Here is a 229503-nt window from a genome sequence, read left to right as displayed (position 1 = left end):
AAATTAGCCAATTCCCTACCATATGTAGGGGATTGCATGTCGTTTTCGGCAGCCTCAGACTACGCGCTTTTCATATTTCGGCAGCAACGCGGCACTCGCCGCGTTTGCGCCGGCATCGACCTGTCTTTCACTGTTGATGACGGCGCAGCGTCGATGCATATACTGAAACGCGCACATGACATCCAACGCAATTCACCTTCAAGAAACCGATCCCCGCAGCGCCAGGACCAACCCCTTCATCGTGAGCGCTTTCGCTCTGGCCGCAGCCTGTGTACTACTGGCTGCCGTCGTGGCTTCTGCCAGTGCGGCCTACCGCCGGCTGGCCGGCAAAGACAGTTTGTCGGAACCGGTCCTGCTTTCCGAGCAGTCGAAATATCAGGTATTCAGCGGTGAATATAATGACCACGAAATTCCGTGGATCTTTGACGGCGAGCAGCGAAAGTACGGCGAAATACTGGCGCTCTGGCCCGCAGATATGAAGGCGAACCGGGCCGCCTGCCGGTCCGAGTGGGCTGGTCAAAGCGGCTATCCCGCTCTCTGCGGAGACTTGATGGATCAGCAGATTCTGGCGGTACAACTCGACGACATTCAACCGCCGCTGGTCGTGTATGTGCCCGTCAGCCGCATTGCCGCCGCTGAAATCGGCGAAAAAGTCATGATCAGGATGGGCCGCATCGGTGGCGATGGCCGAGTCCACACGCTGCCCGCATTCGCCGGGTATCAGTATCGTCATGACCTGGGGCTGAACCGCCGCCTGCAGCCACACGGGCGGGAGTTATTCGAAATGGATTGATCGCAGATGAGTGATCAGCCGTGACTCGTGTCATTGCGGGTTATCGCGGCGCTGCTGCGGCGAGTCCGTTCCAGCCAACTGATCGCTCTCTCCCGGTTGTACTGCATCGGCAAGATGCCGGTTTTGCATTCGATTCCAATTGCCGGGAAAAGCGTTTTCATTTTGCGGGAAAGCCGTTGCAGCTGTTTTCCTCTGCGCGGGTTGCGCTTCCGTCCGTATTGTCTTGTATCCCGGCTCTATGCGCGCTATAGGACGGCAGCGCGTCAACTCGGTGGTGCGTTTCGCCACGCATCCTTTTACTTCTCGCCTGTGCGGCCATACGTCATGCGACAACAGGCGCATGGCACTGCTCTTGCTCATCATCAATTAAGACAAATCCCGCATCGATTCGGGCTCTTTGTTGGCAACACGATTGGAGCAACAAGATGTTCAGGAAGCTAATGGCAGTGGGGATCGCCGCACTGGCCGTCATCACCGGCCCGGCGAAGCGCTCGACGCACTGGCGCTGAATTATCTGGTGGTATCCGTGCAAGCGCCGCCCGGTCCGATCCCGGCGAATTGCGCGCTGGCGCGAAATATTGAGCGAACAAGGTTTTTATGTGTGAGGTAATGCGATGAATACGTTAATGATGGGGGGCTTGCTTGCCCTGTTCGCCGTACTGGCGTTGACTGGGGTTTTCTTCTTCGTGGTGACCAGGGGGACGCTGGTCGTGCGTGGGCTGTCGCCGCGCTGGCAAAACGCCACGTCGCACGTCTATCCGGTCTATTCGAACATGCGCCTGATCCGGGCCGTCGATTTTCAGCCGATCATCTCGGCCATCCTGCTGTTCCAGTACCGCCGGCTCGTGTCGAAGATCGTCGCCGAAATCAGGCAGATGGATTTGAGAAACAAGAAGCTGCTGATCACGTCCTGCGCATTCGGCAACGTGATGCCGCGCGTGGTGAAAGCCGCGCTGCAGGCCGGCGCCGAGCGCGTCGTCATTGCCGACATCATTCCCAATGAGCTGGACCACGCAAAGAGCAAGCTCGCCGAGTATTCGGAAAAGCTGGAGTTCGTCGAAGAAAACGCCACCTGCATGCAACAGGGCGACGGGGCCGTCGCCGCCAACGTCATCTTCTTCCTGCTGCACGAGCTGCCGCATCATCTGAAGGGGCAGGCCCTGAACGAGGCAGGACGCATGCTGGCGCCCGGCGGCAAGCTCTTTCTGGCGGAATTCCACCGGCCGAGCGTGCGCGTGCTGCGCGCGCTGAGCTGGGCCTACTTCAAGGTGTTCGAGCCGCTGGGCCTGGCGCTGTGGGACACGCATGATCCGATCAGCCATCTGGAAGACACCGGCCGGTGGACCTGCGAACGGTCCACCTATTTCTTCGGTAACTTCCAAGTCATCACTGCGACCAAGCAGTAAGCATCATCAGGAGAACGCATCATGGATATTCTGCTACAAGTCGCCATCATTCTGGCCTGCCTGTTCTACGGGGCGCGCAAGGGCGGCGTCGCCCTTGGCCTGCTCGGCGGGATCGGCATCGTCATCATGACCTTTGTCTTCAAGCTCACTCCCGGCAAGCCGCCGGTGGACGTGATGCTCACCATTATCGCGGTGGTGGCGGCCTCCGCCACGCTGCAGGCATCGGGCGGGCTGGAAGTGCTGCTGCAGCTGGCGGAGAAGGTCTTGCGCCGCAACCCGAAATACATTTCGATCCTGGCGCCGTTCGTCACCTGCTTTCTGACCATCCTGTGCGGAACCGGGCACGTGGTGTACACGATGCTGCCGATTATTTACGACGTGGCGATCAAGAACAATATCCGGCCCGAGCGGCCGATGGCGGCATCGTCGATCGCCAGCCAGATGGGCATCATGGCCAGCCCGGTATCGGTCGCGGTGGTCTCGCTGGTCGCCTTCCTGGCCAAGGCTCCCGTGGCCGGGCACGCCATCGATTTCGTCATGCTGTTGTCGATCTCGATTCCGGCGACGCTGGCCGGCGTGCTGGCGATTGGCGTGTTCAGCTGGTTCCGCGGCAAGGACCTCGATGACGATGTCGAATTCCAGAAGCGCATCGCCGACCCGGAAACCCGCAAGTTCGTCTACGGCGACAGCGCTACGCTCTTGGGCAAGACGCTGGAGAAGGGCCAGTGGGTCGCGATGTGGATCTTCCTCGGTTCCATCGTGGTGGTCTCGATTCTGGGCGCCTTTCCATCGCTGCGGCCGCTGGTGGCCGGCAAACCGCTATCGATGGTGTTGACCATCCAGATGTTCATGCTGCTGGCCGGCGCGCTCATCATCCTGTGCACCAAGACGGACCCGATGTCGATCGGGAAGAACGAGGTGTTCCGCGCCGGGATGATTGCCGTGGTCGCGGTGTTCGGCATCGCATGGATGGCCGACACCGTGTTCGAGGGGCATCTGCCGCAGTTGAAGGCGACGCTCACCGAGCTGGTCAAGACCCAGCCCTGGACGTATGCGATTGCACTGCTGCTGGTATCGAAGCTGGTCAATTCGCAGGCTGCCGCCATCAGCGCGATGGTGCCGGTGGCGCTCGCCATCGGCGTGCCGCCCGGCTATGTAGTGGCGTTCATGGCCGCGGCCTACGGCTACTACATCCTGCCGACCTATCCGAGCGACCTGGCAGCGATCCAGTTCGACCGTTCCGGCACTACCCATATCGGCAAGTATGTGATCAATCACAGTTTCATCCTGCCGGGCCTGATCGGCGTTTCAACGTCATGCCTGTTCGGCTACCTGCTGGCGTCGGCGCGTTCGCTGCTGTGAAGTGAGAACGGGGGCACGCGCCGCACGGCGCCGCCTCCGACGATGCGACTGTGCCGCGCTTTGCGGCGCGTCGCTTTCTCCGATATCTCAGCAACCCGCCGCACGGCGTTCCCGAATTTCCTTCCTCTGAAGCTTGGTTACATTGCATTGCTTTTAACCAAGCTGCAAGATACGCGCTGCGATGTGTTGGCACTCGCATCACTTCCGTTTTTCCGAAACAATCATCCCGATTTGTTCCCTTAACCGGAACTCTCGTTGCGCGTAACATTGACGACGCTGTCGTTCAAATCCCTTTTTTATGGGGAAAGCAATTTCGTCGCCGGGTCTTTAAAAGGAAGTTGAGTGAATCCCAAGCATATCCGTCTCATCATTTCCGCTGTCGTTGCATTTGTCCTGTTTAGCGCGCTCAGCCAGCAGTTTCATTTTGGCGAGCAAGGCGCCGCCACGTCCGTCGCGTACTCCGACTTCCTGAGCCAGGTAAAGGCGAAGGCGATCAAAGAGGTCGTGATCGAAGGAACCAAGGTCTCGGCAGTGACGACCGAGGGCAAGAAGTTGACCACGAATACGACGCTGCTCGATCGCGGCCTCGTCAACGACCTGATCGAGAACAACATCAAGTTTGACGTCAAGAACCCGGAAGGCCCGTCCTTCCTGTCCCAGATCTTCCTGTCCTGGTTCCCGATGCTGCTCCTGATCGGCGTGTGGATCTGGTTCATGAAGCGCCAGCAGGGCGGCAAAGGCGGCATGTTCTCGTTCGGTAAATCGAAGGCGCGCCTGCAGGATGCAAACACGAATGTCACGACATTCGCGGATGTCGCGGGTTGCGAGGAGGCGCGCGAAGAGGTCGACGAGATCGTCGAATTCCTGCGCGAGCCGCGCAAGTTCCAGCAGCTCGGCGGGCATGTGCCGAAGGGCGTGCTGCTCGTCGGCCCCCCGGGAACCGGCAAGACGCTGCTTGCACGTGCGATGGCGGGCGAGGCGCGCGTGCCGTTCTTTACCATCTCCGGTTCCGACTTTGTCGAAATGTTCGTCGGTGTGGGCGCGTCGCGCGTGCGCGACCTGTTCGAAACCGCAAAGCAGCATGCGCCCTGCATTATCTTCATCGATGAAATCGACGCAGTGGGCCGCGCGCGCGGCACCGGCATGGGCGGGGGGAACGATGAGCGCGAACAGACCTTGAATCAGATGCTCGTCGAGATGGACGGCTTCGAGCCGAACTCCGGCATCATCGTCGTCGCCGCGACCAACCGCTCCGATGTGCTGGACAAGGCACTGCTGCGACCGGGCCGGTTCGACCGCCAGGTGATGGTCGGCTTGCCGGACATCCGCGGCCGCGAAAAAATCTTGCGCGTCCATATGCGCAAGGTGCCGCTCTCCTCCGATGTGCGGGCCGATGTCCTCGCGCGCGGCACGCCCGGCTTTTCCGGCGCCGAGCTGGCCAACCTCGTTAACGAAGCGGCCTTGTTCGCCGCGCGCCGCAACAAGAACATCCTGGACATGCAGGACTTCGAGGATGCGAAGGACAAGATCATCATGGGGCCGGAGCGCAAGTCGGCCGTCATGCGCGAGGAAGAGCGTCGCAACACCGCGTACCATGAATCCGGCCACGCCGTCGTGGCGAAGCTGTTGCCGAAGGCTGATCCCGTCCATAAGGTCACCATCATGCCTCGCGGGTATGCTCTTGGCCTGACCTGGCAATTGCCCGAACATGACCGCGTGAACATGTACAAGGACAAAATGCTCGAAGACATTGCGATCCTGTTCGGCGGACGTATCGCGGAAGAGTTGTTCATGCATCAGCAATCGACCGGCGCGTCGAACGATTTCGAGCGCGCGACCAAGCTGGCGCGGGCCATGGTGACGCGCTTCGGCATGTCCGAAACACTGGGCACGATGGTCTACACGGACGAGCAGGATGGCTTCGGCATGAATGCGCGTTCGGTATCCGAGGAGACGCAGCAGAAAGTGGACGATGAAATCCGGCGCATCCTCGACGGCCAGTACGCGCTGGCGCGCCAATTGATCGAGGCCAATCGGGACAAGGTCGATGTGATGGCCAAGGCGCTGCTGGAGTGGGAAACGCTGGATGCGGATCAGGTGAATGACATCATGGCCGGCAGCTTGCCGCGCGCGCCCAAGTACGCGACTGAAAGGCGGCGTACACCGGGCAGCGGCGCGGGGCCGGCCGTACCCGCGGTGGTGTAATTTCACGGGAACATCTGCTTGTCGGCTGCCGGCCTTGACAGCGGCAGCCAGGAGCGTAGTATAAGAATCACCTGTCGCGTTCATACGTGCCAATACATCCTTTGGACGATCTACGCGCATTGGTTGGAAACGAGTCTTGGCGAGAGCGATTGTCGCTTGCCGATGAACCCGAAGCCTTGCCGCTTCCGACCCCCTTGGACCCATGGTTCGGGGGTGCTGGCTACGTGCGACAGGTACAAATTCTGACGGCCCGCGTTCGCAAGAACGCGGGCCGTTTTATTTTTCAATGTCTTTAGATGTCGCGGCGGCGGCAAAAGATCAACATGGGCGCGCACGAAGACCAAGCGCAAGGCGCGAGGTGTTCCGGAACGTGCTTGATTGAATAGGACGGGGTTGATCTGATTTGATCAGGGGAAGGAGCCTGCCGGCGGCAGGTTGTGCGGGCGATGCTCGGGAACGTACACCGCCCGCTGCTGGAGCGGCGCGCGGGCGCCGCTCCAGCGGATGCGCTTATTTCTCGCGCACCAGCATCACGGACGTGGTGGCGATGCGCACCAGGTTTTCGGCGACGCTGCCTACCAACATGCGCTCGACGCCGCGGCGGCCGTGGGTGCCGACCACGATCAGGTCGGCTTGCCACTGGCTTGCCGCATCCGAGATCATTTCCGCGATGCGGCGCGGCGACGGCTCGATCAGCTGCTGTTCGGCCTGGCAGCCCGCCGCTGCCGCCCTGGCGGCCGCCTGCTGCAGCAGCGCGGTGGCGCGCTGGCGCATCTCGGCCTTGACCTGGTCGACGTCGATGTAGGAGCCGAGGCCCATGCCGTGCTGGATCAGCGGACCTTCGTCGACCGCGGTGGCGATGCACAGGACCGCGCCGAGCGCGCCGGCGATCCGGGCCGCTTCGTCGAGCGCCTTTTGCGACGTGGTGCTGTCGTCGATCGCGACAAAAATACGTTTGCTCATCATCTCTCCCGAAATTATTTGACCATGGCCGAGAACGGCCAGACGTAAGCCTGCATCGTCACGAACAGGCCGACCAGAGCGGCCAGCGCGATCGAGTGGAAGAACACGTAGCGCAGGATGTCGCCTTCATGGTTGAACCAGCGGGTGGCGGTGGAAGCCACCACGATCGACTGCGCGTCGATCATCTTGCCCATCACGCCGCCAGAGCTGTTGGCCGCGCCCATCAGGTTCGGCGACAGGCCGAGCTGCTCGGCTGCCACGCGCTGCATGCCGCCGAACAGCACGTTCGAGGCGGTGTCGGAGCCGGTCATGGCCACGCCGATCCAGCCCATCAGAGTGCCGAAGAACGGATAGAGCACGCCGGAATTGGCGAACGCCAGGCCGAGCGTGGTGTCGGTGCCGGAGTAGCGGGTGAGCGTGCCCAGCGCCAGCATCAGCACGATGGTGACCAGCGAATAGCGTACCAGCCAGAAGGTGCGGAAGAAGGTGCGCACGATCTCGGACACCTTGTACTTCATCGTCAGCGCGCCGACGATCGCGGCCAAAAGGATGCCGGTGCCGGTGGCGGACAGCAGGTTGAGCACGTACACCGCGCCTTCCGCGGTCGGCTTGGACACGACCGGCGGCATCTTCATGATCAGGTTGTTCAGGCCGTCGATGGTGAACTTGGGCGAGAACAAGCCGTTGAGGTAGTTCTTCACCGAAGGCAGGCCCCAGACGAACACGAACACGGTCAGGATCAGCCACGGGGTCCAGGCGCGCAGCAGTTCGGCGCGCGAGTACTTCTGCACCGGTTCGGCCGGCTTGGCGGCGCCGCCGTCCTCTTCATGGCCTTTCAGGTTGGGCGAAGTCCAGACCTTCTTCGGCTGCCACATGCGCAGGAACAGGATGAGCGAGACCATCGACACGATGGCGGCGATGATGTCGACCAGCTCCGGGCCGATGAAGTTCGACACCAGGTACTGCGGAATGGCGAACGATACGCCGGTGACCAGGATCGCCGGCCAGATTTCCATCATTGCCTTGCGGCCCGCGAAGGCCCAGATCAACCAGAACGGCACCATCAGCGAGAAGAACGGCAGCTGGCGGCCGATCATCGCGGTGACGTCCATCAGGTCGTAGCCGTGCACCTTGGCCAGCGTGATGACCGGCGTGCCGAGCGCGCCGAAGGCCACCGGCGCGGTGTTGGCGATCAGGCTAAGGCCGGACGCGGCCAGCGGCGAGAAGCCCAGGCCGATCAGGATGCCGGCGGTGACCGCCACCGGCGTGCCGAAGCCGGCCGCGCCTTCAAAGAACGCGCCGAAGCAAAAGGCGATCAGCAGCAGCTGCAGGCGGCGGTCGTCGGTGATGCCCGACAGCGACGCCTGCAGGACCTTGAAGCTGCCGTTCTGTTCCGACAGCTGCTGCAGGAAGATAATGTTGAGCACGATCCAGCCGATCGGCAACAAGCCCGTGAACCCGCCCAGCATCGCTGCTTTGCCGGCCATGCTGAACGGCATGCCGTACGCCAGGACTGCCACGGCCAATGCAGCCAACAGGCCCAGGCCGGCGGCGATATGCGCCTTGATGTGCAAGAACCCCAGTGCGACCAGCATGACCACTACTGGTATTGCCGCCAGCATGGTCGACATGACCATGTTCCCTAGCGGGTCGTAAACCTGTTGCCAAATCATAAGTGTCTCCTCGAAAAAATGGCTTTACGAAAATCTGTTGTTCTTTTGCGTTACCTCATCGGCGCTCGCGTTCGCGCATCAGGTCGGCCAGGCTGCGCGGCGCCGGCTTGAGCGGCGCGCGGTACTTGGTCCAACCCAGCTGCTGCGACGGTGTGAGCGCGCGCAGGCGGGTGGCGGCCCAGCGGAACAGGCGGTACACCGCCGGGCGCGCGAAGGCGCCGCTCCAGAAGCGCCAAACCAGCCGTTCTCCGCGGCTGAATTTCGCGCCCTGCCCGCGCAGCGGATGCTCGACTTGTTCTTCCGGGTTGCGGTTGGCTTCGGTGCGCAGGCGCACCAGCAGTTGCGGGATCGGGATGCGCACCGGGCAGACTTCGCCGCAGGCGCCGCACAGGGTGGACGCCGTGGTGAGGTCTGCAGTCGTTTCCAGCCCCAAGAGGTGCGGCGAGATGATCGCGCCGATCGGGCCGGGGTAGGTCGTGCCGTAGGCGTGGCCGCCGATGCGGCTGTAGACCGGGCAGTGGTTCATGCAGGCGCCGCAGCGGATGCATTGCAGCGTGGCGCGCAGCTGTTCGTCGGCGTAAGCCTGGGTGCGGCCGTTATCGAGCAGCACCAGGTGCACCTCGCGCGGCCCGTCCAGCTCTCCCGGGCGGCGCGGGCCGGAGATCAGGTTGAAGTAGGTCGTGATCGCCTGCCCCGTGGCCGAGCGCGTGAGCAGGTTGGACAGCGGCACGATGTGCTCGAGCTTGGCCACTACCTTTTCGAGGCCCATGATCGCGATATGCGTGTCGGGCACGGTGGTCGACAGGCGGCCGTTGCCTTCGTTTTCCACCAGCCACAGCGTGCCGGTATCGGCCGCCGCGAAATTGACGCCGGACAGGCCGATGTCGGCATCCACGAAGGCTTGGCGCAGCGCGCGCCGGCCGGTCTGGATCAGGGTGTCGACATCCTCGGTGTAGGGCGAGTCCGGGATGTTCTTTTCGAACAGTTCGCCGATCTCGCCGCGCGTCTTGTGAATGGCCGGCATCACGATGTGCGACGGCTTTTCGCCGGCCATCTGCACGATGTATTCGCCCATGTCCGATTCCAGGCAGGCGACGCCGCGCTCTTCGAGGTAATGGTTCAGCTCGATCTCTTCGCTGGCCATCGACTTGCCCTTGATGATGCGCTTGGCCTGGCGCGCCTGCGCGATGCGCAGGATGATCTCGTTGGCTTCCTGCGCGGTCGCCGCCCAGTGCACCTGCACGCCGGCCGCCTGCAGCTTGGCTTCGAGCTGCACCAGCAGGTCCGGCAGATTGGCCAGCGCGTGCTGGCGGATCGCTTCGCCGAGGTCGCGCAGTTGCTCCAGCTCGTCGCCGTCCGGGAACTGGGCGCTGCGCTTGGTTTGCAGGAAGTCCATCGCGCCGCGGAAGCTCTTGCGCAGCTTGGGGTCGTCCAGCGCGCTCTTGGCGCGCGCGCGGAAATCGGATGGGGGAACGAAATGCAGCGGTGTCGTGCTCATTGTCACTCCGTGACGTCGTCGGTGACGATGATGACCCACATGCGGCGCGGTCCGTGCGCGCCGTAGGCCAGCGTCTGCTGGATGTCGGAAGTCTTGGACGGGCCGGACACCAGCACCAGGTTGGTCGGCATGCCGTCGCGCCAGCGTTCGGCCTGCGCGGCGGCGTGCAGGTCGGCGTGCAGCGTGTTCGCATACACCAGCGCCACGTGCAGCGGCGGCACCAGCGACACCGTGCGCGGCGTGCCCGCGTCGGGCGCCAGTACCAGCGTGCCGGTGGCGGCGATGCCGGAACGCGCCACCGTGAAGCCGGCGTCGATGCTGTTGAACAGCTCGGACTTCCATGCTTCGAGCGGGTGGGCAAACGGCCAGGCCTGTATTTCCGGCGGCAGCGCCTGCGCCAAGGCCGCACCTTCCGCGCCGGCGGTATCGAGCAGCAGGCGGCGCACGCCGTGCGCACCGAGCTGCTGCGCCAGCAGCGCCGGCCACGCGGAGCGCGACGCCTGCCAGACCTCGGCGTGCGACGCCGTCATCGCCGCCTGCAGCGACTGCGCCAGTTCGGATGCGCTGCGCGCGGCGCGCCGTGCGTTGAAGTGGTCGTCGATGCGGCGGTCGAGCTCGCCGCAGCCGGCAGACGCCTTCGGCGCGGCGGCCCGCAGGCGGCCGAGCATGATGTCGCGTGCATTCATTATTTTTCTCCCGCGCCGCCGGTGCGCCGCAACAGGAAGCTGGCCAGATGCTCGACCGGCAGCGGCGCGCCCTGATGCTGCGCCGCGTGCCCGATGTTGAGCAGGCAGCCGCAGTCGGCGGAGACCAGGCGGTCGGCGCCGGTGGCGCAGGCGGAAGCGATCTTGTCCTTGACCATCGCGCCGGAGATGTCGGCATGCTTGAGCGCGAACGCGCCGCCGAAGCCGCAGCATTCGGACTCGCGCTCGTGCTCCAGGCGGGTCACGCCCGGCAGCGCGTCGACCAGTTCCACGCCATGCTGGCGCGTGCCCATTTCGCGGCGCGCCGAGCAGGAAGTGTGCAGCACCACGCTTTCCGGCGCCTGCTGGCCGGGGGATGTGTCTTGCAACTGCACCTTCATGACGCGCAGCAGGAATTCGCCGAGTTCGAAAATGCGTTCCGCCAGCGCGCGCGCCTTCGGTCCGGCCACCGGGTCGTCCTGGAACAGCGTCGGCCAGTGGTGCCGCATCATGCCGGCGCAGGAGCCGGACGGCACGATCACCGGCCACGGTTCGGAAAACAGGTCGAGCTGGGCGGCGGCGACGGCGCGTGCCTCGACCGGGTTGCCGCTGCTGTAGGCCGGCTGGCCGCAGCAGCTCTGGCCCTGCGGGAAATGAACGGTCAAGCCTTCGCGTTCCAGCAGGCGAACCGCATCCAGTCCTGCCTGCGGCATGAACAGGTCGATCACGCAGGTGCCGAACAGGTAAACCTGGCTCGGAGGAGCGGGATATTGCCTTTGCATGGAGCGTCTCCGTGTAGCATCCGGCGGAGGGCGCCGGATCAAGCGTGTTTTTGCGTTTTCTTATTCTTCGCCGCATAATCCGGGTATCTGCCCGGATACGCAAATTGGTTGGACCAGTTGGTGTTGTGCAGGAGGAACAATGAACGACAATCATCAACGCGGGCGTGTCGAAGGCGTCATGCGCCAGCTTGAAATGGCTTTACTGAATGGCACCTATCCAGCCAATACCCGGCTGCCTGCCGAGCGCGACCTGGCGCAGCGCTATGGCGTATCGCGCAACACCGTGCGCGAGGCGATCCAGCGGCTGGCCGCGCGCGGCCTTGTGCGCAGCCGCCCGGGGGCGGGCGTGTTCGTGTCGGACCAGTTGCGCACGGGCGTATCCTCGCCCTGGGGGCAGCTGGTCGCGAAGCATCCCGCGGTGCGCGAAGACATTCTCGAATTTCGCCGTGTGCTGGAAGGCGCCACTGCCTATTTTGCCGCGTTGCGTGGCAACGAAGCCGATATCGAGCGCATCCGCGCCCTGATGGCGCAGCTCGACCGCGCCCGCAAGGAAGACGACAAGGCTGGCGAATCGGAGACGGATGCCCAGCTGCACGACGCCATCGCACTGGCCTCGCACAACAGCATGTTCCTGCACCTGCACGGCAGCATCATGAGCATGTTGCGTGAACACATCACCCTGAACGTGGTCGGCTTGCGCGAGCTGGAAGAGGGCATGTCCGAACAGCTCCTGATGCAGCACCGCACCATCTGCGACGCCATCTGCGCACACCGCCCGGAAGAAGCGCGCACGGCCATGCAGGCGCATATCGATTACGTGCGTGCCAACCTCACCAACGAGGCTGCCTCCTGAACTGGTCCGACCGGCCGGCCTGAGATATGGAAAATCGGCGGTAAATCGGCCGCAAACGCAAAAGAAAAACCCCTGGACCGTGCAGGTCCAGGGGTTTTCGATGTCATATATTCAACATAGTGGCACGGGCCGCCGCCCGCGCCGTGCCGAACAGAGTCAGGCTTGCGCCTTGACCTTCAGGCGCCAGGCGTGCAGCAGCGGCTCGGTGTAGCCACTGGGCTGTTCCAGGCCCTTGAACACCAGGTCGCGCGCGGCGCGATAGGCGTACGAGGTCTCGTAGTTGCCGGCCATCGGCTGGTACAGCGGGTCGCCCGCGTTCTGCGCATCGACCACCTTGGCCATGCGCTGCAGCGTTTCTTCCACCTGTTCCTTGGTGACGACGCCGTGCAGCAGCCAGTTGGCGATGTGCTGGCTGGAGATGCGCAGCGTGGCGCGGTCTTCCATCAGGCCGACGTTGTGGATGTCGGGCACCTTGGAGCAGCCGACGCCCTGGTCGACCCAGCGCACTACGTAGCCGAGGATGCCTTGCGCGTTGTTGTCCAGTTCCTGCTGGATCTCGGCGGCGGACCACTTCGCTTCGGCGACCACCGGAATCTGCAGCAAATCGTTCAACAGGCGCTCGATCTCGGCCGGCGCGTCGATCTTTTCCAGCTCTTGCTGGATCGCGAACACGTCCACTTGATGATAGTGCAGTGCGTGCAGCGTGGCGGCCGTCGGCGACGGCACCCAGGCGGTGTTGGCGCCGGCCTTCGGATGGACGATCTTCTGCTCCATCATGGCGGCCATCAGGTCGGGCATGGCCCACATGCCCTTGCCGATCTGGGCGCGGCCGCGCAGGCCGGAGGACAGGCCGGTCAGCACGTTGCTGCGCTCGTAGGCGGTCAGCCACTTGCTGGTCTTCATGTCGCCCTTGCGCATCATCGCTCCGGCGTGCATCGCGGTGTGCATTTCATCGCCGGTGCGGTCCAGGAAGCCGGTGTTGATGAATGCCACGCGGGCGCCCGCTTCCTTGATGCAGGCCTTCAGGTTCACGCTGGTGCGACGTTCCTCGTCCATGATGCCGAGCTTGACGGTGTTGGCGGGCAGGCCGAGCAGCTGCTCGACGCGGCCGAACAGTTCGCCGGCAAACGCGACTTCCGCCGGACCGTGCATCTTCGGCTTGACGATGTACACCGAGCCGGTGCGCGAGTTGCCGATGGCTTGGCCGGGCTTGCGCTTCAAGTCATGCAGCGCGATGGTCACGGTGACGACGGCGTCCAGGATGCCTTCGGGGATTTCGCGGCCGCCGTCCAGCAGGATCGCCGGGTTGGTCATCAGGTGGCCGACGTTGCGCAGGAACAGGAGCGAGCGGCCGTGCATCGTGACCACGCCATCCTTGGCATCGGTCGCGCCGACACCTGCGGTGTACCGGCGGTCGGCGTTCAGGGTGCGGTCGAAGGTCTTGCCGCCCTTGGACACGCTTTCCACCAGCGTGCCTTGCAGGATGCCGAGCCAGTTGCCATAGGCTTGCACCTTGTCTTCGGCGTCGACCGCCGCGACCGAGTCTTCCAGGTCGAGAATGGTCGACAGCGCGGCTTCCACGATCACGTCGGAAACGCCGGCGGCGTCCTGGCCGCCGATCTTGGTGGCGCGGTTGATCTGGATGTCGATGTGCAGGCCGTTATTCTTCAGCAGGATTGCGGTCGGCGCATTGGCATCGCCCTGGTAGCCGACGAATTTCTTTTCGTCCGCCAGGCCCGTGACGCTGCCGTCCTTCAGGGCGACGGCCAGCTTGCCGCCTTCCACGCGGTAGCCGGTCGCATCGGCGTGCGAGCCCTTGGCCAGCGGCGCGCTCTGGTCGAGGAAGTTGCGGGCGAAGGCGATCACCTTGGCGCCGCGCACCGGGTTGTAGGCTTCGCCGTTGGCGCCGAGCTTGGTGGCGCCGTCGGTTTCCGGCAGTGCGTCGGTGCCGTACAGCGCGTCGTACAGCGAACCCCAGCGCGCATTGGCGGCATTCAGCGCATAGCGTGCGTTAAGGATTGGCACCACCAGCTGCGGGCCGGCTTGCAGCGCCAGTTCGGCGTCGACATTGGCGGTGGTCGCCTTGACCTCGCCCGGCGCCGGCAGCAGGTAGCCGATCGATTGCAAAAAGCCCTTGTAGGCGGCCATGTCGGCGATCGGGCCCGGATGGGCGCGGTGCCAGTTGTCCAGCTCGGTCTGCAGGCGGTCACGCTCGGCCAGAAGGGCGGCGTTTTTCGGCGCCAGGTCGTGGGCGATGGCGTCGAAGCCCTTCCAGAAGGCGGCGCTGTCGATGCCGGTGCCGGGCAGGACCTGGTCTTCGATGAAGCGGTACAGAACGGTGGCCACCTGGAGACGGTGGCAAGCGGTGCGTGCAGTCATGTGTGTCCTCGTATGTCGTTGCGATGATTGAAAATCAACTAAAAAAACGGAGCCTGCGTATCCCGTGCGGTGCGCCTCATGAGTGCTCGCGCTCGTGTTCGACGAAGGCCGGCAGATCGACGAGCGACCTGCCCTGCCCGTACGGCGTCACGCCGAGCTCCTCCATCGGGGCGGTGGCGCGATTGACCCAGAACGTCTTGTAGCCGAACCAGGTCGCTCCGCACACGTCCCAGCCATTGCTGGAAACGAAAAGGATGTTCTTCGCGCCGGTGCCCAGCATGTCGGTGCCGATCTGGTACGCCTCCGGTGCGGTCTTGTATTTCTGGACGCTGTCGACCGACAGCACGTGGGAAAACAGCGCCTGCATGCCGGCCGCCTTCACGACGGCTTCCAGCATCTGCGAATTGCCGTTCGACAGAACCGCAAGGCGCAAGCCTCGCTCGCGCAATTGCTCCAGCACGGCGATGCTTTCCGGAAAAGGCGGCAGCTTCGCATACTCCGACATGAGCGCCTGCTGCGCATCCAGCGTCAGGTCCAGCCCCAGCTTCTTGCAGCTGAACACCAGCGCATCCTGGGTCACTTCCCAGAACGGCTTGTAGGTCGAGCACAGGGTGCGCAGCTGCGTGTATTCGATTTGCTTGGCGCGCCACAGCGCCGCCAGCGCGTCGCCTTGACCGGGAAACAGCTTGTCCGCCAGCCTGCCGATCGAATACACGTCGAACAGGGTGCCGTAAGCGTCAAAGAGGATTGCCTGAATAGCCACGGATACAGTCGTACAGGATGAATGATTGGGAAAAAGTATATGCGTTCAAAAAGTCAATTGGCGAGCGGTTTTGTCACTTGATTTGTGCGTTTTTGTCACAAATGAGAGGGGTTGGTTATTTGATATGGTCAGCGCCTTGTCATGAAGAATGCTGGCAAGCAAGTACCGGCCTCGGGTATTCTTATTCTTGAGCAACATCAAGGAATCCGCATGTCCACGCCGCAAACCGCCAAAGAACGCCTGCTCGCCCAGGCCCGCCTCGATTACTGCCCCGAACTCGTGGCCATCGATACCGAGGCGATTGCGCGGCTGCCGGCGCGCGCCGACCGCTTCAGCCATCTGAGTGTCGGCTTGTTCGGCAAGCCCGCCGGCCAGACGCCGCAAGGCGCGGCGGCCTACAGCATCGCGTTGAACAGCGTGAACTTCATGTTCTGGACGCCGACCCCGGAAGGGATGGCGCGCTACCACTGGGGCAACGAGGGAGGCGCGCACGGCCTCAAAGCTGCCTTTGACCATCTCTGGGGCGACGAATTGACGCCGGTCTGGCTGCGCGAGCGTCTCGGCTCCGGCGCGGAGCAGGCGGTGATCGATGCCCTGGGCGACATTCCCATGCCGCGCCGGCGCGCGCAATTCCTGCGCGAAGTGCTGGCCGGCGACCAGCTGGAGCAGGCCGCCGCCGAACTGGTCGCCGCCGGCAACGCCGGCCGGCTTACCTCCGACGATGCCGAGCGGCTGGCCAAGCGCTTTCCGATGGCTTACGGCCAGGATCCCTACCTGATGCGCGCCCAGCTCGCGGTCATGTGGTATGCCGGCTACCTGATGGAGCAGGGCATCCAGGTCGACTGCGATGTCACGGTCGCGGCCAGCTACCAGATGCCGCGCGTGATGCGCTCCATCAAAGTGCTGCGCTTTGCGCCCGAGCTGGCCGCCCGGATCGACCGCCACGAATTCATCCTGCGCGACAGCAAGGAAGAACGCGCCATCCGCGCCGCCACCGTGCTGGGCACCCAGGCGATGGCGCAGCACCTGGGCGTGTCGGAACATGCAATGGTCAACACGCTGTGGCAGAACCGCCATGCATGCGGGGCGATTCCTTATCACCTGACGATTACTTCCGATTATTGAGCGTGTGGCGGCGGTGATACACCCGTTCCCAAAAGCAGGAATGAATTCGTTCTCGATATTTCCTGAAAATGAGAGTGCGTGTACTCTGTGGTAAATGATTTGGCCCCAAGGCGGCTCGGCGCGCCGATGACGCCGGTTGCTCCTAGGCATATCAATTGCTTGACATGCGTCAATTTGAACGAGTTCCTCCTTAGCTCTTGATGGCGAATAGCTGGCCTATCCGACGATATTTGCTTGCGCTGGTACTGGCCATTGCTGTTCCGATGGCGGTCCTGTGGGCGTATTCCCTGCAATCGAGCATCCGGCGCGGCGTCGACGGCGCTGGCGCGCTGACACTTTCGCTGGCCCAGATTGCCGCAGCGGACGCGCAACGGCTGGTGCGCGATTCCGGCTTTCTGCTGGCCGGGCTCGCGCAGCGTCCCAAGGTGCAGGCGCTTAATGCGGCCGATTGCGACGGCATCCTGCGCGATTTCAGGAACTTCCTTCCCCAGTTTGCCAACATCGCCATCGCCGACAAGGCCGGCCGGGTGGTGTGCTCGGCGCTGCCGCAGCGCGCCGGCCACGTCGCGTCCGTGGCCAACGCGGCATGGTTCCCGCAGGTCGCCCAAGCCAACCGCTATGTCGCCGGCCATCCGCATGTCGGCCCGATCAGCGGGAAGTGGGTGTCGGTGCTCGCCTATCCGATCAAGGACGGGCAAGGCCGGTTCATCGGCGCCATCGGCTTGCCCATCGACCTGGCCAACTACCGGCTGTTGCCGGGCAACGCGAAACTTCCGGCCGGGACGGTACTCAGCATTGTCGAGGCCAACGGCACCGTCGTTGCCAGTTCCGACACGTCGCAACAGTGGATCGGCCGCCCCTTTCCGGAACCGGAGATCGCGCGCCGCGCCAGCCTGGAAAAGCAGGGCCGGATCTGGCTGTCCGGGCGCGACGGCGCCAGGATCTACGGTTTTGCCCCGGTGGCGGGAACCGAGTGGTCGGTGATCAGCAGCGTGCCGTCCCCGGAGTTGCTCGACCAGATCCTGGCGCGCGCCGCCGGCGCCGGCGGCGCGCTGCTGCTGCTGGTCCTGCTGGCCGGCGGGCTGGCCTATATCCTCGGGCGCCGCATGGTCCTGCCGGTCATGCACATCGCCGGCGCGGCCAAGGCGGTGGCCGGCGGCGACTTGAGCTGCCGCGCGCCGGTCTCTGGCCCGCGCGAAATCGAAGACGTGGCGCGCCAGTTCAACGCGATGCTCGATGTGCGCCTGCGCACCGAGCAGAAGTACCGCGACCTGCTCGAAGCGGCGACCGACGCGATCGTGATCGTCGATGCAGGACGGCACATCGTGTTCGCCAATGCCCAGGCGGAACGGATGTTCGGCTTCAGCGGCGACGAGCTGATCGGCAATCCGGTTGAAATGCTCATGCCGCAGCGCTGTCGTGCCGAGCATGTCGAGCTGGGAGCGAGGTACATCGAACAGCTGCGCCCGATGCACAAGAGTACGGCGCGTTCCCTGATCGGCCAGCGCAAGAATGGCACGGAATTTCCGGTCGAAGTCAGCCTGACGCCGCTGGTAACCGATGAAGGGGTGATCGTTTCCAGCATCATCCGCGACGTGAGCGAGCGCAAGCATTACGAGGAGCACCTGGTTCGCCTGGCGCAATACGATGCCTTGACCGGGCTGCCCAATCGCCACCGCACCGACCTGCATCTTGCGCAGGCGATGGCGCGCGCCGACCGGGAGAACATGAAGGTCGCGCTCATTTTGCTGGATGTCGTGCGCTTCAAGGAAGTCAATGACACCTTCGGGCATCGCGCCGGCGACCGGATACTCAAGGCGGTCGGCGAGCGGCTGAGCGAGAGCCTGCCGGAAAGCTGTCTGCTGGCGCGCCCCGGCAGCGATGAATTCGCGGTCATGGAAATACTCGCCGACCGCGCGGCCATCCTCCGGCTCGCCAACGACATCCAGGATGCGTTTGCGCAGCCGCTGCAGGCGGAAGGTGAGGAGGTGTTCCTTTCGATATGCGCCGGCATCGCCGTGTACCCGGATGACGGCGCCGACAGCGAGACCTTGCTGAAAAACGCCGACGTCGCCATGCACCACGCGAAGCGGGATGGCCACAACTGCGCCTTCTATTCGCACGACATGGGCGCGCGCGCCGCCGAGCGGCTCAAGCTAGAGAACCGCCTGCGGCGCGCCCTGCCCAACGGCGAACTGCTGCTGCATTACCAGCCGCAGGTCGACGTGCACAGCGGACGCATACTCGGCGTGGAAGCGCTGGTGCGCTGGCATCCTCCCGGGGAGGGGCTGGTTCCGCCCGACCAGTTCATCCCGCTGGCGGAAGAAACAGGGCTGATCGACGCGATCGGCGAATGGATTCTGCGTACCGCGTGCATGCAAAACAAGGCATGGCAGGAGGCGGGGCTGCCCCCGCTGGTCATGGCGGTCAACATTTCGGCGCGCCAGTTCCGGCAAAAGAACCTGGCCCAGGTAGTGCGCGCCGCGCTCGACGACAGCGGGCTGGAACCGCGCTGGCTGGCGCTGGAAATCACCGAAAGCATGCTCATGACCCGCCCCGACGAAGCGGTCCAGACGTTGCACCAGATCGCCGGCATGGGGGTGGCCATCGCGCTGGACGACTTCGGCACCGGCTATTCGAGCCTGGCCTACCTGAAGCGTTTCCCGGTGCGCACCCTGAAAATCGACCGTTCCTTCGTGCGCGACATTCACACCGACCCGGACGACGCGGCCATCGTCACCGCGGTGATTTCCCTGGCCAAGAGCCTGGACCTGGAACTGGTTGCCGAGGGCGTGGAGCTGCCCCAGCAGCTGGACTTCCTGCGCTCGCTGAAATGCGATTCCTACCAGGGTTACTACTTCAGCAAGCCGGTGCCGCAGGAGCAATGTACATCCATCCTCTGGGCATCCCACGGCGAAGGCAAAGCCGGATGACGGTTGTGGCACGCTGCCCGCCGTTTCCTGTGCATCGCTGAAACATTGCTTAATGGAAGCTGTCTATCCGGACGTCAATATTTCGGAGTGACACAATGAGCAAGATTCGTGTGGGCGATACGGTCGCGTTCCGCCGCGACGTGGCCGGCCGGTGCGCCTCGGACGAAGTGGCGCAATATCGTGGCGTGGTGACCGGCATTGCCGGCGAGTGGCTGTTCATCGAGGAAGCCACCGGGAAAACGAAGGTGATGCCGATTGCGCAAATGACCCGGGTCGCCCCCAATGGCGCCCTCCTCGAACTGGTCTGACGCGGCGGTGCATAATCCCCACTTTCAGTCCATCCCGCCCGGAATGCCCATGTCCCATCGCCTCCCCGTCAAACTGTCCAAATCCTATCGCCTGCTGAACCACGGTCCGACCGTATTGGTCAGCAGCGCGCACGGCGGCGCCACGAATGTGATGGCGGCCGCCTGGTCGATGCCGCTCGACTTCTCGCCGCCGAAGGTGGCAGTCGTCATCGACCGCAGCACGCGCACGCGCGAACTGGTGGAGGCATCGGGGGAATTCGCCCTGAACATCCCGTCGCGCCAGATGGCGCAGGCGACGCTGGCGGTCGGCTCGGTGTCCGGGCGCGAGCATGACAAGTTCACGGAGTACCGGCTGGCGACATTCGCCGCCGAAACGATCGGGGCGCCCCTGCTCGACGGTTGCCTCGGCTGGCTGGAATGCCGCGTGATTGCGGAGCCGCACATCCAGCAGCGCTACGACCTGTTTCTCGGCGAAATCGTCGCCGCTTGGGCCGATCCGCGCGCCTTCCGCGATGGCCATTGGGTGTTCGAGGAAGGGACTCCGCGCAGCATCCATTACATCGCAGGCGGTAATTTTTTCGAGACCGGCCCCGCCTTCGAGGTCGACCGGTAAGGGCCTGGTTGACAACGTCGCAAGCGGGCCGCTTTCAAGCAGGCTCTAAGCGCGGCCCGCTACCGCAGGTAGTGCAGCGGAAAAGCCACCAGCGCCAGCAGCCCCAATGCGCCGAGCAGGCTCATGATCGACACGATGAGGCGCGCCATGCGATCGGCGCGCCGCTGCTGCTGCGTTGTGTGGTCTTTGTGCGGCTTGTCCATCTCATGCTCCCGCTAATCTGTCACGGCAACTGCGGGCGTCAGGAAAAGGCGTAGACATCCATCGCCAGCACGCCGTATTCATGACTCGAATGCAGCCTTTGTGCCTGCGCGTTTTCGCCGGCGGCGCCCAGGGCGACGAATAGCGGCAGCAGGTGCTCTTCGGTCGGATGGTTGCGCGCCGCGTGCGGCGCCTGCTTGCGGTAGTCCAGCAGCGCCTCGCGCCGGCCATCGCTCAGCGCGGCCAGCATCCAGTCGCCGAATTCACTGACCCAGGCCGGCACCGGCGCGTCGATGCCCTGGCCGCGGAATTCGTACAGGTTGTGCGTGAGCGAGCCGGAACCGATGACCAGCACGCCTTCCTCGCGCAGGCCCGCCAGCGCCCGCCCCAGCTTTTCATGCCCATCCGGGCCGACGCCGCGCACCACCGACACTTGCGCCACCGGGATGTCCGCTTCCGGATACATCAGGCGCAGCGGCACCCAGGCGCCGTGATCGAGGCCGCGCGTTTCGCTGCCGCCCACCGTCCAGCCGGCCTGCTTGAGCAGCTCGGCCGCGCGCGCTGCGACCTCCGGCGCGCCCGGCGCCGGGTACTGCAGCGCGTACAGCGCCGCCGGAAAACCGCCGAAGTCGTGGATGGTTTGCGGCTGCGCCGTCAGGCCGACGGCCGGGCCGCCCATCGTTTCCCAGTGCGCGGACGCGACCAGGATGGCGCGCGGGCGCGGCAGTTGCTTCCCGAGGTTTTGCAGGAAACGGCGCGCCGGACTGTCGTCGATGGCCAGCATCGGCGAGCCGTGCGAAAGGAACAGGGTCGGTAAGCGGGTCATCATCGGTACTCCTGATAAAGCTGTCATCAAGCCGGCCAGGCGGCAGGTGTTCTACGTTACACCTTTCCCGGCCGGCGCGGCGGAGGCGTTCTCAGCCGCCGATCCAGGCCGGCGCGATGCCGGTGCCCAGTCCCGCGCCGTAGCCGAGATAGATGTTGAGCCCGGCCAGCGGTTCGAGGTAACGCGCATTTTTCAGCGGGCCGGCGTCGACCGGCTTGAAGCCGATGCTCTCGGCCAGCGCCTTGACGGTCTGGCGCGCGCGTTCGCTGTCGCCGGCGACAAACACCGGCACCTGCGCGCCGCCGGCCAGCGTCGGGCCGTTGGCCAGCACTTGCGCGAACACGGTATTGAAGGCCTTGACCACCTCGGCGCCCGGCACGGCGCGCGCGATTTCCTCGGCGGCGGAGGTGGTGTGACCGATGGTCAAGCCCATGTAGTCGGCGGTGAGCGGGTTGGTGATATCCACCACCACCTTGCCGTCGAGGCTGCCCAGCGCGCGCAGCGCCGGCACGGCGTCCGCATAGGCCGTGGCGACGATCACTACGTCCGCGCCGCCTGCCGCCTGCGCGGCGGGAACGGCGGTCACGTTCGGATAAGCCGTGGCTAGTGCCTGCGCCTTGTCGTTGCTGCGTGCGGTGACGCGAATCCGGTGGCCGGCTTTCGCCAGTTGCTTGACCAGTCCCGAAGCCATGTTGCCTGCGCCAATGATGGTGATTTCCATGAGATGCCCCTTTCGTCCAAATGTTTGATCGGTGATGTGCTCTTGCGGCGGGCACGGTGTGTGCTGCCGTTGGAAACACTATATTTGTTTGCCTTTCATTGATAAATCCGGTTTGGATTGATAGATTGTTTCTTTTAAGTTGACGGTGGTGCGGTATGGATATCTTTGCGAGCATGAAAGTCTTTGTCGCGGTGATCGAGGCCGGCAGCTTCGCCGGCGCCGCCGACCGCCTCGGCATGTCCAAGGCGATGGCCTCGAAATACGTGAGCAGCCTGGAAGACCACCTCGGCACGCGATTGTTGAACCGCACCACGCGCCGCCTGAGCGTGACCGAATCGGGCTCGGCGTTCCACCAGCGCTGCGTGCAGATCCTGGCCGACGTGGCCGAAGCCGAGCAGGTGGCCGGGCACTTGTCGGCCGCGCCGCGCGGCACGCTGAAGATCACCATGCCGCTGGCCTTCGGCCAGCACCGGCTCGGCCCGCTGGTGGCGGATTACGTGCAGCGCTACCCGGAAGTGCGGCTCGACCTGTCGCTGAGCGACCGGCGCGTCGACCTGGTCGAGGAAGGCTTCGATCTGGCGGTGCGGATCGGTGCGCTGCCCGAATCGGGCCTGATCGCGCGCAAGCTGGGCGGCGACCGCGCCGTCGTCTGCGCCTCGCCCGCCTACCTGCAGCGCCACGGCACGCCGAAAACGCCGGATGAGCTGGCCGGCCATTCCTGCCTGGGCTACACCTACACCAACAGCGGCGACGAATGGCGCATGCACGACCCCGCCGGCGCGGAGCGCGCCGTGCCGATTGCCGGCGCGATCAAGGCGGACAACGGTGACATGCTGCGGCTGGCCGCCATCAGCGGCGCCGGCCTGATCTTCCAGCCGCTGTTCATCGTCGCCGACGACCTCGCGGCCGGGCGGCTGGTCCAGGTGCTGGCCGATTATCCGTCGGCGGAGCTGGGTATCTATGCGCTGTACCCCAGCCGTAAGCACTTGTCGGCCAAGGTGCGCACTTTCGTCGATTTCCTGGTGGAGCGGCTGCAGTAATTGCGTCGCGTGGCGCCCCCGCGCTGCTTTTTTTCAGCGTCCGGGAATGCGGCGGCCTCGCTGGCAGCGATGAAGAAAATTCAATTGTGCGGGTTGTGGCTCTCCACAATAATGGCCGAGGCTTTCACATTCCTTACCAACCTTGACCACCATGACCACGCCACACCAACGTCCTCATCCGATCCGGAAAATCCTCGTTGCCAACCGCTCCGAGATCGCCATCCGGGTCATGCGCGCTGCCGCCGAACTCGGCATCCGCACGGTCGCCGTCTACGCCGCCGAAGACCGCTTTGCGCTGCACCGCTTCAAGGCCGACGAGAGCTATCTCGTCGGCGAAGGCAAGAAGCCGATCGCGGCCTACCTCGACATCGACGACATCATCCGCATCGCAAAAGAAGCTGAAGTCGACGCGATTCACCCCGGCTACGGCTTCCTGTCGGAGAACCCGGATTTCGCCGAAGCCTGCGCCGCCAACGGCATCGTCTTCATCGGCCCCAAGCCGGAAGTCATGCGCACGCTCGGCAACAAGGTCGCCGCGCGCAATGCGGCGGTGTCGGCCGGCGTGCCGGTGATGCCGGCTACCAGCGCGCTGCCGCGCGATATCGAGCAAGCAAAGAAAATGGCCGCCGACATCGGCTATCCGCTGATGTTGAAGGCCAGCTGGGGCGGCGGCGGGCGCGGCATGCGCGTGATCGAATCGGAAGCCGATCTCCCTGGCCAGCTGGAAGTGGCGCGGCGCGAAGCGGCAGCCGCCTTCGGCAACGATGAGATGTATCTCGAAAAGCTGGTGCGCCGCGCGCGCCACGTCGAGGTGCAGCTGATGGGTGACAAGCACGGCAATCTGGTGCACCTGTTCGAGCGCGACTGCTCGGTGCAGCGGAGAAATCAGAAAGTGGTGGAACGCGCGCCGGCCCCCTATCTCGATGACGCCACCCGCGCCGAACTGTGCGACGCCGCACTGCGCCTGGGACGCGCGGTCAACTACACGCACGCCGGCACCGTCGAATTCCTGATGGATGCCGACACCAACAAGTTCTACTTCATCGAAGTCAATCCGCGCATCCAGGTCGAGCACACCGTGACCGAGCAAGTCACCGGCATCGATATCGTCAAGGCGCAGATCCGCGTGTCCGAGGGCGTCAAAATCGGTGAAACCGACGAGCACGGCGCGGGCATTCCGGCGCAGCATGCCATCCGCCTGAACGGCCATGCGCTGCAATGCCGCGTCACGACCGAAGACCCGGAAAACAATTTCACGCCAGACTACGGCCGCCTGGTCGCCTACCGCAGCGCGGCCGGTTTCGGCGTGCGCCTCGACGGCGGCACCGCCTACTCCGGCGCGGTGATCACGCCGTACTACGACTCGCTGCTGGTGAAGGTCACCGCCTGGGCGCCGACCTCGGACGAGGCGATCGCCCGCATGGACCGCGCCTTGCGCGAATTCCGCATCCGCGGCGTATCGACCAACCTGCCTTTCCTGGAAAACGTGATCAACCACCCGCTGTTCAAGTCGGGCGAATGCATCACGCGCTTCATCGATACCACGCCGGAGTTGTTCCAGTTCGCCAAACGGCGCGATCGCGCCACGCGCCTGCTGCGCTTCGTCGGTGACGTGGTCGTCAATGGCAACCCGGAAATGAAGGGGCGCAAGGCCATCGACGGCGTGCTGCCGGCACCGCTTTTGCCCGCCGTGCGCCGTTCCGCGCCTATCCTGCCCGGCACGCGCGACAAGCTGAAGGAGCTGGGGGCCGATAAGTTCTCGCAATGGATGAAGGAGCAGCCGCAGGTGCTGTTGACCGACACCACCATGCGCGACGCGCACCAGTCGCTGTTCGCCACCCGCATGCGCACCGCCGACATGCTGGCGATTGCGCCGTATTACGCGCGCATGCTGCCCAACCTGTTTTCGATGGAATGCTGGGGCGGCGCGACGTTCGACGTGGCAATGCGCTTTTTGAAGGAAGACCCGTGGGAGAGATTGGCGCAACTGCGCGAGCAGGTTCCCAACATCCTGTTCCAGATGCTCTTGCGCGCCTCCAACGCGGTCGGCTACACCAATTACGCCGACAACGTCGTGCAGCACTTCGTGCGGCAGGCGGCCGCCGGCGGCGTCGACCTGTTCCGCGTGTTCGATTCGCTCAACTGGGTGGACAACATGCGCGTGGCGATCGATGCGGTGCGCGAATCCGGCGCCTTGTGCGAGGGCGCGATATGCTACACGGGTGACCCGTTCGACGCGGCGCGCCCGAAGTACAGCCTGCAGTACTACGTCGACATGGCGAAACAACTGGAAAAGGCGGGCGTCAACATCCTCGGCATCAAGGACATGGCCGGCGTGGCGAAGCCGCATGCGGCGCGCGCGCTGATCAAGGCCTTGAAGGAAGAGGTCGGCCTACCGATCCACTTCCATACGCACGACACCAGCGGCATTTCGGCCGCCACCGTGCTGGCCGCGGTGGAAGCGGGCTGCGACGCGGTCGACGGCGCTATGGATGCGATGAGCGGGCTGACCTCGCAGCCGAACCTCGGCGCGATCGCGGCGGCGCTGGCCGGCACCGGGCGCGACCCGGGCATGGACCGGCCGGCGATGTTCGCGATCTCCCAGTACTGGGAAGGCGTGCGCCGCCAGTACGCGCCGTTCGAGGCGGACATGCGCTCCGGCACGTCGGATGTGTACCGCCACGAGATGCCCGGCGGGCAGTACACCAACCTGCGCGAGCAGGCGCGCGCGATGGGTATCGAACACCGCTGGAGCGAGGTGGCGCAGGCCTATGCCGATGTCAATCAACTGTTCGGCGACATCGTGAAAGTGACGCCGACCTCCAAGGTGGTGGGCGACATGGCCTTGTTCATGGTGGCCAACGACTTGACGCCCGCCGACGTGCAGAACCAGGACAAGGAAATCGCATTTCCCGAGTCGGTCATTTCGCTGTTCAAGGGCGAGCTCGGCTTCCCGCCGGACGGCTTCCCCAAGGCGCTGGAAAAGAAGGTGCTCAAGGGCGGCAAGCCGATGGCGGGACGCCCGGGCGCCAACCTGCCGGCGGTCGACCTGGCGCAGGCCAAGGCCGAGGCGGAAAAGGCGGTGGGACGGTCAATTTCCGAGCAGGAGCTGGCGTCGTACCTGATGTATCCGAAGGTGTTCCGCGACTACGCCGAGCATCGCCGTCAGTACGGCGACGTGAGCGTGCTGCCGAGCTCGGTGTTCTTCCACGGCTTGAAGGAAGGGCAGGAAATCTCGGTCGACATCGACCAGGGCAAGACGCTGGTGATCCGTCTGCAGGGCCGCACCGAGCTGGAGGAGGAAGGCCAGAGCAAGCTGTTCTTTGAGCTCAACGGCCAGGCGCGCATGGTGCGCATAGACCGCGCCGGCGCCGTCAAACAGGTCACGCATCCGCGCGCGCAGGACGGCAACGCCCATCACGTCGGCGCGCCGATGCCAGGCATGGTGGTGACAGTGGCCGTCAAGACCGGGCAGAAGGTGGCCAAGGGCGATCCGCTGGTGTCGATCGAGGCGATGAAGATGGAAACCATGATCCGTGCCGAACGGGATGCGGTGGTCAAGCACATCCATGTGCGGCCGGGCGCAGTGGTGGCGGCCAAGGACTTGCTGATCGAACTGGGGGAGTGAAGCGAAGCGCCGGCTCCCGCGTTGACGGGAGCCGGCGGGTATGGCGGAAATCAGAAAATGCGGTCCAGCGCGGCGGCCAGCGTGTCGACCGTGCGGTCGACATGGTGCAGCTTGTCGAGGCCGAACAGGCCGAGGCGGAAGGTCTTGAAGTCGTCGCCTTCGTCGCACTGCAGCGGCACGCCGGGCGCAATCTGCAAGCCGGCATCGGCGAACTTCTTACCGGAGCGTATGCCATCGTCGTCGCTGTAGCTGACTACCACGCCCGGCGCTTCAAAGCCCGGCGCGGCGACGCTCTTGAAGCCCTTGTTTGCCAGTAGCGCACGCACTTGGCGGCCCAGTTCCTGCTGTTCCGCGCGCACCTTGTCGAAGCCGTAGGCTTCGGTTTCCTTCATCACGTCGCGCAGGGATGTCAGCGCGTCTGTGGGCATGGTGGCATGGTAGGCGAAGCCGCCGTTCTCGTATGCTTCCATGATCTGCAGCCACTTGCGCAGGTCGCAGGCGAAGCTGGTGCTGGTGGTCGCATCGATCCGTTCGCGCGCTGTCGCGCCGAGCATCACCAGCGCGCAGCAGGGCGACGCGCTCCATCCCTTTTGCGGCGCGCTGATCAGCACGTCGACGCCGGTGGCCTGCATGTCGACCCAGATCGTGCCGGAGGCGATGCAGTCGAGCACGAACATGCCGCCGACCGCATGCACCGCATCCGCCACTGCGCGCAGGTACGCGTCGGGCAGCATCATGCCGGAAGCGGTTTCCACGTGTGGTGCAAACACCAGGTCTGGCTTGTGCTCGCGGATGGCCGCCACCACTTCCTCGATCGGCGCCGGCGCGAACGCCGCCTGGCGCCCGCCTTCGACCGGACGCGCCTTGAGCACGACCGTTTCGGAAGGAATGCCGCCCATGTCGAAGATCTGCGACCAGCGGAAAGAGAACCAGCCGTTGCGGATCACCAGGCATTTCTTTTTCGTTGCGAACTGGCGCGCGACGGCTTCCATGCCGAACGTGCCGCTGCCCGGCACGACTGCCACCGAGCGGGCGTTGTAGACCTTTTTCAGGATGGCGGAAATGTCGCGCATCGTTCCCTGGAAAAGCTGGGACATGTGGTTGACCGCGCGGTCGGTATACACCACCGAGTATTCGAGCAGTCCGTCGCGATCAACATTGGGGAGTAAACCTGGCACGCTTGTCTCCGGAAAAATAAATGAAGGAATGGGGCACTTGTTGTTATATAGATACTCGTCTTTGCTGCAGGACAGTGTATTTCCCGGTTACGCATTTGTCCACGCGGCACTTCACTTGCCACGCTGGATGGCAGGCAGTTCGAGCCGATAATCTTGGCCGCAGTGGCCGAATGCCGTCAAGCACGCGAAATTGATGCGGAACAATTTTTCGCGACTTCCCAAAGCTGGAGCATTCTTTGGGAAATGTTTATATACAGAAAAGCATGCCGGCTCGGCTGTGACGAAAGCCGGGCAAATGCCCGGCAAGAAAATGGCCGCCCGCAAATGCGGCCGGCAGTCATGTTGGGCGAGCGGCCGCTCGGCCGCCCGCTGGATGTTGCCTCTCCCGGCTTACTGCGATGTGCCGGATTTGCTTGGCTGCTGGCTCTTGTCGTAAGTGCTGTTGTCCATGCTGCCGCTGGATGAACCGCTCGTACCAGAGGAATCCGTCCCGGATGTCCCGGAGGTGGTGCTGCCCGTGCCGGTCGTGCTGGATGACGAGGAGCCGGAACTGCCCCGGTTACTGTAGTCCGGTGGCGGCGGCACGTTCAGGCTGGGACTGCTGGTGCTGGAGCTGGATGTGTCCGAGCTGCCCGAAGGAGCCGAGGTACCGCTTGTACCCGAAGTGCTGCTCGTTCCCGTGGTGGTGCTGTCTGGCGTGCTGCTCGAGCCCGAGGTTCCGCTGGAGCCGCCGCTCGTGCTGCCGGTGCCCGACGTGCTGCTGTCCGGCGTGGTGCCCGCGCTGCCGCTGCTGTCCGTGCCGGACGACCCCGACGATGAAGTGTCGTTCTTCGACGGTTTGACGGTCGTAGTCGTCGTGGTCACGGTTCCGGATGTCCCGGAGGAGCCGGACGAGGCATCCGTGCCCGACGACGGCGTCGCACTGCTTTTGGCCGCATCGTCCTTGGTCGTGGTCGTGGTGGTGGTCTGGCCGAACGATTGCGATGCGATTCCGATCAGCGAAAGAAAGATTGCTATAGGTAACTTCTTCATGCTCGCTCCTTCAGATGAAATAATGGACGCTTCAGAAACTGCAGAAGTAAGTTTTAGACCGGAATTTGTTAGCAGGTTCTCACTTTTTGATGACGGCGGCTGTCATGCTGCATATATGCAATGACGACGAGCACCCAGTCGCGATGGCGGAGCGGATGTCCGCGCCGTGGCTTTCAACGTTTTTCGGCAGTCAGCGGATAATCAGCCGACCAGTGCCTCGTGGAGCATGGCCTTGATTGCCAGCACACATTGCGCATCATCCAGGGTTTTGTCGCGCAGATGCGCCACCAGCGATGCGATCAGGGTTTCGGGCGACGCCGGGGGGCGGCTCTCATGGCTGCGGGCTGTGGCGGCGGGCATCAAGGTACAGGGAGAAATGGCAATTGGGGAGAGCATGAGATTTTGGAGCATGATCAAAGACAAGGCGTGGCATAGACGCCTGCTTTCGCTGAAAACGGAAGTGTTCACGTTTTCTGAAGTGCGTGGTGCAGCCTTCTCGGTATTCGTTGATACAAGTCAGGTTCTTGAAAATGGAGGGTCTCCAGGTGGTCGGTGTGGTCTGCCTGCGGCGCGCGAACCTCTTGCGCATGCGCACCGTCAAATGCAATCCGGTACGATTTGCCTATCCATGCAATACAGAACCATCGTCGGGGTGCAGCTTGCGCTCGCATCCTGTTTCATCGCGCACCGCCGGCCGGCGTCGTCGTGGCCGTACAAATGCAGAAAATGAAACGGAAAACCTTCGCCTGCCCTTATCAGCTGGAACTCGCGTTCTCGACTGCGGAAGAGGCTGTTCAATCGATCGATGCGGTAACGACGGAAATGCCCGCTGTGCCGACCGTCACGCCGGTGTATGTACCGGATGAACCCGCCGCCGAACTCGAGTCGTCAATCCGGGAGCCGCACCTGTGGTGCGAGGGCGGCTGGATTGCGCGCGTGGTCAAGAACGAGGATGGCGGCGGCTGGGCGGTGGCGATGATCAGGGATGGCGAGGCGGAACCCGTGTTTGTCGGTCCATGGACGGCGGGGCGCGACAAGACGGGGCCCCGGCCGCTGGACGCCACCGCATTTGCCGCCCTGGTCAAGAGTGCGTCCGAGGTGCGCAGGCGGCACGAGCAGCAGATGCACGCGATGCTGCACAGGCGCGTCATCGTGTCGGCAGGGGCGGCGACGGTGACGGTCACGCTCGATATCGTGCCCGAGGAGGATCACGCCTACGCGACGCTGGCCGCATACGACGAGGCTGGCACGCTGCTCGCGCAGGTGCGTGTGGCGCCGACCTTCAGGCTGAACAATGCCAGCGCCGAGGCATGGATAGCGGACGCATTCCGGCGCCCGCGATAGTCCCGCAGGCGTCAGTGCGCGCCGGCCTGTCCGCTCTTGAAGAAGCGGCGCTCGCGGCCGGAGCCGGAGTCGTTGATCTTGTGCGATGACACCAGGCCCGCAAGCGCGGGCGACACGCGCTGTTTCAGTTTTTGAATCTTGTCTTTCTGGTCCGGCGAAATGCCCAGTGTTTCGATGGCCGCGTTGGCGATATCGACGGCCGAGCGCGGCTGTTCGCTGACCAGGCTGAGCCAGAAATCGCCGCCGGTGAAGAGGCTGTCGTCCGAACGGCTCGTTCCGGTCGTGGAACGTGCCTTGCGGCTGCGCTTGGCTGCGGCCAGCGATGCGCCGTTGCCGTTGGTGCTTGCGGCGCGTATCCGGCGGCGCGTGCGCGCGCCATTCTTTTTCAGGCTGCCCGCGCCGGTCTGTGCGTTTGCCGTCCTGGTCGAGCTCGCGGTACCGGCTTCCACGCTGTCAAGTTGCTGTAGCGCGGTTTCCAGCGCTTCCACGCGCGTTGCGTAATAGGCGGCGCCTTGTTTGGCATGCGCGAGTTCCGCTTCAATGGCTTGTCTTGCGGACTTTAGATTGGAGGCCATGCAGATATCTCCTAGTGTCGAATTTATCCAAATTTGACAGTTGTTATAGTGAGAACGTTTCCAGAAACTTAACTCGCCATGGAATAAATTTTGTTGTGCCATCTCTAGCTCAAGCGCGTTTTCCGTCATTTTTATGAAGACGGTCAAATATCCGCAGGAAGAGGACGGGCTGCAAGAGATAGGGAATGGCGCGGAAGGGCTGCGCCGGAAAGCGGGCTGGGCGGCAACGCCCTGCACGGTATGTTCAGTGCGCCGTCAGCACCATCCAGGACACGCCGAAACGGTCTGCCACCATGCCGAAGCGCGACGCAAAGAAGGTCTTGGCCATCGGCATCTGCACCTGGCCACCGTCGGCCAGCGCGGCGAAGGCCTTGTCGGCGGCGCTGTCATCGGCTGCGGTCAGCGACAGCGCAAATCCCTGGAAGCTGGGCTGGCCCAGGCAATGGCCGTCCGATGCCATGAGCGTGGTTTCTCCGATGCGCAGGCTCGCATGCATCACCTTGTCCTCAAAGCCCGGCGGCATCGAGCCGGACTCGGGAGGCTGCGGACTATCCTTGAAGCGCATGAGCGACGTTACTTCGGCGCCGAGCGCATCGCGATAGAACGAGAGGGCCTCTTCGCAGCGGCCGTCAAAGAATAGATAGGGTTGCACTAGCATGTCGTTCCTTCTTGGTAGAGACCGCCGGCGCGGCGGGCGGCCGTCGCACCGATGAAATAGGCATTTCACGCTCCTGGCGCAAATGCGTTGTGAGCGGCATCAGGGAAGGTGTAGAAAACAGGCTGTTTCCGGTTGCATTGCAAGCTAGACATGCTGCGATTCGGATACCAGCGCCGCCAGCGTGCTCACTAGCGTGCCGGCATCGATCGGCTTGGCGATATGGGCATCCATGCCGGCCTGCCGCGCGCGCTCGCGTTCGGCCGCGTCGCTGGCGCTGCCCATCGCCACGACCGGCAGAGCCAGCTTCAATTCGTTGCGGATGAGGCGGGCCGTCTCGAAGCCGTTGACGGCCGGCGTGCGGATATCCATCAGTATCGCGTCGAAACGCGCGCCATCGTGGCGCAGCAGGGCCATCGCGGCGGCGCCGTCGGCGGCGGCTACCATCGCGGCGCCGGCGCGGCGTAGGATCTGGGCGACTACCTTTTGGCTGATTTCATTGTCTTCCACCAGCAGCACGCGCAAACCCGCCAGGCGCTCGGCCGGCGACGCGTCGGCGCAGGTTTTTTCCGCGATGCCGAAGACGGCGGTGAAGCGGAAGTCGCTGCCGCGGCCGGGCATGCTGGTGAATGTCACGGCGCCGCCCATCAGGCCGACCAGCCGGTTGCTGATGGTCAGGCCCAGGCCGGTGCCGCCGAAGCGCCGGCTGGTCGAATTGTCGGCCTGCGAAAACGCCTCGAACAATCGCTCGTGGTGTTCCGGCGCGATGCCGATGCCGGTGTCGCGCACCGAGAATTCCAGCGTCACCGCGGCGTCGGACGCGGCCAGCAGGCGCGCGCTCACGGTCACCTTGCCGTGCTCGGTGAACTTCACCGCGTTGCCGGCCAGGTTCAGCAACACCTGCTGCAGGCGCAGGGGATCGCCGAGGAGCGTGGCGGGCACCTCGGGAGCGATGTGGTAGGAGGTGGCGATGCCCTTGTCGCGCGCATTGGCCGACACGATGACGAAGGTGTTGCGCAGCACTTCCTCCAGCGCGAACGGCGTGCGCTCCAGCTCCAGCCGTCCGGCCTCGATCTTGGAAAAGTCGAGGATGTCGTTGAGGATGCCCAGGAGCGAGCGGGCCGATATCTTGATCTTGGCGACGTGGTCGCGCTCCTGCTCTCCCAGGGGCGTGTCTTCCAGCAGGCTCGACAACCCGAGGATGGCGTTCATCGGCGTGCGGATCTCGTGGCTCATGTTGGCCACGAATTCGCTCTTGGCGCGGCTGGCGGCCTCGGCGCGGTCGCGCGCCTGCGCCATTTCCTCGTTCATCTCCTGCAGGCGCAGCTCGGCCTGCTTGAGCTCGGTGACGTCCGCCGCAAGGGCGTAAAAGCCGCGCACCGCGCCGGTTTCATCGCTGTCGGGAATATAGGTGATCCAGGTGTGGCCGACCTCGCCCGAGGGCTTGATCTGGCTGCGGTAAAAGGACTGGCGCTCGCCGGCCAGCGCCCGGCGCGCATACGGCTCGCTGATGCGGTACACGCTTTCGCCCAGCACGTCCTCGAAGCGCATGCCCAGCATTTGCTGCGGCGCCCTGCCGAACCATTCGACGTAGGGCTGGTTGGCGAAACGGCAGCGCAAATCCTTGTCCCAGTAGGCGACCAGACCGGCGACGTTGTCGGCGATCGCCTTGATGAAGCGTTCGCTTTCGGCCAGGGCCGCCATCGCATCTTCCAGCGCTCCGGTGCGCTCGGCGACCTCGGCTTCCAGGTGCTCGCGGTGCTTTTCCAGCTCTTGCCGCGCCAGGTCGCGCTCGGTCGTGCGACGCGACAGCAGTTCGGAGGTGGTCGCGATGGCATTGGCCACTTCGGCCGCTTCCAGGATATCCACGCGCGGCGCGGGAACCGCTTCGCCTGCTCCCAGCGCCAGCGCCGGGCCGGTCAACGCCTGCACCGAACGCGCGATGCGTCCGCCGGTGATCCAAGCCAGCACCAGGCCGAGGAAGAACAGGCCGGACATGCCGAACGCAAGCAGGACCAGCGAGCCCTGCGTTGCCGCTTCCAGGCTGTGGCGCGGAATGCCGATGCCGACGCTCCAGCGCGTCGCGGGCGAGCGGCTGAAGGCCGACAGCACCGGCGTGCCATCCACGGTGGTGGTTTCCATCGAACCCTCGCCGATGGCCTGGATGCGCCGGATGTACTCGGCCGTTCCCTTTTGCCCGACGAGCTGGTCGGCGGCATGGGTGCGCGCCACGATGGTGCCGGTGGTGTCGAAGATCGCGGCGATCCAGTCCTGCGGCAAGCCCTGGCTGCGCAGGATCTCATTGAACTGCTGCGGCAGCACGCCGACGCTCAAGACATAGGTGACCTTGCCGCCGATGACGACCGGCACGTCGACGCTCACGACGGGACGGTGCATTACGGGGCCGACAAAGAGATTGGAAACGGCGGGCTTGCCTGTTTCCAGGACGCGGCGCACTTGATCGTCGTTGCCGTGGCGCGGCAGCGCGGCGCCATATTCATGCAACGTGTTGACGAGTTGCTGCCCGCGGGTGTCGCTCAGTACGATGTTGGTGCCCGGCGCCGTCGCGGCCAGCAGTTCGCGCGCCTGACGGTGGAATTCGGCGAGGTCGCCTCTGGCCAGGGCGCGCGAGGTCGACAGCGATTGCGCCACCGCTTGCGAACGCATCAGGTAGCTGTCGACGGTCTGCACCAGTGCGCGCGCCGTGAGGATGGTGTTCTTTTCCAGTTGCGCCCGGTTGTTGCGGTAGTCGTGGATGAAGAGCGCGGCCGCGCCGATGAGCCCCGGCAGCAGGCAGGCGAGGATCAGGCAGACCAGGAAGGTGCGCACCGACCACAGGGCGGAAGGCGCCGGCGCCTGGTCGGCGCGCATGTCGCGGATTGCGTCAAACTTGGAACCCATCCTGCCCTCGTCATGAAGTACTTTTTGGTAAACCGCCCATTCTCCCTCGACGCGCCGCGCCGGGAAAGCGGGGGACTCCCATGCGACGTGCGCCTTCGTGACGGAGCGACTGCTGTCCGGGCGGCGAACTGCCGCCGCTGGACCGGCCAGTCCGGAGGTTGCACCATTTTACGCGGCTGAATCGGGATTAGTTGATTCAAGTTAACTTTCTTTATGTAAACATCAACTTGTTGTAATCCGGTTGTAAGGCACCCTACTTAAGGTAGGGGTATTGCTAATTGGAAATATTTTTCCTCTTCCCGAGTACCGCAACACAGCCGGCCTGGCAGCGCATGCCAAGCCTATCCCTCATCCACAAGGAGACCCCCGATGTTTTCCAACATGACGTTTACGATCAGCAAAAAGTTGGGCGTGCTGGCCTTGACCGCCGCGTTGGGCATCGCTGCCCTGATCGCCTTCTTTGTCGTCACCGAGCGCGGGTTGGTGCTGGAGGAACGCAAGAGCAGCGTGCGGCAGGCAGTCGAGGCGGCCCACAATATTCTTGTGTACAACCATAATCTGGCGACGCAGGGCGTGATCAGCGAAGCGGATGCCAAGCGCAATGCGATCGAGGCGATCCGCGCCTTCCGTTATGGCGACGGCGAATACTTCTGGATCAATGACATGCAGCCGCGCATGGTCATGCATCCGATCAAGCCCGAACTGGAGGGCAAGGACCTTTCGCAGAACAAGGACCCGCAAGGCAAGCGGCTGTTCATGGAATTCGTTGCCACCGTCAAGGCGCACGATGCCGGCTTCGTGTTCTACCTGTGGCCGATGCCGGGCAGCGAGACCGATGTCGAGAAGGTGTCGTACGTTAAAGGCTTCGCCCCCTGGGGCTGGGTCGTGGGTTCCGGCGTCTATCTCGACAAGATCAATGCGATGGTGATGAAGCGTTCGTTCAACTTCCTGATCTTCGCGTTCGTTACGATGGGCGTGCTGCTCACCATCTGCCTGTTCGTCTCGCGCAGCATCACGCGCCCGATGAACCATGCGATCAAGGTCGCGCAGTCGGTGGCCGCCGGCGACCTGACCACCCGCATCGAGGTCAGGAACCGCAACGAGACCGGGCAGCTGATGCAGGCGCTGACGGACATGAATGCCAGCCTGGCGCGCACGGCCGAGCAGGTGCGATTGGGCGCGCATACGATTGCGGCCGCGTCCGGCCAAGTCGCAGCAGGCAACTCCGACCTGTCCGGCCGCACCGATATCCAGGCGCGTTCGCTGGCCGATACCGCATCGACCATGAAGCATCTGACCGACACCGTCGGCCGCAACGCCGAGAGCGCGCGCCAGGCCAACCGGCTGGCGGCATCGGCGTCGGAAGTGGCGACCAAGGGCGGCGACGTGGTGGCGCAGGTGATTCAGACCATGGGATCGATCAACGACTCGTCGAAAAAGATCGTCGACATCATCGGCGTCATCGACGGCATCGCGTTCCAGACCAATATCCTGGCGCTGAATGCGGCGGTCGAAGCCGCGCGCGCAGGCGAGCAGGGCAGGGGCTTTGCGGTCGTGGCGACCGAAGTGCGCAATCTGGCGCAGCGCAGCTCGGCGGCGGCCAAGGAAATCAAGGCGCTGATCGGCGACTCGGTGGAAAAGGTCGCCAGCGGCAGCCAGCTGGTCGATCAGGCCGGCGCGACGATGGACGACATTGTCGCCAGCATCAGGCGCGTGACCGACATCATGGAAGAGATCACCGCCGCCAGCCGCGAACAGAGCGAAGGCATTGACCAGGTCAACAGCGCGATCGCGCAGATGAACGAAGTCACGCAGCAGAACGCGCTGCTGGTGGAGCAGGCCGCGGCCGCCGCTGAAAGCATGCAGGACGAGGCGCACAGCCTGGCCGAAGTAATCAGCGTGTTCAAGTTCCGCGAGGGGACGCTGGATGCGGCGCAGGAGACGCCGCCCGTGCAGCCGCGCCGCATCGCCGCCGGCTGACACCCGCAATCAATACCATCAAGAAAGGATTTCTTGATCTGGTTGCTTGAATGCAAACAGCATTTCTCTAATATCCGGGTCTGCGCCTCATGTGCTGGCGGATTGGCCGCCGGCAGGCAAACGTTTCGCCTCAACAGGACAGCCCATGCTTTATCAGATTCACGAAAACAACCGGATGTGGATGGCGCCGCTGGCCGACGCCGCCCATATGTCGTATCTGATGCTGACCAACCCGGCATCGCCTTTTTCCTATGTGCCGTATGCGCAGCGCCTGGCGGCCGGTTTCGAGCTGCTGCATCGCATCGGCAAGGATTATGAAAAGCCGAAGTTCGAGATCACATCGACCATGGTGCCGGGCGAAGACGCGTCCATGACGGTGTCCATCGCCCGGGAGGCGGTGGTGGAAAAGCCGTTCTGCCACCTGCTTCATTTCAGGAAGCAGTGGCGCGCCGACGAAACGCTGGCGCAGCCCAAGGTGCTGCTGCTCGCGCCGCTGTCCGGCCATCATGCGACCCTGTTGCGCGACACCGTGATGACGCTCCTGCCCGAGCACGACGTGTACATCACCGACTGGATCGATGCCAAGCTGGTGCCGCTGTCGGCGGGCGAATTCCATCTGCACGATTACGTGTACTATCTGCAGGACTTCATCCGCTTCCTGGGGCCGGACGTGCACGTGATCGCCGTGTGCCAGCCGACCGTGCCGCTGCTGGCGGCGGTGTCGCTGATGGCTACCGCCAAGGAGCCGAAGCAGCCGCGCTCGATGACCATGATGGGCGGGCCGATCGATACCCGCAAGTCGCCCACGCTGGTTGACCGTCTGGCGACCGAACACGACCTCAAGTGGTTCGAGAACAACGTGATCCACACCGTGCCGGCCAATTATCCGGGGTACGGGCGACGCGTGTATCCCGGCTTCCTGCAGCACTTGAGCTTCGTCGCGATGAATCCGTCGCGCCATGTCAAGAGCTACCAGGAGTTCTACGAGCACCTGGCGAAAAACGGCACCGATCCCGTGGTCGAGCATCACCGTCGCTTCTATGACGAATACAACGCCGTGCTCGACATGCCGGCCGAGTTTTACCTCGAAACCGTGAGGATCGTGTTCCAGGAAGCGGGCCTGATGACCGGCACCTGGGAAGTGGAGGGCAAGCCGGTGCGCCCGCAGGACATCAAGAATGTCGCGCTGTTGACCATCGAAGGAGAGTGGGACGACATCACCGGGCGCGGCCAGACCAAGGCGGCGCATGAGCTGTGCAAGAGCATCCCGGCGTCGAAGAAGGAGCATTATGTCGCGCCCGAGGCCGGGCACTACGGCATCTTCTCCGGCCGGCGCTGGCACGAGCGCGTGTGCCCGAAGATTGCGCAGTTCATCCGGGCCCATGCCTGACGCGTTGCCGTCCCGAACGGCGCATGCCGCGTATCATCTTTCCTGCCATATAGCCTGACAACCCGACGCCGGCGCCGGCCGGCTCGGGAATTTTTATCCCGTTGGCCTGTCTATCCGATATTGAATTAATGACAATAACCTCGGTGCATGCCTGATCCGCACCGGTGCTTATTCGGAGGGAAGGCGTGGCCCGCTATGTCGTCGGTCTGGCGATCGTTATTGTTGCGGCGCACTGGCTGCCGGGCCGGGCGCAGAACGTCGCGACGCCGCAGCGGCCGCCGGACACGATCGAGGAACGTCTGCGCGCCTGCGTGTCCTGTCATGGCAAGCAAGGCGGGGGCACCGGCAACGTCTACTTCCCCCGGCTGGCCGGCAAACCGGCTGGCTATCTGTATCACCAGCTCGTCGCGTTTCGCGAAGGACGGCGCAAATATGCGCCGATGAATTTCCTGCTCGCCTATCTGCCGGACGATTACCTGAAAAAGATGGCGCAGTACTATGCCGACATCCAGGTGCCCTACGATAACCCCGCGCCATCCGTCGTGCCGGACCAGGCCTTGCAGCGCGGCAGGAGCATCGTGATGAATGGCGACCCCGCCCGCAAGGTTCCGGCCTGCGTCGCCTGCCATGGGCCGAACCTGAGCGGGCGCGAGCCCGGCATCCCCGGCCTGATCGGCCTGCGCTTCGACTACATCAGCGCCCAGCTCGGCGGCTGGCGTTACGGTACCCGCACCGCGCTCGAACCGGATTGCATGCAGCTGATCGCCGCGCGTCTGACCGAAGCCGAAGTGGCGGCCGTGGCCGGCTGGCTGTCTTCCATGCCGGTTCCCGCCGACACCCGGCCGCTGAAGGCATCGTCCGAACGCCTGCCGCTGGAATGCGGCAGCCAGCAGCGCTAGCAAGGAGAGCCCACGGTGCCCACGACAGCCCGGCGAAATCGTGCGATGGTGATGGCGGCCTGCCTGTTTGCGGTCGCCGCGTTCCCCTTCCTGGTCGCAGGCCAGCCCCAGCCGCGCACGCCGGCGTCTTCCGCCCAGATCGAGCGCGGGCGCTACCTGGCGCAGGCCGGCGACTGCATCGCCTGCCACACTGTCCCGGGCAAGCCGATCTTTTCCGGCAACCGCGCCCTGCCCACGCCGTTCGGCACGCTGTATGCGCCCAACATCACGCCGGACCCGAAAACCGGCATCGGCGCCTGGAGCGCGACCGAGTTCTACAACATGATGCATACCGGCCGCTCGCGCGACGGTTCGCTCCTTTATCCGGCCATGCCGTTCGCGTCGTACACCAAGGTCACGCGCGCCGACTCCGACGCCATCTTCGCCTACCTGAAATCGGTGCCGCCGGTGGCGCAGCCCAATCGCCCGCACGAACTGCGCTTCCCCTACAACAACCGCGCGCTTCTGATCGGCTGGCGCACCCTGTACTTCGAGGAAGGCGAATACCGGCCGGACAAGACCAAGTCGGCCGAGTGGAACCGCGGCGCCTACCTGGTGCAGGGCCTGGGCCACTGCGCGATGTGCCATACGCCGATCAACGCGCTGGGCGGCTCGTCCGAAGCCAAGGCGTTCCAGGGCGGGCTGATCCCGATGCAGCACTGGTACGCGCCGTCGCTCACCTCCAACCGCGAAGCCGGGCTGGGCGAATGGGAGATCCGGGACATCGTGGACCTGCTGCAGGCGGGCGTGTCGCGGCGCGGTGTGGTATTCGGACCGATGGCAGAGGTCACCTACAACAGCCTGCAATACCTGAACGACGAAGACGTGCGGGCGATGGCGGTCTACTTGAAGAGCCTGCCCGACAAGGAAACCTCGGTGCGCGAGCCCAACCAGCTGCCCAACACGCCGGAAGCGGTGCAGGTGTTTTCCGAAGGCCGGCGCGTGTACGAGGCGAAATGCGCGGTCTGCCACGCCAGCGACGGGCGCGGCATGCCGCCGCACTACCCGCCGCTGGCCAACAACCAGTCGATCGAAATGGAATCGGCGGTCAACCCGATCCGCATGGTGTTAAACGGCGGTTACCCGCCCGGCACCAGGAGAAATCCGATGCCGTACGGGATGCCGCCGTTTGCGCAGGAATTGTCCGATGTGGAAGTGGCGGCCGTGGTCACCTACATCCGCACCGCCTGGGGCAACCACGGCACGCCCGTCACCCCGCGCGAAGCCAATGCGCTGCGCGTGGTCACCATGGAGTAAACGACACCGATGTTCCATGAAACCCTCGATAACGGCGCCCAGGCGATCGAAGCCAACCAGCAGGCGGTCGACGACATCGTGCGGCAGGGGCCGCGCGGTGCGGTGGCCCTGGCCGGCGTGGCGGTGCTGATCGTGCTGGCGATCTGGTTCGCCTTTTACCTGTTCGTGTTCGTGCCTCGCAACTAGCCATGGCGACCGCTCCCGGAAATCACGACGATGTTGCGGCACGGGCCGAACTGCGCTGGGCCGTGTTCGTCATGCTGGTCATCGGCCTCTTGCTGGTCATGATCGCCTTCGCCAGCCTGCACTGGGTAATGATGCCGGCGCAACGCGTCGAAACCATCAATCCCTCCACCCTGCATCTCTCCGGCGAATTCGTCGAGGACAACCTCGGCTCGGCGGTCGAGGCAGACGGTTCGGTCACCGTGCGCCTGGTCGGGCAGCAGTACTCCTTCGTGCCGCAATGCATCGTCGTGCCGGACAACACGCCGGTGCGCTTTCGCGGCACCAGCGCCGACGTGATCCACGGCTTCATCATCGCCGGCACCAACGTCAACGTCATGCTCGAACCCGGCTATGTCTCGAACTTCCACACGCGCTTCAGCAAGCCCGGCATGCATGTGATGCCCTGCCACGAATTCTGCAGCGTCGGCCACGCCGGCATGTGGGCCAGGGTGAAGGTGATCGACCGCGACAGCTTCTTCAGGCAGGCGCAAACCGAGCGGAGGCAAAGCTGTGTTCAACACTAGAAAACTCGTGCTGGCGCACTTCTGGTTCGCGTTCGCCGCCTTCCTGCTGGCCCTGCTGCTGGGCGAATGGCAGATGTACGTGCGCAGCCCCCTGTTCCCCGGCCTGAGCAACCCCGAGCTGTATTACCGCTCCGTCACCGCGCACGGCTCGGCGATGGCCTACGTGTTCCCGACGCTGGTGGCGATGGGCTTCGGCTATGCCATCGTCGAGCTGTCCTTGAAGCGCCCGCTGGCCGGCCTCAAGTGGGCCTGGGCAGGCTATGCGCTGGTGGTGCTCGGCACGGTGGTGGCGATGGTGCCGGTGGCGCTCGGACTGGCGTCGGTCCTGTACACCTTCTATCCGCCCATGATCGGCAATGCCTTCTACTACATCGGCGTGGTGCTGGTGGTGGTCGGCTCCTGGATCTGGGTGGCGCTGATGTCGGTCAACCTGCACCAGTGGAAGCGGGACAATCCCGGCAAGCCGATCCCGCTGCCGATGTTCGCCAATGTCGCCGGCGCGTATCTCTGGGCCTGGACCTCGGTGGGCGCGGCGCTGGAAATCCTGTTCCAGATCCTGCCGGTCGCGCTCGGCTTCAAGTCCACCATCGACGCCGGGCTGGCGCGCGTGCTGTTCTCGTGGACGCTGCACGCGATCGTCTACTTCTGGCTGATCCCGTCCTATATCGCGTTCTACACGCTCATCCCGCGCGCCATCGGCGGACGGCTCTACAGCGACATGATGGGGCGCGTGTCCTTCGTGCTGTTCCTCGTGTTCTCGATGCCGATCGGTATCCACCACGTGTTCCAGGACCCGCAGGTGGGCGAGGGCTTCAAGTTCCTGCACGCGGTCTTCACCGGCATGGTGTCGGTGCCGACGCTCCTGACCGTCTTCACCATCACCGCCTCGGTCGAAATCGCCGGGCGGCTGCGCGGCGGGCGCGGCGCGTTCGGCTGGATCGCCGCGCTGCCCTGGAAAAATCCGATGATGCTGGCGGTCGCCTTCGCCTTCATCCTGCTCGGTTTCGGCGGCGCCGGCGGCATCATCAACATGAGCTACCGCCTCGACTTCACCGTCCACAACACGCAGTGGATCACCGGCCACTTCCACCTGATCTTCGGCGGCGCGATCGTCATCATGTACTTCGCCATCGCCTACGACCTGTGGCCGCACCTGACCGGCAAGGCGCTGGAGAGCCTGCGCCTGATGCGCGCGCAGCTGTGGCTGTGGTTCCTCGGCATGCTGATCGTTACCTTCCCCTGGCACTACGTCGGCATCCTCTCCATCCCGCGCCGCATGGCCTATTTCGACTACAGCGATCCGGCCATCGCGCCGCAGGCGCTGTCGGTCACCATCACCTTCTTCGGCGGCCTGCTGCTGGTAGCGTCGGCGCTGCTGTTCATCTTCATCCTGCTGCGCGGGCACCGCGCGCCTCGCGTGACACTTCCCGAATTCCGTTTCAGCGCGCCGGTGCACCAGCCGCACCGTGTGCCGGTGGCACTGAACAGCTTCGCACTCTGGCTGGCGCTGATGATCGCGCTCACGCTGGTGAACTACGGCTACCCCATCGCCAAGCTGGTGGCCACGCCCGAGACCTCCGTGCCCGCCGTACCCGTGGGGATCAAGAAATGAGCGGCAGCGAACAGCTTTTCTCCCTGAAGAACCCGTGGTTCGCCGGCTCGGTCGCTGCCGTGGCCGGCACCGCGCTGGTGGCCGCGCTGGTCGGCTTCGTCTGGATGCCTTATGCGCAGAACGACCGCAGCATCGGCGGCTTGTGGGACGCGATCTGCCGCGCCGCCGGCGCCCCCGGCCCCGCCGCCGCGCCGGCCGGCGCCGGCTCCGGCCGTGTGCAGTCGAGCGACGTGATCGTCGTGCCGCAGATGATTTCCGAGGACCGGATCTCGGTCGGGCGCGGCGCCACGCTGGCGCTGCGCTGCACGATGTGCCACGGCGCGCGCGGCATGAGCGGCGCGAACACGCCCAACCTGGCCGGCCAGGATGCGGAATCGGTCTACAAGCAGCTGCGCGACTTCCAGGCCGGGCACCGCGACAGCGAAATCATGGCGCCGCACGTGCGCAACCTGAGCGACCAGGACATGCGCGACCTGGCCGCCTATTACGGCGATCTGCCGCGCCTGAAGCCGCCGCCCACGCTGGTCGAGCAATTGAAGGCGCCCAGCATCGTGCAGATCGGCTCACCCATGCGCAACATCCCGCCCTGCGTCTCCTGCCACGGCGGCAGCGACCGCAAGACCGCCAGCCCCACGCTCGACGGCGAGCCGGCGCAATACCTGCGCGCGCAACTGAAGGCCTTTGCCGACGGCACCCGGCATAACGACATCCACGGCCAGATGCGCAACGTGGTGCGGCAGATGACGCCGGAAGAAATCGAGGCGGTGGTCGATTACTATTCGCGGCGTTAGCGCGGCCTCAGATCGAATCACATCCATCAATGGCCGGGCGCATGTAGCTTCGTTGTCGCAAGAGCTATTTTCTTCTACACTCGGTGCCGTGCAATCCGTCTGCATGGCTGTCCGCCTTTCACGAATTTTTATTTTTCTGTGTAATTCGGCGAGTTTGGAAAGACTCAAGGCATGGCGCAGGTTTGCACAGGAGCGGCTCCATGTTTATCAGACAGGTGTCCGTCTAAATAAACAGTTAGCCCGCAAAATCAAGCATGGCGCACGTTCGACCTGAAGTATACAAAGCCGTTCTGGAGAATGACATCAAGGATGTCGTCTTCCAGGATCCTCTCGGCGAGGAATCGAGGAAGGCGAAGAGAAACCTCGTCGCTTCGAGTTTTGGCGCTATCTTGATTGCGGCGCTCGATCTTCAGGTTAATGGATTCCTAGGCCTACAGACCGTCACCGGCTCCACGGTTGGAGCATCGGTCACGAAAGGACTTGCCTGCCTCCTAGTTCTGTACTTCTTGGCTGGATACCTCGTCGCGGCATACGTGGACTATTCCGCGTGGAAGTTCAAGCGAGAGCGTTACCTTGTGGCTCCATACCTCGAGTTGGTCCGGATGCTGGAGGCGCACTTCGCCGTCGTGGGTGAACAGATCGAGAACGCAACTCGGCGCCTCGAGAACCTTCCGTTCGGCGAACGAGAAATGCGTACCGAAATGGAAATCAGTCGCGCTATTTCCGACGCGCGAGGCCAACTGAAGGAGATCGCTAAGAATGGCGCTGAGCTGCATGGTGAGATACAACCACTCGTTCAGCATTGGTCAGACACCGTGGCAAAGACGCGCCGTCTTTCATGGCGATTCCGAGTACGCTTCGTTAGCCTATGGGGGCTTGAAATACTGCTGCCTATCGGTCTGGCCCTGTTTGCAGTTTGGAGGACACTTGAGGGTGTACCAGTGGTACTCACGCGTGTTGCGGGCTAACCGACGTTAAATGGAATTTGGAATGCTGAGATTAATCTGTCCTCTGTTGATATGTCTTTGGTCCGCCAACGTAATCGCGAGCGGCAAGAACTATATCGGCAACTTTTCCTGTGAAGAAGCGCCATTCGGGCTGCATTTGCCTGGTTCCTATTCAAGCCTCTTACGGATCGCTCCAGTAAAAAGCAATACCGTTATTGATACTGAAAATTGGGAAGGCTATACGACAAGTCGACGGGACATTACATTTGAGGGGCTTTCTCTCCGAGTGATCACTTTCTCTAATGACCTCGAACGTTACATGACTGCTTTGGCGACAGTTACCAAGAATGGACCGTGGAATGCGAACATTTTCAAGCTTGGACAGCCTTTACAAGAAGTTCAGCGAGCACTAGAGCGATACGACGCGGCGCTTAGTTCTGAGGATTCAATCGGGAACGAGGCCGGTGAGCTCAAGTTCATTTTTGGACCGGATGCAAAAGTAAAAAGTATGAATTATTCGTGCTATACAGGGTGAACATTTAACATGCAGATGAACGCATACCGCTGGCTTTCAAACACGTAATCATGTCAACTTAGCCTCTAATCCCCCCACACCAACCCTCTCCCGATGTATAGCTACATTCTTCTTCTACACGTGCTCGCCGCAACGGTATGGACTGGCGGCCACCTGGTACTTGCCCTGACGGTGCTGCCGCGCGCGCTCGCCGCGCGCGACCCCGCCATTCTCCTCGCGTTCGAGTCGGGGTATGAACGCATCGGCATGCCGGCGCTGCTGATCCAGGCGGCATCGGGGCTGTGGATGGCGCACGCCATGCTGCCGGATGTTTCGGCTTGGTTTTCCATGGCAGGGCCGCCGGCGATGCTTATCCTGTTCAAGCTGGCGTTGCTGACGGCGACCGTGCTCCTGGCAATCGACGCAAGATTGCGCATCATCCCCAGGCTCAGTGACAAGACGCTGCCCGTCATGGCGCGCAGGATCAGGGTCGTTACGGTGCTGTCGGTGCTGTTCGTCGTGGTCGGCGTGTCGTTCCGCGGCGGCCTGATTTAACTCCAGCTGACGTCTGCCGCGAACAGGTAGCCCGCGCCGTACACGGTGCGGATCAACTTCGGATTCTGCGGATCGGCTTCCAGCTTGCGGCGCAATCGCGAGATGCGCACGTCGATGCTGCGGTCGAACGGCGAGACGTCGCGCTCGCACAGCAGCTGCTCGCGGCTCAGGATGCGGTTCGGGTGCGCAATGAAGGTCTTGAGCAGCTGTGCTTCGGCCGTGCTCAGGCTCCATTCGCTGCCGTCCTGCGCGGCCAGCGTGTTGCTGCCGGTGTGAAAGGACCAGCCGGCGAACTGCGCCGTGCCCGGCACCTTGCGCTGCCCGGCAGGCGGCGAGGCGGTGCGGCGCAGGATGCTGCGCACGCGCGCGACCAGCTCGCGCGGGTCGAACGGCTTGGCGACGTAGTCGTCCGCGCCCAGCTCCAGCCCCATGATGCGGTCGCCCACGTAGCCGCGCCCGGTCAGGATCAGGATGCCGCAGTCGCAGCGCTCGCGCAGCTGCCGCACCACGTCCATGCCGTCCATGTCGGGCAGGCCCAGGTCGACGATGCACAGGTCCGGCGCCTGCCGGCCGATGCGGCGGAACAGGTCGGCGGCGGTGGGGCAGGCCACGATGCCGAAGCCGAAATCCTGCAGCGTGGCGCGGATCAGGCGCGCGACGTCCGCGTCGTCCTCGACGACGTAGACGATCTTTCCGTGGGTGTCGCGGGCGGGTGTTCCGTTCATCGTATTTCCGTATCCAGCGCCGCCTGCAGCATCGCCTTGGTGAAGGGTTTTTTCAGTACGTACAGCGCCGGCTCAGGGGCCGCACCGGTGTCGTCGGCGTAGCCGCTGATGAGCACGACGCGGATATGCGGGTAGCGCTCGCGCGTCAGGCGGCCGACTTCGCGCCCGTTCATGTCTCCCGGAATGACGATGTCGGAAACCAGGATGCCGATGTCGGGTACGCTGTGCAGCATCGATTGCGCCTCCTCGCTGTCCTGCGCCTCCAGCACCGGATAGCCGAGGTCGGTCAACTGGTTGCGCACCACGGCGCGCACGTCCGCGTCGTCTTCTACCAGCAGCACCAGCGGCCTGCGGTCGGCGGCGGGGATGGCAGCGCCGGTTCCCTGGTGCGGCGACGCGGCGGCGGCCTGGCAGCGCGGCAGCAGCAGGCGCACCGTAGTGCCGGCGCCGGGCTCGCTCTGGATGCGCGCGCTGCCGTGCGACTGCTTGGCGAAGCCGTACACCATCGACAGCCCCAGTCCGCTGCCGGAGCCGAAGCGCTTGGTGGTGAAGAACGGCTCGAAGGCGCGCGCGGCCGTGTGGGCGTCCATGCCGGCGCCGTTGTCGGACACGGAGAGCTGGACGTAGCTGCCGGGCGCGACGTCGCATTCGACCTGCATGTCGGCGTTCACCGCCAGCGGCGCGACCTCGATGTGCAGCTGTCCGCCGCGCGGCATCGCGTCGCGCGCGTTGAACGCGAGGTTGAGCAGCGCGTTCTCCAGCTGGTGCGCGTCGGTGCGCGCAAACAGCAGCGGCAGCGCGGCATGGGTGGAAATGCGGATGTTCTCCGGCAGCGAGCGCGTCAGCAGCGTCACCGTGTCGTCCACCAGCTCCACCACGTCGACCGGGCGCGGCTCCAGCGGCTGCTGGCGGGAAAACGTCAGCAGCCGGCGGATCAGCTCGGCGCCGCGGTGGGCCGCCTTGAGCGCGGGGTCGAGGAAGGCGGCCACCTCGTCCTGCGGGTGGCGCTCCTTGAGTGCGGCGAGGTTGCCGATCACGACCGTCAAAAGGTTGTTGAAATCGTGCGCCAGCCCGCCGGTCAGCTGCCCCACCGCCTCCATTTTCTGCGCCTGCACCAGCGCCGCCTGGGCGCGCTTGATTTCGGAGATGTTGACGGACAGGACGAAGCAGCCGAGCACTTCGCCGTTGCCGTCGAACTCGGGCACCAGCATGCTGCGCGCATGCACGCTGCGCCCCTCCCTGTTCTCCATCTCGTACTGGTAGGTGGCCTGCTGGCCGCCGATGGCTCGCTCGATGGAGGGCAGGATCTCGCGGTAGATGCGCTCGCCGATCACTTCCAGGATCGGATGGCCGACGATGTTGTCCTTGCTGCGCCCGAACCAGTCGGCGTATCCCTGGTTGGCGTAGCGGTAGATCTGGTGCCGGTCGAAGTAGCCGATCAGGGCCGGCACGCGGTCGGTGATCAGGCTGAGCCGCTCCTCGCTGCGCCGCAGCGCCGCCGTGGTCGCCTGCAGCTCGCGGGTGCGCTCCTGCACGCGCTGTTCGAGCTCGGCATTCTGCTCGCGCGCCAGTTGCTCGTAGCGCCGCTGCGCGGTGATGTCGGTATAGAGCGTGATGAAGCCGCGGTGTGGCAGCGGCTCGCCGCGCACCGCGATGATCTGCCCGCCCGGCCGCTCGCGCTCGGCGTAATGCGCGTTGAAAGCACTGGCGGCGGCGACGCGCTCGCCGACCTGCTGCTCGACGTCGCCGGGGCCGTACTCGCCGCGCCGGGCGTTGTAGCGGATGAAGGAGTCGAATGGCGCGCCCACATAGGCCAGCTCGTCCGGAAAATCGAGCAGACGCAGGAAGGCCCGGTTCCACGCGACCAGGCGCAGGTCGGCGTCGAACACGGTCAGCCCCTGGTCCAGCATGTCCAGCCCGGCGGCCAGCATTTCATGGCGATGCGGCTCGGGCGTGGGGAGGGATGGCGGGCCTGGCGGATGGGCTTGCATGGCGGGAGTCGGTTCGGATGTCCGCATTCTAGATCAGATTCAATGCTGGCAATTAATCCGGTGCAGTGCTGCAAACATTCGTTACATTTCGCGCATAGTCAGGAAAACTTCCTCTGAAATCGCTGGCTCGCGATCACATTTCGTCGCTGGGGTGAAGTGCCGTGCACCTTCATCGCGCTGCGCCAGCAGATGGACTCGGCTTTGGCGATCCGGCAAGCTCCAATCATCGTGCAGGGCCTGCGCTTCAAGAACCTTATCCTAAAGCAATTCTTGCAGAAATAGTTGCTTTAGGGGAATTGCTTCCTCTTATGATGGAACCGGTGCGATGCCCTTCCAGGGATAGCCCAGACGCGAACGCCGCCTGCGCGCAGCATCCTACGTCGCCTATGTATCCATCTAAACGACAAATCACTCTGGCCGACATCCCGCTCGGCGAGCCGCTTCCCTTCTCGATCTACGATGTCGAGGGGCGGGTGCTGCTGCGCAAGGGCGTGGTGGTGAGCATGATTGAACAGGTCGAGAGCCTCATCCTGCGCAAGGCCGTGATGGGCACCACCACGCCACCCGCAGCGCCATCGGCGGCACAGCGTGCCGGCGCGCCGATGCGTGCTGCGCCCGAGGCGTCTCCGGTGTATGAACAGGTCGGCAGCCTGATCCTGAACCTCAAGCACAGTTACGCCACCGCATTGAAGACGCCCGACCAGATCGACCTGCCGTCGCGCATCATGCAATTCGCCGCCAGGCTGCAGGCGCTGTGCACGACCGACACCGACAGCACGCTGGCGGCGCCGCACCTGGATTACGTCAATCCTTACCTGATCGTGCACCAGGTCATGGGCGCGGTGCTGACCGAGCTGATCGCGCGGCGCCAAGGCCTGGGCGAGGAGCAGCGCCTGATCTTCGTCTGCGCGGCGCTCACGCGCGGCATCGGGCTGGCCGCGGTGCAAGGCGAGATCGAACAGTGCGACGGCCCGCTGCCCGAAGCGCTGAAGAAGGCGGTGCACGCGCATCCGCTGCAAAGCGGCGCCATCCTGCGCCGCGCCGGCGTGACCGACGACTGCTGGCTTGACAGCGTCGAGCACTACCACGAGCGCCTGGACGGCAGCGGCTATCCGCAGCGCATTGCGGGCCAGAGCATCGGCCTGGGCGCGCGCATGCTGGCCATTGCCGACACCTACAGCGCGATGACCAAGCCGCGCCCCTACCGCGGCAAGGCGTGGGTGACGCAAACCGCGCTGCGCGACATCTATCTGCAAAAGGACGCCGGCCTCGATGGCGAACTGATCCAGAACATGATCAGGGAAATCGGCATTTTCCCGCCCGGCTCCATCGTCAGGCTGAAGAGCGGCGAACTGGCGGTCATCAAGCAGCGCACGCACAAGGCGGCCGATGCGGTGGCATACACGGTATACGATCAGCGCGGCATGCCGCTGCTCGAACCGATGCGGCGCGAAACGTCGAATCCAGCCTATGAAATCGTGGGCATGGTGCCATTCACCGATTGCCGCGCGGCGGCGGTCACGATCAAACGACTATGGCTGAAGTAGCTTTTATTTCCGGATCAACCATCGGCTGCATTCCATTGGCGCGAGGGGCGTTATGAAAAAGAATTTTCCCATTACCGGCCAGGAGAAGGACTTCCCGGACGGGCTGACCCTGGTGTCGCGCACCGACACCAAGGGCGTCATCACCTTCGCCAACGACGCGTTTGTCGAAGTCAGCGGATTCGCGCGCGAGGAACTGGTCGGCGCCAGCCACAATCTCGTGCGCCATCCGGACGTGCCGGCGGCGATCTTCGAAGACATGTGGGCTACGTTGAAAAAGGGCTTGCCGTGGCGCGGATTGGTGAAGAACCGCTGCAAGAACGGCGACCATTACTGGGTCGACGCGCAGGTGGTGCCGGTCCGCAAGAACGGCGCGACCATCGGCTACATGTCGGTACGCAGCAAACCGGCGCGCGAGGCGATTGCCAAGGCCGAGGCCGATTACCGGGAGGCGGAACGCAGCGGGCGCGTGCAGCGCCAGGACGGGCAGCGCGGCTGGAAGAAATGCCTGTCGGTGAAAAACGGCGTCACGCTCGGCATCGTGTTCGTCACCCTGATGATGATTGCCGGCGGCATTCTCGGCATCACCGGGCTGACCCTGTCGAGCAGCGCGATGCGCGGGCTGTATTACGAGCAGATGGCGCCGGTGCAGGCGATCGGCCGCATCAATTTCCTGATGGCCGACAATCGCGCGCGCATCGTGCTCGCGGTGCGCGAACAGAGCGCGGGACCGGATGCGGCGGCATCGCTGGCGAAGCACATGGCGCAGCTCACGCGCAACCGCCAGGAGATCGATGCGCTGTGGGCCGATTACGGCAAGCTGGCGCGCAGCGGCACCGAGCGCGAGCTCGCCGAGCGCTACTGGCAGGCGCGCACGCGCTATGTCGAAGCCGGGCTGCTGCCGGCGCAGCTTGCGCTGGAAAAGGGCGATGCGGCGCGCGCGCAGGCGCTGATGGTGGAGAGCGTCAACCCCTTGTACGATGAAGCCAACAGCCGCGCGGAGGCGCTGCTCGGCTTCCTGTCGAAGAAGGCGCAAGCCAATTTCGCGGCGGTGGCCGAGCGCAACGAAGCGATCTGCATCGTGGCCGTGATCGGTATTTCCGCCGGTTGCCTGATTCTGCTTTTGGCCGGCGTGTACTTCTTCCGTGCCACCGTGCTGCCGCTGCAGGCGGCGGTGGTTGCGCTGGAACGCATCGGCGAGGGCAACCTTTCCGGAGAAAGCGGCGTCGCCGGTTACGGCGAGCCGGGGCGGGTGATGGCCGGGGTGGCGATGATGCGATTGCACCTGAAGGTGATGATGAATGAAATCCGCCAGTCGTCCGGCTCGATCCGTGAACAATGCACGCGCCTGAATCAGACCATGATGAATCTGGCGCAGCACTCGGAGGAGCAGCACGACCGCGTGTATCACACGCTGGACAGCGCCAATGCCGCGAGCGAAGGATTGGCCGGGCTGGCGCAGGATGCGGAGCGCATGCTGTGTCTGACGGAAAGCGCACCGGGCGGGCAAGATCCGGCGCGGCAGGACGAGCAGTTGCCGCTGCTGGCGCGTGAACTGGTGGCCGCCGCGCGGCTGCAGGCGTTTGCGATGGACGAGACAGTCGAGCAGATGAATCAGGTGGCGTCGCTGATCGTCGAAAACCGCGGCGAAGTGCAGCGCGCATGGGCGGCTTCGGAGCGGCTGGAGCAGACCGCGGGCGAGCTCGATGGCTTGGTCAGGTATTTCGATTGATGCGCGAAAATTTTTAAAGACATCCATCGGGCGGAATGCGATGCCGCTTTGACATGCATCGACATTCCGCTGCGCCTGCGCCCGAGGATTCAGAACCGGTACTGCATGCTGGCCCAGGCAATCGGGACGTGATCCTGCGTGTCCGAGCGGGGCGCGCCGCCCCGGGTACGCCATGCCAGCGTCAGGGCGCCGCTCCACGGGCCGCGCGCATAGCGCAGGCCGGCGCCGCCGCCGGCGATGCTGCGGTGGTTGTCTCCCGCCGCCCATGCATCGTGGTTGATTTTCACCCGTCCCGCGTCATAAAAGAGGAAGGGCGTATACGGTCCCGATGCATAGCGCAGCTCGACCTGCGCCAGCCAGCCGTCGTCGCCGAATCCCTCGCCGCTCGGATAGGCACGCACGCCGTTGATGCCGCCCAGCCCGAACTTTTCCGACGAATCCAGGTTCTTGCCGGTCCATTGCGCCGATGCGCGGCCGTACAGGTCGACGTGCTCGGCCAGCGACTGGATGCGCGCCAGATCCAGGTTGAACTTGTTGAAGCTGCCGGAGGTGCGCGCAGTGCTCTGGTCGGTGCTGGCCAGCGTATCGTCCAGGTTCGCGCTGCCGCGGGTCCAGGACAGCGAGCCGTAGGTGATGCCGGCGCGGTACAGCTGGTCGCGCACGTCGAAGCTCAGCGCCACGGGAATGCCTGAGCTCGTTTTGCTGCTGCTGGTGCCGGCAGCGCCCTGCCGGTCCTTGAGTTGCTTGTGCTCGAAGCTGGCCGCCAGCACCAGGTTGCGCTGCTGCGAGCGGATGATCGGATAGGACAGCCCGATGCTGGTGACATCGGCGGTGCCGCTGGCGTCCAGGCTGCCGAAGTCGCCGGCCAGGCTGTAGAACGAATGCGTATAGGCGACGCGCCCGCGCAGCCCGGACGAGCCGAGCGGCAGGTGATACGCGAGCGAGCCGAACCACATGCGTTCGTCGGTATACAGCGACTGCAGCGCGATCTGGTCGCCCAGCATGAAGGGGCTGTCGGCGTTCGCGTTCAGGTGCACGCGGTTGCGCCCGGTGAAGCGGTTGCCGTGGTTGTCGAGGCCGACGTCGCCGCTGTAGCGGTGATCACGCTGCACCTCGACCAGCAGGTCGCCGCTGCCGACTTCCTGGCCGGGGCGCACCACCGGCACGGTGCGGATGCCCGGCTGGTCGTCGAGCAGGAGGGTGACGCGCTCCAGCGCGCGGGTCTCGATCACGTCGCCGGATCGCAGGTGCGACAGGAAGCGTTGCGCGCTGCCGGTGAAGGCCGGTTCGCCGTGCGCCACGATTTTTCCATAGTGCCCTTCGACGACCTGGATGCGCAGCTGCCCCTGCGACAGGTCCTGCGGCGGCAGGTAGGCGCGCGCAAACGGATAGCCGGCGGCCTGGTAGTGCGCGGTGATGCTGCGCGCCAGCGCATTCAGCCCGGCGAAGTCGTAGGACTTGCCGCTCACGTCGCCGAGCGCGGCCAGCAGCTCGTCCTGGGAAAAGATGGTGTTGCCGGAAATCGCGATGCCTTGCAGCGCTACCTGGGCGCCGCCCGGCGCCACCGGCGTGGAAGGCGTTTCGATCTTGAGCCCGGGCGACGGGCGCGGCAGGTTCAGCTGCGGCGGCGTGTTTTCCTGCAACACGCGGCCGGCGTCGGGCTGTTGTTGCGCGAGGGCTGGAAGCGCCGCCAGCACGAGCGCGGCCAGCGGGAGGTGGGCGGGTAAATGTTTCATGGATTGTTGATGATTGCCGTTTCTGCGTTATCGGTTGTCTTGCCCGCTTACTTGGAGTCGCTCGTGTTCGCCGCGGGCGCGCTCAAATCGCCCGGCATATGAATGCCGCCCGACACCACCATCACGTTCAGGAATTTCACGTCCCGCCCGGCGGATGTCGCCTGCGATGCCGTCTGCTTCTGGCGGCTGACCACGTTCGGCGTGGCGTCGCCGTCTGCCTGGGCGCTATCGGGCGCGGCGGCACTGGTCGCGCCGGCATTCTGCGACGCGGCCGGTGCCGCTGCCGTACTTGTGCCAGCGGGCGAGCCTGCCGGGCTGGCCGGAACGTCCGGCACCGCCACATAGGTCAGGCCGCCGACTGCGGGCGGCGTCAGGTTCGGCACGGTGGACGTGTACTGGGCCGGCGCTACGGCTGGCGCTGCGGCGGGCGTTACGCTCGGTGGCACAGTCGGTGGCACGGCCGGTGTTGCCGTGGGCGCGCCGGCGGAAATCGAGAGCGTGCCGTCGGCGAACGCGACTGCGTAATTGCTGTTACCAAGCGTGCCGCGATGGATGCCGTAGGTACCGGCGAGCTCGCCCGGATCGCGCGCGAGCTCGCCGGTGAGCGCGTCGGAGCCGATCAGATTGCCGCCGGTGACGTTCCAGGTGAATTGCGGATCGGCGCTGCCCGAGTTCTTGGTCTTGTTGTCCGCGGTGACGGAGATCGGGCGCGGCGTGATGGTCAGGCTGCCGCCGGTGGCGCTGATGGTGTAATTCGGATTGGACTGGGTGCTGATCGCATAGCTGCCCGCATTCTCGCCGCTTGCACGGGACAGCGTCAGGGCATCGCTGCCGACCAGATTGCCGCTGCTGATCGTGTAGGTGAGCGTCGGGTCGGCGCTGCCGTAGACCTTGGACTTGGCGTCGAAAACCACCGAGATCGGACGCGGGGTGATCGTCAGGTTGCCGTTGTTGAAGGTAATGGCGTAGTTGCTGTTGTTGGCGCTGGTGAGCGATCCCTGGGTAATGTCGTAGGTGCCCGCATTCTCGCCTGTCGCACGGGTCAGGCTGCCTGTCAAAGCCTCGGAATTGACCAGGCTGCCGCCTGTCACCGAGTAGCTGAGAGCGGGGTCGGCCTCGCCATAGATCTTGGACTTTCCGGTCGCGCTGACCGTGATCGAGCGCGGAGTAATGCCGGCAGCGACATCCTTGCTGCTTGCGTCGAGCACGTAATCGCTTGGCAGAGAACCGTGCGTACTGCTGGCAATGCTGTTGATGGTCAGGCCGGAAACAGTCACCTTGGTTGCAACGCCGGCATCCTTGCTGTCGTATGCGGCGTTAGCCGAGCCGAGCGCTGCACCGCTGTCGCCTGCAGCGTATCCGGAGATAGTCCAGCTCGGCGAGAAGCCGGACGGCGCGGCGGTGGTGCCGTCATATTCCTTGGACACGCTCGAGTTCGTCAGTGTCGCGGTAAGCGTTTTTGGTGTGATCGCGGCAGTATTGCTGCCGGTGGTGCGTTGCGTCAGCGTCGGCAACTGATAGTTGCTGGCGAGCCCGCCATTGGAGCCATCGTTCAGCGTGATGCCGTTGATGTACTGGGCGCTGGCGGCATGCGCGCTGTTGGCTGTCGCGCCGCTGTAGGCCAGGGTTTCGTTGTTTACCAGATTACCGATGGTCACTAAGCCGCTCAGATCATCCGTTCCGTCATAGGTCTTGGTCGCCGACAGCGTCACGGTGCGTGGCGTGATGCTGGCATTGGCGCTGGCGGAGGTCCCGGACAGGGAGTAATTGCCGGCATCCGCGCCGGACAGCGTAATCCCCGTGATGCTCACGTTATAGTTGCCCACGTTCTTGCTGCCGAACGTGCCGCTGCCACTCAGCGTGACGTTGTCGCCGCTGACCAGGCCGGTTGCCGTGACCGCTGCGGTGGTCGTGCCGTCATATACCTTGCCGGCGGCGATCGGCGTCAGTGCCTTGGGGGTGATCGTGTAGGTGCCGTTGTTGTAGTAGGCAACCGCGTAAGTCGTTCCGCCCGAAGAGAAATCTTTCAGATTGGAAGGATTGGCAATCAGATCGGAGTAGGTTGCCACGTTCTTACTGGCGGTACTAAAAGCCGGATATGGATTCAGGTCGGTCGGGGCAAATCCGGAGGGCCCGCCCAGGCTGGTGAGTGTCAGTCCGGTTGCGGCTGTGGTACCGTCATAGATCTTGCTGCCGTTGCCGGTCTGGATCACATAAATCGGCATGGTCGACAGGTCGACGGCCTGGTAGGCCGCATACAGGTAGCTGTTGTTCGATCCCGGCACGACCAGGTAGCCGCAATTCAGATAGCCGCTGCTGCAAGTGACTTGCGGCGTGCGGGTATAGCCTGATAGTTGCGGCACGCCGTTAATATAGACCAGCCAGCTGGCGACGGACGGACCTTGGAAGACGATGGTTGGCGAGTTGCCGGAAGCGCTGCCATAGTTGATCAAGCCGATCGCTCCCTGATCGCGCTGTTCCTGAAGCGTCGCTGTTTTAGTCGCCTGTCCAGGAGAGGAATTCACCGCATTCATCAGCATGTTGCCGCCGTTCGGAGCGCTGCCGATCGTAGTGACGGTTCCGGTTTTCGCCTCAAATCCGATGCCGAACGTATTGAGGCCGCCGGCGCTTTCTCCGGTAATGAACAGGTTGCCGGTGCCGGATTGGATGGTGGCGTTCGACAGGATATAGACGCCGCCGGTTGTTGCGGAATAACTGCCGCTGCTCGAACCGACCAGCGATTTGCCATTGATGGTGATGTTGCCGCCCTGGGACAATATGGACTTGCCTGCTTCAACCAGGATGGCGGCGCGGCTGGAATCCAGATTCATCGCATAGCCTATCCCGTTCGTGGTCGCGCCTTGGGCGCCGCCGATGAGGATGTTCCCGCCGTTCGACTTCAGGTTTGCATTGATGTCGACGCCACCCGTGGTTGCTCCCGATTTGTTGGCTGCGTTCAGAGTGATGTTGAGTTTGCCGACGGTCGAGGTGACGTCGCTGTTGACGATGATGTTGCGGTCCGCGCGCAGCGTCAGCGTCGCATCGCCGCCAGCACTCTTGGTGATGGCGCTGGCCACCGTGATATCGCCGTTGCCGGTGGAGGCGCTGCCGCCCAGGCTCGTGTCGCTGGTCTGCGTGGACACCGTCACGCTGGTGCCGTTGTTGAGCGTGTTGGCGATATTGCTCGCCGCCGTGGCGGTGATCGTGTAGTCGTACGGGTCGATCAGCCACTGGCCGCCGCTGCCGTTTTTCGCGCCGGCGTTGACCACCAGTCCCGGCGCGGTGTCGACCTGCGCCGCCGAGGTTTCGATGAATCCGCCGTTGCCGCCGCTGGGCGCGCTCGCATCCAGCGTGCCGCCTGCCTCCACGCGCCCGTTGTGCATGTCGCCGAGCAGCATGATCTTGCCCTGCTCGCCGGTCGCCAGCGTCTGCGCCTGGATCAGCCCGGTGTTGTTGATCACGGTGCTCACCAGGTCGCCGGCAGCCTGCGCGTTCAGCAGGACGGTGCCGCCGTCGGCGCGGATGGCGCCGCCGTTGGCGATCATCGCATCGAGCGCGGCCTTTTGCACCTGCAGCTTGACCGGGCCGCCAAAGTCGAGCATGACCTGGCTGCCGGCGCCCATCAAGACATTGCCGCTCGGCGCGTCGATGCTGCCGGCATTCGTGATCTTCGCCGCAATCAGCGCGACGCTGCCGCCCGGCGCAGCCTGGATGTTCCCTTGGTTGATGACGGCATTGCCGCTGCTGCCTTCGAATTGGTATTTGCCAGACAGAAAATCTTCCGTCTTCATGTTCAAGGTCGAGGCGACCAGTCCGCCGACATTGACTTGCGCGGTCGGTGAAAACAACACGCCGTTCGGGTTGATCAGGAAGACCTGGCCGTTGGCCTTCAGCGCGCCCTGGATCATCGACGCGTCCGCGCCCAGCACGCGGTTGAGCGCGACGGCACTGGCGGATGGCTGGACGAAGGTGACGCTGTTGCCCTGGCCGATGGAAAAGCCTTGCCAATCGATTGCCATCTTGCCGGTCGACTGGTTGATCGTCATGGCTGATCCAGTGGTGCTGATGTTGCCGCTGCCGGCCACCACGCTGCCGCCGGTGGGAAGAGCGCCGGCCGCCAGCGCCGACGTTCCAGCCAGCGACAATGAAACGGCCGCCAGTTGTCTGCGGCGCTGCATGCGGCTGCTCTTGATCTTGCCGCGTGCGGTGCCTAACTCGGAGGCAGCCTGCCATACGCCCTTGCTGGCATTCCATACCACGCGATAAATCCTGTTCATTTCTTTCTCCCCCGAGCTGCTTGCCGTAAAATTGATCCGGATCAAATGCTACATTTGGTTGCAAGCTTTGCTCTTTCCTTCAGGAATTAAATTTCTTCACTTCAAGTAAATGTCTCCAGCAAGCAACGTTGCTATACGGAAATTAGATTTGTCGGAATGAATTTCAAGCTCGCCCAGTAATGACGGGGCAATTTCGTTGTCGCGAAATTTCAAATTCGCACCGAAAATTTAATTGACTGTGATTAACTGTTACAAAATGCAACTTACAATGGTGGTCGTTGCCTAAGCGAATCACGTCGCCGTTTTTCAACGGCGAAAGCAATCACGCGTTTTCGAAAAGACTGCGCATATTGCTTATCAGCAATTCGTATTCACCCTTCGCCTCCGCAGGCTGGACAACATGACTCTTGATACGGCAAAGACAACAACCGACCTGAACCACGGTTTGCGTGAAGACCAGCTTCACCATGACCCCTTGCTGGATTGCCTTGTCGAGTTGGTACGCATCCACGGCCGGCCCGCAACCCATGCCGCGCTGGCGGCCGGTCTGCCGCTGGCGAAGGAAGGATTGACGCCGGCGCTGTTTGCACGCGCGGCGGCACGCGCCGGATTCTCGAGCAAGGTGGTGCGGCGCGCCCTGGAAAATATCGATGCCGCCTTGCTGCCGGTGATCTTGTTGCTCGAAGGAAATGAAGCTTGCGTATTGCTGGGCTGGGATGAAGCCACTGGCGACGCCCGCCTGCTGTTCCCGGAAACGGGGCAGGGGACGGTGAGCATGCCGCGCGCGGCGCTGGCGCAGCGTTATTCGGGTGTCGCGATTTTTTCGCGTCCGCATTTCCGCTTCGATCAGCGCACCCCGGCGCTGGTCAGCGCGCCCGGCCGCCACTGGTTCTGGGGCGCGATCCTTGAGCAGCGCACGATCTTCAAGGATGTGCTTGCCGCGGCGCTGTTGATCAACCTGTTCGGCCTGGCCATGCCCTTGTTCACGATGAACGTGTACGACCGGGTGGTGCCGAATTTCGCCGAAGCGACTCTGTGGGTGCTGGCCGCCAGCATGACGCTGGTGCTGGTGCTGGATTACGTGATCCGGCTCATGCGCGGCCATTTCGTCGATCTGGCCAGCGCGCGCGTCGATCTGAAACTGTCCTCCCTGATCATGGAGCGCGTGCTGGGCATGCAGATGTCGCAGCGCCCGGCGTCGGTGGGCGCGTTCGCCGCCAACCTGCGCTCGTTCGAGACGGTGCGCGACTTCATCGCGTCGGCCACGGTGACCACCCTGGTCGACCTGCCGTTCACCTTGCTGTTCCTGGCGGTGCTGGCGTGGATATCGTGGCCGCTCGTGTTCATCCCGCTGATCGGCATGATCGTGATCGTCGTCTACAGCTACATGGTGCAGCACAAGATGCGGGAGCTGGCGGAAACCACCTTCCGCGCCGCGGCCATGCGCAATGCGACGCTGGTCGAAAGCCTGACCGGCCTGGAGACCATCAAGGCGCACGGCGCGGAAAGCCAGATGCAGGCCAAGTGGGAAAAGGCGACCGCGTTCCTGGCGCGCGTGAGCGGCCAGCTGCGCTTGCTGTCGTCGTCCAGCATGTACGGCGTGGCGTCGCTGCAGCAGTTCGTCAACGTGGCCATCGTCGCCGCCGGCGTCTACCTGATCCACGAGCGCATGCTCTCGATGGGCGGCCTGATCGCGGCCACCACGCTGGCGTCGCGCGCGATGGCGCCGCTCGGCCAGGTGGTCGGGCTGCTGCTGCAGTTCCAGAACGCCAAGACCGCGCTTTCCGCGCTGGAAAAAGTGGTCGATACGCCCGGCGAGCGCGGCACCGAAGGCGCGTTCGTGCATCGCCCGGAAATCAAGGGCGAGATCGAATTCCGCGACGTGCATTTCAGCTATCCGGGCAGCCGCACCGAGGCGCTGCGCGGCATCAGTTTCCGCGTGCGGCCCGGAGAAAAGGTGCTGGTGCTGGGGCGCGTCGGCTCCGGCAAGTCGACGCTGCAAAAACTCATTCTCGGCCTGTTCGCCCCCACCAAGGGCGCGGTGCTGCTCGACGGTGTCGACCTGCGCCAGCTCGACCCGGCCGACATCCGCCGCAACCTCGGCTACGTGGAACAGGATTCGCTGCTGTTCTACGGCAGCCTACGTGAAAACATCACGATCCGTGCGCCGTACGTGGATGACGGCGCCATGATCGCCGCCGCCGAAATGGCCGGGTTGTCGGAGTTCGTCAACCGCCATCCGGAAGGCTACGACATGATCGTCGGCGAGCGCGGCGAGTCGCTCTCCGGCGGGCAGCGCCAGGGCATTGCGATTGCGCGCGCGGTGCTGCTCGATCCGCCGGTCATGCTGCTCGACGAACCGACCAGTTCCATGGACTTCTCCTCCGAAATCCAGATCAAGGAAAGCATCCGAACCTATGCGAAGCACAAAACGATGGTCATCGTCACGCACCGCTCCACGCTGATGGACCTGGCCGACCGCATCATCGTCATGGATGACGGCAGGATCGTGGCCGACGGCCCGCGCGACAAGGTCGTCGCCGCGCTGCAGACCGGCCAGATCGCGAGGGCCGCATGATGACCCGGTTCATCGCACTGGCGCGCCGCGCCCACCGCCTGCTCGAAGCGATTCGCCTCCGCCTGCAGCCCGCACATGAACACTGGCTTAGCCGCATGTGGAGCGAGCAGGCGCAGCACGAGGATGACCAGGATTTCGTGCGCGACGCCGACCGTTTCATGATCCAGCAGGAACCGCTGCGCGCACGCATCCTGATGCGTGCCTTGCTCGGCGTGGTCGTGCTGTTCGTGCTGTGGGCCGCCGTGGTCAGGATCGACGAAGTGACCAAGGGCGATGGCAAGGTCATCCCGTCGCGCCAGCTGCAGGTGCTGCAAAGCCTGGACGGCGGCATCGTGTCCAAGATCGCCGTGACCGAAGGGCAGCAGGTGGACGCCGGGCAGCTGCTGTTGCAGGTCGACTCGACCCGCTTCGAATCCTCGGTGCGCGAAAACCGCTCCCAGTACCTGTCGCTGGCGGCCAAGGCCGCACGCCTGCAAGCCATCGGCGAAGGCACGCCGTTTTCACTGGACCCGGAAGTGGAGAAGGAAGACCCGAAGACGGTGGCCGAGGAGCGCCAGCTGTACGAGACCGCCACCCACGAACTGAATGCCCAGGTCTCCATCGCGCAGCAGCAGATGGCGCAGCGCCAGCAGGAGCTGAGCGAGGCGCGCGCGCGCCAGGCGCAGGCGTCGCAGGCCTACGAGCTGGCCGCCAAGGAATACAGCGTCACCAAGCCGCTGCTCGCCTCCGGCGCGGTGTCCGAGGTTGACCTGCTGCGCCTGGAGCGCGATGTGGCGCGCTTCCGGGGCGAACGCGACGTGGCCGCGGCGCAGATTTCGCGCGCCCAGGCCGCGATCGCCGAGGCCACCCGCAAGATCCAGGAAGTCGAGCTGACGGTGCGTAACACCGCCCGCAAGGAGTATTCCGAGACCATGGCCAAGATGAACGCGCTGGCGCAGACCAGCACCGGCCTGAGCGACCGGGTCAAGCAGTCGGCGATCCGCTCGCCGGTCAAGGGCACGGTCAAGCGCCTGCTGGTCAACACCGTCGGCGGCGTGGTGCAGCCCGGGCGCGACATCGTCGAGATCGTCCCGAGCGAAGACCAGCTGGTGCTGGAGGCGCGCGTGCTGCCGAAGGATATCGCCTTCCTGCGGCCGGGGCAGAAGGCGACGGTGAAATTCACCGCCTATGACTTTTCGATCTATGGCGGCCTGGAAGCCAAGCTTGAGCACATCGGCGCGGACTCGGTGACCGACGAACGCGGCAACACGTTTTACACGGTGCGGGTGCGCACCGCGAAGTCGTATCTCGGCTCGCATCTGCCCATTATTCCGGGCATGGTGGCCGAAGTCGACATCATCACGGGTGAAAAGAGCATTCTGTCTTACCTGATGAAGCCGGTATTGCGGGCCAAGCAGGCGGCGCTGACCGAAAGGTAGTTTAAAAAGAATAACACCGGGTGCTTCGATGACATATCAACTGTTTGTCTCCGCCAGCGGAGACATGTTGCCGCGCTGGCGGGAAGCCTTTCCCGCGGCGCGCAGTGTCGCGCTGAATGCGCTGACCAAGCCGCTGCCGGCGCCGGCCATGGTTTGGTTGCGCCTGGACGCGAACAAGACGATGGCCGAGCAGGTCGCGTTGGTCCATGCGCGCATCGGACCGGCGCCGTTGATCGTGATGAGCGATATCCCGAACGATGACGAGGCGCTGGCAGCGTTTTCCGTGTCGGCGAAGGGATATTGCAATGCGCACGCCATTGCCGAGTTGCTGCAGCAGATCGAAGCGGTGGTGCGCAACGGCGGCCTCTGGATCGGCGAAGGCCTGATTCACCGCATGCTGGGCAGCCTGCACCGCATCCCCGCCGCCATCCCTTCGCGTTCCCCCAATTGGGAGGCGGCCTTGACCGACAGGGAACGCGAAGTCGCGCAGGCTATCTGTTCCGGCGCCAGCAACAAGGAAGTCGCGCGCCAATTGCAGATCACCGAACGCACGGTAAAGGCGCATGTCGGCTCCATCTTCGAGAAACTGAAGGTGCGCGACCGTCTGCAACTGGCCCTGCTGATCAAGGAACAGGTGAACGCGGAGCAGTAAAAAGGGAGCGGCCGGGGCTCCCGGTTGTACCAAGGTACAATTTTTGGCCGGAAAGATTTCCGATAGGCTAGTAAGGACAATCACTCCTACTCTTATCAGGAATCCATCATGGCCCAAGCAAACAACGTTGTCGGTCGCGTCATCGCCCTGCAGGGACAGGCTTTTGTCCGCACTCCGGATGGCCATCAGCGCCAGCTCCAGCTCAATGATGTAGTGCACGAAGGAGAGGTCATCGTGACCGCTCCCGGCGGCCAGGTGGAACTGAGCTTTGCCTCCGGGAAAACTTACCTGATTCATCAAAACGAAACGGCGATGCTGGATGCCGCCGTGTTCGCCGCCGATGCGCCAGCGCCGGCCGATGCGGCGCTGTTTTCCCAGAATGCCGAGATCAACAACGTCACCAAGGCGATTGCCGCCGGCAACAGCCTCGACGCCCTGCTGGATGAAACCGCGGCCGGTCTGACCGGTGGTGGCGGCGAAAACAGTTCGCACTCGTTCGTTAAACTGATGCGAGTGGCGGAAACCGTCGCGCCATTGAATATCCAGTTTGAAAGCACCGAGAGGGTGGTGACGGCGCCCCAGGCCAATGAAGAAATCCGTGTGCCGGCACCCGTGACGGCTCAGGCCACAGCGCCCGAGACGACGGTGACTCCCGTCGCCCCCACCATCACGCTTAATCCGATTACCGGCGATAACGTCCTGAACGCCAGCGAAATCAGCGGCACTGTCGCCGTCACTGGCAGCGTCGGCGGCGGCGCGCAAGCCGGCGACACGGTGGCGCTTACTGTCGGCGGCAAAACATACACAGGCCAGGTCCTTGCGGATCACAGCTACAGCATCGACGTTCCCGGCGCCGACATGAATGGCGCGACCAGCCTCACCGCAACCGTTACCTCCGGTAGCGGAAGCACGGCGACGAGCGCCAGCGCCAGCCTGGGCTACACGGTCGATACCGCCGCGGCGGCGTCGATCACCATCGACCCGGTCAGTGCCGACAACGTCGTCAATTCTGCCGAAGCGGCGAGTTCGGTCACCATCACCGGCACGGTCGGCGGCGATGCAAAAGCAGGCGATATCGTCACGCTGAGCGTCAACGGTCATAGCTATTCGGGCACTGTTCATGCGGACAATGCCTATGCGATCAATGTTTCCGGCGCTGACTTGGCTGCTGCAGGCAATGTGAGCGCGAGCGTGACTGCCACCGATGCGGCTGGCAACACGGCGACGGCGAGTGCGAGCCATGCCTACGGCGTCGACTTGGCCGCGGCGGCATCGATCGCGATCGATCCGATCACTGGCGACAACATCATCAATGCAGCGGAAAGGGGCGGCGATGTCATTACCGTGACGGGCGCGGTAGGCGGCGACGCGAAGGTGGACGACGTGGTGACGCTGACGGTGGGCGGCGGCACTTACACGGGTCACGTCGTCGACCTAGGCGACGGTAAGCTGAGCTTTAGCATCGATGTAGGCAGCGGCGACCTGGCCGAAAACAGCAGCATCAGCGCCAGCATCACGGCGAGCGATGCGGCGGGCAACACGGTGACGGCAAGCGTAGAGCTTCCCTATAACAACACGCCGGTCGCGACAACTGGCGCGGTGACGACCGAAGAGAACAGCGTTCTGAGCGGCCAGGTGCCGGCGGCAAGCGATGCTGACGGCGCGATAGCCGGCTACCAGCTGGTCGATAGCGTCGGCGCCGGCAACGGCAGCCTGACCTTCAATGCGGATGGCACTTACAGCTTCAATCCGGGCAGCGACTTCGATAACCTGGCTGCAGGGCAAAGCCGCGAGGTAAGCTTTACTTATGCGGCAACGGACGATAAGGGCGCTGTCAGCGAGCCGGCGATCGTGACGATCACCGTGACGGGCACGAACGACGTGCCTGTGGCCGTGGCCGCTGCTGCCACGACGGCAGAAAACAGCGTGCTGGAAGGCCATGTACCGGCGGCCAGCGACGTGGATGGCACGATCGCCAGCTACCAACTGGTGGATGGCGTCGGCGGCGGCAATGGCGCGCTCACGTTCAACCAGGACGGCACGTACACCTTCAACCCGGGCAGCGACTTCGACAGCCTGGCTGCAGGGCAAAGCCGCGAGGTAAGCTTTACTTATGCGGCAACGGACAATAACGGTGCGGCCAGCGCAGCCCAGACCGTGACGATCACGGTCACCGGCACCAATGACGCCCCGGTGGTGAGCGCTGTGGTGACGGGCAGCGCCGTCGAGGATGGCGCTGTGGCGACGGTTGACGCACTGGCCAACGCTTCGGACGTGGATGCGGGCGCGGCCCTGCAAGTGGTGAACGTGCCGACGGACTTGCCGGCGGGCGTGAGCTACGATGCGGCGAGCCACAGCTTCACGCTGGACCCGAGCAATGCGGCCTACCAGTCGCTGGCCCAGGGCGCGACGACCACCGTGACGGTGAGCTACGGCGTGTCGGACGGCACCGCCACCACGCCGGCTTCGGTCACCTTCACCATCACCGGCACCAATGATGCACCGGTTGCCGTGGCTGCTGTTGCCACGACCGCAGAGAACAGCGTGCTGGAAGGCAATGTACCGGCGGCCAGCGACGTGGATGGCACAGTCGCCAGCTACCAGCTGGTGGATGGCGTGGGCAGCGGCAACGGCGCGCTCACGTTCCACCAGGACGGCACGTACACCTTCAACCCGGGCAGCGACTTCGACAGCCTGGCTGCGGGTACGAGCCGCCAGGTGAGCTTCACCTACACGGCAACGGACAATAACGGTGCAGCCAGCGCAGCCCAGACCGTGACGATCACGGTCACCGGCACCAATGACGCACCGGTGGCCGTTGCCGCTGTTGCCACGACCGCAGAGAACAGCGTGCTGGAAGGCAATGTACCGGCGGCCAGCGACGTGGATGGCACAGTCGCCAGCTACCAGCTGGTGGATGGCGTGGGCAGCGGCAACGGCGCGCTCACGTTCCACCAGGACGGCACGTACACCTTCAACCCGGGCAGCGACTTCGACAGCCTGGCTGCGGGGCAAAGCCGCCAGGTGAGCTTCACCTACACGGCAACGGACAATAACGGCGCGGCCAGCGCAGCCCAGACCGTGACGATCACGGTCACCGGCACCAATGACGCCCCGGTGGTGAGCGATGCGGTGACGGGCAGCGCCGTCGAGGATGGCGCTGTGGCGACGGTTGACGCGCTGGCCAACGCTTCGGACGTGGATGCGGGCGCGGCCCTGCAAGTGGTGAACGTGCCGACGGACTTGCCGGCGGGCGTGAGCTACGATGCGGCGAGCCACAGCTTCACGCTGGACCCGAGCAATGCGGCCTACCAGTCGCTGGCCCAGGGCGCGACGACCACCGTGACGGTGAGCTACGGCGTGTCGGACGGCACCGCCACCACGCCGGCTTCGGTCACCTTCACCATCACCGGCACCAATGATGCACCGGTTGCCGTGGCTGCTGTTGCCACGACCGCAGAGAACAGCGTGCTGGAAGGCAATGTACCGGCGGCCAGCGACGTGGATGGCACAGTCGCCAGCTACCAGCTGGTGGATGGCGTGGGCAGCGGCAACGGCGCGCTCACGTTCCACCAGGACGGCACGTACACCTTCAACCCGGGCAGCGACTTCGACAGCCTGGCTGCGGGTACGAGCCGCCAGGTGAGCTTCACCTACACGGCAACGGACAATAACGGTGCAGCCAGCGCAGCCCAGACCGTGACGATCACGGTCACCGGCACCAATGACGCACCGGTGGCCGTTGCCGCTGTTGCCACGACCGCAGAGAACAGCGTGCTGGAAGGCAATGTACCGGCGGCCAGCGACGTGGATGGCACAGTCGCCAGCTACCAGCTGGTGGATGGCGTGGGCAGCGGCAACGGCGCGCTCACGTTCCACCAGGACGGCACGTACACCTTCAACCCGGGCAGCGACTTCGACAGCCTGGCTGCGGGGCAAAGCCGCCAGGTGAGCTTCACCTACACGGCAACGGACAATAACGGCGCGGCCAGCGCAGCCCAGACCGTGACGATCACGGTCACCGGCACCAATGACGCCCCGGTGGTGAGCGATGCGGTGACGGGCAGCGCCGTCGAGGATGGCGCTGTGGCGACGGTTGACGCGCTGGCCAACGCTTCGGACGTGGATGCGGGCGCGGCCCTGCAAGTGGTGAACGTGCCGACGGACTTGCCGGCGGGCGTGAGCTACGATGCGGCGAGCCACAGCTTCACGCTGGACCCGAGCAATGCGGCCTACCAGTCGCTGGCCCAGGGCGCGACGACCACCGTGACGGTGAGCTACGGCGTGTCGGACGGCACCGCCACCACGCCGGCTTCGGTCACCTTCACCATCACCGGCACCAATGATGCACCGGTTGCCGTGGCTGCTGTTGCCACGACCGCAGAGAACAGCGTGCTGGAAGGCAATGTACCGGCGGCCAGCGACGTGGATGGCACAGTCGCCAGCTACCAGCTGGTGGATGGCGTGGGCAGCGGCAACGGCGCGCTCACGTTCCACCAGGACGGCACGTACACCTTCAACCCGGGCAGCGACTTCGACAGCCTGGCTGCGGGGCAAAGCCGCCAGGTGAGCTTCACCTACACGGCAACGGACAATAACGGTGCAGCCAGCGCAGCCCAGACCGTCACGATCACGGTCACCGGCACCAATGACGCCCCGGTGGTGAGCGATGCGGTGACGGGCAGCGCCGTCGAGGATGGCGCTGTGGCGACGGTTGACGCGCTGGCCAACGCTTCGGACGTGGATGCGGGCGCGGCCCTGCAAGTGGTGAACGTGCCGACGGACTTGCCGGCGGGCGTGAGCTACGATGCGGCGAGCCACAGCTTCACGCTGGACCCGAGCAATGCGGCCTACCAGTCGCTGGCCCAGGGCGCGACGACCACCGTGACGGTGAGCTACGGCGTGTCGGACGGCACCGCCACCACGCCGGCTTCGGTCACCTTCACCATCACCGGCACCAATGATGCACCGGTTGCCGTGGCTGCTGTTGCCACGACCGCAGAGAACAGCGTGCTGGAAGGCAATGTACCGGCGGCCAGCGACGTGGATGGCACAGTTGCCAGCTACCAGCTGGTGGATGGCGTGGGCAGCGGCAACGGCGCGCTCACGTTCCACCAGGACGGCACGTACACCTTCAACCCGGGCAGCGACTTCGACAGCCTGGCTGCGGGGCAAAGCCGCCAGGTGAGCTTCACCTACACGGCAACGGACAATAACGGTGCAGCCAGCGCAGCCCAGACCGTCACGATCACGGTCACCGGCACCAATGACGCCCCGGTGGTGAGCGATGCGGTGACGGGCAGCGCCGTCGAGGATGGCGCTGTGGCGACGGTTGACGCGCTGGCCAACGCTTCGGACGTGGATGCGGGCGCGGCCCTGCAAGTGGTGAACGTGCCGACGGACTTGCCGGCGGGCGTGAGCTACGATGCGGCGAGCCACAGCTTCACGCTGGACCCGAGCAATGCGGCCTACCAGTCGCTGGCCCAGGGCGCGACGACCACCGTGACGGTGAGCTACGGCGTGTCGGACGGCACCGCCACCACGCCGGCTTCGGTCACCTTCACCATCACCGGCACCAATGATGCACCGGTTGCCGTGGCTGCTGTTGCCACGACCGCAGAGAACAGCGTGCTGGAAGGCAATGTACCGGCGGCCAGCGACGTGGATGGCACAATCGCCAGCTACCAGCTGGTGGATGGCGTGGGCAGCGGCAACGGCGCGCTCACGTTCCACCAGGACGGCACGTACACCTTCAACCCGGGCAGCGACTTCGACAGCCTGGCTGCGGGTACGAGCCGCCAGGTGAGCTTCACCTACACGGCAACGGACAATAACGGTGCAGCCAGCGCAGCCCAGACCGTCACGATCACGGTCACCGGCACCAATGATGCAGCGATGATCACACCGGCAGTGGTGAACCTGACGGAAACCAACGCGATTCTGACCACCGGCGGCAAACTGGGGATCAGCGACGTGGACAGCCCCGCCACGTTCGTGGCGCGGACCGGTGCGGCGGGCAGCAACGGCTACGGCCACTTCAACCTGGCAAGCGACGGCACCTGGACTTACGCGACCGACACGGCGCACAACGAGTTCGTCGCCGGCCAGACCTACACCGACAAGCTGACGGTGACCAGCGTGGATGGGACGACCAGCACCATCACGGTCAACATCCTGGGTACCAACGAAGGGCCTGTCGTTGGCTCGGGAACGGCTCTTCTTTCCGAGGAAGGGCTGGCACAAGGGAATGCCGATAACATCGGTAATCCGGACAATACCAATGCCACCGTCGCTACCGGCACGCTGGCTGTATCGGATAGCGATAGCGGCAGCCTGACGATCAGCTTGTCAGGTCCGACCGGGCTGACTTCACATGGTTCAGCAGTGACCTGGAGCGGAACCGGAAGCAGCAACGACCCACTGATCGGTACTGCGAATGGAAGCGAAATCATCCGGGCGAGCATTGATAATGCCGGCCATTATTCGGTCACCTTAGCCGGATCACTTGACCATCCTGTGAGCGACGCAAACGCGGCGACAGCCGAGGACACGCTGACATTCTCCCTCGGAGTGCGGGTTTCCGACGGCGTTGCGAGCGCAAACGGCGCGATCGTTGTTACGGTCGAGGACGATATGCCTGTCGCTAGCCCTACCGTTATCAGCAATACCGCTACCCAGGTAGACACTAACCTCCTGGTCGTCCTCGATGTTTCGGGATCGATGGACGATGGCAGCGGAATGACCGGTCTGACTCGACTCGAGGCGTCGGTTGCAGCAGTCAAGGAGCTGGTCGAACAGTATGACAGCCTGGGCGACGTTAAGATCAATCTCGTAACGTTCTCGTCAACGGCATCCATCCAAAATTACAACGGGTCCGGCGGTACTTGGCTCACGGCCAGCCAGGCCAAACTTTTCCTGGATACCTTATCGGCCGGTGGCTACACGAACTACGATGCGGCCTTGGCCGCGGTGCAAACCGCTTTTTCCAACGGAGGCAAGATCGCGGGTGGCCAGAACGTTCTGTACTTCCTTTCGGACGGCGACCCGACGACGGCAGGCGGGACCGCAAATTCCCTGGGTATCACGGGTTCCGAAATCACTGATTGGCAGAATTACCTCAGTGCGCACAATATCAATGCCTATGCGATCGGCTTGGGCTCAGGTGTGATTCAGAGTAATCTCAATCCGGTGGCTTACAACGGTGTCGACCACGTGGATCGGAATGGCATGGTGGTGTCCGACATGAGTCAATTGGGTTCCGCCTTGTCTTCGCTGGTGCAAAACGACTATAGCGGCAACCTGCTCACCGACGGTTCGTTGCTTGGAAGCTTCGGCGCTGACGGAGGACGTTTGAGCGTTATCAGTTACGGCAATAACGACTTCACTTTCGACGGCTCATCAGTCGCTCGCACTGGTAGCGGCACGACCTCCTTCAGCTTTGATTCGGCCACGCATCAATTGAACCTGACGACTGCAGGTGGAGCGCTGACCATCGATATGGATACGGGTAATTACACCTACCATAGCGGCACATCGGCATTCGTCGCCCAAGAAGTGATCGGATATACCCTGCGCGACATGGACGGCGATACCTCTTCGAGTACCGTCACCATGAATTTCAGCGAGCCGCATGTCGCTCCGATTGTCAGGGACGACAACGTGATCATGGCCAGCGGCAATGTATCGCAGAGCCAGGTGACGGTGAAAGACGCATGGCTGCTATGGAATGACAGTGATCAAAGCGGGAATTCGATCTCCATTACCAACACTGCCAACGCCGCTTCCCATAGCGGGGGGCAGGTTGTTGATAGTGTTTCTGGCAGCAATAATGGCACCGGCAGCTTCTCTTACACCGGCACTGCGGATGACGGCTTGTCGGATACCGGGAATGTGACGATCAGGACGACTAACAACAGCACGCTGAGTGGCGACGGCCTTGACAATATCATTATCGGCGACAGCTCGTCCGAGACCATTCGCGGATATGAAGGCAACGACGTATTGGTGGGTAACGGCGGCGCAGACAGTCTCGATGGCGGCGCGGGTAATGACTTGTTGATCGGCGGTGCTGGTAACGATACCCTGACCGGAGGGGCAGGTGCTGATACCTTCGCTTGGACATTGTCCGATCGCGGCACCGCCGGCAAGCCGGCAATCGACAAGATCACCGACTTCGGCACCGCTGCATACACGGCGGACGGCAGCGGCGATCGGCTCGACCTGCGCGACCTGCTGGTGAGCGAGAACCACACCACTGGCAGCGGCAACTTGGCCAACTACCTGCGCTTCGAGAAGTCGGGCAGCGATACCATCGTTCATGTCAGCAGCAATGGTGGTTTCAACAACGGCTACAGCGCAGGCGCGGAAGATCAGAAGATCGTGCTGAGCAACGTGGATCTGGCGGCGCTGTACAACACGACCTCGGACGGCGCGATCATCCAGCACCTGTTGCAGAACAATAAGCTGATCACCGACTGAACGGTGTCATGCGGCCGGCTGAGTTGAGCCGGCCGCATGACAGTCGACACATGCAGGACCGAAATGAAAGAGGGCTCCGTCAAGGAGCCCTCGGTTTTTGTGCCGCTGGTCGCGGACTATTACGCTTCGATCGCAGGCCCGGTGGCGCCGTCGAAGCCGAGCGCGCGCAGCGTCTCCAGCTCTGCCTTGCTGCCGACGCCTTCGGCGATGACCTGCAGCCCGATCGACTGCGCCATCGAGCGCACGCCCTTGAGGAACATCTGGTTGCCGGGGTGATGGTCGATGTCGCGCACGAAGCTCGCGTCGATCTTGAGATAATCGATCGCCAGGCCGTGGAAGCGGCCGATCTGGCTGAACTGGCGGCCGAAATGCTCGAGGCCGATCTTGCAGCCGCTGCCGCGCAGCGCGTCGCAGAAATCGCGGAAGGCGTCGAAATGGCTCAGTGCGCCGTTTTCCGGAATCTCCAGCCACAAATGCCTGCCCGCCTCGGGCGCGGCCTTGAGCAGCGCGAGCAGGCGCTGGCGGAATTCTGCGTGCTGGATCGAGCGGCCTGACAGATTGATCGCGACTCCCTGCAAGCCGGCGTCGCTGCGCAAGCTGTCCAAACCCATACTGACTGCGGCAAGATCGAGTTCCGCCGTCATATTCAGGCGTTCGGCCATCGGCAGGAACTGGCCTGCCGCCAGCCATTTGCCGTCGGCGTCGAATTTCAGGCGCAGCGGGCATTCCTTGTGCAGCAGACGGCCCGAGAAATCGACCACGGGAAAGGACACCAGCCGCGTCCAGCGCTGCTGCAGCGAGCGGCGCAGCATCTCCGCCCATTGCTGCGCGCTGTGCGCCGGTGGGTGCTTGCCCGCGCCGCCAGTGGCGCGCACGTTGCTGGTGCCTGCTGCTTCGGCGTCGGCTAGCGCGGCGTCGATGCGGGACAGGACGCCGGCCAGGTTCATCCCGAATGCGTAGTCGCCCAAGCCGATGCAAATCTTCGCGCCGCCTGCCGTGTAGGCGCCGGCTTCCGCCGCCAGCGCCTGGAGCAGTTCGTCGGCACCGGCCTGGCCCGGCTCCTCGCCGGGCAGCAGCAGTGCGAAATCGGCGCCGTTCAGGCGCCCGGCCAGCGCGTCCGGATTGCGCGCCGCGCGTGCGCCGACCAGCTTGGCCACGGCAGCCAGCAACTGGTCGGTGGCAGCCCGCCCCAGATCGCGGTTGATGTCGGCCAGCCCGGCGATGCGGATGAACAGCAGCGCGCCGGCCGGCGCGTCGTCGCTTTCCAGCAGCGACTTCAGGCGCGCCATGAAGTGCGCCCGGTTGGCCAGGCCGGTGAGCGCGTCATGGTTGGCTTCCTTGCGCACGCTTTCCAGGCGCGCGGTTTCTTCGGCAAACATCGATTTCAGGCGCGCCACCGCGAAATTCATCGCCGAGGACAGCTGCTTGAGTTCCGGTACGGACGGCTCGGGCGAGGTGATGAAGCGGCGCTCGGTGATGGCCTTGGCCTGCTCGATGACGGTGTTCAACGGGCGCTTCAGGCGGCGCAGGATCAGGGTGCCGAGATAGCCGCCGAGCAGGCCGGCGCAGGCCAGTGCGGCGATCATCTGCAGGGTCGACTTCCATAGCGCGTTGTAGGCGAAGCGGCTGTGGCTGACCAGCGTGACTCTGCCGACCTGCTTCCAGCCGTCGCTGATCTGCGCCTCGCCGGCCGGCGCCACGATCGGAAAGTATTGCACGAACCAGGCCGGCACCTCCGACTGTTCCTGCCTGGCTTCGCGCTCGGCCAGCGGCTTGCCGAACGGGTCGCGCACGCGGATCGATTCGTAGTGCCCGGAGTCGAACATGGCAGCCACCGCCAGGTCCACTTCAACCGGGTCGACGTTCGCGTGGCTGAGCGACAGCGCCAGCGCCGTGGCGTTGTCCTGATTTTTCTGGCGCAGCTGCTCCTGCAGGTAGGCGCGCGCGCTCAGTGTGGAAGCAAGCAGGCTGCCGATCAGCGCCAACAGGGTACTGAGGATCAAGGCAAGCCAGAGCTGGCGGTACATGGACATATGTATTCTTCCTACGGTGTGAAGACTGGTGCCATCAATCGAATCCCTCGTTATGCGCGCGCTGCAGCAAGTCCTGCCAGCGCGACAGGCGGCCCACGCCGCCCGGACCGGCCTCGGCATTGCCGGCCACGCCGGCGAAGATGCCCTGGCTGTTGAAGCTGAAGACCGGCTGCAGGTCGGTGCGGCGCGAGGCGGGGCGGATTTCGGTGACGAGGTTGTCCAGCACCAGCGGCTCGGCATCCGGCGACGCATAGAACGCCAGCACCATGTGCGCCTGCTGGATCGCGCTGGACGGGCCGCCGATGCGCGCCTTGACGTAGATGAGCCGCAGCTGCTCGACCGGCACGCCTAGCGCCAGCAGGGAAAAGTACTTGGCGATGGAAAAATCCTCGCAGTCGCCCGCGCCCTTGGACAAGGTTTCCATCGGCGTGGCCCAGTAGTCGCTTTGGCCCCAGATCTGCTGGTCGTCGCCGAACTGAATGCGGCGGTTGAAGAATTCGTTTACGCGGCGCAGCTTGTCGCCGACCGCCATCGCCTGGCCATCCCGGATCAACAACTGCCAGTCGCGAAACGGCTGCGGATTGTCGCCGCGGTATTTGGTATAGGTCGCCAGCAGGCGCCCGACGTCGATGGCGACCGCGCGCTCGGACGACAGCAGCAGGGTTCCGGCTGCCACGACAAGCATCAGGCAAAGCAGCCAGGTCGGCAGACGCAAACAGGTAGGCAAAGCGCGGAGCACGCAATAAGTTGTTGTGAGGCAATCATACCATCCGCTACCTGAACCTCCGAGCGCAAACACGGCCCCGCCTCTTGCTGTCCAGCCTAAATCGCAACAGCCGTCAAATCCTGCCCGAATCGCTTCCGCTTTCATCGAAGCGGCGATTTTTATTGCTTATAGGAAAAAATGATGGCTATTTACAACCACTTCGCGTTTTTTCCCGGAAATGTTTGATATATACCAATATAATTCATAAGTGAAAATATTGTAACTTTTTGTATTGGGGGATGTATGAACAAGAAATTGTTAGCCGGCGTTTTGCTTTTCCCGTTATGTGCTACGGCGCAGGTCTCCTCCTTCAAGGAAACAGCTCAGCGCACGCTACTCTCCAATCCCGAAGTGCAATCGCGCTACCACGCCTGGCAGGCCGCCAAGGAAGAGCGCACCGCGGCCTTCGGCGGCTACTTCCCGCGCGCGGACGTATCCGCCAGCGTCAGCCGCGAAAACCGCCACGATCCGCTGTCGCTGGCAACCTACAATCAGAACACCGCGACCCTCACGCTGACGCAGATGCTGTATGACGGCTTTGCCACGCGCAACGATGTGCAGCGCCTGGATCACGCGGCGCTGGTACGGTTCTACGAGCTGCGCGATACGTCCGAAAGCACCGCGCTGGAACTGGTGCGCGCCTATGACGATGTGCAGCGCTATCGCGAGCTGGTCGCCTTTGCCGAGGAAAACTATGTGCAGCACCGCGCCCTGTTCGAGCAGGTGCAGCGCAAGGCGCAGGCTGGCGTGGGACGTCGCGTCGACCTGGAAACCGCTTCCGGGCGCCTGGCGCTGGCGGAATCGAACCTGCTGACCGAAACGGCCAACCTGCACGACGTGACGGCGCGCTTTCAGCGCCTGACCGGCAGCTTGCCGGCCAAGGATCTCGGCGCGGTGCCGGCCATGACCGAGAGCATGCCGGCCGACGTCAACGGCGCGCTGACCGCCGCGATCAAGCGCAACCCGGCGCTGATGGCCGCGCTTGAAAACGTGCGCTCGACCGAGAGTGCCGCGCGCATCCGCAGCGCCAGCTATCAGCCGCGCATCGACTTCCAGGTGCGCAGCGCGTTCGGGCAGAACGTCAGTGGTTACCCCGGAAGCCAGTCGAACCACAGCGGCGGCCTAGTGCTGAACTGGAATTTGTTCAGCGGCGGCTCCGACCTCGCGCGCTCGCGCCAGCTTGCCCAGCAGATCAACGCCGCGCAGGACTTGCTCGACAAGTCCTGCCGCGACCTGCGCCAGACGCTCGCGGTGGCCTATAACGACATGCGCAAGCTGACCGAACAGATCGAGTACCTCGATCAGCATCAGCTGTCCACCGAAAAGTCGCGTGACGCCTACCGCAAGCAGTTCGACATCGGCCAGCGTACCCTGCTCGACCTGCTCGACACCGAAAACGAACTGTTCCAGGCGCGCCGTGCCTACACCAACGCCAGCCATGATCTGACCTCCGCACGCGCGCGGGTGGGGGCGGCCATGGGCGGGCTGATCGCTTCGCTTGGCTTGACCACGCAAGGCGCCGACGCGCTGCCGGAACTGGGCGGTGACAAGGATGCGCAGGAGGTGGCCAGCCGCTGCCAGGCGGAAGCGCCGGCAAGCTATGCGGTGGACAAGGCAGCGCTCAATGCAAGGGCGGATGAGCTGGCGAAGGAGTCGATGTCGTCCGTGCCGCCTGCGCAGCCCGCCGCGCCGGCCCCGGCACCCGGCACGAAACAGCCCGCCGCCCCGCAGAAGAAGCACTGACATCCCGGGCCGCGCCGGTCGGCATTCCGGTGCGGCCCAATGCGTTCCCATTGATTTGAAATATTCTCGTAGAGCAACATTGGTGGTAGAGTTGGCGGGAAATGCCAGCCGCCGTTTTGCCGGCCCGTGCATCGCAACAGCGCCAGACCGTCGACGGAGAAAAAATCGTGGCTGAACAGTTGAAGTTGGATGATCTTCAGAGCTACGGCGAACTGTTCGCTCCTGGCGGCCCGCCGCCGCTGCCGCGTGGCGAGCAGCGCCAGTCGGACCGCAAGCGGGTCGAGGTGGCGGGTGTGCTCACGATCGACGGCGTGCCGGTCGAGGTCAGCACAGTCGATATCTCGTCAGGCGGCATGTGTGTGCGTTCGGTCAGGCAGCTGGCGGTCGGCAAGGAGTGCCAGCTCGGCTTCGCGCTTGCCGCAACCGGCGGCGCGCGCGACCTTGCCGCGCGCGTGCAAGTCATCTACTGCTTCTACACTGTCGAGCAGGATTTCAAGGTTGGCCTGGAATTCCTCCATATCGACGCCGACGCGGCGCGCGACATCAGCCGGTTTGTCGGCGCCTGAACGCCGGCGCGCGCAGCGCGTTCAATGCGGGCGCGTCGCCGCGCTTGCGTAATACTTCTTCACATCCCGCACATAGCGCCTGGTTTCCCTGAAGGGCGGAACGCCCTTGTACTTGCGCACGGTGCCCGGTCCCGAGTTGTACGCGGCGAGCACCTTGTCGACAGTGTCGTGCAGGCTCATCAGGTACTTCAGGTAGGCTGCGCCGGCATTGATATTGGTTTGCGGGTCGTACAGCCGGCGGCTGTCGTGCACGCCGACGAAGCGGCCGGTCTCCGGCGTGATCTGCATCAGGCCGCGCGCGTGCCGCTTCGAGGTCGCGCCCGGCTGGTAGCCGGATTCCTTCTGGATGACGGCATGGATCAGGCTCGCCGGCACGCCGTGCTGGCGCGCCGCGTTGAGTACCATCTGGTGATACGGCTTTTGTTCGCAGGCGTGGCATGTCGCGTTGGCCATGATGTCGTCCACCGACATGGCCAGTTCGGGCGGGGCGTCGTAGCTATGCATCGTGTCGGGCAGGCGGCCGCGCCTGGCGCTCTTGCGCTCGATGCCGAACGTGCTCCATTCGGCCAGGATGTCGCGCGCGGTCGTGGCGCGCATGTGCTTCGGCTTGCCCGGCGTACTGTAGGTTGTTGCCGCGCCCTGCTGCGCCTGATGGTCGGGCTGGAACGGCAGCGCGCCGGAACATGCGCCCAATAGCATCGCCACTGCGATGCATGCCGCCGCCCGCGCGGCGCGCAGCAGGCCTGCCGCCTGGCGCGGTGCCGGCAGCCTGCTCCCTTCCCGATGCACTTCCTTCGCATACATAACATTCTCTCCACAGTGCGCGCGGACGCGGCATGGTCATCCGACGGCAAGCGAGAGAAGGCGGAACGAATGGGCTTCAGGTGCGAAAAGATGGTTGGGCGGCTGGGAAGCTGCGCGGGGAACAAGCGATCAGGAAGACATGTTCTTCCGTTGTCATTCACTCTGTGCAGCTCTGCTGTCGTAGGCGCCGGGCCGGTAGACCAGAAGCTTTGCGTCCCCGCTTTTCAACGGGTTTGCCAATGTCGAGTTGATGGCAGATCCAAGCATACCCGCGGTTATTTCCAATCGGAAATTGAAAATTCCGATATTGGATGGAAGCTTGATTGAGATCGGGCAATTTGTTGCAGGCACACGACGTGTATTGCCTGTGTTGCAAGGAAGGCTGGTTAGGCGGGAGGGATGGAGGCTGTGCAGCCTCCATGGTCGATCAGGCAGAGAGCGTTGCGCTGGCGTTGGCCCATTGCGAGGGGCTGACATCGAGTCTGGGCGCGACGAAACCGGCACCGATCACGCCAACATTATTGAGTGCGCTGACTTGCACATTTTGCAGCTGCGTGATGTTCTGGTTTACGCCCACATTGACGTTCGCCATAGGGCCAAGCCCGGCCAGCCACGAGTTGGCGCCGCCGCGCACGGCAGCCATCGCCTTGCGGTCGAGTTCCTCGCTTTGGGCAAGGTCGTGGATCAGGATGGTTGACATGGAAATTCTCCTCGGGCATGGCGCGGGCGGTCCGGCCCGCGCCATGCGATGTGATTAATGACCGAAGTTGATGTTGTTGCTGCCGGTTTGAGTCGGGTGCACGTTGGCGGTGATGTTGTCCGCGAACGCGACGTTGTTGCCGTTGTTGACAAGGGTGTTCTGGCTCTGGCCGAGCGACTGGGTGGCGTTGAAGCTGAAGTCGCTCTTGGTGACGTCGAACGAAGGGCCGCCCCAGGAATACGGCGAGTAGGAAGGCATGTAGCCGGAGCCGGTGCCGCCGCGCACGGCGTGCATGGCCTTGCGGTCGAGTTCTGCGGCAACGGCCAGGTCTTTGATGATGATGGTTTGCATGGTCAATCTCCTGAAGGGTAAGCAGTGGTTTCGGTGACGAGCGTTGTGTTGCACTCGACAGGGATACAGCAGGGAGCGTGCCAGTGGCTGCATAACGCCCGAAAATATCTCCTAAGTCATTGATAATAAATGGAAAAATCTCTGTGGCGGAAGGCGTGGCGCACAATTCGCCGCCATCCTGTCGAGGAAAAGTGGTGTACGGCGCCAGACACTTTTCCGCATGCTGTTCGCATGGCGGCAACACCGATCTGCTGCGCGGGCGTGCGTCGGCCTTCAAAATTGCGGCGTCAGCCGTTCGAATACCCGCGCCGTGCGAAGACGCGCTGCAAGGCTATAATTGCGCAAGCTTCCATTCGAAACCCTGTTCAACTTGCGGATGCATGGCGCGCTGCCGCGGCATGCATCGCCCGAGGACATTTGCAGGCCGCCCTTGTGAAACTGCGCCACGCCGCCATCCATGTCGTATTGTCTCTGTTGCTGCTGCTTTCGCAGCAACTGGCGATGGCGCACGCGGTTTCCCACCTGTCTTCCGACAATGCTTCCGGCATGGCGCGCCAAAAGCAGCTGCCGCCGGAGCTGCAGTGCGACCAGTGCCTGGCCTTTGCCGCGATCGGTTCGGCCGTCAATGCGCCGCCGCATGACTTCGTCATCGGTCAATCCGTCAACCTGCATGACGCGCTCGCCGCGCCGTGCCCGTTGCTTGCTTCCCCGCAGCGCGTCTTCGATTCGCGCGCCCCGCCTGTCGTCGTTCGTTAAGCGCTTTTGAAGGTCGAACCTGTGCGATGCGTCGCGCGGGTTCGGCATCGCTTTTCACCGACAGGAAATTAACATGCTGAAACACACCGTACTGGCGGCGGCGCTGGCTGCCGCCTTTGGCGCGCCGATGCACGCTCAGGCCGAGAACGACAGGGACCTGGCGCAACTGCGCGACGAAATCCGCCAGATGAAGCAGGATTACGAAGCGCGCATCCAGACATTGGAAAAGCGGCTGCAGGCGGCCGAAGCGCAAGCCGCGCAGGCTCAGGCATCGGCTCCCGCTCCCGCGCAATCCGCCACGGCGGCTGCGGCCAACGCCAACGCCTTCAACCCCGAAGTGTCCCTCATCCTCGGCGGCACCTATGCCAACCTCAAGCAAGATCCCAATCAGTTCCGCATCCAAGGCTTCGTGCCCGGCGGCGAGGACATCGGGCCGGGCGCGCGCAGCTTCAACCTGGGCGAATCGGAGCTGACGCTGCGCGCCAACGTCGATCCGCAGTTCGCCGGGCAGCTGACCTTCGCACTGGCACCCGACAACAGCGTCGGCGTCGAGGAAGCATTTTTCCGCACGCGCGGGCTATCGAACGGGATTAACCTGAAGGGCGGCCGCTTCCTGTCGGCTATCGGTTATCTCAACAGCCAGCATGCGCATGCCTGGGATTTCGTCGACGCGCCGCTGGCTTACCAGGCGTTTTTCGGCGGGCAGTACAAGCCCGACGGCGTGCAGCTCACCTGGCTGGCGCCGACGGAGCGCTTTGTCGAGCTGGGCGTGGAAGCCGGCAACGGCGCTGCCTTCCCCGGCAGCGACCGCAACAAGAATGGCGTCGGCTCTTCCGCGCTGTTCGCCCATGTGGGCGACGACATCGGCGACAGCGCGAGCTGGCGGCTGGGCGCATCCCTGCTGCATACGGGCGCTTCCGAGCGCAGCTTCGACGATGGCGGCGTGAACAACGCCTTCAGCGGCCATTCCAATACCTGGATCGTCGACGCCATCTACAAGTGGGCGCCGAACGGCAATGCGACGCAAACCAATTTCAAGCTGCAGGGCGAATATTTCCGCCGCCGCGAGAGTGGCAGACTGACCTCCGATACGCAGGGCCAGGCGCTGGCCGGTGCGTATGCGAGCGCGCAATCCGGCTGGTATTTGCAGGGCGTCTACCAGTTCCGTCCGCTGTGGCGTGTCGGCCTGCGCTACGACAAGCTGTATTCGGGGACGCCGGAGTTCGGCGCCGGCCTGGACGGCGCCAGCTTCCCGCGCCTGGCTTCCTACAATCCGTCGCGCGGCACCGTCATGCTCGATTATTCGCCGTCCGAGTTCAGCCGTTTCCGGCTGCAGTTCGCGCGCGACAAGTCGCGCCCGGACGCCACTGACAGCCAGATCTTCCTGCAATACATCATGAGCCTCGGCGCGCACGGCGCGCATACGTTCTAAGGAGATGCAAATGAAAAAGATATTTTCTGCCCTGATCGTTTCGGGCGCGGCCCTGCTGGCGCTGCCTGCGCATGCCGCCCTCAACGTGCTGGCCTGCGAGCCGGAATGGGCGGCATTGGCAACCGAAATCGGCGGCGACAAGGTCAAGGCGTCGAGCGCCACCACCGCGCTGCAGGACCCGCACCGCATCGAGGCGCGGCCCAGCCTGATTGCCAGGACGCGCAATGCCGAGCTGCTGGTGTGCACCGGGCTGGACCTGGAAGCCGGATGGCTGCCGATCCTGCGCCAGCAATCGGGCAACCCGAAAATCGAACCGGGCCAGCCGGGCTACCTCGAGGCCGGCAGCCTCGTGCCGCGCCTGGAAGTGCCGACCCGGCTGGATCGCGCGGAAGGCGACGTGCACGCCGCCGGCAATCCGCATATCCAGCAAGACCCGCGCAATATCGCCAAGGTCGCCGAGGCGCTGGCGCAGCGCCTGGCGCAGATCGACCATGCCAATGCCGCTTACTACCAGTCGCGCTACAAGGACTTCGCGGCGCGCTGGAATGCGGCCATCCAGAAGTGGGAGCGTCAGGCCGCGCCGCTCAAAGGCGTGGCCGTGGTCGAGCATCACAAGAACATGGAATACCTGCTGAACTGGCTCGGCATGCGCGCCGTCGGCCAGCTGGAGCCCAAGCCCGGTGTGGAGCCGAGCGCCGCGCACCTGGCGGAGCTGGCGGCCCAGCTGCAGCGCCAGCCGGCGAAGATGGTGCTGCGCGCAGACTACCAGGACGGGCGCGCGTCGCAATGGCTTTCGGAACATGCGCGCATTCCCGCCGTCGCGCTGCCGTTTACGGTGGGCGGCGACGAACGCGCAAAGGACTTGTTCGGCCTGTTCGACGATACCGTGCAACGCTTGCTGGACGCCGCGAAATGAACCTCGACGCGATCGACATCTCCATCATCGCGCCGGCCTTCGCGGCCGGCCTGCTGGTGCTCGCCACGCACGTGCCGCTCGGCGCGCAGGTGCTCAAGCGCGGCATCGTCTTCATCGACCTGGCGATCGCCCAGATCGCGGCGCTGGGCGTGATCGTGGCGGGCTTCGCCGATATCGAGCAGGGCTGGCTGGTGCAGCTCGCGGCGGGCGCGGCCGCGGTGCTGGGCGCGTTCCTGCTGACCTGGACCGAGCGGCGCTGGCCGGACGTGCAGGAAGCGCAGATCGGCGTACTGTTCGTGCTGGCCGCCACCGGCAGCCTGCTGCTGCTGGCGCACAATCCGCACGGCGGCGAACACTTGCGCGATCTGCTCGCCGGCCAGATCCTATGGGTGCGCTACGAACAGCTGGCCGTGCCGCTGGCGGCGACCGTGTTCATCGCAGCCGCGATCTTCCTGTGGAAGGACCGGCTGCGGCGGCTGGCGTTCTACCTGCTGTTTGCGCTGGCTGTCACGATCTCGGTGCAGCTGGTCGGCGTGTACCTGGTGTTCGCCAGCCTGATCGTGCCGGCGCTCGGCGTGCGCAACTACGCGCCGGGAAAGCGCCTGCCGCTGGCCTACGTGATCGGGATCGCGGGCTATGCTGTCGGCCTGCTGGCGTCGATGGTGTTCGATCTGCCGTCCGGCGCGCTCATCGTCTGGTGCCTGGCGCTGCTGGCGATGGCGGTGCATGCGGCAGGGCCGGGGCCGGCGAAGCCGGCCGCATAGAGTTGTTTGCGGCCTGCTTCGTGCATGGGGCTTTTTATGGCTGGTCGGCGCCGTGCCATACCGTCTTGATGTTCACGAACTCGCGGATTCCGAATGAAGACAGTTCGCGCCCGTAGCCCGAATGCTTGACGCCGCCGAACGGCAGGCGCGCGTCCGATTTCACGAACGCATTCACGAACACGCTGCCCGCCTCGATTTCGCGGGCGATGCGGTCGGCCCGTGCGCGGTCGCGGGTGAAGAGCGCCGCGCCGAGGCCGTATTCCGAGCGGTTGGCCAGCGCGATCGCCTGGTCTTCGTCGGCCGCTTCGATGATGGCCGCCGCCGGGCCGAAGATTTCTTCATCGAACGCAGCCATCCCCGGCTTCACGTCGGCCAGCACCGTGGGCGGATAGCAGGCGCCCGGCCCCGCGGGAATGGCGCCGCCGGCCAGCAGCCGCGCGCCTTGCTGCACCGTCTTTTGCACCTGGTCATGCACGCCGTCGCGCAGGTCGGCGCGCGCCAGCGGCCCGATGCCGGTGGCGTCGTCCTTCGGATCGCCATAGCGGATCGCCTTGAATTCCTCCGCATAGCGCTGCACGAACCGCGCATATAGGGGCGACGCGACGATGAAGCGCTTGGCCGCGATGCAGCTTTGTCCGGCATTGATCAGCCGGCTCTGCACGCAGGTCTTCACCGCCAGTTCCAGGTCCGCGTCTTCCAGCACGAGGTAGGCGTCGCTGCCGCCCAGTTCCAGCACCGTCTTTTTCAATTCGGAGCCGGCGATGCCCGCCACCGATCTGCCGGCCGGCGTGCTGCCGGTCAGCGTGACGGCGCGCACCAGCGGATGGCGGATGATCTTTTCGACGCGCGCGCTCTCGACCAGCAGCGCGCCGAACACGTGCTGCGGAAAACCAGCCTGCTCGAAGATTTCCTGGATCGCTAGCGCGCAGCCGCAGACGTTCGATGCGTGCTTGAGCACGCCGACGTTACCGGCCATGAGGGAGGGGGCGGCAAAGCGGAACACTTGCCAGAACGGGAAATTCCACGGCATCACCGCCAGGATCACGCCGAGCGGGTCGAAGGCGACGTAGCTGTCGGCGGCATCGCTGTCGACGTGCTGGTTCGCCAGGAAGCCTTGCGCATGGTTGGCGTAGAAGTCGCAGCAGGAGGCGCACTTCTCGATTTCGCTCACGCCGTCCCGCAGCACCTTGCCCATTTCGTCGGCCATCAGGACGGCCAGTTCGCGCTTGCGATCGCGCAGCACGGCGGCAGCGGAATGCAGGAGCCGCGCGCGTTCCGCGAACGGCGTGCGGCGCCAGTCGTGGAATGCCCGGTCGGCGGCCCGGATGCGCTGGTCGACCTGTTCGTCGCTTTCGGGAGCGTAGGTGTGAATCGTTTCTCCGGTGTAAGGGTTGACGCTTTGCATGGCGCCTCCTTGGCAGGATGTCGAGGTGGAACTTCGCGGCGCACTGAAGGCGCCATTCACCACTACGACTGTGCTGATTGCACACCGTTCCGTCGCGCATGGCGTTGAACCAAACACGGCACGATTTATCACATTGGTCATGTCGTTTCACCTATGGCGCCTGCATGAAAACTTGCTGCAGGCGAAGAAAGACGGCATGTCCGCCACCGGCATGTCCGCAACCTGGAGCCACGCCTATGAGCACCACTACCCGCCCAGCGATCGATGTCTTTTCGCCTTACGCCATGGGGCCGCTGCAGTTGAAGAACCGGATGGTGATGGCGCCGCTGACCAGAAGCCGTGCCGGCGAAGGGAATGTGCCGTCGGACATGGCGCCGACCTATTACAGCCAGCGCGCTGGCGCCGGACTGATCATTACCGAGGCGACGCAGGCCGGCGCGGGTGGCCAAGGCTATATCGCCACGCCCGGCATCCACAGCGACGCGCAAGTGGCGCAATGGAAGAAGGTCACCGATGCAGTGCATCAGAAGGGCGGCTTGATCGTCGTGCAACTCTGGCATGTGGGACGCATCTCGCATCCGGATTTTCGCGGGGGCAATTGCCGGTAGCCCCTTCGGCCATTGCGCCACGCGGCGTCCAGACCTATACCGCGCAAGGATTGCAGCCGATTCCGGCGCCGCGCGCGTTGCAGGCCGATGAAATTCCCGGCATCGTCGAGGAATTCAGGCTGGCGGCAAAAAATGCGCAGATCGCCGGCTTCGACGGCGTTGAAGTACATGGCGCAAACGGCTACCTGCTCGATCAGTTCCTCGAAGACGGCACTAACCAGCGTGCGGACCGCTATGGCGGCAGCGTGGAAAACCGTGCGCGCCTGCTGTTCGAGGTGATCGAGGCGGTGACCCAGGTCTGCGGCAGCGAGCGTGTCGGCGTGCGGCTGTCACCGGGCGGCACCTTCAACGACATGTGCGACTGCCATCCGCAGGAAACGTTCGGCTACGTCGTGCAGCGCCTTGCAACGCTGAACCTCGCCTACCTGCATCTGATCGAGCCGGCGCAGCCGCAGGGCGAGCATCCGATGCCCGACTTGAGCGCTCGCTTTTTCCGGCCACTCTATCCGCGCACGCTGATCGTCGCCGGCGGCTACACGCGGGATCGGGCGAATGCGGTGTTGCGCGACGGGCTGGCCGACCTGGTCGCGTTCGGCCAGCTGTTTCTCGCCAATCCAGACCTGGTGGAACGCTTCCGGCGTGGCGCGCCGCTCAATACCCCCGACCCGCAAACGTTCTATGGCGGCGGCGCCGAGGGATACACCGATTACCCGACCATGGGTCAGGCTGGTTGATGGGCGTCGCCCATCCGGGCGGTAATCTCGTAGGAACGCAGGCGCGCGGCGTGGTCGAAGATCTGGGAAGTGATCATCAGCTCGTCGGCGCCGGTGCGCGCGACGAAAGCCTGTATGTCGCGTGCCACCGTGGCAGGCGCGCCGATGGCCGAGCAGGACAGCACTTGTTCCAGCAAGGCGCGTTCCTGCGGCCCGAGCCGGTCGCGATAGCCGGCAACCGGCGGCGGCAGGCGCGCAGGGCGGCCGCTGCGCAGGTTGACGAAGGCTTGCTGCACTGAGCTGGCGAGAAACTGCGCCTCGTCGTCGCTGTCGGCGGCGATCACGTTAAAGCCGAGCATCACATGCGGGCGCTGCAGCTGCGCCGACGGGCGGAATGTCGCGCGGTACAGCGCGATGGCTTGCATCATCTGGGCCGGCGCGAAATGCGACGCGAATGCATACGGCAGCCCGAGCGCGGCCGCCAGTTGTGCGCCGAACAGGCTCGATCCCAGTATCCAGATCGGCACGTTCAGGCCGGCGCCGGGCACCGCGCGCACCGGCCGCCTGCCTTGCGCCGCGAAGTAATCCATCAGCTCGGCCACGTCCTGCGGGAACTCGTCCGGATCGGAATCGAGGTTGCGCCGCAGGGCGCGCGCCGTGGCGGGGTCGGAACCGGGCGCGCGTCCCAGCCCGAGGTCGATGCGGCCCGGGTAGAGCGATTCGAGCGTGCCGAATTGTTCGGCGATCACCAGCGGTGAATGGTTCGGCAGCATGATGCCGCCGGCGCCGACCCGGATGCGCGACGTGCCGCCGGCCACGTGGCCGATCAGCACGGCCGTCGCCGCGCTGGCGATGCCCGGCATGCCATGGTGTTCCGCCAGCCAGTAGCGGCGGTAGCCCCAGCGCTCGGCGTGCTGTGCCAGGTCCAGCGTATTGCGGAACGATTGCGCGGCATCGCTGCCTTCGGCGATCGGGGACAGGTCGAGGATGGAAAAGGGGATCATGGATCGTCTCAGCCGCGGCCGAGTCCGGTCAGCAGGTCGGGCTGGACGATTTCGATCCAGTAGCCGTCCGGGTCCTTGATGAAGGCCACGTCCTTCATCTTGCCCTGGTCGGGGCGCTTGACGAACGCGACCTGGTTGTCGTCGAACCAGCGCACGGCGGCGGCCAGGTCCGGCACCGAAAAGCAGATATGGCCGAAGCCCTGCGGCTTGGCGTTGCCGTCGTGGTAGCGGAAATCGGGATCGCTTTCGGTGCCCCAGTTGTGCGTCAGTTCCAGGATGCCGCGCTGGCTGAAGGTCCAGGCGGTGCGCTCGCCCGCGTCGTCCGGCACGGCGGCGTCATCCGCTTTGGCCAGGAAGTACAGCGAAAACTGCATCTCCGGGAAATCGAGCTTGCGCAGCGCGCGCATGCCGAGCACGCCGGTGTAAAAGGCGAGCGATACTGCAGGGTCCTTTACGCGCAGCATGGTGTGGTTCAGCGTGAAGCCGCGCGTCGCGGCCGGCACTTCGGCGCTGGCGCCATGATGCGATTCGGTGGTGAAAGTCATCGTCAGATTCCTTGATGATGGGAGCGTCTGCCGCCGGTTACTCCGATTCCGGCTGCGGCTGCGGGTTTTCCTCTTCGCCCGGCATCGGGATCCAGTGGCCCAGGCGCGCGGCCTTGGTGCCGAGGTAGCGCTCGTTGAACGGGTTGCGGTTGACGATCAGCGGCACGCGCTGCGCCACCGGGATGTGCGCATCTTCCAGCGCCTTCATCTTGCGCGGATTGTTGGTCATCAGCCTGAGCGACTTGATGCCGAGCTGCTGCAGCATCGGCTTGACCAGCCGGTAGTCGCGCATGTCGGGCGCAAATCCCAGCGCATGGTTGGCCTCGACCGTGTCGGCGCCGGCTTCCTGCAACTGGTAGGCGCGGATCTTGTTGACCAGGCCGATGCCGCGCCCTTCCTGGCGCAGGTAGAGCACCGCACCGCGGCCTTCCGCGGCGATGCGCCGCAGCGCCGTCTCCAGCTGCGCGCCGCAGTCGCAGCGCTGGCTGAACAGGGCGTCGCCGGTCAGGCATTCGGAATGGATGCGCGCGAGCACCGGCTCGTCGCCGCCGAGCTCGCCCAGCGTGATCGCCAGGTGTTCCTTGCCGGTCGCCTGCTCGACGAATGCATGCAGCGCGAACGTCGCCCAGGGCGTCGGCAGCTGGCACGGCGGGATGTACTGCAAAGCGGGTTGTGCATCCGCCGCTTGGTCGGCCTTGGGAGTCGGCAGCGTGTCCAGATCGTTCATGTCAAAGTGCTCGTGGTGTAAAAGTGTTGGTGAAGCCAGCCGCCTCAGTGGCGGATGCCCAGCAATGCATAGGTCGCGTCCAGCGCATCCTCCAGCGCCTGGCGCGTGCGGTGGACCTTGCCGAGCACGGTCGCGCCCAGCCACATCTGGTACAGCACCTGCGCGGTCTTGGGCGCATCGAGCGCCGGCGCGATGGAGCCTTCCCGGATGCCGCGCCCGATGCAGGCCGCCAGCACGGCGGTCACGCGCGAGGTGCCCTGCTGCAGCGTGATGCGCATCGTGTCCGACAGGTCGGCGACTTCGGCGCCGAGCTTGACGACGACGCATTTGCCTTCCACGTCATGGCAGGACTGGGTGTCGATCCATTCGCTGAAAAAACGCAGCAACTGCTCGCTGGCCGGCGCCGCGCCGGGACGCAATGCCTGCTCCAGGCGCGCCAGATACCGGTCGAAATAATCCTGCAACAGCGTATTGCCGAAATCTTCCTTCGACTTGAAGTAGTGATAGAACGAGCCTTTCGGCACGCCGGCCGATGTCAGGATTTCATTCAGACCGACCGCGGCAAAGCCCTTGCCGAGGATGATGGCGCGCGCGGTATTGAGGATATGCTGCCGGGTGTCGGTGAATTCCTTGTCCATGGGACCCAGTATAGCAGGATTAGACCGGTCGTCTAGAAAGGCCGGGCCTGCCGTGGGGCTATGGGATTTACCGGTGGGGGTAAGAAGGTCCAGGCGGCGCCGCCGCCTCTTATTTTTCTCGATCCAGAATGCTTTCGATTTGCTGCCGGGTAATTACCCCTTCCTTGACCATCACTTGCTGGCCCGACGCATTGTAAAGAATGCTAATGGGGAAGCCTCTGGCGCCGAACTGCTGTGCCATCGCCGCGTCGCCGGCGACGACCGGATAAGTCACCCCCAGTTTGCCGGCGAACTGGGCTACCCGCTGCGCGCTCTGCCCGTCGACTGCCAGCCCGAGCACGACGAGTTCCTTGCGCGCCTTGCTCAAGGCTTCCAGCTCGGGCATTTCGGACAGGCAGGGAGCGCACCACGTCGCCCACAGGTTGACCAGCACCCATTTTCCGGCGTGGCCGGCAAGGGAATGCTGCTGCCCGCGGGTGTCCGTGAATGAAAAATCGGCCGCGCCAGCCAGCGTCGACAACGCCAGCAACGCCGTCATCAAGACAAGTCGCTTCATCATGCGTCTCCTTTTTCATCCTTCGTGGGCTTGCCCAAAACGCTAGAACCGCCCGCTCACGCCGACGACGAACGCCTTGTTCGCGGTCAGCTGCACGCCATTGACGTTCTGGTACAGCGGCTTCTGGAAGTAGCCGTAAACCTGCACCTTGTCCGACACGGCGTAGCTCAGTCCCGGGCTGAGCGACAGGTAACGGCCGCCGCTGTCCTCCGGTTCGGCTTGCGCTCCGCTGTCGCGCCGTTTCACCAGGAAGTTCAATTGCACCAGCGCGCCCAGCTTGTCCGTCACGCCGTAGCGATAGCCGAGATCCACGCCCAGCTGGCTGCCCGGCTTGAAATCGTCATGCGAATTGAGCGCTTGCTGGTACTGCGCCTGTGCGAACCAGGATGCATCCGATTGCGGCAGCTTTTGGTGGTAATACGCGCCGATGATCGCATCGGTGGTGCCCGTGCCCGGCTGCAGCGTGCGCTCGGCCAGGTCGCCGTCTTCGTTGGCGAGCGTCGTTCTGCCGGTCGGCAGCTTCAATCCGAACGTGATGCCGGTCGCGCTCGGCGTCAGGGGATTGCCGACATCCGGCAGCTGGTACCTGCCAATCACCCGCACATCTCCAAGCTCGGTGAAGTTCCACTGCTCGGGAATCGGTGTCCCATGATGGTTATGGATGTGGAGGTGGTCGCGGTCGACGATCGGCGCGGTGACCGACACGCCCCACTCGGCGTTGAACGTATGAGAATACGTCATCAGCAGATTGCGGTTCACCGTGCTGATTTCGTCGTGGTGCCGTGCAATCTGCCCGACGGCCACATTGTCGGTGCCGCTGCGCGGCTGGGTCTGGTGCACGTATTCGTAACGCAGGTCGAGGACCGATCCGGCTTCCGTCGCGGCGCTTTCCGAGGTCCAGTTGCTGTTGACGGTGCAAAAGGCCGAGCCGCAGCTGGCAAGGGCGAGGGGGGAAACGATGCTGCCGATGGCGCCGCAGGCGGCAAGCGCGAATAATGCCGATGCTTTCATTTTTCACCTCCGATGTTTTCCTGGCCTATGCCCGAGGCAAGGGGAATGCGTCCGGGGCATGGCCGCCGCACGCCATCCGGCATGCGGCGATTGATGAGACCGGCTGTCCGCGCGCAGGCGCAAGGACAGCGGCATGCAATGCAAGTCAGGAAAATGCGGGTGGCGCGCGCGAATGCGGGGTGGCCCACACGAAGAGCGGGCGCGGCGATTGAGCGAAGAGGGCGGGAAGAAGGCACGCTTGTCTGGTCACCGCGAGCGGCGAAGGCGCCAAAGGCGGCAAGCCGAATGAACCCGCATGCGTCAGGCAGAACGGGCAATGTTCGAAAGTCGCCCCATTTTGGGCGGGAGCCGGGGAATGGTGGGCTGCACGCGTTGCCATCCCGTCCGCGACAGGGCCGCTCATCGAGCAGATATCCGCCGGGTAGGAATGCCTTTCGCGTGCCGCAGAAAGCGCATGGGAAATCGTCGGCGCAAGAGCTGCCAGCAGGATCGAAAAGCAGGCGATCCATGCAGCAACATACCTGATCCGTAACTTGATTCCCATGAAAGTCCTGAAATGTTTTGGCACGATCCGTCTTGGCCGCAGATACCCTTCTGCATGCAGGACCGTTCCAGGCGCAGCCAATGATATATTCTAGAGGCAACTTAAAAGATTGACTTGCATCAATTTATCAAGGATGGCCTATATCTTGCGGAAATCCTGCCACGTTTGACCTTGCGAAACCGGCAAAGTGTCGGGATAGGCAGCCTGGCATGCGAGGGCACGATCGTACGAATCGCTGCCAACCCCATGAATCGCGAGCGCTGGAGCGTCGATATGGTTGATAATATCAACTATGATGCGAAAAACAGCTGATTCTTCAACCACATGACCGCCAGGCTTTCAGACGACGTGATCGAGTCGATCCACGCGATCATGCACCTCTACCGCTCGCGCCAGTACCGCGCATTGCGCGGCGGGCCGCACGACATCACGCACATGGAAAACAAGGCGCTGGGCTTTTTTGCGCGGCATCCCGGCGCGACCCAGAGCGACCTCGTCTCGCATTCGGGGCGCGACAAGGCGCAGCTCGCGCGCCTGATCCACAGCTTGCGCGACAAGGGCTTGCTGGAGGCGCGTGTCGATGCCGACGACCGGCGCAGCACGCGCCTGCAACTGACGCCGGAAGGAGCGGCGATCCACAAGCGCCTGCACAAGCAAGGCACGCGCCTGTCCGGCATCGCCGTCAAGGGATTGAGCCAGGAGGAGTGCGACCAGCTCGTGTCGCTGCTGCAGCGGGTGCGCGCCAACCTTGAATCCGAACCGGAATAACATAAGCGATCGAGGAACTCGTTTTGCAATCCTGGACACTCACCGTCACGCTCGCCGGGCTTGCCATGCTCGGCGCTTTCGCCATCGACACCTTCCTGCCGTCCTTTCCCGCCATCGCCGACCAGTTTTCGGTCAGCATGGCCGTGGTGCAGCTGGCGTTGAGCGCGTACCTGCTCGCCTTTTCCTTCATGAGCCTGTTCTATGGCACGCTGTCCGATTCCTTCGGGCGGCGTCCCGTCATCCTGGCGTCCCTGCTGCTCTTTACCGCGGCGTCCATCGGCGCGGCCTTCGCTCCCAGCTTCGGCTGGCTACTGACCTTCCGCGTGCTGCAAGGGCTGTCCGCCGGCGGCGGGCGAGTGATCGGCCAGGCCATCATCCGCGACCGTTTCTCGGGCGCGGCGGCGCAGCGCCTGATGTCCCATGTCACGCTGGTGTTCGGACTGGCGCCGGCCATCGCGCCGGTGCTGGGAGGGTATTTGCATGTCGCGTTCGGCTGGCGCTCGGTCTTCGTTTTCATGACGGTGCTCGGGCTGGCATTGTTGGCGGCATGTCTTCGTTTCTTGCCCGAGAGCCTGCCGCCGGCATCCCGTATCCGGTTTCATCCCGTCACGCTGGCGGGAAATTATTGGAGCGCGTTGCGGCATCCGCAATTCGTCGCCAGGACACTGGCTGTCGGACTTGGCTTTGGCGGACTGGGACTGTATATCGCCTCGGCGCCCAGTTTCATCATCAAGATCTTGCATCTGCCCGAGACTGCCTTCGCCTGGCTGTTCTTGCCGATGATCGGCGGGATGATGATCGGTTCCGCCTTCAGCGCCAGGCTGGCGCATCGCGTGCGGCCGCCCGCCGTGCTGCGGATCGGGTTCGCCTGCATGGGACTTGCCGCCGGCGCCAACCTTGTCTACAACGGGTTCTTTGTCGCCGCAGTGCCCTGGGCCGTCCTGCCGATCATGCTGTACACGTTTGGATTGGGCCTGACGATGCCGGTGATGAGCCTCATGACGCTCGACCTGTTTCCGAAGGTGCGCGGGATGGCGGCGTCCCTGGTGAGTTTTGTGCAGATGCTGATCTTCTCTCTCGTTTCGGGTGTCATTGCCCCCATGCTCTTCGATAGCGCGGTCAAATTGGCGGAAGGCATGGCGGTGGTTTTCGTGCTCGCCATGGTTTGCTGGGGTATCGGTGCGCGATCCGGAAAATAACGGGAAACGACGCAAAGGGCGGGCTGACCTTCGCCCATGATGAAAGAACCAGGTTCAGGCAAAATGAGCGATGCCTTCCGCTAGCGAGCGGTGAGGCGCAAAGGTAAGACTGCATGAATTGCTTATTGATAGGGAAAGGTGTTCGATGAAACTGTATTACTCCCCCGGTGCATGCTCGATGGCTCCGCACATCGTCGCGTTGGAAGCGGGTTTGAAAATGGAACTGGTCAAGGTCGACATCCCCAACAAGAAGACGGAAAGCGGGGACGATTTTTGGAAAATCAACCCGAAGGGATACGTGCCCGCGCTGGTGCTCGACAATGGCGAGCTCATCACCGAAGTGGCCGTGATCTGCCAGTATCTCGCCGACCAGGCGCCGGCAAGCGGGCTTGCTGCCGCCTTGGGGACGATGGAGCGTTACCAGTTGATGTCTGCCCTCAATTTCGTTGCGACGGAAGTGCACAAGCAGATCGGCGCGCTGTTTAATCCCGCGCTCACCGCGGAGATGAGAGTGGTGCAGACCGCAACGATCACCCGCAGGCTAAACACCCTGGACCAGATGCTGGCCGGCCGTGCATTCATGATGGGCGAGCGCTTCACGGTCGCCGATGCGTACCTGTTCACGGTCTTGAACTGGACCCGTTTCCACAAAATCGACCTCGGCCAGTGGCAGAACATCCCGGGCTACATGGCGCGCGTCGCCGGCCGGGAAAAGGTAAAGCAAGCCATGCGCGAAGAAGGATTGCCCGCCTAGCATTCGCAGCGTTCAAAAAAGGAGCCGTGCCATGAAAATCGCCGTTGAAACCACCGTCGCCGCACCCATCGAGGAAGTCTGGCGGGCATATACGACGCCCGAGGACATCAAGCAGTGGAATGCCGCGTCCGCCGATTGGCACACAACCGCCGCCGCAGTGGACCTGCGTGTCGGCGGCTCCTTCTCCTCGCGCATGGAGGCCAGGGACGGCAGCGTGGGATTCGATTTCGCCGGCACTTACACGAATATCGTCAAGCACAAATTGATCGAGTATTCCTTCGGCGACCGCGCAGCGCAAGTCGAGTTCGACGACCGTCCGCAAGGCGTCCGGGTGCGCGTCACCTTCGACAGCGAGCCCACGTATTCGATCGAACAGCAGCGCGACGGGTGGCAGGCCATTCTGGACAGCTTCACCCGCCATGTCGAGGCAGCCGGGGACGGTGAATCTACCTGAGGCGCTTCGGACTGAGCGCATCCAGGTCGACACGGAAGGCTGCCACCGCGTCGGGAACGGGTTCACCACGCACGAGCGACGCGTAAAGCATCCCGGCTGCAGGGGCAGTCTGGATGCCATATCCGCCCTGTCCGGCCGCCCAGAAAAATCCAGGCACATCGGGGTCATGGCCGCCGACCAATTCGCCGTCGGCGACAAACGACCGCAGCCCGGCCCAGACATGTTTGGGCCGGCGTACCGTCATCGTCGTCTGCGTCTGAATGACATCGATCGCCGTCGCGATGTCCAGTTCCTCGGCCTGGACATCGTGCGGCTCGACCGGGTCCGCGTTGAACGGCGAACCGAGCAGCAGTCCCGCGTCGGGCTTCACATAAAAGGAATGGCCCGTATCCATGAATAGCGGCCAGCGGCCGGCTGCGACGCCGTCCGGAGGCGCGAAGAGCATGGCCGACCGACGCTTCGGGATCAAGCCGATCGGACGGGCGCCGGCCAGACGGCCGATCTCGTCCGCCCACGCGCCGGCGGCATTGACGATGACATTGGCGGAAATGACGCCGTGGTTCGTGCTCACCTGCCACTGGCCATCGTATCGACGCAAACCCTGCACCTGCGTGTCGACGACGACGCTGCCTCCGTTGGCGCGCACGCCGCGCAGGAATCCCTGCAGCAGGCCGTCGACGTCAATATCGGCCGCATCCCTCTCCAGCACCGCGCCGACCAGTCCGTCCGGTTTCAGCACGGGGATGCAGGCGAGCGTTTCCTTCTTGTCGAGGCGGTCGACGGACGACACCAGGCGCACCAGCGCCTCATGCGCATCCAGCTCGGCTTCCTGCCCTTCCCGCGCAAAGGCCAAGGCGCCGCGCGGCGTCAGCAGCGGATGCTCGCAGAACCCTGCCGGCGGCGCATCGAAGAAGGCCCGGCTCGCGCACGTCAGCGCGCGCACCTGCGGCGGGCCGTAGCTTGCCATGTACAGCGCCGCGGAGCGTCCCGTGCTGTGGTACCCGGCGTGGGATTCGCGCTCAAGAACGATCACCTGGGCATGCCGCGACAGCCAGTAGGCGATGGATGACCCGGCGATACCGGCGCCGATGACAAGGAAATCTGCTTTCACACTGTTCATGCGACTGTTCGTATTTTTTTATGGGATATCGGGTTCTTCGTTGGCCTGCCTGCGGGCGATAAAGCGCCCAGGCAGGTCGCACTAACGACCTATTATGGCAGCCTTTCGCATCGGGATAGTTATGCCAGTTTCATGACTGCGCCTTCGCCGCTGTCAGGTTGACGGCTGCCATGACTGCCTTGGCCAGGTCTTGCGCCTTGCCCTGTCCCCAATAATGCAGGAACATGAGCCGAGGTTCCTCGTGCGTCATGTGCTGGTGAATCGCGGCGATGTTAATGCCGGCGCCGCGCAGGGATTTCAAGACCGGCTGCAGTTCATCCTCCGACACGGCAAAATCGCCGTCGACGACCGCCTGGCTATCGGTTCCGGCAAATCCGGCCCAGGTGTTTGCCCCCATCGCGTCGCCCGCGGTTACCCCGTGCATCTTGACCGGATGTCCGAAGGAGACCTTGAACATCCCGTTGCTGCTTTCGCCTTTCTTGCCGAAGACGGCTTCCAGCGGCGCACCCGTAATCCGGTTCTGCGCGGGGACAGGTTCAGCGGGGTATTGATTGGCAGGGGCGGCGTGCTGCGACCGGACGCGGTCGGCGGCCTCCAGCACTTTCTTCACGCCGGCGCCGAGCTTCGCCGGGTCCCCCATGCCGTCGATGTGCATGAAGTAGATGCGAGGCTCTTCAAAGAAAAAGTGGTTATGCAAGGCGGTCACTTCGAGCCCATTCTGCAGGGCGGCGTCCATTGCCGGACCAACCTCGTCCTCGTACAGGACGTTGTCCCCCATGACCAGCGCCTCGCCGTTCCCGGCCGGCGTAAAGGCGGCATATGAGCTGGCGCCCAGAAAAGGCGGAATCTTCCACCCGGTCACAGCCGCCATATTCGGGCGGGGCTTCGTTACCTTGAAGACGTTTTCTTTGGCGTTGTAGCTGCCCTTCATGCCAATGGCTTGTTCAATGCGCGCGGTATCGAATGCCGGCCCTTGCGCCCAGACAGGCGCGGCAAGTGCGGCTGAAATGGCGACAGAAACAGCAAAACGGTTCAACATGGCGGATCTCCTTCACGAATGCATGAGCGGATAAAGAACCAGGCCGGCAAACGCTGCAGCGGCAATGACAACGGGCTCCTGCAGCTTCTTGAATCGCCACAGCAGGGCTGCGGTGGCCAGCGCGATGACGACGGTCGGAATATCAACCATCGAACGGCGTGCCAGCACGATGACCGAACCGGTAATGGCGCCGATGGCGGCGGCGGTAATCCCGTCGACGAAGGCGACCACGCCCGGCAACTTGCCGTATTTCTTGAAGTACGGCGCCGGGATGATGGTGAACAGGTAGCAAGGGATGAACGTAGCCAGCGCCGCAACCACTGCTCCTGCGAATCCGGCAATCAGGAAGCCGATAAATCCGACAGTAATGACGACCGGTCCAGGCGTGATCATCGCCACCGCGACGGCGTCGACGAACTGCTTGTCGTTGAGCCAATGGTGCTCCTGCACAACCCCGCCATACAGGAAGGGGACGATCGCCAGGCCGGAGCCAAAGACGAACGCGCCGGCTTTGCCGAAGAACAGCGCGATTTTGGCGAGCAACGGCGCTCCCGTCGTGCCAAGCATTCCGGCGGCTAATGGAACGTGTGCAAGAGCTGCCGCGTTCAGGCTGCTCCCGGCAAACCATTTCGGCGGAGCCCGCAGGAACCACACCAGCACGCCGGACGCAATAAATAACCATGCGACTTCTGATTCCGTGACGACGGTCACGACGACGAGCAGCAGGTAAATGGCCCAAAGCAGCTTGTCCTTCTTGATGCTTTTATCGGTGAGCTTCTTCGCGCTCATCGCAATGATGCCGATGACGGCCGCTCCCACGCCATAGAAAACCGCCTGCATCCAGGACAAGCCGCCAAAGCGGACATAGGCCCAGCCAAGTGCCACTACCATGAGAAACGACGGCAGGACGAAGGCAATCCCGGCAAGCGTCGCACCGAGAATGCGGTAGTGCACATACCCGAGGTAAATGCCGAGCTGGGCGGCCAGGGGGCCGGGCGCCATTTGCGCCAGTGCCAGCCCTTCCTTGTAATCGCTGTCGGAAATCCATTTGCGGTCTTCCACCAGGTCGCGGTGCATGTAGCCCACCAGCGCGACCGGCCCGCCGAATCCGAGCGCGCCCAGGCGCAGCATGTACAGCACCATTTGCCAGAGCGTATACCTTGATGCGTTGTGTGCCTCGTCCATATGGAACCTTTCTTGCCAAAATACCTGCGCAATGAGTCGAGGACGACGCCGATTTGATTCAGCAGTGCGTTGCGTCCCGCGGCGTTGCAGCGCCGAATGAACCAGGGGCTTGCAACGCGGTCGATCCAAAGACGTTGGACGCCGCGCATGCCCGCGTCGCGCTTATCCTTTGACGCACACCACCTGCTTGAGGGTATGCACCACTTCCACCAGGTCTTGCTGTGCCTGCATCACCGCATCGATATCCTTGTACGCCATCGGGATTTCATCGATCACGCCGGCGTCCTTGCGGCATTCGACACCCTGCGTGGCCCGGACCTGGTCGTCGACCGTGTAGCGCCGCTTCGCTTCGCTGCGGCTCATGGTACGGCCGGCGCCGTGGCTGCAGCTGTGGAAGCTTTCCGGGTTGCCCTTGCCGCGCACGATGTAGCTTTTCGCGCCCATCGAGCCGGGAATGATGCCCAGCTCCCCGGCGCGCGCCGACACCGCGCCCTTGCGCGTGACGAGCACTTCGCGGCCGAAGTGCGTCTCCTTCTGCACGTAGTTGTGGTGGCAATTGACCGCCTCCACATGTGCGTCGAACGGTTTTACGATCACGCTGCGCACCGCCGCCACCAGGTTCTGCATCATCACCTCGCGGTTCATGCGCGCGAACTTCTGCGCCCAGCCGACCGCCTGCACGTAGTCGTCGTAGTGCTTCGTTCCTTCGGACAGGTAGGCGAGGTCCTGGTCCGGCAGATTGACCTGGTGCGCGCGCATGTCCTGCCTGGCCAGCTCGATGAAGTGCGAGCCGATCGCGTTGCCCACGCCGCGCGAGCCGGAATGCAGCATCAGCCACACGAAGCCGGCCTCGTCCAGGCAGATCTCCACGAAATGGTTGCCGGTGCCGAGCGTGCCGAGATGGCGATAGTTGTTGGTGTTTCTCAGCTTCGGCGTCTTGGCGCAGATGGCGTCGAATTCCTCCTTCAGCTGCGCCCAGGCGGCGTCCACCGAGCGCGGCGGCGTATCCCACGAACCCACGTCGTGGCCCTTGCGTCCGCGCACCTTCGACAGCCCGTGCGGGATCGCGCGCTCGATCGCGCCGCGCAGCTTGCCGAGGTTGTCCGGCAGATCCTTGGCCGTCAGCGTGGTCCTGGCCGCCATCATGCCGCAGCCGATGTCGACGCCGACGGCGGCCGGAATGATGGCGCCGACGGTCGGGATCACGCTGCCGATGGTCGAGCCCTTGCCGAGATGCACGTCCGGCATCGCCGCGATGTGCTTGTAAATGAAGGGCATCTGCGCGGTATTGGCCAGCTGGCGTTTCGCTTCCTCTTCCACCGGCACCCCGCGGGTCCACATCTTGACCGGTCGTCCCCCGGCGACGGCCAGCACATCGTATTGCTCGTGCTTCATCACATTCCTTCAGCCGACATCACCTTGCTTCAGCCGACATCACCTTGCTTCAGCCAGTAGACCACGGCTTGCGCAATAAATTGCATGGCGCCCCGGTGTTGCTCAGTCTTGCCCGTCGCGCGCCCGCTGCTTGAGTTCGGTGTATTTTTTCGCCGAGCCGTATGACTGCTCGACCGGATAGCGCTGCGCGTTCTTGCGGATTTTTTCCTGCGCTGCCGCGATCAGGTCGAAGCCATTGTCTTCCGCGATCAGCAGCAGGTAATGCAGCACGTCGGCGCATTCCTCCCGCAGCTGCTGCCGGAATCCCTCGTCCGACTGCAATGCGGCCAGCTCGGCGTCGCTCTTCCACTGCGTCAGCTCCAGCAGCTCGGCGGCTTCCAGGTTGAGGGAAATGATGAGGTTTTTCAGCGTGTGGAACTGCTTCCAGTTCCGCTCGTCGCGGAACCGGACCAGCAAGTCCCTGAGCGTGTTGAGGTCGGACATCGGGTGCGCCTGGCGAATGCGGGGCTGCCAGTATAGCGCCGCGGCGTCAATTTCCGTGCAGCGCGGCCTGTCCCGTGGCGCCGGCGTGGGATACATCGCCGGCACGGCCGAAGCGGTAATCCGGCAGGCGCACCCGCTTCATGCGCGCCCAGTACGAGAACGTGAACCCCGGCCACAGTGTGACATTCCTGCCGTGCGCATCGAGGTACCAGCTCTTGCAGCCCGAAGCCCACACCGTCTTGTGCATGCGCTGTTGCAGGCGTGCATTGAATTGCGCCTGCGCCTGCGGATTCACCTCGATCGAGGTCATGCCGTTCTTGCGCATGAGCTTCAGGCATTTCATCGCGTGGTCGATCTGCTGCTCGGCCATGAACACGACCGAATTGTGGCCCAGGCCGGTGTTCGGGCCCAGCAGCATGAACAGGTTGGGATAGCCGGCCGCCATCAGGCCGCAGTACGCCTGCGCGCCGTCGCGCCAGGCGTCGTTCAGATCGATGCCGCCGCGCCCGACGAAGCGCACCGGCGACAGCAGGTCGGTGACGCGAAAGCCGGTGCCGTAGACGATGGCGTCGGCGGCGTGCTTGACGCCGCGGCTGTCGACGATGCCGTCTTCGGTGACTTCGGCGATGGTGTCGGTGACGACGGCGACGTTCGGCCGCGCCAGCGCCGGGTAGTAATCGTTCGACAGCAGGATGCGCTTGCAGCCGATGGTGTAGCCGGGCGTGAGCTTGGCGCGCAGCGCCGGGTCGGCGATGTGCCGGGCGATGTGGCGGCGGCCCATCTTCTCGGCCAGCGTCATCAGTTTCGGATGCAGGAAGGCCAGTCCGCCCAATTCCTGGCGCCAGTACACGAAGCAGCGCAACAACCGCATGGCGCCGGGAACGCGCCGCAGGATCGCCTGCGCGCGCCGGCTGATCGGATGATCCATCTTCGGCAGCACCCAGGCAGGCGTGCGCTGGAACAGCGTCAGCTGCGCGGTGCGCGGCGCGATCTGCGGCACGAACTGGATGGCGCTGGCGCCGGTGCCGATCACCGCGATCCGCTTGCCGGACAAGTCATACCCGTGGTTCCACTCGGCCGAGTGGAATGCCACGCCGCGAAAACGCTCGATGCCTGGCAGCGCCGGATAGGCCGGGCGGTGCAGCGCGCCCATGGCCGACACCACGATGCGCGCGGTCAGCGACCTGCCGTCGGCGGTGCGCACGCGCCACAGGTCGTTCGCCTCGTCGAACACCGCGTCCCGCATTTCCGCGCCAAAGCAGATGTGCGGCGCGAGCCGGTACTTGTCGACGCAGTGCCTGAGGTAGGCCAGGATTTCGGCCTGGCCGGAATACATGCGGCTCCAGTCGGCCTTGCGCTCGAACGAAAACGAATACATGTGCGACGGCACGTCGCAGGCGCAGCCGGGATAGGTGTTCTCGCGCCAGGTGCCACCGATCTCGCGCGACTTTTCCAGCAGCAGGAAGGAGGCGATGCCGGCCTGCTTGAGCCTGATCGCCATGCCCAGGCCGGAGAATCCTGTGCCGATGATGACCGCCTCCAAATCGGGGCGCGCGGGCGCGGTCGTTGCCCGGCCGTCGGCGGCGCCGAATGCGGCCGTCTTTTTCAGGAAGGCCGTGGCTGCCGCGAGCGATTCGCGCCCCTCCGGAATGAACCAGTGAAACAGCTGCCATACATGCGGCACTGCCGGCCACACGCGCAAGTCCACCGCCACGCCGGCGGCCTGCGCGCGCCGCGCCAGCTCGGTCGAATCGTCGAGCAAGACCTCGTCGGTGCCGACGTGGATCAACAGCGGCGGCAGGCCGCGCAAATCGGCGCGCACCGGGGAGGCTAGCGGCGAGCACGGGTCGGCCCCGGCCAGGTAAGCCTCGGCCGCCAGCGGCATGCGCTCGCCGACGAACATCGCGCAGCGGCTGCTGTTGCCCATGCGCGAGGGAAGCGTGTTTTCCATGTCGGTCAGCGGCGAGAACAGGGCGGCGGCGGCCGGCATCGGCATGCGGTCGTCGCGCAGCCGCAGCATGAGCGCCAGTGCCAGGCCGCCGCCGGCCGAGTCGCCCGCCACCACCAGCCGCGCCGGATCGCAGCCGCTGTTGAGCAGTGCCGTGTACACCGATTCCGCATCCTCGATGGCGGCCGGGAACGGGAATTCGGGCGCCAGCCGGTAATCCGGAACGAACACGCGAAAACCCTGGCGCGCGAAATACGTCGTGACCGCGCGGTGGGTGCGCGGCGAACATGCGAAGTAGCCGCCGCCGTGCAGGTACAGCAGCGTGACGCTGCCGCCGCCGGCGCGCGACTCGACCCATTCGCCGGGCACGCCGCCCAGCGTGTGCGGCGTGATCGTCACATCCTTGGGCGCGCGGTAGGCCACGCCGCCGAGCACGCGGCGCGCGCCGGCGGCGTCGGCGGCCGCGGCCAGCCGGCGCTTGAAGGTGCGGCGCAGCAGGGCGCTGAAGAAACGGGCTTGCCAGCTGCTCATGACGGCCTCTTTTCATCGAGAGGGAGGGGGGCGTTGGCTACGCCATGCGTCTCGAACAGGCGCCGGATCAGCGCCCAGTAACCCAGCGGCGCCAGGCGCGACAGCCAGTCGAGCACGCGCGCATCCGGCCCGACCAGGATGCGCGGCGCGCGGGCCTCGATGCCGCGCACGATGCACAGCGCCGCCTGTTCGGGCGTGGTGCGCACCTCCCGGAAGAACTTGTCCGCCAGCTGTTGCGCCTCGCTGTCGCTGAACTGCGCGGTGCGCCGCGCCCGGTGCGCGATGCGGGTCCGGATGCCGCCCGGGTGCACCACCGACACGGAAAGCGCGCTGCCCGCCAGCTCGTGGCGCAGCGCGTCGGTAAAGCCGCGCACCGCGAACTTGCTGGCGCAGTAGGGGCCTTGTCCGGCCGGCGCCACCAGTCCGAACACGCTCGACAGGTTCACCAGGTGGGCCTGCGCCTCGCGCCGCAGGAGCGGCAGGAAAGCCTTGGTGGTGCGCACCACGCCCCAGAAATTGATGTCCATGAGCCATTCGATTTCTTCCAGCGCGAGCTGTTCGATGTTGCCCATCAGCGCCACGCCGGCGTTATTGATCAGCAGGTTGGCGCGCCCGTGCTGGGCGAGGACGGCAGCGGGCAGGGCGGCGACGGCAGCCGCGTCGGCAATGTCGAGCGAGTGCTCGCTTACGCGCACGCCGAGCGCGCGCACCGACTGCGCGGTGCGCGCCAGCTGCTGCGTATCGCGGTCCGTCAGCGCCAGGTGGCAGCCGCGGCGCGCCAGTTCGTGCGCCAGGGCGGCGCCGATGCCGTGCGCCGCGCCGGTGACGACGGCAACGCTGTTGTTCAGTTCGAATGCCATGCGCTTCCTCCGTCCGTTTCAGATGGACACATTTTTTGCGCGATCTTCCGGCCCGGGCGTGCCACAATGGCTTGCGCTGCGCCAGATCCTGCAGTGTAGATTCAGTGTAAGGTGAATACCTTAGAATCATCAAAAGGATAATCATGACCTCAGAGGCCCTCAATACGCGCGGCCGGATTCTTGCAACATGTTTGCGCTTGTTCAATGAATCCAACCCGGCGGCGGTCACCACCGCCGAAATCGCGCGCACCGTCGGCATCAACGAAGGCAACCTGTATTACTACTTCAAGAAGAAGGAAGACATCCTGGTGGCGCTGTTCGAGCAATTCGAGGCGGCGCTCGACGACGTGGCCAACGCGCCGCCGGCCGCGCACGACGTCGGACCCGGCTACCTGGAGAAGTGGTTCAACCTGATGTGGGAATGGCGCTTCTTTTACCGCGACACGGCCGCCATCAAGCGCATGGCGCCCGCGCTGCACGGCAAGGGCATGGCGCTGGCCGAGCGCGGGCAGGCCGACGTGCGGCGCGCGCTGCAGCAGATGGCCGATGCCGGCCTGCTCAAGGCCACGAGCGGCGAGATCGAGCGGCTGGTGGTCAACGCCTGGATCGTGTCGAGCTACTGGCTGGACTACCTGCATTCGCGCCACAACGTCGAGCAGGTCACGCGCGAGCACATCGGCTGGGGCTTCGCGCAAGTCATGAGCCTGTTCGAGCCGTATGCCGTGCGCGCGGTCGGCGCCGCCAGCCAAAGGAAATCGGCCTGACGCCAGTGTGCCGGCCGCGGGATTACACTATCGGCCCGATCTTCGCGCCGCAAAGGAGCTTGCATGGCAACCACGATCACGCACCGCAACGTCAACATCGTCACGCTCGCCGCCGGCGAAACGATCGCCGGCCAATGCCGGCCGGGTGATATTGCCCTGGTACAGGAAGGCGACGGCTGGTGGACCAATTTTGTCGGCGACGATGGCGCCGTCGACAGTTACGACGCGCCTTTCGGCTCGTACAACGAAGCGCTGTGGGCCGCCAAGGCGGCCGCCGAATTCGGTGGCGGGCTGGAAGAATAAGCGGGCGTGGCGGCCTGATTGATTGCTCTTCGGGAAAACTCCCGCCATTCTTTTGCAGATTCAAGAACCGCTTGATTTGAATCAAGCGCTTTTCTCTTCAAAACTCCTTTCCGGGCGCATGTCTGCGTGGCATGACAATTGCTCTATGGCAATGGCATGCCGGGAGCGGCATGCGTTTCGATGACTTTTGAATCCCCGGAGAGTAATGATGAAATCCAGTTTTGTCGGTATCGCTATCGCTGCAGGTTTGTTGGTTGCTGGCACCCAAGCAATGGCCGCCGATGGCAAGGCCGTCTATGAATCCACCTGCGCCGCATGCCACGCCACCGGCGCGGCCGGCGCGCCGAAGATTGGCGACAAGGCAGCATGGGCACCGCGCATCAAGACCGGCGCCGACGCGCTGCACGCTTCCGCCCTCAAGGGCAAGGGCGTGATGCCGGCCAAGGGCGGTAACGCCAGCCTGTCGGATGCGGACGTGATCGCCGCCGCCGACTACATGATCGGCCAGGCGAAGTAAGCCTGTCCGCCATGCCACGGAAGACGCGCCGCGCGGTGCGCCTTCCGTGCGCTCCAGAACGAAAAACAAGAGGAAACACCGATGGCTTCAGAAGCCGAATCCGGCATCCCGCTCACGCATTGGGCGACGTTGGTTTATGGAGAATACGCGCCCAGCATGTATGCGCTGCGCTGCTGGATCCGCAAGGGACGCATCCAGCCGCCGCCCCAGTGGGTGCGCGGCAAGTGGCGCGTCCAGCCGACGGCCTCGTACCAGGAACACGGCGCGAGCGACTAGGACAGGTTCAGGGATGGAGTTCGGCGCGGCCGGCATGGCCGCTCAGACGAAGCCGAACGCGCCCAGCAGTGCCCCCGCGCCCAGCTGCCACAGCAGGTGCAGCCGGGTGCGCCAGATGAGCAGGGTGACGGCAATCGTCAGCATCCACTGGCGCCAGTTTTCGAGCGGATTGCCGTTGGCGCTGGCAAGGATCCAGCCGGTGGCGACCAGCAGCGCGACCACGATCGGCGCCATGCCCTGCTTGAAAGCGCGCACCGCGCGCAGTTCGCGGTTGCGCTGGCCCCAGCGCGCTGCAAGATAGGTCAGAGTGGTGCTGGGGATCAGGATGCCGGCCATGGTCGCGCATACGCCGAGCAGCGCCGGCCAGATGCCGCCGGCATTCATGCCCACATTCCATCCCATGAGCGCGACGAACAGCACGTTCGGCCCGGGCGCGGCCTGGGCGATCGATACCGACGCATTGAACTGCGCATCGGTGAGCCAATGCTGTTCATTCACCAGATAGCGGTGCATTTCCGGCACCGTCGTGATCGCGCCGCCCACCGCCAGCAGCGACAGCGACAGGTAATGCAGGAACAGATGGAGCCAGTCGCTCCAGCCCAGGGACAGGTGCAGCGCCTCGTTCATGGCGCCAGCTTCCGGTAGGCCAGCACGCAGGCGGCGCCGCCCAGCACCAGCAGCACGTACACGAGCGGCACGCGCAGCAGCGCTATGGCCACCAAAGCCAGGCTGAACAAGACGACGCAGGTGCCCAGGCCGAGCACGTTCTTCTTCAATGCGCCGAACAGCTTCAAGCCGGTCGCCGCGATCAGGCCGGCCGCCACCGAGCCCATGCCGCGCAGCGCGCCTGCCATGGCCGGGTAGTCGGCGTAGCGGGCGTAAAACAGCGCCACCAGCAGCAAGACCGCCAGCGGCACCAGCAGCATGCCGGCCAGCGCGGCCAGGGCGCCGCGCAGGCCGAAATGGCGTGCGCCGATCATCAATGAAATATTCACCACGTTTGGCCCCGGCATGATCTGCGCGACGGCCCAGTCTTCCAGGAACTCTTCCTGCGTCAGCCAGCGCCTGCGCTCGACCAGCTCGCGCTGCACGATCGCCAGCACGCCGCCGAAACCCTGCAGCGCGAGCAGCGTGAAGGCGACAAACAGATGGGTGGGAGAGCGCGGGACGGGACGCGCCGCGTCGGGACCGGAATTCATGGCGATGACAATGCGTTAAGCCGCAGCCGGGCAGGGCCGGGAAAAATGCCTATAGGAAACTAAGCGGGACAGCCTATCATATTTCGCCGGATGCCGGCTTGGTGCTTAAGCGTAGGCAATATTTTGCCTCTACAATCGCCTTACCTCGGATTCATCGTCTGACTTCTCAACGACACCATGAACGATTTTCCAGAAGATATCTTTACCGAACCGTCCGGCATCGACGTCGACACCCTCGCCAATCTTGGCCCCCTGCGCGGCATGGCCGGCGTGTGGCAGGGCACGCGCGGGCTGGATGTCAAGCCCAAGGCCGACGGCGCGCGCAAGCAAGCTTTCGTCGAGCGCATCGAGCTGCAGCCGATCGACCCGGTCACCAATGGCCCGCAATTGTTTTACGGCCTGCGCTATCACACCCATGTGACCAAGCCCGACCAGGTCAAGACATACCACGACCAGGTCGGCTACTGGCTGTGGGAGCCGGCCAGCGGCACTGTCATCCAGACGCTGGCGATCCCGCGCGGGCAGATCGCCATGGCCAGCGGCAGCGCGAGCGCGGATGCCACCAGCTTCGAGCTGGTCGCCCGCAAGGAGTCGGATAACTGGGGCATTCGCTCCAATCCCTTCCTCGATTACGCATTCAACACGGTGGAATACCGCATCAAGGTGACGATCAACACCGACGGCAGCTGGTCGTACGACGAAGACACGGTGATGATAATCCGCGGCAAGGACGAACCGTTCCACCATACGGACCGCAATACGCTGCTCAAGCTGGCGGAACCGACGCCCAATCCGCTCGCTCGCTGAGCCAGGGAAGGCGCCCGGCCGCCCTGGCTTTCTTCCCGCAGGACGGCCGGTAGTTGCTACTTGGCCGGCGCGGCTTCCTCGGCCTTGCCGCTGGTGTAGGTCGCCGCCGCGCGCCGTTCGTGGGGCGCCGGCTTCCCCGGTAGCGGCGGCAGCGCCTTGGCTTTCTCAAGATCGACGCCGGCGGCTTGCGCTACGCGCCGGCCGTAGTCCTCGTCGCAATGCCACAGGTGCCACACCATGCGCAGCTGGATCGATTCCGGACATTGCCGCAGGTCGCCGCCGATGTTGGCGATCAGTTCCTCGCGCTCCCCATCACTGAACGTGCGGTAGCGCTCGCCGGCTTGCCGGTAGTCGTCGGTCGTGCGCGAGGTCTGGTAGCGCCCGAGGTGGCCTTCCACCCACTGGTGATATTCCTTGTCCGGCCGGGGCGCTTCCTGCAGGCCGCCGACGGTGCTCGGCTCGTAGTTGATGTGCTTGTTGCCGGCATCCGTGTCGACGTAATAGGCCATCTGGCCGTCGCGCTGGTTGGTGCGTGCGTGCGCCTTTTCCTGCGGCGCGTTGACCGGCAATTGCAGGTAGTTCGGCCCGACCCGGTAGCGCTGCGTGTCCGAGTACGACAGCGTGCGCCCCTGCAGCATCTTGTCGTCCGAAAAATCCACGCCATCGACCAGGACGCCTGTGCCGAAGGCCGATTGCTCCGTCTCGGCGAAGACATTGTCGGGATTACGGTCGAGCACCATGCGGCCTGCCGGCAGCAGCGGGAACTTGTCCTCCGGCCAGAGCTTGGTATCGTCCAGCGGGTCGAAGTCGAGTTCCGGGTGGCCGCCGTCGGTCATCAGCTGCACGCAGAATTCCCACTCCGGAAAATCGCCGCGCGCGATCGCTTCGTACAAGTCTTTCGTCGCATGGCCCACATCATGCGCCTGGATGTCGGCCGCCTGTACCGCCGTCAGATTGCGCACGCCCTGTTTCGGACGCCAGTGGAATTTGACCAGGTGTGCCACCCCCTGGTCGTTGACCAGCTTGTAGGTGTTGACGCCCGCGCCTTCCATTTCGCGGTAGTTGGCCGGGATGCCCCACGGGCTTTTCACCCACGTCAGCATATGCAGCGTCTCCGGCGACTGCGACACGAAATCGTAGAAGCGCCACGGCTCCTGGCGGTTGGTCACCGGGTCGGGCTTGAAGGCATGGATCATGTCGGGAAACTTGATCGCGTCGCGGATGAAAAAGAGTTTCAGGTTGTTGCCGACCAGGTCCCAGTTGCCGTCGACGGTTTTCAGCTTCACCGCGAAGCCGCGCGGATCGCGCGCCGTTTCCGGCGAGTCCTTGCCGCCGATGACGGTCGAGAAGCGCACGAACGCCGGCGTGCGCACGCCGGTCTGGTTGAGCACCTTCGCCCGCGTGTACCTGGAAGCCGGCTCGTTGCCGATCTTGCCGTAGGCTTCGAAATAACCGTGCGCGCCGGTGCCGCGCGCATGCACCACGCGCTCCGGCACGCGCTCGCGGTCGAAGTGCGTGATCTTTTCGATGAACTGGTAATTTTCCAGCGTGGCCGGGCCGCGTTCGCCCACCGAGCGCAGCGACTGGTTGTCGCTGACAGGATGGCCTTGGCGGGTGGTGAGGGTCGGGCGCTTGTCGCTCATGACATTCCTTTCGCAGGCAAGGAGAGAGTCATATTGACAAGCCCGGACCGCTTTCTATCCCGGCACGGGATTGGCAGTTCCGATGGATGCGATAGCTTGTTCCCGGAATGTGCCGGCGCCACAACATCGCCATAACATCATTGCTTGCAGGAAACCTTGTCGCGGGCTTATCGTACGCTTGTACAGGGAGGATGCAATGGATTCCACGCGGGTGGAAAGTGGTGGGTGGGCGTGGCGCTTTGCGCTGGGGATGGCGTTATGCGCAACTGGATTGGCCTGGGCCGAGGAGGCCAGGATCTACCGTTCTTACGATGCGTCCGGACGGCCAACCTTTTCCGACCGGCCGCTCAACCGGACTTCGCAGGTATTCGCGGTATTCGACGGCAACCGGTTGTGGCCGCGCGCCGGCGGCGCTCCGGTGACCACGGCCCAGCTGTCGGCGCGCCGCAGCGCGTTCGACCCGCTGGTGCGGCGCGTGGCGCAGGCGCACGGCGTGCACGCGGCCCTGCTCAAGGCCGTCATCGAAGTCGAATCCGGCTTCAATGCGCGCGCCCGTTCCCCCAAGGGCGCGATCGGCCTGATGCAGGTGATGCCCGCCACCGCAGCGCGCTACGGGCAGTACGACCTGTACGCGCCGGAACAGAATATCGAAGTCGGCGCGCGCTACCTGCGCGACCTGCTGTCTATGTTCGGCGGAAATGTCCAGCTCGCGGTGGCCGCCTATAACGCCGGCGAGAATGCGGTGATCCGGCACGGCCGGCGCATCCCGCCCTACCAGGAAACGCAGCGCTACGTGCCGATGGTGCTGGAACGTTACCACCGCTTCCAGTCGCCCTCGCTCAACTGAAAACCGGATGCCCGCTCAGGGGGCGCCAGCGCCGGCGAAACAGTGTACCCTTGCCAACCATCGACACCCGCGGCGCGGCAGTTTCCCGCGCGCCTCAAAAAGAAAGAAGGAGTAACCGATGGCGGCACAATTCGAGATCACCAGCATGGCGCTGTTCTGCGACTTCGAGAACATCGCATTGGGCGTGCGCGACGCCAGGTTCGCGCATTTCGACATCCGCCGCGTGCTCGAGCGCCTGCTGCTCAAGGGCAGCATCGTGGTCAAGAAAGCCTATTGCGACTGGGACCGCTACAAGGATTTCAAGGCGCCGATGCACGAAGCGGCGTTCGAACTGATCGAGATCCCGCACCTGCGCCAGTCGGGCAAGAACTCGGCCGACATCCGCATGGTCGTCGACGCGCTCGACCTGTGCTACACCAAGTCGCATGTCGACTGCTTCGTCATCATCAGCGGCGACTCCGACTTCTCGCCGCTGGTGTCCAAGCTGCGCGAGAACAACAAGTACGTGATCGGCATCGGCGTCAAGGATTCCACCTCCGACCTGTTGGCCGCCAACTGCGACGAATTCATTTTCTACGACGACCTGGTGCGCGAGCAGAAACCCAAGCGCAAGCCGGCCGAAAAGAAGGCGCCGGCCAAGAAGGCCGCCGCCAGCGCGGGCGCCAAGGCGCCGGCCCAGAAGAGCGAGGAAAAGAGCGAGGAAAAAACCGACGAGGACCGCCGCCAGGACGCGCTCGACTTCGCCGTCGAAACGGTCGAGGCATTGATCGCCGAACGCGGCGAGGACGAGAAGATCTGGGGCTCGATGGTCAAGCAGACCATGAAGCGCCGGCGTCCCGGATTTTCCGAATCGGCTTACGGCTACCGCTCGTTCAAGGAACTGATGGAAGACGCGCAAAAGCACGGCTTGCTGCAGATTATCCGCGACGAAAAGACCGGACAGTACAAGGTGCGGCTGGCCGCCGGCGAGGATTAATTGCCCTCATCCCCGTCCCTGCGCGCCGGAAGGCCGTTCAAATCAGTTTGTCTAGCGTGATCGGCAAATTGCGGATGCGCCGCCCGGTGGCGTGGTACACCGCGTTGGCGATGGCGCCGGCGACGCCCGTGGTCGATACTTCGCCGATGCCCTTGGCGCCGAGCGCATTGACCTGCGTATCCTGCTCCGGCACCACGATGATCTCGATGTCGCCGATGTCGGCGTTCACCGGAACGTGGTATTCCGCCAGGTTGGCGTTGACGAAGCGCCCGTAGCGCCGGTCCAGCACGGAATCCTCGAACAGCGCCATGCTGATGCCCCACACGATGCCGCCCATGAGCTGGCTGTGCGCGGTCTTGGCATTCATCAGGTTGCCCACGCCATAGGCGCCGACCACGCGCGGCACGCGGATGGTGCCCAGATCGCGGTCGACGTGCACTTCGGTGAATACCGCGCCGAACGAATGCATCGAATATTGCTGCGTTTCGCCGCCGGGCTTGCTGTCGCCCTGCGCTTCGATGGCGCGCGCACCGTTGCGTGCGATGACGGCGGCGGCGGGCTCGCGCCGGCGCTTATCCGATGCCAGCTGCAGCCAGCCGTTGTCGAGCACGATGTCGGCGCTCGCCGCGCCCGACAGCGGCGAGTGCGGGTCGGCCGCCGCCAGTTCGACCAGCCGCTGCCGCGCATTCAGGCACGCTGCATGCACCGCTGAGCCGACGCTTTCCACTGTCATCGATCCCGCCGAGATCGGCGCTTCCGGCATGCTGGTGTCGCCCAGCTCGAAGCGCACGCGCTCGATCGGATAACCCAGCGCGTCCGCAGCCACCTGCGTCATGACCGTGTACGTGCCGGTGCCCAGGTCTTCCGTGCTCGACTGCACCACCGCCTGCCCGTCGGACAGAAGGCGCACGCGCGCCGCCGCCGGGCTGCGCTTGGCGGGACGGGTGGCGCTTGCCATGCCCATGCCGACCAGCCAGCGGCCCTGCTGCATCGAGCGCGGCTGCGGATTGCGCTTGGCCCAGCCGAAGCGCGCGGCGCCGGCGCGATAACACTCGCGCAGCGCCTTGCTCGAAAACGGCAGGTCGCGGTCGGAATCGCGCTCGGCGTAATTGGCCAGGCGCAGTTCGAGCGGATCGATGCCGGCTTCATACGCGAGTTCGTCGAGCGCGCTTTCCAGCGCAAAGCTGCCGGTCGCCTCGCCCGGCGCGCGCTGGAAGGTCGGCGTGCCGACGTTCAGCTTGACCAGCCGGTGCGAGGTTGCGACGTTCGGACAGGCATAGAGCATGCGCGTGACCATCGCGGACGATTCTGTCCAGTCCTCGATCATCGAGGTGCTGGAGATGACGCGGTGCTCTATCGCCGTGAGCTTGCCGCCGCCTTCGCAGCCGAGCGCGATCGTCTGCTCGGTGTGCGGGCGGCCGCCCACCGGGCCGAACAGTTGCGGGCGCTGCAGCACCAGCCGCACTGGCCGCGCGGTATGGCGCGCGGCCATCGCCGCCAGCGCCACATGCGACCAGGCCGAGCCCTTGCCGCCGAAGCCGCCTCCGGTATAGGGGCAAATGACGCGCACCTGATCGGCCGGGATGCCGAAGGTCTTGGCGATCGTCTTTTGCACGCCGGCCACGTATTGGGTGGAGTCGTGCAGTGTCAGCCGGTTGCCTTCCCAGGCGGCGAGCGTGGCGTGCGGCTCCATCGGGTTGTGATGCTCCATCGGCGTGGTGTAGACCAGCGTCTTGCGATGCGACGCCTGCGCCAGACCCGCCGCCACGTCACCGCGCCGCGAATCGGCCGCCATGTCCAGCACCTTGCCGGGCGAATAGGCCTGCGGCCTGGCGGCGGCGAAATCGAGCGCCGCCGGCACGCGCGCGTAATCGATGCGCAGCATGGCTGCCGCCTGTTGCGCCTGCTCCGGCGACTCGGCCACCACCACGGCTACCGGCTGGCCGGTGTAATGCACCTTGTCGTCCTGCAGCAGCGACAGCACGCGCCCGTGCGGCGGCTGCACGGCCGCACGACCGCCCTGCGGCAGCTTCATCGCATTCTTGTGGGTGAGCACGGCAATGACGCCGGGCACGTGCTCGGCCGCCGCGCCCTCGATGCGCGTAATGCGGCCGTTCGGGATCGTGCTCTGCACCAGCACCGCGTGCGCCATGCGCGGCAGGGCGAATTCGGCGCTGTAGCGCGCCGCGCCGCACACTTTCAGCGGGCCGTCGATGCGGTCGAGGGGAGCGCCGATGTTTTTCATGCCAGTCCTCCCGCCGTGCTCAGTGCACGGATGACGGCGCGCCGCGCCAGGTCCACCTTGAAGCCATTGTGCTGATACGGGCGTGCGCCCTGCAGCAGCGCGGCCGCGGCGGCCTGCATCGATTGCGCGTCAAGGGTGCGGCCGGCCAGGGCGGCTTCGGCCTGCGCCGTGCGCCACGGCTTGTGCGCCACGCCGCCCAGCGCGAGCGCCGCTTCGCGCACCACGCCGTCGCGCAGGTCGAGCGCCGCCGCCACCGACACCAGCGCGAACGCATAGCTCGCGCGGTCGCGTATCTTGAGGTAGTGCGCATGTTCGGCAAACGGCGAGCGCGGCAGATCGACGGCCGTAATCAGCTCGCCCTGGTTCAGGGTGGTGTCGCGCTCTGGCGCGTCGCCCGGCAGCCGGTGGAAGTCGCCGATCGCGATCGTGCGTTCGCCGCCCGCGCCGCGCACGCGAACCACCGCGCGCAGGGCGGCCAGCGCCACGCTCATGTCCGAGGGATTGGTGGCGATGCAGGCGTCGCTGGCGCCGAGCACCGCGTGAATCCGGTTGTAGCCGTCGCGCGCGGCGCAGCCGGAACCGGGAAGGCGCTTGTTGCAGCGGTCGAATCCGGTGTCGTAGAAGTAATAGCAGCGCGTGCGTTGCAGGAGATTGCCGCCGACCGTGGCCATGTTGCGCAGCTGCGGTGACGCGCCCGCGAGCAGGGCTTGCGACAGCAGGGGGTAGCGGATGCGGATCAGCGCATGGTTGGCGACGTCGGTATTGCGCGCCATGGCGCCGATGCGCACGCTGCCGTCCGGCAGTTCGGTGATCGCGGCCAGCGGCAGGCGGCTCACGTCGATCAGCGTATGCGGCGCGGCGACGCCGCCCTTCATCAGGTCGAGCAGGTTGGTGCCGCCGCCGATGAATGCCGCGCCCGGTTCCTGCGCCAGGCGCAGCGCCTCCTCGACGCTGGCGGCGCGCCGGTACGCCGCCGGGTTCATGATTTTTCTCCAGCAGCGGGATGGGCCACCGCGCGGATCGCCTTGACGATATTGGCGTAAGCGCCGCAGCGGCACAGATTGCCGCTCATGCGTTCGCGTACTTCGTCATCGCTCAGGATCACGCCGGCCTGCCGCACGTCGGCCGTCGCCGCGCTCGCGTGGCCGCGTTGCGCCTCGCGCAGCAGGGCCACGGCGGAACAGATCTGGCCCGGCGTGCAGTAACCGCACTGGAAGGCGTCGTGCGTCACGAACGCGGCCTGCATAGGGTGCAGGTTGTCCGGGCGCCCGATGCCTTCGATGGTGGTGATGTCGTCGTCCTCGTGCATGACGGCCAGCGTCAGGCAGGAATTGATGCGCCGGCCGTTGACCAGGACCGTGCAGGCGCCGCATTGCCCACGGTCACAGCCCTTTTTCGTGCCCATCAGGCCGAGGTGTTCGCGCAATGCATCGAGCAGCGTGACGCGCGGTTCCAGTACGAGCTCGTGCCGTTCGCCGTTGATTTTCAGCACCAGTGGCATGGAGTGTGATGCAGCGGTGGCCTGCGCCGGCGCCGCCGCATCTTTCGCGTTAACGATCGACATCAGCGGCGAACCTGCCAGCGCACTTGCCGACTGAAGGAATTGCCGCCGCGTCAGGTGGCAGGAAGGGGCATCGGACCCGGCACCCGGCGGTGCGTCGCGCTCGCTTCCGGAATGGTGCTTCGGCATGTCTTTTTCCCCGTGAGCTGCAAGACTTGGCATTCGATTCACGGCATGCGGAAAAAATCCGGAGAGGGGGCAAATGTTCGGAATCTCGTGCCGGACGTACCGAATGATCGGCTGCAGATTGTTGATGGGCGATCAGATGCCCCAAAAGCAGCCGATAGTCTGGAAATATTGAAACGCAGTACCTGGCTAATTGAACGAACGTTATTAAAATTAATGGCAATAAAACCCGAATTATGAAATACACGGTGAATTAAGCAGTGCTATTGGCAATCTGCGATATTTCCATAAATCAGAAAAAACATAACTACGCCAGGAGGAGACACGATGCCAGGCAGAGAGCTCATGCGCAGCGTGACGAGCATGCGGGTGTTGGCAGAGTTGGCGGCGGACCACGGCATGTCGCTGGGCGCGTGCCTGGCGGGGACGGGCGTTCCCGAGAAAAGTCTGGCCGATCCGGCTGCGCTGGTGACGGCCAATCAGGAACTTCGCCTGATCCGCAATCTGGTGGAATACCTTGGCGAGTGCCCGTCTCTGGGGCTGGAAGCCGGCCGCCGTTACCACTTCACAGCCTTCGGCACGCTCGGCCTGGCCATGATCAGCAGTCCTACCATGCGCAGCGCGCTGGACGTCACGATGCGGTATTTCGGCCTGACGTTCGCCTTCACCCGCTTTCAGGTGGCGGACCGGGACGGCGAGACGCAGATCGTGCTGGACGATGCGGGGATTCCTAAGGAATTGCGCCGGTTTATCGTCGAGAGGGATGCGTGCGCGCTCATCACCATCCAGCGCGACCTGTTTGCCCAGCAAGCGCCATTACAGCGCCTCGCCTTCAGTTTCGACAGGCCGGCGCAAGCGCCGGAATACAAGGCGGTGTTCGGTGTGTCCCCGTTGTTCGCCGCGCCGGCTAATTTGGCGGTATTCGATGGCCGCCTGCTGCAGCTTCCCTTGCCACAAGCTAACGAGCTGGCGCAACGTGCCGCAGAAGAGCAATGCCGCCGGCTGATCGGCGAGCGGTCGGCCCAGGCAGGAATTGTCGCTCAGGTGCGCGAGCGCCTTGCCGCAAGCGCTCCGCGCATGCCCGATATGGATACTCTGGCCGATCAGCTCTGCATGACGACGCGTACGCTGCGCCGGCGCCTGTTGTCCGAGAACACCAGCTTTATCGTACTGCGCGACGAGGTTCTCCTGAACATGGCCAGGGAGCTGCTTGCCACCTCATGCCTGTCCATCGAACAGATTGGCGAGCGTCTCGGCTATGCCGAATCGACCTGCTTTATCAATGCCTTTAAGCGCTGGACCGGGCAGACGCCGCACGCCTATCGTCTGATGATGCGTGCGGAGCGCCTTGGCCCGCGCTGATCGAGCGCTATCGGCCGGCGTTCGCACGCGGATAGCCGCCCGCAAATGCCAGCGCGGCGCGTATAACGGCAGCAGGAATGACATGCGACGCCAGCAACAGCGCCTTGAGATGCCAGGAGACAGGGCGGTGCAGCGGCCCGCCCCGCGCTGCGGCGAGGACCTGATGCGCGACGTCGCCCGCGCTCAGACTCACGCCCAGACGCCGCACAAAAAGATTGTCATCTCGGCCACGCAGCATCGGCGTGTCCACAAAGGGCGGCATCACGTCGCGCACCGCAATGCCATGCCTGGCCCACTCGACGGCCAGCGCTTCCGTGAAACCGCGCACCCAGAACTTGCTGGCCGAGTAGAGCGCCATGCTCGGAATGCCGTACACCGCCGAAGCGGACGAGAGGTTGACCACGGCGGGTGCACGATGCTGCTCGGCGCTGCGGCTGAGCAGCGGCAGCGCAGCCTGGCAACAGAGCGCAAGCCCGACGTTGTTGACGGCCAGCAGATGAGCAAGGTGCCGCGGTGGCATGTCCTCGAAGTGCCCGGTATAGAGCAGGGCCGCGCAATTGACCAGCAGGTCGAGCCTGCCCACACTGAGCCCCTCGAAGTGCCCGAATGCCGAGCGGACCGCGGCTGGATCGGACACGTCGGCGGGAAGCGCCACCGCCTGATTGCCGAGCCGGCGCACCGCATCGTGTAGGGCCACATGATCGATATCGAACATGCCGACGGTCCAGCCTCGCTTGACCAGCAGCGCAACGAGCGCCAGTCCGATTCCCGACGCGGCGCCCGTGACCACCGCATAGCGCTGCGGCCGGTTCATGGCAACACGGCTCCTGCATTCAGGCGCAGCTGCAGCGCATGGGTGTGGAGCACGCACGCCGGTCTGGCGTTCTTCAGGCCGAGCGCGACGAGGCGCTGCGCCATCGGGTGGCTGCCGGCGACTTCCAGCCGGATCGTGCCGGGCAGGCAGATTCTTCCGCCGCCGCGGGTGTTCACCAGCGTGCGCAGCATCGCGTCGTCGCGCCGCGAATACAGGATCAAATCCAGCAAGGGCCCCGGCGTGCCGAGGCCGGCATTCCCGGACAGTTTCACCATGATGTCGCCGGAGTCGGGATCGGTGATGGTCCCTTCGAAGCGGTTTCCCTGCAAGGAAAAACCGATCGGCGTGATGAACTTCGGATAGCCCCAGATCTCGCGGCCTGCCGCGCAGGCGGCCGCTGTCGTGACCGGCAGGTCGAGGATATAGAAGCCTGCGTTGCTGACATCCGGATGGCTGAACAGGGACAGCAGCGGCAAGGCCGGCATCGCGGCGCCGTCGGGGACGACCGCAATCGCGACGCCAGCTTCGCGATAGTCGGCGATCGAGGTTTCCCGGTATTCGTAGAAGGCGACGCCGGCAAGCGCCTTGCCGCCGGCGAAACGCACCGCGCGCAGGCCGTGCGGCGCGACCATCGCCTGCGCCTTGTCGTAGTCCACTCTGAACAGCGCCATCAGGTTGGAATCGTCGAAATACAGGATCGGCAGGTCAACCTCTCCCTCGCTGGCGGACACGGCGGTTTGCGGATACTGGAAAAACGGATCGTTCTGCCACGGTTTCATTCCTATACTCCCAAGTGATGCATGCCGTCGCCGGAGGCGAGCAGCTGGCCCTGCCAGTCCTCCATCAAGGCAAGCCGGTTGATCTGATTGGTGCCCTCGAAAATCCGCGTCAGGCGCACATCCCTGAAGATTCTTTCGACGCGCTGCTCATGCAGCCCGCCGTGGTCGGCAAGCAGGTCCATCGCCATTTCGCACACGCGCTGGGCGCGGTCGGTGACGTGGAACTTGCACAGCGCCGCATGCAACTGCCGAGGCTGCCATGCATGGCGCGCCTCCTGCCATACCAGGCTGCGCATGGCACGGGTTTCGGCCACCATCGTGGCCAGCTGCAGCTGCACGTCCTGGTAGTCGATCAGCCGCTTGCCGCCGAGCGTGTAGCGTCGGGCGAAATCCGCCGCCAGTTCGGTCGCGGCGCGGGCGAAGCCGACGCCCATCGAGGCGACCGGAATGCGGGACGCGTTCAGCGTGGCGCGATTGATCGCCCATCCCTTGCGCAAACCGCCGATGACGCGGTCGGCGGGAACGAAGACATCGGCGAATTCGAGTTCGGCCGCGCCGGAGGCGCGCATTCCCATCTTCAGTTCGGTGCGCGCCACCTTGAACCCGGGCGCGGCGCAGTCGACATAGAAGCAGGTCCACGACTCCATGCCCTCCCCCTTGAGCGCGGCAAACACGGTCGCGCTCCTGGCAAGGTCGCCGCCGCTGATGAAGCATTTGCGCCCGTTCAGCAGATAGCCGCCATCGACTGGCGTGGCGACCACGCCCGGCCGGTAGGCGGCTGCGCCGTGCCCTTCCTCGGCGTCGGAACCGGCCCCCGGCTCCGTAATGGCGAAGGCGATCAGATGCGGGTCTCCCCGCTGGCAGCTGCGATAGACCGGCGCGAGAAAGCGCAGCACCGTGCCGACGCTCCCCGATAGCAGCAGCGGCATCGCCCCGAGATGGTGGGCCGACAGCAGAAGCATCAGGCCGCCGCACACGCGGCTGAATTCCTCGACCACCATGCAGGCTTGCCAGATCACCGGATAGGACAGCGAGCGCCATGCCATGCTGCCCAGCGGCGGCGGCAGGAAATAGCTGAGCCATCCCTGCCGCCCGGCTTCAACGAGCAGCTGGTGCGCGAGAGGATGACACTCCCCTGCGGGCAGGTGCGCGGCGAGGTCAAGCTCGGCGGCCACCGGCTGCATGAATTGCTCGGCAAACTCGCGCGCCTTGCGCCGCACGCGCGCCAGGGGCCGGGGCAGCCTGGCGAAATCCGTGTCCCACAAATCGGCAGGCCGGTAGTCAGCGAGCAGGCGGGCCAGCAAGGGGAAGTCGCGGTATTGCCAATGCGGCGACAGCGGATGATCTGGCGCCAGATAGCCATGCAAATGATTCGAGACGTTCATGCCTGTTCTCCCGTCCAGCCCGCGACAAAGGAATAGGCTTCCCGTGTGCCGCCGGCCTGCAGCTTCAGCATGTTCTGGTCGCGCAGGATTTTCTCCGGGCCGGTGTCGCGCATGTAGCCGATACCGCCATGCACCTGCACGGCCTGATTGGCCGCATGACATAGCGCGTCGTGCGCTGCGGCACGCGCCGCAGCGACCACGCCGAGATCGGTTTCGTCGATCGGACATGCGAACATGGCCAGCATGGATTCGGCCTGTTGCCGGGCCACTTCGATTTCGCTCAGCAACTGCTGGACCGCCGGATGGTCGCCGATGAGCTTGCCCCCTTGCCGGCGCACCGCTGCATAACTGGACGCCATCTGCTGGGCGCGCGCAATGGCGCCGGCGCCGATCGCAAGTAAGCCGATCATGTCCATCTTCAGAACGCGCGCATAGAGCCGGCGGGAGGTTTCGGCATCGGGCAGCCGCAGCTCCCCGGCGGCGCCGGCATGCCGCACCGTGAACGCGGCGAGTTCGTCGAAGCCATGCTGCGGCCGGCATGATTCCACCGCGAGCATGCGCCGCTCAGCCAGCTGCCATGCGACGGTGCCGTTGCGCCAGACCGGCCACAGCAGGCTTTGCCAGGAGGTCATGGCGCAGAGGGGGATCGCATGGACGTCGCGGTCGAACCAGTCCGCAAGCAGCACCAGATCATCGGGTTGCGGCTGCGGGGTTTTGATCCAGCGGGCAAGGCTGGTGCGCGCCAGACCGTAATGGCCGGTGGGCACGAAAGCCGTTCCAAGCGCGCGGGCGACGTCCTGCCCGAACCCCAGCTGCCGCGAGAGTTCGTGCGCAAGCGCAGTGCGGTGCCAGGAAAATGCGATGCCGGCGTTGGCGCGGCCGAGATGCCTGAGAGTACCGATATTGAATGCCATCGCGTGGGCATCGTCGCCATGCTCCCAGAGGCCAAAGCCGTCGCCGTCCGGCGATAGCGAAAGGATGCCGAGCTCGATAGCTTCATTCGTCAGTTGTTCCAGCATGTCCGGCCGCATCGGGGACTCCGGCCGTTGCGTGGCGCCTGCGATGCGTTCAGCAGCGAAACGCCCCACCTCGGCGAGCAAGTGTTTCAAGTCTTCGTGATCGATGTCCATGCGTCGGCTATCTGGCTGAAATGTCCGGGTGACCTCGCGATGAAAGCCCGGCCGCAACGCGGGCGCAGGGCAATAGCGGCGAGATCTGATCGGCCAATGTTAGCGATAGATTCGACGTGTTGTTATATTTGCAAAGGACATTAAATCGATGATTTCGGACACCGGGCGGAAGCGTCCGGGCTGGCCGCGCGCGTTGAACGTTGGGCGGCATTCATCTGCGCACCAAGGATTTGCGAACGGCTGTAACTATGGACATCCGTGGGATGAGTGAACAGAGATGGCGTTAAATAATGTTGCCAATATGCCGGCTCCGCTTCGCAGGTTAACCGGGGGAGTACTGGCGGACCGGGCTCTACATCATTTCCATACGCATCTTTCATAGACGGCTACCGGGATGCCGGCCACGGTGTTTCGAAAGGTGCCATGGCCTAAAAATTTTTAGGGATAAGTTCCTGGCAGCCATCGGCGATGCGTGCGTCGAAAAAGTGCGGCGTGCTCAGCAGATGTGCTGAGTACTTAGCGCCGAATGGATAGGCGCGCTTTTCAGGCCGCTTCCACTAGTCGGCGCGAATCCCTCGCGAGGGTTAATTCCTCCGGATTATTTTGTGCCTCATCCAAGCTGAGTGTGCAGGCGCACGGGTCGGTTGAATAGAACCGGTAGGTGTTGCGGCTCGTTTTTGCTTGGTACATCGCCGTGTCGGCGCGTGTCAGCAACTCCTCGGCTGTTTGTGCGTCATCCGGGAAAAAGCAGGCGCCGATGCTAGACGAGATGTTCAGTTCATAGCTATCAATATGGAACGGCTTGGCCAACTGGTCAACAACGGCGAATGCGACCCGCTCCACATCGGACGCCTCCTGGACGTGAGGCAGCACGATGACAAATTCGTCGCCGCCGAGCCGGGCTACCGAGTCCTCGTTGCGTACCTGCGAAAGAAGCCGCTCCGCAATCAGCTTGAGGAGCTTGTCGCCAATGATATGGCCGTATTCGTCGTTGATCGTCTTGAAGTAATCGAGGTCGACGAATAACATGCCGAATCGCAGCCGGCTGCGGCGCGCATAGGCAATTGTCCGGTGCAAGACATCTTCCAGCGAAGCGCGGTTGAGCAGCCCGGTCAGCAGGTCGTGATTGGCACGATAGGCTCGGTGTTCCTCCAATGCCTTCTGTTCCGTGATGTCGGCCAAACTGACGATGTGTTGGGTAATGCGGCCGCCGGTGTCGCGCACGACGGCAATTGATACCCATGACGGAAATACGGCGATGTCCTTATCCTGATGACGACGGCAGCGGATCTCGCCTTTTGCCTCGTCCTTGCCGTCGAGTTGCGCCATTAGCTGCTCGTAGCGGCCCTGATCCGTGCAATGTGCGACCAGGAGATCGAGGCAATGTCCCCTGACCTCCGCCAGGGCATAGCCGGTGACAGAGGTAAAAGCGGCGTTGACCGTCAGAATGCGCAGATCGGCATCAGTGATCAAGGTCGGTTCCACGCTATGCTCAAACGCTTTGGCAAGAAGCCGGCGTTCGTTGATTTCCGCCTCAAGCGTCTCGTTCACCTGGCGTAATTCATGGGTACGCTGCGCAACGCGCTCTTCCAGTACCTGGCGCGCATTCTCAACCATCCGCTGCGCGCAGTTGCGCTGCGCAACAACGGCGCCGCCAACTAGCGAACTGATCGTCATGACAGCGAAATAGAGTTCCATGAGCATCAGCGATATGTTCGGATCAGCGCTGACCGCGAACGGGCCGAGTTGATGAGCGGTGCCATAAGTCGCGATCACCGATACGATCGTCACCAGCAAGGCAGATTCACGGTTGCTAAAACGCTCTAACGCCCAGAGCAGGCCGGGAAATACAATGTATTCGACAGGGTAGCGGTTCGCCAGCTCGCCAGGAACGCTAAACACGGTGACGCTGATCGCAGCCATCACTGTCAGCAGCAACAGTGCTTCCATGCGGCGTTCGTTTGGAAGGGCGCGGTTGCGCCGCTGCGCAAACAGGACGATTGTCGGGGTGAAGATCAACATGCCGGCTGTACGTCCCACGGTCCAGACCGTTATTTCAGACAGCACGTCGGCCTGTATGAAGCCGAACAGGATGAGGGCAAGGACCGCGCCGCTTGACCCGAGAATGGCGCTAGTGATCGCGACGAACACGTAGCGGAATGCAGCAGCTGGCGATTCGAAGCACGGATCGTTGACCCACCTTTTGAAGAATAGCCCGCCCGCATAAGCCTGGACTGCCTGTGCAACGCCGACGAAGAGCGCACATGCCAGACCGGCGGCAAGCGGCGCGCCGCCGTCCATTACCAGCACCTTCGCCAGAATGGCAAAAGTGCCAGCAAGAACACCCGGCCAGACATGCCGACCGCGAATGATGGTCATAGCCAGCGCCACTCCCGAGGCCGGGCAAACGACACTGGCAACGAAGGGGGGAAAGCATAGGGTTTGGCCCGCCCACGCAGTCAGGAAGAACGCGACTGCAACGACAGCATTATCAGCAACTTGGCGCCGTGAAATCTTGGCCATGGAATTCCTCCCTACTGACGGCGTTTGATCGGAAAGGGCCACGTAAAACGTTTTGCTTTTCACCGTTGCATGGGAAAGGCGGATGCCCTGTACTCGTTATTGTTTCCATCGGGTATTACATTGCACTGCTTGCGTGTACAGTCCCGGAATTTCTGTTGTGCCCATGGTGCAGGGGCAGCCTGAATGCCCGGTTAGACTTAGGCCGCCCTAGACGATTTGCCATGAACAGTATGGAAAGCGCAGTCAAAGGAAAACCGAAGCGTAATGCGGAGGCCGCTTCTGGTCGGTATAAGGCATACCGTTGGTTCTCTCTTGGAAAGATTGCCTACTAGAACTTGTAGCGAGTCAATTTTACTCGGCGCGAATGTGTATCTTTTGATATATCGCAACACATTCCCTGCAAATTACTTATCTAAATATTGATCCAAAATAAGTGATTTCCTTAAGAAAACTATTTTTATTGGTTTTTCTCTGTCGGTAATAGTGATGGTGAAGACGTCCATAGACTTAAAGTCGCCACCTAGAAAATCTGCCTATGCTCAGCTCGCTCCACAATCGGCTTTGGATTGATTGCCATTATTTAAAGGCGTGATGGCAATCAATTGCTTGATCTCATCCTTGAGGCAATGGGACGTTCGGGGATCGGTGGCAATGCGGGCTGCGAACTCGCCGCAGACGCGAGATGCAAATCACGGAGAGCAGAGGATCGGAGAGCGCACGCTGCCACATCCTGTGCGATAGGCTCGCCTGGCAGGCGCCTCGATCAACGTCGTATTCGGGGCGCCTGCGAAGATGTGTTCGGCGATATGGGGTGTGCGAGTAAATGAAATGGCGGAAAGTCGGAATAAATGCACCGTTGTCAGGATGGCCGGTGCGCTGGCTGCATGCCTGCTTTACGATGCCGCGGCCCATGCATGCTGCATATAGGTCGATGCCACGATGGCCGGCAAGGGGACATCGATGGCGGCGCAAATTGCGCGCAGCAGGTCGGCGGTTTCGACAGGCATGTCTTGCGTGCCGGCTGTCGCCGTCGCGACCAGCGCCCGGATCAGCACAGGCTTGGCCAGCGGGGCCAGTTCATTGGCTGCCATCAGCGCGGCGCGTATGCGTTCGGAGCCGAGGAGGGCGATGTCGCTCGGCGCGTCGTTGAGATCGACCATGTTTGCTCCGCGCGTATAGGCCGCGAATGCGGTTTCGCCATTGCACTTTGCCGCCATATGCGCCACCAGCGAGAGCAGCACCGCTGTTTCCTGCCGCAACGCTCCGATAGTGGGATAACGAACCGGCACCGCGCGGCCTGCATGCGGGTCGAGCCGGCGTTGCAACACCGTCTGCAGCACGAATTCGGACAGCGTGACGCGCTTGTCGGCCGCAATCAGCCGGGCGGCCATGGCTAGCACCTCGTCACGCTCCGGTTGCGGCAGCTGGCGCAGCGCCGGCATCGCCAGGTCGAGCAGGGGCAGCCGCGCGCTTTTCGGCATGGCGGCGACTGCGTCGGCCAGATAGGCTGCCAGCGCGCCTTGCCTGGCGTCGGCGGCATTCAACGCCGCCATCTGCGTCTCGCGCTGCCCATCCTGCCCGAGCAGCAAGGCGTAGACGACGGCGCAGGCCGCATGCGGGTCGCGCACCGCGCTGTCGAGCTGCGGCGCCAGGGCCGTCCGCTCGCCGGCACCGTGGCCGAATGCGATTGCCGAGGCCATGGATGCGCCGTTATCCTTTTGCGTCGATAGCGGCGCGGATCGGACGGCGGGTTGCGCAGCTGCAAAGCCGGCAGTAGAAAACGGGATATCGGGCAGCATCGGCTCCTGCTGCGGTGCTTCCTCTTGCACCGGCGCATCGAGCAATTCCACCTTCCTGCCATACAGGCGGCGCAGGCGCTCCTCGATCGGCGGATGCGTGGCAAACAGGCCGGCTACCAGGCCGGGCTTGACCGCGCCGAGAAACAGGTGCGACAGCTGTTCGGCATTCGGATGCGTGATGCGCGAGCCGAGTTCCATCTCGCGCGACAGGCCGCCGATCTTGCGCAATGCGCCGCCGATACCGTCGCGGTTGCGCGTGAATTGCACTGCGCTGGCGTCGGCGAGGTATTCACGCTGGCGCGATACCGCCGACTTGATCAGGCGGCCGAAGAACACGCCGATATAGCCGATTGCAAACAGGGCGGCGCCGCTGACGAACACGACCAGTGCCGCCGACGGCCCCTTGTCGTCGCGGCTGCGCGAGCGTGACGGCACGAAGTAGCGTGCGAAGTCCATCAAGTGCTGGCCAAAGCCGGCGATCATCTGGATGCCGAACAATACGCCGATCAGGCGCATGTTCAGGCGCATGTCGCCGTTGAGGATGTGGCTGAATTCATGGCCGATCACGCCCTGCAGCTCGTCGCGCGTCAGGCGTTGCAGCGTGCCGCGCGTGACGGCAAGCACCGCCTCGTTCGGGTTGTAGCCGGCGGCGAACGCATTGATGGCATCCTCGCGATCGAGCACATAGACTTTCGGACAGGCGATGCCGGAGGCAATCGCCATTTCCTCGACCACGTTCTGCAGGCGACGCTCCAGCAGCACGGTGGAAGCCGGCGCGACCAGCCTGCCGCCCGCCATCTTCGCGACCGCGTCACCGCCCTCGCGCAGGTTGAACAGTTCGATGGCGGTGCCGCCGCCGATCAGCGCGAGCGTGACGAAGGTGTTGGTGACGAAGAAGCCGCGCGGGTAACCGTAGGGGCCGTCCATGCGCACACCCTTGGTCCACAGCCAGACGAGGGCCATGGCGGCGTTGACCGCGATGACGATCGCGATCACCGCGAGGATGAACAGGATGACCAGCGTGCGGGTTTGGCGGCGCGCCTGGTCCTGGTGCTCGAAGAAGTTCATGGCGGATGCGCGGCGCGCATCGCGTCAGAACGACACCTTCACCGCCTTGCGCTCCTCGGGCGCCTCGGTCGACTGCAGCAGTTCGGCCGCCTTGAACGAGAACATGCCGGCGATGATCGAGCCGGGGAATTGCTCGGCTGTCGTGTTGTACTCCATCACGTTGTCGTTGTAGGCCTGGCGCGCGAAGGCGATGCGGTTTTCCGTGCTGGTCAGCTCTTCGCTCAACTGCATCATGTTCTGATTCGCCTTCAGGTCGGGATAGGCTTCCGACAGCGCGAACAGGCGGCCCAGGCTCTGGTTCAGCGCGCCTTCGGCCGCCGCCATCTGATGCACCGCCGCCGCGTCGGTCGGGTCGGTCGCGGCGCGGGCATTGGCCGACACGGCGCTGTTGCGCGCGGCGATCACGGCTTCCAGCGTGCCGCGCTCATGCTTCATGTAGCCCTTGGCGGTTTCGACCAGGTTCGGGATCAGGTCGTAGCGCCGCTTCAATTGCACATCGATCTGCATGAAGGCATTCTTGAAGCGATTGCGCAGGCTGACCAGCCTGTTGTAGGTTCCCATGGCCCAGAATGCCAGCGCGAGTGCGAGGGCCAGCACGACGACGAGAGCGATCATGATTCCTCCAGAGAATAAGGCGAATGGCGCGCGACCTACTATAGCATCACTGCATCGCGTCGCCATGCCTGCGGCAAAGGAGCCCCCGTGTTCGCGGCCCGCAAAAAAAGGGCTGCACGTTTGCGTGCAGCCCTTGCGCGGTTGCGCTGGCAGGCGTGTCGGTCAGTGCCGGCGGGAGACGCGCTCCGCGCCGAAACGCACCGCGTCCTTCACCTTGTCCCAGGTGCTTTCGGGATGGTTGGCTTCCCAGTCGCTGCGCAGTTGCGGCTCGACATCGTTCCACTGGTAGTTCTGGTAGCGCTCGCTGCCGGCCATGGTCGATCCGTAGCGGTATGCCGAGTCATAGTCTTCATAACGTCCGCCCGACGTGCCGTAAGCGCTTTGCCAGTGGCGGCGGTACTCGGAGGCGTCGTCCGCGGTGGTGCCGATCGGCTCGGCGGCCGTGGTCGTCGTGCGCACGGTGGACGTCGACTGCATCGTGCTGGCCGGCCGGTAGATGTGCTGGCCGTTGAGGCTGCGCCACTGCTGTTCGATGTAGTCGGCGTCGGCTTCCGAGCGCGGCCGCACGCCGATCAGGATGCCGCCTTGCTTGATGCCGCTCTCGTAATGCTTGACGCGCTCTTCCGGAATGCCCCATCCGACCAGCGCGCCCAGCAAGCCGCCGGTGGCCGCGCCGGCGCCGGCGCCGGCCAGCGCCGCGGCGATCGGCCCGGCGATCACCAGACCCAGGCCGGGCAGCGCCAGGCTCGTGCCGGTGGCCGCGACAGCGGCGAGGATCGCGCCCAGCGTGCCGCCGACGGCGCCGCCGATGCCCGCGCCTTCCGCTGCCTTGTTGCCAAGTTCGGTCTGTTGCGCCCCGGCTTGCGAAAACTGTTTCGAGCGCGTTTCGTCGGACATCACCACATTGATGTCGTCTTTGGCATAGCCGCGATCCGACACGACCTGATAGGCGCGTTCCGCGCTGTCGCGGTCGGTAAACAATGCAGTGAGCATGCCGGTGGTATCGCTCGTAGAAATTGCCATGATGTATCTCCTTACCAAATCATGTGAAAAACAATGCCTGCCCCTTTTGCGCATGCCTGATCAGACCAGCCGGCACGGCGATGCGAACGCAGGTGCCCGCATTGCATTTCACTCGGGTTATGAAAGCGTCAATGGTTTTATAGGAGATTGAAATGGACACATAGTTCCATTCATTGTTTGAAGCAAGAAATGTCGATGCACGTTATCAGGAAAGGGGACGCGGCTCAGCTGCCAGGTGCCGTATGCACCCCTTGCACCGCGTCCGGCAGCGGCGGCGCATCCGGGCGGTGAGGATCGATGAACAGTTGCTCGAGATTGGCATCGGACGAAACGCCCAGACGCGCCGCGCCGCCGCCGTCGGTCTCGCCGGACAGCCATTTTTCCGCCACGTTGCGCCCCAGTTCCTTCAGGTGCCGCAGGAAGGGCAGGGCCGTGTTGCTCTTGCTGGCCACGCCGAATCCGGCCATGTCCGCATGCGGCGGAATGTAGTGAAGCAAGATTTCGTCCTTGCCGTGCAGCTTGCCGCCGGCCTGCCGGGCGCGCGCGTCCGCGGGAACCTGGCGCAGCAGTTCGTTGACCTGATGGATGCGCTTGATTTCCGAGATGAGCGATGCGTTGAAGGTGATCTCGTTGATGCGGTCGATGATTTCCCATGCCGTGTCGGGAGGGACGGCGCTCTTCTGCATCACGATCGGGTTGACGCCCACGATCACCAAGTCGCGCGTATCCTGCTTGTGATGCTCGACCAGCGGCGCCAGCGCCGGGTCCGCGACGTAGCCGCCGTCCCAGTAGTACTCGCCGTCGATGGACACGGCGCGGTCGACCGTCGGCAGGCAGGCCGACGCGAGCAGGTGGGGTAGTTGGATCTCGGCCTTGCCGAAGGCTTTCGGCTGGCTGGTGCGCACGTTGGTCGCGCACACGTAGAGCGCAGGGCCGGTCGTGCTGCGGTTGAGCGCATCGAGGTCGATGCAGTCGGCAATCGCCTGCGCGATCGGATTCTGGCGCGGCCCGCCCCACGACTGGTAGGGCGAGGTGACGAGCGACAGCGCGTTGAGCGCGATCGGCACCGGCATGCCGTCGATGTTCCAGGAACGGTGGAACGGGTTGGGCGTGAAGCGGTACGGGTTCAGATAGGCGTCGCCGATTTCCGCCACCCGGTGCCAGAACTTGTCGAGCAACTCCCGCGCGTGGGCGCGCCGCGTCGTGTCGTCGAGCCGGCGGCCGCCGGCATCGCGCTCCAGGCTCAGGCCATACGCCAGCACGGCGGCGATCATCGCGCCGCCGCTGGTGCCGCTCACCGCGACGATATCCAGATCGTCCTGTTGCAGCAGCCGGTCCACCACGCCCCACACGTAGGCGGAATGGGCGCCGCCGCCCTGCAGCGCCAGCGTGATTTTCCTCTTTTTGGCATTGTTCGCTGTCGTCATGATGGTCCCCGTGAGCATGAGTTGGTGCGGGAGTGCATGCGGCGCGTCCGGTCCGGCGCGCCGTATGCAATGATCCGCCCGCGCGCCGGCAGGCCGTCCGATCTGGATCAAGGATGCCGTCTCAGATGCTCACCGTCAGGCGCGGCCCGAACTTCTCGTTCTCCCAGATCAGCTGTTCCGGCGTTTGCACTGCGCGGCGATTGAGCGCGTAGCCGCGCGGATTGGCGATCACCCGCGTGCCGGCGACGTCGTAATCGAAACTGTCGTGCACGTGGCCGTGGATCCACAAGTCGGCCTGCTCGACCAGCGGCGTCAAGTCGCTGATGAAGGCAGCGTTCAGGCGCACGCCGGCATAACGCGGATGGATGGATTGCGGATGCGGGCCGTGGTGCGTGACGACGACGGTGCGGCCGGCGAAGCGCTCTGCCAGTTTTTGCTCCAGCCAGGCGCGCGACTGGCGGTGCAGCCGCAAGGCATCCTGCGCCGTGAAGGGGCCGCGCTCGGTGTGGATAACCTGATGGTCGCGCAACATCTGCTCGGCTTCCTGCATCGCCTCGCGCTGGTGCTCCGGGTCCAGCAGATAATCTGTCCACAGGCAGCAGCCCAGAAAACGCACGCCGCCGACGATGTGCTCGCCGCGCTCCAGGTAGCGGACATTGGTGCCGGCGCAGGCGCTGCGCAGCTTGTCTTCCAGCTCGGCATACTGTTCATGGTAAGCCTCGTGGTTGCCGTGCACATAGATCACCGGCACCGGCCAGTCCGCGAAAGCCGCGATCGCCTCGGTTGAGCGATGGATGTCGCCGGCGAGCACCAGCACGTCGGCGTCGGCGGGTTCGACGGCACGGTAGCCGGGAAACTGCTTTTCCAGGAGGTCCAGATGCAGGTCGGAGGCGATTTGGATGTTCATGCGCAGTGTTTGCTGGTTAATGCCGGGGCTGGTGCGTCCTCGGTTTCATGATAAGAAGCGCCCGACCGGAAGTCGACCTCGGGGGCAGGCGTTTTGCGGATGATTTGTTACGCAGATTCAGTATTACTATACTGTACGCCTCATTAACGGACTGGGCCGGAGCGTCGCGTGTTCATTGAAATCAACCGTTCGCAGGCTGGCGGCGGCGTGAGCGCGCGGGGCTCGGCGCCGTGCCGCCTTCCCTCATGAGCTGGTCCAGGACATTCGTCGGCTGGCTTCTGATCGTGGCCGCCGAGACCGTGCATGGCTTCCTCAGGCAAGTCTATCTGGCACCGGTCGTCGGCGATTTTCCTGCCCGCCAAATCGGTGTTCCCGTTGGCTGCCTGATTGTTTTTCTTATTGCGAGTGCGACCATTCGCTGGATCGGCGCGCAAACATGGGTTGAACAACTGCAGGTCGGCTTGGCCTGGCTGGTGCTGATCGTCACCTTCGAGGGAGGTCTGGGCCTGGCGCCGGGATATTCGCGCGAGCGCATCCTGTCCGACTACGACTTGTTCAATGGCGGCTATATGGGGGTGGGGCTGGCGTTCACGCTGTTGGCACCGGCCGTGGCGGCACGAGTGCGCGGTTTTGCGGCGCGCCAATAAAAAACCCGGCGCAACCGTGATGGTTGGCCGGGCTTTTGACATTCTGGTGGGGCGGCGTCTATCAAATTCAGTAGATAAGTGTTTGAGCGACATAGAACAAATGTTCGCCGCTTTTGTAAATACCGTCACCAATGCCGCTAGTTTTGTGAGCTGCCATGCGACAACTGCATCGGTAGCGAGCGACTTCTCACCTTCGCTTCCTGGTTGTCTCACGCTGACCGCGCGGTTTTAGATCAGCTGCGGTCAATGCCCTCCAGCCTTTTTTGCTATTGGCTCTTGGACAATATACGACCATCGAGACGGCAGAGCGCAGCGTCGACGCGCTATACGTTGCAAGGGTCGGAAAGTGTGCCTGCAGCCATTCCACGAGATCATCGCGCCTAAAAGCGCACTTGTATCTGCCGTCAAAGCGTTTTCCGGTCAAAAAGTCATGCTTAGGTTCAGATTTGACTGCGATTTTGACGCACTTGGTCACCTCTTTCAGCAGATGGCTGCCGCAGCGAATCTGCATGGCTTCCGTACTGCGATATGTCCGGATCCCTTCTTTCGCTTTGGCCTTATCATCATCTGTAGGGATTCTTTGCGCCCTTTTCAATTTCCATTCTTTGCTCTCTACTCGCGTAACTTTTGAGCCATTCTTCATGCACAAGTCGCGTGCGTGAAGAAATTCATCCAACGGGAACCCACCTTCATTGTCGAAGCGGCGTTCACGTTTGTCATCAGCAAATACGCTTGCTACGGGCCGTCCCCGACTGCCTGATCCGCTCGCGTAGCGAAGTACCCACATGCCGGGCGTTGGGTGATCGTCGCGCCATTGGTTGAAGTGATTCCACAACGACGGCTTGATTCCATGCGCGAATTCGCTTTGCACCGCCCAGCGCAGCCACACCAGCGCGTGCCAAGTAGTCTCGTGCGTGTACGCACTGTTGCGCAGCTTTGTGACGACACGGTGCACGATACTGTCTGTTCCTACAGCTGGCACCGGTACATCCTCCAGCCTTCGGCAAAACAACTCTCGAATGATTCCGTCCTGCCGTGCTCGCTCGGGGTCATCAGTCAGCGTTGGCCCTAGCGCGAACAGCTCACGGACTGCTGTGACAGCAGACCACACGGTATCGAACTCCATTCCGTTCTTTCGATGTGAAAAACGCCATGGTAACAGCCGACTTACTGACTCGCCAGGCAAAACATCCCCCGTCCTCCCCCAAAAAAAAGCCACCTGAATCGTTCGTAGACTGTGTCGGCTTGAGTTCCAAAACGGGCTAAGCACGTGTTCGACAACCGGAGAAAGGTCACCATGAAATGAAACGTCTCACGAAAAGGAAGCAGTCTGACGACATAGCAGGCGCAGCAGCATTCAACGGCCGCCAGGTGAAAATCGGCGGCAAACGCGCGCCGCACGACGCTTTGCAATTCATTGGCGAAGCGGCCGACAAGTCGCTTCGTTTCATCCAACCCAGTGCCCCTGACATTGTCTTGCGAGGGCGAGGCATGATCTATCGCGAGTGCCGTGCCACGCGCCAAAGTGCAGCGCGAATGACTGTGCTCGCGCCAGTCGCCGGAACCATACCAGGGCAGTCATCCGGTAAGTCCCTTCAACGACTGTCATGCCGGGATATTCGTACAGGAGAACTACTTGTATTTCGAGGTGAGCTGCTCGATCACCCACACGTCTCGCGCGGTGCCAGCCATGCAAAGCCCATGGCGCAACAACCTACGCGCCGGCGCCAATCCTCGCCTGTCGTATCAAATCCAGCTGATATGCAACCAGCCGGTCAGCCATGTGCGCGTCGCCAGCGTACCGCTCGTAGCGAGGAGCTTGCCGAAAAACTGATTGCAGTGGTCAAGGCAGCGGAACGCGGTATGGATAGCGACCTAAAAATTGACGAAGTGATGTTTTGCGTCAATGAGTCGCGTCCGACGATATATCGCAAGATGAAGAGCGGACACTTCCCGCAACGGATCAAGCGCGGACGCAGCAGCTTTTGGAAGGCGTCTCAAGTCCTCGCGTATCGAGACGGCCGATGGAAACCAGACACAGCATAGCGAGCGCGCTAGGCCGTTGTACGTCGCTCGGCATCCCCTGGAAACGGGCGGGACGGTCGCGGAGGAGCGAATCAAGCTCGGTAGATGTGCCAAGCACGGTCCGACTTACAACGTGCCAGCGCATGCATCACGGAAAAGACGAAGAAAAGGCTGGTTATGTACAGCAGCGCGGCCGTTTCTTCGTTTCGCAGGCGCTCCGTCGTCAAGCCAATACTGTAAATAGCTAAGCACGGTAGACATGGCGGCCAAAGGGACGACCGGAATCAGTGTTTGTGTGCCGTCTACATTGAAAAACCACAGTCACGTGTATGCAGATGACGCAGCATATTTCACAAATTTAGGAGAACGCGGACATGCCAGTTCAGATGAAATCGGTAAATAAGAAGAGTACGCAGATGGAAGAGATGCGAGCAATGCCAATGCCGAAGAGAGGAATACCCAAGTCTTTCTCGCCAACGAATACCAGCGCAGATCAAGACACGACCCGTCGCAAGATCGCCATCCCGAAGCAGCATGCCGATACGGACGATCTCGCCGTGCCGGCGGCGGGCGTCCCGCGTGCAATCAAAATCGACAAACTGACGCTGGCCGTTCTGCTGGAGGATGTGAGCCTTGATGAACGCAACGTTGTTACGAGCGTTCTCGACCGACTGAAGCGGGAAGGCAAGCTCTACAAGGGGTCTGCCAAAGGACGCGGCTTCAAGAACGTTTATGTGAAGACGTACAAAGACAACTTTAGTATCGAGGTCCGGGTCAATCCAACGCGGGAGCTTCATTCCCGTCAATTCATGAATATAACGTTCAACCCGAGCTTGATGGATGAGAAGCGCGTCAAGTGGTTTGGCAGGTTGTTGCGTATGTTATTTCCGGGGCGTCGCTCCGAAATGATGAGGCAGTTGCGCCTGTACCGTTGCGACGTGTGTGTGGATATTCCGGAAGATATAAATCAGCTCATCGTGCGGTTACGACGTTGCACCGTGCAATCGAAGTACTTCATGGCCACCGATTCCGTTGGCCGCGTGGAGACCATGTACCTTGGCTCGATTGCATCCGATTTGCATGGTGTCGTCTACGACCAGCAAGCAAGTGACGCGTTCAAGCAAGCGGTGGGAGAGACCACATCATTGCCGCCGCTCGAGCGTAACCGCACCAAGTCTAGAGATGACGCAGAAGTGGTGTTGCAACGTACCCGCTTTGAAGCACGGCGCGTATTCAAAGACCTGCCGACGCTGGACGTATTGGATGAATGGACGGCTCCGTTTGACCGATGGGACGTGTGGCAAATTCGGGATGTGCCGGCGTTGCGCAAGGACTGGGAGTTTGCGGCGTACTTGGATGCGGTACGGTGGCGCGGTGTGGCTGGCGCTCGCTTATACCTCGAAGGCCGCGGTTGCGAGCATGTCAGTCGCTTCGAGCAGCAACTTGACCGCTACAAGGCGGACTGGTGGCGCCCAGAACGTATGCTGCTCGACATGCAGTCGGCTTTACGTAGCCGACTGTTGTGGAAACTCTTGAGAGGGTAGCCCGACAAGCCACGCGTCGCCTGGCAATGTACCGTCGCGGCTGGTTGGCCGTGACGGACGAAGCCGCGTCGGCGGCGCGATCTTGATCAACTGGCAATTCGCAGCTCGAAATTTTACTTAAGACAAGTCAATGCAGATAACACATGGATCAATGTGGCAAGTCTGACATGAGTTTTACAATCGTGCTGGAGCCATTCTTTTCGCTGATGCGGCCATTGAGCTGCCGCGGAGCGAAAAGCGGCTCCAATCGCGTAAAAAGCGGCTTGCCGGCCAAGCTTGAAGCGGCAGTGCTGCCGTCGAATTGGCCGCAAGTATATTTGCCACTGAGAAATGCCGCCGAGATATGAGCTACGCTTTGTGCTCCGCGTAGCTGTTACGCCGACAAAACAATCGCTCAGTGAGCCAAATGCGAAACCGAAAGCTTTTCACGACAGACCAAAAAAATGAGCCGCCTGATTGCTTACAAGATGACCCACGACACCGGTTTTGCGCCTAACCCGTTTGGCAGCCAATTAACCTTGGCGACGTGCAAACCGGCCATCCGACGCACCAAGTTGCGTGGCGATTGGGTGGCCGGATTTGCATCGCAGGATTTGGTGCATACCAGTCGTCGCGCCGGCGTCAGCATTCCAGTGTCAGGGCTGCTGTATCTGATGCGTGTCGGGGAAGTGTTGAGGCTAGAAGACTATTTTCACGATGCACGGTACCAGCATAAGAAGCCGCTGAAGGGCGCCAACGATTCGATTCTTCGGTGCGGAGACAACATCTACGACTCGGATGGGGCAGGCGGCTATCGGCAATTGCCAAACGATTCGCATGATGATTCATTAAGTACTATTCGTCATGACACAGGCGGGGTGAACGTGCTCATCGCGGACATTTTTTACTACTTCGGCAGAAATTGTCCGGTTCCGCGCGGCGGGTGGGACAGTATCGGCATCACGCTATCCAAAGGCCGGACATTCTATTGTTCCGAATCCGATCTCGAAAACATTCGGCGCTTTCTGCACGATCAGCGGTATGAGCCGGGCGTCCATGGCAAGCCATGCCTGTGGCAAGAGCCGGAAGGATGCAAAGCAGCGCGCTCCACGTGTTCGAGTCAGACCAGCAATAGGGGCGGCAGCCATGAGCATTCTGTTCCTACGTGTCGGTATTGACCGCGGCTGCGGTGGCAGCTTATCTCCACGTTTTGAAGACGGGACGTTTGAATACGTGCCGATACCCGAGTTTTCCGAAATCGCGGAAGGGCGCGGCGTCACCTATGCGGATCTGCCAGCCAGATGCGGTGTGTCGCTCACCAGCTACGTACGCTCGCACCGTTACACGCATTATGATCCCGAGTTTGAGACATACACGTATGGCGAGCCGAGCGAACCGAAGCGTTCGCAACTGCTCCGGTTGAAGCCAGACGACTACTTGGTCTTTTATGCCGGATTCCAAGGGCCAGGCATCGCGCCGGGCACGTGCTTCGTCATTGGATATTTCTGCGTCAATCAAATTCATCCTGCGCCGACCGACTCCGCTTGGCCACCCGCGTCACTGGTGCATCTGCACCGGAACGCGCACTTTCGACGGAAGAATCCCGAGAAGACGCTCGTCGTCGTGGAGGGTGACCCCTCCGGTTCCAGGTTGCTGACGTTGACAAGGCCGTTTTCGGACGGTGGTCAGCGGGTTTTGCCAGAGATTGCGCAAATCGTAGGATTTCACGGGTCTGTAATGCGGGCCGTCGGCCGCTGGGTGCCCGCTGCGCACGAAGAGAGGACTGTTGGGTGGCTGCTTTCGTGAGCGGATCAAACGCTGCACAAACACAACTTTCAGCTTCGTAAGCTCAAAGGAGACAGCGGCAATGTAGTGTACGGGGGAGAACGGAACGCGACGCTGATGCGAGTGATTGGGCGCTGGCTACATAGCAGGCATAACCTGAATGCATCGACTGTGATCGTTAAGCGACTTAGCTGTCTCTTTTAGTAGGCTCGCCTGGTGAATCTGATTCTTCCGTTCTCGCATCGCATGCCAGCGCATTGGCCCCAAAGTTAATGTTGGTGGAATAGGGCGACCTTACGGCGCGAAGTAAACCTTAGACAATCGGAATGCTAAATGATCGTGAATGGACTGCACACAGTCAAGACGAGGGATGCAGCCGGTCAAAAAGTTCTTTGACCCATGGCGAATTTTGTTTCGCTCGAAAGCAGACGTGCAACTCTTTGCGCGGGCGGGTCACACCGACGTAAAAAAGTCTCCGGGCTTCTTTGACTGCCTCTGGTGTCCTATCCCTCCAACTTGGAATTACGTCGCTGTTCATCGCAAACAGAATCACTGCATCAAACTCTCGTCCTTTGGCGCTATGCAGCGTACTCAAGTTGATGCGTCCACCGCCTTCAATGCGTCCTCCTAAATGTGCAAGTGGCATATTTTCATTGGGTGAGGATGAAGCGGTCCGTTCAATCATCAAGTCGATCGTTTTCCAGTCTTCGGTAAGATCGGCCGCGCTTTGAGCCCATGGCGTGATGAGCGTATCGCGGAGCCGGATCAACCAGAGATGTGCCGTCTCATCGACACCAATGCTTTTCTGTAAAAATTCAATTAATTGCAAATGGACCGCGTGCCGTTCATCATTCGTAGCATATGGCCCCTTAACAAGGTTCACGGCCTCGTCGGCCAGCCGGCGAAATAGCGGATTGGCTTCCTTCCACCCACCTGTTACCCACCGCGCGCAAGCCTCGACGAAGCGCGCAAGCCGCGAGCTTCTTTTCACCAAAGCCTGATTGTCGGCGCGGACGAAAGGCAAGTTCATCCATGCTAATGCCAGGGCCATATCGGATCCTAGGGACGCTTCTCGGTAGAGGATCGCAATTTCTTCAGGCGCAAAGCCTCGCTCGATTAGCTGGGGAACCAGATTTTCTGCAATGTCTCGGGCCTGATCCTGTGTGTCTCCTGAGTGCGCGCGAAACTCCACTACTCCTGTGCTCGTACCGTTCGGTGCAACATAGCCGCGATCCTCACCAAGAGCTGCCATGGAGGCGTTGATGATCGTCGTGCCGGAGCGATAATTGAACCGTAGTCGGTAAGTTTTTACATCAGGTCTTTCAGCGAGGCCAGCCAGCAACTGTGGATTGGCACCCGTAAATGCATAGATGGATTGGTCAACATCGCCGACTGCAAATAGCCGCATCCGACCGTCAAAACAAAGCTTTAGAACTAATTCGTGTAGAGCATGGCCAAGGTCCTGATATTCGTCGACAAACAGGACGGGAAAGCGAGCTTCGAGCGCCTCCGCGATCCAGCGGTGTTTGGCGATCATTCGATAGGCAAGCAATGGCATGTCATCAAAGTCAATCAATCCCTGTGCGTGCAGTTGCCGCTCGTACTCTTCGACGAAGCGGGCCAGTTCGGGATTGCGCCCGCGCCATGACGGGGCGTCTCTATTTACCTGACGCAAACGCTTCTCAACAGCGAAACGCCACATTTGATGCGGGTCGCCAGCACTCCCGAAGATGGTTTTGTATGCATCTTCCACAATGCCGCGGCGTTCCGCTTCGGTGGCAACACGGAAGATTGGAGGCAGTTCCGGCAAGACGCAGCGCGCATAGGGGCTGATTACCTGCGATAGGGCAAATCCGTGAACCGTACCGATAAAGATGCGGCTGCTTGGTTCGATTCCCAGTTTCGCCAGGCGGCCCTCAAGCTCCAAGGCGCATTCATTGTTGTAGGTGATGCAGGCGACTCCTCTAGGCTCGAAAACATCATCCAATAGCGCCCGCGCAATTGCGGCTGTTAACGTTTTCGTCTTGCCGCTTCCAGGGCCCGCAAGCACAACACAATGCTGCATTTCGTGGATAGCATCGTGTTGCTCCCGGTTCTCCCGCATATCCGCAATCGCGGCATAAACTAGCTCTCGATCAAGCATCGGTAATCAAGCAATCAGGAAATCGATTGCTGCACGAATGTATGGCGGTGGAGGGAGCCCTGCAGTCTTGCGAGCCAATCGGCCGGCAAGCCGTCCCTTCCCAACATCGGCAATCATGGATAGTAGCTGTTCGCTATCGACAGTTTTGGGATCGGCTTTCCATGCCGCTAGACGGCGCTTTCTCTTTGCACCGAAACCCTCTTCCTCCAAAACTGCCAGCAGACTGTTCACCAAAGCCGGCGTCTGAGCGATCTCTACTTCAAGCGTAGACGTATTGACAAACAGTCCGGCTTTGCCCATTTCTGTGCGAAGCAATTCATCATTGGCGACAAGTGCACCTTTGGTGGTCGCATCGAGCACTGGATTGTTTCGGATCTCCTGAGTTGCATCGAACAAATCCAATATGCGCTTACGACCGAGTGGAGCATTGGGATCAATTGGGTCCCAATCGGTGATAACCGCATATGGAATCGCGAGGGCCGCCGCTAACTTGACATATGGCCTGAAATTCACCCCCGCGACATTGCAGACGGTAATGCCTAGCTCGTCCAGATTATGGCCACAGCTTGCAGCAAACCCAGGCATTAAAGCTTCTTCGGCATCGCCTTCTACAAAAAGGATTCCGTTTGAGAAGAGGATTTCGGCGCGAGTCGCATTCAAATACCGCTGCAGGTCTTCAAACTCTTCGGCCGTCAAAGCAAGGCCCGCCAGCGAAAACGCTTCCGTGCCGCGATCCGGTGTTGGTTTTAGGAGCACGATAGAGTTCAGCGGAGCGATGCCCGCAATGTTCGGAGAATGCGTAGTTAGCAGCAACGCATGGGATTCGCTTGTCTTCTCCGTGAAGATCTTTTGAAACACTTTGCGTTGCAGCTGCGGATGCAAGTGCGCTTCCGGCTCTTCTACACAGAGTACTGTGTAGTTCCTCTCATTCTTTTGCTGGCGCCAACCGAACTCTGCCAGTTTGAGTGCCAGCAACGTCACGTTTGCGGCACCAAGGCTGGCGTCCGCAATGCCGCGCTTTCCATCGTCTATAAAAAAACCAATCGAACGAAAAAGCCGCATCGATTCCATTGCCGCAAAGCCAAGCTTCGGGCGCACGTCGTGAATGGGGCCTGCAAGTTCAGCAATATCGTTGCGCAGAGACGTTTCCAATGCGGAGATAGCCGGTAGGTTGCTTAACCTATCCGTTGCGTTGGCAATATCTGCGGTAAGCGCATCCAAGTCAGCTCTCGGCACTTGCGCAACGGCATTTTCGAGTAATGGCCTCAGCGGCGAAACTCTCCATGATGCTAAATCGTTTTCCGCATCTCTGAGCGCATGCAGCAGATCTAAGCAGATGCGACGGCGAAGGTCGGTGCGAAACGATCGCGTCTCATCGCCGCCGCCGAAGAGCTTAAAATCATAGTCAGCCTCTGATTGGGGCGGTCCAGAGACCTCGCTTTTCTTACGAAATACATAGCTCAACCTGGCTGTTCTGTAGTCGGAAGCTAGCCGGTAGTCAGTAAGGAGCGTCGTTCGCGCCGGATCGGCGTCGAATTCCACAAAGTCAAGGTGAATTTCGACTCCTGGCGATGTAGCAAGATCGGCACCATCCCAAATGTCGGACAGCTTGAGCTGGCGGGCAGAATCCGGCAACACTATGTCCAAGACCAGCCTCAGGGCATAGATAAAATTGCTTTTTCCAGCGCGGTTTGCCCCAAGCATGACGATATTTTGAGAAAGCGGCACGTCAAGCGAAGCAAAATTCCGAAAATTCTTTATCTGAACGCGTGAAATATACATAGGTCTTTCTTTGTTGTTTTTTATTAAAGAACGGGCGCATGCTGGTTCAAGGATGTGCGCAGCCTTCAAAAGGTGTCGAAGCCTGTTTGTTGTCTAAGTCAGTGTAGCGCATGTGAATGCACGGAAATTGCCACACTGCATTTCCATTAGGCATACAGATGAATCCTGGCTTTGATATGGTCTTAAGGTGTGATGACAAATTGCCACGCGCCTTCGTGACTTCATTCCCTTGCAAGACGTTGTCCTGAATTAATTGAAATGGATAGAATTTCGCGCCAGCAGCGAAGCGCGGTAATGGCGAGAGTCCGAGCGAAAGACACGACGCCGGAGTGGCTCGTACGGCGCGCCGTACATAAGATGGGTTTCCGCTATAGGCTCCATCGTGCCGATTTGCCGGGAAAACCGGACATGGTCTTTCCTCGGTTAAAGAAGATTATTTTCGTCCATGGATGCTTTTGGCATCTGCACGCCGGGTGTCCGAAATCGCGACTGCCCGCATCAAACACTTCATTTTGGCGTCAAAAATTAGAGCGCAATCGGGAAAGAGACGAGCAACACCGTATTGCACTAGAGGCCGCGGGTTGGAGCGTACTAGTCCTTTGGGAGTGTGAACTCCGCGACCCGCAGCGTCTGGATGAGTGTCTAATAAAATTCTTGACGGATTAGACGGTAGGTGAAGGGCACTTAATCCATGCCTTAGGTTGGCTCAGAACCTGGTCAATCACCAGATTTAATTTGGAGATCTCATCTAACTGCTGCTCAAGCCGCGATAACAGTGCCAAAAATTCTTCAATTGTAGCTTTCCGAAGCGGCACTCGAGCATAACGATAGGAAAACCATTTTACCCATTCCTCGATCACGGCATAGCCGGATATGCGAATGTTGGCGACTGCTGCGTCCACCGGATCTGTCGAGAACAACGCCGCGCCGTTTGCATCGACCAAGTTTAGCGTGACTCTTCCGTCGTCCTGAACCACTTGACTGACCCCATGCAGCTTTTTTTCGTCCTTTTCTTCATAGCGTTCCAACAGCTCTCGTCTGACGCTTGATAATCCAATAGAAGATTTCGGGTTTTCCAAATCGGCCAAACGTTTGCCGCTTTCAGCGATCTCCCGAAACCAGTCGCCGTTTGCCGCAATAGGCAAACGGGGAATGGTTTGCGACGAAGCCGTCGTAAACAGGGCTCCCGAAAACGCCTCCAAATAGGCGTCGGAGCAGAGCATTGCGTAACTGTAATAAACGAGCGCCTCGTCCGGCGCCATGCCGTGGATTTTAGGAATGCTGCCGATCAAAGAAGCATCAAAGTTCGGGATGGGCGTCTTATCCCAATCTCCTTTCGCCGGCTTGTAATTTGGAAAGAGCCTGCTCACAAATTGCGCGTTCCCACGGCGGCAAAGATCATTGTCGGGGACACCCCAGCAAAAAGAGACAAAGCGATGCAAATCCTCCGCAATGTCTTTCCTCGATGGAGCTATGGTGAACGCAAGATTGCTTTGAATTGAGACTGCGCTCCGGACCTCCGGACGAGCTCGCGCCCCTCCTCCCGGCATCGACGACAACGCGGATAACACTTCTTCGTCAAGGACCGCATAAAGATTGACGAACGGCCGATGCAAATAAGGAGTCGCACTGTTACGGTCTGCCGCCTTGCGTAGGGAAGGTTTCAATGCATTGAGCTTTTGTTCGGTCGGCGGCTTACTTTGGCCTGAGAACCAATCACGTTGCACTTCGGCGAAGGGCACTCCGTCCTTGGAGATGGCCTTGCTGCGTCGAGTCAGAAGGGCGTGATTAGCGTGCACCAAGAGAGAGGTTGCTCCGAGTTTTAACGACGACGAATGCCTTACGAAAATTGAATGCTCCCCTTTCGCGAGCTGTGACTTCGAACTTGCCGAGTAAATTGGCCAGCAGCTTTGCCAAAGCTCTGGGTCGTAAAACTCGCTAGGCCGAAACCTATATAAGGCATCCAATTCGACGACTTTGTCGAACACGCGGTCGAATCGTTCCGGCGTCATTGACTGCGTCAAGTAGTCCTTCTTTTCCTGCAACGCCAAATTCCGGATAGATCCATATCTCATCGTAGTCGGAGACCAGGACGAATCCGATTCGTCAAAGGCCGCGATGAGTAGAGCACGACCTTGTAAAGTGTTAAAAAGGCCGGCCCCTGCGCTGCCTGAGCGCAGATCGGCGTCGAGATCCAGCGTCCATATAAAGCGGAAGTTCTCTGCCAGCCATTTACGGGCAAAACGATAGGAGCCGTGTTCCAGAAAAGACTCGGGCACAATCAGCGCAATGATGCCGCGTTCGCTCCTCGTTGCCCTATCGGCAGACCAGCGAAGAAAGCGTACGAAATCATTCCGAAGCTGTTTTTGAATGTTCTGTCGTGTTCCTCTGTGTTCCTGAGGGGGACGAAAATCCTCGATCAGCTCCGCAATGTCGGAGTAGACCTTAGCCAATTGATGTTCCGCTTTTGTGGAATCGGAGGAAGGCGGATTTCCGATTACCGCGATAATCGGCGGTTTTGCAAACTTTCGAGCGTCGATCTGCTCCTCTTGAAAGCGATTAGGAGATTCCGCTTCGGCGTCAACCGGCAGATTCAAGCGGTCGCTCAGCGTGTTAGTAAGTAAGACGTGGATTTGATTTTTGATAGCCGCTTTCGCTGCCAGTTTTAGACTCAAGCGGTAATGAGCCAACGCGTACGGAGCGGGCAGGATCTCGAAGCCAATAATTTGAGGCGACGAACCGTCCGGTAAACATTCAAGCATCTGCTCGATGAAAGTGCCCGTGCCGCAACATGGATCAATCAGCTTATTGCCGGAGGTAAATACCGACTCTCCGAAAACCTTGCGAGCGGCGTGGTCTACCGCCGACACTGTGAACTTCGCGAGCGCGGGAGGCGTATAGTATGCGCCGAAGTCGAATCGCGTTTGCGGGTCGTATTTCTCGAGGAATCGCTCAAATAGTAAGTGGAAGTCCGGTGTTTGCGTCTGGTTTGTCGTAAGTCGAACGTATGAGAGTAAACGCCGGCAATCGTCGTACCACGTGCTTAAAGCCGATTCGTAGTGGTCTTTAGGCTCTAGTTCGTCCTTCAATTGGAGAATTAATTCCTGAAAAGGTCGAAGCGGGACCACTTTTCCTGCTAAGCCATCGATCCAATATTCGTGAATGCGCATATAGCGTTCTGTCGGCGTAACTTCGCCCTGTGAGCTTGAGCGATGTGAATACAACAAACCGAAACAAAGCACCTGAGCGACAAAGTCAGAAAAGGGCTTACTCGCTGCAAGTGACGGATCATGATTTTGTTGTAGAAAATTCTTAAGAGACTGAAGTTTCTTGATGACTTTCTGTTCGCTCTCGCTGAGCGCAGCGGCAGGGTCCAAAGGAACCAATTCCTCGATTTGTTCGGCCAATCGTACGGCTCGAACGGCAACTTCGCCAACTAAGTGCTCCTCAGAGCATTCACGTTGATGCGGAGACGAAAAAAATTGCTTGAATCGAGCTTCCAACAATGGATTCGGATCCAGCTTGTCCCAACCGGTGGACGGAAGCGGCTTCGGCAGCAATGAGACTGTGATCGGTTTCCAGTTCTCTGCTGTCAGATAGAAAATAAAATCGATACCATCCGTAAGTATTAGATTTTGTTGAAGTGCAAGATAGCGTTGAATCTGTTCTTCGTCTTTCGACGGATTCAAAGCGTTCTCAGGATTTAGAGCTTTCGCCTCGATGAATCCGTACACCCCGAGATTGGTTTTGTGATAAAACCGCCAATCTGGTCTGCCGGCCATTTGCTGCTTCCGGGGCTCGAATATGATTTCGATGCCATCTTTGTAGATCTCTTCCTTTAAGTCTCGCAAAAACGCATCCAACGCGGGGCGGTACGACAGCTCCGGCGTCGCTCCTCCTGTAACACTCGCTTGGAAGGTTTGCTCTAATTCTTTGAGGTACTTACGAGACAGCGTCTGAAAGGTCATATTGTTTTGCTTTTATTGAGTGGCACGAGATTATTTGCCGCCCGAGTACTTCGGCCAGCTTAACGGGAACGGCATTGCCGATTTGTCGCGCAATGTCCACTTTCGACCCGCTGAACACAAAATCCTGCGGAAACGTTTGCAGCAGGGCCCCTTCGCGCAACGAAATGGTGCGGAGCTGTTCGGGATGCCCGAAGAGACCACGCGTGAAGCTATCGAATCGGGCCGTGATAGTCGGAGCTACTTCATCCCAAGCCATTTTTCCGTACACATTGCGATGGCCGATTATCGAAGAGCTAATTTTGTGGCAGTCCGCAAGGAGCTCAGGCGGTAAATGATCCCTACCCTTGCCTGGAGGGAGTGCAGCTAATCGCTTCTTGTTTAACTCACTCAGCTTGTCGGAGCGATGATGGACGATAGTAGGATGTTCCGAACCATCAAGCGGCGGCGGCGGTAGGTGGCCAATCACTTCTCGGACGGTTATCTTTTTGCCGCGCATAGGGGCCGGAAATTCAAATGTGGGAAGGTAACCGTCCAGCCGCTCACCGACAAAGAAAACTCGACGCCTACGCTGGGGCACGCCGAAGTCTTGAGCATCAAGCGTCTTGCAGTGCACTGCATAACCGAGTTTTGTGACCCTTTCGATTTCCTTGTCCAGGATTAAGCGTCCGCGTTTGCCGGTGATGCCCGGTACGTTCTCCATCAAGAAATAGGCAGGGCGTACTTCATCCACCAGTTTGAAGTAGGAAGAGACCAAGGTGTTCCGCGCGTCGCGATCATTTCCGATGCGCTGTACCGAAAACCCTTGGCAGGGTGGGCCGCCAGCCAGAAGGAACAGTTCCCCTTGCTCGAGATTTAACTCTCGCAGTAGTGCACCACCCAACAAATCATTTACGTCTGCCTGTCTTGCGGGATGGCGTAAGCGTTTCTTGTTTAGATTCTGCGTCGCTATGCAGTGTGCGTCGAAATCAAAACTCAACAGCACATCAAAGCCTGCGTTCGTTAGACCTAACGACAGTCCACCTGCGCCTGCGAAACTATCAATGCAGGTGTACTTCATTTTTTAGACCTGCTCGACTTGATACCTGCAATGACACTGGAGTATGAGCTGCTGACCGGCGTCTCAATGCTTGCAGGGCTCTGTTGAATCTCGTCCGCCGTCGGTGGATCCAAGCTAAGCTCGTTCAACACATGAGCGGCCACACCTAGTGAGAGAAGCGGAGGAACGGCCTCGCCGATTTGACGATAAATTCCATCGGATTGCCCGGTAAACGTGAAACCAGGAGGGAAACTCTGCAATTGCGCGCACTCGCGGATAGTTAGTCCGCGATGCTGTTCCGGATGCACAAAGCGTCCGCTGGCCGGATTACGTGCATAGTGCGTTATTGTGATCGAAGGGCGTTCCCAATATAGCCTTCCGTACACGTCGGAAAATCCCTTGATGCGGTCGAGGCAAGCAGGCCCGACTCCGATCGGACGGCTTCCTCCGTTTGGCGGCACCGCACGGATGGTCGTCATCGTCGATGGTTTGTGGCTCGCTGAGTAATGCAACGAATCCGCGTATGTGCGTTCTCCGGCTGCCACGGCGGGAAGATGGCCAATGGCATCGCGCACAGTGCGAAACTGTGAGTGATCCGTTAATGGCGGAAGCGGTAGCACAAAGTCCCGCTTCATCGCGATGACCACTGCGCGAAATCTCTCCTGGGCCACACCAAACGTCGCAGCGTTGTAAATTGATTGCTTAACGATGTAGCCTGCTTCTTCGAGAATCCGCTTGGCTGCACTAAATTCATCCCAATACTTCGTCGACAACATTTCCGGCACATTTTCCATCACGACGCATACCGGATTGATTTCCTTCGCGATTAGGGCGAAGCGTGCCGGAAGGGAGTTGCGCGGGTCGGGCTTGTCCCACGATTTTTTTCGGTGTGACGAAAAACCCTGGCAGGGCGCGCAACCGATAAGGATCGTTTCCCTGCTTGGGTCGTATCGCGGATATTGCTCAAGTAATCCTTTTATCCGAGTTTTGCTTTGCGATACTTCTGCAATATCGGCCACGACACACGGAACTCCAAAGTTCGCCTCGAACGTGTTTGCAGCCACAGGATCTATATCGCAGCCTCCTACGACTTCAATGGACTTAGTAACTTTGCCCAATGCCGCGAAGCCTAATGAAACACCGCCGCAGCCGGAGAAGAAATCGATTACTTGATAGCGTGCTTGTGGAGTGGCCTTTGATAAAGGCTTCCAACTCCCCAAGGCAGTCTCAGCTTTGCGGAAAATTTGCACGTAGTCGGAGCGAGATTGTGATCTTTTTGTCGTTGTGCGTTTGGCTGGAACCTTGCGACGCGTGATGGAAGGGGCGGTGTCAGCAACTTCGCCTTCGGGTTCACGCGCAAGTTCGGTATCAGATAATTTCACCATAGCTGGCTCTGTGTGGGTCTAGTTCTTGTTTGTTTGAGCGCCTCTGCGCGATCTGGTCTGGGGCTACGTAGGAGCGCGCGCTTGTATGTTGACGCATCCACTTCAAACCGGAAAATTTCCATTCTTCGCAGAAACTCCATTGCGCTGTCCAGCGAGCCAAACAGACGCGCAGTTCCTTTCGCGGTTATCAACATTTTGTCGGTTGATCCGCATTTGACGCGAAGCCCAAATCCACCGTGTTGCCCGTAAACCAACACGCCGTTGATTGAGCTGGCTTCGGCAAGCTCCTTTAAGGCGGCTTCCTTAATTTCGTCACCCATCGGTAAACTCTCGCGGTGAATCAGACATTAATAAATGTCGCAAAGGATAACATTATCCGTCAACATGCGAAGCGCGATCGTGGGATTTTTCGAATGGCGTTGTGTCATTCTCACCAAGGCTCGGTCCATTCGACTCGGCGTCTCGCAATATTGGCGAATTCGGCCCTACCGTCATCGTTCTTTGGCGCAAGCCACAGGAAATTCCGAACGAGAGCACCACCGCAACGAGTCGACGGATTTCGATAACATAAATGCCATTATACTGTATATATGAACAGGTAAATTGCTATTGGAATGCCATTTTAGGCACGTCGCTAAAGAAGCATAGGGAAACGCATCGCCTGCGGGGGGCGGCATCTACAGCCGGATCTAATGCCTAAATCCGAAAATTGGTTGGCTAAAAACAGCGGCTGCTCGTACGGATTCGTCGGTGTCTTGATGAGCGCGTGCTGGAAACAGGCACAAAGGCCCCTAGCTGGCCGACTGTCACTGTTTCGATGGGGAAGGGACGTGCAATTTCGACCTAGGCAGCAATCAGGTCGGCCCCGGTAGGTCCTGGACGCTGCTAGCCAAAACTGCAGATCCAGCAGTTAAATCCGGGTGGAAAATGTTGTTGCGAGCTGAAATGAGACTCAAATGTGAATCAAATTGACCGTATCGTTCCGGATGCGCTGGAGTTCGCCGTTAAGCGCGGCGGCATCACCTAATCGCGCTTTCATGCACGTATGGAACGAAACCGGACGAGAAAGCGGCCACAACCGATTGTGGCGTGAGCACTGTCACCACTGCCGAGGTCGGGAAGGAAACCGCCAGTCCGTACCCGGCAAACGACCAGGGCATGTAGCGACCGGCAAACACGAGATAGGCATTTATATCGTGCTGAAACATTGAGCCGGTTGGCAGCGTTGCCAACGCGGCTTCATACGTAACTTTGCCGCCGCCGCGCCGTGTGCGCTCCGGATGTAAGCATGCGTCCAACTGCGGCAAAGTAAACTTTGCATGTTCATGTGGCGGGACATTTGCACTGAGCCAAGCGGCTTTGAAGGCATTGCTGCGCTGCCGCTGGCAGTAAGAGCAGGGACGGTGCCCAGCCGCAAAGGCGGTCGCCTCGTCCAGAAAGAACAGTTCTGAATAATTCCCTGCCGAGAACGGTTTGGGCCGCTTAGTGCCCTTATACAAAAGCAGACAAGTGACCCACGATTTATGTGCCCAGCCTTTCACGATACGGTTGCTCGCATCGTGCAGGATGCCGCGATTGCCCATCAGCGATCCACGATCGGGTACTACAACCAGCTGGCCCCACGGATTGACTCTGTTTTGTAGCACTTAAAGACTCTTTAAGGAACGTCGTTTTAAAAATCGAGAGCACCGTCGGTCTCGTACTCTCGTAAATGTTATCTACTCGCCAACGTTTACGAAAATAACGTTCCTCTTGTTTGGATATGTGAACCTCTCAATTTCAGCATAAGCTTCATTGACCGCCACACACAGATAGTCGAGTAAGGTGCACGTTTCTGCATCATCTAACTCTTTAGGAGTTATCAGGTTCATTGGCGTCGAGTGCAGAAGCCTGCTGGTGTATTTGTACAGAAATTTGTAGTGAGACTGCATTCCAACACTTGTCGCCCGATCTGCCCAGTTCCAACGTACGGGCTCATCAAGTTCTCGTTGCATAGCCGCCGGCAAATCAGTCGGCATTGATGCCTTAAGCTCGTGAAGGTGGCGCTGTAACGTCTCAATCCGCTCGCGGTGATGGGGTATTGCCTTAGTTTCGATAAGGTGGGCTTGAAAAGCAAAGCCATTTGTTTTCGCTTGTTCGCCATAAAGGGAAAAAGTTGCGCGAACCTTTGCGTCTACTGCGGCTTCGTGAGCCTTTATGTAGTCACGGATAGCGCGTCCATCCTCTTCTGATGGTTCGTTTTTCGAGATGAGATGCTTGATAGCGTCGAAGTCGGGCGATTCTTCGTCTTTCAGGGCATTGAAAAGGGCGATCTCCTCATTCGCTTTTTCGATCGCCTGTTTCTGACTGTCGAGCTGTTGCTCCAGTAGCTGCTGATAAAACACGAGCCCGTAATGGCGATCCTTGTTGAACAATTTCAGCCAGATTAGGTTTTCAAAAATGTTTCTTGACAGAGCGATAAGCTCAACCGCACCTTGTAGATGTGACTCAGCCAGTATTGTGTCGAATTTCTCGATAGTTCCTTCTTGCGCGCGAAGGACCCAAGTCTCTGGCAGAAATGAGTGATTGGAGCGAGTTTTGGCGATCCAATTAATTTGTCCTCGCAGCAAAGGCAGAACTGTCGAACTCTTGTTCGCAATGAGATCTTCTAGTTCCTGCCTAAGTGCATCTGCTCTTGTTTGGCTCATGTAAATCTGATTCCCTTAAGCTGTCAACTGTAGCCGTTTTAGACGACATAGCTGTAATGCGAGAACACGGGCGTTTGGCTACATGGAAAGAGTGAAATGTATAGCAGATACTCTTGACACTGCAAATCTCGCAGACGTTAAGGAGGCTTGTGTACGCATAGAAGTTACATTGTGTCCGGTCGATTGCGATGCCTTACTGGAAAGCCCGGCTTATGTGCGGACGACCGAAAATCTCGCACTTATTCCGACAAGTAGGGACGGAGCGGCCGTCGTTGTACGCTCTTACCTTTACAATCTGCAATTCAACCAACTAGGTCGGGGAAACATATGGCGGAGATTACTCGTCGTCGCACCGGAGAGCTGTTACGGGAGCTGTTCGACGTGCTTAAAGAGACGCCGGAAGGTTTGCAGGCACGTGACGCACTGAAGGCATTGGAGAGCCGCGTGACGCTCAGTTTGTATGAAAGCGGCAGCTACGAATCGACCGGCGAGCGGCGCTTTGAAAAGATCGTTCGTTTCGCCACCGTCGATTGTGTGAAAGCCGGGTGGATGCTAAAACACAAGGGGAGATGGACGTTAACGCCGACCGGCTTGACCGCGTATGGCATGTACGCTGATCCCGAGGCCTTCTACAAAGAAGCCGTGAAGTTGTACAACGCTTGGAAAGCCAGCCAGCCGGGTCCCAGTGCAGCGCCGACTTCGGAAGAATCGACGCTTGGACAAGAAGAGAGCGAAAAGGAGTCCAGTATCACGTTCGAGCAAGCCGAAGAACAAGCATGGACGGAAATCGAACAGTATCTTCAGGCCATGAATCCGTATGAGTTTCAAGATCTAGTGGCCGATTTGCTGACAGCGATGGGGTATCACGTCGCTTGGATTTCACCGCCGGGCAAGGACGGGGGCGTGGATATTCTCGCTTATAACGATCCGCTGGGTACGCGGCCGCCGCGCATTAAAGTGCAAGTGAAGCGAATTAGCCAAAAGGTGACAGTGGAAGGTTTGCGGTCTTTTGCGTCATTGATTGGCAATGACGACGTTGGACTCTTTGTTTCGACCGGCGGCTTTACGAAAGACGCTGAAGATTTCGCTCGTGCGCAGGAAAGCCGAAAAGTCACATTGATCGCGGTTGATAAGCTGGTGGATTTATGGATTACGCATTACGGCAAACTAGACGACATGGCGCGGCGGCGCTTGCCACTGACGCCGATCTACTTCCTGACGCCGCAAACGTAACTGCATTTCTTCACTAAACCGTGACACGTACAAGACGCAATATCCAGGAGATGCGATGGGACGCAAAAGGAATTCCAGTCCGGCGGAAGACTTGCTTGATCTGGTGTCCATGTTGCCATGGTGGAGCGGGGTGGCGCTGGCGCTCGTAAGCTACTTCGTACTGCATGCACTCGCTGCCCGTGTACCGATGACGGCTGCGCAGCCAGGGCAGATCGGCCAAATGGTATCAAGAATGTTGTGGCAGTCGCTCGCGTACTACGGTCAGTTCTTTCTGCCGATGCTGTGTCTGTTCGGTGCGGTCATCTCTGCATGCAAGCGCAAGCAGCGCCGCGCGCTGATTGCCAATGTGGCGGCAATCCCTACCGCCGATACATTGGACGGCATAACATGGCGCGAATTCGAGATGCTTGTTGGTGAAGCGTTCCGGCTGCAGGGATACCAGGTTGTGGAAACCGGCGGCAACGGCGCGGATGGCGGCGTTGATCTGGTGCTGCGCAAGAACAACGAGAAGTTCTTCGTGCAGTGCAAGCAATGGAAAGCGTACAAAGTCGGTGTCGAAGTTGTCCGCGAACTGTACGGTGTGATGGCGGCGCATGGCGCTTCCGGAGGCTTTGTGGTGACTTCCGGTCGCTTCACCGATGCGGCAACCGAGTTCGCACAGGGGCGAAACTTGAAGCTGATGGACGGGCCAGTGTTGATGAAGCTGATCAAACATGCGACCGCGACTCGACAGGCAACGGCTGTCAACCGAACGGTTGGCAATGTTAATTCTACGGTGAGCACAGCGTTCGGCACACCATCGTGTCCTCGTTGCGCCAAAGCCATGGTGCAGCGATCGGCTAAGAAGGGAACCCACGCCGGCCAATCGTTTTGGGGCTGCGTGGCTTATCCTTCGTGTAAAGGCATTCGTCCATTCACATGAATGGTGGCTACATCGCGGTTGCCGATCAATGTGGCTTTTTCATGGACTCTACGAGTGCTTCCAAGTCGTCTAGAAAGTCCGGATCGTATGGTTGCTCGACATAGTCCAAATTCCATAAACCGCTCTGCCGAATTTCCAGTCGCGGGCTGTACTTGCCAAGCCAGCCGGGATTCGTAGCATCCAACGATTCACCATGGCTTGCTAGAAGTGCGATGGCGTTTTGCTCGATCCGTGCCCGCATGCTAGTGGGACCGGGCGCATCGGGAACGTTGAGCCACAATATGCTCATCGCACCGATGTATGCTGATACCTTTTGTTCCCATTCCGCTTCCAAGGCTCTAGCGGCAATACTGGCGCGGACTTCCGCGGGCATCTTTTTGCCGTTACCCCAGGATGGCAGTGCAAATCCATCATAGGCGAGCAACGCTGCGCCTACATGCAAGCGGAAGACCGAGCCGCGATGGTTTCCGCCGCCGCTTCGGGTGCCGCGATGGGTGCGCAACCGACTCCACAACTTGCTTTTTGCATTGGCGCTTACCGCGTGCGTGCCAACGCGCACAATCCGCAACGTGTCTGTATGGGAGCTTCGATATTGACCTGGCTCCCGAAAGAAATAGACGCCGCGGGTGGGGAAGGGCGTCCGCCCAGTGTAGTCACGTAAGTATCCACCTTGATCAGGGTACTTTTCGAGGTCGGCGAGGAGACGATAAAAGCGATCCATGTGTGCTTTATGACGTTCCATTTAATGCTCCTTAAGCCAGCGAAGTTGTCTTCCGAACGACAGACCGTGCATCGGCACTTCGACTGAAAGCTGTTTGCTTTCAAGGAATGGGATTAGGGATTCGCGATAACGCTTGCCAGCTAATACAACCACAGATGCTTCGGCCGACAGCACATCATTCAACTGCTGCTTAACCCGTTCCGCCCATATTGCGCGTTCATGTTTAAGCATCGTGTTTAATGTGCGCTCGTAGGGGGAAATGACGGTGTCGGGACGGAGCAGTCCGAATTCGGCTGACAGAATGTACCAAGCATCCGTATGCCGTTCTGCGTAACGGCGCATCCCGGCGAATAGCGGCGACGTGTACATCTCGGCTGCCGCAACGGCATGCTGCCGCTTAGACTTTACGCATGAAACGAGTGCAATTCTCTTTTTCATAGAAGCCTTTCTTCTGTGATTGCGTTGCTTCCCTATGCAACATGCACGAGACGGCCATTGAAAATACTTGAAACGCAGTCCGGTGCAGTCCAGCTGAAGTTTTCTTCGCCATAGAGCGCGCGGACGACACGATGGTTTTCTCGGTGCCGCTTCAGTGTCGTGGTCTCTTGATGCGTGGTGCCACGGTAACAAGTGCGCCATCCTCGCTGGTAATTGCGTAGTAATCCAAATACTCGTCAATCAATGGCGCTAGCCGACCGGCGTACACTCTTATCTTGCGTCGTGCTGCTTTATCGAAGTAGTGTGTAGTCGCGCCTTTGCCGGCGTATTTGGTGGCGCCAAAGCCGAGCAACAGATCAACCACAATGGGCGGAATGCCGCGCTGCTGTTGGCGAATTTGTGCATGTCGAGTGACGTACATGGGATTGCCTCGTTGATTTGAGTGGCGATTATGTAAGCGAATGTTGAACCGTTTCCTTCACTTCTTGACGCAGTGCCTTGAGCCGTTCGGCGAGAAGCACTTCTTCGACACGTAGCGCAAAGAGCCGCGGCGGAAAGCTCAGCAGCTCTGCGAGTTCAGCGACAAACGTTGGGTCGGAAAGGGGGGTAATATTTTCCGCGGTAAAACCGTACTGCTGACATAGGCGCTGGAACGCAGTTAGATGTTCCGGATTTTCAGCGGAACCGTTATCAAGTGCGACTACGCGTGTGACGAATGTGCCGAGCAAGTCTTTTATGTCCGTGAACCGACGTTCGGCAAGCTCAAGTACGCGAATATCTTGACGTGGTTTGATTGAAATATAGCGGCCCTTCTTTTGCAGCCAGTCTTTGGCATCTTGAATTGCGATTACGGTGCGCCCGTCGTGCGAGTAGGTTGGAATATGGTGGGCTCGCTTAGGATTCGCTGCGGTACGTATTGTCGGCTCCCCCATGTCAGCCAACAAAGCCATTTGTCGGATCGTTAGCGCCTTTCCATATCCCCCGTGTGGTGGTTCAACACGATCCACCATCGCGAGCGACTCGTATTCGCCGCCGCTATCGAAGTTAAAAAACCGTTCTTCTCCCTCGAGTATTAACCGCGCATTCGCCAATTCGGCAGTACGCAAGCAGTTCGAAACACTTTCTCGGCCTTGTCCCCCAATGTGCATCCAAAATTTGACGAGACTGGAGTTAGCTAGGTCGCGGATGATGGCTGCCATGACGATGTGGAAGCCGCCTGGGCCTAGCGGTTCGATGGTGTTATCCACTTCTCCATGATAGGCGTAGCGATACATGGCTTCGAGACTGAGGGCGAAAGGCGTATGGCGTATATCGTCATAGGTGAAATCGTCCGGGACGCGTTCCGGATCAAAGTCAGCAAAGTCGGCTGTGCGTTCCTTACCTAGGAAGCGCATTGCCGTTCCTGCATCTCTCATTGCGGCGATCATTTCGGCCTGCAAGTAGAAAACCCAGCGTATGTCTTCTTTAAACTGTTCAAACGTGTACCCGAATGGGCGGCGAAGCAGCTGTTCATCGATCGACGCGTCTTGTTCCATGGTTTGCTTGCTTATTAGAATCACAAGGTGACGAAGTTGTGGTGTAGTGGATTACATATCGGTTTTGTCACTTTATCTCTGAAGCGCGAAAGGTCCAACAGCGACTTTGCTGCTACCTGATATTCATCAAGATCACGACCTAGCCTCGGCTTCTGGGGCTATTGCGCTCAACCAATACGTGCTTCTGCTTAGCGTTTTTCTGCTCGAAATCTTGTTGCTGACGTATTGGCGGGAGCGCAATGCAAATTCCCGCCGAGGGAAGCGGGCGCAGCCGCTATTGACGTTACAAAGGGCTGCGCTATTGCATGGCCAGTTATGGCGCAGCATCGGATCGGCCGGTTCAGTTGCAGCGATCGCCGATGGCTAGTGCGCCGGTCAAGCGGACGGCTAGCGTGTTTCCATCGCCGCTTGCGTACCGAAAGTAGAGCGGCGACACCGGACGCGGATGAACGGTGAATTCCAAGCGCGCGTTATAACCGCACAGTGAAACATCGTCGACGCCTGGGTCCAAAGCGAGCAGCGCGTGCGGAGTGTAGTTGGCGCCAGATTGGACGCCTTCGCTACCGACAAGCAGCGCAAAGTGGTGTTGACGACCGTGACGACTGTGCCAGCTGACAAGTACGATGGAGCCGGCATCCAGCGCAGCAAGCGCAAACGGTAAGCACGCCGTGGTGGTACCGGCGCAGCTTGTAATGCTGCGTCCGGTTCGCAACGACTCAATCATGGCGGCGAGCTCGTCGAGCGTCGCGCCATCGAAATAGGTGGCTTGCGCGGCTCTCCGTAGGCGTCCAGCCACGCCGCGCCGACGCTCTGCCAGTTCCACCACACTGTGCAATTCACCAGCCAATGCCATGGCCATGGCGACGCAGTGCGCGCCGCAGCCGGAATCCCAAATCCCTTGGCGCGCCAACAGCGGTTCAAGTCGATTCTTGCGTGCGACCGAAGGCAGCATGTCCACGCGCAACTCCGGATGCAGACGCTGCACCAATGTTCGATGTTTCATGGTTACGCCTCGCCTGGTACGAGCAGTGTGGTGGTGCAGCGATCGCGGTCAGTCACGACCCAGACTGGCGTTGGTGGTGCGCCAATGGAATACGCCGAGCGTATCTGCTGGCCACAACGCAAGGCGAGATCATTGGCGGCGATTTCGGTAGCGGTAAGGTCACCCCAATCGCCGTGCTGATGGCGTGCGAGTAAATCGGCCGGTGCAATTCCAGCTTGGAGCAGGGAGGCAGCGGCACGCGGTGTGACAATGACTTGGCCGATGGCGAACAGGGGTAATGCATGCTGAGGAAAACGGTCGTGCAAGTCAGGGGTAACAACCGTAGCAAGCGAGCGCCGACGGTGCAGGTTTGGTGTGGCGAACTGCGCCACAGTGTTACGTAAGCGGCGAGAGGACATGGCTTCTCCAAAAAATGCAAAGCGATGGACGAGCGCCGACCTCCAGCAATGCGGATGCGATTTCAGTGGACAGGGCAGAGCATCATGACGCATCAACAGTCAGCGTCACGATGTGGCAGAGGCGGGCGATGAGGGGAGCAACGGCGGTGCCGAACCGCGCAGACGCAGCCGGTAGCCGGATGCCGACGAGTGAAGTATTTGCTGCGGTGCAGCAAAACCACGCTCAGCGGATAGCTATTTTACCACATATTTCACATTATGAAATGTGCGGCAGTTTTGTTAATTCTTTGCAATTTCGAGGGTGCTCATTGTGTCTGCCGTAGTGACCAAAGGAAACGGCTACTTACCGGCTTGTGTAGCACTGATCGTGCACAACAATTTGTCGCGTCGATTCGTCGTGGGTATTTCGACACTCGCGATCAACCTATTCGGCGCCGTGGTCAGTCAATCCGGCTCCGCGTGCAATGACGCAAAACGTTCAACACGCGGTCATTGGCCAAACTCGAATGACCCGGGCAAACCGACCGACTTTCGTCGTTCCTGCCCACATCGCATCAAAGGCACATTCTTCAACGGAATCGGCCGATTTTTTGCCGGACGCACTAACAAAAAAGCCCAGCAAATGCTCTAGGCGTTAAGTTAACGTGTTGAAAAAATTAAGCCCGCGTAAGCAGCAATGCTCCGCGGGTTTTTCTTTGGGCTGCAGTATCATGGCTACTGTTTTCTCCTGCAGAGCCAATCAATAATGAGTACAGCCGTCCTCGAATCCGTGCTGACATGCCCGAACTGTGGTTTTGCCAAGCGCGAGACGATGCCTACCGACGCCTGCCAGTTCTACTACGAATGCGAGAACTGCAAGGCAATTCTTCGGCCCAAGCCAGGCGACTGCTGCGTCTTTTGCTCTTACGGGTCCGTAAAATGCCCGCCTATCCAGGAACAGCGGAGTTGTTGTGGCTGAGGGCCGGGTTATCGTGTGAAATAAATGATTTCTTCGGGCTCAAGGGGAGCCTGAGCGAGTCCCAACCGCATGGCTGGAGTTTTTCCGTCCTTGCCGACTTCGGTGAAGTTATGGATGACGCGGTAAATACCAAGTAACTTTTCCACGAAAGCTGGGTTGTATGGGCTATAGCCGTACCAGGTCCGGCCATCCCGACTGGCGGTTTTGATAGGCCGCTCCAAGGGATTGAGACTTCGGCGAACCCTCTGGAAGAAATTGTCGATGCCATGCAGGCTTGCCTTGAGAAACAGCATTGCTTGATGGTCCAGGTCATAATCCCCGAGGTCCGTTAGCCAACACATCGCCTTTTCAGGCTCTGACATGTTTGGAATCGGGTGGACGCACCAACGGTCGCTCCATTTGCCAACTGCGACTGCCCGGCTGATTTCGTCCTTCATCATGGCCAGTTCCACGCCCTGCGGTGACAGGGCGGGATTTGCGTCCTGGTAGGCCTTAAAGATTGCGCGGGCTGAACTGATGGCCGACCGCTTCTTGTCAATGGTCATCTCCTTGGCGGTTCGGACATAGAACACATCTACGCGGCGAGCCCGGATGTCGGGTGCGAATGCGGCTAAGCAAGCGGCACGTATACCGGAGTCCTGGTCCAGAAAGAACCTGATTTTCTCGACCCGCCGCAGCAACCCTTTCAGGAACAAGAAATGGGCATACATCACGTATTCCTCGTGAGTCTGCATACCCTTCGCTTCGGGTAGCTTTTGCCCTTCGTCCTTCAGTTCAGAAACCTCGGAATCTTCGCGTGACGCCGCAGCGTCGTACTGGTCCTCAATCTTGGCGCCTAGCGCCTGCGACACCGGGCCCTTCTTCGCCTTGGCTGATTTCCGGTCGCGCTCGCGCTTTACCGCGTCCAACCCCTCCTCGTAGTCGTGACTAAGCCAGACCCGAGCGTACTTCCGGTGCGGATATGGCAACTCGGCATCACGGGCGGCCAAGGCATCCGACTCGACTTCGGACGGATTCAGGAAAGGGTCGAAGTTAAGGTGCATCCCGAACACGTAGCCTGTATGGTTGTCGGCGCTACCGATAGCCCGGAGAACGACGTTCCGGCGGTCGGTGTCCCGGCTCCAGTTGACCTTGTACTCTTGGCGGTCGACACTGACATACAGCCGGGAGAGGTCTAACTCGAAAAGGGCTTGCTCTCGTGCTGAGGCAAAGGCGAGGCATTGGCGATAAAGAAAGTCGATTTTGCCGTACAAGGTAACCGCGTTGAGCCCGGTCACCTTCGCGATTCTGCGCAACGGCATTTTGTTTGTCAGCGACAGCAGGATTGTCTTGTTCAGATGGGTAATCCGTTGCCGCTTGAGTGCACGACCACCGGCCGTAAACGTCTTCAAGCAAAGGCGGCAGCGCCAACGAGGCGAGCCAGCCGGAGTTGTCCCGAAGCGGTAATAGGCTCCGTCGGTTTCAACAGGGACATGATGGTTAGTACATTCAGTATCGGGGCAACTCGCTGACTCTATCGGCAGCAAATGCTGTGTCAGCCGATACACCTCTTCTGCAACCGCCAGGTTGCTCTTGATGGAAAAGTGTTCACCGCAGAGGAGGCATTTCAGGGAGGGACGAAGCTTGCCGACCGCTCCGATGGTGTAAGCGGAGCCCGGCTGGACGCCTAGCGCGGTTTCCTTACGTCGTGCCCATTTGGCCAACTTCGCGGGTACACCGAAGTTCGGGCACGTAGGACTCTTGCAGAAATTGACGTTGATTCCTCCGACCTCCGGGGGAAGGGGCGGATTGCTTGGCGGTGGGCCTTCTGGCTCGGAAAAAATCGTCTGCAATGAAGAATCCCCTATAAGTCGTTAAACCTATAGGGGATTTTGAACTTTTAGCCAACGTTTTTCAACACGTTAACTTAACGCCTAGGCAAATGCTGGGCTTTTCCTTTGAAATCGGCTTACGGAGCCACACTCATACCTGCGTTCAACGTCACCACAATTGTGGCATTCGCCAAAAGGTTAAACACGAATTTTGATGCCTTTTGTTTCCAGTTTGCTTTTTTCATTTTTGGTTCTCCAGGGACAGGTTTTTTTACGATAGTGCAGCGTTTTACGGCGTTCTGTCTGGGAGCTTTCTTATGAATCACTTGCTGGTTTTCGCTACCTACCTTTTTACGTCGAACTACCTCATGGTGAACGGTCTTATGCTCACTACTACGTACCACCGCATGCTGAATGCCAACTAACCCGGGGTCACTCTCCGTAAGCCGATTCCCAAATTTGCGGACCTGTTGCCGTCGCGTTGGTGGTTTATACGACGACCTGTGGGCGTGACTATGAAGGATTAAGCGGTTGCCGTCAAACCGCCACTTAGTAGATTGCGGTTGTCTCATCAGTGACCGTAAAGCCCGGATAGGCGACCTTTATGCGGCAGCGTCCGTGCGTGCAGCGGTCAGCCCGCTTGGCGTTTCCTGGAGATTGTCGCTCAGCGCGAGCTTGTCCAGATAATCGGCCCACCACTGCATCATCCGACGCCGCTCCGGCAGAAACTCGGCATAGTTGTATGCGGCACGGATGGAATCGCGTTCCGCGTGTGCTAGCTGGCGTTCAATCGCGTCCGCGCTCCAGCCATGCTCGTTGAGCAGCGTCGATGCCATGCTGCGGAAACCATGGCCGGTCATTTCTTGCTTTTCGTAACCGAGCCGACGCAACGCTCCAAGCACCGTATTTTCGGACATGGGCCGATCCGATGTGCGCACACTCGGGAACACGTACTTTCGATGGCCGGTCAGCGGCTGCAGCTCGCGCAGCACGGCGACCGCTTGCGTCGAGAGCGGCACGATGTGCAACTGGCGCATTTTCATCTTCGCCGCCGGGATCCGCCACTCCGCAGCGTCGAGATTGATTTCCGACCATTCCGCGTGGCGCAGCTCGCCCGGGCGCAGAAACACCAACGGCGCCAGCCGCAGCGCGCAGCCGGTCACGAATGCACCGCGATAGCCACGGAGCGCACGCAGCAGCGCACCGACTTGCTTCGGATCGGTCAACGATGCGTGGTGGCGGATTTTCGGCGGGGGCAGGGCGCCACGTAAATCAGCGCCTACATCGCGCTCAGCGCGGCCGGTGGCGATCGCGTACCGAAAGACTTGACTGCAGTTCTGCAGCGCGCGATGCGCCGTCTCCAGCGCGCCGCGTAGCTCGATCCGGCGTAAGACCGCCAGCAGTTCCGGCGCGGTGATTTCGTTGATCGGACGTGTGCCGAGCCACGGAAAAATATCGTTTTGAAGCCGCGCGATGATTTTGCTGGCGTGGTTATCGACCCAGGTATGACGGTTTTTGGCGTACCACTCGGTGGCGATCGCTGCAAAGCTATTGCCGGCACTGGCGAGCTTCGCTTGCTTCACGAGTTTCTTGTGCTCGCCGGGGTCCACGCCATCGGCAAGCTTGCGTCGCGCTTCCAGTCGGCGCTCGCGTGCCATCGCCAGCGTCACCGTCGGATACACGCCAAGTGCGAGCGTCTTACGCTTGTTCAGATAGCGATAGTCCAGCCGCCAGTACTTGCCAACCGCGTTGACAAATAAATACATGCCATCGCCGTCGGAAAGCTTGAATGGCTTATCGACGCACTTGGCATTGCGGATCGCAATATCGGTCAGCGGCATAGCGTGCTCCTGGCGTGGCGACGGTAGCTCGCTGTGGCGGTAGCCGGAATACCGTCGTACATACCGCCATCTGCGGTAGCTGTTATTGGATCAGGAAAAACGGCATGAGACAACAAAAAAGCCGCAAACCCAGGCGGGATGCGGCTTTTGAGCTTTCTTGCGATGCTGCAAGATTTGAATTTGGTGGAGGCGGCGGGAATCGAACCCGCGTCCAGAAGCACTCTACAGACAGTTCTACATACTTAGTGCTGCCAATTGGTTTTAACCCTGCCGACGCGGACGCACACGCTTCGTCAAGACGAGTCACCTAAATTTAACGTCATGCCAAGTGACCCGACATAACGCGATTCCCTGTATATGACTCTGCTGCTGTTGCCAGCCCACCCCAGGGAAGAGATGGTGCAGAGCTAGAAAGTTCTTAGGTTCCTAGAGGTTTACGCTGCGAGAGCGTAAGATTCATCGTTTGCATTTAAGCATTTCCGGTTGGATTAACGAGGTAGCCAGTCCTCGGTATGCCCTGCGCTGCTTTGCAACCCCTGTCGAAACCAGGTCGCCCCCAAAAGCAGTACTGTACTCCCAAGATGGGACTGATGGGAGGTATTTCAAGAGGTATTTTTGGCGGTTGCCTTTAATGGCAGTCCGGCACCTCCTGGTCGAGATAGACCTCGAACGCGATATTGCGCACCGCCTTCTTCATCAGCTGATCCGGCAAGCCGCCTGACTTCCAGTCCTTGGCGACCTGCGTGAGGAAAGCTGCGGTCTTTTTGTCCGATGCCGGTACTACGAAGGCGAGCATGCTGCGCGGTCCGGCCGGCAATCTTGCCGAAAACTTTTTCCATTCCGGCAGCTTGATCAATTCTTCCAGCAGCGCGCTGTCGTGCACTGCCGCGTCGCACAGGCCGGTGCGCAGCGCGATGAGCGCGTCCGCCGGCGCCGCGTAGGGCAGTTCGATCGCGCCGTATTTCGTTTCCATCATGCCGGCGTAGCGTCCGCCCGCCGATACGCAGACCTTGCGGCCCTTTAATTGTTCCCACGTCTTGATGCTGGTGTCGGTACGCATGATCGCCATCGGGCCGGCGGCATAGCCGGTGGGGATGACGGTGACGCCGTCGCGCCGTGGCGCGTTTTCAGGGAGCGCCGCAAGCGTGATGTCGGCCTTGCCGGATTGGGCGCGCACCGTGGCGAGCGGCAGCTGCAGGCGGCGGGCGGCGTCTTCGAGCAGCACCGTGTCGAGCGCTTCCGGCGTGCGGAACTTGGCGCCGGCCTGGTATTCGGGCACGACGTACTGGATGCCCGCCACCAGTTTGCCGCGCTGTTTTGCGCGCTCCAGCGCGTCGGCGCCGAGGGCGCCCGCGCAGGCGCAGGCCAGCGCCGCCGCGAGCAGTATGCGCGTAAGGAACGGCAGCGGGCGCGGCGCGGCAATCATGGTCATACGTACTGGTAGCGCAGCACGCGGTGCTTCAGGCGCTCCAGCAGCAGCTGGTCGATCAGCGGCGCGAGGATCGCGATGGCGAGGATGTTGGTCATCACGCCCACCATGTCGGCGGTTTCGCCGGCGTAGGACAGCGAGCGGCCCAGGCCCTTGCCGAAGCCGACCAGCATTTCGGCGGAGATCAGCGCGCGCCATGCGTTGCCGAACGCCAGCTGCGCGCCGGTGATCAGCTCCGGCATGACGGCCGGCAGGTAGACGCGCTTGAGCAGTTCCCAGCGCGACGCGCCCATCACGCGCGCGGCCGACACGTGCACGTGCTGCACGCTTTCGGTGGCGTTCATCACCGACAGCGCGGCCGGGAAGAAGGCGGCGATGGCGACCACCACGATGATCGGCGTGCTGCCGAAGCCCATCACGATCAACAGCAGCGGCACCCAGGCGATCGAGGGAATCGACTGCAGGATGATGATCGCGGACTTCAGCACTTCGCGGAAGAAGAACAGCACCGCGCCGATCAGGCCGAACCCCACGCCCAGCACCATCGCCGAGCCGTAGCCCGCGCCGAGCCGGCCGAGGCTGCCGGCCAGCGCCGCGCGAAAGCCGTCGGCTTGCAGCTCCTGCCACAGGCGCGCGATCACGGTCGGCACATCCGGCATCAGAAACGCCGGCAGCGACCAGGCGGCGAGCTGCCAGGCGAACAGGATGACGGCGACGGCGAGGATGAAGGCGAGGCGCTTGCGGTGGCCGGTGATGCGGGTCTTGTTGCTCATGTCGTTCTAAATGAGATGGCCGGCGGTGCCGGCCATTTTTGTTCTTGATGTTGACTTCCTTCTCCCGCGGGAGAAGGAAGATTCATTACAGCTTGCGTTCCTTCTGCCAGCTCAGGTCCAGCACGTTCTTGACGTCGAACGGCTTGCCGTCGCGCGTCTTGAGCGATCCCTGCTCCTGCAGGATGTCGGCGATTTCCTGCATGCGCGCCTGCTCCTTGGGCGTCACGGCCGGGGTGAAGGTCTGGCTCTTGATCGCTTCGGTGATCACGGTTTCGCGCGGGACGTCGCCCTTCTTCAGCGTCTTCAGGGTCGGCTCGGCGATGAAGTAGCCGGCGATCAGTTTCGAGGCGTCGGCCGGCTTCTTCTGCAGCAGGTCGATCGCTTCGCGCTGCGCGTCGAGCGATTTCCATACCGCGTCCTTGCGCTTTTTCAGGGTGTCGCCGGAGGTGATCACGACCATGCACGGGAAGGGCCACACTTCGCCGATCTCATACACTTGTTTGACCGGCGCGATCAGCTTGGCGATCGATGCCTGCGGCTCGAACAGGAAGGCGGCGTCGACGCGCTTGCCCACCAGCGACTGCACCGCGACCTGCGGGCTTACGCCCATCACATTCACGTCGTCGGGTTTCAAGCCTGCCTGTTTCAGCACCACGCCTTTCAACACCGTGTCGGCGGTGCTGCCTTCGGCTTGCGAGGCGAGCGTCTTGCCCTTCAGGTCGGCGACCTTGTTGATGCCGGCGTCTTCGCGCGCCACGACCGCGTGGTAGCCCTGCTGCGCGCCGCCCACCACCTTCAGGTCGGCGCCCTTGGAAGCCCAGGCGATGGCGTTGGTGAAGCCGAGCACGCCGGAATCGAGCTGGCCGCCGACGATGGCCTTGATCAGGTCGGTGCCGGACTTGAACTCGACCAGTTCCACGTCCAGGCCGTGCTTCTTGTAGTAGCCCGCTTCCTGCGCCACGATCGCCTGCGCGTCATCCATCACACGCAGGTAGCCGACCTTGAATTTTTCGTTGGCGTCGGCATGGCCGGCAAAGGCGAAGGCGGCCAGCGCCGGAATGAGTAGCTTCGACAGTTTCATATTCCTGCTCCTTCAATAATGGCAATATTGTCTTCGTGCTCGGCGCGAATGCCGAGCAAGCCCAGGATCTCGCGGCGCACTTCGGCGAAGTCCGACAGGTCGTGCGTCTTTTCGAGATGCGCGAGGTTGAATTCCTGCAGCACCGTGGCCGGGCGGGGGCTGAACACCAGGATGCGGTCGGCCAAAAACAGCGCCTCGTCCACATCGTGCGTCACCAGCAGCACCGTCGGGCGCGCCTCGCGGATCAGCTCGCGCAGCGCGTCCTGCAGCGTCATGCGCGTCAACGCGTCGAGCGCGCCGAACGGCTCGTCCAAGAGCAGCACCTTCGGATGCGAGATGAAGGCGCGCGCCAGCGCCGCGCGCTGCCGCATGCCGCCGGATACCTGGTGCGGATAGTAATCCTCGAAACCCTTGAGCTTGACCTTTGCCAGCCACTGCACGGCTTGCTCGCGCGCCTGCTTCTTGTCGACCTTTTGCAGTTCGAGCGCCATGGCGACGTTCTGCGCCAGCGTCAGCCACGGGTAGAGCGCGTTTTCCTGGAACATCAGCATGCGTTCCGGGTGGGGGCCGGCCACCGCCTTGCCGTCGGCCAGCACGCTGCCGGCGCTCGGCTTTTCCAGGCCGGCGGCGATATGCAGCAGGGTCGACTTGCCACAGCCGGAAGGGCCGACCAGCGCGACCAGTTCGCCTTCTTCAAAGTCGCGACTGAAGTCCTTGATGACCTGCAGGCCGCCAAAGCTTTTCGCGGTATGTTTAAAAGACAGCTTCATTCAAATCTATTCTTGCCGCCAGGGGCGGACGCGGGAGAAAAACGAAGGGATCAGCGCGCCGGAATGCAGCCGGATACCCATTGCGCCAGGGAGTAATACTACTGCGAGGTTTAATTACTTTTCGATATATGAAACTGTAGCGGCCTGCCCGGTCAGGCACAACAATTTTTACCGCTTATGCTTATATGGAAATCGAATATGACATGATACCGCGCACCCTGCTTTTCTTGCATTGTGGCTAGTACGTGCGATGTGCGCCGGTATTGGATGAATGGCAACTCCCTGCGCCGGCCGCGTCAAGCGGTTTGCCGTTCGGCGCCCTGCCAGAAAAACGCCTTGCCGATCGCATACTGCAGCGCGGTGGCCGCCGCCAGCAAGGCCGAGCCGGCGACCAGCAGGTGCATCGGCGACAGCACCGCAGCCAGCGGCCAGAACAGCACCAGCGACCCCATGCGCAACATCCACAGCACCAGTTCGCGCGCGAAGATGCGATCCGGCAGCGCACCCTGGATATCGAGCGCGCGCTGCGTGAGCACTTGCTGGCTGGCCGACAGGAACGGCGTGCCGGCCGCCTTCAGGATCGAGTGGCCGACGTACAGCACCGGCAGCCACACGCTCGCGCCCAGGAACACGAAAGACAGGCTCACGACCAGGCAGGCGCCGCCCAGCCAGCGGGTGCGGTTGTGGACATGGCGGTTCTTGCGAGTGAAGTACAGCGCGACGCCGCCGGCCAGCCCGGCGGCGGTGGCGACCCAGCCGAACTGGCTGGCGCTGCCCAGGGCTTTCACCGCGCCGGCCGACGCCATCGCCTGGTTGATGCCGAACAGGCCGGATTCGAGGAAAAACATCGGAAAGCAGGCCACGAACTGCGGCTGCCTGAGGATGGCCAGTGGCGCCTTGAGCGCCACCGGCGGCGTGTCGGGCAGCGCCTTGCCCAAGAGCCAGGCGCCGCCGATGCTCAACGCCCCGTACAGCCAGAACACGTAATGGCTTTGTTCGGCCAGCCCGGCCAGCAGCAGCGTCGCCAGCAGCGTGGCGGCGACGCTGCACATCACCGTCAGCGTGCCGCTGCGCGCGGCATAAATGTCGCGCTCGGCGTCGTGCAGCAGGAACATTTCCAGCGCGTGGCGCGCGCCGGCGCTCATGCCGATGTAAGCGCCGAACGCGATGGCCATCATGGCGACGCTGCCGGAGCAAAAGAGAAACAGCACGCCCGGGATCAGGAAGCCCAGGCGCATGAGCCGCCTGCCGTTCAGGTGAAAGCGCGCGCCGGCGTAATAGGTGAGAAAGATCACCGCCAGCGCCGTCGTCATCATGATCGCGGTATAGCGCAGGATCGCTTGCAGGTCGTTCGACCCCATCACGAAAAAGCCGATGAAGCCGCCCAGGCTGCCGACCGCGCCTTGCAGGCCGATCAGCGGGAGGAGGGCGCGTTGGTGGACGGTTAATGTCATCTGAGGGCGGCGTGGTTATTGTGCTGCGCTCAGACATGCTTCAAGGAACTATAGTTCCGAAAAGAAATTGTTTTAAGGAATGGAGAGGGGCGTGAAGGGGATGACAATTTTTCAAAATGCCTTCCCCTTCACGTCAGCCGCGAGATTGCCGCGCGGCTGACTTTGCGCACGCTGTCTGCTATTTCACCGCGCCGCCATGCGTGTCCAACAACTGCGCGAACTCGTCCGGCGGCACCGGCTTGCTGAAGTAATAGCCCTGCATTTCGTCGCACGCATGGGTGCGCAGGAAGGCTTCCTGCTCCATCGTTTCGACGCCTTCGGCCACCACCGTCAGCGACAGCGTCTTGCCCATGGCGATGATCGCCTCGGTGATCGCCTTGTCCTCGGCATTGGTGGCGAGGTCGCGGATGAAGGAGCGGTCGACCTTGAGCGTGTCGATCGGGAAGTTCTTCAGCTGGCCGAGCGACGAATAGCCGGTGCCGAAATCGTCGATCGCCAGGCGCACGCCCATCTGCTTGATCGCCTGCAGCAGCTTGAGCGCGCTGCCGGGGTGGTGGATCACCATGCTTTCGGTGATCTCCAGCTCCAGCAGGTGCGCCGGCATGCCGGTCTCTTCAAGGATGGCGGCGATATCCGGCAGCAGGTGTTCGTCGGCGAACTGGCGTGGCGACAGGTTCACCGCCATGCAGATCGGCGGCAGGCCGGCGCTCTGCCACGCCATGTTTTGCCGGCAGGCCTGGTCCAGCACCCATTTGCCGATCGGGACGATCATCCCGGTTTCTTCCGCCACCGGGATGAACTGCGCCGGCGACACCGCGCCCAGTTCCGGATTGTTCCAGCGCAGCAGCGCCTCGACGCCGGTAATGGCGCCGGACGCCAGGTCGCGCTTGCCCTGGTAATGCAGCGACAGTTCGCCGCGGTCGATGGCGCGCCGCAGGTGGTTTTCGAGCAGCAGGCGCTCGAGCGACTGCGACTTGATGTCTTTCGAGAAGAACTGGAAATTGTTCTTGCCTTCTTCCTTGGCGAAGTACATCGCAATGTCGGCGTTCTTCATCAACGACTGTTCATCCTCGCCGTCCTGCGGGTACATCGCGACGCCGATGCTGGCCGTCACCCGGCACTCGCGGCCGAGCAATTCGACCGGCTTGATGGCGGCCGACAGCAGCTTGCGCGCCACCGCCGCGATCTGCTCGGTGTCGCCGGCTTCGCGCAGCAGCACCACGAATTCGTCGCCGCCCAGGCGCGCCACCACGTCGTCGGCGCGCAGCGTTTCGCGCAGGCGCGTCGACACTTCCATGAGCAGCTTGTCGCCGGCTTCATGGCCGAGCGTGTCGTTGATGAACTTGAAGCGGTCGAGGTCGATGAACAGCACCGCGAAGCCGCGCTGGTAGCGCTGCGCCGCCGGGATCGCCAGGCCGAGCAGGTGGCTGAACATGGCGCGGTTGGGCAGGCCGGTGAGGGCGTCGTGCGTGGCCAGGTGCTGGATGCGTTCTTCCGCGATCTTCTGGTCGGTGATCTCGCGCGACACGCCGCGGTAGCCGGCGAAGCGTCCCTCGCCATCGAACACCGCCTCGCCGCTGACGCTGATGAAGTACGGGCGGCCGTCGTCGAGGCGGCGGTGCATGATCACGTCGCGAAACGAGGCGTGCGTGTCCAGCAGCGCGCGATGCGACTCCCAGCCGCCGTCGATCTGCAACCCGGCATCCCACGGCCGCTTGCCGAGCAACGCGTGCTGCGTCGAATCGGTCTTCTCGTTGCGGCTTTCCATGCGCGTATAGCGGAAGTCCGCGTCCTGCTCCCAGTACCAGTCGGACGACAGGTTGGTCAGCGCGCGGAAGCGCGCCTCGCTCTCGCGCAAGGCCTGTTCCATCTTGCGCCGTTCGGTGACGTCGCGCAGGATGCCGCGAAAGCCGGCCACTTTGCCATTCAGGCCGCGCACCAGCTGCAGCGAGCCCTCGCCGGTGACCCGGGCGCCATCCTTGCGGATCATCTCCCAGTCGACGCTGCTGCCAGGCGTGCCGGTGCGGAAAGCCTGGTTGAACACCGTGAAGACGCGCGCGGCCACCTCCGGCGCCTGGAAGTCGCTGTAGTTGTGGCCGATCAGTTCGCTTTCCGTGTAGCCGAGCATGCGGCAGAAGGCAGAGTTCACCAGCACCAGCGCGCCGTGCAGGTCGACCTCGTAGTATGGGTCTTCGATGGTTTCGATGATGCTGCGGTATTTCGCCTCGCTTTCGCGCAGGGCCTGTTCCGTTTTGCGCAGCGCCGTCACGTCGCGCATCATGCCGCGAAATCCGGTTGCATCGCCCTGGCGGTTGCGCACGAGCTGCACCGAACTCTCGACGATTAGGGCGCTGCCGTCCTTGCGCACCAGTTCCCAGTCGCACTGTCTGGCCGGAACACCGGTGCGATACACCTGATTGAAGATGCCGTAGGTGTGCGATGCCATCTCCGGAGTCTGCAGATCCCGGTTGCCGAGGCCGATCAATTCCTCGGCCGTATAGCCGAGCATGCGGCAAAAGGCGCTGTTGTACAGCACGAATTTGCCTTTCAAATCGACTTCGTAATACACGTCCTCGATGGTTTCGAGGATGTCGCGGTATTTCTCTTCACTGGCGCACAGTGCCGCGTCTGCGGCCGTCGGTTTGGTTGCGCGCATGGGGCTCACGACACTCTCCCGCCGCGCAGCGTCGACACCGCCAAAAAGCGTCTCGTCATTGTGATTGCCTATTCGTAGCAAGGATCCATGGCAAGGATCCGGCTTAAGTTGTATCTGTGATGAATTATTGCATTACGACATATCTCTGCACAGGGAAAATTCTTGTGCATGTTGCAACCGAGTCGCACAAATCAGCCCGAAAACCCGGTATGGCGGCCTTGTGTTCCGTTTCGGCCCTGCCAAACTGAGAACTCGCCAACTGTCGGGAGCAACACAGCATGCGTTACGAACTTTATTACTGGCCGGGCATCCCCGGGCGCGGCGAATTCGTACGGCTGGCGCTGGAAGAGGCGGGCGTCGATTATGTCGATGTCGCGCACCATTCGGGCCACGGCATGGGCATGCCGGCGCTGATGGCCATGCTGGAAAACGCCGACCTTGCCTGCCCGCCTTTTGCACCGCCCTTCCTGAAAGCTGGGGAACAGGTGATCGGCCAGACCGCCAACATCCTGCTGTTTCTCGGGCTTAGGCACGGGCTGGCGCCGCAGGAGGAAGCGGCCCGCCTGTGGGTGCACCAGTTGCAGCTAACCATAGCCGATCTGGTCGCCGAGGTGCATGACTCGCATCATCCGATCGCCGCCGGCCTGTATTACGACGAACAGAAAGCCGAAGCGCTGCGGCGCGCCACCGATTTCACCGGGATGCGCTTGCCTCGCTTCCTGGGATATTTCGAAGCCGTGCTCGAACGTAATCCGCACGGCGACAGCTGGCTGGCGGGAGATGCGCTGACCTATGCGGACTTGTCGATGTTCCAAGTGATGGCTGGCTTGCGCTATGCGTTTCCGCGCACCATGAAACGGCTCGAACCGGACTATCCGCGCCTTGCGGCCCTGCATGACCGGGTGGCGGCGCGCACGCGGGTCAAGGCTTACCTGGCATCGGAGCGGCGCCAGCCGTTCAACAACGAGGGCATTTTCCGGCACTACAAGGAGCTCGATGCGGGGTAAGCGGCTTTACGGCTATGTGTTGCATCGGAATTGATGAATAATTGCCGCATGGAAATATTTGGGGGTACAATCGGTTTAGCTTTTAAGTGGTGCCCCCAATGCAAGTTAGGCAAGCATGTCACCCTCGCGAGCACATGCGTCCCAATCCCGGCCTCTCTCCATACCTGGCGCATCCAGGCTGTCGCCTTGCATCTGTTCAACCTGACCGGGAGCCTTGTTCCCGACTTACGTATTACGGAAAAAAATGATGAAAGGCTTGTCAATCAAGGCCCGCCTTGTCGGCACCATGATGCTGATGGGAATCCTGCTGTTTATCGGCGGCGTCATGGGCATCGTCGGTTTGCAGCAAACTAATTCGGTGCTGAAAGAAGTTTATTCCAACCAGATGGCGGCGGCCATGGCGATCGGCAACGTGCAGAATCGCATGCTGCAGGCCCGGACCACGCTCGACCAGGCAGTCATGGGCATGGATACGGATGACGTGAAAAGTATGGTCAAGCGCGCCGAGGATTTCCACGCGCAAGCGGAACAGGAATGGCAACGGTATGTCGCGCTGCCCGCCGACAGTGAAGAAAAAAAGCTGTCCGATGACGTGTCCGCCAGGCGCACGCAGTATCTGCGCGAAGGCGCGCAGGCGCTGATCGCAGCCATCGGTGCTGGCCAGCGTATCGATGCGGAGCGCGTGATGGGCGAGAAGGCGCAGCCGCTGTTTGCCGCGTTTGGCAGCCGCGCCGACGAACTGGCGGCGCTGCAGATGAAGGTGGCCGCGCAAAGCTACCGCGACAGCCAGTCGATGTTCAGCGTGATCCGCGCCACGGCGATTGCCGGACTGGCGCTGGGCTTGCTGATCGTGGCGGTGTCCGCCGTGATGCTGGTGCGCGCCATCACCGGCCCGCTGCGCGTCATGCTCGGCCATTTCGAGGCGATTGCCGCCGGCGACCTGACCAGGCCGGTCGAGGCGGCGTCGAAGGACGAGATGGGGCAGCTGATGCTGGGGCTGGGCAGGATGCAGAAGAGCCTGGCCGAGACGGTGCTGCATGTGCGCGAGGGCAGTGTCGCCATCGGGCTGGCCACCGACCAGATCGCCGAGGGCAACCTGGACCTGTCCTCCCGCACCGAACAGCAGGCGTCGAACCTGGAAGAAACGGCAAGCTCGATGGAAGAGCTCACCGCGACGGTCAGGCAGAACGCCGACAATGCGCAGCAAGCCAACAGCCTGGTGCAATCCGCGGCCGACATCGCGGTCAAGGGCGGCAACGTGGTGGCCCAGGTGGTCGACACCATGGGCGCGATCGATGCCTCGTCGAAGAAGATCGTCGACATCATCGGTGTGATCGATGGCATTGCCTTCCAGACCAACATCCTGGCGTTGAACGCCGCGGTGGAAGCGGCACGCGCCGGCGAACAGGGGCGCGGCTTTGCGGTCGTGGCGACCGAGGTGCGCACGCTGGCGCAACGCTCGGCGGCCGCCGCCAAGGAAATCAAGGCGCTGATCGGCGACTCGGTGGAGAAGGTCGACGCCGGCAGCAGGCTGGTCGACCAGGCCGGCGCCACGATGCAGCAAGTCGTCACCGGCGTGCAGCGGGTCGCCGATATCATGAGCGAGATTTCGGCGGCCAGCCACGAGCAGACGTCCGGCATCGAACAGATCAACCAGGCGATCGGGCAAATGGACCAGGTCACGCAGCAGAATGCGGCGCTGGTGGAAGAAGCCGCGGCGACCGCGGAATCGCTGCGTGAACAGTCCGGCAGGCTGGCGCAGGCCGTCAGCGTGTTCAAGGTCGAAGGCGCGCCGGCGCTTGCGGTAACGGCGCCCCGCAGCGGGGTAAAGTCGCTCGCGCCCGCCCCGGCGCCGGTGAAAGCGCTACCCAAGCCCAGGCCAGCCGCCAAGGTGCTGGCAACGGCCGGGGACGAATGGGAGCAATTCTAGGGCCCAGGGTGCCAAACACCCGGAGCGGCCGCAGGCAGACTCAGGCGACCGCCACCACCTCCGCGTTGCCATCCTTGCGCAGCACGTTGACGCCGACGTTGTTCGGATAGCGCTCCAGCAGCAGGTCGACGGTGGCGCCGTTGATCTGCAGGTTGCGGATTTCCACCGATTCCAGGAACGGGGGCAGCTGCGGATGGCGGAAGCGGATTTCCGATTGCCTTGGGTTGAAGCTCAGCCCGAGGCAAGCCTGCAGCAGCGAAAACACGCAAGCCGCGGCCCATGCCTGCGGCGAGCACGCAACCGGATACAGCGTCGGCCCTTCGTCGGGGCGTTTCTCGAAGCCGCAGAACAGTTCCGGCATGCGCGTCTGGTCCATGTACAGGCTTGCTTCGCGCAGCGCCGAAAACACTTTCATCGCCTTGTCGGTAAAGCCGTAGCGCGCCATGCCCTCGGCAATGATCGCGTTGTCGTGCGGCCAGACCGAGCCGTTGTGGTACGCCATCGGGTTGTAGCGCGCTGCGTTGATCGGGATGGTGCGAATGCCCCAGCCGCAGAAGAAATCGTCGCTCAGCAACTGATCCGCCACGCGCAAGGCATAGTCGGGCGTGGCGATGCCGGTCCACAGCGCGTGGCCGGCGTTGGAGGAGGCGACCTTGCACTGCTGCTTGGCGCCGTCCAGCGCCAGCGCATAGGTGCCGATCTCCTCGCACCAGAAGACCTGGTTGAAGCGCTCCTTCAGTTGCCGCGCGCTTTCTTCCAGCTCCAGCGCCAGTCCGCCTTCGCCCAGCAGGTGCGCCAGTTCGGATGCGCGCAACTTGGCTTCGTACACGTAGGCCTGCACCTCGACCAAGGCGATGGGCGCGTCGGCCAGCCGGCCGTCGCGATGGAACACCGAGTCGTAGGAATCCTTCCAGCCCTGCTGCGCCAGGCCCTGCTCGGTGTAGCGCGCGTATTCGACGAAGCCGTCGCCGTCGCGGTCGCCGTACTTGTCGATCCAGTGCAGTGCGTTGCGGATGTTGGGCCAGATGGTGCGGATGAAGGCGAGGTCGCCAGTGCGCTCGTAATAGGCGCCGGCCAGTCCGACGAACAGCGGCGTGGCGTCGACCGTGCCGTAGTAGCGCCCGAACGGGATTTCCTTCAGGTTGGCCAGCTCGCCCTGGCGCGCCTCGTGCAGGATCTTGCCCGGTTCGGCGTCGCGCTCGGGGTCGAATTCGGTGGCCTGGGTGGCGGCCAGAAACGACAGCACGCCGCGCGCCATGCCGGGATCGACCCATAGGTATTCGCGCGCGGTCAGGATGCCGTCGCGCCCGAAGGTGGTGGAATACCACGGCAGGCCGGCATACGGATAGCCGCCCTCCCTGTTCGACGTGGTCAGCATCAGCAGGTCGGCGGTGGAACGGTCGAGCCAGCGGTTGAACAACGGGTCGGTGCTCACCACGGTACAGGATTTCTGCACGCGCTCGCTGGTTTCCTGGGTGAAGTTATTGAACGCCGTAAAGTAATCCGTCACCCGCACCGCCGGCTCTTCGTCGCGCTCGCAGGCAATCGTGGCATAGAAGTGGGTTTCGCCCTTGGGCGGCAGCAGCACGTTGAAATCGGCGCGGCGGTCGTTGAGCTTGACCGGGGGCGGATCGAAGGTGATGCGGGTCTTGCGGATCAGGTCGTCCAGGCCCTTGTAGCCGAGCACCAGTTCGCGCTCGGACACGCGCGGCTGCATGTATTCGCCGCGGTCGGTGCGGTCGAAGCCGCGCACCTCGAAGATATCCTTGTAGTCGGCGCCGAACTCCAGCGACAGCGTCGCCTCCACCGGGTCCAGGCCGAAGTTCACCACGCGCACGTGTTCGTAGCAGGCGTTATTCCACAGCAGCTTGGCGCGGAAGATGTGCAGCACGCCCTTCGGGATATGTTTCTTGCCTTCCGGGTAGAGGTCGGGGTTCATCAGCTCGATGATGAACAGCCCGTTGTCGTCCTTGACGGTCGAATTGAGATACATCGGCCGAAAGCCCTCGACCAGCAGCTCCAGGTGCGACAGAAAGCAGGTGTCGCCGTGATAAATGCCTTCTTCGCCCATGCCGATCGATTGGATGTCGCCGAAGCGGTCAAACAGGGCGAAGATGTCGTTATGCTTGAGCACGCGCCGGCGTTCGTCGGCGGGGGAGGAGGTGGCGAGGATGTACCATTGCTCGCCGAATTGGATCTTTTTTTCAACCATGGCTTTCTCCGTCTTAATGTCCGGCAAGGAAAGGGGACATCCCGCTCATCCGGACAGCAGTTGCTGGTAGACGCGTAGATAGTTTTCCGCCATATGGGTTGCGGTAAAGCGGCGTTCGAATGCCTCGCGGCAGCCCTTCCTGTCGATCAAATGGATATTCCGGGCCGCTCGCACGGCTTCCTCCTGGCTGGTGACGGTATAGCCGGTGACGCCGTCTTCCATAATCTCGGGAACGGAGCCATGCGGGTACGCGATCACCGGCGTTCCGCATGAAAAGGCTTCGATCATGACCAGCCCGAATGGTTCGGGCCAGTCGATCGGGAACAGCAGCGCGCTGGCATGGCCGAGCAGTTCGCGCTTTTCGCGCTGTCCGATTTCACCGAGGAATTGCACCTTGGGATGACGCAGCAGCGGCTTGATCTGGTCTTCGAAATACGCCTCGTCGGCCTTATCGATTTTGGCGCCGATATACAGCGGCACGTCGCATTGCAGGGCAATATCGATGGCGCGATCGAGCCGCTTTTCCGGCGAAATGCGACCGATGAAAACAAAATAGTTGCCAGCGTCCGGTTCGAACGCATACAAGTCGTCGGGCAAGCCGTGATACACCGTCGCATGCCAGTCGCCCCAAGGCAGCGGGGTGCGCTGGCTATTGGAAATGGATACCAGCGGCATATGCGGAAAGCGCTTGTACAGCGGTTCCAATTCCGGCAAATCGAGGCGTCCGTGCAAGGTCGTGACATGCGCTGTCGACAGTCTATTAGCTACCGGAAAGTGCAGGTAGTCGGTATGAAAATGAATGACATCGAATTCCGTCGCCAGTTCGGCCACCATGTCCATCTGGATCGTGTGATACGCCAGCCAAGGGTAGCGCAGCATCTCGGGGCGCAGGCTTTGCGGGCAGGGCGCGATCAGGCGCGCCTTGGTGGTCGAGTCGCCGGCGGCGAACAGCGTGACCTCGTGTCCTTGGCGGACCAGCTCTTCAGTAAGGTAGGAAATGACGCGTTCGGTGCCTCCATAATGTTTCGGCGGCACGCTTTCGAATAGTGGGGAGACTTGAGCAATCTTCATGCAGTGTGCGAGCCCCCATGAGGAACCCGTTATCAAGTGTGGCGTTTATGAAACGCAGGCGGGACTACTTGAATGAGACACATCATTTCCGGTTTTGTGCCCTGCACGAATGGAATGCAATGGAGAAGTTGTTGTGCGGCGCAGCATTGGGGCGGCGGCGCGGGAGGAAGGAAAAGCAAAAAAGCCCGCCAACCTTGCGGCTGCGGGCCAAATCCAACTCTCGGAGGGAGTGGAGGAGATGCTGTAAAAAGGGCGCCGGCCTGGCGGCCGCCGCCTGAAAACTATTGCGCAGAAGGGGTATCAGCTACCGGAACCGACGTTCTTGGCCTTGGCGGCTTGGATCGCTTCCTTGCGCACTTCTTCGCGGGTCCTGGTCGAAGCCACATGGCTGAACTCGACGAATTCGGTATTGCGAATCGCAGCCAGTTCACCGCTGGCATACGCTTGCTGCAATTCGGCGCGCACTTCGGCGCGGGTCTTGCCACGCGGTACCTTGTTGAATTCGACGTACTCGCTCTGCGCCACAGCCGGCGTGCGCACTTCAGCGGCGACTTCTGCACGCGTCTTGGTCGAGGGAGCGTTGCTGAATTCGACATACGGGAAAGTCTGGTCGGCCATGGCGGAACCGGCAGCGGCAAAGACGGCGGCAGCAATAATCAGTTGTTTCGCATTCATTTTCATTCTCCACTATTCAGGTTGGTGACTCCGGGCTCGGCGGTCCAGGCAAACTGCCCGTCGGGTCCTGCCGTCGTGAGTCGCACTGCTTGTGTGCTCATCGATGAAGCACAGTCTACCGATCGCGCGCGTCAGGAAAAACAGCAAAAGTTGCAATACATTATTTCTGTTTTGAGAATAATCGCGCTCGTAATCTTGACGAATGGACAATAATTGGGGAGTGAAATCGTCGAAGGCGAGGGTGTCGACGCCCGTGCTCAATCTCGACCGGGAGGGCGGTGCGGCGGCGGGCTGACCGATTCGTGCCGATGGCGCGCCATCGGCACGGTCTTTCGCCGTGCCCGACGGCGAGCGATGATGCCGGACTTGCTATGACAGGCGCGGCAAGGCAGGGCGAATGTTCACCAGGTAGGCGCCAGGCTTCTTGCTGATCCAGCCGCCCAGCCGGGCGGAGAGCGTCGCGAATACCGTCCTGTCGCGGCTGACGGCATGTCGCGTGCGCTGGTCGTTCAGGTCCCACGCTTTGCCGAACGCTGTTTCAATGCCGACCTGCCGCTCGTTATTGGTCAGCACGCTGAGCTTGTTGAGAATCTCGGGTACCACCGGCTGCGGCTGGCGCGCGCCCCAATCGATGTCGCAGCCATGCGGTCCCTTGGTGCGAATGGCGCCGAGCAAGTCGCGCGCGGTGGTAAAGCAACTCTTTTGCCCGTCAAAGAAACCGAAGCGCTGCCCCGCCTCTTCCTCGCTCAGGGCGCGCAGCGCGGCCTCGAAATTCTGCGAGGCGGATGACGGAAACAGGTTGATGAACAGCCCGTGGTGCGCCACCGACAGGCCGACCGGCGTTTTCAAAAAGCTGTCGACCGGCGTGCCGGGCGCATTGCTGTTTTTGGCGCCGGAAGGATCATGTTGTTGCCAAAGCGCTACAGTGTTGATGTGGCCAGTCGGATAGTGCCTGCCGCCAATGTTTTCCTGATTTCCAATTTGCAACTCGGGCGCACCACCGACTACCGAGATGTTCCAGATCATCAAATGATCCATATGGCCTTGCTGGTAGGCTCCGGCACACGCAATGACCAGGGTCAGCCCATTCTCGTCGTCCTTGAGCGCGTTCAAGCCATGCATGACATGCCGTGCCAGCTGTTCGCCATCCTGGCTCCAGCTGGAAGAGAGCGGAAACTCGTCGCCAAACGGCGAGCTGCCGTTCATCAGGGGCGCGAAAATGACCGGTTCCTGACGCAGGACCGCCTTGACCTCATCCAGCGTCAGTTTTTTGCGCTTGCCGTATCCCCGCTGTGCCAGCCACCGGCTCTCGCGCCCGCTAGAACTGAAACCCGCACCCAAGTCGTGAACGGCTTGGTCCGGTGCTTCGAAGTGGAGTGTTGTTGTCTCATCCATCAGTTGTTTTCTCGTTTTGAAATTATTTTATTAGCAATAATGATGACGGGCAAAATCCTAAAAGTGTTGCGAATTTGTAAATTGAATAAATGGCAAGATGTGAATTTAAAGGAAATTTGTTAAAAGTCAAACAATAAATGCTGTCTTGCACAAATTGAGGACGAATTGCGGATCTGCAGGGTCATGCAAAATCCCGCGATTTAGTTGCTTGGCTTCAACTAGGCCGCTACTATGGAGAATATCCACCGGGACGAGGAGACGTTCCGGCAATGCAGTCCGGACGCAAAATTAAAACATCATGAACTGGTTGTTCCGACTTCTGCCTCAGGCCAAGCTGCCACGTCACTGGTCCAGCCCGGCGCTCGGCTTTGCCGTGGCCGTCGCCATTGTGGCGGCAGTCGCCCTGCCGCACTGGATGGTGCTGCTGCTAGCCCTGGGGCTCGGCTGCCTGGTCTGGCTGGCGGCGGCCACGCCGCTGATCCAGGCCGATCATGCATTGCGCGAATCCGAACATAAATTCCGTACGTTCGTCGAACAGTCGCTGGTTGGCCTGTATGTGGTTCAGGACGGGAAGATCGCCTATGCCAACGCCAAGTCCGCCGAGTTGCTCGCCTATGACACGCCGGAACAGCTGATCGGCGTGCCGGTCGCCAACCTGACCCATCCGGACGACATTGCACGGCTGCAGGAAAACCATCGGCGCCGCCTGTCGGGCGAAATCAGCAGCATTCGCTATACCTACCGCGCGATCCGGCGCGATGGCCAGATCGTGTGGGCCGATGTGCACGGCAGCCTGTGCGAATACGAAGGCCGTCCTGCAATCATGGGCGTGGCGCTCGATGTCAGCCAGCAAGTCGAATTCGAACATCAGTCGCGCCTGGCCAACCGGGTCTTCGATTCAGCCAGCGAAGGCATCGTAATGACCGACGCCGAGTGCCGTATCGAGGCGGTCAACCCGGCCTTCACCCGCATCACCGGTTATACCGCCGAGGAAGCCCGGGGCAAGCTGTCGCGCATGATGACCGGCGAGGGCGCCAAGTCCAAGGTCAACCGCGACATGCTGTCGCACCTGGCGCGCGACGGCCACTGGCAGGGCGAGATGCGCGACCGCCGCAAGAGCGGCGAATGGTATCCGGCCTGGCTGTCGATTTCGACCGTGCGCGATGCCGACCGCAACATCACCAATTACGTCGGCGTCTTCACCGACAATACCGCGCGCAAGGAAGCCGAGAGCCGCCTGCAGTACCTGGCCAGCCACGACAGCCTGACCGGCATGTTGAACCGCAGCGGCCTGATGGTGCGCTTTGCCGCCGAGATCGAGCGCGCCGCCGTCGCCAGCCGCCAGCTGGCGCTCTTGTTCATCGACCTGGACCGCTTCAAGACCGTCAACGACACGCTCGGCCACGTGGCCGGCGACCAGTTGCTGGTGGCGGCGTCCGAGCGCATGCGCCAGCAGCTCAAGCACAGCAATATCGCCGCGCGCCTGGGCGGCGACGAATTCACCGTGCTGCTGGACGACCCGCCCTCGTCCGGCACTGCCGCGCGCCTGGCGGAGCGCCTGATCGCCAGCATGTCGCAGCCGTTCGTGATCGAAGGTCAGGAAATGTTCGTCACGGCCAGCATCGGCATCGCCTGCTACCCGGCCGACGGCACCGATGCCAACACGCTGCTGAAGAATGCGGATGTGGCGATGTACCGCGCCAAGGAACGCGGCAAGAACAACTTCCAGTTCTTCACCAGCGACATGAATGCCGAAACCTTCGAGCAGATGCTGCTGGAAAACAGCCTGCGCCGCGCGCTCGAGCGCGGCGAGTTCGAGCTGTACTACCAGCCGCAGATGGCGACCGCCACCGGCCGGCTGGCCGGCGTGGAGGCGCTGATTCGCTGGCGCCATCCGGAACTGGGCCTGGTGCTGCCGACCACCTTCATCACGCTGGCCGAGCAGAATGGCCTGATCGTGCCGATCGGCGCCTGGGTCATGCGCGAAGCCTGCCGCCAGGGCCGCGCCTGGCTCGACGCCGGCTGGGACTTCGGCCATATCGCGGTCAACCTGTCGGCACGCCAGTTTTCGTCCGGCGACCTGCTCGACACCATCCGCGGCGCGCTCGAGCGCAGTGGATTGCCGCCGCGCATGCTGGAGTTCGAGATCACCGAAAGCACCATCATGCACAACCCGCAGGAAGCCATCACGCTGCTGGGCCGCATCCGCGACATGGGCGTGGCGCTGTCGATCGACGACTTTGGCACCGGCTATTCATCGCTGGCCAGCCTGAAGCAGTATCCGCTCGACAGCTTGAAGATCGACCGCAGCTTCGTCACTGGCATTCCGCACGACGCCGACGACGTCGCCATCACCGAGGCGATCATCGCGATTGCGCACAAGATGGGGCTGCAGGTGGTGGCCGAAGGCGTGGAGAACAGCGAGCAGGCGGAATTTTTGCGCCGCGCCGGATGCGACATCGCGCAGGGCTTCCTGCTGGGGCGTCCGATGCCGGCCTCGGAAATCGCGCGCCAGTATATCGAGATGCCAGCGCGTAAGGCGCTGGCGCACTGAAGTCAGGATTCGTCCACGGGCGCCGCATCATCCTGCGCCGCGCCGTCCTGGCCGGCGGCGGCCTGCCGGTGCTGACGGGCGAGCTTGATGACGGCGTTGCGGATGGTCTTGAGCACCGTCTCGGCCTTGAACGGCTTGACGATGAAGCCGTGTACGCCGCGCCCGACCGCCGTCTGCACGGTGAGTGGATCGAACTGGCCGGAGGCCAGGAACAGCAATGTTTTCGGCAGCGCGCCGCGCAAGATATCGATGCGTGCCAGGCATTCGTCGTCGGCCCCGCCGATATCGATGCACACTATCTGCGGCTTGAGCTTGATCATGCCGGCGATGCCGGCCGGCGAGGTATTGGCGTCGCCGACCACGTCAAAGCCGCCGTTCAGCAGCACCGAAGTCAGCAGATTGCGCGAGATCGCGTTGCCATCGATGACGACCACTTTCAACATGAACGAAAACCCTATTCGGAAGCCGGCATATGCAAGCCGGGGAAACATGCCCATTATGCGTAAGTAACGGCGGGCAGGCTACCGGCGTATCGCCGGGATCGCCGCAAGTTACTTTTTTGGCGACATCTTATCAAACTGCAAGAGCGGGAAGCGTCATGCCCGCTGCTTTGCCGGACGATTTCATGCGGTTGGGGGGAGGACGGATTCGGCCGCGGGTGGCGCGCACTCTTTGGCTTGCTCAAGCGCACATCTGATCTACAATGAAACAGACGCGCGGCGCATTGAGGAAAACGAATTGGCGCGGATGAGCGCGCTGTATGATGGGAGGACGGATGGCGGCGCCGCTGCCGCTCCGTTTTGATCAAGGAGGGACGCATGTACCGCAAAATCCTTGTCGCCTACAATGGCACGCCGGAGAGCCGCGGCGCGTTGCAGGAATGCATACGCCTGGAACCGGGCGGCGCGACCGAGATTCACCTGCTGGCGGTGGTCACGCCGATGCCGATCGTGATCGCGGCGGAGTTCGCCGCCGCCGTCCCCACCATTGAAGAAGAAGAGGCCGAGCAGCGCGCCATGAAGCAGGTGCTCGAATCGGGCCGCCTGATGCTGGCCGAAGCCGGAATGACGGTGATTTCCCACCTGGAGGTCGGCGAGCCAGCCGATATCATCGCCCGCATGGTTGAAACCCTCGGCATCGAGCTGGTGATCGTCGGCCACTCCCGCCACAAGAGCTTTGCGATGCGCTGGTGGCGCGGCGCGATGGATGCCGTGCTGGTGGAAAAGGTGCGCTGCGCGGTGATGGTGGCGGCGTAGCGGTCCTCCCGCGCGCATGCGCAATGCAAGCCGCCGCGCGGCGTGCCGGCTTTTATTCATGCCGTATCGAGGGTGCTGGATGGAACATGGCCAGCGTTCTTGTCGTGCAGCCATGCCCGTCAAGCGCATCGTCCGCCGCGAAATTTGTTCGAGCACAAATAAACCCGTCTTCGCATCACTTCCCATCCAAGCACTGGGTACCATATTGGCGCGGCCAGAACGGCCGTGGAGGCGCACGCTTCATTTTTCCGACGCCATATTTCTTTCGCGAGGAAACAATGAAAATTCATCAGCACCTGTACATCGGCGGGCGATGGATCAAGCCGCATGGCAAGATGAGCGCCGACGTCACCAACAGCGCCACCGAGCAGGTGATCGGCCGCATCTGCCTCGGTAATGAACAGGATGCCGGCGACGCCGTCTATGCCGCGCGCGACGCGTTCGACGGCTGGTCGGCGACTTCCCCGGCCGAACGGGCCGGCTGGCTGCGGAAAATCCAGGATGCACTGCACGCTCGCAGCGAACAGATCGCGCAGCTGATTTCGCAGGAGGTCGGTTCGCCGCTGCGCTTCTCGCGCCAGGTACAGGCCGCCTTGCCGGTGGCGACCTTCGGCATCAATGCCGAACTGTTGAGCGACTTCCGCTTCGCCGAGCAGGTGGGCAACTCCGAGGTGCTGCGCGAGCCGGCCGGCGTGGTTGCCTGCATCACGCCGTGGAATTATCCGCTGCACCAGATCGCCGCCAAGCTCGCTCCCGCACTCGCCGCCGGCTGCACCGTGGTCCTGAAGCCTTCCGAGGTGGCGCCGCTGAATGCCTTCCTGCTGGCCGAAATCATCGACGAGATCGGTTTGCCGGCCGGCGTGTTCAACCTGGTCAGCGGCACCGGCGAAACGGTGGGCGAGGCGCTGGCCTGCCACCCGCAGGTCGACATGCTGTCGTTTACCGGGTCGACCCGTGCCGGAAAGCGCGTGGCGGCGTTGGCGGCCCAGACCTTCAAGCGTGCCACGCTCGAACTGGGCGGTAAATCGGCTGCGATCCTGCTCGATGACGCCGATTACGTGCAGGCCGTGCCGGGCGCGATGCGCGCCTGCTTCCTCAATGCCGGCCAGACCTGCTCGGCGCATACCCGCATGCTGGTGCCGGAAACGCGCTACGAGCAGGTGGCGGCAATGGCCGCGCACATCGCCAACGAAATGCGGGTGGGTGACCCGTTCGACGAGCACACCGAGCTCGGGCCGCTGGTGTCGGAGCGCCAGCGCGAACGCGTGCGGCATTTCATCCGCGCCGGCATCGAGGAAGGCGCCGAGCTGCTGGCCGGCGGCCCACATCCGCCGCCCGGGCTGGAGCAGGGCTACTACGTGCAGCCGACCGTGTTCGGCGGCGTGCAGCAGGGCATGCTGATCGAGCAGGAAGAAGTGTTCGGCCCGGTGCTGTCGATCATTTCCTACCGCGACGAGCAGGATGCCATTCGCATTGCCAACGAATCGGCCTACGAGTTGTCCGGCGGCGTCTGGTCGCGCGACCAGGCGCACGCGAAGCGGGTTGCGCTGCGCATGCGCACCGGGCAGGTCGACGTCAACGGCGGGCGCTTCAACATCATGGCGCCGTTCGGCGGCTGCAAGCAATCCGGGCACGGGCGCGAGCTGGGCCGCTACGGCATCGAGGAATTCTTGCAGTACAAATCGCTGCAGTATCCGCTGCCGGCCTCGGCGTGAGGCCGGCATCAGTCGGCGCAGGGCGGCGCGCCGGCCCTGCCATGCGCCGGCGAATCGCCTTGGTTAAAACCTGAATTGCCATGCCCGCACGTAGTTGATCTCGAACGCGTTGGTGCTGCCGGTCGGCGTGGTGCTATCGGGCGTGCCGCTGGCGCTGCCGAACCACAGGCTGAGCAGGAGGTACATCGGGTCGCGCATGCGCACGTTGAGCGTGTAGGTGGCCCGGCCGTCGAAATAGAAGGTCATCCTGCTGCTTTCCCATTTCAGGCCGTATTTATGGAAGCCGGCGGACAGGTCGGTGGTCTGGATCATCTTGGAGCCGGCCAGCGCGGTGGCGTCCTTCCATACCGTCACGCCGTAGGCGGTCGGGTGCAGATTGGCGTCCGACCAGCCACTGGCGGGGCCGCCGCCGGGATAGGCTTCCATGATGTCGATTTCCGGCCGGCGCGTGCCGATATGGTTGAAGATCCAGAATGCCGGCCAGACGCCTTTGCCGACCGGTAGCTTGGCCTCGATCTCGAAGAAACCGTAGGTCTGGGAAAAGTGGCCGTCGGTATCGATCGTGCGATTGAAGAAATTGCCGCTGGCGTCGCGCTGCGGCCAGATTTTCAGCACACCGTTTTGCACCGCATAGTTGATGGTCGGATTGGAACTCTCATACCAGATATGGTCGTTCCAGATGGCCGGATTGAGACCGTTGCCGAACTCTTCGGCAAACGTCAGCCGGTACAGGAAGGCGGACTGGCCATACGGGGAAACCGTCTGCGCCAGCAGCGGGGCGTGCCAGGCCAGCAGGCCCAGTACGGCGGCGAGGAGCGCGAGGAAGCGTTTCATGTGCCCTCCTTAGCGCGCCGGCGCGAACGGGTTGGACAGCACGCGGTTCTGCTGCAGCTTGTCCTCGTTGATCGTGACGAGGTCGTGCAGATAGAGCCGGCAAGCCTGCGGCGTGCGCATGCGCAGACAGGCATCCTGGGCGCCGGCAAAGCCGTGCGACAGGGGGAAGATCGTCAACTCGGCCGGAAACAGGCGGTCGACGAGCCGGCTTCCTTGCCTCGCATCGAACAGGCGGCGCAGGAATTCGCCGTCGTCAAGCGCGATCAGTTCCTGCAGCGGCTGCGGTTCGAGGAAGGGGACGGCGGCAAACGGGCTTTGCTCTTGCGCGCTGTCCTGGGCCGGTGCGGCCATGGCCAGCCCTGAGAAGAGGGCGGCTACAACGATGGAAAAAAGCTGCTGGGTTTTCAATGTCGTATTCCTCCATCAATGGCGGAGGCGACAGCCAGCGTCACCGCACCGGTACGACACCATCATCCGGGTTGGGGACAACGTGATATCGCCTATGCCGAAAGTTTGTGGAAAAAGCTGGGGTGGTGTTCGCGGTGACATGCCGGCCCTGCTGCTTCCTGCCGCGCCAGGGACGGCAGCCAGCATCGTAAGTGCAAATGCATGGCGCGGCCTGCGCCCGCGCGCGCTATATCCTCTGCGATTGATCTGCATATAGCGCCGCAATTTTTTTCTTGTGCAAGCTCAAACCGCCTGGTTATCGACGGAAAGGGATCGGCCGCCCGTATGCACGGCGCCATCGGCATGGCCGGATTAGATCGAAATCAATGGCAGGCGATGTTATGCTTCATTAACAAGTCAATCGCTTGCTTTAATTTGTGTGCGGGGTAGGATGTCACCAAAAAACATCGAGGACAGAGATGGAGACATGTAAACCGTGGTTGAGCGACTATCCGCCGGGCGTTCCGGCCGCCGTGGATCTGGCAGGCTACCGCTCCGTCAACCAGATGTTCGAGGCGGCATGCCGCAGCTACGCGGGCTTGCCGGCATTTACCAACATGGGGCGCACCCTCGCCTATGACGAGCTGGAGCGCCTGTCGCGCGCCTTTGCCGCCTTCCTGCAGTCCCTGCCGGGCATCGAGAAGGGGGCGCGCATCGCGTTGATGATGCCGAACCTGCTGCAGTATCCGGTCGCCATTTTCGGTGCGCTGCGCGCCGGGCTGATCGTGGTCAACGTCAATCCGCTCTATACCGAACGCGAACTGGAACACCAGCTGAATGATTCGGGTGCCTGCGCCATCGTCGTGCTGGAAAACTTCGCGGGCAAGGTGCAGAAGGTGCTGCCGGCCACCGCGCTGCGCCATGTGATCGTCACCGGTGCCGGTGACCTGCTCGGCCTGCCGCGCGGGCCGCTGGTCAATTTCGCCGTACGCCATGTCAAAAAGATGGTGCCGCGCTGGACAATACCCGGCGCGCTCACCTTGCGCCATGCGCTGCGCGCCGGTGCGGCCATGACGCCGCGCGCAGCGCCGGTGGACAGGGACGACATCGCCTTCCTGCAATACACGGGCGGCACCACCGGCGTGTCCAAGGGAGTAATGCTGAGCCACGCCAACGTCGTCGCGAACGTGCTGCAGTGCCGTGCCTGGATCGGCGGCACCTTGCGCGAGCGGGAAGAAATCGTGCTCACGCCGCTGCCGCTGTACCACGTGTTTTCGCTGGTGGCGAATTGCCTCACCTTCATGACCATCGGCGGCCTTAACGTGCTGATCACCAATCCCAAGGACTTGCCGGCCTTCGTCAAGACGATGCGGGAGTATCCGTGGACCGTCATGACGGGCGTGAACACGCTCTACAACGCGCTGGCCAACACGCCCGGCTTCGGGCCCGACTGCGCGCGCGCCGCCAAGCTGTCGATCGGCGCAGGCGCGGCCATGCTGCGTCCGGTGATGGAGCGCTGGACTACGCTGGCCAAGGGAACCATGATCGAAGGCTACGGGCTGAGCGAGGCGACCGCCGGCGTATGCATCAATCCGCCGCACCGGCCGCGCCTGGGTGCGGTCGGCCTGCCGATCCCGTCGACCGAGGTGCGCATCCGGCGCGACGACGGCGGCCTGTGCGTGCCGGGAGAGCCGGGCGAAATCGAGGTGCGCGGGCCGCAGGTGATGCGCGGCTACTGGAACCGGCCGGCCGAAACGGCCGAGGCGCTGTCGCCAGACGGCTGGTTACGCACCGGCGACATCGGCGCCATGGACGCTGACGGCTGGGTCAGCATCACCGACCGCAAGAAGGACATGATCATCGTCTCCGGCTTCAACGTCTATCCCGCCGAGATCGAGGCGGTGGTGGCGGCCCACCCCGGCGTGCTGGAAGCGGCCGCCGTCGGCATCGCCGACGCCCACTCCGGCGAAGCGGTCAAGCTGTTCGTGGTGAGGAAAGACCCGCAGCTGAGCGAGACCGACCTGCTCGCGCACTGCCGCGCCAATCTGACCGGCTACAAGATTCCACGTCAGATCGAATTCCGCACCGAGCTGCCCAAGACGCCGATCGGCAAGATACTGCGGCGCGAGCTGCGCAGCCGGTGATTGACGATTTTCCTGCCTTTGCGTGAGCGGCCTTGCACGCATGCGAATGGCATTTCGACAAGGCCGACAACCTCGACAACGGAGACACCATGACAGTCAATGACTTGATCAAGAAGATGCCGCAGGCGCTCAACCCGAGCGCCGCGGCCGGCATGCAAACCACCATCCAGTACAAGATCTCGAACCCGATGTATCTGGTCATCGAGGACGGCAAGTGCAGCGCGCACGAAGGCGAGGCGCCGTCACCCGACCTGGCGCTGACGATGACCGACGACAACCTGATGGCCATGCTCAAGGGAGAACTCAACGGCATTTCCGCATTCATGAGCGGCAAGCTGAAGGTGGAAGGCGACATGATGCTGGCGCAACGCATGCAGGGGATGTTCGACACCAGCAAGCTGGCATAGGGCCGGTTCCGTTCGCCGCCGTCCCCTTGGCGGCGCGGGCATGGCTGGCTTGCCCGCTCACCCGCCCGGCAGGTTTTCACCCTCGCGCATTCGCCGCGAGCTCAACCAGAACCCGGCCCGGCGCAACCTGGTCGCCGACCTTCACATAGACCCCCGCCAGCTTGCCGGCGAGCGGCGCTACAACGCTGTGTTCCATTTTCATCGCCTCGATCACGAGCAGCGTCTGGCCGGCTTGCACCTCTTCGCCATCCTGCACCTGCACCGACACTACCTGCCCGTTCATCGGAGCACCGATGCGGCCGCTGGCGGTGCCGTTCGCCTCGCGCTGAGCGGGCGCATAGGTGATGTCGGTGACACGATGCTCCACGCCGTCGAGCTCGAAAAACAGGTCTGCTCCCGAGCTCGCGTGGCATATGCGACAGGCTCGGCCGTCCAGGTGAAACGTCGCTTCGTTGCTGGTTGCCTCGGATGCGGCGACCTCGCTGTCATGATCGCCCTGGGCGATTAGCCAGCGCTGTTTTTCCAGCGTCGTTACATGCAGTTCCAGCGCTTCGCCGTCGAGCAGCAGGCGGCATGGCTGCGGATAACGGCAGCTGCTCGACCAGCCGTGCAGCTCGGCCGGATAGCGCACCGTTCCGGTTTTGGCACGGTGCAGCGCCAGCAGCGCCGCTGCAATGCGTCTTGCCGCCGCATCCGCCGGCGCTGGAGCGCGCTGCTGCGCCGGAAAATGCAACTCGATGAAGGCGGTGGTGGCGCGCCCGGCGGCAAATTCCGGATGCGAGATGCAGCGCGCCAGGAAATGCCGGTTGCTCTTCACGCCGAGCAGCGCGCATTCGTCCAGCCCGTGCGCCAGCCGGCGCAGCGCCTCGTCGCGATCACGCCCGTGCGCGACCAGCTTAGCTACCATCGAATCGTAATACGGCGATATCGCCAGGCCGCTTTCCAGCGCATGGTCGCAGCGCAGCGTCGAGGGCGCGCGCCAGCAGGCGACGGTACCGCTTTGCGGCAGAAAATTGTCGCCGGGGTCTTCCGCGCACAGCCGCACCTCGATGGCATGGCCACCCGCCGCCAGCCGCGCGTCGATGTCTTCCTGCGCCAGCGGCAGCGCCTTTCCCTGCGCGACCAGCAGCTGCCACTCGACCAGGTCGACGCCGGCGACAGCTTCCGTCACCGCATGCTCGACCTGCAGCCGCGTATTCATTTCCATGAAATAGAAATTGCTTGCGCGGTCGAGCAGGAATTCCAGCGTGCCTGCGCCGACGTAGCCGATGGCTCTGGCTGCCGCCACGGCGACCCCGCCCATGCGCGCGCGCAGCTGAGCGTCCACGGCGGGCGAAGGCGACTCCTCGATCACCTTCTGGTGGCGGCGCTGCACCGAGCAGTCGCGCTCGCCCAGATGGACCACGTTGCTGTGCATATCGGCGAACACCTGGATTTCGATGTGGCGAGGCTCGACGATCGCCTTTTCCAGGATCAGTTCGTCGCTGCCGAAGGCATTGGCGGCTTCCGAGCGGGCCGAGCGCAGCGCGGCGAGGAACTCGCCGGCATGGCCGACGCGCCGCATGCCGCGGCCGCCGCCGCCGGCGGCCGCCTTGATCATGACCGGATAGCCGATGAGCGCCGCTTCTTCCTGCATGCGCGCCTCCGACTGGTCCGCACCCTGATAGCCCGGCACGCAAGGCACGCCGGCATCCATCATCAGGCGCTTGGCCCCGGCCTTGTTGCCCATCGCGTCGATGGCGTCGGCCGAAGGACCGATGAAGACCAGGCCTGCATCTGAACAGGCGCGCGCGAAGGCCGCGTTCTCGGCCAGGAAGCCGTAGCCGGGATGAATCGCATCGGCGCCCGCGCGCCTGGCCGCCTCGACCAGCGCATCGATGTTCAGGTAGGACGCCGCCGGCTGCGCCGCGCCGATAGGCAGCGCGAGGTCGGCCGCGCGCGCGTGCGGCGCACCCCGGTCAGCCTCGGAATACACGGCAATCGTGCGAAAACCGAGGCGGCGCGCGGTGCGCATGATGCGCAGCGCGATTTCGCCGCGGTTGGCGATCAGGATCGAGTGGATGCGGGTGTCGGTCATATCAGGTGCGCGGTTGGTTGCGGCGTACGGCAAGGGGAACGGCGCTTACTGCGCCGTCTTCTTCTTGCCCGGCAAGATGCCCATGTATTTGGAGATAATGCCGAGCATGATTTCGTCCGCGCCGCCGCCGATCGAGGTCAGGCGTCCGTCGCGGTAAAAGCGCGAGACCGGGTTTTCCCAGGTATAGCCCATGCCGCCCCAGAACTGCAGGCAGGTATCGGGCACGGTGCGCGCCAGGCGCCCTGCCTTCAGCTTCGCCATCGATGCCAGCTCGGTCACATCCTGCCCGCCGATGTACAGCTCGCAGGCGCGGTGCACCAGCGCACGCAAGGATTCGACCTCGGTCTTCAGTTCGGCCAGCTTGAAATGCACCCACTGGTTGTCGATCAGCGCCATGTCGAACACCTTGCGCTCGCGCGCATACTCGATCGTCATGTCGATGCAGTTGAACATTGCCTGCGTCGCGTTGGCCGCGCCCCACATGCGCTCTTCCTGGAACTGCAGCATCTGGTAGATGAAGCCCTGCCCCTCCTCGCCGATGCGATAGCGCTGCGGCACGCGCACCTCGTCGAAATACAGGAGGCCGGTGTCGGACGAATTCATGCCGATCTTCTTGATCTTCTTTGCCACCGAAATCCCGCGCGTCTTGAGCGGCACGACGATGAGCGACTTGTTGGAATAGCGTCCGCCCTCGGAGGTATTGGCCAGCAGGCAGATCCAGTCGGCCTGCAGGCTGTTGGTGATCCACATCTTGCTGCCGTTGATGACGTAGTCGTCGCCATCCTTGCGCGCGGTGGTGCGGATTGAGGCCACGTCCGAGCCGGCGCCCGGCTCGGACACGCCGACGCAGGCCACCATCTCGCCGGCGATGGCCGGCGCCAGGAATTCCGCCCGCAAAGCGTCCGAGCCGAAGCGCGCCAGCGCCGGCGTGGCCATGTCGGTCTGCACGCCGATGGCCATCGGCACGCCGCCGCACTTGATGTGGCCGAGCGTTTCGGCCATGGCGACGGAATATGAGTAATCGAGCCCGAGGCCGCCGAATTCGACCGGTTTCGATACGCCGAGGAAGCCCTGTTGACCCATCTTCCGGAACAGCTCCTTGGCAGGGAAGATTTCGGCTTCTTCCCACTCATCGACGAACGGGTTGATTTCGTTGTCGATGAAGCGTTTCAGGTTGCGCTTCAGTTCATTGTGTTCGTGGGTGAATTGCATGATTGTCTCCTGGGTCTTGTTATGGTCGCGCCACGCCGAACTGCACCGGGCGCAGCGCACGCTTGCGGCTTTCTTCGCATACCGACAGCGCCACCGCCAGTATCTTTCTCGTGTCGCGCGGGTCGATCACGCCGTCGTCGAGCAGGCGTGCCGAGATGTGTGCCGCGCTGGTCTGCTTCTCGAAGGTGTCGATTACCATCATGCGCATGGCGTCGATCGAGTTCTTGTCCACTTCCAGGCCCTTGCGGCGCATGCTGCCTTCCATCACGATCGCCATCGTGTTGGCCGCCTGTTCAGGACCCATGACGGCGGTCCTCGCGTTCGGCCAGGTGAAGCAAAAGTCGGGGAAGAAGCCGCGCCCGCACATGCCGAAGTTGCCGGCGCCGAAGGAGGCGCCGCAGTGCACGGTAATGCGCGGCACGCTGGCGTTGGACATGGCCTGGATCATCTTCGAGCCATGCTTGATCATGCCGGCCTGTTCGGACGCCTTGCCGACGATGAAGCCGGTGGTGTTCTGCAGGTAGAGCAGCGGCGTGCCGGACTGGCAGCAAGCCTGGATGAAGTGGGTGACCTTGTTGGCGCCGGCCGGGTCGAGCGGCCCGTTGTTGCTGATGATCCCGACGCGCATGCCGCAGATGGCCGCATGGCCGGTCAGCGTCGCCGGCCCGTAATCCGGCTTGAATTCGAGGAAGTCGGAATCGTCGACGATGCGCGCGATCACTTCGCGCATGTCGAGCGGCTTCTTGTGGTCGGTCGAGGCAATGCCGAGCAATTCCTCGGCGTCGTAGCGCGGCGGTTGGTAGTCCGGCATGCGTGGCGCCAGATCGCGGTTCCAGTCGAGCGCCGCCATCAGCTCGCGCGCGATGCGCAGGGCATCGGCATCGTCTTCCGCCAGGTATTCGGCCAGGCCCGAGGTGGTCGCGTGCATGTCGGCACCACCGAGCTCTTCCTCGGTCGCCACTTCGCCGGTCGCCGCCATCAGCAGGGGCGGGCCGGCCAGGAAGGCCTTTCCCTGCTCGCGCACCATGACCACGTAATCGGACAGGCCCGGCATGTAGGCGCCGCCGGCGGTGCTCGGGCCGTGCACCACGGTCAGCACCGGAAGGCCGGCCGCCGACAGGCGCGCCAGCCAGTAAAAGCCGCTGCCGCCCAGCACGAAGGTTTCAACCTTGTAGTTGAGCAGGTTGGCGCCGGCGCTTTCGACCAGGTGGATGAAGGGCAGCTTCTGGCTCAGCGCGATCTGCTGCGCGCGCTGGAATTTTTCCACGCCCATCGGCTGCACCGCGCCGGCCTCGATGCCGGCATCGTCCACCGCGATCATGGCGCGCACGCCGCTCACATACCCGATGCCGATCACCACGCCGCCACCGGGGATCGATTTGGCGGGATCGCTCTTGTCGAGGCAGAAGCCGGCCAGCGTCGACAGCTCCAGGAATGGCGCGCCGGGATCGAGCAGGCGGCCGAGGCGGTCGCGCGGCAGCAGCTTGCCCTTCTTTTCGAAGCGTTCGCGCGACGCCGCCGACTTGTCGCGCGTGCGGCGTTCCAGCGTGCGCAACTGTTCCACCTGTTCCAGCAGGGCGGCGCGGTTCTTTTGGAAAGTCTCGCTGTGCGGGACGATACGGGAGGCGATGGCGGGCATTATTGCGGCTCCCGCTCATCAAACACCCTGGGCTGGCGCGCCAGGTGAAAGCCGCCGAAGGCGGGCGTCGACCGCTCGGACTCCAGCGGAAAGCCGACCCGCACTTGGGGGCGGCCGCCGTCCACGCGCAGCACGGTGCCGGTGACGAAGGAGGCCGCCTCGGACAGCAGGAAGACGATGGCTGACGAGATTTCCGATTCCGTTGCCATGCGTTGCAGCGGTACCTGCTTGCCGGCCTGGAGGATGATCTCGCGCATTTCCGGCGGATAGGCATCCAGCCCGGACGAGGCGACATAGCCGGGCGCGACCGCATTGACCCGCACGCCGTAGCGCGCCCATTCGAAAGCGGCGGTTTCGGTGAAATTGACCATGCCGGCGCGCGCCGCCCCCGAGTGGCCCATGCCGGGCATGCCGCCCCACATGTCGGCGACGATGTTGACGATCGCGCCGCCGCTTTTCTGCATCGCCTGGTTCAGGCATTCGCGCGCCATCAGGAAGCCGCCGGTCAGGTTGGTCTGCACCACCGCTTCCCAGCCCTTGCGCGAAATATCCTTCAGCAGCGCGGGGAACTGGCCGCCGGCGTTGTTGACCAGCGCATCGATCCTGCCGTGTTCGGATACGATCCGGGCAATCAGCGCCTGCACCGCCTCTTCGTCGCGGATATTGCAGGGATAGGCATGCGCGGCGCCACCGCTTTCGGCGATCTCGGCCGCGACTGCGGCGAGCTTTTCCGGCGTGCGCCCGACCAGCGCGACCGTGGCGCCGAGGGAAGCCAGCTCGTGCGCGGTGCAGCGGCCGATGCCGCTGCCGCCGCCGGTGACGATTGCGACCTTGCCGTCAAACAGGCCAGGGCGGAAAATCGAGGAATACATCTGTCATCTCCTTCTGCAGGTCGTCAAGCCCAGCCGAGCTGGCGCGCGGCCAGCTCGTTGAGCACATCCTCGGCGCCGCCGCCGATCATGTTCACCTTCACCTCGCGGTAGATGCGCTCGGATTTCGTGCCGCGCATGAAACCCATGCCACCGAGGATCTGCACCGCCTGGTCGGCGCAGAACTGCATCGTCTGCGCGGCGAAGTTCTTCAGCATGCAGATTTGTGCGACAGGCGCCTCGCCGCATTCGATACGCTGCGTCATGTCCTCGATCAGGGCGCGCGTGGCTTCGATCTTCGTGGCCATTTCCACCAGCTTGTGCCGCACCACCTGGTGTCCGACCAGGCGCTTGCCGAAGGTAGTGCGCTCGCGCGCCCAATCCGAGGCCTCATCCAGGCAGACGCGCGCGAACCCGAAGGCTTGCCAGGCAAGGGAAAGCCGTTCGCGGTTGAAGTTCAACATCAGCAGCGGAAAGGCGCCGTTTTCCTGGCCCAGCAAGTTAGAGGCCGGCACCCGGCAATTGTCGAAGTGCAGCTGCGCGGTGTCGGAACACCACCAGCCCATTTTTTTCAGAGCCGTGCGGGTCAGGCCCGGCGTATCGCCCTCGACCAGCAGGGCCGACACGCCGGCAGCGCCCGGTCCGCCGGTGCGCGCCGCGACGGTGAGGTAATCGGCGCGCATGCCGGAAGTGATGAAGGTCTTGCTGCCGTTGAGGATGTAGTGGTCGCCGTCGCGCTCGGCACGCAGCGCGAGGTTCGCCACGTCGGAGCCGCCGCCGGGCTCGGTCACGGCCAGCGCGCTGATCTTCTTGCCGGACAAGATCTGCGGCAGCACACGCTCCTTCAGCGCGGGCGAGCCGCCGGCGACGATCGGGGGCGCGCCGATGGTATGGCTGAACAGCGATGCCAAGAGGCCGCCGCAGGCGGTACGCGTGAGTTCATCGACTACCGCCATCGCATGAAACAGCGTGCCCGGCGTGCCGCCGTATTGTTCCGGAAATCCGAGGCCGAGCAGGCCCAGCTCGGCGGCGCGGCCATACAATGCGCGCGGAAATTCCCCGGCTTCTTCCCATGCCTCGACATGCGGCAGCAACTCCCGGTCGACGAAGCGGCGTACCGCCTCGCGCAGCGTCCGGTGCTCTTCATTGAAATGCCGCGACGGCGGCAAGGCTTGATACATGCGTGCTCCCCTGTTGATTGCCGGTTTATTGGCCGGTCCAGTTCGGCTGGCGCTTTTCGATGAACGCGGACAGCCCCTCGCGGAAATCGTCGGTCAGCGCCGCCAGGCCGATCTGGCTTTCGGTAAAGGCGACCGATGCCTCGAACGGCAGCGCCTCGATCTGCTTCATCGTGTACAGCGCGCGGCGGATCGCCGACGGCGACTTGTCCAGCAGGCGATCCAGCAGCCAGTCGAGCTTGGCGTCGAGTTCGCCGTCGGCCACGTGGTTCACCAGCCCGCAGGCCAGCGCCTGCTGGGCATCGATGGTCGCGCCGGTAATGCACATTTCCGTCAGCACGCGGCGCGGCAACTGGTGCTGCAGCACCGACAGCACCTGCGCCGGAAATACGCCTACCTTCACTTCCGGCAGCCCGAACACGGCATCGCGGCTGGCCACGGCCATGTCGCACATCGCCAGCAATCCCATGCCGCCGGCCAGGCAGGCGCCGTTGACGCGGGCGATGATCGGGGTGGTGCTGCGGCGCGCGGTGCGCAGCAGGTCGGCCAGCCACTGATAGGGCTGCGCGTAGTCGAAGCGGAAGGAGGGCTCCTGCAGGTCGGCGCCGGAACAGAACGCGCGTTCGCCGGCGCCGGTAAGCACGATGGCGCGCAGCTGCCTGTCGCGCCCGGCCTCCTCCAGCGCCTGCCGGATGCCGGACAGCACGGCGGCATTGATCGCATTGCGCCGCTCCGGGCGGTTAATGGTCAGCCACAGCACGCGCCCGCGTACTTCCACCAACAAGTCGTCGCTCATCCTGCCCTCCCTCCGATGTCGTTTCGATTGAGTGCTTCCGATGCTTCAGTGATGCAAAACGCCCCTGCGGCAGCTGGACGATGGATTTATAATAAATCAATCGATTGATTGAATAAAGGCGTGTTGTGAAAAATTTCCGACACAATCGACGACTCGTGATTTTCGTCAATCCCTTTCGCTGCCGGCTATTTCCGGCGCCGCCACTGCCGCGTGGGCCCGCGCCCCGGTATTGAGGGAAAACAATCATTGCAACGAATCCGCTCCCCGGTTAGTATTCAAGCAAGCGATTGAATTATTATTGATGCAAATATTGACCCAGATTGGGCGCCGTGCCCTGTGTCTTCTGAAAGGAGCGACATGAATCAGAAAGCGATCATCACCTGCGCGCTGACCGGCGTGCTGACCGACCCCGCCCAGCATCCGGTGCCGGTCACGCCGGAGCAGATGGCGCGCGAAGCGAAGGCCGCGTTCGACGCCGGCGCCACCGTCATGCATGTGCATTTCCGCAGCCAGCAGCCGGGCATGGGGCGCCTGCCTTCGTGGGAGCCGCAGGTCGCCAGCGAGATCGCGCAGGCCATCCGCGAAGCCTGCCCGGGCGTGATCTTCAACCAGTCCACCGGCGTGGTCGGGCCGGACATCGAGGGGCCGCTGGCTTGCATGCGCGCCATCCGTCCCGAAATTGCCGCCTGCAACGCCGGCTCGCTGAACTACCTGAAGGCGACCTCGGCCGGCACCTGGGCCTGGCCGCCGATGCTGTTCGATAATCCGGTGAAGAAGGTCGATGCCTTCCTGGCGGCGATGCGCGACACCGGCACCTTGCCCGAATTCGAGTGCTTTGACCTGGGCATCGTGCGCTGCGTCGACATGTACGTCAAAACCGGCATGTACCCGGGGCCGGCGCACTACAACTTCGTCATGGGCGTGGAATCCGGCATGCCGGCCGATCCGGCGCTGCTGCCGATCCTGACCGGCCTGATTCCGGCCGGCTGCGCCTGGCAGGTGACGGCCATCGGGCGCGCCAATATCTGGCCGCTGCACCAGCGCGCCGCCGACCTCGGCGGGCATTTGCGCACCGGGCTGGAGGACACGTTCTATTTGCCCGACGGCGGCAAGGCAAGCTCGAACGCGCAACTGGTCGAAGCGCTGGCGCAATGCGCGCGCAACACCGGGCGGGAAGTCGCGAACGTGGAGGAGGCGCGCCACATGCTGGGCCTCGCCCCGGCCGAGGCGGCACTCGCATAGGCGAGGAAAACCATTCGCGCTTTACAATATGCGGACCTGACACTTCCTTTCGCCATGAGAGCGCAAAGAACAATGACCAGCACGAAGACGACGCCTGCCCGCGCCAAGGCGCCCGGAGCAGGCACGGCGGCGAAGGCCGCGCGCGGCCGCCGCGTACAGCCTTCCACCAGCGAAGACGACAGCCGCCGCAACGATCTGATCACGAAATCGGCCAAGCTGTTCCGCGAAAAAGGCTACGAAAAAACCACCGTGCGCGACATCGCCGCGGCCGCCGGCATGCAGGCCGGCAGCTGGTTCTATCACTTCAAGACCAAGCACGACATCCTGGTGGCGGTGATGGAGCAGGGCATGACGCGCTCGCTGCAGGATATCGAGGCGATCGCGGCCCAGGGGCTGCCGCCGCGCGAGGCGTTCCGCCAGCTGGTGACGACGCACCTGAAGACGCTGCTCGGCCCCAACAATCATTTCATCCCTGTGCTGCTGTACGAATCCCGCTCGCTGGACAAGTCCGCCTACGGGAAGATCACCGCGCTCATGGGCCGCTACGAGGCGATCTGGGACGAGGCGATCGATGCGCTGCACCGTTCCGGCGACTGGAGCATGCCGACCGGGCTCGACCGCCTGCTGCTGTTCGGCGCGCTGAACTGGAGCGCGCAGTGGTACCGGCCGGGCGCGGGCATCTCGATCGAGGAACTGGCCGAGCAGGCGATCACGTTCATCCTGCGCACCGCGCCGAAAAAGCGCGGCAAATAACTGCCCCGGCGCGACCGGGAAGGCGCTTCGTCGCAGGAGTCAGACGTGCAGCAGCTGCGCTGCTTGCCCGATCGGCATCGGGCGGCCGAGTAAGTGCCCCTGCGCCTTGGCGACCCCGAGCTGCAGCAGCGCTTCCAGTTCCTTTTCGGTTTCCACTCCTTCGGCAATCAGGGACGCGGCGGTATCCTCGGCAAAGCGCACGAATGCCGCGATCAGGGCCCGGCGCGCCGGATCGGTATCGATGTTCTTGGTCAGGCTGCAATCGAGCTTGATGCGGTCTGGCGCCAGGGCCAGAATATGGCGAAAGCTCGCATAGCCCGCGCCCGCGTCATCCACGGCCAGTTGCAAACCGCGCGCCCGGATCGGGCGCAGCACGTCGGCGATTTCCTGGTAGCGGTCGACGGCGGCGTGTTCGGTGATCTCCAGCGTGACGCGCTCAAGCGGCATGTCCCGGAAAATGCCATCGAATGCCGGACTCAGGATGGTGTCCGGGGAAATGTTGACCGATATATAGACTTCCGGCGCCAGCTCTTGCAAGCCACGCAGTCCGAGCCCGATGGTCCTGGCTTCGAGCGGAATGCCGAGCCCGACGGCATGAGCTTCGTTGAAAAAGACATCCGGCGGGCTGCCATGCTCGCCGGCGAAGCGGGACAGTGCCTCGAAGCCAACTACCCTGCGCTCGGCCAGCGCGTAAATCGGCTGGTAGACCATCGATACGCCGTCCTGCGCCAATGCCGTGCGGATGCGTTCCTCCATCTCGTGCCGTTTCCGCTTTTCCTGGCGCTCCCGGTCGATTTGCCTGGCAGCCATGTCGGCGCATATCCGCATCATGGCCAGATCGCGCTCGTTGAGCGAATTGTCCGGCGTATGGCTGTAGCAGCAAAAGGTTCCGTACACCGTGCCGTCGGCCAGCCGTATCGGCGCCGCGAGATAGGATTGGATATTGAGTTCCCGGGTTACCGACAGTGATTTTGCTTCGGGAAAATCGTTAACATCGGGAATCAGATCGGGCAAGCGGCCATCCACGATGCGCTGGCAATACGATTCTTCCAGCGTGCACCCTTCGCCGTTACGTACCGTACAGTCGCGCTCGTCGGTATCCACATAACGGAACTCGCGCCGCCCGCGCACGAATTCCGCCAGAAACGCGACATCCATGCCGAGGTGCTGTCGAAGCAGATGAATGATCTCGGGCAAGGGAGTACCGTTGGCAGCCTCGGGCGCGGCAAGCGGTTGCACGAGCATGAGATTGGGTAAGGTCATGGCTAGTCTGACGTAAGCCCATGAATGCGGGGGACGCTAGCGTCGCCGGGTCAATCCAGATTGACCATGCCGCAAACTTGGCAGTTCCTGTTTAGGGTAGACATATCGGTCGTTGCAAGGCGGGCGCGATCGGTTGCGCCTGCCCCGTTACAGCTTTGCCGCATCCTTCGGCAACCAGCCCAGCACCGGCGCATGCAAGCTCTGGATATACAGCCGCTGCTCGGTTTCGGTCACCCCCGTGGTTTCCGGATAGCTGCCGCTCGGATCTTGCAGATCGGCGACAATCTCGCCGGCTTCATTGAACGCGATCACATGGCCGTAGGCGGGCGGGACCGGCCACAGCGCCTGCGGCAGCCGCAACGCCACCTTGCGCATGAATGGCTTTCCTGCCAGATCGTCGGCGGCGGTGCCGCGCGGCTTGGCAAAGCCGGCCCAGATGCGGCCGTTCATGCCGCGCATCAGGTTGTCCGGGTAGCCGGGCAGGTTGGCAAGCAGGATGCGCGCCCGCGTGTCGCCGCCGGCCTGATTGATCTTTTTCGCGCTCAGCTGGCGTGCATCGGCGGCAATCTTCCAAATGCGGTATTCCCCCGTTTCTGCCACAAACAGCGATTGACCGTCGCCGGACAGGGCAATGCCGTTAGCGAACGACAAGTCGTTCATCACCACCTCGGTCTTGCCGCTGGCCGGGTCGTAGACCAGCACGCGGCCGGTCGACGAATGCTCGATGATGTCGAGCACGCTGGCATGGAAGGTGCCGCCCCATTGCGCCGGGCCGAAGCGGCGCGACGCATCGGTGAAATAGATCTTGCCATCTCCGGCCACCACCACCGCATCGGCGTAGCGGATCGGATCGGCGGCGCCGCCCACGTCGACCTGGTCGGTCAGTACCGTGATGCGGTGCTGCGGGCCGGCATCGACGCCCAGCAAGCCGCGCATGGCGTCGGCCGCGATCAGGCGCCCGCGCGCGTCAAAATCGAAGCCGAGCACGCGCCCGCCGGTGTTGGTCCAGACTTCGCGCGCAGAGCCGTCGGCATTCATGCGCAAGATCTTGCCGCCGGCGACCGCCGCATACAGCTTGCCGTCCGGGCCAATCGCCACATGCTCGGGGCCGGTTTCTTCGCCGATCGAGATTTTCTGCATGCCGGCCAGCCCTTGGTTGACGCCGTACGGGCCAACATAGCCGGCGTCCTTCGGTGCGCTCCAGGCGACCGGCTCGATCGGCACCGGCGCCAGCCCGAGATAGGCCAGCAGCGTGAGGACGAGGAAAAACAGGGCGGCGAGCGTTTTGCGCAGCATGACGTCTCCTTTTTATATTCTGAGTTATCAAATTTGCATTTCTATTGGTCAGTGTAGGCAAGTAATGCAAAATTGGCAACTTTGAACTGTGGCGCACCTGCCGGCATCCTGGTGGCACTTAGCCGCGCGCGGCGGGTCAGAGAGGAAAAGAGAGGCAGCCGCGGCGCGAATGTCCGCGGCTGCCTCTGGTTCTGCGGATCATGCAATGGAGAATGAAGATGGGACAGTCAGTGGCGCGCGCTTATGATCGCTTCACGGATGCGCAACGTGCGCGCGATGCGCTTCTCGGGGCAGGCTTTGCCCCCGACTGCGTGCACCTCGATTCCACCATGGACGAAGCGGGCCCGGTCGAGGGCAATGCGGTGATCGATACCAAGGACAGGGGAACGGGCCCGGGCAGCACGCCCGGCCCCTTCATCATGAGCCGCGAAGAGCGCACCGATGCCTACAATAATTCCGACCCGGTTTGGCGCGGCACGTTCGTCCTGACGGTCGATGCGGACGACGAGCGCCAGCGCACTCTGGCATCGGACGTCATGGAACGCTGCGCCGCTCCGCCGCGGCCTACTGCCTGATCAGCCTGCGCTCGTCCACCTCGACGGCGAGGACTTCATAGCTTCCTTCGCGGTAGCCGCGTCCTTGGGCAACCCGGTGCGCCTCGTCCATGCTCAGGAAATGCCCGGCCTGATCTTCTTTGTCGGTCAGGGAAACATCGTCGGCGAACGGATACAGGTATCCATCCCCGGTCTTCACGATATACGCATGCATGATCTTCCTCGTAGGCCGCCGTTCGCCAGTGGCGTGCCGGAATGACAGGACAGCAACGTTGTCCTTTCGACTGCGCGTGCCGGCGCAAGTTCGGGCAGGCGGCTATTGAACGCCGACATTTCATCCCGACATAACAGGTAACGCTGCCGCGCCGGATGGCAGTCTTTTCTCTTTTAAACAAGAAACATCAATGCGATTGCGCACCTTCACCGTTGTCGGCCTGCTGGCCCTGTTGCACATCTATATCGGTGCGCGCCTGTTGCCGGCCATGCCGGTCGCCATCGCATTCAAAGCCGCTGGTGCCGCCGCGTTGGCCGCTTCGGTGCTGCTGATCCCCGCCGGCCTGCTGTCGCATGCGATCCGGCGCCAGCCGCTGGCCGACCGCGTGGCCTGGGCCGGGCTGCTCGCGCTCGGCGTGTTTTCGTCGCTGCTGGTGCTGACGCTGCTGCGCGACCTGATGCTGCTGGGCGCCGTCATCGTCGGCGGCTATGGCGATGTACTGGCGGCCCGTTCCGCGCTGGCGGTGCCCTTGCTGGCCGCCGCCGTGACCCTGCTCGGCTTCATCAATGCCAGGCGCGTGGCGCGCGTGGTCGATGTCGAGGTGCCGATCGACGGCCTGCCGCAGCAGTTGCATGGCTTTACCATCGCCCAGATCAGCGACATCCACGTCGGGCCGACCATCAAGCGCGGCTACCTGGACAGGATCGTCGACCGGGTCAATGGCCTGGAAGCCGACCTCGTGGCCGTCACCGGCGATCTGGTCGACGGCAGCGTGCACCAGCTCGCGCCGCACACCGCGCCGCTGGCACGCCTGAAAGCCAGGCACGGCGCGTATTTCGTGACCGGCAATCATGAGTACTATTCCAACGCGCACGACTGGATCGCCGAAGTGAGCCGCCTCGGCCTGCGGGTGCTGATGAACGAGCACGTCGTGCTCAGCCACGAGGGTACCTCGTTGCTGGTGGCGGGCGTGACCGACTATACCGCACATCATTTCGACCCGTCGCACAAGAGCGACCCGCACGCGGCGCTGGCCGGCGCGCCGCAGGTGGCGGTGAAGGTGCTGCTGGCGCACCAGCCGCGCAGCGCGCCGGCCGCCGCCGACGCCGGCTTCGACCTGCAGCTGTCCGGTCACACGCACGGCGGCCAGTTCTTGCCGTGGAATTTCTTCGTGCCGATGCAGCAGCCCTACATCGCCGGCCTGAACCGCCTGCGCCAGCTGTGGGTGTACACCAGCCGTGGCACCGGTTACTGGGGGCCACCGAAACGCTTCGGCGCGCCCTCGGAAATCACGCGGGTCAGACTGGTGAGTGCGTGATCTAACGCACCATCGTATTGCCTGAAAACAGGTTCTTCAGTTCGTGCGGCTGCGAGCGCCAGTACTGCGGCGGCGCATCCACCTGCGCGCCCAGTTGCGCGGCCGCATGCCACGGCCAGCGCGGGTCGTACAGCATGCCGCGTGCCAGTGCCACCATGTCGGCCTGTCCCGAGGCAATGATCTCTTCCGCCTGCCGCGCCTCGGTGATGAGCCCGACCGCGATCGTCGGCATGCCGGCTTCGGCCTTGATCTTCGCGGCGAACGGCACCTGGTAGCCGGGGCCGAGCGCGATCTTCTGCAATGGCGACAGGCCGCCGCTGGAGACGTCGATGAAGGCGCAGCCGCGCCGCTTCAGCTCCTGCGCGAAGGCCACGGTCTGCTCGATGTCCCAGCCGCCGTCGACCCAGTCGGTGGCCGACACGCGCACGCCGACCGGCTTGCCTGCGCCGAAGGCGGCGCGCACCGCGTCGAACACTTCCAGCGGAAAGCGCAGCCGGTTCGGCAGCGATCCGCCGTATTCGTCTTCGCGCCGGTTCGATAGCGGCGACAGGAACTGGTGCAGCAGGTAGCCGTGCGCCGCGTGCACTTCGATGGCGTCGATGCCGAGCCGGTCGGCGCGCCTGGCCGCATCCGCGAAGGCATCGCGGATGCGCCGCAGGCCGGCCGCGTTCAGCGCCAGCGGCGCCTCGTCGTGCGCGGCGTACGGCAGCGCGGAGGGTGCGACCGGCTGCCAGCCGCGCGGCTGCGACGATGGAATCGACTGGCCGCCTTCCCACGGCACCCGGGTCGACGCCTTGCGGCCGGCGTGCGCGAGCTGGATCGCGATCGGCATGTCCGAATGGCGGCGCGCTGCGTCCAGCGCCTCGCCCAGCGCGCGTTCGGTCGCCTCCGACCACAGGCCCAGGTCGTCCGGCGAGATGCGTCCTTCCGGCTCCACTGCGGTCGCTTCGATGAACAGGATGCCCGCGCCCGACAGCGCAAGATGCCCGAGATGAATCGTGTGCCACGCGGTGGCCGCGCCTTCGCGCGCCGAATACTGGCACATCGGCGCGATCGCGATGCGGTTCTTCAGCCACAGCGGGCCCAGGGAAATCGGCGAGAAAAGTTTGCTCATCAGAATATTTCCTTTACGGTTGGAACTGGCGAAGCGGCCGGAATATGTCGTATGCTTCGCCTTTTCCGCCAACGACGACAGCCGACATGTCCGACCAAAACAAGTCCAATTTAAGCATTGTTGCGTCTTATCTGCTGGCCGCCGCCGCGCTCGTGGTCGTGCTGCGCCACGGCTTGCTGGCATCGCTGTTTTCCGGGCTGCTGGTGTATTCGCTGGTGCACCTGCCCACGCCGCTATTGGGCAAGAACATCAGCGACCAGCGCGCGCGCATGATCGCGGTCGCCCTGCTGGCGGCGATCATCGTCCTCTTGCTGTCGCTGGCGATCTGGGGCGCGGTGTCGTTTTTCCAGAGCGATACCGGCAGCGTGCAGGTGCTGATGCAAAAGCTGGCCGACATCGTCGAGGCGTCGCGTCCGCAGATGCCGGCGTGGCTCAAGGAGCATATCCCGGAAAGTGCGGAAGCGATCCGCGAAATGATTTCCACCTGGCTGCGCGCGCACGCCGCGCACGCGCAGACCATCGGCCAGGAGGCGGGGCGAACCATTGCGCATCTGCTGATGGGCATGGCTATCGGCGCCATGGCAGCCCTGTACGACACCACCTCCACGCCCGACCGCAAGCCGCTGGCCGCCGCGCTGCATGCGCGCGTGGTCAACCTCAACGACGCCTTCAGGCGCATCGTGTTTGCGCAGATCCGCATCGCCGGCATCAACGCGGCGCTGACCGCGGTCTATCTCGCGATATTGCTGCCGCTGGCCGGCATCCACCTGCCGCTGACCAAGAGCATGATCGCGGTCACCTTCTTCGCCGGCCTATTGCCGGTGATCGGCAACCTCATCTCCAACAGCGTGATCGTGATCGTCAGCCTGTCGCATTCGCTGGCCATCGGGGTGACGTCGCTGCTGTTTTTGGTCGTCATCCACAAGCTGGAATACTTCCTGAACGCAAAGATCATCGGCTCCCACATCAACGCGCGCGCCTGGGAGCTGCTCGCCGCGATGCTGACCATGGAAGCGATGTTCGGCCTGCCCGGACTGGTCGCCGCGCCGGTGTTCTACGCATACATCAAGAAGGAGCTGAGCGACCGGGAGCTGGTGTGACGGATTGCATTGTTCCTGTTTTTTCGAAGTGATCCTTCCGTAATCTTCGCTTTTTCAAATTTCCTCGCGCCCCTATGATGGCGTTGTTGCGAAAGACGCAAGCGGCGGCTTTCGCATGACACGAATTATTCTGGAGGAAGCATGAAAAAGCTGTTTATCGGTTTGATGATCGCGGTCAGCTCGCTGTCGATGGTGGTCACGGAAGCGCAGGCCAAGCGCATGGGCGGCGGCGGTTCGTTCGGGCGCCAGTCGCAAAGCGTCAGCCGCCAGTCGGCTGCGCCGGTGCAGAGCCAGTCCGCCGTCGCTCCCAAGCCCGCGGCCCCGGCCGGCGCCCAGCCGGGCGTACCGCCCAAGCCGTCCAGCCCCTGGAAGAGCATGCTCGGCGGCGCACTGCTCGGCCTTGGCTTGGGCGCCCTGCTGTCGCACTTCGGCCTGGGCGGCGCGCTCGGCGGCATGCTGGGCAGCGTGCTGATGATCGCCCTGCTGGCGATGGCGGGCCTGTTCATCTACCGCATGCTGCGCCGTAAGAACGGCGATGCCGGCGCGTTGCGCTCCGCCTATGCCGGTTCGCCGGCGGCCGGCTATACGCCTGAAATCGGCTCGCGCATCGAACCGATGCAGCGCACCGCAGCTTACGCCGACGAGCAAGTGACCGGCGCCGGCGCCGCGCCCTGGGGCGTGCCCGCGGACTTCGATACGGCGGCCTTCCTGCGCCAGTCGAAGACCTATTTCATCCGCCTGCAGGCAGTATGGGACAAGGCCGACATCAATGACCTGCGCGAATTCACCTCGCCGGAACTGTTCGCCGAGCTGCGGCTGCAACTGCAGGAGCGCGGCGCATCGGCGAACCATACCGACGTGGTCACGCTCGACGCCGAACTGCTGGGTATCGAAACGACCGGCAACGAGTATCTGGCCAGCGTGAAGTTCAGCGGCCTGATCAAGGAATCCGAGCAGGCGCCGGCGGAAGCGTTCGCCGAGGTGTGGAACCTGTCGAAGCCGGTGTCCGGCCAGGGCGGCTGGGTGCTGGCGGGGATTCAGCAGCTGTCCTGATCAACGTTTGCGGCTCTTTGACCGTGCGCGGGAAACCGCGCACGGTTTTTTTTATGCGGCGCATCTATTTCAGCGCCCCGGAAGGGCCGCCGCAGGAACGCATGAACGGATTGACGTTGACCGTCTGGTGTCGTCAGACGACGGCCGGAGATTGGAGCATGCAGTGATGTGCTGCTGATCAGACAGTGAACTTATCATGTGGTGAATATTTCTTTATTGCACACACTACTGGTGGTAATGTGGTGTTCGTGACATCCGCCGGAACATGGTCTGCCGGATTTCCATCCAAGCCGTAGTTCATTTGTGGCAGGATGCCGTACCGACTGTTGTCGACCTCATATGGGGCAACAGAAAAGTATGTTTTATAAAAAAATACCCACAGATTCATCGCTTCCGCTCCGGCTGCGTACCTTGTTTCAATCCCTGTCGCTCAAGACCAAGTTGAGCGTGCTCACTATTTGCCTGTTCGCGGCATTCATCTGGCTGCTCGTCTATCTTTCGGTGACGGTGCTGAAAACCCAGTTTGAGCAGGTGCTGTTCGATCAACAGTTTTCCGCGACCCGGCGCATTGCCGCCGACCTCGATGGCAAGCTCAACGAGCGTATCGAGAGCTTGATACGCGTCGCGGACAAACTGCCTGCAGACCAGAGCGAACAGGTGCTGGATACCTATCTGAAGCAGTTTGACGCCTTGCATGTCATGTTTCCCGCCGGGATTACCGTTATCGGGCTGGATGGCAAGGCCATCGCCGACTATCCAGTAGCGCCGGGTCGGCGCGGCATGTATTTTGGCGACCGTGACTATTTCCTCAAAACGGTTTCCACGCGCCGCCCGTATATCGACAAGCCGCTCATGGGGCGGGCATTGAAGCGCCCGGTGCTCGCGATCGCCGTGCCCGTGTTCGACGGCGCGGGCGCCGTGCGAGCTGTGGTGTCGGGTATCACTGATCTGACCGCGCCTAATTTTCTCGGCGTGATCGCTCAGCCATCGATGGCCGGCAAGGGAAATGTATTCGTCATTGCGCCGCGCGACAATTTGATCGTCGCCGCCAGCGAGCCTGGACGTGCGCTGGCCGCGCCCGCACCTCGCGGGGGCAACCCGATGTATGACCGCTTCGTCGACGGCTTCGAGGGCTCCGGGGTGGGCACCAATTCGCGTGACATCTCGAAGCTCTTTTCCGGGAAGCGCGTGCCGACGTCGGACTGGATCGTGATGCTGTCGCTGCCGACCGAGATCGCGTACGGACCGCTCAAGGCCATGCAGCACTATGTATACGTCGCCGCCGCGGTCATGACCCTGCTCGCCTTCCTGCTGATCCGGCGCATCGCGCGCGGTGTCCTGGCGCCGCTGGACGCCGCCGGCGCGGCGATGCGTGCCATGACCGGGGGGCAAGCGCCGCTGCTTCCTTTGCCGGTGGCGCACGACGATGAAGTCGGCCAGTTGATCGGCAACTTCAACCTGCTGGTGGAAGATCGCCATCGGCACGAAGAGGCGTTGAGCGCGAGCGAGCGCCGCCTGCGCACGCTGATCGAAAGCGCGCCCGATGCGATTTTCCTGCAGAGCCAGGGACGCTTCACCTATGTCAACAGCGCCGCAATGCGCCTGTTCGGTGCGCAAGACAAGGCGCAATTGGTGGGAAAGAGCGTTGTCGACAGAGTGCATCCCGAGTACCGGCATGCCGGCGAAGACATGCCGCTGGAATTGAACGGCGCGCCTGCCGGCGCCCACTCGCGGGAGGCACGCTACCTGCGCTTCGACAACAGCGCTGTGGATGTGGAATTCTCGGCTGTGCCGTTCCGGCTGGACGACGAGGACGGCGCGCTCGTGTTCGCGCGCGATATTTCGGAGCGCAAGCGCGCCGAGCAAACGCAGGAAAAACTCAATCGTGCGCTGCGCCTGCTCAGCGAATGCAACATGACGCTGGTGCACGCCCAACGCGAGCAAAGCCTGCTCGATGAAATCTGCCGCCTGGTCGTCGCCAGGGGCGGCTACCGCATGGCGTGGGTCGGCTATGCCGAGGACGATCCGGACAAAACCGTGCGGCCGATGAGCCGGTTCGGATTCGATGACGGCTATATCGACAGCGTGCATATATCCTGGGCGGAGAACGAGAACGGCAATGGCGTCACCGGTAAGGCCATTCGCAGCGGCAAAACCCAGATCAACCAGAATTTCCTCGGCAATCCCGCCATGGCGCAGTGGCGGGAAGCCGCGCTCCAGCGGGGCTACCAGGCAAGCATCGCGCTGCCGCTGATCGCCGAGCAGCGGACCTTCGGCACGCTGGCCATCTATTCCGCCGACCCCGATTCGTTCGCGGAAGACGAGGTGCGCCTGCTGGAAGAGCTTGCTACCGACCTTGCCTTCGGCATCTCGATGCTGCGCATGCGCGTCCAGCGCGCGGCCGCCGAAGAAAAGCTGGCCTTCCTGTCGCACCACGATCCGCTGACCCACCTGCCGAACCGCGTGCTGTTGCGCGACCGCTTCGACCGCGCCGTCGTCGGCGCCACCCGCGCCCGCGCTGGGGTGGCCATGCTGTTCCTCGACCTGGACAACTTCAAGCGCGTCAACGACAGCCTTGGGCACGACGTCGGCGACCAGCTGCTGCTGCGCATGGTCGACCGGCTGCGGACCTGTATCGGCGACAACGACACCATCAGCCGCCACGGTGGCGACGAATTCGTCATCCTGCTGGCCGACGTGACCGATCCCGCGGCCGTGGGCCGCACTGCGCAGACCATACTCGAGGTTGCCGCCGAGCCGTTCGAGATCGGCGAACACGTCATCACCACGTCCTTCAGCATCGGCATCAGCCTCTATCCGAGCGACGGCGGCGATTTCGACACCCTGCTCAAGCATGCCGATGTCGCGCTTTATCATTCCAAGGACAGCGGGCGCGACACTTACCACTTCTTCGCCAATACCATGAACGTCGATGCGTTGGCGCGCATGCAATTGCACAGCAACCTGCGCAAGGCGGTGAAGAACGGGGAATTCCTGCTTCACTACCAGCCGCAGATCGACATTGCCAGCGGGCGCATCGCCGGTGCCGAAGCGCTGGTGCGCTGGCAGCGGCCCGACGAAGGGCTGGTGGCGCCGGGAAGATTCATCCCGCTGGCGGAAGAAACCGGCCTGATCGTGCAGATCGGCGAATGGGTGCTCAACGAGGCATGCCGGCAGGCGAAAGCATGGATGGATGGCGGCATGCCGTCGCTGGTCATGGCCGTCAACCTCTCCGCCCAGCAATTCAAGCGCGGCGACATCGTCAGCACCGTCGCCCGCGCGCTTGAGCAGTCCGGACTGCCCGCAGGTTTTCTGGAACTGGAACTGACCGAATCCATCCTGCTGCAGGACACCGGCGAAGTGATGGAAACGCTGCACAGCTTGAAGAAACTCGGCGTGCACCTCTCGATTGACGATTTCGGTACCGGCTACTCCAGCCTGTCCTACCTCAAGCGGCTGGCTGTCGACAAGCTCAAGATCGACCAATCCTTCGTGCGCGACCTGGCCGAAGATGCCGACGACGCCGCCATCGTCAAGGCCGTCATCCAGCTCGGGCATGCGCTGCAGCTGTCCGTCATCGCGGAAGGGGTGGAGACCGAAGACCAGTTGGCGTTCTTGCAGAAGTATGGGTGCGATCAGGCGCAGGGGTACCTGATTGCACGGGCGCTGCCGGCGGGGGAGTTCGTGGGGTTTGCGGGGCGGAACGGTTAAGCGGCAGACTCTGTCTATGTGCTTTTAGCAAAATCGTGTTCCTGCGTCGATCTGCAAATGCTGCATATTACAGAGTTAAATAGCTCCAAGGTCTCTTAGGGGAACCCATCCTATAGTTGATTGCCTGCCGTTTTCATATTCGATTTTTGCCCAACTTCCTCGAATCTCCAAGACACCCACGCAATCAGCATATACAACATAAGATTTTGTCTTAGAAGTGACGTTGGCTTCCTTATGAAAATAAGTCTTCTTTGCAGTAACCACCATGGCTGCCTGCCACGGCTTGGCTCGTGAGAGTTCCAGCAGAACGCCTTGCAAAAATTCAAGAGGAGTTGTTTGTGCGCACCCCGGTTGCTGTTCATCCAACCGAATGAAAACATGGCTTCGGCCTTGTAACTTTTCAAATCGTATTTCGCCACGAGATTTTTCCTTATCTCCCGGGAAGCCGACGTTAATCGTAGGTTCTTTAATGTTTCCGGAAATTGCAAAGATACAGCTAAAAGATGGCCCGATCGGAGGAACACGTTCTTCGTGAAATGCGCCCGTGATTTTTCCTGTTATCGGATCAACTCCAATTAATAAATTTCTATAAGTCCCAGATTCAGCATGGCTAGAAATGCTGTGAGCTAGCAAGAATAGGAAAAACGCAAATCGTAATAACATTATTGCGCTCCAGATTGGTGGTTCGATATTTGTAAGGTGTTATACGCTTTTGCCATTTTCCTGTCGTAGCCTGCCTGTTTTTTCCCGTTATATCCGATTGCAAATGCAAGCCAATCTTTTTCTCGTACAGCCTTTAACAGCCTACTATCGGCTTTAATAAAATTCAAAAAAGCGTTTATTTGTTCCTTCTCTGATGTGGACATTGCTTTTGCAAATGACTCAATATCTCTGAATCCAGCGGCAGCATGATTAAATCCCATGACCTGAAACATGCCCCATGAGCATGACTTCAATGCTGCTTCTCGGTCTAATTGCATCGCCTTTATGAGTCTTTGATAGTTGGGGCGCTGGTTCAGCGGATAATAATCCGCCTCTGCCAAATGGCCTGTTTTCTCAGCTTTTTCGTATTCTGCTTTGCGTTCAGGGATGACCTCGCCTTTTTTGTCTCTTATGCGTAGATATGGTTTATCGCTAGAAATATCGGGATACCTACCGCTGTATCGGTGATGGGATTTTTCATGAAATACATGGCGCTCAAACAGAATTATCGGACGTTTTGTGATGCGGTCGAAGCCAGCTCCACTTGATTCTACTTTCGCTACGGCGTAAATAGCATTTACCTCACACCTCAATTCGCTTGCAACGCGCTGCCAATCGTCAACGGTTAAATTCTCGCCCGTATAATTTTTTGTGAAATCTAAGTTCGAAATATCCCCTTCCACGACAGTTAGCGGTTTTCCGTCGGTTGTATTTGTCTCCCTAGCTTGTGGGCCGAGCTCTTTCTTCTTAGGATTAAATGCCGCTGGGTTGTTCGAGCCATAAATTGGCTTCGCTGCTCTTTGGGGAGACGGAAGCTCTTCTTTCTTCTGTTTCGAATGAGACCGCAGCACACTATCAATTACAAGTAGCGGGCTTATCAAAGTACATAGCTTGTTACCGTAACCCGACATTACCACTGTTACTTTCTTAAACGTCCCATCAAATCGCTTGACCAAGATTCGTATCGGATCAGTGGGCCAGTCCGTCACGATTTTTTGACTCTTGCCATCGTGCGTGGTCGAGCCTTTGACGCTCTTGCCGCAGAACTCAAGGACGTATTCGAGTTTGTTGATCGGATTGCGGTCGGCATCGAGAAACAGGGTTTCGAAGCCACACACCGCTTCCCTGCGCAAAGCGATTTTTTGTCCGGTCTTCAATCGGTTGGGATCGGGAAGATTGTTCAACTTCATGAGATGTGCGACCGTCGTTCCGTGCTGCCTGGCGATCGTCGTGAGCGTCTCATGCTCCCGCACGATGTGAAAATTCCTCATGTCGATTGCTCCTCGGCGAACCGGTCGTCGTCATCGTCTTCGAAATATTCCTCCACTTGCCACTCCCCGGCTTCAATCGCCACCTTGATGGGCCCGGCCTGGTTCGCAAAAATCCTTTCCGTAAGGCCGTCATTGCTGGTGGTGCCGCTGGTAAGGAAGGTGCCGTCCTCCTTGACGACCCAGTAGGCTTTGCCGGCGCTGTTGAATCCTGGCTCCTCATTCATCGCCAAATGCGAAAAGTCGATTTGCTGGCTGAACAATGGTGCGTCCGGATCGATGATTAATTTACCTTTCGGCAGGGAGACGAGTTCGGCCGCCAAGCTCGCCGGTCCGCCCAATTCCTTCATCGACGCCTTGAACTGCACGCTGCCCGGCGCATGGATCTCGATATTGCCGCTGCCGATCTTCACATATGCGCCGCCGGCGGTCAGCAAGACATGTTCCTTCGCCGCCACCTCCACCTTCGCATGCGTGCTGGCGACGTTCACATCCTTGTCCGCTGCCGCCTTCAGTTCGCCGCTTTGCGCCTGCACGTCGACCTTGCCGTGCGCTGCATGCAGCTTGACGCCTTTGTCTCCATGTTCCTTGCGCTGCGTGTCGGCGTCGCCATGGGTGAACAGGCTGATGCCGTTCTTGACCGCGATGGAGAGGTTGCGGCCGACGGTCGCGCTGACGTCGACGCCGCCGCCGATGGTGACCGTGTCCGCGCAGGCATGAACGTCCTGCGGGGTAAGCACGGCGATGCCTGCCGGCGCGCTGGCGACAAGATCGGGGCGGCCGAAGGCAGGGGCGGCGCCCGCTCCGCCGCTTTCCATGGAGCCGGCGCCGTTGACGGTGCGAGCGAGCGATTCGATGGCGCGGGCGAGAGCGGCCTCGGGCCGTTCATGACTTTCCTTGTCGAGCGCCGCGCCGACGAAAGCATGTTGCTTTTGCGCGGTGTCTGCCAGGCTCCGGTGCAGTTCATGCGCTTGCTGTAATTGCGTCTGCGCTTCCCGGGCATCCATCTGCGGCGCTCCCGCGCCCGGCCGGGCATCGGCGGATATCAGCATCCCTTGTCCTGCGCGAAGCGCGCCGTAGGCATCCGTGCGCAATTCCACGCCATGGCCGTGGCTCTGCCTTCTTTCATTGTCCTGTTGGCGCTTGATGTGGCCGAGGTTCAGTTGGGTGCGGTGCCCGGTGGTGTGCAGCCGCACGCCGAGCTGGCCGGTGCTGTCGTCGAACACCAGGGCGTTGTAGCCGCCGTTGCCGTCCCGGCTGTGGCCGATTTCCTGCGTCTTGAAGCCGGATAGCACGGCATTGTGCGCGTGGGGGCCGCTCGCGCCTGCAAACCAGGCTGGGGCGTTGCCGACCGCCGGGCCGGCGCCTCGCGCGAGCTGGTTGCCTTGCCCGTCCGGTGCTCCCTTGCCGTTGTACAGGCTGCCGATGACGACCGGACGGTCGATATCGCCTTCGATGAAATCGACGACGACTTCCTGGCCGACGCGCGGAATGAAGCTGCCGCCCCAGTTGGCGCCGGCGGCTGGTTCCGCCACGCGCACCCAGATGGATGCGGCGTCGTCGCCGGGTGCGTTGTCGCTGCCCTGCGGATGGGGGCGCCGGCTCTGGCTTTGCGCGCCGCGCTGCCAGTGCATCTGGATCTTGATGCGATGGTCGCGCTCGGTGTGAATGTCCTGTCCCGGCACACCGACCACGATGGCGGTCTGGATGCCGGCGGCGGTGGGCTTCGGATGCAGCAGCGCGCCGTGCCCGTCATCGCCCAGCGGGCGCCACGGGATGTCGGCGCGCAGCGCGGTAAAGCGGTTGCTGTAGAGCGGCTCGTCCTGCTCGGGCGGAGCGCCGCGCATGCCGTTGGCGAACTGGCCAGCGGCCGGCGCGCGGGCGGCGGAGCCAAGGTTGTTGCGGGCGTGATGTTCGACGCGGACGACGGCGAAGGTCGCCGCGCCGTCGCCGGCTGCCGCGCGGGCGGCGTCGTGCACCGCATGGCCGGTCAGCACGAAGGTGGAGCCCGGCGCGAGCGTGCGCACGGTACTGGCGCCGCTGTAGGTCTTGTTGCGTGCTTCGAGCGCTTCCAGCCGCAGGCGGGCGTGGCGCTCCGCTTCGGCCAGGCTGCCGAAATGCCGCTCTCCCGGATGGTCGATGCTCGCCAGGCTGGGAACGTTGCCGTTGTCATGCGTGGTGCGCGATTCGGCGCCAATGACGCTTGCTTGCGTTTCGTTCCAGCTGGCGAGGACGATGGCATTGGTGGCGAGGCGGCGCTGCGCGTGCCAGGCGGTGATGCTGTCGCTTTTTTCGACGGCAGCGGCGCGGTGGTAGCGGATCGGGGTTTGCGCGTTCGGCGCGAAGGCGCCATTGCGGTCGGCGATCACCAGCGTGTGGCTGCCGAAGCTGGCGGCGGCAGCGGCCTGGTGTTCGAACCAGTAGAACAAGCCTTCTTCGGCCAGCAGCCGCTCGACGAAAGCGAGGTCGCTTTCCTCGTACTGGGTGCAGACGTCGCGTGGCAGGTAATGGGACGCGTCGGCGATCGCCAGCCGCCAGGATGGCACGAGCTTGCCCTGGCCGCGGTAGTCGCCGAAGATTTCCTGCACGATGTCGAGCACGCTCTTGCCCTGCCAGACATAACTGTCGCGCCGGTGGCGCAGCAACGCCAGCCAGGGCTCGACCCGGAGACGGTAGCGCGCCAGGCCGCCGTCCGCGCTCAGGCGCTCGAATACGGTGACGTGACCATGGATGGGACGCAGGTCGCTGCGGCTGTGTTGCGTGAGCAACTGCAGCAGCGCCGGCTGCCCGAGCGCTGCATTCAGGTCGATGCGGTCGTCGCTCGACAAGGCGACGATGTCGAAGCAAAAGCCTGCGCTCAAGCCTTCGTGGCCGTCGATGCGTTCTACCAGCAGCTTGTCGGGGCCGAGCGTGGTGGTCAGACGCAGCAGGCGGGTGTGTTGCGTGAGCGCCGACAACTGCGGGAAGAATTGCGAAGCCAAATGCGCGGCGGTCTCGCCGGCGGTATCTTGGGCGGCGTCAAACATGCACGTCCTCAGGAAATAGTTAACAGTAAGCTAACTACATTCCATCATGAAATTGCATTTTTAACAATGTTTTCTGGGCGGGACTACTCCAGCGGCACAGCCCGGTACCGGTTTATTTGCTGAGAGGAAACCATCGGGGCTTGGTTGCCCCAGGCATTCCGGATATAGGACAGCACCGCGGCCGCTTCCTCGTCGCTCAATACATTGGCGAACGGCGGCATGCCATAGGGGCGCGGATTGCCTTGCGTGCTGGGAGGATAGCCGCCGTGCAGCACCGCATGGATCGGGTTGACCGGCGCATTGAGCAGCACGGCGCGGTTTCCGGCGAGCGGCGGATAGTCGGGCGGCGCGCCTTCGCCGGAGGCCTTGTGGCACTCGGCGCAATGCTTTTCGTAGAGCGCCGCGCCGAGCTTGAGCGTCTTTTCGTCGTCCGGCGTCAGCACCTTTGCTTCGCCGCTGCGCGGCAGCCGCTTCAGGTACAGCGCCATGGCCCGGATGTCGTCGTCGGTGAGGTATTGCAGGCTTTCGCGCACCACTTCCGCCATCGGCCCGGACACCGCGCCCCGGTCGGACACGCCGGTCTTGAGCAGGCGCGCGATTTGCGCGATGTCCCAGCTGCCCAGGCCGGTGTCGGCTTCGCCGGTGAGGGACGAGGCATACCAGTCGAGCAGCGGGATCATCGCGCCGCGCAACTCGCCGCCCTCTTGCGTGGCGCCGAAGATATTGCGCGGGGTATGGCAGGCATTGCAGTGGCCGAGGCCCTGCACCAGGTAGGCGCCGCGATTCCATTCGGCGTTCTGGTAGCCCTGCGGGCGGTACACGCCGGGCCGGAAATACAGCGCGCGCCAGCCGATCAGCAGCGCGCGTACGTTGAACGGAAAGCGCATCTCCGCGTCGCGGTTAGGCTGGCGCACGGCCGGCAGCGACTGCAGATAGGCGAACAGCGCGTCGGCATCGGCGCGCGTGATCCTGGTGTAGTTCGGGTAGGGGAAGGCCGGATAGAGTAGCTTGCCGCCTTTCGATTTGCCGTTGTGGAGCGCGCGCCAGAAATCGTCGGCGCTCCAGTCGCCCAGGCCGGTTTCCCGGTCCGGCGTGAGGTTGGGCGCGTAGACGGTGCCGAACGGCGTGCGGATGGCCCGGCCGCCGGCGTATGCCTTGCCGCCGCGCGCCATGTGGCAGGCCAGGCAGTCGCCGGCGCGCGCCAGATAGGCGCCCTTGGCAACCAGTTCGGCGCGGTTCGGCGCCGCGGCCGCTGGCGGGCCGGCGTCTTCCCGCAAGCCGTAATACAGCGTGACAACGATGGCGATGAACAGCACGGCCAGGAGGGCGATGGCGGCGCGTTTCATCGGTCACCTCGCTGCCGGTACGCTGCCGCAGGCCACCGGCAGCGGCGCGGGCAGGGAGGACGCCGGCGCGGCGTTGGGCGGCACCTGGCGCGTAGCCAGCCAGGCCGAGACGGCGCTGATGTCTTCCGGACTCAGCTGGCTGGCGATGCGGCCCATGCAGTCGGGCGCCATGGCGCGCCGCGCGCCGCTGCGCCAGGCGCCGAACTGGGCATTGATGTAGTCGCGCGCAATGCCAAGCAGGCCGGGAATGAAAGGCGCAACGCCGGTCAATGCCTCGCCGTGGCAGGCGACGCAGGCCGGGATCTTGCGGGAGGCGTCGCCCGACATCGCCAGCGCGCGCCCCTTTTCCAGAGTTGCGGGCGATACCTCCAGCGCCGGCACGGGCGGATAGGGCACTTCCTGCGCGGCGAAGTAATTCGCCATTTCCTGCAGATAGGCATCCGACAGGTGCTGCACCATGTACGCCATCAACGGATACTGCCGTCGGCGGCCGTCGCGGAAATTGAGCAATTGGTTATGCAGGTAGCCGGCCGGCTTGCCGGCGATGCGCGGGTAATAGCCATCGCGCGCGGCGCGGCCTTCCTTGCCGTGGCAAGCCATGCAGGGCGCGACGCGCTTGCCGATGGCGTTCGGATCGGCAGCCTGCTCTTGCGCGGCCGCCGTGCCGGCAAGAACCAGGCTGGCCAGGAGCGGCAGGGAGCGATGGATGAGCGGCGGCATGCTTGTTCTTGTCGTAGGAAGTCATTGCATTGTAAGTCGCACGCTGCCGTCTTGCCCGCGCCGCCGCATGCATAAAACGCTACTTTTTCGGGAAACTTATCGCGCGTCGAACTATCGGATAAGAAAGAGAGGAAAGCGCATTTTCCCCTCCCTTCAAGTGAATGTGATATGGAGCAAGATTATGCCGATCCTGAATAGAAGCAGCGAGAAAGAGAACAAGGGGCAACAGGTTGAGCCCACCAGTTCCCACGGAATCCAATCTCCGTCGGTAACGCCGAGCGACGTGGCACCGGAGGATGCGGCGTCACGCGATATCAAGGAGCACAAGCTGCATTCCGACGATCTGGAAGAGCGCGCGCAGGCATTGCTGGATGAAGCGATCGAAGAAACCTTCCCGGCCAGCGACCCGGTCTCGATCCCGACCTTCGAGGAAGCGCTGGAAATCGTGAAGGCGCAGAAAGCCAGGGAGGATGCGGCCGCAACGCGGCGCTGACTCGGATATCCCGTCACGGGCCGGCCGGGCGCATTCCGCCCGGCCCGGCCGCCTGCATGCGCTTACTTCATGCGTGCCGGCAGCACGCCGCGCAGCATCGCATCTGCTTCGCGCAGCATCTTTTCCGTCGTTTCCCATCCCACGCAGCCATCGGTCACCGAGCAGCCGTACTTCAGCTGCGACAGGTCCGCCGGAATCGACTGCTTGCCGCCGACGATGTTCGATTCGATCATCACGCCGACCAGCGACTTGTTGCCGAAACGGATCTGGTTGACGACATCGGCCATCACCAGCGGCTGCAGTTCCGGATTCTTGAAACTGTTCGCGTGCGAGCAGTCGACCACGATATTGGCCGGCAGCCCGGCCTTGGCCAGCGCCTGTTCGGCCATCGCGACCGAGACCGTGTCGTAGTTCGGGCGGCCGTCGCCGCCGCGCAGCACCACGTGGCCGTAGCGGTTGCCGGAAGTGCGCACGATCGCCGTGCGTCCCTGGTCGTTCATGCCCAGAAAGGAGTGCGGGTGCGAGGCGGACAGGATGGCGTTGATGGCGATGCCGATGTCCCCGTCGGTGCCGTTCTTGAAGCCCACCGGCGTCGACAGGCCGGACGCCATTTCGCGGTGCGTCTGCGATTCGGTGGTGCGCGCGCCGATCGCGGTCCAGGCGATCAGGTCGCCCAGGTATTGCGGCGAGATCGGGTCGAGCGCCTCGGTCGCCGTCGGCAGGCCGAGCTCGCACACGTCGAGCAGGAACTGGCGCGCATTGGCCATGCCGCGCTCGATATGGAAGGAGTCGTCCATGTCCGGATCGTTGATGTAACCCTTCCAGCCGGTGGTGGTGCGCGGCTTTTCGAAATACACGCGCATCACCAAGAGCAGCGTGTCCTTGACTTCGTCCTGCAGGGCGCGCAGACGGTGCGCATAGTCGAGGCCGGCGACCGGGTCGTGGATCGAGCACGGTCCCACCACCACGAACAGGCGCGGGTCGCGGCGGTCGAGAATGTTGCGCAGCGCTTCGCGGCTGTGCGTGACCACGCTGCCGGCCCGATCCGACAGCGGCAGGCGCGCGTGCAGCTCGCGCGGGGTGGGCATGGTATCGAAGGAGATGACGTTGACGTTTTCGACGTTGAAGGTGGTCATGATCGGGTGGCTGTCTCGGTGAAGTGGAGCGCCAGGAGCCCGGCGATGGGCATTTTGGCGGCGAAAAGACGATAGTGTAGCCGGTTGGAACCCGAGGTGCGGCGCGCCGCTTCCCGGCGGCGCAATGAAACCGGCGACAGGGCGCCGCTGCTGGCGTAGAATCCGGGACGCGCGCATTGCGCCGCGCTCCTGCTGTCAATTCCGCCATACCGGCCCCGGGCCCGCCGTTCCATGTTCAACCAACCCATCGTGATGCTCGACTTCGAAACCACCGGCTTGAGCCCGGCGACGGGCGACCGCATCACCGAGGTCGCCGCGCTGCGCATCGTTGACGGGCGCATCGTCGAGCGCTTCGTATCCCTGGTCAATTGCGGCGTCAGGGTGCCGTTCCACATCACCCAGCTCACCGGCATCACGCAGGCGATGGTCGATGCCGCGCCGTGCGTGACGCAGGTAGTGCCCGCGCTGCTGCGCTTCATCGGCAGCGACACGCTGTCGGCGCACAATGCCAGTTTCGACGAAAAGTTCCTGGTGGCCGAAAGCCGCAGCCTGGGGCTTGCGCCGCAGTACGAACGCATGGTCTGTTCACTGAAACTCGCGCGCCGCCTGTTTCCCGGGCTGCCGAGCTACAAGCTGGCGGCCCTGGCGGGCACGCTCGGCATCCGCTTCTCGGGCAGCGCGCACCGGGCCGAGGCCGATGCCGAGGTCAGCGCGAAGGTGCTGATCCACATCGGCGAACACCTGGCGCGCCGCTGCGGCGTGCCGCAGATCGAACCGCAATTGCTGGAGCGCGTCAACGGCCTGAGCGCCGCCAAGGTGCCGGCGTTCCTGCACAGCGCGTTCGTGCGCTAGCGGCGTTGCCGGGCCGCGCCGCACGGCCGTTCATGCGATTTTCTTGCAAAAAGTGTACGATAGATGCTATTTCAGTAGCGCGGTTCGATAGCGTGCCTGCGCCGCCTGACGGCGGCTGGCCGCCATTTCATTCATTGCATCCTGGCGCACTGTTGACAATCCTTGCGACGAGGGTAGCGCCATTTTTTCCGACATCACAACCAGCAATCTGGCCGAGCCGGCGCAGCTGCGCCATCTGCTGCTGCAATACCAGGCGATCCTGGACAATGCCTCGGTCGGCATCACGTTCACCCGCAAGGGCGTCTTCCTGCATTGCAATGAACGTTTTTCCGACATGTTCGGCTGGCCGAGCGAGGAACTCGTCGGACTGCAGACCAGCATGGTGTTTCCGTCGGAGGACGCGTACGAGGACTTGCGCAACGCCGCCAGGCCGGTGCTGCGCACCGGGCAGCGGCTCGATCTGGAAATGCGGATGCGGCGCCGCGACGGCAGCCTCTTCTGGTGCCGCCTGATGGCCAAGGCGATCGACCCGGCCGACTACGGCAAGGGGACGATCTACATCACCGAGGACATCACCGAGCGCAAGAATGCGCAGGAGGCTCTGCTGCGCGCGCGCGACGAGCTGGAGCGGCGCGTCGCCGAACGCACCGCCGAGCTGGCGCTGGCCAATGCCCGCCTGCAGGCCGAGATCCAGGAACGCAAGCTGGCCGAGCAGCAGATCCGCTACCTGGCCCACCACGATGCGCTTACCGGCCTGCCCAACCGGCGCCTGCTGGAAGACCGGCTGGAGCAGGCGATGGAGATGGCGCGCCGCCACGGCAACCTGGTCGCGGTGCTGTTCATCGACCTCGACCGCTTCAAGCCGATCAACGACCTGCTCGGCCATCGCATCGGCGACCTGCTGCTCAAGGCGGTCGGGCAGCGCCTGCGCAGCCTGGTGCGCGGCGTCGACACCGTCGCCCGGCTGGGCGGCGACGAGTTCGTGCTGGTGCTGCCCGGACTGCATGGCGCCGGCGATGCCGGCGACGCCGCGCATCGTGTGCTGGACGCGCTGGCGCAGCCGTACGCGGTGGAAGACCACGTGCTGAGCGTGACGCCCTCCATCGGCATCAGCCTGTATCCGCAGGATGGCGCCGATGCGGACACCTTGCTCGGCTGCGCCGACGCGGCGATGTATTGCGCCAAGCGCGCCGGACGCGGCAGCTTCCAGCTGTTTTCGCCCGACATGGCCGCCCGGGCGCGCCTTCCCGCATGACCCGGCGTGGCGTCCTGCAGCGTCCCGGTGCCGGCGTTATGATTGACCTTGCATGGCCTATGAATTTCCCCCTGACAACGGAACTAAGGGAAACAAAGGCCAATCTTCCTTGATAGAGCAGGCGCGGGCCGCCGGCACATTTTCCCTCAGGACGACGCACATACCCTATGCCAAGCCGGACCGCCGATAACGATGATTTCGCCAGCGCCGGGCGCCATGACGATGACCTCGCGCGCCTGCATCTGCTGGCACACTTCAATCCGGCGATGACATGGATGTGCGACGGCGACGCGCAATGCACCTACGTGAGCCCATCCTGGCTCCAGTTCACCGGCCGCAGCCTGGAGCAGGAACTGGGCGACGGATGGCAGGAAAGCGTCCATCCGGATGACCTGCGCGGCTGCATCGCCGTATTCATGGAGTCGGTCCGGCTGCGTCAGCAAGTGACGCTGTCCTACCGCCTGCGGCGCGCCGATGGCGTCTACCGCTGGATCCAGTCGCGCTCGGCGCCCTGCTACGGCGAGGGCGGCGCGTTCACCGGCTATGTCGGCTGCAGCATCGATCTCACCGAGCAGCGCGCGGCCCTGCTCGACGCCGAAGAGCGCTTCCGCCTGCTGGTGCACAGCGTGAAGGAGTACGCCATCGTCACTCTCGACACCGACGGGCGCATCACGAGCTGGAACGAAGGCGCCGAACGCATGACCGGCTATACGGCGGCGCAGGCGATCGGCCGCGCATGTGCGGGATTCTTCCGGCCCGAGGACCAGGAAATGCGGGTGCCGCAGCAGCTGTTCGCCGCCGCCGAACGCGACGGCAGCCTGGAAGTGGAGGGCTGGCTGGTACGGCGCGACGGCTCGCCGTTCCTCGCCATGTCGTCGATCACGGCGCTGCGCGACGAGTCTGGGCGCCTGCGCGGCTACGGCAAGGTGGTGCGCGACATCACCGAGCGGCGCGCGCTGGAGTCGGAACTGCTGCGCGCCAGGGACGAGTTGCAAATGCTGGTCGACGTGTCGCCGCTGGCCATCATCTTGCTCGACAGCGCAGGCCGGGTGATGCTGTGGAACCAGGCTGCGGAGCGCCTGTTCGGCTGGCGCCGCGACGAGGTGCTCGGGCGCGAGCTGCCCATCACGCCGCAGCAGGAAATACCGGCGTTCCGGCAAATGCTGGCGGAGGAGGTGCGCGGCGCGCGACGCAACGGCGTGGAGCTGACGCGGCGGCGCAAGGATGGAAGCGCGGTCGAAGTGGCCTTGTGGTCGGCGCCCTACCAGGGCGGCAAGGATGGCGGCCGCGGCACGCTGCGTCTGTATGCCGACCTCGGCGAGCGCAACCTCACGCTGGCGCGCCTGAAGGAAGCCAACAGCCGCCTGCACCGCCTGTCCGAGCGCATGCTCGATGTGCAGGAAAATGAGCGGCGCCACATCGCGCGCGAGCTGCACGACGAAATCGGCCAGGCGCTGACCGCGGTCAAGCTCAAGCTGGAGTCCCTGGATCACTGCGCTGCGCAGGCATGCCGCGCGCCGATTCGGCACAGCGTGGCCATGTGCGACGACACGCTGGCGCGCGTGAAGGGGCTGTTTCTCGGGCTGCGGCCGCCGCAACTCGACGACCTCGGGCTGGTCGCCGCGGTGCGCTGGCACCTGGACCAGCAGGCGCGCGAAGCGGGCTTCGAAGCTTATTTCCATGCGGATACTTTGCCGCGGCTGGCGCCAGGCTTGGAAACTGCGATTTTCCGCGTGATCCAGGAAGCGCTGACCAATGTCGTGCGCCATGCCGAGGCGCGCCACGTCTCGGTCAAGCTGGATGCTTACCGCGGCGCGCTGCAGGTCAAGGTGCGCGACGACGGGCGCGGCTTCGACGCGGCTGCCGGCAAGCCGTTGCAGGATCGTGGCGAGTGCATGGGATTGTCCGGCATGGAGGAGCGCGTCACGCTCCTGGGCGGGCGTTTCGACGTGCGCTCCGAGCCCGGGAAGGGCACGATGGTGTGGGCCGAGATCCCGCTTGCCGCCGACAACAAGGACGACTGACAACCAGAACGTCCGAAAGCCAGTTTGAAAAGGAGATTCTCATGGCATTGCGCGTCCTACTGGTCGACGACCATACGCTGGTGCGCGCCGGCATCCGTGGCCTGCTCGAGCGGGTGCCGCAAGTCGAATCGGTGTGCGAGGCCGGCTCCGGCGCACAGGCGCTCGACATCGTCGCGCAGCTCGTCCCCGATATCGTGCTGATGGATATCGGCATGAAAGGCATGGGCGGGCTGGAGGCGACCGCCCGCATCAAGGCCGATTTTCCCGCGGTGCATGTCGCCATCCTGTCCATGTTCTCCAGCGAGGAGCATGTGATGCAGGCGCTGCGCGCCGGTGCCTCCGGCTACCTGCTCAAGGACGCGGCCACCGGAGAACTTCCGCTGGCGCTGGAAACGGTGATGCGCGGCGAAATCTATCTGTCGCCGCCGATCTCCAAGCAGATCGTCGAGGCCTACATGCAGCGCACTGGCAGCGGCAATCCGTCGCCGGACATGCTCACGCCGCGCCAGCGCGAGATCCTGGTCCTGATCGCCGATGGCGCCAGTACCAAGCAGATCGCACGCCAGCTCGATCTCAGCCCGAAGACGGTCGAGACGCACCGCGCGCAGCTCATGGAGCGCCTGGGCATTCACGACATGGCTGGGCTGATCCGCTTCGCGGTGCGCACCGGTCTGGTCGTCGACGCGGACTGAGCGGCCGGCGCTGTCTTCGGCGCCACAAAATTCCCGTAGAGAAACTCAGGTATCACCCGGATAGCAATACATGTTCGCGCTGGGTAGAGTAGGCAACGGGCTCGTTTGCGCAAGCATTCCTGCGCGCGGAATTTTGTGTAGCTGCAAGACTGAATGCGGTTGCACCTTTGCTTGCAGGCAAGCCCGTAGAGGCGGCGAATCGATCTGTGAAAACTCTTTTGATTTCTTGTTGTCAAAAATGCGAATAACCGCGATCAGGCTGCCGCACTCCTATTCAGCCGCCGATTGCTACCGGAGACAGTCTCAATGGATGTAAAAGCTCACCCACGCAAGGATCGCGCCTCCTTGCTGCAAGGATATGAAATCGACGAGCAGGAGATTCGTCGCCGCAAGCAGTTTCTGCAGTTTGACGAAACCGACGAGACGCGACTGACCAGCATCAACGAACTGGCGATGCAGTATGCCGACGTGGTGATCGAGGACTTTTACAAGCACCTGATGTCCTTCGATGAAACCCGTTCGTTCTTTAGCGATCCGCAATTGCTGGAACGCGTGAAGAATGCGCAAAAGAGATACTTCCTGCGCCTGACGAAAGGGAACTACGACTCCGAGTATGTCGAGAACCGCCTGAAGATCGGCGCCGCGCACGAGCGCATTTCCTTGCCGATCAAGTCCTATCTGGCGATGTACAACTTTTATCTGCGTGCGGTGGCCGGGCGGGTATTCGATGCGTACAAGCATGATCCGGGGCGGGCGCTCGACATCTTCCTGTCCCTCACGAAGCTGACCTTTTTCGACATGGGGTTGGCGATCGATACCTATGTCAGTTCGCGCGAGCGCACCATCGGCGACCAGCAGGAAGCGATCCGCGAATTGTCGACGCCGGTGCTGCCGTTTCGGCCGGGCATTCTGCTCCTGCCGATCGTCGGCCTGATCGATTCCTACCGCGCCAGCCAGCTCACCGAACAATTGCTGCGCGCCATACGCGACAACCGCGCCAAGTACGTGCTGGTGGATATCACCGGCGTGCCCTATGTCGATTCGCGCGTAGCCAGCCACCTGGTGCAAACGGTGGAGGCGGCGCGCCTGATGGGCGCCAAGGCGATCGTTTCAGGCGTGTCGCCGGAAATCGCCCTGACCATGGTGGCCATCGGCGCCGACCTCGGGCGCGTCGAGACTGTTGGCGACATGCAGAGCGGGATAGAACGCGCCGAGCAGCTGAGCGGCTACCGCATGGTCAGAATCGACAAGGATGATCAGGCGGACGAACAGGGCGGGTGAGGAAAGCATGCTCGTTCCCATCTTGAAACAGGAGCATTGTCTGATCGCATCCATCCAGGGCGAGTTAAGCGACGCCGAACTGCTGACGCTGCGCGATCAGCTGGTGGCGCAGGTACGGCAGCACCGGTCGCGCGGCGTGGTGATCGACGTGACGGTGCTGGATCTTATGGATTCGTTTGCCGCACGCACCCTGCGCAGCATCGCGCAGATGACCCGGCTGCTCGGCGCGCAAACGGTGATTGCCGGAATTCAGCCGGAAGTGGCGATATCGATGGTGCAGCTTGGCTTGACGCTGGACCATGCGATTATCGCGTTGGATCTGGAGGATGGCTTGGCGATCCTGCGATCGCGTGGAGCAAGAGAGAATGATGCCGGCCACCAGCCATGAAGCCGCCATGCCGCTTAGTTCCGACGTGGACGTGCTCAAGGCACGGCAGCACGGCAAGGAACTGGCGTCGTCGCTGCGTTTTTCGACCAGCGAACTGACCATTATCGCCACTGCGATTTCCGAAATCGCCCGCAACACCGTGCTGTATGCCAAGGATGGCTGGATGGAATTACGCCTTATCCAGAAGGGAAACCGGCGCGGACTGCTGGTGATCGCTGAGGATGGCGGCCCCGGCATCGCCGACCTGTCGCTGGCGATGCAGGACGGCTATACCACGTCGCGCGGCCTTGGCATCGGTTTGCCCGGCGCCAAGCGGCTCATGGATGAATTCGAAATCGAATCGGAAGTCGGAAAGGGAACCACCATCACCATGAAGAAATGGGAACGATAGATGACATCCGGCTCCACGCCGTTGCTCGACTACTGGGTCGTCACGCGCCCGATGCCGGGACAATCCGAATCAGGCGACCAATTCCTGGTGGCGCCGTTTCCTGACGGCGTGCTCATTGCCGTGGTGGATGGCCTCGGCCATGGTGCCGAGGCCGCTGTTGCCGCCCGCACCGCGACTGCCGTGCTGGCGGCGCATGCGGGCGAGCCGGTGACGGCCCTGGCGCAGCGTTGTCATCACGCGTTAAGGCGTATGCGTGGCGCGGTCATGAGCATTGCATCATGCCATGCGGCAACCAATAGCATGACCTGGCTGGGCATTGGCAATGTCGAAGGCATGCTGCTATCCGCCTCCGGCAGGCGCTCCAGCTTGTTGTTGCGCGGTGGCATCGTCGGCGACCGGCTGCCGAACCTGTTGCCGACCACCCTGCCATTGCATTGCGGCGACCTGCTTTTTTTTGCCACGGATGGCATATACAGCGCGTTCATACGCGACATCCGATTTACGGAACATCCACATGAGTTGGTGCATCGAATTTTTATGGAACACAACAGAAGCACGGATGATGCGTTGCTGCTGGGGGGGCGATGGACAAGCGGCGAAATGATGCCGGCCAGCGTGGAAGGCTGACGCCGCGCGAACCAGCCGAGCCCCGGACGCTCAGGTTCGTGCACAAGGAAGCGGAAATGCCGGTCGGGCAGGGCGGCTTTCGTCAGGCCTACCGTGTGGCGCTGCTCGACTACCTGAGGGGCTTGCCCGACGAAGACGCGCTGCTGCATGCCTATGACCTGGGGCGACGCGGTGCGGCCGAGCAGTTGAGCATCCTGGACCTGAGCGAGATCCACCAGTCGGCCATGCTGGCCGCCGACATCGAGATACGGCCGCAGCCCGGCAAGGAAGCAGCCGTCGTCATCGCCAAGGGGGCCGAGTTCTTCGGCCAGGTGCTGGCGCCCTTCGACATGATGTACCGCGGCTATGCGGAAACCATCGCGCAGCTGCGCACGCTCAATACCGCGCTGGGACAGAAAAGCGAGGCGTTGCGGCGCAGCGAGGAACGCATGCGCCTTTTCATCAAGCACAATCCGGCTGCCGTCGCGATGCTCGACAAGGGATTGTGCTACGTGCTGTACAGTCCGCGCTGGCTGACCGACTACCGGCTGGAAGAGCGCGACCTGATCGGCTTGTCCCATTACGACGTGTTCCCCGAAACGCCGCAGCGCTGGCGCGACGTCTACCGGCGCTGCCTGGCGGGAGCCACCGAAAAGAGCGAAGACGACATGTTCGTGCGTGCCGACGGCACGGTCGACTACGTGCGCTGGGAAGCCCATCCCTGGTATGACGAGCGACAGGAAATCGGCGGCATCATCATCTTCACCGAGGTGATCACCGAGCGCAAGAACCAGGAAAGGAAAATCGCCCGCCTGACCCGCATCCGCGAAATCATGAGCGCCATCAATGCCGCCATCGTGCGCATCGGCGAGCGTGGCGCGCTGGTGCGCGAGGTGTGCCGCATCCTGGTCGAATACGGCAAGTTCAACATGGCCTGGATCGGGCTGGGGGCGGCCGGCCAGCTGAACGTGACGACGGCCGGGGACGGCGGCAGGAACAGCGCCGGCATGATCGAGGAGCCGGCGCTGCTGGAGCGCGCGCTCAAGGGCGGCAAGGCGATCGTCTGCAACGACATCGCCTCCGACCGGCGCATCGCGCGCAAGGAGGAGCACCTGCGGCGCGGCTACCGCTCGCTGGTGGTGTTCCCGCTGTCGGCGCTGGACAAGACGGCCGGCGTGTTGTCCATCTACGCCGCCGAAGCCCACTTCTTCGATCGTGACGAAATGAAGCTGCTGTACGAAATGGCGGAAGACATTTCGTATGCGCTCGATCACCTGGCCAAGGAAGAGCGCAGCAACTACCTCGCGTATTACGACTCGCTGACCGATCTTCCCAACCGCGCATTGTTTTTCGACCGCTTGCAGCTGCATGTCGAATCGGCGCGTCGCGAACAGCAGCGCATGGCGGTCATCGTCCTCGATTGCGAGCGCTTTTCCAACATCAACGACAGCTACGGGCGTCATGTCGGCGACGCGGTGCTGCGGGAAGCGGCGTCGCGCCTGAAGCACCAGGTCTCGGCGCACGATACGCTGGCGCATATCGGCGGCGACCGCTTCGCGTTGCTGCTGGCCAATGTCGGCGCGGCCGATGCCGCCCACCTGCTGGAAAAGCTGGTGCACGAATGCTTCGACAGCGCCTTCCAGATCGGCGACAACGAACTGTATGTCTCGGTCAAGGCCGGCATTGCGATGTTCCCCGGCGACGGCGCCGAGCGCGACCTTCTCTACAAGAACGCCGAAGTCGCGCTCAGGAAGGCCAAGCGCAGCGACGAGGCTTACCTGTTCTACCGGCCCGAGATGAACGCCAGCGTGGCCCGGCGGCTGACCCTGGAGAACCGCCTGTACCGCGCGCTGGAACGCGAGGAATTCACGCTGTACTACCAGCCCAAGATCCATACCGCCACGGGCAGGATCGTGGGCCTGGAGTCGCTCTTGCGCTGGAACGAACCGGAGTCGGGACTGGTGCTGCCGACGGCGTTCATCCCGATCCTGGAGGAAACCGGCATGATCCTGCAGGTCGGGCAGTGGATCATGGAAAAGGCGGTTTCCGACTACCTGCGCTGGGCCGGGATGGGGCTGAAGCCGCCGCCGATCGCGATCAATGTGTCGGTGATCCAGTTGAGGCACCGCAACTTCGTCAACGCGCTCCAGCGCATCCGCGACAAGATCCCGGACGGCGCTCATGTCCTCGACCTGGAAATCACGGAAAGCATCATGATGGAGGATATCGACCAAAACATCCCCAAGCTGCAGGCGGCCAAGGAAATGGGGATGAAGATCGCGATGGACGACTTCGGTACCGGCTACTCCTCGCTCAGCTACCTGACCCGGCTGCCGATCGACTTGCTCAAGATCGACCGCTCCTTCGTGCTCGGCATGAATCAAAGCGCGTCCGGACTGGCCATCGTCAGCTCCGTCATTTCGCTGGCGCATTCGCTGCAGCTGCAAGTGATCGCCGAGGGTGTCGACGACAGGGAACAGGAAAAACTGCTGAAGCTGCTCAATTGCGACCAGCTGCAGGGTTTCCTGTGCAGCGTGCCGCTGCCCAGCGCCGAAATCGACGGCCTGTTGGCGGCCTAGCCTTGATCTGGATGACGCCCCCCGCGCAGCCGCCTTGTCGAATCTCAATTCCCGCCTCGCCGCGACAGGCAAATTAACGCTTCTTTCAGCGAGGAAGCAATGGATCCCAGGAACGAGTGGCTGGTCACACTCAGCGAGCGGCAGAGCAGGCGGCATGCGGCCTGCCATCATGGCGCGTTCCTGCGGCAGCTCCGTGCGCGGCAACGCTTGCAGCAGAGGCAATTCGTCCGCCTGCGGCTGGCCACGTGCGCCGCGCTGCTGGCCTGGCTCCTGGCCGCTCTCCAAGGCGTGATCCGGGCCTGAGTCCTTGTATGCCGGCGAGCAGCGCGAGCAAGACTGGCGGCAACCCGATATCATGGCAGGCGTCACCATTCCCATTCATGACTTGTCGCGCCGCACGGCACGGCAGGCGCTTTTTTTCGCGGAGGCATGTCTTGCGTCTTTGGTCGATCGATCCCGGCTACCTGGACCCGATGGGGCTGGTGGCACTGTGGCGTGAAGGCTTGCTGGCGCAAAAGGTGCTGCTGGGGCAGACGCGCGGCTATCGTGCCCATCCGCAGCTGGCGCGGTTTCGCGCGCAGCCCGATCCGGTGCTCGCCATCGGCTGCTACCTGAGCGCGGTGGTGGCGGAAGCGACCCGGCGCGGTTACCGCTTCGATGCGTCGAAAGTGGTCCAGTCCGGCGTTCTGTCGCCGGTACCGGTGCGCCAGGGGCAGCTCGACTATGAATGGGAACACCTGCTGCGCAAGCTCGCGGCACGCTCGCCGGCCGTCTACGACACGCACAAGGCCATCGCGCGTCCGCGGCCGCATCCGCTGTTTACAGTCGTTCCGGGCGGGATCGAGGAGTGGGAGCGGGTTTGACGCCATCCTGATCGAGACATTCATGCACTGGATACTATTGATTCTCGCCGGCCTGCTCGAAGTCGGCTGGGCCATCGGCTTGAAATACTCCGAGGGTTTCACCCGCCTGTGGCCGAGCATCGGCACCGCTTTAGCCATGCTCGCCAGCGTCGGGCTGCTGGGCATCGCGATGAAATCGCTGCCCGTCGGCACGGCCTACGCGGTCTGGGTCGGCGTGGGAGCGGTAGGCACCGTGATACTCGGTATCGTCCTGTTCGGCGAATCCGCCGCTACCGCGCGCCTGATCAGCGTCGCGCTGATCGTCGCCGGCATCGTCGGGCTCAAGCTGGCGTCGCCGCACTGAGGCGGATGCAGCATGACAACCGGCGGACAGACAGGCGTGAGCACTTTCCAGTTCTTGCCGCATGCCGCCCTGCGCCCTTACATCGACCGTATCTGGGGCTGGGAGAGCGCCAAGAAACAGCGCGTTGCGCTGCCGACCCTGCTGCCGGGCACCGGAGCCGAGGTTTACTTTCACTATCGCATGCCGTTTTGCCGCAACAGCGCGCAGGCTGGCATGGATTTCCTGCCGCCGGCCCATCTGCTGTGCGTGCGCCGTGCGCCGATCGCGCTGCAGCCGTCCGACCAGGTCGGTTTTGTCGCCGTTCGCTTTCGCGCCGGCATGCTGCCACGGTTCACGCGCATTCCGCCGCATGAGCTGATCGACCAGGCATGTCCACTGGACGAACTGTGGGGCGCCGCCGCAAAGGAGCTGGCCGGGCGCGTTGCCGGCATCGCTTCGTTTGCCGGCAAGGCCGCCCTGATCCAGTCCTTCCTGCTGGCGCGCCTGCGCAGCGGCGTGGGCGATGCCCTGGTTGAACAGGCAGTGGCGGATATTTACCGCGAATGCGCGGCGCTGCCAATTGAGCGCCTTGCCCTGCGCCTGGGCATCGGCAGGCGCCAGCTGGAGCGCCGCTTCAAGCTGGCAACCGGGCAGACGCCGGCCGAAGTGCGGCGCCTCGCCCGTTTCCAGAAGACGGCGCGGGCGGTGATGCTCGCGCCCGGCATGCGCTATCTCGATGCGGCGCTGGCGCACGGCTACTACGACCAGGCGCATTTCATCCGTGACTTCCGGGAACTGGCGCAGTCGACGCCGCAGCGCCATTTCGAGGAAGCCCGCGCCAGGACGCATTTTTACAATACGCCCTGGCGCGCCTAGCGGAACATGGCTGCTCCCGCCAACGAAAAGGAGAAGCCATGTTGCTGCTGCTTGCAGAACTGAACGCCGCGCCGTCCGCGGTACAAGAAGTGGAAGGCATATTGAAGGGGCTGGTGGAAGCTGCGCGCGGCGAACCCGGCACGCTGGCCTACGCGGTGCACCGGCAGCAGCAAAGCGCCACCGCTTTCGTGCTGTACGAGCTGTATCGGGACTGGGCCGCGTGCGATCTGCACCTGGCGTCGGCGCAGGTCCGGCAGGCGCTCAAGCGCTTCGAGCATTTGCTGGCGATGCCGCCGCGTGTCGTGTTCTGCGATACCGTAGCGGCGGTCGGCGCCGGTTGAGGTCGGTTGCGCGGCGCCTCAGGCGCCGTCTTTCCCGCCTTGCGCCAGCGCGCGCAATTCATCGAATGCGATCCCCGTGGTGACATGCGCCCAGCGCAGCATCACCAGCGGACTGACCGCCAGCTTTTCTTCCCGGATCATCTTGATGATGGGCGGCGTCACCTGCAGCCGTTGCGCCAGCGCGGCATCGTCCGCCAACTGCAGCCTGGTAAGCAGGCGATCGAGCAGACGTCCCGCGTCGACGTCCATCGGCTCCTGCCATTCCGGACCGGAATGTTCCCCGGCCAGGAAGTTCAGCGACGGGAGCGGTCCGTCTTTCGGCGTATTGTTCATGGAATCGGCTCTTGTGGAAATGCGCGGCATTCTCGCATTTGGGAAGAGCTTGTTCTGTACGATTCCGGACATACGAGGGAGAAAGGCGCGCCGCTGCATCAGGAATCAGGAAGACCTCAGGAAGACGATATGCCGAGCGTGCGCTCGAACTGCTTGCGCACCACGAAATAGCATTCGCAGCAGGCGTCTTCCAGTGCCGGACGGTCGAGCACGGTGATCGTGCCCCGGCTGTACTTGATGATGCCGGCCTGCTGGAAGGTCCGCGCCACCAGGCTCACGCTGGGCCGGTGTACCCCGAGCATGATGGCGAGGTATTCCTGCGTGAGCTGGACGTCGTACCCGGGAGAGCGATCATGGCTCATCAGCAGCCAGCGCGCGAAGCGTTCCTCGATCGAATGCAGCCGGTTGCAAGCCACCGACTGCGACACCTGGCTGAGGTAAGCTTGCAGGTAGCGCAGCGCCACGCGGCGCAGCGCCGTATCCCCGGCTATGGCTTCGCGGAAGCGCGCCGCCGGCATGCGCAGGCTTTCGCCGGGAACCTGGCATACGACTCTCTCGGTCGCCACCTCGCCGCCGATCAGGATTTCCACCGTCGACAAGCCCTCGTTGCCCACCGTGCCGACTTCCACCATGGCGCCGTCCTGCATCACCGCCAGCACCGAATGGGCGCCACTGCAGGGGAAATACACATAATCGATCGGCTTGTCGCGCTCGAACAGTACAGTGTTGAACGGCGTCGGAACCCGCTGCAAGTGCGGCGCCAGCTTCTCATAGTCCTCGTCGGGCAACAGCGCCAGCAGGGCGTTCCTGCATTCCCGATCCGATTGTGCAATCGCAGCCATTGCCAGTCCTTCCTGAAGACGATACGCGATGTCTGTAGGCATCGCCTTATCGATCTTGTTGGACAGACAACGAATAGTGAAGTTTAGCGCTTGTGATGAACTGTTACATGTTGCTGAGCCAGCTGGCAGTTCGCTCCAAGGGAATGGCCGCTCGCGTTGCTATACTTGGTGCTTTCTTTCAAAGGTTTCTCTATGGCGCATATTCCGGCGGCCCTGCTTGGCCTGGGCAAACTCAGCAGCGAGGCCGGCGACGTGACTGTCGCCACGCGCGAGGGCGTCAGTACCCAGCCGCACACGCATCCCACCACCAATTACGTTACGGTGACCGAAGGAACCTTGTATCTGACGCTGGATGGCGCGGAGCGGGCGGTGCGGCCGGGAGAATGGTGCACCATTCCCGCCAACACGGAACACGCCGAGCGTTTTGTGGAAAAGACCTCGGTCATCGTTTTCTGGGTCAAGGGCCAGTCCGGCGCGGGCGACTGAACTTCGCCCTTCCGCTTTAACCAAGGTAAATCATGACCAAAGACGGACACCCTTCTCTTCAGGGACTGGATGCGCTCCGTGCGCGCTTTCAAGAGCAGTCGCGCAAGGCGCAGGCTTATTACACGATCATGCACAGGGTGCGGGCAGCCGCTGGCAGCGATGACGCCGCCAGCGCATGGATGACCGAGCCATTGAGCGCATTCGATGGCAAGACTGCGGCACAGCTGGTGGCAGACGGGCGCGCGGACGAGGTGCTGGGTTACATTGACTCGCTGGACCCCGGATCTTCTGGCTAAATTCGCGATCTGCCTTCAAGAATCGCGGGCTGCTTGACCCGCATTAACGTAAAGGCACGCGACCGTTGTGCCTGGCGCGAATGCGGCGCACAGTATTTCCGAAGGACTTTGGACGCTCCGTTCTTACCTTGGGAAAGGAAATGCCGTGGCAGCGAAAATGATGAAAGCAGCCGTGTTCGTCGAACCCGGCCGCATCGAACTGACCGATAAGCCGATTCCGGACGTGGGGCCGAACGATGCACTGGTGCGCATCACGACCACGACGATTTGCGGCACCGATGTCCATATCCTCAAGGGAGAGTACCCGGTTGCCAGGGGACTGACCGTCGGTCACGAACCGGTCGGCGTGATCGAGAAGCTCGGCAGCGCGGTCTCCGGCTACCGGGAAGGCCAGCGCGTCATCGCGGGTGCGATCTGCCCGAATTTCAATTCCTACGCCGCCCAGGACGGCGCCCCATCGCAGGATGGCAGCTACCTGATCCCGAGCGGGCGCTGCGGCTGCCATGGCTACAAGGCGACCGCGGGCTGGCGCTTTGGCAACATGATCGACGGTACGCAGGCCGAATACGTGCTCGTGCCGGATGCGCAGGCAAATCTCGCCCCGATTCCGGATGGGCTGACGGACGAACAAGTGCTCATGTGCCCGGATATCATGTCCACCGGCTTCAAGGGCGCGGAAAACGCCAATATCAAGATCGGCGACACGGTCGTGGTCTTTGCGCAGGGACCGATCGGGCTGTGCGCCACGGCGGGCGCGCGCCTGCTCGGGGCGACCACCATCATCGGAGTGGATGGCAACGATCATCGCCTGGAAATCGCGAAGAAGATGGGGGCGGACATCACCCTCAATTTCAGGACTTGCGACGTGGTCGGCGAGGTGATGCGCCTGACCGGCGGGCGCGGGGCGGACTCTGCCATCGAGGCGCTGGGCACGCAGCAGACGTTCGAGTCCGCGCTGCGCGTGCTGAAGCCGGGCGGGACCTTGTCCAGCCTCGGGGTGTACTCGAAAGACCTGACCATCCCGGTGGCGGCGTTTGCGGCGGGCCTGGGCGATCACAGGATCAACACCGCGCTTTGCCCCGGCGGCAAGGAACGCATGCGGCGGCTGATGGCAGTGGTGGAATCAAACCGCCTGGACCTCGGCGTGCTCGTCACGCATCACTACAAGCTCGATGACATCGTCGCAGCCTACGACCTGTTCGCCAACCAGCGGGATGGCGTGCTGAAGGTGGCGATCAAGCCCGAGTAAGCAACGATAAGCGGCGCTGTTTCGCGCGCCCGCTACGCCGCGGCATGCAGGCGCAACGCCTGCGCCGTCTGCGCATCGGCCGGGAAGAACGACTCCAGCGCCAGTTCCGACAGCGTCACGTCGAGCGGCGTGCCGAACACGGTGGTGGTGCTGATGAACGACAGCGTGCCCGCGGGCGTCATTAACTGGAACGGCACGACCACGCCGGCATACGACTGGTGCTCGCACTGCGCCTGCGGCGCCAGCCCGGCGGGCGCCGGATAAGCGCTCAGCTCGCGCATCAAGTCCTCCAGCACCGGGTCGCCCGAGACATCGATCTGGTGGCGCAGCCGCTCGAACAGGTGGGCGCGCCATTCCCGGTAATTGACGATGCGCGGCGCCACGCCCTGCGGGTGCAGGCTCAGCCTCAGCACATTGACCGGCGGCTGCAGCAGCGCCGGATCGACTCCGGCCAGCAGCGGCGCCAGCGCCTTGTTGGTCGCCACCAGGTTCCAGTGGCGGTCGATGGCCAGCGCCGGATACGGCTCGTGCCCGGCCAGCACCAGTTCCATCGCCTTGCGCGCCGCCTGCAGCGCCGGGTCGTCCAGTTTCCGCTCGGGGAAAAGCGGCGCGTAACCGGCGGCCATCAGCAGCGTATTGCGTTCGCGCAGCGGAATGTCGAGCCGCTCCGCCAGCCGCAGCACCATCTCTCGGCTCGGCAGGGAACGACCGGTTTCCATGAAACTCAGGTGACGCGTCGAAATCTCGGCATCCAGCGCCAGGTCGAGCTGGCTCAGCCGGCGGCGCTGGCGCCAGTGGCGCAGGACCTCTCCAACGGGGCGGGTATTGTTCATCATGTTCCGATCATATCCAGCGCGGCTATGCCTTTCCATTACCTGCGGCGTAATCGACTTGCCGCCTCATGTCGGCAAAGATGACCTCATGTTAGAGCAGTTTTGCATACCTGTTTTTCAACCATGTCATGTCCTTGCGGCATGACGATGCATGAGGAGCCTGCCATGTTGAACCTTCAATCGCCCCATTTCCTGCGCCGCGTCCTGTTGGCCGATGCCGCCACCTGTCTTGCGACGGGATTGCTGCTCACGCTCGGCGCCGATGTCCTGCAGCCGCTGCTTGGCTTGCCGCAGGCGCTGCTGTGCGAGGCCGGGATGCTGCTGTATCCGTTTGCCGCACTGGTGCTCTTCACCGCCACCCGTCCCCAGTTGCCGCGTATGCTGGTATGGGTGATCGTCATCAGCAACGCATTGTGGGCATTCGACAGCGCCATGCTGCTGCTGGCGGGTTGGGTGACGCCGACCTTGCCGGGCAAGGCATTCGTGGTGGTCCAGGCGCTGGCGGTGGCGCTGTTCGCCGAGCTGGAGTTCTTCGGCTTGCGCCGGCAGGCGGCCGTGGCGTGATGCGCGACGCGAGCGCTAGTCGGCCAGCCGCTCGCGATGCA

198 protein-coding genes, 1 other RNA gene, 2 pseudogenes and 1 riboswitch (1 of these 202 cut by a window edge) are annotated in these 229503 nt (G+C 62.7%); of the genes and pseudogenes, 93 read left to right on the top strand and 108 right to left on the bottom strand.

The features are described from left to right. Positions 1 to 175 precede the first annotated feature (175 nt). The gene (locus FAY22_RS17920) at positions 176 to 793 is read left to right on the top strand and encodes a hypothetical protein (protein WP_146331715.1); all 618 of its coding nucleotides are present in this window, start codon (positions 176 to 178) and stop codon (positions 791 to 793) included. Between the two features lie 30 nt (positions 794 to 823). Here FAY22_RS17920 and FAY22_RS17915 read toward each other — a convergent pair whose 3' ends face one another. Next, entirely contained in the window at positions 824 to 1156 is a 333-nt protein-coding gene (locus tag FAY22_RS17915) for a hypothetical protein (RefSeq protein ID WP_146331713.1), read from the bottom strand. Between the two features lie 251 nt (positions 1157 to 1407). Here FAY22_RS17915 and FAY22_RS17910 point away from each other — a divergent pair, with 251 nt between their 5' ends. The 3 genes from FAY22_RS17910 (at position 1408) to ftsH (ending at position 5766) form a co-directional block, all read left to right on the top strand. After that, on the top strand, positions 1408 to 2199 hold the full coding sequence (locus FAY22_RS17910) for a class I SAM-dependent methyltransferase (protein ID WP_146331711.1): 792 nt from the start codon (positions 1408 to 1410) through the stop codon (positions 2197 to 2199). Positions 2200 to 2220: 21 nt separating this feature from the next. After that, the gene (locus FAY22_RS17905) at positions 2221 to 3561 is read left to right on the top strand and encodes an anaerobic C4-dicarboxylate transporter (RefSeq protein WP_146331709.1); all 1341 of its coding nucleotides are present in this window, start codon (positions 2221 to 2223) and stop codon (positions 3559 to 3561) included. A gap of 342 nt (positions 3562 to 3903) precedes the next feature. Next, the gene (gene ftsH / locus FAY22_RS17900; protein WP_146331707.1) at positions 3904 to 5766 is read left to right on the top strand and encodes an ATP-dependent zinc metalloprotease FtsH; all 1863 of its coding nucleotides are present in this window, start codon (positions 3904 to 3906) and stop codon (positions 5764 to 5766) included. A 510-nt stretch (positions 5767 to 6276) separates the two neighbouring features. Here the strand turns inward: ftsH and FAY22_RS17895 are convergent. Genes FAY22_RS17895 through FAY22_RS17875 form a run of 5 tightly spaced genes read right to left on the bottom strand, consistent with a single transcriptional unit; the run spans position 6277 to position 11365 of the window. After that, positions 6277 to 6729, bottom strand: coding sequence for a universal stress protein (locus FAY22_RS17895; protein WP_146331705.1), 453 nt, complete (start codon positions 6727 to 6729; stop codon positions 6277 to 6279). 14 nt (positions 6730 to 6743) lie between these two features. Continuing rightward, the gene (locus tag FAY22_RS17890; RefSeq protein ID WP_146331703.1) at positions 6744 to 8402 is read right to left on the bottom strand and encodes an L-lactate permease; all 1659 of its coding nucleotides are present in this window, start codon (positions 8400 to 8402) and stop codon (positions 6744 to 6746) included. Positions 8403 to 8457: 55 nt separating this feature from the next. Then, positions 8458 to 9900 (bottom strand): LutB/LldF family L-lactate oxidation iron-sulfur protein, encoded by a 1443-nt coding sequence (locus FAY22_RS17885; protein WP_146331701.1) that lies wholly within the window; start codon positions 9898 to 9900, stop codon positions 8458 to 8460. 2 nt (positions 9901 to 9902) lie between these two features. Continuing rightward, entirely contained in the window at positions 9903 to 10586 is a 684-nt protein-coding gene (locus tag FAY22_RS17880) for a lactate utilization protein C (RefSeq protein WP_146331699.1), read from the bottom strand. Then, complete coding sequence (locus tag FAY22_RS17875; RefSeq protein WP_146331697.1) at positions 10586 to 11365, bottom strand: (Fe-S)-binding protein; 780 nt, start codon at positions 11363 to 11365, stop codon at positions 10586 to 10588. Before FAY22_RS17875 ends, FAY22_RS17880 begins: the two co-directional genes overlap by 1 nt. Before the next feature lie 139 nt (positions 11366 to 11504). Here FAY22_RS17875 and FAY22_RS17870 point away from each other — a divergent pair, with 139 nt between their 5' ends. After that, positions 11505 to 12218: a FadR/GntR family transcriptional regulator gene (locus FAY22_RS17870; protein ID WP_246860556.1), complete on the top strand. Its 714-nt coding sequence runs from the start codon at positions 11505 to 11507 to the stop codon at positions 12216 to 12218. A gap of 156 nt (positions 12219 to 12374) precedes the next feature. Here the strand turns inward: FAY22_RS17870 and FAY22_RS17865 are convergent, their stop codons facing one another. Both FAY22_RS17865 and FAY22_RS17860 read right to left on the bottom strand, forming a co-directional pair. Further along, the gene (locus FAY22_RS17865) at positions 12375 to 14597 is read right to left on the bottom strand and encodes a malate synthase G (protein WP_146331695.1); all 2223 of its coding nucleotides are present in this window, start codon (positions 14595 to 14597) and stop codon (positions 12375 to 12377) included. Positions 14598 to 14673: 76 nt separating this feature from the next. Then, positions 14674 to 15360: a haloacid dehalogenase type II gene (locus FAY22_RS17860; RefSeq protein WP_146331693.1), complete on the bottom strand. Its 687-nt coding sequence runs from the start codon at positions 15358 to 15360 to the stop codon at positions 14674 to 14676. A gap of 210 nt (positions 15361 to 15570) precedes the next feature. On the opposite strand from FAY22_RS17860, the gene FAY22_RS17855 reads away from it, so the two are divergent. From FAY22_RS17855 to FAY22_RS17840, 4 genes are all read left to right on the top strand, one after another. Continuing rightward, positions 15571 to 16485, top strand: a complete 915-nt coding sequence (locus FAY22_RS17855) for a queuosine salvage family protein (RefSeq protein ID WP_168204876.1) — start codon at positions 15571 to 15573, stop codon at positions 16483 to 16485. A gap of 230 nt (positions 16486 to 16715) precedes the next feature. Next, complete coding sequence (locus FAY22_RS17850; RefSeq protein ID WP_168204875.1) at positions 16716 to 19418, top strand: EAL domain-containing protein; 2703 nt, start codon at positions 16716 to 16718, stop codon at positions 19416 to 19418. 95 nt (positions 19419 to 19513) lie between these two features. Next, positions 19514 to 19726 carry a hypothetical protein gene (locus tag FAY22_RS17845; RefSeq protein ID WP_146331687.1) on the top strand — a complete coding sequence of 71 codons (213 nt, stop codon included), beginning with the start codon at positions 19514 to 19516 and terminating at the stop codon, positions 19724 to 19726. A 49-nt stretch (positions 19727 to 19775) separates the two neighbouring features. Then, positions 19776 to 20339: a flavin reductase family protein gene (locus FAY22_RS17840; protein WP_146331685.1), complete on the top strand. Its 564-nt coding sequence runs from the start codon at positions 19776 to 19778 to the stop codon at positions 20337 to 20339. 59 nt (positions 20340 to 20398) lie between these two features. Here FAY22_RS17840 and FAY22_RS22050 read toward each other — a convergent pair whose 3' ends face one another. From FAY22_RS22050 to FAY22_RS17830, 3 genes are all read right to left on the bottom strand, one after another. Next, on the bottom strand, positions 20399 to 20542 hold the full coding sequence (locus FAY22_RS22050; protein ID WP_168204874.1) for a hypothetical protein: 144 nt from the start codon (positions 20540 to 20542) through the stop codon (positions 20399 to 20401). Positions 20543 to 20580: 38 nt separating this feature from the next. Continuing rightward, a complete protein-coding gene (locus tag FAY22_RS17835) occupies positions 20581 to 21366 on the bottom strand; it encodes a dioxygenase (RefSeq protein ID WP_146333518.1) in 786 nt (261 codons plus the stop codon). Between the two features lie 91 nt (positions 21367 to 21457). Next, on the bottom strand, positions 21458 to 22087 hold the full coding sequence (locus FAY22_RS17830) for an NADPH-dependent F420 reductase (protein WP_146331684.1): 630 nt from the start codon (positions 22085 to 22087) through the stop codon (positions 21458 to 21460). 173 nt (positions 22088 to 22260) lie between these two features. On the opposite strand from FAY22_RS17830, the gene FAY22_RS17825 reads away from it, so the two are divergent. Beyond that, complete coding sequence (locus tag FAY22_RS17825; RefSeq protein WP_210411848.1) at positions 22261 to 23127, top strand: LysR family transcriptional regulator; 867 nt, start codon at positions 22261 to 22263, stop codon at positions 23125 to 23127. A 151-nt stretch (positions 23128 to 23278) separates the two neighbouring features. Beyond that, positions 23279 to 26755 carry a pyruvate carboxylase gene (locus tag FAY22_RS17820; protein WP_146331680.1) on the top strand — a complete coding sequence of 1159 codons (3477 nt, stop codon included), beginning with the start codon at positions 23279 to 23281 and terminating at the stop codon, positions 26753 to 26755. A 50-nt stretch (positions 26756 to 26805) separates the two neighbouring features. On the opposite strand, the gene FAY22_RS17815 is transcribed toward FAY22_RS17820, so the two are convergent. Then, positions 26806 to 27933, bottom strand: coding sequence for an aminotransferase class V-fold PLP-dependent enzyme (locus FAY22_RS17815; protein ID WP_146331678.1), 1128 nt, complete (start codon positions 27931 to 27933; stop codon positions 26806 to 26808). 604 nt (positions 27934 to 28537) lie between these two features. Here FAY22_RS17815 and FAY22_RS17810 point away from each other — a divergent pair. Beyond that, complete coding sequence (locus FAY22_RS17810; RefSeq protein ID WP_146331677.1) at positions 28538 to 29089, top strand: hypothetical protein; 552 nt, start codon at positions 28538 to 28540, stop codon at positions 29087 to 29089. Between the two features lie 77 nt (positions 29090 to 29166). Here the strand turns inward: FAY22_RS17810 and FAY22_RS17805 are convergent, their stop codons facing one another. After that, the gene (locus FAY22_RS17805) at positions 29167 to 29376 is read right to left on the bottom strand and encodes a hypothetical protein (RefSeq protein WP_146331675.1); all 210 of its coding nucleotides are present in this window, start codon (positions 29374 to 29376) and stop codon (positions 29167 to 29169) included. Between FAY22_RS17805 and FAY22_RS17800 the strand changes: the two genes are divergently transcribed. Continuing rightward, a complete protein-coding gene (locus FAY22_RS17800; protein WP_146331673.1) occupies positions 29375 to 29695 on the top strand; it encodes a hypothetical protein in 321 nt (106 codons plus the stop codon). The two genes, FAY22_RS17805 and FAY22_RS17800, sit on opposite strands and share 2 nt — an antisense overlap. Further along, a complete protein-coding gene (locus FAY22_RS17795; protein WP_246860554.1) occupies positions 29692 to 30309 on the top strand; it encodes a hypothetical protein in 618 nt (205 codons plus the stop codon). The genes FAY22_RS17800 and FAY22_RS17795 overlap by 4 nt, the downstream gene beginning before the upstream one ends. Before the next feature lie 11 nt (positions 30310 to 30320). Here the strand turns inward: FAY22_RS17795 and FAY22_RS17790 are convergent, their stop codons facing one another. The 3 genes from FAY22_RS17790 to FAY22_RS17780 form a co-directional block, all read right to left on the bottom strand. Then, positions 30321 to 30884: a hypothetical protein gene (locus FAY22_RS17790; protein ID WP_146331671.1), complete on the bottom strand. Its 564-nt coding sequence runs from the start codon at positions 30882 to 30884 to the stop codon at positions 30321 to 30323. A 244-nt stretch (positions 30885 to 31128) separates the two neighbouring features. Beyond that, the gene (locus FAY22_RS17785; RefSeq protein WP_146331669.1) at positions 31129 to 31542 is read right to left on the bottom strand and encodes a VOC family protein; all 414 of its coding nucleotides are present in this window, start codon (positions 31540 to 31542) and stop codon (positions 31129 to 31131) included. A gap of 144 nt (positions 31543 to 31686) precedes the next feature. Next, entirely contained in the window at positions 31687 to 34440 is a 2754-nt protein-coding gene (locus FAY22_RS17780) for an ATP-binding protein (RefSeq protein ID WP_146331667.1), read from the bottom strand. Positions 34441 to 34809: 369 nt separating this feature from the next. On the opposite strand from FAY22_RS17780, the gene FAY22_RS17775 reads away from it, so the two are divergent. The 11 genes from FAY22_RS17775 to FAY22_RS17730 all read left to right on the top strand — a co-directional run bounded on the left by FAY22_RS17775 (position 34810) and on the right by FAY22_RS17730 (position 45173). Next, positions 34810 to 36420 carry a methyl-accepting chemotaxis protein gene (locus tag FAY22_RS17775; RefSeq protein ID WP_146331665.1) on the top strand — a complete coding sequence of 537 codons (1611 nt, stop codon included), beginning with the start codon at positions 34810 to 34812 and terminating at the stop codon, positions 36418 to 36420. A gap of 145 nt (positions 36421 to 36565) precedes the next feature. Continuing rightward, a complete protein-coding gene (locus tag FAY22_RS17770; RefSeq protein WP_146331663.1) occupies positions 36566 to 37810 on the top strand; it encodes a polyhydroxyalkanoate depolymerase in 1245 nt (414 codons plus the stop codon). A gap of 218 nt (positions 37811 to 38028) precedes the next feature. Continuing rightward, entirely contained in the window at positions 38029 to 38709 is a 681-nt protein-coding gene (locus tag FAY22_RS17765; protein ID WP_371417402.1) for a cytochrome c, read from the top strand. Between the two features lie 45 nt (positions 38710 to 38754). Further along, complete coding sequence (locus tag FAY22_RS17760; RefSeq protein WP_146333515.1) at positions 38755 to 40005, top strand: cytochrome c; 1251 nt, start codon at positions 38755 to 38757, stop codon at positions 40003 to 40005. 9 nt (positions 40006 to 40014) lie between these two features. After that, entirely contained in the window at positions 40015 to 40191 is a 177-nt protein-coding gene (locus tag FAY22_RS22045) for a hypothetical protein (protein WP_168204871.1), read from the top strand. 2 nt (positions 40192 to 40193) lie between these two features. Then, the gene (locus FAY22_RS17755) at positions 40194 to 40754 is read left to right on the top strand and encodes a cytochrome C oxidase subunit II (protein WP_146331661.1); all 561 of its coding nucleotides are present in this window, start codon (positions 40194 to 40196) and stop codon (positions 40752 to 40754) included. A 7-nt stretch (positions 40755 to 40761) separates the two neighbouring features. Beyond that, positions 40762 to 42366, top strand: a complete 1605-nt coding sequence (locus FAY22_RS17750; protein ID WP_210411978.1) for a b(o/a)3-type cytochrome-c oxidase subunit 1 — start codon at positions 40762 to 40764, stop codon at positions 42364 to 42366. Beyond that, on the top strand, positions 42363 to 43157 hold the full coding sequence (locus tag FAY22_RS17745; protein ID WP_146331657.1) for a c-type cytochrome: 795 nt from the start codon (positions 42363 to 42365) through the stop codon (positions 43155 to 43157). Before FAY22_RS17750 ends, FAY22_RS17745 begins: the two co-directional genes overlap by 4 nt. 254 nt (positions 43158 to 43411) lie before the next feature. Then, entirely contained in the window at positions 43412 to 44125 is a 714-nt protein-coding gene (locus FAY22_RS17740; RefSeq protein ID WP_146331654.1) for a hypothetical protein, read from the top strand. Between the two features lie 22 nt (positions 44126 to 44147). Then, on the top strand, positions 44148 to 44639 hold the full coding sequence (locus FAY22_RS17735; protein WP_146331652.1) for a hypothetical protein: 492 nt from the start codon (positions 44148 to 44150) through the stop codon (positions 44637 to 44639). 93 nt (positions 44640 to 44732) lie between these two features. After that, a complete protein-coding gene (locus tag FAY22_RS17730) occupies positions 44733 to 45173 on the top strand; it encodes a CopD family protein (RefSeq protein ID WP_146331651.1) in 441 nt (146 codons plus the stop codon). Here FAY22_RS17730 and FAY22_RS17725 read toward each other — a convergent pair. Together FAY22_RS17725 and FAY22_RS17720 are read right to left on the bottom strand one after the other, a co-directional pair. Further along, a complete protein-coding gene (locus FAY22_RS17725; protein ID WP_146331649.1) occupies positions 45170 to 45898 on the bottom strand; it encodes a response regulator transcription factor in 729 nt (242 codons plus the stop codon). The two genes, FAY22_RS17730 and FAY22_RS17725, sit on opposite strands and share 4 nt — an antisense overlap. Beyond that, positions 45895 to 47916 (bottom strand): PAS-domain containing protein, encoded by a 2022-nt coding sequence (locus tag FAY22_RS17720; RefSeq protein ID WP_246860552.1) that lies wholly within the window; start codon positions 47914 to 47916, stop codon positions 45895 to 45897. Before FAY22_RS17720 ends, FAY22_RS17725 begins: the two co-directional genes overlap by 4 nt. A gap of 359 nt (positions 47917 to 48275) precedes the next feature. Here FAY22_RS17720 and FAY22_RS17715 point away from each other — a divergent pair, with 359 nt between their 5' ends. Both FAY22_RS17715 and FAY22_RS17710 read left to right on the top strand, forming a co-directional pair. Further along, positions 48276 to 49436 (top strand): HD-GYP domain-containing protein, encoded by a 1161-nt coding sequence (locus tag FAY22_RS17715; protein ID WP_168204870.1) that lies wholly within the window; start codon positions 48276 to 48278, stop codon positions 49434 to 49436. Between the two features lie 52 nt (positions 49437 to 49488). After that, positions 49489 to 51165: a Tar ligand binding domain-containing protein gene (locus tag FAY22_RS17710; protein ID WP_146331645.1), complete on the top strand. Its 1677-nt coding sequence runs from the start codon at positions 49489 to 49491 to the stop codon at positions 51163 to 51165. A gap of 89 nt (positions 51166 to 51254) precedes the next feature. On the opposite strand, the gene FAY22_RS17705 is transcribed toward FAY22_RS17710, so the two are convergent. Both FAY22_RS17705 and FAY22_RS17700 read right to left on the bottom strand, forming a co-directional pair. Continuing rightward, positions 51255 to 52901, bottom strand: a complete 1647-nt coding sequence (locus tag FAY22_RS17705) for a ShlB/FhaC/HecB family hemolysin secretion/activation protein (protein WP_146331643.1) — start codon at positions 52899 to 52901, stop codon at positions 51255 to 51257. Between the two features lie 47 nt (positions 52902 to 52948). Beyond that, positions 52949 to 57178: an MBG domain-containing protein gene (locus FAY22_RS17700; protein WP_146331641.1), complete on the bottom strand. Its 4230-nt coding sequence runs from the start codon at positions 57176 to 57178 to the stop codon at positions 52949 to 52951. A 400-nt stretch (positions 57179 to 57578) separates the two neighbouring features. Here FAY22_RS17700 and FAY22_RS17695 point away from each other — a divergent pair, with 400 nt between their 5' ends. From FAY22_RS17695 to FAY22_RS17680, 4 genes are all read left to right on the top strand, one after another. Continuing rightward, the gene (locus FAY22_RS17695) at positions 57579 to 59756 is read left to right on the top strand and encodes a type I secretion system permease/ATPase (RefSeq protein WP_146331639.1); all 2178 of its coding nucleotides are present in this window, start codon (positions 57579 to 57581) and stop codon (positions 59754 to 59756) included. After that, positions 59753 to 61174, top strand: a complete 1422-nt coding sequence (locus FAY22_RS17690) for an HlyD family type I secretion periplasmic adaptor subunit (RefSeq protein ID WP_246860551.1) — start codon at positions 59753 to 59755, stop codon at positions 61172 to 61174. Before FAY22_RS17695 ends, FAY22_RS17690 begins: the two co-directional genes overlap by 4 nt. Positions 61175 to 61202: 28 nt before the next feature. After that, a complete protein-coding gene (locus FAY22_RS17685; RefSeq protein ID WP_146331637.1) occupies positions 61203 to 61826 on the top strand; it encodes a response regulator transcription factor in 624 nt (207 codons plus the stop codon). A 108-nt stretch (positions 61827 to 61934) separates the two neighbouring features. Continuing rightward, the gene (locus FAY22_RS17680; RefSeq protein ID WP_146331635.1) at positions 61935 to 70304 is read left to right on the top strand and encodes a VCBS domain-containing protein; all 8370 of its coding nucleotides are present in this window, start codon (positions 61935 to 61937) and stop codon (positions 70302 to 70304) included. 119 nt (positions 70305 to 70423) lie between these two features. Here the strand turns inward: FAY22_RS17680 and FAY22_RS17675 are convergent, their stop codons facing one another. Next, a complete protein-coding gene (locus FAY22_RS17675) occupies positions 70424 to 72337 on the bottom strand; it encodes an EAL domain-containing protein (protein ID WP_146331633.1) in 1914 nt (637 codons plus the stop codon). Between the two features lie 34 nt (positions 72338 to 72371). After that, the gene (locus FAY22_RS17670; RefSeq protein ID WP_146333512.1) at positions 72372 to 73022 is read right to left on the bottom strand and encodes a transglutaminase-like cysteine peptidase; all 651 of its coding nucleotides are present in this window, start codon (positions 73020 to 73022) and stop codon (positions 72372 to 72374) included. 324 nt (positions 73023 to 73346) lie between these two features. On the opposite strand from FAY22_RS17670, the gene FAY22_RS17665 reads away from it, so the two are divergent. Continuing rightward, the gene (locus FAY22_RS17665; RefSeq protein WP_146331631.1) at positions 73347 to 74846 is read left to right on the top strand and encodes a TolC family outer membrane protein; all 1500 of its coding nucleotides are present in this window, start codon (positions 73347 to 73349) and stop codon (positions 74844 to 74846) included. Positions 74847 to 74947: 101 nt separating this feature from the next. Further along, positions 74948 to 75412, top strand: coding sequence for a PilZ domain-containing protein (locus FAY22_RS17660; protein WP_146331629.1), 465 nt, complete (start codon positions 74948 to 74950; stop codon positions 75410 to 75412). 21 nt (positions 75413 to 75433) lie between these two features. On the opposite strand, the gene FAY22_RS17655 is transcribed toward FAY22_RS17660, so the two are convergent. From FAY22_RS17655 to FAY22_RS17645, 3 genes are all read right to left on the bottom strand, one after another. After that, the gene (locus tag FAY22_RS17655) at positions 75434 to 76216 is read right to left on the bottom strand and encodes a lytic transglycosylase domain-containing protein (RefSeq protein ID WP_146331627.1); all 783 of its coding nucleotides are present in this window, start codon (positions 76214 to 76216) and stop codon (positions 75434 to 75436) included. A gap of 162 nt (positions 76217 to 76378) precedes the next feature. Then, positions 76379 to 76464, bottom strand: a riboswitch (cyclic di-GMP riboswitch). Positions 76465 to 76643: 179 nt separating this feature from the next. Further along, the gene (locus tag FAY22_RS17650; protein WP_146331625.1) at positions 76644 to 76916 is read right to left on the bottom strand and encodes a hypothetical protein; all 273 of its coding nucleotides are present in this window, start codon (positions 76914 to 76916) and stop codon (positions 76644 to 76646) included. Positions 76917 to 76970: 54 nt separating this feature from the next. Next, positions 76971 to 77267, bottom strand: coding sequence for a hypothetical protein (locus FAY22_RS17645; RefSeq protein ID WP_146331623.1), 297 nt, complete (start codon positions 77265 to 77267; stop codon positions 76971 to 76973). A 129-nt stretch (positions 77268 to 77396) separates the two neighbouring features. Between FAY22_RS17645 and FAY22_RS17640 the strand changes: the two genes are divergently transcribed. The 4 genes from FAY22_RS17640 to FAY22_RS17625 all read left to right on the top strand — a co-directional run bounded on the left by FAY22_RS17640 (position 77397) and on the right by FAY22_RS17625 (position 81135). Further along, positions 77397 to 78023: a hypothetical protein gene (locus FAY22_RS17640; protein ID WP_146331621.1), complete on the top strand. Its 627-nt coding sequence runs from the start codon at positions 77397 to 77399 to the stop codon at positions 78021 to 78023. A 73-nt stretch (positions 78024 to 78096) separates the two neighbouring features. After that, on the top strand, positions 78097 to 79455 hold the full coding sequence (locus tag FAY22_RS17635; RefSeq protein ID WP_146331620.1) for a hypothetical protein: 1359 nt from the start codon (positions 78097 to 78099) through the stop codon (positions 79453 to 79455). Positions 79456 to 79465: 10 nt separating this feature from the next. Continuing rightward, positions 79466 to 80371: a metal ABC transporter solute-binding protein, Zn/Mn family gene (locus FAY22_RS17630; RefSeq protein ID WP_146331618.1), complete on the top strand. Its 906-nt coding sequence runs from the start codon at positions 79466 to 79468 to the stop codon at positions 80369 to 80371. Then, the gene (locus FAY22_RS17625) at positions 80368 to 81135 is read left to right on the top strand and encodes a metal ABC transporter permease (protein ID WP_146331616.1); all 768 of its coding nucleotides are present in this window, start codon (positions 80368 to 80370) and stop codon (positions 81133 to 81135) included. The genes FAY22_RS17630 and FAY22_RS17625 overlap by 4 nt, the downstream gene beginning before the upstream one ends. Before the next feature lie 34 nt (positions 81136 to 81169). Here the strand turns inward: FAY22_RS17625 and FAY22_RS17620 are convergent, their stop codons facing one another. Beyond that, positions 81170 to 82540, bottom strand: a complete 1371-nt coding sequence (locus FAY22_RS17620; RefSeq protein WP_146331614.1) for an NAD-dependent succinate-semialdehyde dehydrogenase — start codon at positions 82538 to 82540, stop codon at positions 81170 to 81172. Between the two features lie 236 nt (positions 82541 to 82776). On the opposite strand from FAY22_RS17620, the pseudogene FAY22_RS17615 reads away from it, so the two are divergent. Next, positions 82777 to 83882 (top strand): annotated as a pseudogene (locus FAY22_RS17615) (alkene reductase). Here FAY22_RS17615 and FAY22_RS17610 read toward each other — a convergent pair. From FAY22_RS17610 to FAY22_RS17580, 7 genes are all read right to left on the bottom strand, one after another. Next, positions 83870 to 84865, bottom strand: coding sequence for an LLM class flavin-dependent oxidoreductase (locus FAY22_RS17610; RefSeq protein ID WP_146331612.1), 996 nt, complete (start codon positions 84863 to 84865; stop codon positions 83870 to 83872). The pseudogene FAY22_RS17615 and the gene FAY22_RS17610 overlap by 13 nt on opposite strands. A gap of 8 nt (positions 84866 to 84873) precedes the next feature. Beyond that, positions 84874 to 85410: a lactoylglutathione lyase gene (gene gloA, locus FAY22_RS17605; protein ID WP_146331610.1), complete on the bottom strand. Its 537-nt coding sequence runs from the start codon at positions 85408 to 85410 to the stop codon at positions 84874 to 84876. A gap of 37 nt (positions 85411 to 85447) precedes the next feature. Further along, complete coding sequence (gene ribA / locus FAY22_RS17600) at positions 85448 to 86137, bottom strand: GTP cyclohydrolase II (protein WP_146331608.1); 690 nt, start codon at positions 86135 to 86137, stop codon at positions 85448 to 85450. A gap of 44 nt (positions 86138 to 86181) precedes the next feature. Further along, complete coding sequence (locus FAY22_RS17595) at positions 86182 to 86775, bottom strand: TetR/AcrR family transcriptional regulator (RefSeq protein WP_146331606.1); 594 nt, start codon at positions 86773 to 86775, stop codon at positions 86182 to 86184. Positions 86776 to 86884: 109 nt separating this feature from the next. Further along, complete coding sequence (locus tag FAY22_RS17590) at positions 86885 to 87334, bottom strand: TlpA disulfide reductase family protein (RefSeq protein ID WP_146331604.1); 450 nt, start codon at positions 87332 to 87334, stop codon at positions 86885 to 86887. A 39-nt stretch (positions 87335 to 87373) separates the two neighbouring features. Next, the gene (locus FAY22_RS17585) at positions 87374 to 88342 is read right to left on the bottom strand and encodes a transporter (RefSeq protein ID WP_146331602.1); all 969 of its coding nucleotides are present in this window, start codon (positions 88340 to 88342) and stop codon (positions 87374 to 87376) included. Positions 88343 to 88487: 145 nt separating this feature from the next. Beyond that, the gene (locus FAY22_RS17580) at positions 88488 to 88886 is read right to left on the bottom strand and encodes a DUF2946 domain-containing protein (RefSeq protein ID WP_146333511.1); all 399 of its coding nucleotides are present in this window, start codon (positions 88884 to 88886) and stop codon (positions 88488 to 88490) included. Positions 88887 to 89000: 114 nt separating this feature from the next. Here FAY22_RS17580 and FAY22_RS17575 point away from each other — a divergent pair, with 114 nt between their 5' ends. The 5 genes from FAY22_RS17575 (at position 89001) to FAY22_RS17555 (ending at position 92061) form a co-directional block, all read left to right on the top strand. Continuing rightward, positions 89001 to 89198, top strand: a complete 198-nt coding sequence (locus tag FAY22_RS17575; RefSeq protein WP_146331600.1) for a hypothetical protein — start codon at positions 89001 to 89003, stop codon at positions 89196 to 89198. A gap of 12 nt (positions 89199 to 89210) precedes the next feature. Then, positions 89211 to 89654, top strand: coding sequence for a MarR family winged helix-turn-helix transcriptional regulator (locus FAY22_RS17570; protein ID WP_246860549.1), 444 nt, complete (start codon positions 89211 to 89213; stop codon positions 89652 to 89654). Between the two features lie 23 nt (positions 89655 to 89677). Beyond that, positions 89678 to 90853, top strand: a complete 1176-nt coding sequence (locus tag FAY22_RS17565) for a multidrug effflux MFS transporter (protein WP_246860548.1) — start codon at positions 89678 to 89680, stop codon at positions 90851 to 90853. A gap of 145 nt (positions 90854 to 90998) precedes the next feature. Further along, a complete protein-coding gene (gstA, locus tag FAY22_RS17560; RefSeq protein WP_146331598.1) occupies positions 90999 to 91607 on the top strand; it encodes a glutathione transferase GstA in 609 nt (202 codons plus the stop codon). Positions 91608 to 91638: 31 nt separating this feature from the next. Next, entirely contained in the window at positions 91639 to 92061 is a 423-nt protein-coding gene (locus tag FAY22_RS17555) for an SRPBCC family protein (protein WP_146331596.1), read from the top strand. Here FAY22_RS17555 and FAY22_RS17550 read toward each other — a convergent pair. From FAY22_RS17550 to FAY22_RS17520, 7 genes are all read right to left on the bottom strand, one after another. Beyond that, entirely contained in the window at positions 92054 to 93181 is a 1128-nt protein-coding gene (locus FAY22_RS17550; protein WP_146331595.1) for an FAD-binding oxidoreductase, read from the bottom strand. The two genes, FAY22_RS17555 and FAY22_RS17550, sit on opposite strands and share 8 nt — an antisense overlap. A gap of 130 nt (positions 93182 to 93311) precedes the next feature. Beyond that, positions 93312 to 94220, bottom strand: a complete 909-nt coding sequence (locus tag FAY22_RS17545) for a DUF1259 domain-containing protein (RefSeq protein ID WP_146331593.1) — start codon at positions 94218 to 94220, stop codon at positions 93312 to 93314. A gap of 12 nt (positions 94221 to 94232) precedes the next feature. Continuing rightward, the gene (locus FAY22_RS17540; RefSeq protein WP_146331590.1) at positions 94233 to 95405 is read right to left on the bottom strand and encodes a chromate transporter; all 1173 of its coding nucleotides are present in this window, start codon (positions 95403 to 95405) and stop codon (positions 94233 to 94235) included. 162 nt (positions 95406 to 95567) lie between these two features. Continuing rightward, on the bottom strand, positions 95568 to 96800 hold the full coding sequence (locus FAY22_RS17535; protein WP_146331588.1) for an RtcB family protein: 1233 nt from the start codon (positions 96798 to 96800) through the stop codon (positions 95568 to 95570). 102 nt (positions 96801 to 96902) lie between these two features. After that, positions 96903 to 97283 (bottom strand): nucleotide pyrophosphohydrolase, encoded by a 381-nt coding sequence (locus tag FAY22_RS17530; protein ID WP_146331586.1) that lies wholly within the window; start codon positions 97281 to 97283, stop codon positions 96903 to 96905. Positions 97284 to 97329: 46 nt separating this feature from the next. Beyond that, positions 97330 to 99762 (bottom strand): alpha/beta hydrolase fold domain-containing protein, encoded by a 2433-nt coding sequence (locus FAY22_RS22190; RefSeq protein WP_146331584.1) that lies wholly within the window; start codon positions 99760 to 99762, stop codon positions 97330 to 97332. Beyond that, positions 99759 to 100622 (bottom strand): SDR family oxidoreductase, encoded by an 864-nt coding sequence (locus tag FAY22_RS17520; protein ID WP_146331582.1) that lies wholly within the window; start codon positions 100620 to 100622, stop codon positions 99759 to 99761. The genes FAY22_RS22190 and FAY22_RS17520 overlap by 4 nt, the downstream gene beginning before the upstream one ends. Before the next feature lie 143 nt (positions 100623 to 100765). On the opposite strand from FAY22_RS17520, the gene FAY22_RS17515 reads away from it, so the two are divergent. From FAY22_RS17515 to FAY22_RS17500, 4 genes and pseudogenes are all read left to right on the top strand, one after another. Then, positions 100766 to 101386, top strand: a complete 621-nt coding sequence (locus tag FAY22_RS17515; RefSeq protein WP_146331580.1) for a TetR/AcrR family transcriptional regulator — start codon at positions 100766 to 100768, stop codon at positions 101384 to 101386. A gap of 63 nt (positions 101387 to 101449) precedes the next feature. Beyond that, the gene (locus tag FAY22_RS17510; protein ID WP_146331578.1) at positions 101450 to 101689 is read left to right on the top strand and encodes a hypothetical protein; all 240 of its coding nucleotides are present in this window, start codon (positions 101450 to 101452) and stop codon (positions 101687 to 101689) included. Between the two features lie 232 nt (positions 101690 to 101921). Beyond that, positions 101922 to 102206 (top strand): annotated as a pseudogene (locus FAY22_RS17505) (cytochrome c5 family protein); the annotation flags it as partial. An 81-nt stretch (positions 102207 to 102287) separates the two neighbouring features. Continuing rightward, a complete protein-coding gene (locus FAY22_RS17500; RefSeq protein ID WP_146331574.1) occupies positions 102288 to 102482 on the top strand; it encodes a hypothetical protein in 195 nt (64 codons plus the stop codon). 42 nt (positions 102483 to 102524) lie between these two features. Here FAY22_RS17500 and FAY22_RS17495 read toward each other — a convergent pair whose 3' ends face one another. Both FAY22_RS17495 and FAY22_RS17490 read right to left on the bottom strand, forming a co-directional pair. Next, positions 102525 to 103109, bottom strand: coding sequence for a chromate transporter (locus FAY22_RS17495; protein ID WP_146331572.1), 585 nt, complete (start codon positions 103107 to 103109; stop codon positions 102525 to 102527). Next, complete coding sequence (locus FAY22_RS17490; protein WP_146331570.1) at positions 103106 to 103681, bottom strand: chromate transporter; 576 nt, start codon at positions 103679 to 103681, stop codon at positions 103106 to 103108. Before FAY22_RS17490 ends, FAY22_RS17495 begins: the two co-directional genes overlap by 4 nt. Positions 103682 to 103858: 177 nt before the next feature. On the opposite strand from FAY22_RS17490, the gene FAY22_RS17485 reads away from it, so the two are divergent. Then, on the top strand, positions 103859 to 104488 hold the full coding sequence (locus FAY22_RS17485) for an FABP family protein (RefSeq protein WP_146331568.1): 630 nt from the start codon (positions 103859 to 103861) through the stop codon (positions 104486 to 104488). A 56-nt stretch (positions 104489 to 104544) separates the two neighbouring features. Here the strand turns inward: FAY22_RS17485 and FAY22_RS17480 are convergent, their stop codons facing one another. Then, positions 104545 to 106131, bottom strand: coding sequence for a catalase (locus FAY22_RS17480; protein ID WP_146331566.1), 1587 nt, complete (start codon positions 106129 to 106131; stop codon positions 104545 to 104547). Positions 106132 to 106327: 196 nt separating this feature from the next. Here FAY22_RS17480 and FAY22_RS17475 point away from each other — a divergent pair, with 196 nt between their 5' ends. Continuing rightward, positions 106328 to 106978, top strand: a complete 651-nt coding sequence (locus FAY22_RS17475) for a lytic transglycosylase domain-containing protein (RefSeq protein WP_210411847.1) — start codon at positions 106328 to 106330, stop codon at positions 106976 to 106978. Positions 106979 to 107096: 118 nt separating this feature from the next. Next, positions 107097 to 107954, top strand: coding sequence for an NYN domain-containing protein (locus tag FAY22_RS17470; RefSeq protein WP_146331562.1), 858 nt, complete (start codon positions 107097 to 107099; stop codon positions 107952 to 107954). Between the two features lie 37 nt (positions 107955 to 107991). Here the strand turns inward: FAY22_RS17470 and FAY22_RS17465 are convergent, their stop codons facing one another. The 3 genes from FAY22_RS17465 to FAY22_RS17455 are packed head-to-tail and all read right to left on the bottom strand — an operon-like array spanning position 107992 to position 111889. Continuing rightward, the gene (locus tag FAY22_RS17465) at positions 107992 to 110199 is read right to left on the bottom strand and encodes a xanthine dehydrogenase family protein molybdopterin-binding subunit (RefSeq protein ID WP_146331560.1); all 2208 of its coding nucleotides are present in this window, start codon (positions 110197 to 110199) and stop codon (positions 107992 to 107994) included. Continuing rightward, positions 110196 to 111182, bottom strand: a complete 987-nt coding sequence (locus FAY22_RS17460; protein WP_146331558.1) for a xanthine dehydrogenase family protein subunit M — start codon at positions 111180 to 111182, stop codon at positions 110196 to 110198. The genes FAY22_RS17465 and FAY22_RS17460 overlap by 4 nt, the downstream gene beginning before the upstream one ends. After that, on the bottom strand, positions 111179 to 111889 hold the full coding sequence (locus FAY22_RS17455) for a 2Fe-2S iron-sulfur cluster-binding protein (protein WP_146331556.1): 711 nt from the start codon (positions 111887 to 111889) through the stop codon (positions 111179 to 111181). The genes FAY22_RS17460 and FAY22_RS17455 overlap by 4 nt, the downstream gene beginning before the upstream one ends. Positions 111890 to 112231: 342 nt before the next feature. Between FAY22_RS17455 and FAY22_RS17450 the strand changes: the two genes are divergently transcribed. Next, on the top strand, positions 112232 to 113248 hold the full coding sequence (locus FAY22_RS17450; RefSeq protein ID WP_168204869.1) for an AraC family transcriptional regulator: 1017 nt from the start codon (positions 112232 to 112234) through the stop codon (positions 113246 to 113248). A 7-nt stretch (positions 113249 to 113255) separates the two neighbouring features. Here the strand turns inward: FAY22_RS17450 and FAY22_RS17445 are convergent, their stop codons facing one another. The 10 genes from FAY22_RS17445 to FAY22_RS17400 form a co-directional block, all read right to left on the bottom strand. Next, positions 113256 to 114062: an SDR family NAD(P)-dependent oxidoreductase gene (locus FAY22_RS17445; RefSeq protein WP_146331552.1), complete on the bottom strand. Its 807-nt coding sequence runs from the start codon at positions 114060 to 114062 to the stop codon at positions 113256 to 113258. Then, a complete protein-coding gene (locus FAY22_RS17440) occupies positions 114059 to 114841 on the bottom strand; it encodes an acetoacetate decarboxylase family protein (RefSeq protein WP_146331550.1) in 783 nt (260 codons plus the stop codon). The genes FAY22_RS17445 and FAY22_RS17440 overlap by 4 nt, the downstream gene beginning before the upstream one ends. A gap of 2 nt (positions 114842 to 114843) precedes the next feature. Next, complete coding sequence (locus FAY22_RS17435; RefSeq protein ID WP_146331548.1) at positions 114844 to 116226, bottom strand: acyl-CoA dehydrogenase family protein; 1383 nt, start codon at positions 116224 to 116226, stop codon at positions 114844 to 114846. Then, positions 116223 to 117356 carry an acyl-CoA dehydrogenase family protein gene (locus tag FAY22_RS17430; protein WP_146331546.1) on the bottom strand — a complete coding sequence of 378 codons (1134 nt, stop codon included), beginning with the start codon at positions 117354 to 117356 and terminating at the stop codon, positions 116223 to 116225. Before FAY22_RS17430 ends, FAY22_RS17435 begins: the two co-directional genes overlap by 4 nt. Before the next feature lie 543 nt (positions 117357 to 117899). Then, the gene (locus FAY22_RS17425) at positions 117900 to 119879 is read right to left on the bottom strand and encodes a diguanylate cyclase domain-containing protein (RefSeq protein ID WP_146331544.1); all 1980 of its coding nucleotides are present in this window, start codon (positions 119877 to 119879) and stop codon (positions 117900 to 117902) included. An 893-nt stretch (positions 119880 to 120772) separates the two neighbouring features. Continuing rightward, a complete protein-coding gene (locus FAY22_RS17420) occupies positions 120773 to 122746 on the bottom strand; it encodes a M48 family metallopeptidase (protein WP_146331541.1) in 1974 nt (657 codons plus the stop codon). A 24-nt stretch (positions 122747 to 122770) separates the two neighbouring features. Continuing rightward, positions 122771 to 123361 carry a LemA family protein gene (locus tag FAY22_RS17415; RefSeq protein ID WP_146331538.1) on the bottom strand — a complete coding sequence of 197 codons (591 nt, stop codon included), beginning with the start codon at positions 123359 to 123361 and terminating at the stop codon, positions 122771 to 122773. Between the two features lie 162 nt (positions 123362 to 123523). Then, positions 123524 to 124384, bottom strand: a complete 861-nt coding sequence (locus FAY22_RS22445; RefSeq protein ID WP_246860547.1) for a hypothetical protein — start codon at positions 124382 to 124384, stop codon at positions 123524 to 123526. A gap of 224 nt (positions 124385 to 124608) precedes the next feature. Next, complete coding sequence (locus tag FAY22_RS17405; RefSeq protein WP_168204868.1) at positions 124609 to 125811, bottom strand: patatin-like phospholipase family protein; 1203 nt, start codon at positions 125809 to 125811, stop codon at positions 124609 to 124611. 121 nt (positions 125812 to 125932) lie between these two features. Continuing rightward, positions 125933 to 126718, bottom strand: a complete 786-nt coding sequence (locus FAY22_RS17400) for a metallophosphoesterase (protein WP_146331533.1) — start codon at positions 126716 to 126718, stop codon at positions 125933 to 125935. A 245-nt stretch (positions 126719 to 126963) separates the two neighbouring features. Between FAY22_RS17400 and FAY22_RS17395 the strand changes: the two genes are divergently transcribed. After that, positions 126964 to 127365 (top strand): hypothetical protein, encoded by a 402-nt coding sequence (locus tag FAY22_RS17395; protein WP_146331530.1) that lies wholly within the window; start codon positions 126964 to 126966, stop codon positions 127363 to 127365. Between the two features lie 187 nt (positions 127366 to 127552). On the opposite strand, the gene FAY22_RS17390 is transcribed toward FAY22_RS17395, so the two are convergent. Further along, complete coding sequence (locus FAY22_RS17390) at positions 127553 to 128491, bottom strand: hypothetical protein (protein WP_146331527.1); 939 nt, start codon at positions 128489 to 128491, stop codon at positions 127553 to 127555. A 176-nt stretch (positions 128492 to 128667) separates the two neighbouring features. Between FAY22_RS17390 and FAY22_RS22185 the strand changes: the two genes are divergently transcribed. From FAY22_RS22185 to FAY22_RS17370, 5 genes are all read left to right on the top strand, one after another. After that, on the top strand, positions 128668 to 129411 hold the full coding sequence (locus tag FAY22_RS22185) for an AlpA family transcriptional regulator (RefSeq protein WP_210411846.1): 744 nt from the start codon (positions 128668 to 128670) through the stop codon (positions 129409 to 129411). A 353-nt stretch (positions 129412 to 129764) separates the two neighbouring features. Then, positions 129765 to 130934: a hypothetical protein gene (locus tag FAY22_RS17380; RefSeq protein WP_146331524.1), complete on the top strand. Its 1170-nt coding sequence runs from the start codon at positions 129765 to 129767 to the stop codon at positions 130932 to 130934. A 143-nt stretch (positions 130935 to 131077) separates the two neighbouring features. Continuing rightward, a complete protein-coding gene (locus tag FAY22_RS22030; RefSeq protein WP_168204867.1) occupies positions 131078 to 131281 on the top strand; it encodes a hypothetical protein in 204 nt (67 codons plus the stop codon). 96 nt (positions 131282 to 131377) lie between these two features. After that, positions 131378 to 132091: a hypothetical protein gene (locus FAY22_RS17375; RefSeq protein WP_146331521.1), complete on the top strand. Its 714-nt coding sequence runs from the start codon at positions 131378 to 131380 to the stop codon at positions 132089 to 132091. Beyond that, positions 132060 to 132719 carry a hypothetical protein gene (locus FAY22_RS17370; protein WP_146331518.1) on the top strand — a complete coding sequence of 220 codons (660 nt, stop codon included), beginning with the start codon at positions 132060 to 132062 and terminating at the stop codon, positions 132717 to 132719. The genes FAY22_RS17375 and FAY22_RS17370 overlap by 32 nt, the downstream gene beginning before the upstream one ends. A gap of 337 nt (positions 132720 to 133056) precedes the next feature. Here the strand turns inward: FAY22_RS17370 and FAY22_RS17365 are convergent, their stop codons facing one another. Together FAY22_RS17365 and FAY22_RS17360 are read right to left on the bottom strand one after the other, a co-directional pair. Continuing rightward, positions 133057 to 134841, bottom strand: coding sequence for an ATP-dependent helicase (locus FAY22_RS17365; protein ID WP_146331515.1), 1785 nt, complete (start codon positions 134839 to 134841; stop codon positions 133057 to 133059). Positions 134842 to 134847: 6 nt separating this feature from the next. Then, complete coding sequence (locus FAY22_RS17360; RefSeq protein ID WP_146331512.1) at positions 134848 to 136623, bottom strand: ATP-dependent endonuclease; 1776 nt, start codon at positions 136621 to 136623, stop codon at positions 134848 to 134850. Between the two features lie 258 nt (positions 136624 to 136881). Between FAY22_RS17360 and FAY22_RS17355 the strand changes: the two genes are divergently transcribed. Further along, positions 136882 to 137289, top strand: coding sequence for a very short patch repair endonuclease (locus FAY22_RS17355; protein ID WP_146331509.1), 408 nt, complete (start codon positions 136882 to 136884; stop codon positions 137287 to 137289). On the opposite strand, the gene FAY22_RS17350 is transcribed toward FAY22_RS17355, so the two are convergent. From FAY22_RS17350 to FAY22_RS17325, 6 genes are all read right to left on the bottom strand, one after another. Then, positions 137286 to 140591: a type ISP restriction/modification enzyme gene (locus FAY22_RS17350; RefSeq protein ID WP_146331508.1), complete on the bottom strand. Its 3306-nt coding sequence runs from the start codon at positions 140589 to 140591 to the stop codon at positions 137286 to 137288. The genes FAY22_RS17355 and FAY22_RS17350 overlap by 4 nt on opposite strands. After that, positions 140566 to 141648: a DNA cytosine methyltransferase gene (locus tag FAY22_RS17345; protein ID WP_146331506.1), complete on the bottom strand. Its 1083-nt coding sequence runs from the start codon at positions 141646 to 141648 to the stop codon at positions 140566 to 140568. Before FAY22_RS17345 ends, FAY22_RS17350 begins: the two co-directional genes overlap by 26 nt. Further along, the gene (locus tag FAY22_RS17340) at positions 141645 to 143012 is read right to left on the bottom strand and encodes a DNA cytosine methyltransferase (protein WP_146331504.1); all 1368 of its coding nucleotides are present in this window, start codon (positions 143010 to 143012) and stop codon (positions 141645 to 141647) included. The genes FAY22_RS17345 and FAY22_RS17340 overlap by 4 nt, the downstream gene beginning before the upstream one ends. Beyond that, positions 143006 to 143332, bottom strand: a complete 327-nt coding sequence (locus FAY22_RS17335) for a hypothetical protein (protein ID WP_146331501.1) — start codon at positions 143330 to 143332, stop codon at positions 143006 to 143008. The genes FAY22_RS17340 and FAY22_RS17335 overlap by 7 nt, the downstream gene beginning before the upstream one ends. 699 nt (positions 143333 to 144031) lie before the next feature. Further along, the gene (locus FAY22_RS17330) at positions 144032 to 144595 is read right to left on the bottom strand and encodes a hypothetical protein (protein ID WP_210411845.1); all 564 of its coding nucleotides are present in this window, start codon (positions 144593 to 144595) and stop codon (positions 144032 to 144034) included. Positions 144596 to 144730: 135 nt separating this feature from the next. Further along, positions 144731 to 145699 (bottom strand): hypothetical protein, encoded by a 969-nt coding sequence (locus FAY22_RS17325; RefSeq protein WP_146331495.1) that lies wholly within the window; start codon positions 145697 to 145699, stop codon positions 144731 to 144733. 327 nt (positions 145700 to 146026) lie between these two features. Here FAY22_RS17325 and FAY22_RS17320 point away from each other — a divergent pair, with 327 nt between their 5' ends. Beyond that, positions 146027 to 146932, top strand: coding sequence for a restriction endonuclease (locus tag FAY22_RS17320; RefSeq protein WP_146331492.1), 906 nt, complete (start codon positions 146027 to 146029; stop codon positions 146930 to 146932). A 55-nt stretch (positions 146933 to 146987) separates the two neighbouring features. After that, positions 146988 to 147854, top strand: coding sequence for a restriction endonuclease (locus FAY22_RS17315; protein ID WP_146331490.1), 867 nt, complete (start codon positions 146988 to 146990; stop codon positions 147852 to 147854). A 25-nt stretch (positions 147855 to 147879) separates the two neighbouring features. Here the strand turns inward: FAY22_RS17315 and FAY22_RS17310 are convergent, their stop codons facing one another. The 6 genes from FAY22_RS17310 to FAY22_RS17285 form a co-directional block, all read right to left on the bottom strand. Then, positions 147880 to 148596 carry a hypothetical protein gene (locus tag FAY22_RS17310; protein ID WP_146331487.1) on the bottom strand — a complete coding sequence of 239 codons (717 nt, stop codon included), beginning with the start codon at positions 148594 to 148596 and terminating at the stop codon, positions 147880 to 147882. Further along, positions 148597 to 149013 carry a peroxide stress protein YaaA gene (gene yaaA / locus FAY22_RS17305; protein WP_146331484.1) on the bottom strand — a complete coding sequence of 139 codons (417 nt, stop codon included), beginning with the start codon at positions 149011 to 149013 and terminating at the stop codon, positions 148597 to 148599. Positions 149014 to 149164: 151 nt separating this feature from the next. Then, entirely contained in the window at positions 149165 to 149434 is a 270-nt protein-coding gene (locus tag FAY22_RS17300) for a hypothetical protein (protein WP_146331481.1), read from the bottom strand. 28 nt (positions 149435 to 149462) lie between these two features. Continuing rightward, on the bottom strand, positions 149463 to 150548 hold the full coding sequence (locus tag FAY22_RS17295) for a hypothetical protein (protein ID WP_146331479.1): 1086 nt from the start codon (positions 150546 to 150548) through the stop codon (positions 149463 to 149465). A 340-nt stretch (positions 150549 to 150888) separates the two neighbouring features. Continuing rightward, complete coding sequence (locus FAY22_RS17290) at positions 150889 to 151551, bottom strand: hypothetical protein (RefSeq protein ID WP_146331476.1); 663 nt, start codon at positions 151549 to 151551, stop codon at positions 150889 to 150891. Positions 151552 to 151553: 2 nt separating this feature from the next. Then, a complete protein-coding gene (locus FAY22_RS17285) occupies positions 151554 to 151949 on the bottom strand; it encodes a hypothetical protein (protein WP_146331474.1) in 396 nt (131 codons plus the stop codon). A gap of 745 nt (positions 151950 to 152694) precedes the next feature. On the opposite strand from FAY22_RS17285, the gene FAY22_RS22440 reads away from it, so the two are divergent. Then, the gene (locus FAY22_RS22440; RefSeq protein WP_146330002.1) at positions 152695 to 152907 is read left to right on the top strand and encodes a GDCCVxC domain-containing (seleno)protein; all 213 of its coding nucleotides are present in this window, start codon (positions 152695 to 152697) and stop codon (positions 152905 to 152907) included. 8 nt (positions 152908 to 152915) lie between these two features. On the opposite strand, the gene FAY22_RS17275 is transcribed toward FAY22_RS22440, so the two are convergent. The 9 genes from FAY22_RS17275 to FAY22_RS17235 form a co-directional block, all read right to left on the bottom strand. Further along, positions 152916 to 154739 (bottom strand): hypothetical protein, encoded by a 1824-nt coding sequence (locus tag FAY22_RS17275; protein WP_210411823.1) that lies wholly within the window; start codon positions 154737 to 154739, stop codon positions 152916 to 152918. A 581-nt stretch (positions 154740 to 155320) separates the two neighbouring features. Further along, the gene (locus FAY22_RS17270) at positions 155321 to 156559 is read right to left on the bottom strand and encodes an integrase arm-type DNA-binding domain-containing protein (protein ID WP_146331471.1); all 1239 of its coding nucleotides are present in this window, start codon (positions 156557 to 156559) and stop codon (positions 155321 to 155323) included. Between the two features lie 181 nt (positions 156560 to 156740). After that, positions 156741 to 157117: a transfer-messenger RNA gene (ssrA, locus tag FAY22_RS17265) on the bottom strand. 70 nt (positions 157118 to 157187) lie between these two features. Continuing rightward, complete coding sequence (locus tag FAY22_RS17260; protein ID WP_246860546.1) at positions 157188 to 157991, bottom strand: transporter substrate-binding domain-containing protein; 804 nt, start codon at positions 157989 to 157991, stop codon at positions 157188 to 157190. Next, positions 157988 to 158761, bottom strand: a complete 774-nt coding sequence (locus FAY22_RS17255) for an ABC transporter permease (RefSeq protein WP_146331468.1) — start codon at positions 158759 to 158761, stop codon at positions 157988 to 157990. Before FAY22_RS17255 ends, FAY22_RS17260 begins: the two co-directional genes overlap by 4 nt. An 85-nt stretch (positions 158762 to 158846) precedes the next feature. After that, positions 158847 to 159842: an ABC transporter substrate-binding protein gene (locus tag FAY22_RS17250; RefSeq protein WP_146331465.1), complete on the bottom strand. Its 996-nt coding sequence runs from the start codon at positions 159840 to 159842 to the stop codon at positions 158847 to 158849. Next, complete coding sequence (locus FAY22_RS17245) at positions 159839 to 160612, bottom strand: ABC transporter ATP-binding protein (protein WP_146331461.1); 774 nt, start codon at positions 160610 to 160612, stop codon at positions 159839 to 159841. Before FAY22_RS17245 ends, FAY22_RS17250 begins: the two co-directional genes overlap by 4 nt. A gap of 296 nt (positions 160613 to 160908) precedes the next feature. Further along, entirely contained in the window at positions 160909 to 162066 is a 1158-nt protein-coding gene (locus FAY22_RS17240) for a hypothetical protein (protein WP_146331458.1), read from the bottom strand. A gap of 178 nt (positions 162067 to 162244) precedes the next feature. Continuing rightward, on the bottom strand, positions 162245 to 164722 hold the full coding sequence (locus FAY22_RS17235) for an EAL domain-containing protein (protein WP_146331455.1): 2478 nt from the start codon (positions 164720 to 164722) through the stop codon (positions 162245 to 162247). A gap of 278 nt (positions 164723 to 165000) precedes the next feature. On the opposite strand from FAY22_RS17235, the gene FAY22_RS17230 reads away from it, so the two are divergent. Together FAY22_RS17230 and FAY22_RS22610 are read left to right on the top strand one after the other, a co-directional pair. After that, positions 165001 to 165729, top strand: coding sequence for a glutathione S-transferase (locus FAY22_RS17230; RefSeq protein WP_146331452.1), 729 nt, complete (start codon positions 165001 to 165003; stop codon positions 165727 to 165729). Positions 165730 to 165976: 247 nt separating this feature from the next. Then, complete coding sequence (locus tag FAY22_RS22610; protein WP_305778374.1) at positions 165977 to 167659, top strand: methyl-accepting chemotaxis protein; 1683 nt, start codon at positions 165977 to 165979, stop codon at positions 167657 to 167659. 40 nt (positions 167660 to 167699) lie between these two features. On the opposite strand, the gene FAY22_RS17220 is transcribed toward FAY22_RS22610, so the two are convergent. The 4 genes from FAY22_RS17220 to FAY22_RS17205 form a co-directional block, all read right to left on the bottom strand. Continuing rightward, positions 167700 to 169871 (bottom strand): amylo-alpha-1,6-glucosidase, encoded by a 2172-nt coding sequence (locus tag FAY22_RS17220; RefSeq protein WP_146331445.1) that lies wholly within the window; start codon positions 169869 to 169871, stop codon positions 167700 to 167702. 45 nt (positions 169872 to 169916) lie between these two features. After that, positions 169917 to 170942, bottom strand: a complete 1026-nt coding sequence (locus FAY22_RS17215; RefSeq protein ID WP_146331442.1) for a glycosyltransferase family 4 protein — start codon at positions 170940 to 170942, stop codon at positions 169917 to 169919. 300 nt (positions 170943 to 171242) lie between these two features. Then, positions 171243 to 171617 (bottom strand): DUF4148 domain-containing protein, encoded by a 375-nt coding sequence (locus FAY22_RS17210; protein WP_246860545.1) that lies wholly within the window; start codon positions 171615 to 171617, stop codon positions 171243 to 171245. Between the two features lie 369 nt (positions 171618 to 171986). Further along, positions 171987 to 173012: a hypothetical protein gene (locus FAY22_RS17205; protein WP_146331436.1), complete on the bottom strand. Its 1026-nt coding sequence runs from the start codon at positions 173010 to 173012 to the stop codon at positions 171987 to 171989. A gap of 298 nt (positions 173013 to 173310) precedes the next feature. On the opposite strand from FAY22_RS17205, the gene FAY22_RS17200 reads away from it, so the two are divergent. Continuing rightward, complete coding sequence (locus FAY22_RS17200) at positions 173311 to 175566, top strand: bifunctional diguanylate cyclase/phosphodiesterase (protein WP_146331433.1); 2256 nt, start codon at positions 173311 to 173313, stop codon at positions 175564 to 175566. A 2-nt stretch (positions 175567 to 175568) separates the two neighbouring features. Here the strand turns inward: FAY22_RS17200 and FAY22_RS17195 are convergent, their stop codons facing one another. Then, positions 175569 to 176009: an ANTAR domain-containing response regulator gene (locus FAY22_RS17195; protein WP_146331430.1), complete on the bottom strand. Its 441-nt coding sequence runs from the start codon at positions 176007 to 176009 to the stop codon at positions 175569 to 175571. Between the two features lie 375 nt (positions 176010 to 176384). Here FAY22_RS17195 and FAY22_RS17190 point away from each other — a divergent pair, with 375 nt between their 5' ends. Beyond that, positions 176385 to 176822 carry a universal stress protein gene (locus FAY22_RS17190; protein ID WP_146331428.1) on the top strand — a complete coding sequence of 146 codons (438 nt, stop codon included), beginning with the start codon at positions 176385 to 176387 and terminating at the stop codon, positions 176820 to 176822. A 278-nt stretch (positions 176823 to 177100) separates the two neighbouring features. Next, positions 177101 to 178537, top strand: a complete 1437-nt coding sequence (locus FAY22_RS17185; protein WP_146331425.1) for an aldehyde dehydrogenase family protein — start codon at positions 177101 to 177103, stop codon at positions 178535 to 178537. A 63-nt stretch (positions 178538 to 178600) separates the two neighbouring features. Here FAY22_RS17185 and FAY22_RS17180 read toward each other — a convergent pair whose 3' ends face one another. Beyond that, positions 178601 to 179371, bottom strand: coding sequence for a family 16 glycosylhydrolase (locus FAY22_RS17180; protein WP_146331423.1), 771 nt, complete (start codon positions 179369 to 179371; stop codon positions 178601 to 178603). A gap of 9 nt (positions 179372 to 179380) precedes the next feature. After that, a complete protein-coding gene (locus FAY22_RS17175) occupies positions 179381 to 179779 on the bottom strand; it encodes a hypothetical protein (protein WP_146331421.1) in 399 nt (132 codons plus the stop codon). Between the two features lie 458 nt (positions 179780 to 180237). Between FAY22_RS17175 and FAY22_RS17170 the strand changes: the two genes are divergently transcribed. Next, a complete protein-coding gene (locus tag FAY22_RS17170; RefSeq protein ID WP_146331419.1) occupies positions 180238 to 181902 on the top strand; it encodes an AMP-binding protein in 1665 nt (554 codons plus the stop codon). A 32-nt stretch (positions 181903 to 181934) separates the two neighbouring features. Beyond that, positions 181935 to 182309: an SCP2 sterol-binding domain-containing protein gene (locus FAY22_RS17165; RefSeq protein ID WP_371417304.1), complete on the top strand. Its 375-nt coding sequence runs from the start codon at positions 181935 to 181937 to the stop codon at positions 182307 to 182309. 76 nt (positions 182310 to 182385) lie between these two features. Here FAY22_RS17165 and FAY22_RS17160 read toward each other — a convergent pair whose 3' ends face one another. Genes FAY22_RS17160 through FAY22_RS17135 form a run of 6 tightly spaced genes read right to left on the bottom strand, consistent with a single transcriptional unit; the run spans position 182386 to position 190080 of the window. Next, positions 182386 to 184386, bottom strand: coding sequence for a biotin carboxylase N-terminal domain-containing protein (locus FAY22_RS17160; RefSeq protein ID WP_146331415.1), 2001 nt, complete (start codon positions 184384 to 184386; stop codon positions 182386 to 182388). Positions 184387 to 184431: 45 nt separating this feature from the next. Further along, the gene (locus FAY22_RS17155) at positions 184432 to 185598 is read right to left on the bottom strand and encodes an acyl-CoA dehydrogenase family protein (protein WP_146331413.1); all 1167 of its coding nucleotides are present in this window, start codon (positions 185596 to 185598) and stop codon (positions 184432 to 184434) included. Positions 185599 to 185617: 19 nt separating this feature from the next. Beyond that, entirely contained in the window at positions 185618 to 187237 is a 1620-nt protein-coding gene (locus FAY22_RS17150; RefSeq protein ID WP_146331411.1) for an acyl-CoA carboxylase subunit beta, read from the bottom strand. Continuing rightward, positions 187237 to 188109 (bottom strand): SDR family oxidoreductase, encoded by an 873-nt coding sequence (locus FAY22_RS17145; protein WP_146331409.1) that lies wholly within the window; start codon positions 188107 to 188109, stop codon positions 187237 to 187239. The genes FAY22_RS17150 and FAY22_RS17145 overlap by 1 nt, the downstream gene beginning before the upstream one ends. Before the next feature lie 23 nt (positions 188110 to 188132). Beyond that, complete coding sequence (locus tag FAY22_RS17140; protein ID WP_146331407.1) at positions 188133 to 189287, bottom strand: acyl-CoA dehydrogenase family protein; 1155 nt, start codon at positions 189285 to 189287, stop codon at positions 188133 to 188135. 25 nt (positions 189288 to 189312) lie between these two features. Continuing rightward, positions 189313 to 190080 (bottom strand): enoyl-CoA hydratase/isomerase family protein, encoded by a 768-nt coding sequence (locus FAY22_RS17135; RefSeq protein ID WP_146331405.1) that lies wholly within the window; start codon positions 190078 to 190080, stop codon positions 189313 to 189315. 357 nt (positions 190081 to 190437) lie between these two features. Between FAY22_RS17135 and FAY22_RS17130 the strand changes: the two genes are divergently transcribed. Beyond that, entirely contained in the window at positions 190438 to 191322 is an 885-nt protein-coding gene (locus FAY22_RS17130; protein WP_146331403.1) for a 3-keto-5-aminohexanoate cleavage protein, read from the top strand. Between the two features lie 72 nt (positions 191323 to 191394). After that, on the top strand, positions 191395 to 192075 hold the full coding sequence (locus FAY22_RS17125; protein WP_146331401.1) for a TetR/AcrR family transcriptional regulator: 681 nt from the start codon (positions 191395 to 191397) through the stop codon (positions 192073 to 192075). 39 nt (positions 192076 to 192114) lie between these two features. Here FAY22_RS17125 and FAY22_RS17120 read toward each other — a convergent pair whose 3' ends face one another. Both FAY22_RS17120 and FAY22_RS17115 read right to left on the bottom strand, forming a co-directional pair. Then, positions 192115 to 193338, bottom strand: a complete 1224-nt coding sequence (locus tag FAY22_RS17120; RefSeq protein WP_210411844.1) for an EAL domain-containing protein — start codon at positions 193336 to 193338, stop codon at positions 192115 to 192117. Positions 193339 to 193485: 147 nt separating this feature from the next. Continuing rightward, on the bottom strand, positions 193486 to 194634 hold the full coding sequence (locus tag FAY22_RS17115; RefSeq protein WP_146331399.1) for an SMP-30/gluconolactonase/LRE family protein: 1149 nt from the start codon (positions 194632 to 194634) through the stop codon (positions 193486 to 193488). A 218-nt stretch (positions 194635 to 194852) separates the two neighbouring features. On the opposite strand from FAY22_RS17115, the gene FAY22_RS17110 reads away from it, so the two are divergent. Beyond that, positions 194853 to 195209 (top strand): hypothetical protein, encoded by a 357-nt coding sequence (locus FAY22_RS17110; protein WP_146331397.1) that lies wholly within the window; start codon positions 194853 to 194855, stop codon positions 195207 to 195209. Here FAY22_RS17110 and FAY22_RS17105 read toward each other — a convergent pair. Then, a complete protein-coding gene (locus FAY22_RS17105; RefSeq protein ID WP_146331395.1) occupies positions 195199 to 195402 on the bottom strand; it encodes a hypothetical protein in 204 nt (67 codons plus the stop codon). The genes FAY22_RS17110 and FAY22_RS17105 overlap by 11 nt on opposite strands. Before the next feature lie 190 nt (positions 195403 to 195592). Here FAY22_RS17105 and FAY22_RS17100 point away from each other — a divergent pair, with 190 nt between their 5' ends. Continuing rightward, entirely contained in the window at positions 195593 to 196720 is a 1128-nt protein-coding gene (locus tag FAY22_RS17100) for a metallophosphoesterase (protein WP_146331393.1), read from the top strand. A gap of 1 nt (position 196721) precedes the next feature. Here FAY22_RS17100 and FAY22_RS17095 read toward each other — a convergent pair whose 3' ends face one another. Further along, the gene (locus tag FAY22_RS17095; protein ID WP_146331391.1) at positions 196722 to 197834 is read right to left on the bottom strand and encodes an NADH:flavin oxidoreductase/NADH oxidase; all 1113 of its coding nucleotides are present in this window, start codon (positions 197832 to 197834) and stop codon (positions 196722 to 196724) included. A gap of 86 nt (positions 197835 to 197920) precedes the next feature. Here FAY22_RS17095 and FAY22_RS17090 point away from each other — a divergent pair, with 86 nt between their 5' ends. From FAY22_RS17090 to FAY22_RS17080, 3 genes are all read left to right on the top strand, one after another. Continuing rightward, complete coding sequence (locus tag FAY22_RS17090) at positions 197921 to 198934, top strand: AI-2E family transporter (protein ID WP_146331389.1); 1014 nt, start codon at positions 197921 to 197923, stop codon at positions 198932 to 198934. A gap of 141 nt (positions 198935 to 199075) precedes the next feature. Then, entirely contained in the window at positions 199076 to 199987 is a 912-nt protein-coding gene (locus tag FAY22_RS17085) for a Tim44 domain-containing protein (RefSeq protein ID WP_146331387.1), read from the top strand. A gap of 411 nt (positions 199988 to 200398) precedes the next feature. After that, positions 200399 to 203698 carry an EAL domain-containing protein gene (locus tag FAY22_RS17080; RefSeq protein WP_168204866.1) on the top strand — a complete coding sequence of 1100 codons (3300 nt, stop codon included), beginning with the start codon at positions 200399 to 200401 and terminating at the stop codon, positions 203696 to 203698. A gap of 75 nt (positions 203699 to 203773) precedes the next feature. Here the strand turns inward: FAY22_RS17080 and FAY22_RS17075 are convergent, their stop codons facing one another. From FAY22_RS17075 to FAY22_RS17055, 5 genes are all read right to left on the bottom strand, one after another. Next, positions 203774 to 204361, bottom strand: coding sequence for a hypothetical protein (locus tag FAY22_RS17075; protein WP_146331384.1), 588 nt, complete (start codon positions 204359 to 204361; stop codon positions 203774 to 203776). Further along, positions 204361 to 205671, bottom strand: coding sequence for an N-acetylmuramidase domain-containing protein (locus FAY22_RS17070; protein WP_146331382.1), 1311 nt, complete (start codon positions 205669 to 205671; stop codon positions 204361 to 204363). Before FAY22_RS17070 ends, FAY22_RS17075 begins: the two co-directional genes overlap by 1 nt. Beyond that, positions 205668 to 208694, bottom strand: a complete 3027-nt coding sequence (locus FAY22_RS17065) for a type VI secretion system Vgr family protein (protein ID WP_146331380.1) — start codon at positions 208692 to 208694, stop codon at positions 205668 to 205670. Before FAY22_RS17065 ends, FAY22_RS17070 begins: the two co-directional genes overlap by 4 nt. Before the next feature lie 83 nt (positions 208695 to 208777). Next, complete coding sequence (locus tag FAY22_RS17060; RefSeq protein ID WP_146331378.1) at positions 208778 to 210040, bottom strand: cytochrome c; 1263 nt, start codon at positions 210038 to 210040, stop codon at positions 208778 to 208780. A 3-nt stretch (positions 210041 to 210043) separates the two neighbouring features. After that, complete coding sequence (locus tag FAY22_RS17055; protein WP_146331376.1) at positions 210044 to 210760, bottom strand: c-type cytochrome; 717 nt, start codon at positions 210758 to 210760, stop codon at positions 210044 to 210046. A gap of 181 nt (positions 210761 to 210941) precedes the next feature. On the opposite strand from FAY22_RS17055, the gene FAY22_RS17050 reads away from it, so the two are divergent. Further along, positions 210942 to 211253, top strand: coding sequence for a hypothetical protein (locus FAY22_RS17050; RefSeq protein WP_146331374.1), 312 nt, complete (start codon positions 210942 to 210944; stop codon positions 211251 to 211253). Between the two features lie 62 nt (positions 211254 to 211315). Here FAY22_RS17050 and FAY22_RS17045 read toward each other — a convergent pair whose 3' ends face one another. Next, the gene (locus FAY22_RS17045) at positions 211316 to 212389 is read right to left on the bottom strand and encodes a 3-deoxy-7-phosphoheptulonate synthase (protein WP_146331372.1); all 1074 of its coding nucleotides are present in this window, start codon (positions 212387 to 212389) and stop codon (positions 211316 to 211318) included. 231 nt (positions 212390 to 212620) lie between these two features. On the opposite strand from FAY22_RS17045, the gene FAY22_RS17040 reads away from it, so the two are divergent. Further along, on the top strand, positions 212621 to 213241 hold the full coding sequence (locus tag FAY22_RS17040; RefSeq protein ID WP_146331370.1) for a PolC-type DNA polymerase III: 621 nt from the start codon (positions 212621 to 212623) through the stop codon (positions 213239 to 213241). A gap of 66 nt (positions 213242 to 213307) precedes the next feature. Here FAY22_RS17040 and FAY22_RS17035 read toward each other — a convergent pair whose 3' ends face one another. Next, complete coding sequence (locus FAY22_RS17035) at positions 213308 to 213622, bottom strand: hypothetical protein (RefSeq protein ID WP_146331368.1); 315 nt, start codon at positions 213620 to 213622, stop codon at positions 213308 to 213310. Between FAY22_RS17035 and FAY22_RS17030 the strand changes: the two genes are divergently transcribed. The 12 genes from FAY22_RS17030 (at position 213522) to FAY22_RS16970 (ending at position 224859) form a co-directional block, all read left to right on the top strand. Then, the gene (locus FAY22_RS17030) at positions 213522 to 214496 is read left to right on the top strand and encodes a sensor domain-containing diguanylate cyclase (RefSeq protein WP_246860772.1); all 975 of its coding nucleotides are present in this window, start codon (positions 213522 to 213524) and stop codon (positions 214494 to 214496) included. The two genes, FAY22_RS17035 and FAY22_RS17030, sit on opposite strands and share 101 nt — an antisense overlap. A gap of 167 nt (positions 214497 to 214663) precedes the next feature. Continuing rightward, on the top strand, positions 214664 to 216520 hold the full coding sequence (locus FAY22_RS17025) for a PAS domain S-box protein (protein ID WP_146331364.1): 1857 nt from the start codon (positions 214664 to 214666) through the stop codon (positions 216518 to 216520). A gap of 41 nt (positions 216521 to 216561) precedes the next feature. Beyond that, positions 216562 to 217212 (top strand): response regulator transcription factor, encoded by a 651-nt coding sequence (locus tag FAY22_RS17020; protein WP_146331362.1) that lies wholly within the window; start codon positions 216562 to 216564, stop codon positions 217210 to 217212. A gap of 306 nt (positions 217213 to 217518) precedes the next feature. Beyond that, positions 217519 to 218493 carry a protoglobin domain-containing protein gene (locus FAY22_RS17015; protein ID WP_146331360.1) on the top strand — a complete coding sequence of 325 codons (975 nt, stop codon included), beginning with the start codon at positions 217519 to 217521 and terminating at the stop codon, positions 218491 to 218493. A 7-nt stretch (positions 218494 to 218500) separates the two neighbouring features. Continuing rightward, a complete protein-coding gene (locus FAY22_RS17010; protein WP_146331358.1) occupies positions 218501 to 218881 on the top strand; it encodes an STAS domain-containing protein in 381 nt (126 codons plus the stop codon). Beyond that, on the top strand, positions 218859 to 219272 hold the full coding sequence (locus FAY22_RS17005; protein WP_210411843.1) for an anti-sigma regulatory factor: 414 nt from the start codon (positions 218859 to 218861) through the stop codon (positions 219270 to 219272). Before FAY22_RS17010 ends, FAY22_RS17005 begins: the two co-directional genes overlap by 23 nt. After that, complete coding sequence (locus FAY22_RS17000) at positions 219273 to 219899, top strand: SpoIIE family protein phosphatase (protein WP_146331356.1); 627 nt, start codon at positions 219273 to 219275, stop codon at positions 219897 to 219899. Beyond that, a complete protein-coding gene (locus FAY22_RS16995; protein WP_146331354.1) occupies positions 219857 to 222457 on the top strand; it encodes an EAL domain-containing protein in 2601 nt (866 codons plus the stop codon). The genes FAY22_RS17000 and FAY22_RS16995 overlap by 43 nt, the downstream gene beginning before the upstream one ends. Positions 222458 to 222891: 434 nt before the next feature. Then, entirely contained in the window at positions 222892 to 223320 is a 429-nt protein-coding gene (locus FAY22_RS16985) for a pyrimidine dimer DNA glycosylase/endonuclease V (RefSeq protein WP_146331350.1), read from the top strand. A gap of 22 nt (positions 223321 to 223342) precedes the next feature. Continuing rightward, the gene (gene sugE / locus FAY22_RS16980) at positions 223343 to 223663 is read left to right on the top strand and encodes a quaternary ammonium compound efflux SMR transporter SugE (RefSeq protein ID WP_146331348.1); all 321 of its coding nucleotides are present in this window, start codon (positions 223343 to 223345) and stop codon (positions 223661 to 223663) included. A 12-nt stretch (positions 223664 to 223675) separates the two neighbouring features. Beyond that, positions 223676 to 224518, top strand: a complete 843-nt coding sequence (locus FAY22_RS16975) for a helix-turn-helix domain-containing protein (RefSeq protein ID WP_146331346.1) — start codon at positions 223676 to 223678, stop codon at positions 224516 to 224518. A gap of 38 nt (positions 224519 to 224556) precedes the next feature. Next, on the top strand, positions 224557 to 224859 hold the full coding sequence (locus FAY22_RS16970; RefSeq protein ID WP_146331344.1) for a putative quinol monooxygenase: 303 nt from the start codon (positions 224557 to 224559) through the stop codon (positions 224857 to 224859). Positions 224860 to 224877: 18 nt separating this feature from the next. On the opposite strand, the gene FAY22_RS16965 is transcribed toward FAY22_RS16970, so the two are convergent. Continuing rightward, positions 224878 to 225192: a hypothetical protein gene (locus FAY22_RS16965; protein ID WP_146331342.1), complete on the bottom strand. Its 315-nt coding sequence runs from the start codon at positions 225190 to 225192 to the stop codon at positions 224878 to 224880. 116 nt (positions 225193 to 225308) lie between these two features. Then, complete coding sequence (locus FAY22_RS16960) at positions 225309 to 226076, bottom strand: Crp/Fnr family transcriptional regulator (RefSeq protein WP_146331340.1); 768 nt, start codon at positions 226074 to 226076, stop codon at positions 225309 to 225311. A 150-nt stretch (positions 226077 to 226226) separates the two neighbouring features. On the opposite strand from FAY22_RS16960, the gene FAY22_RS16955 reads away from it, so the two are divergent. The 3 genes from FAY22_RS16955 (at position 226227) to FAY22_RS16945 (ending at position 228065) form a co-directional block, all read left to right on the top strand. Continuing rightward, positions 226227 to 226520, top strand: coding sequence for a cupin domain-containing protein (locus FAY22_RS16955; protein WP_146331338.1), 294 nt, complete (start codon positions 226227 to 226229; stop codon positions 226518 to 226520). 32 nt (positions 226521 to 226552) lie between these two features. Beyond that, a complete protein-coding gene (locus FAY22_RS16950; RefSeq protein WP_246860544.1) occupies positions 226553 to 226816 on the top strand; it encodes an antitoxin Xre/MbcA/ParS toxin-binding domain-containing protein in 264 nt (87 codons plus the stop codon). A gap of 157 nt (positions 226817 to 226973) precedes the next feature. Further along, a complete protein-coding gene (locus tag FAY22_RS16945) occupies positions 226974 to 228065 on the top strand; it encodes an NAD(P)-dependent alcohol dehydrogenase (RefSeq protein WP_146333503.1) in 1092 nt (363 codons plus the stop codon). A 32-nt stretch (positions 228066 to 228097) separates the two neighbouring features. Here FAY22_RS16945 and FAY22_RS16940 read toward each other — a convergent pair whose 3' ends face one another. Next, entirely contained in the window at positions 228098 to 228901 is an 804-nt protein-coding gene (locus FAY22_RS16940) for a helix-turn-helix domain-containing protein (protein ID WP_146331336.1), read from the bottom strand. A 162-nt stretch (positions 228902 to 229063) separates the two neighbouring features. On the opposite strand from FAY22_RS16940, the gene FAY22_RS16935 reads away from it, so the two are divergent. Next, positions 229064 to 229462 (top strand): hypothetical protein, encoded by a 399-nt coding sequence (locus FAY22_RS16935; RefSeq protein ID WP_146331334.1) that lies wholly within the window; start codon positions 229064 to 229066, stop codon positions 229460 to 229462. 15 nt (positions 229463 to 229477) lie between these two features. Here the strand turns inward: FAY22_RS16935 and FAY22_RS16930 are convergent, their stop codons facing one another. After that, on the bottom strand, positions 229478 to 229503 hold the final stretch of the coding sequence (locus FAY22_RS16930; RefSeq protein ID WP_146331332.1) for an MFS transporter. It continues 1180 nt past the right edge of the window; only the last 26 of its 1206 coding nucleotides appear in the window; its start codon lies off the right edge, out of view; it ends in the stop codon at positions 229478 to 229480.

Origin of the sequence: Noviherbaspirillum sp. UKPF54, assembly GCF_007874125.1 — a bacterium.
Lineage (GTDB): Bacteria > Pseudomonadota > Gammaproteobacteria > Burkholderiales > Burkholderiaceae_D > Noviherbaspirillum.
The sequence above is the reverse complement of the archived record's forward strand: the minus strand, read 5'-3'. Positions and strand labels throughout refer to the sequence as shown.

Excerpts from the sequence above, each read along its gene's own strand:
- FAY22_RS17635 (WP_146331620.1), top strand. The coding sequence starts at position 78,097 with ATGCTGAAACACACCGTACTGGCGGCGGCGCTGGCTGCCGCCTTTGGC.
- FAY22_RS17440 (WP_146331550.1), bottom strand. The coding sequence starts at position 114,841 with ATGAAACCGTGGCAGAACGATCCGTTTTTCCAGTATCCGCAAACCGCC.
- FAY22_RS17890 (WP_146331703.1), bottom strand. The coding sequence starts at position 8,402 with ATGATTTGGCAACAGGTTTACGACCCGCTAGGGAACATGGTCATGTCG.
- FAY22_RS17835 (WP_146333518.1), bottom strand. The coding sequence starts at position 21,366 with ATGACCCGCTTACCGACCCTGTTCCTTTCGCACGGCTCGCCGATGCTG.
- FAY22_RS17250 (WP_146331465.1), bottom strand. The coding sequence starts at position 159,842 with ATGAAACTGTCGAAGCTACTCATTCCGGCGCTGGCCGCCTTCGCCTTT.
- FAY22_RS17695 (WP_146331639.1), top strand. The coding sequence starts at position 57,579 with ATGACTCTTGATACGGCAAAGACAACAACCGACCTGAACCACGGTTTG.
- FAY22_RS17555 (WP_146331596.1), top strand. The coding sequence starts at position 91,639 with ATGAAAATCGCCGTTGAAACCACCGTCGCCGCACCCATCGAGGAAGTC.
- FAY22_RS17760 (WP_146333515.1), top strand. The coding sequence starts at position 38,755 with ATGGTGATGGCGGCCTGCCTGTTTGCGGTCGCCGCGTTCCCCTTCCTG.
- FAY22_RS22050 (WP_168204874.1), bottom strand. The coding sequence starts at position 20,542 with ATGGACAAGCCGCACAAAGACCACACAACGCAGCAGCAGCGGCGCGCC.
- FAY22_RS17210 (WP_246860545.1), bottom strand. The coding sequence starts at position 171,617 with ATGAATGCGAAACAACTGATTATTGCTGCCGCCGTCTTTGCCGCTGCC.
- FAY22_RS17785 (WP_146331669.1), bottom strand. The coding sequence starts at position 31,542 with ATGCTAGTGCAACCCTATCTATTCTTTGACGGCCGCTGCGAAGAGGCC.
- FAY22_RS17070 (WP_146331382.1), bottom strand. The coding sequence starts at position 205,671 with ATGAGGAATTTTCACATCGTGCGGGAGCATGAGACGCTCACGACGATC.
- FAY22_RS22610 (WP_305778374.1), top strand. The coding sequence starts at position 165,977 with ATGAAAGGCTTGTCAATCAAGGCCCGCCTTGTCGGCACCATGATGCTG.
- FAY22_RS17240 (WP_146331458.1), bottom strand. The coding sequence starts at position 162,066 with ATGACATTAACCGTCCACCAACGCGCCCTCCTCCCGCTGATCGGCCTG.
- FAY22_RS17650 (WP_146331625.1), bottom strand. The coding sequence starts at position 76,916 with ATGTCAACCATCCTGATCCACGACCTTGCCCAAAGCGAGGAACTCGAC.
- FAY22_RS17160 (WP_146331415.1), bottom strand. The coding sequence starts at position 184,386 with ATGACCGACACCCGCATCCACTCGATCCTGATCGCCAACCGCGGCGAA.
- FAY22_RS16960 (WP_146331340.1), bottom strand. The coding sequence starts at position 226,076 with ATGCCTACAGACATCGCGTATCGTCTTCAGGAAGGACTGGCAATGGCT.
- FAY22_RS17260 (WP_246860546.1), bottom strand. The coding sequence starts at position 157,991 with ATGACCATGATTGCCGCGCCGCGCCCGCTGCCGTTCCTTACGCGCATA.
- FAY22_RS17405 (WP_168204868.1), bottom strand. The coding sequence starts at position 125,811 with ATGACGACAGCGAACAATGCCAAAAAGAGGAAAATCACGCTGGCGCTG.
- FAY22_RS17585 (WP_146331602.1), bottom strand. The coding sequence starts at position 88,342 with ATGAAAGCATCGGCATTATTCGCGCTTGCCGCCTGCGGCGCCATCGGC.
- FAY22_RS17675 (WP_146331633.1), bottom strand. The coding sequence starts at position 72,337 with ATGTCCATGTACCGCCAGCTCTGGCTTGCCTTGATCCTCAGTACCCTG.
- FAY22_RS17245 (WP_146331461.1), bottom strand. The coding sequence starts at position 160,612 with ATGAAGCTGTCTTTTAAACATACCGCGAAAAGCTTTGGCGGCCTGCAG.
- sugE (WP_146331348.1), top strand. The coding sequence starts at position 223,343 with ATGCACTGGATACTATTGATTCTCGCCGGCCTGCTCGAAGTCGGCTGG.
- FAY22_RS17195 (WP_146331430.1), bottom strand. The coding sequence starts at position 176,009 with ATGTTGAAAGTGGTCGTCATCGATGGCAACGCGATCTCGCGCAATCTG.
- FAY22_RS17450 (WP_168204869.1), top strand. The coding sequence starts at position 112,232 with ATGCGCAGCGTGACGAGCATGCGGGTGTTGGCAGAGTTGGCGGCGGAC.
- FAY22_RS17570 (WP_246860549.1), top strand. The coding sequence starts at position 89,211 with ATGACCGCCAGGCTTTCAGACGACGTGATCGAGTCGATCCACGCGATC.
- FAY22_RS17110 (WP_146331397.1), top strand. The coding sequence starts at position 194,853 with ATGGGACAGTCAGTGGCGCGCGCTTATGATCGCTTCACGGATGCGCAA.
- FAY22_RS17315 (WP_146331490.1), top strand. The coding sequence starts at position 146,988 with ATGGGACGCAAAAGGAATTCCAGTCCGGCGGAAGACTTGCTTGATCTG.
- FAY22_RS17885 (WP_146331701.1), bottom strand. The coding sequence starts at position 9,900 with ATGAGCACGACACCGCTGCATTTCGTTCCCCCATCCGATTTCCGCGCG.
- FAY22_RS17755 (WP_146331661.1), top strand. The coding sequence starts at position 40,194 with ATGGCGACCGCTCCCGGAAATCACGACGATGTTGCGGCACGGGCCGAA.
- FAY22_RS17300 (WP_146331481.1), bottom strand. The coding sequence starts at position 149,434 with ATGTACGTCACTCGACATGCACAAATTCGCCAACAGCAGCGCGGCATT.
- FAY22_RS17485 (WP_146331568.1), top strand. The coding sequence starts at position 103,859 with ATGAACGATTTTCCAGAAGATATCTTTACCGAACCGTCCGGCATCGAC.
- FAY22_RS17050 (WP_146331374.1), top strand. The coding sequence starts at position 210,942 with ATGCCGATCCTGAATAGAAGCAGCGAGAAAGAGAACAAGGGGCAACAG.
- FAY22_RS17730 (WP_146331651.1), top strand. The coding sequence starts at position 44,733 with ATGTATAGCTACATTCTTCTTCTACACGTGCTCGCCGCAACGGTATGG.
- FAY22_RS17680 (WP_146331635.1), top strand. The coding sequence starts at position 61,935 with ATGGCCCAAGCAAACAACGTTGTCGGTCGCGTCATCGCCCTGCAGGGA.
- FAY22_RS17340 (WP_146331504.1), bottom strand. The coding sequence starts at position 143,012 with ATGGTGAAATTATCTGATACCGAACTTGCGCGTGAACCCGAAGGCGAA.
- FAY22_RS17845 (WP_146331687.1), top strand. The coding sequence starts at position 19,514 with ATGAGCAAGATTCGTGTGGGCGATACGGTCGCGTTCCGCCGCGACGTG.
- FAY22_RS17365 (WP_146331515.1), bottom strand. The coding sequence starts at position 134,841 with ATGCTTGATCGAGAGCTAGTTTATGCCGCGATTGCGGATATGCGGGAG.
- FAY22_RS17090 (WP_146331389.1), top strand. The coding sequence starts at position 197,921 with ATGTCCGACCAAAACAAGTCCAATTTAAGCATTGTTGCGTCTTATCTG.
- FAY22_RS17015 (WP_146331360.1), top strand. The coding sequence starts at position 217,519 with ATGGATGTAAAAGCTCACCCACGCAAGGATCGCGCCTCCTTGCTGCAA.
- FAY22_RS17475 (WP_210411847.1), top strand. The coding sequence starts at position 106,328 with ATGGATTCCACGCGGGTGGAAAGTGGTGGGTGGGCGTGGCGCTTTGCG.
- FAY22_RS17435 (WP_146331548.1), bottom strand. The coding sequence starts at position 116,226 with ATGAACGTCTCGAATCATTTGCATGGCTATCTGGCGCCAGATCATCCG.
- FAY22_RS17905 (WP_146331709.1), top strand. The coding sequence starts at position 2,221 with ATGGATATTCTGCTACAAGTCGCCATCATTCTGGCCTGCCTGTTCTAC.
- FAY22_RS17125 (WP_146331401.1), top strand. The coding sequence starts at position 191,395 with ATGACCAGCACGAAGACGACGCCTGCCCGCGCCAAGGCGCCCGGAGCA.
- FAY22_RS17295 (WP_146331479.1), bottom strand. The coding sequence starts at position 150,548 with ATGGAACAAGACGCGTCGATCGATGAACAGCTGCTTCGCCGCCCATTC.
- FAY22_RS17625 (WP_146331616.1), top strand. The coding sequence starts at position 80,368 with ATGAACCTCGACGCGATCGACATCTCCATCATCGCGCCGGCCTTCGCG.
- FAY22_RS17145 (WP_146331409.1), bottom strand. The coding sequence starts at position 188,109 with ATGTATTCCTCGATTTTCCGCCCTGGCCTGTTTGACGGCAAGGTCGCA.
- FAY22_RS17020 (WP_146331362.1), top strand. The coding sequence starts at position 216,562 with ATGGCATTGCGCGTCCTACTGGTCGACGACCATACGCTGGTGCGCGCC.
- FAY22_RS17370 (WP_146331518.1), top strand. The coding sequence starts at position 132,060 with ATGAGCATTCTGTTCCTACGTGTCGGTATTGACCGCGGCTGCGGTGGC.
- FAY22_RS17510 (WP_146331578.1), top strand. The coding sequence starts at position 101,450 with ATGGCAACCACGATCACGCACCGCAACGTCAACATCGTCACGCTCGCC.
- FAY22_RS17645 (WP_146331623.1), bottom strand. The coding sequence starts at position 77,267 with ATGCAAACCATCATCATCAAAGACCTGGCCGTTGCCGCAGAACTCGAC.
- FAY22_RS17840 (WP_146331685.1), top strand. The coding sequence starts at position 19,776 with ATGTCCCATCGCCTCCCCGTCAAACTGTCCAAATCCTATCGCCTGCTG.
- FAY22_RS16940 (WP_146331336.1), bottom strand. The coding sequence starts at position 228,901 with ATGATGAACAATACCCGCCCCGTTGGAGAGGTCCTGCGCCACTGGCGC.
- yaaA (WP_146331484.1), bottom strand. The coding sequence starts at position 149,013 with ATGAAAAAGAGAATTGCACTCGTTTCATGCGTAAAGTCTAAGCGGCAG.
- FAY22_RS17855 (WP_168204876.1), top strand. The coding sequence starts at position 15,571 with ATGTCCACGCCGCAAACCGCCAAAGAACGCCTGCTCGCCCAGGCCCGC.
- FAY22_RS17065 (WP_146331380.1), bottom strand. The coding sequence starts at position 208,694 with ATGTTTGACGCCGCCCAAGATACCGCCGGCGAGACCGCCGCGCATTTG.
- FAY22_RS17155 (WP_146331413.1), bottom strand. The coding sequence starts at position 185,598 with ATGCAATTCACCCACGAACACAATGAACTGAAGCGCAACCTGAAACGC.
- FAY22_RS17395 (WP_146331530.1), top strand. The coding sequence starts at position 126,964 with ATGAGCTGGTCCAGGACATTCGTCGGCTGGCTTCTGATCGTGGCCGCC.
- FAY22_RS16945 (WP_146333503.1), top strand. The coding sequence starts at position 226,974 with ATGATGAAAGCAGCCGTGTTCGTCGAACCCGGCCGCATCGAACTGACC.
- FAY22_RS17870 (WP_246860556.1), top strand. The coding sequence starts at position 11,505 with ATGAACGACAATCATCAACGCGGGCGTGTCGAAGGCGTCATGCGCCAG.
- FAY22_RS17710 (WP_146331645.1), top strand. The coding sequence starts at position 49,489 with ATGAAAAAGAATTTTCCCATTACCGGCCAGGAGAAGGACTTCCCGGAC.
- FAY22_RS17085 (WP_146331387.1), top strand. The coding sequence starts at position 199,076 with ATGAAAAAGCTGTTTATCGGTTTGATGATCGCGGTCAGCTCGCTGTCG.
- FAY22_RS17780 (WP_146331667.1), bottom strand. The coding sequence starts at position 34,440 with ATGGGTTCCAAGTTTGACGCAATCCGCGACATGCGCGCCGACCAGGCG.
- FAY22_RS17220 (WP_146331445.1), bottom strand. The coding sequence starts at position 169,871 with ATGGTTGAAAAAAAGATCCAATTCGGCGAGCAATGGTACATCCTCGCC.
- FAY22_RS17915 (WP_146331713.1), bottom strand. The coding sequence starts at position 1,156 with ATGATGAGCAAGAGCAGTGCCATGCGCCTGTTGTCGCATGACGTATGG.
- FAY22_RS17700 (WP_146331641.1), bottom strand. The coding sequence starts at position 57,178 with ATGAACAGGATTTATCGCGTGGTATGGAATGCCAGCAAGGGCGTATGG.
- FAY22_RS17705 (WP_146331643.1), bottom strand. The coding sequence starts at position 52,901 with ATGAAACATTTACCCGCCCACCTCCCGCTGGCCGCGCTCGTGCTGGCG.
- FAY22_RS17200 (WP_146331433.1), top strand. The coding sequence starts at position 173,311 with ATGAACTGGTTGTTCCGACTTCTGCCTCAGGCCAAGCTGCCACGTCAC.
- FAY22_RS17540 (WP_146331590.1), bottom strand. The coding sequence starts at position 95,405 with ATGGACGAGGCACACAACGCATCAAGGTATACGCTCTGGCAAATGGTG.
- FAY22_RS17095 (WP_146331391.1), bottom strand. The coding sequence starts at position 197,834 with ATGAGCAAACTTTTCTCGCCGATTTCCCTGGGCCCGCTGTGGCTGAAG.
- FAY22_RS17180 (WP_146331423.1), bottom strand. The coding sequence starts at position 179,371 with ATGAAACGCTTCCTCGCGCTCCTCGCCGCCGTACTGGGCCTGCTGGCC.
- FAY22_RS17545 (WP_146331593.1), bottom strand. The coding sequence starts at position 94,220 with ATGTTGAACCGTTTTGCTGTTTCTGTCGCCATTTCAGCCGCACTTGCC.
- FAY22_RS17630 (WP_146331618.1), top strand. The coding sequence starts at position 79,466 with ATGAAAAAGATATTTTCTGCCCTGATCGTTTCGGGCGCGGCCCTGCTG.
- FAY22_RS16955 (WP_146331338.1), top strand. The coding sequence starts at position 226,227 with ATGGCGCATATTCCGGCGGCCCTGCTTGGCCTGGGCAAACTCAGCAGC.
- FAY22_RS17515 (WP_146331580.1), top strand. The coding sequence starts at position 100,766 with ATGACCTCAGAGGCCCTCAATACGCGCGGCCGGATTCTTGCAACATGT.
- FAY22_RS17735 (WP_146331652.1), top strand. The coding sequence starts at position 44,148 with ATGCTGAGATTAATCTGTCCTCTGTTGATATGTCTTTGGTCCGCCAAC.
- FAY22_RS17000 (WP_146331356.1), top strand. The coding sequence starts at position 219,273 with ATGACATCCGGCTCCACGCCGTTGCTCGACTACTGGGTCGTCACGCGC.
- FAY22_RS17590 (WP_146331604.1), bottom strand. The coding sequence starts at position 87,334 with ATGATGAAGCGACTTGTCTTGATGACGGCGTTGCTGGCGTTGTCGACG.
- FAY22_RS17035 (WP_146331368.1), bottom strand. The coding sequence starts at position 213,622 with ATGCTGGTCTGCAGTCCGACGAGTTCCTCGCTCGGCCAGCCGAACATG.
- FAY22_RS17530 (WP_146331586.1), bottom strand. The coding sequence starts at position 97,283 with ATGTCCGACCTCAACACGCTCAGGGACTTGCTGGTCCGGTTCCGCGAC.
- FAY22_RS17420 (WP_146331541.1), bottom strand. The coding sequence starts at position 122,746 with ATGAACTTCTTCGAGCACCAGGACCAGGCGCGCCGCCAAACCCGCACG.
- FAY22_RS22445 (WP_246860547.1), bottom strand. The coding sequence starts at position 124,384 with ATGGCAATTTCTACGAGCGATACCACCGGCATGCTCACTGCATTGTTT.
- FAY22_RS16950 (WP_246860544.1), top strand. The coding sequence starts at position 226,553 with ATGACCAAAGACGGACACCCTTCTCTTCAGGGACTGGATGCGCTCCGT.
- FAY22_RS17775 (WP_146331665.1), top strand. The coding sequence starts at position 34,810 with ATGTTTTCCAACATGACGTTTACGATCAGCAAAAAGTTGGGCGTGCTG.
- FAY22_RS17880 (WP_146331699.1), bottom strand. The coding sequence starts at position 10,586 with ATGAATGCACGCGACATCATGCTCGGCCGCCTGCGGGCCGCCGCGCCG.
- FAY22_RS17490 (WP_146331570.1), bottom strand. The coding sequence starts at position 103,681 with ATGAATTCCGGTCCCGACGCGGCGCGTCCCGTCCCGCGCTCTCCCACC.
- FAY22_RS17325 (WP_146331495.1), bottom strand. The coding sequence starts at position 145,699 with ATGAGCCAAACAAGAGCAGATGCACTTAGGCAGGAACTAGAAGATCTC.
- FAY22_RS17685 (WP_146331637.1), top strand. The coding sequence starts at position 61,203 with ATGACATATCAACTGTTTGTCTCCGCCAGCGGAGACATGTTGCCGCGC.
- FAY22_RS17375 (WP_146331521.1), top strand. The coding sequence starts at position 131,378 with ATGAGCCGCCTGATTGCTTACAAGATGACCCACGACACCGGTTTTGCG.
- FAY22_RS17495 (WP_146331572.1), bottom strand. The coding sequence starts at position 103,109 with ATGAACGAGGCGCTGCACCTGTCCCTGGGCTGGAGCGACTGGCTCCAT.
- FAY22_RS17480 (WP_146331566.1), bottom strand. The coding sequence starts at position 106,131 with ATGAGCGACAAGCGCCCGACCCTCACCACCCGCCAAGGCCATCCTGTC.
- FAY22_RS16975 (WP_146331346.1), top strand. The coding sequence starts at position 223,676 with ATGACAACCGGCGGACAGACAGGCGTGAGCACTTTCCAGTTCTTGCCG.
- FAY22_RS17060 (WP_146331378.1), bottom strand. The coding sequence starts at position 210,040 with ATGAAACGCGCCGCCATCGCCCTCCTGGCCGTGCTGTTCATCGCCATC.
- FAY22_RS17310 (WP_146331487.1), bottom strand. The coding sequence starts at position 148,596 with ATGGAACGTCATAAAGCACACATGGATCGCTTTTATCGTCTCCTCGCC.
- FAY22_RS17795 (WP_246860554.1), top strand. The coding sequence starts at position 29,692 with ATGAAACGGAAAACCTTCGCCTGCCCTTATCAGCTGGAACTCGCGTTC.
- FAY22_RS22045 (WP_168204871.1), top strand. The coding sequence starts at position 40,015 with ATGTTCCATGAAACCCTCGATAACGGCGCCCAGGCGATCGAAGCCAAC.
- FAY22_RS16995 (WP_146331354.1), top strand. The coding sequence starts at position 219,857 with ATGGACAAGCGGCGAAATGATGCCGGCCAGCGTGGAAGGCTGACGCCG.
- FAY22_RS17460 (WP_146331558.1), bottom strand. The coding sequence starts at position 111,182 with ATGAACCCGGCGGCGTACCGGCGCGCCGCCAGCGTCGAGGAGGCGCTG.
- FAY22_RS17790 (WP_146331671.1), bottom strand. The coding sequence starts at position 30,884 with ATGGCCTCCAATCTAAAGTCCGCAAGACAAGCCATTGAAGCGGAACTC.
- FAY22_RS17320 (WP_146331492.1), top strand. The coding sequence starts at position 146,027 with ATGGCGGAGATTACTCGTCGTCGCACCGGAGAGCTGTTACGGGAGCTG.
- FAY22_RS17660 (WP_146331629.1), top strand. The coding sequence starts at position 74,948 with ATGCCAGCCGCCGTTTTGCCGGCCCGTGCATCGCAACAGCGCCAGACC.
- gloA (WP_146331610.1), bottom strand. The coding sequence starts at position 85,410 with ATGACTTTCACCACCGAATCGCATCATGGCGCCAGCGCCGAAGTGCCG.
- FAY22_RS17380 (WP_146331524.1), top strand. The coding sequence starts at position 129,765 with ATGCCAGTTCAGATGAAATCGGTAAATAAGAAGAGTACGCAGATGGAA.
- FAY22_RS17690 (WP_246860551.1), top strand. The coding sequence starts at position 59,753 with ATGATGACCCGGTTCATCGCACTGGCGCGCCGCGCCCACCGCCTGCTC.
- FAY22_RS17255 (WP_146331468.1), bottom strand. The coding sequence starts at position 158,761 with ATGAGCAACAAGACCCGCATCACCGGCCACCGCAAGCGCCTCGCCTTC.
- FAY22_RS17345 (WP_146331506.1), bottom strand. The coding sequence starts at position 141,648 with ATGAAGTACACCTGCATTGATAGTTTCGCAGGCGCAGGTGGACTGTCG.
- FAY22_RS22030 (WP_168204867.1), top strand. The coding sequence starts at position 131,078 with ATGGATCAATGTGGCAAGTCTGACATGAGTTTTACAATCGTGCTGGAG.
- FAY22_RS16970 (WP_146331344.1), top strand. The coding sequence starts at position 224,557 with ATGTTGCTGCTGCTTGCAGAACTGAACGCCGCGCCGTCCGCGGTACAA.
- FAY22_RS17875 (WP_146331697.1), bottom strand. The coding sequence starts at position 11,365 with ATGCAAAGGCAATATCCCGCTCCTCCGAGCCAGGTTTACCTGTTCGGC.
- FAY22_RS17055 (WP_146331376.1), bottom strand. The coding sequence starts at position 210,760 with ATGCCGCCGCTCATCCATCGCTCCCTGCCGCTCCTGGCCAGCCTGGTT.
- FAY22_RS17115 (WP_146331399.1), bottom strand. The coding sequence starts at position 194,634 with ATGCTGCGCAAAACGCTCGCCGCCCTGTTTTTCCTCGTCCTCACGCTG.
- FAY22_RS17235 (WP_146331455.1), bottom strand. The coding sequence starts at position 164,722 with ATGCGCGCAACCAAACCGACGGCCGCAGACGCGGCACTGTGCGCCAGT.
- FAY22_RS17170 (WP_146331419.1), top strand. The coding sequence starts at position 180,238 with ATGGAGACATGTAAACCGTGGTTGAGCGACTATCCGCCGGGCGTTCCG.
- FAY22_RS17010 (WP_146331358.1), top strand. The coding sequence starts at position 218,501 with ATGCTCGTTCCCATCTTGAAACAGGAGCATTGTCTGATCGCATCCATC.
- FAY22_RS22440 (WP_146330002.1), top strand. The coding sequence starts at position 152,695 with ATGAGTACAGCCGTCCTCGAATCCGTGCTGACATGCCCGAACTGTGGT.
- FAY22_RS17215 (WP_146331442.1), bottom strand. The coding sequence starts at position 170,942 with ATGAAGATTGCTCAAGTCTCCCCACTATTCGAAAGCGTGCCGCCGAAA.
- FAY22_RS16965 (WP_146331342.1), bottom strand. The coding sequence starts at position 225,192 with ATGAACAATACGCCGAAAGACGGACCGCTCCCGTCGCTGAACTTCCTG.
- FAY22_RS17290 (WP_146331476.1), bottom strand. The coding sequence starts at position 151,551 with ATGAAACATCGAACATTGGTGCAGCGTCTGCATCCGGAGTTGCGCGTG.
- FAY22_RS17580 (WP_146333511.1), bottom strand. The coding sequence starts at position 88,886 with ATGGGAATCAAGTTACGGATCAGGTATGTTGCTGCATGGATCGCCTGC.
- FAY22_RS17800 (WP_146331673.1), top strand. The coding sequence starts at position 29,375 with ATGATCAAAGACAAGGCGTGGCATAGACGCCTGCTTTCGCTGAAAACG.
- FAY22_RS17005 (WP_210411843.1), top strand. The coding sequence starts at position 218,859 with ATGATGCCGGCCACCAGCCATGAAGCCGCCATGCCGCTTAGTTCCGAC.
- FAY22_RS17025 (WP_146331364.1), top strand. The coding sequence starts at position 214,664 with ATGCCAAGCCGGACCGCCGATAACGATGATTTCGCCAGCGCCGGGCGC.
- FAY22_RS17715 (WP_168204870.1), top strand. The coding sequence starts at position 48,276 with ATGTATCCATCTAAACGACAAATCACTCTGGCCGACATCCCGCTCGGC.
- FAY22_RS17140 (WP_146331407.1), bottom strand. The coding sequence starts at position 189,287 with ATGTATCAAGCCTTGCCGCCGTCGCGGCATTTCAATGAAGAGCACCGG.
- FAY22_RS17270 (WP_146331471.1), bottom strand. The coding sequence starts at position 156,559 with ATGCCGCTGACCGATATTGCGATCCGCAATGCCAAGTGCGTCGATAAG.
- FAY22_RS17105 (WP_146331395.1), bottom strand. The coding sequence starts at position 195,402 with ATGCATGCGTATATCGTGAAGACCGGGGATGGATACCTGTATCCGTTC.
- FAY22_RS17825 (WP_210411848.1), top strand. The coding sequence starts at position 22,261 with ATGAAAGTCTTTGTCGCGGTGATCGAGGCCGGCAGCTTCGCCGGCGCC.
- FAY22_RS17805 (WP_146331675.1), bottom strand. The coding sequence starts at position 29,376 with ATGCTCCAAAATCTCATGCTCTCCCCAATTGCCATTTCTCCCTGTACC.
- FAY22_RS17355 (WP_146331509.1), top strand. The coding sequence starts at position 136,882 with ATGGATAGAATTTCGCGCCAGCAGCGAAGCGCGGTAATGGCGAGAGTC.
- FAY22_RS17120 (WP_210411844.1), bottom strand. The coding sequence starts at position 193,338 with ATGACCTTACCCAATCTCATGCTCGTGCAACCGCTTGCCGCGCCCGAG.
- FAY22_RS17135 (WP_146331405.1), bottom strand. The coding sequence starts at position 190,080 with ATGAGCGACGACTTGTTGGTGGAAGTACGCGGGCGCGTGCTGTGGCTG.
- FAY22_RS17470 (WP_146331562.1), top strand. The coding sequence starts at position 107,097 with ATGGCGGCACAATTCGAGATCACCAGCATGGCGCTGTTCTGCGACTTC.
- FAY22_RS17040 (WP_146331370.1), top strand. The coding sequence starts at position 212,621 with ATGTTCAACCAACCCATCGTGATGCTCGACTTCGAAACCACCGGCTTG.
- FAY22_RS22190 (WP_146331584.1), bottom strand. The coding sequence starts at position 99,762 with ATGAGCAGCTGGCAAGCCCGTTTCTTCAGCGCCCTGCTGCGCCGCACC.
- FAY22_RS17770 (WP_146331663.1), top strand. The coding sequence starts at position 36,566 with ATGCTTTATCAGATTCACGAAAACAACCGGATGTGGATGGCGCCGCTG.
- FAY22_RS17745 (WP_146331657.1), top strand. The coding sequence starts at position 42,363 with ATGAGCGGCAGCGAACAGCTTTTCTCCCTGAAGAACCCGTGGTTCGCC.
- FAY22_RS17670 (WP_146333512.1), bottom strand. The coding sequence starts at position 73,022 with ATGCTTGTCGTGGCAGCCGGAACCCTGCTGCTGTCGTCCGAGCGCGCG.
- FAY22_RS16935 (WP_146331334.1), top strand. The coding sequence starts at position 229,064 with ATGTTGAACCTTCAATCGCCCCATTTCCTGCGCCGCGTCCTGTTGGCC.
- FAY22_RS17425 (WP_146331544.1), bottom strand. The coding sequence starts at position 119,879 with ATGGCCAAGATTTCACGGCGCCAAGTTGCTGATAATGCTGTCGTTGCA.
- FAY22_RS17430 (WP_146331546.1), bottom strand. The coding sequence starts at position 117,356 with ATGGACATCGATCACGAAGACTTGAAACACTTGCTCGCCGAGGTGGGG.
- FAY22_RS17190 (WP_146331428.1), top strand. The coding sequence starts at position 176,385 with ATGTACCGCAAAATCCTTGTCGCCTACAATGGCACGCCGGAGAGCCGC.
- FAY22_RS17045 (WP_146331372.1), bottom strand. The coding sequence starts at position 212,389 with ATGACCACCTTCAACGTCGAAAACGTCAACGTCATCTCCTTCGATACC.
- FAY22_RS17285 (WP_146331474.1), bottom strand. The coding sequence starts at position 151,949 with ATGTCCTCTCGCCGCTTACGTAACACTGTGGCGCAGTTCGCCACACCA.
- FAY22_RS17400 (WP_146331533.1), bottom strand. The coding sequence starts at position 126,718 with ATGAACATCCAAATCGCCTCCGACCTGCATCTGGACCTCCTGGAAAAG.
- FAY22_RS17445 (WP_146331552.1), bottom strand. The coding sequence starts at position 114,062 with ATGAACCGGCCGCAGCGCTATGCGGTGGTCACGGGCGCCGCGTCGGGA.
- FAY22_RS17415 (WP_146331538.1), bottom strand. The coding sequence starts at position 123,361 with ATGATCGCTCTCGTCGTCGTGCTGGCCCTCGCACTCGCGCTGGCATTC.
- FAY22_RS17740 (WP_146331654.1), top strand. The coding sequence starts at position 43,412 with ATGGCGCACGTTCGACCTGAAGTATACAAAGCCGTTCTGGAGAATGAC.
- FAY22_RS17620 (WP_146331614.1), bottom strand. The coding sequence starts at position 82,540 with ATGCAAAGCGTCAACCCTTACACCGGAGAAACGATTCACACCTACGCT.
- FAY22_RS17910 (WP_146331711.1), top strand. The coding sequence starts at position 1,408 with ATGAATACGTTAATGATGGGGGGCTTGCTTGCCCTGTTCGCCGTACTG.
- ribA (WP_146331608.1), bottom strand. The coding sequence starts at position 86,137 with ATGAACGATCTGGACACGCTGCCGACTCCCAAGGCCGACCAAGCGGCG.
- FAY22_RS17150 (WP_146331411.1), bottom strand. The coding sequence starts at position 187,237 with ATGCCCGCCATCGCCTCCCGTATCGTCCCGCACAGCGAGACTTTCCAA.
- FAY22_RS17820 (WP_146331680.1), top strand. The coding sequence starts at position 23,279 with ATGACCACGCCACACCAACGTCCTCATCCGATCCGGAAAATCCTCGTT.
- FAY22_RS17130 (WP_146331403.1), top strand. The coding sequence starts at position 190,438 with ATGAATCAGAAAGCGATCATCACCTGCGCGCTGACCGGCGTGCTGACC.
- FAY22_RS17535 (WP_146331588.1), bottom strand. The coding sequence starts at position 96,800 with ATGAAGCACGAGCAATACGATGTGCTGGCCGTCGCCGGGGGACGACCG.
- FAY22_RS17230 (WP_146331452.1), top strand. The coding sequence starts at position 165,001 with ATGCGTTACGAACTTTATTACTGGCCGGGCATCCCCGGGCGCGGCGAA.
- FAY22_RS17335 (WP_146331501.1), bottom strand. The coding sequence starts at position 143,332 with ATGGGTGACGAAATTAAGGAAGCCGCCTTAAAGGAGCTTGCCGAAGCC.
- FAY22_RS17465 (WP_146331560.1), bottom strand. The coding sequence starts at position 110,199 with ATGAAAAACATCGGCGCTCCCCTCGACCGCATCGACGGCCCGCTGAAA.
- FAY22_RS17205 (WP_146331436.1), bottom strand. The coding sequence starts at position 173,012 with ATGGATGAGACAACAACACTCCACTTCGAAGCACCGGACCAAGCCGTT.
- FAY22_RS17895 (WP_146331705.1), bottom strand. The coding sequence starts at position 6,729 with ATGAGCAAACGTATTTTTGTCGCGATCGACGACAGCACCACGTCGCAA.
- FAY22_RS17520 (WP_146331582.1), bottom strand. The coding sequence starts at position 100,622 with ATGGCATTCGAACTGAACAACAGCGTTGCCGTCGTCACCGGCGCGGCG.
- FAY22_RS17455 (WP_146331556.1), bottom strand. The coding sequence starts at position 111,889 with ATGCCGAAGCACCATTCCGGAAGCGAGCGCGACGCACCGCCGGGTGCC.
- FAY22_RS17390 (WP_146331527.1), bottom strand. The coding sequence starts at position 128,491 with ATGGAGTTCGATACCGTGTGGTCTGCTGTCACAGCAGTCCGTGAGCTG.
- FAY22_RS17655 (WP_146331627.1), bottom strand. The coding sequence starts at position 76,216 with ATGTATGCGAAGGAAGTGCATCGGGAAGGGAGCAGGCTGCCGGCACCG.
- FAY22_RS17920 (WP_146331715.1), top strand. The coding sequence starts at position 176 with ATGACATCCAACGCAATTCACCTTCAAGAAACCGATCCCCGCAGCGCC.
- FAY22_RS17185 (WP_146331425.1), top strand. The coding sequence starts at position 177,101 with ATGAAAATTCATCAGCACCTGTACATCGGCGGGCGATGGATCAAGCCG.
- FAY22_RS17640 (WP_146331621.1), top strand. The coding sequence starts at position 77,397 with ATGGAAAAATCTCTGTGGCGGAAGGCGTGGCGCACAATTCGCCGCCAT.
- FAY22_RS17665 (WP_146331631.1), top strand. The coding sequence starts at position 73,347 with ATGAACAAGAAATTGTTAGCCGGCGTTTTGCTTTTCCCGTTATGTGCT.
- FAY22_RS17595 (WP_146331606.1), bottom strand. The coding sequence starts at position 86,775 with ATGGACAAGGAATTCACCGACACCCGGCAGCATATCCTCAATACCGCG.
- FAY22_RS17550 (WP_146331595.1), bottom strand. The coding sequence starts at position 93,181 with ATGAACAGTGTGAAAGCAGATTTCCTTGTCATCGGCGCCGGTATCGCC.
- FAY22_RS17350 (WP_146331508.1), bottom strand. The coding sequence starts at position 140,591 with ATGACCTTTCAGACGCTGTCTCGTAAGTACCTCAAAGAATTAGAGCAA.
- gstA (WP_146331598.1), top strand. The coding sequence starts at position 90,999 with ATGAAACTGTATTACTCCCCCGGTGCATGCTCGATGGCTCCGCACATC.
- FAY22_RS17075 (WP_146331384.1), bottom strand. The coding sequence starts at position 204,361 with ATGTTATTACGATTTGCGTTTTTCCTATTCTTGCTAGCTCACAGCATT.
- FAY22_RS17720 (WP_246860552.1), bottom strand. The coding sequence starts at position 47,916 with ATGCGGACATCCGAACCGACTCCCGCCATGCAAGCCCATCCGCCAGGC.
- FAY22_RS17725 (WP_146331649.1), bottom strand. The coding sequence starts at position 45,898 with ATGAACGGAACACCCGCCCGCGACACCCACGGAAAGATCGTCTACGTC.
- FAY22_RS17830 (WP_146331684.1), bottom strand. The coding sequence starts at position 22,087 with ATGGAAATCACCATCATTGGCGCAGGCAACATGGCTTCGGGACTGGTC.
- FAY22_RS22185 (WP_210411846.1), top strand. The coding sequence starts at position 128,668 with ATGAAACGTCTCACGAAAAGGAAGCAGTCTGACGACATAGCAGGCGCA.
- FAY22_RS17500 (WP_146331574.1), top strand. The coding sequence starts at position 102,288 with ATGGCTTCAGAAGCCGAATCCGGCATCCCGCTCACGCATTGGGCGACG.
- FAY22_RS17360 (WP_146331512.1), bottom strand. The coding sequence starts at position 136,623 with ATGTATATTTCACGCGTTCAGATAAAGAATTTTCGGAATTTTGCTTCG.
- FAY22_RS17330 (WP_210411845.1), bottom strand. The coding sequence starts at position 144,595 with ATGGGCAATCGCGGCATCCTGCACGATGCGAGCAACCGTATCGTGAAA.
- FAY22_RS17865 (WP_146331695.1), bottom strand. The coding sequence starts at position 14,597 with ATGACTGCACGCACCGCTTGCCACCGTCTCCAGGTGGCCACCGTTCTG.
- FAY22_RS17100 (WP_146331393.1), top strand. The coding sequence starts at position 195,593 with ATGCGATTGCGCACCTTCACCGTTGTCGGCCTGCTGGCCCTGTTGCAC.
- FAY22_RS17610 (WP_146331612.1), bottom strand. The coding sequence starts at position 84,865 with ATGATCCCCTTTTCCATCCTCGACCTGTCCCCGATCGCCGAAGGCAGC.